Origin of the sequence: Saccharopolyspora erythraea NRRL 2338 (assembly GCF_000062885.1) — a bacterium.
Taxonomy (GTDB): domain Bacteria; phylum Actinomycetota; class Actinomycetes; order Mycobacteriales; family Pseudonocardiaceae; genus Saccharopolyspora_D; species Saccharopolyspora_D erythraea.
In genome coordinates this window covers 1261329-1492014 of sequence record NC_009142.1, presented here as the reverse complement: position 1 = coordinate 1492014, position 230686 = coordinate 1261329, and the positions used below count along the sequence as shown (strand labels likewise).

General features: G+C 70.8%; 198 protein-coding genes, 4 tRNA genes, 3 rRNA genes, 2 pseudogenes and 2 riboswitches (2 of these 209 only partly in view). Of the genes and pseudogenes, 90 read left to right on the top strand and 117 right to left on the bottom strand.

Going from position 1 to position 230686, the window contains the following annotated elements; translation table 11 throughout:
- A protein-coding gene (locus tag SACE_RS39680) for a WXG100-like domain-containing protein (RefSeq protein WP_011873331.1) crosses the window boundary here: on the top strand, nt 1-1823 show its final stretch. The gene continues 3094 nt to the left of window position 1, outside the view; 1823 of the gene's 4917 nt are visible here — the last part of the coding sequence; its start codon lies off the left edge, out of view; it ends in the stop codon at nt 1821-1823.
- A complete protein-coding gene (locus SACE_RS06575) occupies nt 1820-2167 on the top strand; it encodes a toxin-antitoxin system YwqK family antitoxin (protein ID WP_009950691.1) in 348 nt (115 codons plus the stop codon). The genes SACE_RS39680 and SACE_RS06575 overlap by 4 nt, the downstream gene beginning before the upstream one ends.
- A 2-nt stretch (nt 2168-2169) precedes the next feature.
- Here the strand turns inward: SACE_RS06575 and nfi are convergent, their stop codons facing one another.
- The 3 genes from nfi to SACE_RS06560 form a co-directional block, all read right to left on the bottom strand.
- Nucleotides 2170-2835: a deoxyribonuclease V gene (gene nfi / locus SACE_RS06570; RefSeq protein ID WP_143538296.1), complete on the bottom strand. Its 666-nt coding sequence runs from the start codon at nt 2833-2835 to the stop codon at nt 2170-2172.
- A 67-nt stretch (nt 2836-2902) separates the two neighbouring features.
- A complete protein-coding gene (locus SACE_RS06565) occupies nt 2903-4327 on the bottom strand; it encodes an aldehyde dehydrogenase family protein (protein ID WP_009950694.1) in 1425 nt (474 codons plus the stop codon).
- Nucleotides 4328-4547: 220 nt separating this feature from the next.
- Entirely contained in the window at nt 4548-5162 is a 615-nt protein-coding gene (locus SACE_RS06560) for a mycothiol-dependent nitroreductase Rv2466c family protein (RefSeq protein WP_009950695.1), read from the bottom strand.
- Between the two features lie 261 nt (nt 5163-5423).
- Here SACE_RS06560 and pepN point away from each other — a divergent pair, with 261 nt between their 5' ends.
- Complete coding sequence (gene pepN / locus SACE_RS06555) at nt 5424-8006, top strand: aminopeptidase N (protein WP_009950696.1); 2583 nt, start codon at nt 5424-5426, stop codon at nt 8004-8006.
- Between the two features lie 165 nt (nt 8007-8171).
- Nucleotides 8172-8900, top strand: coding sequence for a DNA-binding transcriptional response regulator (locus SACE_RS06550; RefSeq protein WP_009950697.1), 729 nt, complete (start codon nt 8172-8174; stop codon nt 8898-8900).
- Nucleotides 8901-8963: 63 nt separating this feature from the next.
- Here SACE_RS06550 and SACE_RS06545 read toward each other — a convergent pair whose 3' ends face one another.
- Together SACE_RS06545 and ctaJ are read right to left on the bottom strand one after the other, a co-directional pair.
- Nucleotides 8964-9449, bottom strand: coding sequence for a DUF5130 family protein (locus tag SACE_RS06545; protein WP_009950698.1), 486 nt, complete (start codon nt 9447-9449; stop codon nt 8964-8966).
- A complete protein-coding gene (gene ctaJ / locus SACE_RS06540) occupies nt 9436-9681 on the bottom strand; it encodes an aa3-type cytochrome oxidase subunit CtaJ (protein WP_011873329.1) in 246 nt (81 codons plus the stop codon). Before ctaJ ends, SACE_RS06545 begins: the two co-directional genes overlap by 14 nt.
- A 540-nt stretch (nt 9682-10221) precedes the next feature.
- Here ctaJ and SACE_RS06535 point away from each other — a divergent pair.
- A complete protein-coding gene (locus tag SACE_RS06535; RefSeq protein ID WP_231849935.1) occupies nt 10222-10836 on the top strand; it encodes a hypothetical protein in 615 nt (204 codons plus the stop codon).
- Here SACE_RS06535 and SACE_RS06530 read toward each other — a convergent pair.
- The gene (locus SACE_RS06530) at nt 10833-11483 is read right to left on the bottom strand and encodes an HNH endonuclease (RefSeq protein ID WP_372491132.1); all 651 of its coding nucleotides are present in this window, start codon (nt 11481-11483) and stop codon (nt 10833-10835) included. The two genes, SACE_RS06535 and SACE_RS06530, sit on opposite strands and share 4 nt — an antisense overlap.
- Before the next feature lie 231 nt (nt 11484-11714).
- Here SACE_RS06530 and SACE_RS06525 point away from each other — a divergent pair, with 231 nt between their 5' ends.
- The 5 genes from SACE_RS06525 (at nt 11715) to SACE_RS06505 (ending at nt 18236) form a co-directional block, all read left to right on the top strand.
- Nucleotides 11715-13823 (top strand): prolyl oligopeptidase family serine peptidase, encoded by a 2109-nt coding sequence (locus SACE_RS06525; RefSeq protein ID WP_011873328.1) that lies wholly within the window; start codon nt 11715-11717, stop codon nt 13821-13823.
- Nucleotides 13824-13962: 139 nt separating this feature from the next.
- Nucleotides 13963-14943 (top strand): mechanosensitive ion channel family protein, encoded by a 981-nt coding sequence (locus SACE_RS06520; RefSeq protein WP_009950704.1) that lies wholly within the window; start codon nt 13963-13965, stop codon nt 14941-14943.
- 32 nt (nt 14944-14975) lie between these two features.
- Entirely contained in the window at nt 14976-15359 is a 384-nt protein-coding gene (locus tag SACE_RS06515) for a globin (RefSeq protein ID WP_029622125.1), read from the top strand.
- A 271-nt stretch (nt 15360-15630) separates the two neighbouring features.
- Nucleotides 15631-16671 carry an alpha-amylase family glycosyl hydrolase gene (locus SACE_RS06510; protein WP_009950706.1) on the top strand — a complete coding sequence of 347 codons (1041 nt, stop codon included), beginning with the start codon at nt 15631-15633 and terminating at the stop codon, nt 16669-16671.
- A gap of 134 nt (nt 16672-16805) precedes the next feature.
- On the top strand, nt 16806-18236 hold the full coding sequence (locus tag SACE_RS06505; RefSeq protein ID WP_009950707.1) for a hypothetical protein: 1431 nt from the start codon (nt 16806-16808) through the stop codon (nt 18234-18236).
- A gap of 217 nt (nt 18237-18453) precedes the next feature.
- On the opposite strand, the gene SACE_RS06500 is transcribed toward SACE_RS06505, so the two are convergent.
- From SACE_RS06500 to SACE_RS06465, 8 genes are all read right to left on the bottom strand, one after another.
- Nucleotides 18454-19152, bottom strand: a complete 699-nt coding sequence (locus tag SACE_RS06500) for an IS5 family transposase (RefSeq protein ID WP_011873327.1) — start codon at nt 19150-19152, stop codon at nt 18454-18456.
- Between the two features lie 165 nt (nt 19153-19317).
- Nucleotides 19318-19959 (bottom strand): DUF8185 domain-containing protein, encoded by a 642-nt coding sequence (locus SACE_RS06495; protein ID WP_009947915.1) that lies wholly within the window; start codon nt 19957-19959, stop codon nt 19318-19320.
- On the bottom strand, nt 19952-20389 hold the full coding sequence (locus SACE_RS06490) for an acyl-CoA thioesterase (RefSeq protein ID WP_009947917.1): 438 nt from the start codon (nt 20387-20389) through the stop codon (nt 19952-19954). The genes SACE_RS06495 and SACE_RS06490 overlap by 8 nt, the downstream gene beginning before the upstream one ends.
- A gap of 64 nt (nt 20390-20453) precedes the next feature.
- On the bottom strand, nt 20454-25352 hold the full coding sequence (locus tag SACE_RS06485) for an NAD-glutamate dehydrogenase (protein WP_009947919.1): 4899 nt from the start codon (nt 25350-25352) through the stop codon (nt 20454-20456).
- Nucleotides 25353-25539: 187 nt separating this feature from the next.
- Nucleotides 25540-30222 (bottom strand): cell wall anchor protein, encoded by a 4683-nt coding sequence (locus SACE_RS06480; protein ID WP_143538086.1) that lies wholly within the window; start codon nt 30220-30222, stop codon nt 25540-25542.
- Nucleotides 30223-30245: 23 nt separating this feature from the next.
- Nucleotides 30246-31922, bottom strand: coding sequence for an energy-dependent translational throttle protein EttA (ettA, locus tag SACE_RS06475; RefSeq protein WP_009947921.1), 1677 nt, complete (start codon nt 31920-31922; stop codon nt 30246-30248).
- A gap of 123 nt (nt 31923-32045) precedes the next feature.
- A complete protein-coding gene (gene ssb, locus SACE_RS06470; protein WP_009947922.1) occupies nt 32046-32744 on the bottom strand; it encodes a single-stranded DNA-binding protein in 699 nt (232 codons plus the stop codon).
- A 193-nt stretch (nt 32745-32937) separates the two neighbouring features.
- Nucleotides 32938-34962 (bottom strand): bifunctional copper resistance protein CopD/cytochrome c oxidase assembly protein, encoded by a 2025-nt coding sequence (locus tag SACE_RS06465; protein WP_009947923.1) that lies wholly within the window; start codon nt 34960-34962, stop codon nt 32938-32940.
- 187 nt (nt 34963-35149) lie between these two features.
- Between SACE_RS06465 and SACE_RS06460 the strand changes: the two genes are divergently transcribed.
- From SACE_RS06460 to SACE_RS06450, 3 genes are all read left to right on the top strand, one after another.
- Nucleotides 35150-35698 carry a DUF3558 family protein gene (locus SACE_RS06460; protein WP_011873325.1) on the top strand — a complete coding sequence of 183 codons (549 nt, stop codon included), beginning with the start codon at nt 35150-35152 and terminating at the stop codon, nt 35696-35698.
- 134 nt (nt 35699-35832) lie between these two features.
- Nucleotides 35833-35906 (top strand) — tRNA-Arg (locus SACE_RS06455).
- A gap of 155 nt (nt 35907-36061) precedes the next feature.
- Nucleotides 36062-36502, top strand: a complete 441-nt coding sequence (locus SACE_RS06450; RefSeq protein ID WP_009947926.1) for an NUDIX hydrolase — start codon at nt 36062-36064, stop codon at nt 36500-36502.
- A 359-nt stretch (nt 36503-36861) separates the two neighbouring features.
- Here the strand turns inward: SACE_RS06450 and SACE_RS06445 are convergent, their stop codons facing one another.
- The 3 genes from SACE_RS06445 to SACE_RS06435 all read right to left on the bottom strand — a co-directional run bounded on the left by SACE_RS06445 (nt 36862) and on the right by SACE_RS06435 (nt 41930).
- Nucleotides 36862-39225: a GTPase-associated protein 1-related protein gene (locus SACE_RS06445; protein ID WP_009947927.1), complete on the bottom strand. Its 2364-nt coding sequence runs from the start codon at nt 39223-39225 to the stop codon at nt 36862-36864.
- Nucleotides 39226-39410: 185 nt separating this feature from the next.
- Nucleotides 39411-41177: an alpha-L-fucosidase gene (locus tag SACE_RS06440; protein WP_009947928.1), complete on the bottom strand. Its 1767-nt coding sequence runs from the start codon at nt 41175-41177 to the stop codon at nt 39411-39413.
- A gap of 201 nt (nt 41178-41378) precedes the next feature.
- Entirely contained in the window at nt 41379-41930 is a 552-nt protein-coding gene (locus SACE_RS06435; protein WP_009947930.1) for a snapalysin family zinc-dependent metalloprotease, read from the bottom strand.
- Nucleotides 41931-42149: 219 nt separating this feature from the next.
- Here SACE_RS06435 and SACE_RS06430 point away from each other — a divergent pair, with 219 nt between their 5' ends.
- The 3 genes from SACE_RS06430 to SACE_RS06420 all read left to right on the top strand — a co-directional run bounded on the left by SACE_RS06430 (nt 42150) and on the right by SACE_RS06420 (nt 43461).
- Complete coding sequence (locus tag SACE_RS06430; protein WP_009947931.1) at nt 42150-42776, top strand: maleylpyruvate isomerase N-terminal domain-containing protein; 627 nt, start codon at nt 42150-42152, stop codon at nt 42774-42776.
- Between the two features lie 120 nt (nt 42777-42896).
- Nucleotides 42897-43127, top strand: coding sequence for a ribbon-helix-helix domain-containing protein (locus tag SACE_RS06425; protein WP_009947932.1), 231 nt, complete (start codon nt 42897-42899; stop codon nt 43125-43127).
- Nucleotides 43114-43461, top strand: coding sequence for a type II toxin-antitoxin system PemK/MazF family toxin (locus SACE_RS06420; RefSeq protein WP_009947934.1), 348 nt, complete (start codon nt 43114-43116; stop codon nt 43459-43461). Before SACE_RS06425 ends, SACE_RS06420 begins: the two co-directional genes overlap by 14 nt.
- 195 nt (nt 43462-43656) lie before the next feature.
- On the opposite strand, the gene SACE_RS06415 is transcribed toward SACE_RS06420, so the two are convergent.
- The 9 genes and pseudogenes from SACE_RS06415 to SACE_RS06385 all read right to left on the bottom strand — a co-directional run bounded on the left by SACE_RS06415 (nt 43657) and on the right by SACE_RS06385 (nt 56677).
- Complete coding sequence (locus SACE_RS06415) at nt 43657-44595, bottom strand: heme o synthase (RefSeq protein WP_044547166.1); 939 nt, start codon at nt 44593-44595, stop codon at nt 43657-43659.
- Entirely contained in the window at nt 44592-44981 is a 390-nt protein-coding gene (locus SACE_RS06410) for a DUF3817 domain-containing protein (RefSeq protein ID WP_011873324.1), read from the bottom strand. The genes SACE_RS06415 and SACE_RS06410 overlap by 4 nt, the downstream gene beginning before the upstream one ends.
- Before the next feature lie 118 nt (nt 44982-45099).
- Nucleotides 45100-46158, bottom strand: coding sequence for an LLM class flavin-dependent oxidoreductase (locus SACE_RS06405; RefSeq protein ID WP_009947937.1), 1059 nt, complete (start codon nt 46156-46158; stop codon nt 45100-45102).
- 134 nt (nt 46159-46292) lie between these two features.
- The gene (locus SACE_RS06400) at nt 46293-47633 is read right to left on the bottom strand and encodes a lysine N(6)-hydroxylase/L-ornithine N(5)-oxygenase family protein (protein ID WP_021341391.1); all 1341 of its coding nucleotides are present in this window, start codon (nt 47631-47633) and stop codon (nt 46293-46295) included.
- A 114-nt stretch (nt 47634-47747) separates the two neighbouring features.
- Complete coding sequence (locus SACE_RS39675) at nt 47748-48320, bottom strand: siderophore-interacting protein (RefSeq protein ID WP_009947940.1); 573 nt, start codon at nt 48318-48320, stop codon at nt 47748-47750.
- Nucleotides 48257-48490, bottom strand: a complete 234-nt coding sequence (locus SACE_RS36170; protein ID WP_269453542.1) for a siderophore-interacting protein — start codon at nt 48488-48490, stop codon at nt 48257-48259. Before SACE_RS36170 ends, SACE_RS39675 begins: the two co-directional genes overlap by 64 nt.
- A 138-nt stretch (nt 48491-48628) precedes the next feature.
- Nucleotides 48629-55017 (bottom strand): annotated as a pseudogene (locus SACE_RS06390) (amino acid adenylation domain-containing protein).
- Nucleotides 54954-55238, bottom strand: a complete 285-nt coding sequence (locus tag SACE_RS39670; RefSeq protein WP_269453541.1) for a hypothetical protein — start codon at nt 55236-55238, stop codon at nt 54954-54956. Before SACE_RS39670 ends, SACE_RS06390 begins: the two are co-directional and overlap by 64 nt.
- Nucleotides 55239-55423: 185 nt before the next feature.
- Nucleotides 55424-56677, bottom strand: coding sequence for a GNAT family N-acetyltransferase (locus SACE_RS06385; protein WP_011873320.1), 1254 nt, complete (start codon nt 56675-56677; stop codon nt 55424-55426).
- 285 nt (nt 56678-56962) lie between these two features.
- Here SACE_RS06385 and SACE_RS06380 point away from each other — a divergent pair, with 285 nt between their 5' ends.
- Both SACE_RS06380 and SACE_RS06375 read left to right on the top strand, forming a co-directional pair.
- Entirely contained in the window at nt 56963-57886 is a 924-nt protein-coding gene (locus tag SACE_RS06380) for a hypothetical protein (RefSeq protein ID WP_009947947.1), read from the top strand.
- A 12-nt stretch (nt 57887-57898) separates the two neighbouring features.
- Complete coding sequence (locus SACE_RS06375; protein ID WP_009947948.1) at nt 57899-58276, top strand: hypothetical protein; 378 nt, start codon at nt 57899-57901, stop codon at nt 58274-58276.
- Nucleotides 58277-58303: 27 nt separating this feature from the next.
- Here SACE_RS06375 and SACE_RS06370 read toward each other — a convergent pair whose 3' ends face one another.
- Complete coding sequence (locus tag SACE_RS06370) at nt 58304-58600, bottom strand: DUF2218 domain-containing protein (RefSeq protein WP_009947949.1); 297 nt, start codon at nt 58598-58600, stop codon at nt 58304-58306.
- Between the two features lie 213 nt (nt 58601-58813).
- Here SACE_RS06370 and SACE_RS06365 point away from each other — a divergent pair, with 213 nt between their 5' ends.
- On the top strand, nt 58814-59932 hold the full coding sequence (locus SACE_RS06365; RefSeq protein WP_009947951.1) for a polysaccharide pyruvyl transferase family protein: 1119 nt from the start codon (nt 58814-58816) through the stop codon (nt 59930-59932).
- A 20-nt stretch (nt 59933-59952) separates the two neighbouring features.
- Here the strand turns inward: SACE_RS06365 and SACE_RS06360 are convergent, their stop codons facing one another.
- The 3 genes from SACE_RS06360 to thiD form a co-directional block, all read right to left on the bottom strand.
- Nucleotides 59953-60243 (bottom strand): hypothetical protein, encoded by a 291-nt coding sequence (locus SACE_RS06360; protein WP_009947952.1) that lies wholly within the window; start codon nt 60241-60243, stop codon nt 59953-59955.
- A 78-nt stretch (nt 60244-60321) separates the two neighbouring features.
- Complete coding sequence (gene tenA / locus SACE_RS06355) at nt 60322-61062, bottom strand: thiaminase II (RefSeq protein WP_009947953.1); 741 nt, start codon at nt 61060-61062, stop codon at nt 60322-60324.
- 23 nt (nt 61063-61085) lie between these two features.
- A complete protein-coding gene (gene thiD / locus SACE_RS06350) occupies nt 61086-61883 on the bottom strand; it encodes a bifunctional hydroxymethylpyrimidine kinase/phosphomethylpyrimidine kinase (protein ID WP_009947954.1) in 798 nt (265 codons plus the stop codon).
- Nucleotides 61872-61967, bottom strand: a riboswitch (TPP riboswitch). It overlaps the preceding gene by 12 nt.
- Nucleotides 61968-62119: 152 nt before the next feature.
- Between thiD and SACE_RS06345 the strand changes: the two genes are divergently transcribed.
- The 6 genes from SACE_RS06345 to SACE_RS06320 all read left to right on the top strand — a co-directional run bounded on the left by SACE_RS06345 (nt 62120) and on the right by SACE_RS06320 (nt 66454).
- The gene (locus SACE_RS06345; RefSeq protein ID WP_009947955.1) at nt 62120-62392 is read left to right on the top strand and encodes a hypothetical protein; all 273 of its coding nucleotides are present in this window, start codon (nt 62120-62122) and stop codon (nt 62390-62392) included.
- 123 nt (nt 62393-62515) lie between these two features.
- On the top strand, nt 62516-63247 hold the full coding sequence (locus SACE_RS06340; protein ID WP_009947957.1) for a hypothetical protein: 732 nt from the start codon (nt 62516-62518) through the stop codon (nt 63245-63247).
- 183 nt (nt 63248-63430) lie between these two features.
- On the top strand, nt 63431-63631 hold the full coding sequence (locus SACE_RS06335) for a hypothetical protein (RefSeq protein WP_009947958.1): 201 nt from the start codon (nt 63431-63433) through the stop codon (nt 63629-63631).
- Between the two features lie 253 nt (nt 63632-63884).
- Nucleotides 63885-65540: an AMP-binding protein gene (locus SACE_RS06330; RefSeq protein ID WP_011873318.1), complete on the top strand. Its 1656-nt coding sequence runs from the start codon at nt 63885-63887 to the stop codon at nt 65538-65540.
- Between the two features lie 59 nt (nt 65541-65599).
- The gene (gene orn / locus SACE_RS06325; RefSeq protein WP_009947961.1) at nt 65600-66265 is read left to right on the top strand and encodes an oligoribonuclease; all 666 of its coding nucleotides are present in this window, start codon (nt 65600-65602) and stop codon (nt 66263-66265) included.
- 113 nt (nt 66266-66378) lie between these two features.
- A tRNA-His gene (locus SACE_RS06320) sits at nt 66379-66454 on the top strand.
- Between the two features lie 47 nt (nt 66455-66501).
- On the opposite strand, the gene SACE_RS06315 is transcribed toward SACE_RS06320, so the two are convergent.
- A complete protein-coding gene (locus SACE_RS06315; RefSeq protein WP_011873317.1) occupies nt 66502-67701 on the bottom strand; it encodes a L,D-transpeptidase in 1200 nt (399 codons plus the stop codon).
- Nucleotides 67702-67981: 280 nt separating this feature from the next.
- On the opposite strand from SACE_RS06315, the gene SACE_RS06310 reads away from it, so the two are divergent.
- A tRNA-Lys gene (locus SACE_RS06310) sits at nt 67982-68054 on the top strand.
- Between the two features lie 197 nt (nt 68055-68251).
- Here SACE_RS06310 and SACE_RS06305 read toward each other — a convergent pair.
- Nucleotides 68252-69097, bottom strand: coding sequence for a quinone oxidoreductase family protein (locus SACE_RS06305; RefSeq protein WP_011873316.1), 846 nt, complete (start codon nt 69095-69097; stop codon nt 68252-68254).
- Between the two features lie 671 nt (nt 69098-69768).
- On the opposite strand from SACE_RS06305, the gene SACE_RS06300 reads away from it, so the two are divergent.
- Both SACE_RS06300 and SACE_RS06295 read left to right on the top strand, forming a co-directional pair.
- Nucleotides 69769-70605, top strand: coding sequence for an SAM-dependent methyltransferase (locus SACE_RS06300; protein WP_009947964.1), 837 nt, complete (start codon nt 69769-69771; stop codon nt 70603-70605).
- A gap of 117 nt (nt 70606-70722) precedes the next feature.
- On the top strand, nt 70723-71673 hold the full coding sequence (locus tag SACE_RS06295) for an ABC transporter substrate-binding protein (protein ID WP_009947966.1): 951 nt from the start codon (nt 70723-70725) through the stop codon (nt 71671-71673).
- 53 nt (nt 71674-71726) lie between these two features.
- On the opposite strand, the gene SACE_RS06290 is transcribed toward SACE_RS06295, so the two are convergent.
- The 3 genes from SACE_RS06290 to SACE_RS06280 all read right to left on the bottom strand — a co-directional run bounded on the left by SACE_RS06290 (nt 71727) and on the right by SACE_RS06280 (nt 77292).
- Nucleotides 71727-73349, bottom strand: a complete 1623-nt coding sequence (locus SACE_RS06290; protein WP_009947967.1) for an ATP-binding cassette domain-containing protein — start codon at nt 73347-73349, stop codon at nt 71727-71729.
- 36 nt (nt 73350-73385) lie between these two features.
- Nucleotides 73386-74768 (bottom strand): serine/threonine-protein kinase, encoded by a 1383-nt coding sequence (locus tag SACE_RS06285; protein WP_009947969.1) that lies wholly within the window; start codon nt 74766-74768, stop codon nt 73386-73388.
- 100 nt (nt 74769-74868) lie between these two features.
- Entirely contained in the window at nt 74869-77292 is a 2424-nt protein-coding gene (locus tag SACE_RS06280; protein ID WP_009947970.1) for a glycoside hydrolase family 3 protein, read from the bottom strand.
- Between the two features lie 130 nt (nt 77293-77422).
- Nucleotides 77423-77626, top strand: a riboswitch (cobalamin riboswitch).
- Nucleotides 77627-77753: 127 nt separating this feature from the next.
- Here SACE_RS06280 and SACE_RS06275 point away from each other — a divergent pair.
- The 3 genes from SACE_RS06275 (at nt 77754) to SACE_RS06265 (ending at nt 82060) form a co-directional block, all read left to right on the top strand.
- Entirely contained in the window at nt 77754-80198 is a 2445-nt protein-coding gene (locus SACE_RS06275; RefSeq protein WP_081468345.1) for a ribonucleoside-diphosphate reductase subunit alpha, read from the top strand.
- Nucleotides 80199-80284: 86 nt separating this feature from the next.
- Nucleotides 80285-81367, top strand: coding sequence for a ribonucleotide-diphosphate reductase subunit beta (locus tag SACE_RS06270; RefSeq protein ID WP_009947973.1), 1083 nt, complete (start codon nt 80285-80287; stop codon nt 81365-81367).
- Between the two features lie 342 nt (nt 81368-81709).
- Nucleotides 81710-82060, top strand: a complete 351-nt coding sequence (locus SACE_RS06265; protein ID WP_231849934.1) for a zinc ribbon domain-containing protein — start codon at nt 81710-81712, stop codon at nt 82058-82060.
- 181 nt (nt 82061-82241) lie between these two features.
- Here SACE_RS06265 and ilvD read toward each other — a convergent pair whose 3' ends face one another.
- The 4 genes from ilvD to SACE_RS06245 form a co-directional block, all read right to left on the bottom strand.
- The gene (gene ilvD, locus SACE_RS06260) at nt 82242-83948 is read right to left on the bottom strand and encodes a dihydroxy-acid dehydratase (protein ID WP_009947975.1); all 1707 of its coding nucleotides are present in this window, start codon (nt 83946-83948) and stop codon (nt 82242-82244) included.
- A 240-nt stretch (nt 83949-84188) separates the two neighbouring features.
- A 5S ribosomal RNA gene (gene rrf, locus SACE_RS06255) occupies nt 84189-84305 on the bottom strand.
- 127 nt (nt 84306-84432) lie between these two features.
- Nucleotides 84433-87507, bottom strand: a 23S ribosomal RNA gene (locus SACE_RS06250).
- A 237-nt stretch (nt 87508-87744) separates the two neighbouring features.
- A 16S ribosomal RNA gene (locus SACE_RS06245) occupies nt 87745-89267 on the bottom strand.
- Together the 16S, 23S and 5S rRNA genes form the textbook arrangement of a ribosomal RNA operon.
- 686 nt (nt 89268-89953) lie before the next feature.
- Here SACE_RS06245 and SACE_RS06240 point away from each other — a divergent pair.
- Nucleotides 89954-90157: a hypothetical protein gene (locus tag SACE_RS06240; protein WP_009945378.1), complete on the top strand. Its 204-nt coding sequence runs from the start codon at nt 89954-89956 to the stop codon at nt 90155-90157.
- A 64-nt stretch (nt 90158-90221) separates the two neighbouring features.
- Here the strand turns inward: SACE_RS06240 and SACE_RS06235 are convergent, their stop codons facing one another.
- The 5 genes from SACE_RS06235 to SACE_RS06215 form a co-directional block, all read right to left on the bottom strand.
- Nucleotides 90222-91826, bottom strand: a complete 1605-nt coding sequence (locus tag SACE_RS06235) for an ABC transporter ATP-binding protein (RefSeq protein ID WP_009945380.1) — start codon at nt 91824-91826, stop codon at nt 90222-90224.
- Complete coding sequence (locus SACE_RS06230) at nt 91823-92680, bottom strand: ABC transporter permease (protein WP_009945381.1); 858 nt, start codon at nt 92678-92680, stop codon at nt 91823-91825. The genes SACE_RS06235 and SACE_RS06230 overlap by 4 nt, the downstream gene beginning before the upstream one ends.
- A complete protein-coding gene (locus tag SACE_RS06225) occupies nt 92677-93636 on the bottom strand; it encodes an ABC transporter permease (protein WP_009945382.1) in 960 nt (319 codons plus the stop codon). Before SACE_RS06225 ends, SACE_RS06230 begins: the two co-directional genes overlap by 4 nt.
- A 4-nt stretch (nt 93637-93640) precedes the next feature.
- Entirely contained in the window at nt 93641-95257 is a 1617-nt protein-coding gene (locus SACE_RS06220) for an ABC transporter substrate-binding protein (protein ID WP_009945383.1), read from the bottom strand.
- A gap of 166 nt (nt 95258-95423) precedes the next feature.
- The gene (locus SACE_RS06215) at nt 95424-95867 is read right to left on the bottom strand and encodes a histone-like nucleoid-structuring protein Lsr2 (protein WP_011873311.1); all 444 of its coding nucleotides are present in this window, start codon (nt 95865-95867) and stop codon (nt 95424-95426) included.
- Nucleotides 95868-96243: 376 nt separating this feature from the next.
- On the opposite strand from SACE_RS06215, the gene SACE_RS06210 reads away from it, so the two are divergent.
- On the top strand, nt 96244-96588 hold the full coding sequence (locus SACE_RS06210) for a histone-like nucleoid-structuring protein Lsr2 (RefSeq protein WP_009945385.1): 345 nt from the start codon (nt 96244-96246) through the stop codon (nt 96586-96588).
- A gap of 138 nt (nt 96589-96726) precedes the next feature.
- Here the strand turns inward: SACE_RS06210 and rbsK are convergent, their stop codons facing one another.
- A complete protein-coding gene (gene rbsK / locus SACE_RS06205; protein WP_029621514.1) occupies nt 96727-97626 on the bottom strand; it encodes a ribokinase in 900 nt (299 codons plus the stop codon).
- Between the two features lie 158 nt (nt 97627-97784).
- Between rbsK and SACE_RS06200 the strand changes: the two genes are divergently transcribed.
- On the top strand, nt 97785-98888 hold the full coding sequence (locus SACE_RS06200) for a hypothetical protein (RefSeq protein ID WP_009945388.1): 1104 nt from the start codon (nt 97785-97787) through the stop codon (nt 98886-98888).
- A 165-nt stretch (nt 98889-99053) separates the two neighbouring features.
- Here the strand turns inward: SACE_RS06200 and SACE_RS06195 are convergent, their stop codons facing one another.
- The 5 genes from SACE_RS06195 to SACE_RS06175 form a co-directional block, all read right to left on the bottom strand.
- Nucleotides 99054-100091, bottom strand: a complete 1038-nt coding sequence (locus SACE_RS06195; protein WP_009945389.1) for an aldo/keto reductase — start codon at nt 100089-100091, stop codon at nt 99054-99056.
- 243 nt (nt 100092-100334) lie between these two features.
- Nucleotides 100335-101207 (bottom strand): spermidine synthase, encoded by an 873-nt coding sequence (locus SACE_RS06190; RefSeq protein ID WP_009945390.1) that lies wholly within the window; start codon nt 101205-101207, stop codon nt 100335-100337.
- 34 nt (nt 101208-101241) lie between these two features.
- Nucleotides 101242-101634: an adenosylmethionine decarboxylase gene (gene speD, locus SACE_RS06185; protein WP_009945391.1), complete on the bottom strand. Its 393-nt coding sequence runs from the start codon at nt 101632-101634 to the stop codon at nt 101242-101244.
- 60 nt (nt 101635-101694) lie between these two features.
- Nucleotides 101695-102903: a type III PLP-dependent enzyme gene (locus SACE_RS06180; RefSeq protein WP_009945392.1), complete on the bottom strand. Its 1209-nt coding sequence runs from the start codon at nt 102901-102903 to the stop codon at nt 101695-101697.
- A 221-nt stretch (nt 102904-103124) separates the two neighbouring features.
- Nucleotides 103125-104654: a PucR family transcriptional regulator gene (locus SACE_RS06175; RefSeq protein ID WP_011873309.1), complete on the bottom strand. Its 1530-nt coding sequence runs from the start codon at nt 104652-104654 to the stop codon at nt 103125-103127.
- Between the two features lie 171 nt (nt 104655-104825).
- On the opposite strand from SACE_RS06175, the gene SACE_RS06170 reads away from it, so the two are divergent.
- The 10 genes from SACE_RS06170 (at nt 104826) to SACE_RS06125 (ending at nt 115154) form a co-directional block, all read left to right on the top strand.
- Entirely contained in the window at nt 104826-105701 is an 876-nt protein-coding gene (locus tag SACE_RS06170; protein WP_009945395.1) for an FAD binding domain-containing protein, read from the top strand.
- A complete protein-coding gene (locus SACE_RS06165) occupies nt 105692-106165 on the top strand; it encodes a (2Fe-2S)-binding protein (RefSeq protein ID WP_009945397.1) in 474 nt (157 codons plus the stop codon). The genes SACE_RS06170 and SACE_RS06165 overlap by 10 nt, the downstream gene beginning before the upstream one ends.
- Nucleotides 106162-107553 carry an 8-oxoguanine deaminase gene (locus SACE_RS06160; RefSeq protein ID WP_011873308.1) on the top strand — a complete coding sequence of 464 codons (1392 nt, stop codon included), beginning with the start codon at nt 106162-106164 and terminating at the stop codon, nt 107551-107553. Before SACE_RS06165 ends, SACE_RS06160 begins: the two co-directional genes overlap by 4 nt.
- Complete coding sequence (pucD, locus tag SACE_RS06155) at nt 107550-109856, top strand: xanthine dehydrogenase subunit D (protein ID WP_009945399.1); 2307 nt, start codon at nt 107550-107552, stop codon at nt 109854-109856. The genes SACE_RS06160 and pucD overlap by 4 nt, the downstream gene beginning before the upstream one ends.
- Nucleotides 109857-109995: 139 nt before the next feature.
- Entirely contained in the window at nt 109996-110484 is a 489-nt protein-coding gene (locus SACE_RS06150) for a nucleoside deaminase (RefSeq protein ID WP_011873307.1), read from the top strand.
- Nucleotides 110485-110784: 300 nt separating this feature from the next.
- Nucleotides 110785-112236, top strand: coding sequence for an NCS2 family permease (locus SACE_RS06145; protein WP_009945402.1), 1452 nt, complete (start codon nt 110785-110787; stop codon nt 112234-112236).
- Nucleotides 112237-112306: 70 nt separating this feature from the next.
- Complete coding sequence (locus SACE_RS06140; RefSeq protein ID WP_009945403.1) at nt 112307-113398, top strand: XdhC family protein; 1092 nt, start codon at nt 112307-112309, stop codon at nt 113396-113398.
- Nucleotides 113391-113978 (top strand): nucleotidyltransferase family protein, encoded by a 588-nt coding sequence (locus SACE_RS06135; protein ID WP_011873305.1) that lies wholly within the window; start codon nt 113391-113393, stop codon nt 113976-113978. Before SACE_RS06140 ends, SACE_RS06135 begins: the two co-directional genes overlap by 8 nt.
- A 125-nt stretch (nt 113979-114103) precedes the next feature.
- A complete protein-coding gene (locus SACE_RS06130; RefSeq protein WP_011873304.1) occupies nt 114104-114421 on the top strand; it encodes a hypothetical protein in 318 nt (105 codons plus the stop codon).
- A gap of 79 nt (nt 114422-114500) precedes the next feature.
- Nucleotides 114501-115154, top strand: coding sequence for a TetR/AcrR family transcriptional regulator (locus SACE_RS06125; protein WP_231849933.1), 654 nt, complete (start codon nt 114501-114503; stop codon nt 115152-115154).
- A 227-nt stretch (nt 115155-115381) separates the two neighbouring features.
- Here the strand turns inward: SACE_RS06125 and SACE_RS06120 are convergent, their stop codons facing one another.
- Entirely contained in the window at nt 115382-115603 is a 222-nt protein-coding gene (locus SACE_RS06120) for a DUF3618 domain-containing protein (RefSeq protein ID WP_009945408.1), read from the bottom strand.
- Between the two features lie 135 nt (nt 115604-115738).
- Between SACE_RS06120 and SACE_RS06115 the strand changes: the two genes are divergently transcribed.
- Nucleotides 115739-115815: transfer RNA gene (locus tag SACE_RS06115), tRNA-Leu, on the top strand.
- A gap of 212 nt (nt 115816-116027) precedes the next feature.
- Complete coding sequence (locus tag SACE_RS06110) at nt 116028-116903, top strand: dihydrodipicolinate synthase family protein (protein ID WP_009945409.1); 876 nt, start codon at nt 116028-116030, stop codon at nt 116901-116903.
- 131 nt (nt 116904-117034) lie between these two features.
- Here SACE_RS06110 and SACE_RS06105 read toward each other — a convergent pair whose 3' ends face one another.
- Nucleotides 117035-117688 (bottom strand): TetR/AcrR family transcriptional regulator, encoded by a 654-nt coding sequence (locus SACE_RS06105; RefSeq protein ID WP_009945410.1) that lies wholly within the window; start codon nt 117686-117688, stop codon nt 117035-117037.
- A 112-nt stretch (nt 117689-117800) separates the two neighbouring features.
- Between SACE_RS06105 and SACE_RS06100 the strand changes: the two genes are divergently transcribed.
- Together SACE_RS06100 and SACE_RS06095 are read left to right on the top strand one after the other, a co-directional pair.
- Nucleotides 117801-118718: an aldo/keto reductase gene (locus SACE_RS06100; protein ID WP_029621515.1), complete on the top strand. Its 918-nt coding sequence runs from the start codon at nt 117801-117803 to the stop codon at nt 118716-118718.
- A 70-nt stretch (nt 118719-118788) separates the two neighbouring features.
- On the top strand, nt 118789-119340 hold the full coding sequence (locus tag SACE_RS06095) for a DinB family protein (protein WP_009945413.1): 552 nt from the start codon (nt 118789-118791) through the stop codon (nt 119338-119340).
- Between the two features lie 178 nt (nt 119341-119518).
- Here SACE_RS06095 and SACE_RS06090 read toward each other — a convergent pair whose 3' ends face one another.
- Both SACE_RS06090 and SACE_RS06085 read right to left on the bottom strand, forming a co-directional pair.
- Entirely contained in the window at nt 119519-120067 is a 549-nt protein-coding gene (locus tag SACE_RS06090) for a TetR/AcrR family transcriptional regulator (RefSeq protein WP_009945414.1), read from the bottom strand.
- A 163-nt stretch (nt 120068-120230) separates the two neighbouring features.
- Nucleotides 120231-120659 (bottom strand): nitroreductase family deazaflavin-dependent oxidoreductase, encoded by a 429-nt coding sequence (locus SACE_RS06085; protein WP_425328976.1) that lies wholly within the window; start codon nt 120657-120659, stop codon nt 120231-120233.
- 666 nt (nt 120660-121325) lie between these two features.
- Between SACE_RS06085 and SACE_RS06080 the strand changes: the two genes are divergently transcribed.
- Together SACE_RS06080 and SACE_RS06075 are read left to right on the top strand one after the other, a co-directional pair.
- Entirely contained in the window at nt 121326-122615 is a 1290-nt protein-coding gene (locus SACE_RS06080; protein WP_011873300.1) for a GH1 family beta-glucosidase, read from the top strand.
- A complete protein-coding gene (locus SACE_RS06075) occupies nt 122612-123841 on the top strand; it encodes an MFS transporter (protein ID WP_009945417.1) in 1230 nt (409 codons plus the stop codon). Before SACE_RS06080 ends, SACE_RS06075 begins: the two co-directional genes overlap by 4 nt.
- Nucleotides 123842-123932: 91 nt before the next feature.
- Here SACE_RS06075 and SACE_RS06070 read toward each other — a convergent pair whose 3' ends face one another.
- Nucleotides 123933-124316 carry a VOC family protein gene (locus SACE_RS06070; protein ID WP_009945418.1) on the bottom strand — a complete coding sequence of 128 codons (384 nt, stop codon included), beginning with the start codon at nt 124314-124316 and terminating at the stop codon, nt 123933-123935.
- Nucleotides 124317-124524: 208 nt separating this feature from the next.
- On the opposite strand from SACE_RS06070, the gene SACE_RS06065 reads away from it, so the two are divergent.
- The 4 genes from SACE_RS06065 (at nt 124525) to SACE_RS06050 (ending at nt 128427) form a co-directional block, all read left to right on the top strand.
- Nucleotides 124525-125193 (top strand): winged helix-turn-helix transcriptional regulator, encoded by a 669-nt coding sequence (locus tag SACE_RS06065; protein ID WP_009945419.1) that lies wholly within the window; start codon nt 124525-124527, stop codon nt 125191-125193.
- A gap of 353 nt (nt 125194-125546) precedes the next feature.
- Nucleotides 125547-126650 (top strand): type III polyketide synthase, encoded by a 1104-nt coding sequence (locus SACE_RS06060; RefSeq protein ID WP_011873299.1) that lies wholly within the window; start codon nt 125547-125549, stop codon nt 126648-126650.
- Nucleotides 126647-127852 (top strand): cytochrome P450, encoded by a 1206-nt coding sequence (locus SACE_RS06055; protein ID WP_011873298.1) that lies wholly within the window; start codon nt 126647-126649, stop codon nt 127850-127852. The genes SACE_RS06060 and SACE_RS06055 overlap by 4 nt, the downstream gene beginning before the upstream one ends.
- A gap of 35 nt (nt 127853-127887) precedes the next feature.
- A complete protein-coding gene (locus tag SACE_RS06050) occupies nt 127888-128427 on the top strand; it encodes a cupin domain-containing protein (protein WP_009945422.1) in 540 nt (179 codons plus the stop codon).
- On the opposite strand, the gene SACE_RS35840 is transcribed toward SACE_RS06050, so the two are convergent.
- Nucleotides 128378-129010: an HXXEE domain-containing protein gene (locus SACE_RS35840; protein ID WP_052635539.1), complete on the bottom strand. Its 633-nt coding sequence runs from the start codon at nt 129008-129010 to the stop codon at nt 128378-128380. The two genes, SACE_RS06050 and SACE_RS35840, sit on opposite strands and share 50 nt — an antisense overlap.
- Before the next feature lie 49 nt (nt 129011-129059).
- On the opposite strand from SACE_RS35840, the gene SACE_RS06040 reads away from it, so the two are divergent.
- Nucleotides 129060-129680: a TetR/AcrR family transcriptional regulator gene (locus SACE_RS06040; RefSeq protein ID WP_044547802.1), complete on the top strand. Its 621-nt coding sequence runs from the start codon at nt 129060-129062 to the stop codon at nt 129678-129680.
- On the opposite strand, the gene SACE_RS36160 is transcribed toward SACE_RS06040, so the two are convergent.
- From SACE_RS36160 to SACE_RS06025, 3 genes are all read right to left on the bottom strand, one after another.
- Nucleotides 129677-130213, bottom strand: coding sequence for a DUF3558 domain-containing protein (locus SACE_RS36160; RefSeq protein ID WP_157894864.1), 537 nt, complete (start codon nt 130211-130213; stop codon nt 129677-129679). The two genes, SACE_RS06040 and SACE_RS36160, sit on opposite strands and share 4 nt — an antisense overlap.
- A gap of 324 nt (nt 130214-130537) precedes the next feature.
- The gene (locus SACE_RS06030) at nt 130538-133384 is read right to left on the bottom strand and encodes a penicillin acylase family protein (RefSeq protein ID WP_011873295.1); all 2847 of its coding nucleotides are present in this window, start codon (nt 133382-133384) and stop codon (nt 130538-130540) included.
- 105 nt (nt 133385-133489) lie between these two features.
- Nucleotides 133490-134551 carry a LysR family transcriptional regulator gene (locus SACE_RS06025; protein WP_029621516.1) on the bottom strand — a complete coding sequence of 354 codons (1062 nt, stop codon included), beginning with the start codon at nt 134549-134551 and terminating at the stop codon, nt 133490-133492.
- A 402-nt stretch (nt 134552-134953) separates the two neighbouring features.
- Between SACE_RS06025 and SACE_RS06020 the strand changes: the two genes are divergently transcribed.
- A complete protein-coding gene (locus SACE_RS06020) occupies nt 134954-135526 on the top strand; it encodes a hypothetical protein (protein WP_009945432.1) in 573 nt (190 codons plus the stop codon).
- 86 nt (nt 135527-135612) lie between these two features.
- On the opposite strand, the gene SACE_RS06015 is transcribed toward SACE_RS06020, so the two are convergent.
- The 6 genes from SACE_RS06015 to SACE_RS05990 form a co-directional block, all read right to left on the bottom strand.
- Nucleotides 135613-135939, bottom strand: a complete 327-nt coding sequence (locus SACE_RS06015; RefSeq protein ID WP_009945433.1) for an SDR family NAD(P)-dependent oxidoreductase — start codon at nt 135937-135939, stop codon at nt 135613-135615.
- A gap of 132 nt (nt 135940-136071) precedes the next feature.
- Complete coding sequence (locus SACE_RS06010) at nt 136072-136935, bottom strand: fumarylacetoacetate hydrolase family protein (RefSeq protein WP_029621517.1); 864 nt, start codon at nt 136933-136935, stop codon at nt 136072-136074.
- Between the two features lie 229 nt (nt 136936-137164).
- Complete coding sequence (locus SACE_RS06005; RefSeq protein WP_009945435.1) at nt 137165-137950, bottom strand: IclR family transcriptional regulator; 786 nt, start codon at nt 137948-137950, stop codon at nt 137165-137167.
- A 71-nt stretch (nt 137951-138021) separates the two neighbouring features.
- Complete coding sequence (locus SACE_RS06000; protein WP_009945437.1) at nt 138022-138954, bottom strand: nucleoside hydrolase; 933 nt, start codon at nt 138952-138954, stop codon at nt 138022-138024.
- Complete coding sequence (locus SACE_RS05995; protein WP_009945438.1) at nt 138951-139802, bottom strand: carbohydrate kinase family protein; 852 nt, start codon at nt 139800-139802, stop codon at nt 138951-138953. Before SACE_RS05995 ends, SACE_RS06000 begins: the two co-directional genes overlap by 4 nt.
- Before the next feature lie 5 nt (nt 139803-139807).
- A complete protein-coding gene (locus tag SACE_RS05990; protein WP_009945439.1) occupies nt 139808-140719 on the bottom strand; it encodes a pseudouridine-5'-phosphate glycosidase in 912 nt (303 codons plus the stop codon).
- 608 nt (nt 140720-141327) lie between these two features.
- Here SACE_RS05990 and SACE_RS05985 point away from each other — a divergent pair.
- The gene (locus SACE_RS05985; protein WP_009945440.1) at nt 141328-141942 is read left to right on the top strand and encodes a lysoplasmalogenase; all 615 of its coding nucleotides are present in this window, start codon (nt 141328-141330) and stop codon (nt 141940-141942) included.
- A 136-nt stretch (nt 141943-142078) separates the two neighbouring features.
- Here SACE_RS05985 and SACE_RS05980 read toward each other — a convergent pair whose 3' ends face one another.
- The 3 genes from SACE_RS05980 to SACE_RS05970 form a co-directional block, all read right to left on the bottom strand.
- The gene (locus SACE_RS05980; RefSeq protein ID WP_011873291.1) at nt 142079-142897 is read right to left on the bottom strand and encodes a S1 family peptidase; all 819 of its coding nucleotides are present in this window, start codon (nt 142895-142897) and stop codon (nt 142079-142081) included.
- A gap of 1088 nt (nt 142898-143985) precedes the next feature.
- Entirely contained in the window at nt 143986-144639 is a 654-nt protein-coding gene (locus SACE_RS05975; protein WP_009945442.1) for a response regulator, read from the bottom strand.
- Nucleotides 144632-145885, bottom strand: coding sequence for a sensor histidine kinase (locus SACE_RS05970; protein WP_009945443.1), 1254 nt, complete (start codon nt 145883-145885; stop codon nt 144632-144634). Before SACE_RS05970 ends, SACE_RS05975 begins: the two co-directional genes overlap by 8 nt.
- Before the next feature lie 194 nt (nt 145886-146079).
- On the opposite strand from SACE_RS05970, the gene SACE_RS05965 reads away from it, so the two are divergent.
- From SACE_RS05965 to SACE_RS05955, 3 genes are all read left to right on the top strand, one after another.
- On the top strand, nt 146080-147579 hold the full coding sequence (locus SACE_RS05965) for a glycosyltransferase family 39 protein (protein ID WP_009945444.1): 1500 nt from the start codon (nt 146080-146082) through the stop codon (nt 147577-147579).
- Between the two features lie 396 nt (nt 147580-147975).
- The gene (locus SACE_RS05960; RefSeq protein ID WP_009945445.1) at nt 147976-148494 is read left to right on the top strand and encodes a PH domain-containing protein; all 519 of its coding nucleotides are present in this window, start codon (nt 147976-147978) and stop codon (nt 148492-148494) included.
- A complete protein-coding gene (locus tag SACE_RS05955; protein WP_009945446.1) occupies nt 148491-150089 on the top strand; it encodes a PH domain-containing protein in 1599 nt (532 codons plus the stop codon). The genes SACE_RS05960 and SACE_RS05955 overlap by 4 nt, the downstream gene beginning before the upstream one ends.
- Nucleotides 150090-150441: 352 nt before the next feature.
- Here the strand turns inward: SACE_RS05955 and SACE_RS05950 are convergent, their stop codons facing one another.
- The 3 genes from SACE_RS05950 to SACE_RS05940 form a co-directional block, all read right to left on the bottom strand.
- Nucleotides 150442-150633, bottom strand: coding sequence for a DUF397 domain-containing protein (locus SACE_RS05950; protein ID WP_009945448.1), 192 nt, complete (start codon nt 150631-150633; stop codon nt 150442-150444).
- Nucleotides 150634-151482: a helix-turn-helix domain-containing protein gene (locus SACE_RS05945; protein ID WP_031334153.1), complete on the bottom strand. Its 849-nt coding sequence runs from the start codon at nt 151480-151482 to the stop codon at nt 150634-150636. It lies immediately after the preceding gene.
- A gap of 427 nt (nt 151483-151909) precedes the next feature.
- A complete protein-coding gene (locus SACE_RS05940; RefSeq protein ID WP_009945450.1) occupies nt 151910-153640 on the bottom strand; it encodes a pyruvate dehydrogenase in 1731 nt (576 codons plus the stop codon).
- A gap of 215 nt (nt 153641-153855) precedes the next feature.
- Here SACE_RS05940 and SACE_RS05935 point away from each other — a divergent pair, with 215 nt between their 5' ends.
- Nucleotides 153856-154065 carry a hypothetical protein gene (locus SACE_RS05935; RefSeq protein WP_009945451.1) on the top strand — a complete coding sequence of 70 codons (210 nt, stop codon included), beginning with the start codon at nt 153856-153858 and terminating at the stop codon, nt 154063-154065.
- 156 nt (nt 154066-154221) lie between these two features.
- The gene (gene bcp, locus SACE_RS05930; protein ID WP_009945452.1) at nt 154222-154695 is read left to right on the top strand and encodes a thioredoxin-dependent thiol peroxidase; all 474 of its coding nucleotides are present in this window, start codon (nt 154222-154224) and stop codon (nt 154693-154695) included.
- 164 nt (nt 154696-154859) lie between these two features.
- On the opposite strand, the gene SACE_RS05925 is transcribed toward bcp, so the two are convergent.
- Nucleotides 154860-155627 carry a sulfite exporter TauE/SafE family protein gene (locus SACE_RS05925; protein WP_009945453.1) on the bottom strand — a complete coding sequence of 256 codons (768 nt, stop codon included), beginning with the start codon at nt 155625-155627 and terminating at the stop codon, nt 154860-154862.
- 134 nt (nt 155628-155761) lie between these two features.
- On the opposite strand from SACE_RS05925, the gene SACE_RS05920 reads away from it, so the two are divergent.
- The gene (locus SACE_RS05920) at nt 155762-158875 is read left to right on the top strand and encodes an NACHT domain-containing protein (RefSeq protein WP_009945454.1); all 3114 of its coding nucleotides are present in this window, start codon (nt 155762-155764) and stop codon (nt 158873-158875) included.
- On the opposite strand, the gene rdgB is transcribed toward SACE_RS05920, so the two are convergent.
- From rdgB to SACE_RS05890, 6 genes are all read right to left on the bottom strand, one after another.
- Nucleotides 158872-159477 (bottom strand): RdgB/HAM1 family non-canonical purine NTP pyrophosphatase, encoded by a 606-nt coding sequence (rdgB, locus tag SACE_RS05915; RefSeq protein ID WP_009945456.1) that lies wholly within the window; start codon nt 159475-159477, stop codon nt 158872-158874. The two genes, SACE_RS05920 and rdgB, sit on opposite strands and share 4 nt — an antisense overlap.
- The gene (gene rph, locus SACE_RS05910) at nt 159474-160229 is read right to left on the bottom strand and encodes a ribonuclease PH (protein WP_011873289.1); all 756 of its coding nucleotides are present in this window, start codon (nt 160227-160229) and stop codon (nt 159474-159476) included. Before rph ends, rdgB begins: the two co-directional genes overlap by 4 nt.
- A gap of 158 nt (nt 160230-160387) precedes the next feature.
- A complete protein-coding gene (locus SACE_RS05905) occupies nt 160388-160807 on the bottom strand; it encodes an Imm1 family immunity protein (RefSeq protein ID WP_009945459.1) in 420 nt (139 codons plus the stop codon).
- Nucleotides 160808-160858: 51 nt separating this feature from the next.
- Entirely contained in the window at nt 160859-161629 is a 771-nt protein-coding gene (locus tag SACE_RS05900; protein WP_009945461.1) for an MBL fold metallo-hydrolase, read from the bottom strand.
- A complete protein-coding gene (gene murI / locus SACE_RS05895; RefSeq protein WP_009945462.1) occupies nt 161626-162441 on the bottom strand; it encodes a glutamate racemase in 816 nt (271 codons plus the stop codon). The genes SACE_RS05900 and murI overlap by 4 nt, the downstream gene beginning before the upstream one ends.
- On the bottom strand, nt 162438-163067 hold the full coding sequence (locus SACE_RS05890) for a rhomboid family intramembrane serine protease (protein ID WP_029621518.1): 630 nt from the start codon (nt 163065-163067) through the stop codon (nt 162438-162440). Before SACE_RS05890 ends, murI begins: the two co-directional genes overlap by 4 nt.
- A gap of 111 nt (nt 163068-163178) precedes the next feature.
- Here SACE_RS05890 and SACE_RS05885 point away from each other — a divergent pair, with 111 nt between their 5' ends.
- A complete protein-coding gene (locus SACE_RS05885) occupies nt 163179-164027 on the top strand; it encodes an SMP-30/gluconolactonase/LRE family protein (RefSeq protein ID WP_009945464.1) in 849 nt (282 codons plus the stop codon).
- A gap of 88 nt (nt 164028-164115) precedes the next feature.
- Here the strand turns inward: SACE_RS05885 and SACE_RS05880 are convergent, their stop codons facing one another.
- From SACE_RS05880 to clpS, 6 genes are all read right to left on the bottom strand, one after another.
- Nucleotides 164116-165066, bottom strand: a complete 951-nt coding sequence (locus SACE_RS05880; protein WP_009945466.1) for a PLP-dependent cysteine synthase family protein — start codon at nt 165064-165066, stop codon at nt 164116-164118.
- Between the two features lie 37 nt (nt 165067-165103).
- Nucleotides 165104-165382, bottom strand: coding sequence for a MoaD/ThiS family protein (locus SACE_RS05875; protein WP_009945467.1), 279 nt, complete (start codon nt 165380-165382; stop codon nt 165104-165106).
- A 56-nt stretch (nt 165383-165438) separates the two neighbouring features.
- Nucleotides 165439-165882, bottom strand: coding sequence for a M67 family metallopeptidase (locus SACE_RS05870; RefSeq protein ID WP_009945469.1), 444 nt, complete (start codon nt 165880-165882; stop codon nt 165439-165441).
- A 92-nt stretch (nt 165883-165974) separates the two neighbouring features.
- On the bottom strand, nt 165975-167009 hold the full coding sequence (locus SACE_RS05865; protein ID WP_009945470.1) for a P1 family peptidase: 1035 nt from the start codon (nt 167007-167009) through the stop codon (nt 165975-165977).
- A 50-nt stretch (nt 167010-167059) separates the two neighbouring features.
- The gene (locus SACE_RS05860) at nt 167060-167623 is read right to left on the bottom strand and encodes a DUF2017 domain-containing protein (protein ID WP_009945471.1); all 564 of its coding nucleotides are present in this window, start codon (nt 167621-167623) and stop codon (nt 167060-167062) included.
- A 4-nt stretch (nt 167624-167627) separates the two neighbouring features.
- Complete coding sequence (clpS, locus tag SACE_RS05855) at nt 167628-167921, bottom strand: ATP-dependent Clp protease adapter ClpS (protein ID WP_009945472.1); 294 nt, start codon at nt 167919-167921, stop codon at nt 167628-167630.
- Between the two features lie 456 nt (nt 167922-168377).
- Here clpS and SACE_RS05850 point away from each other — a divergent pair, with 456 nt between their 5' ends.
- From SACE_RS05850 to SACE_RS05840, 3 genes are all read left to right on the top strand, one after another.
- A complete protein-coding gene (locus SACE_RS05850; RefSeq protein ID WP_009945473.1) occupies nt 168378-169682 on the top strand; it encodes a nicotinate phosphoribosyltransferase in 1305 nt (434 codons plus the stop codon).
- A 9-nt stretch (nt 169683-169691) separates the two neighbouring features.
- Entirely contained in the window at nt 169692-170264 is a 573-nt protein-coding gene (locus tag SACE_RS05845) for an isochorismatase family protein (protein WP_009945474.1), read from the top strand.
- Nucleotides 170265-170373: 109 nt separating this feature from the next.
- On the top strand, nt 170374-171168 hold the full coding sequence (locus SACE_RS05840; RefSeq protein WP_231849932.1) for a maleylpyruvate isomerase family mycothiol-dependent enzyme: 795 nt from the start codon (nt 170374-170376) through the stop codon (nt 171166-171168).
- A gap of 76 nt (nt 171169-171244) precedes the next feature.
- On the opposite strand, the gene SACE_RS05835 is transcribed toward SACE_RS05840, so the two are convergent.
- Nucleotides 171245-171460 carry a hypothetical protein gene (locus SACE_RS05835; protein WP_009945476.1) on the bottom strand — a complete coding sequence of 72 codons (216 nt, stop codon included), beginning with the start codon at nt 171458-171460 and terminating at the stop codon, nt 171245-171247.
- A 367-nt stretch (nt 171461-171827) separates the two neighbouring features.
- Here SACE_RS05835 and SACE_RS05830 point away from each other — a divergent pair, with 367 nt between their 5' ends.
- A complete protein-coding gene (locus SACE_RS05830; RefSeq protein WP_044547799.1) occupies nt 171828-173819 on the top strand; it encodes an ATP-dependent DNA helicase in 1992 nt (663 codons plus the stop codon).
- A gap of 229 nt (nt 173820-174048) precedes the next feature.
- Here SACE_RS05830 and SACE_RS05825 read toward each other — a convergent pair whose 3' ends face one another.
- A complete protein-coding gene (locus tag SACE_RS05825; RefSeq protein WP_009945478.1) occupies nt 174049-174468 on the bottom strand; it encodes a DUF3052 domain-containing protein in 420 nt (139 codons plus the stop codon).
- 368 nt (nt 174469-174836) lie between these two features.
- Between SACE_RS05825 and SACE_RS05820 the strand changes: the two genes are divergently transcribed.
- The 5 genes from SACE_RS05820 to SACE_RS05800 are packed head-to-tail and all read left to right on the top strand — an operon-like array spanning nt 174837 to nt 179708.
- Nucleotides 174837-175421, top strand: a complete 585-nt coding sequence (locus tag SACE_RS05820) for a biotin transporter BioY (protein ID WP_011873283.1) — start codon at nt 174837-174839, stop codon at nt 175419-175421.
- A 1-nt stretch (nt 175422) separates the two neighbouring features.
- A complete protein-coding gene (locus SACE_RS05815; protein ID WP_009945480.1) occupies nt 175423-176910 on the top strand; it encodes a class I adenylate-forming enzyme family protein in 1488 nt (495 codons plus the stop codon).
- A 10-nt stretch (nt 176911-176920) separates the two neighbouring features.
- The gene (locus tag SACE_RS05810) at nt 176921-178420 is read left to right on the top strand and encodes a thiolase family protein (protein WP_021341846.1); all 1500 of its coding nucleotides are present in this window, start codon (nt 176921-176923) and stop codon (nt 178418-178420) included.
- Nucleotides 178417-179091, top strand: a complete 675-nt coding sequence (locus SACE_RS05805; protein ID WP_009945482.1) for an energy-coupling factor ABC transporter ATP-binding protein — start codon at nt 178417-178419, stop codon at nt 179089-179091. Before SACE_RS05810 ends, SACE_RS05805 begins: the two co-directional genes overlap by 4 nt.
- Nucleotides 179088-179708 (top strand): energy-coupling factor transporter transmembrane component T family protein, encoded by a 621-nt coding sequence (locus SACE_RS05800; RefSeq protein ID WP_009945483.1) that lies wholly within the window; start codon nt 179088-179090, stop codon nt 179706-179708. Before SACE_RS05805 ends, SACE_RS05800 begins: the two co-directional genes overlap by 4 nt.
- Before the next feature lie 392 nt (nt 179709-180100).
- Here the strand turns inward: SACE_RS05800 and SACE_RS05795 are convergent, their stop codons facing one another.
- The 3 genes from SACE_RS05795 to ctaD form a co-directional block, all read right to left on the bottom strand.
- Nucleotides 180101-180913, bottom strand: coding sequence for an aminoacyl-tRNA hydrolase (locus SACE_RS05795; RefSeq protein ID WP_009945484.1), 813 nt, complete (start codon nt 180911-180913; stop codon nt 180101-180103).
- A 387-nt stretch (nt 180914-181300) separates the two neighbouring features.
- Nucleotides 181301-182542, bottom strand: a complete 1242-nt coding sequence (gene serB, locus SACE_RS05790; protein WP_011873280.1) for a phosphoserine phosphatase SerB — start codon at nt 182540-182542, stop codon at nt 181301-181303.
- A 139-nt stretch (nt 182543-182681) separates the two neighbouring features.
- Nucleotides 182682-184436 (bottom strand): aa3-type cytochrome oxidase subunit I, encoded by a 1755-nt coding sequence (gene ctaD / locus SACE_RS05785; RefSeq protein WP_009945486.1) that lies wholly within the window; start codon nt 184434-184436, stop codon nt 182682-182684.
- A 416-nt stretch (nt 184437-184852) separates the two neighbouring features.
- On the opposite strand from ctaD, the gene SACE_RS05780 reads away from it, so the two are divergent.
- Nucleotides 184853-185461, top strand: a complete 609-nt coding sequence (locus SACE_RS05780; protein WP_011873278.1) for a DUF305 domain-containing protein — start codon at nt 184853-184855, stop codon at nt 185459-185461.
- A 94-nt stretch (nt 185462-185555) separates the two neighbouring features.
- Here SACE_RS05780 and SACE_RS05775 read toward each other — a convergent pair whose 3' ends face one another.
- From SACE_RS05775 to SACE_RS39665, 4 genes and pseudogenes are all read right to left on the bottom strand, one after another.
- Nucleotides 185556-186287 (bottom strand): hypothetical protein, encoded by a 732-nt coding sequence (locus tag SACE_RS05775; protein ID WP_231849931.1) that lies wholly within the window; start codon nt 186285-186287, stop codon nt 185556-185558.
- A complete protein-coding gene (locus SACE_RS05770) occupies nt 186284-187642 on the bottom strand; it encodes an acyl-CoA thioesterase/BAAT N-terminal domain-containing protein (RefSeq protein WP_009945491.1) in 1359 nt (452 codons plus the stop codon). The genes SACE_RS05775 and SACE_RS05770 overlap by 4 nt, the downstream gene beginning before the upstream one ends.
- A 78-nt stretch (nt 187643-187720) precedes the next feature.
- Nucleotides 187721-187966: an SAM-dependent methyltransferase gene (locus SACE_RS05765; RefSeq protein ID WP_009945492.1), complete on the bottom strand. Its 246-nt coding sequence runs from the start codon at nt 187964-187966 to the stop codon at nt 187721-187723.
- Between the two features lie 13 nt (nt 187967-187979).
- A pseudogene (locus SACE_RS39665) lies at nt 187980-188138 on the bottom strand (SAM-dependent methyltransferase); the annotation flags it as partial.
- A 153-nt stretch (nt 188139-188291) separates the two neighbouring features.
- Between SACE_RS39665 and SACE_RS05760 the strand changes: the two are divergent.
- Both SACE_RS05760 and SACE_RS05755 read left to right on the top strand, forming a co-directional pair.
- Nucleotides 188292-188972 carry an HAD family hydrolase gene (locus tag SACE_RS05760; RefSeq protein WP_009945494.1) on the top strand — a complete coding sequence of 227 codons (681 nt, stop codon included), beginning with the start codon at nt 188292-188294 and terminating at the stop codon, nt 188970-188972.
- A gap of 73 nt (nt 188973-189045) precedes the next feature.
- Nucleotides 189046-189927, top strand: a complete 882-nt coding sequence (locus SACE_RS05755) for an SDR family oxidoreductase (protein ID WP_009945495.1) — start codon at nt 189046-189048, stop codon at nt 189925-189927.
- A gap of 134 nt (nt 189928-190061) precedes the next feature.
- On the opposite strand, the gene SACE_RS38640 is transcribed toward SACE_RS05755, so the two are convergent.
- The 7 genes from SACE_RS38640 to SACE_RS05725 all read right to left on the bottom strand — a co-directional run bounded on the left by SACE_RS38640 (nt 190062) and on the right by SACE_RS05725 (nt 195730).
- Nucleotides 190062-190490 carry a hypothetical protein gene (locus SACE_RS38640; protein WP_197537725.1) on the bottom strand — a complete coding sequence of 143 codons (429 nt, stop codon included), beginning with the start codon at nt 190488-190490 and terminating at the stop codon, nt 190062-190064.
- Nucleotides 190457-190801 carry a VOC family protein gene (locus SACE_RS38635; protein ID WP_021341848.1) on the bottom strand — a complete coding sequence of 115 codons (345 nt, stop codon included), beginning with the start codon at nt 190799-190801 and terminating at the stop codon, nt 190457-190459. Before SACE_RS38635 ends, SACE_RS38640 begins: the two co-directional genes overlap by 34 nt.
- Before the next feature lie 177 nt (nt 190802-190978).
- Nucleotides 190979-191641, bottom strand: coding sequence for a VanZ family protein (locus SACE_RS05745; RefSeq protein WP_011873274.1), 663 nt, complete (start codon nt 191639-191641; stop codon nt 190979-190981).
- A 1032-nt stretch (nt 191642-192673) separates the two neighbouring features.
- Nucleotides 192674-193492 (bottom strand): ESX secretion-associated protein EspG, encoded by an 819-nt coding sequence (locus SACE_RS05740; RefSeq protein ID WP_009945497.1) that lies wholly within the window; start codon nt 193490-193492, stop codon nt 192674-192676.
- 3 nt (nt 193493-193495) lie between these two features.
- Entirely contained in the window at nt 193496-194764 is a 1269-nt protein-coding gene (locus tag SACE_RS05735) for a hypothetical protein (protein ID WP_011873273.1), read from the bottom strand.
- A 19-nt stretch (nt 194765-194783) separates the two neighbouring features.
- Nucleotides 194784-195383 (bottom strand): DUF3558 domain-containing protein, encoded by a 600-nt coding sequence (locus tag SACE_RS05730; RefSeq protein ID WP_231850037.1) that lies wholly within the window; start codon nt 195381-195383, stop codon nt 194784-194786.
- Between the two features lie 11 nt (nt 195384-195394).
- Nucleotides 195395-195730 carry a hypothetical protein gene (locus tag SACE_RS05725; protein WP_143538080.1) on the bottom strand — a complete coding sequence of 112 codons (336 nt, stop codon included), beginning with the start codon at nt 195728-195730 and terminating at the stop codon, nt 195395-195397.
- A 346-nt stretch (nt 195731-196076) separates the two neighbouring features.
- Between SACE_RS05725 and SACE_RS05720 the strand changes: the two genes are divergently transcribed.
- Nucleotides 196077-197426, top strand: coding sequence for a hypothetical protein (locus SACE_RS05720; protein ID WP_143538079.1), 1350 nt, complete (start codon nt 196077-196079; stop codon nt 197424-197426).
- Nucleotides 197427-197516: 90 nt separating this feature from the next.
- On the opposite strand, the gene SACE_RS05715 is transcribed toward SACE_RS05720, so the two are convergent.
- From SACE_RS05715 to SACE_RS05690, 6 genes are all read right to left on the bottom strand, one after another.
- Nucleotides 197517-198275: a succinate dehydrogenase/fumarate reductase iron-sulfur subunit gene (locus SACE_RS05715; RefSeq protein WP_009949504.1), complete on the bottom strand. Its 759-nt coding sequence runs from the start codon at nt 198273-198275 to the stop codon at nt 197517-197519.
- Nucleotides 198276-198284: 9 nt separating this feature from the next.
- Complete coding sequence (locus SACE_RS05710) at nt 198285-200156, bottom strand: fumarate reductase/succinate dehydrogenase flavoprotein subunit (RefSeq protein WP_009949505.1); 1872 nt, start codon at nt 200154-200156, stop codon at nt 198285-198287.
- Nucleotides 200157-200178: 22 nt separating this feature from the next.
- Entirely contained in the window at nt 200179-200979 is an 801-nt protein-coding gene (locus SACE_RS05705; protein WP_009949507.1) for a hypothetical protein, read from the bottom strand.
- Nucleotides 200980-201011: 32 nt separating this feature from the next.
- Complete coding sequence (locus SACE_RS05700) at nt 201012-201302, bottom strand: hypothetical protein (RefSeq protein ID WP_011873270.1); 291 nt, start codon at nt 201300-201302, stop codon at nt 201012-201014.
- A 363-nt stretch (nt 201303-201665) separates the two neighbouring features.
- Nucleotides 201666-202004, bottom strand: coding sequence for a hypothetical protein (locus tag SACE_RS05695; protein WP_009949510.1), 339 nt, complete (start codon nt 202002-202004; stop codon nt 201666-201668).
- Nucleotides 202004-203821 carry a hypothetical protein gene (locus tag SACE_RS05690; protein WP_193755445.1) on the bottom strand — a complete coding sequence of 606 codons (1818 nt, stop codon included), beginning with the start codon at nt 203819-203821 and terminating at the stop codon, nt 202004-202006. The genes SACE_RS05695 and SACE_RS05690 overlap by 1 nt, the downstream gene beginning before the upstream one ends.
- Before the next feature lie 93 nt (nt 203822-203914).
- Here SACE_RS05690 and SACE_RS05685 point away from each other — a divergent pair, with 93 nt between their 5' ends.
- From SACE_RS05685 to SACE_RS05650, 8 genes are all read left to right on the top strand, one after another.
- The gene (locus SACE_RS05685) at nt 203915-204265 is read left to right on the top strand and encodes a cupredoxin domain-containing protein (RefSeq protein ID WP_009949514.1); all 351 of its coding nucleotides are present in this window, start codon (nt 203915-203917) and stop codon (nt 204263-204265) included.
- On the top strand, nt 204262-205569 hold the full coding sequence (locus SACE_RS05680; RefSeq protein WP_009949515.1) for a hypothetical protein: 1308 nt from the start codon (nt 204262-204264) through the stop codon (nt 205567-205569). Before SACE_RS05685 ends, SACE_RS05680 begins: the two co-directional genes overlap by 4 nt.
- 36 nt (nt 205570-205605) lie before the next feature.
- Nucleotides 205606-206709, top strand: a complete 1104-nt coding sequence (locus SACE_RS05675; RefSeq protein WP_009949516.1) for a sulfite oxidase — start codon at nt 205606-205608, stop codon at nt 206707-206709.
- Between the two features lie 446 nt (nt 206710-207155).
- Nucleotides 207156-209426 (top strand): xanthine dehydrogenase family protein molybdopterin-binding subunit, encoded by a 2271-nt coding sequence (locus SACE_RS05670; protein ID WP_011873266.1) that lies wholly within the window; start codon nt 207156-207158, stop codon nt 209424-209426.
- 80 nt (nt 209427-209506) lie between these two features.
- The gene (locus tag SACE_RS05665; protein ID WP_009949519.1) at nt 209507-209980 is read left to right on the top strand and encodes a (2Fe-2S)-binding protein; all 474 of its coding nucleotides are present in this window, start codon (nt 209507-209509) and stop codon (nt 209978-209980) included.
- Complete coding sequence (locus SACE_RS05660; protein ID WP_009949520.1) at nt 209977-210792, top strand: FAD binding domain-containing protein; 816 nt, start codon at nt 209977-209979, stop codon at nt 210790-210792. The genes SACE_RS05665 and SACE_RS05660 overlap by 4 nt, the downstream gene beginning before the upstream one ends.
- 244 nt (nt 210793-211036) lie before the next feature.
- Nucleotides 211037-211261 carry a hypothetical protein gene (locus tag SACE_RS05655; protein ID WP_009949521.1) on the top strand — a complete coding sequence of 75 codons (225 nt, stop codon included), beginning with the start codon at nt 211037-211039 and terminating at the stop codon, nt 211259-211261.
- Nucleotides 211262-211357: 96 nt separating this feature from the next.
- Nucleotides 211358-212533 carry a cytochrome P450 family protein gene (locus SACE_RS05650; RefSeq protein WP_009949522.1) on the top strand — a complete coding sequence of 392 codons (1176 nt, stop codon included), beginning with the start codon at nt 211358-211360 and terminating at the stop codon, nt 212531-212533.
- A 3-nt stretch (nt 212534-212536) separates the two neighbouring features.
- On the opposite strand, the gene SACE_RS05645 is transcribed toward SACE_RS05650, so the two are convergent.
- On the bottom strand, nt 212537-214066 hold the full coding sequence (locus SACE_RS05645; protein ID WP_009949523.1) for an MFS transporter: 1530 nt from the start codon (nt 214064-214066) through the stop codon (nt 212537-212539).
- Nucleotides 214067-214392: 326 nt separating this feature from the next.
- On the opposite strand from SACE_RS05645, the gene SACE_RS05640 reads away from it, so the two are divergent.
- The gene (locus tag SACE_RS05640; protein ID WP_009949524.1) at nt 214393-215589 is read left to right on the top strand and encodes an MFS transporter; all 1197 of its coding nucleotides are present in this window, start codon (nt 214393-214395) and stop codon (nt 215587-215589) included.
- Between the two features lie 207 nt (nt 215590-215796).
- On the opposite strand, the gene SACE_RS05635 is transcribed toward SACE_RS05640, so the two are convergent.
- The 9 genes from SACE_RS05635 to SACE_RS05595 form a co-directional block, all read right to left on the bottom strand.
- Nucleotides 215797-216027 carry a hypothetical protein gene (locus tag SACE_RS05635; protein ID WP_009949526.1) on the bottom strand — a complete coding sequence of 77 codons (231 nt, stop codon included), beginning with the start codon at nt 216025-216027 and terminating at the stop codon, nt 215797-215799.
- Nucleotides 216028-216284: 257 nt separating this feature from the next.
- A complete protein-coding gene (locus SACE_RS05630; protein WP_231849930.1) occupies nt 216285-217781 on the bottom strand; it encodes a PucR family transcriptional regulator in 1497 nt (498 codons plus the stop codon).
- Nucleotides 217782-217996: 215 nt separating this feature from the next.
- Nucleotides 217997-219289 (bottom strand): cytochrome P450, encoded by a 1293-nt coding sequence (locus tag SACE_RS05625; RefSeq protein WP_009949530.1) that lies wholly within the window; start codon nt 219287-219289, stop codon nt 217997-217999.
- Entirely contained in the window at nt 219286-219894 is a 609-nt protein-coding gene (locus SACE_RS05620) for a GTP-binding protein (protein WP_009949531.1), read from the bottom strand. The genes SACE_RS05625 and SACE_RS05620 overlap by 4 nt, the downstream gene beginning before the upstream one ends.
- 4 nt (nt 219895-219898) lie before the next feature.
- Nucleotides 219899-220258, bottom strand: a complete 360-nt coding sequence (locus SACE_RS05615) for a DUF742 domain-containing protein (protein ID WP_009949532.1) — start codon at nt 220256-220258, stop codon at nt 219899-219901.
- On the bottom strand, nt 220255-220671 hold the full coding sequence (locus SACE_RS05610) for a roadblock/LC7 domain-containing protein (RefSeq protein ID WP_009949533.1): 417 nt from the start codon (nt 220669-220671) through the stop codon (nt 220255-220257). Before SACE_RS05610 ends, SACE_RS05615 begins: the two co-directional genes overlap by 4 nt.
- A gap of 87 nt (nt 220672-220758) precedes the next feature.
- Nucleotides 220759-222054, bottom strand: coding sequence for an ATP-binding protein (locus SACE_RS05605; protein ID WP_009949534.1), 1296 nt, complete (start codon nt 222052-222054; stop codon nt 220759-220761).
- Nucleotides 222055-222426: 372 nt separating this feature from the next.
- Nucleotides 222427-223179: a protein phosphatase 2C domain-containing protein gene (locus SACE_RS05600; protein ID WP_009949535.1), complete on the bottom strand. Its 753-nt coding sequence runs from the start codon at nt 223177-223179 to the stop codon at nt 222427-222429.
- 369 nt (nt 223180-223548) lie between these two features.
- Nucleotides 223549-224523, bottom strand: coding sequence for a helix-turn-helix domain-containing protein (locus SACE_RS05595; protein WP_011873264.1), 975 nt, complete (start codon nt 224521-224523; stop codon nt 223549-223551).
- 70 nt (nt 224524-224593) lie between these two features.
- Here SACE_RS05595 and SACE_RS05590 point away from each other — a divergent pair, with 70 nt between their 5' ends.
- From SACE_RS05590 to SACE_RS36145, 4 genes are all read left to right on the top strand, one after another.
- Nucleotides 224594-225433: an alpha/beta fold hydrolase gene (locus tag SACE_RS05590; protein ID WP_029621958.1), complete on the top strand. Its 840-nt coding sequence runs from the start codon at nt 224594-224596 to the stop codon at nt 225431-225433.
- A gap of 1101 nt (nt 225434-226534) precedes the next feature.
- Nucleotides 226535-227218 (top strand): hypothetical protein, encoded by a 684-nt coding sequence (locus tag SACE_RS37425; protein WP_143538078.1) that lies wholly within the window; start codon nt 226535-226537, stop codon nt 227216-227218.
- 280 nt (nt 227219-227498) lie between these two features.
- On the top strand, nt 227499-228101 hold the full coding sequence (locus SACE_RS37420) for a hypothetical protein (protein ID WP_143538077.1): 603 nt from the start codon (nt 227499-227501) through the stop codon (nt 228099-228101).
- Nucleotides 228102-229176: 1075 nt separating this feature from the next.
- On the top strand, nt 229177-230226 hold the full coding sequence (locus SACE_RS36145) for a Shedu anti-phage system protein SduA domain-containing protein (protein ID WP_081468306.1): 1050 nt from the start codon (nt 229177-229179) through the stop codon (nt 230224-230226).
- A 153-nt stretch (nt 230227-230379) separates the two neighbouring features.
- Here the strand turns inward: SACE_RS36145 and SACE_RS36140 are convergent, their stop codons facing one another.
- Nucleotides 230380-230686, bottom strand: partial view of a flavoprotein gene (locus tag SACE_RS36140; RefSeq protein WP_081468307.1) — the 3' portion only. Its footprint extends 224 nt past the window's final position; 307 of the gene's 531 nt are visible here — the last part of the coding sequence; its start codon lies off the right edge, out of view — the gene reads right to left on this strand; its stop codon occupies nt 230380-230382.

Sequence of the window (230686 nt, the reverse complement as noted above, 5' to 3'; positions counted from 1 at the left end):
CGGCGAACGCCCGTCCCGACGGCACGAACCCGCAGTCCCAGCACCCGGACGGCTCGCGCCCCGACGGGACCAGGCCGGACCAGAACCAGCCGGACTCCCGCCCCAAGGACAGCGCCGACCAGCGCCAGGACACCGACGCACCGCGAGACCGCGATTCGGACGCCCCGCGCGACAAGACCGACGCCGACCCGGGCACGCCGGAGCGCCAGCACCAGATCGACCAGGCCGAGAGCACCCGCCAGCAGACCCCTGCCGGGTCCTCGTACCACGACGACCCGAACATGCGGGACCTCGCGAACCGGGTTCCCGACGACGGTGTCCACCACACGGTGGACGTCCACGCCCTCCCCGACGGCCGCGTGCGCGTCGGCGACCAAACCTTCACCCCGAAGGAATTCGCCGACATGCTCCGCCGCGACCCCAACTGGGACGGAAGCAAGCCGCTGCGTCTGCTCTCCTGCGACGCGGGCACCAGCGGCCTGGCCAGCGACCTGTCCCGCGAACTCGGCGTCCCCGTCACCGCCCCCCGCGGCCTGGCCTGGACCGACGGCAACGGCCGCGTCTTCGCCAGCGACATGGGCCCCGACGGCCTGCCCGGCTGGCCCCCGAACGGCGGCTGGGACACCCACAACCCCGACGGCACCACCACCCCCGCCAGCAACGACGGCTTCCACCCCTCGCGGGACGGCGAGGACTCCGGCGACCAGCCGGAGGATGCCGAGGCTCGCGGCGAGGACGACGAGCCTCGGACTCCGTACCAAGAGCCGCAGATTCCTGCTGATCTCGAGCGTGGACACGAACTCGAACAAGTCGGCGGCGACGATGATCCTCGAGAAATCACCCGCGATTCCGAAGGCCTGATCCAGACCATCGATGGCAAGCCTGTCGACAAGTACGTCCGCACGTCGATCGAGGACAGGCAGAAGAGCATCACCAAAGCCGTCGAGGACAACATCGACAAAAAGGGCCGGATCAAGGCGGACGCCGTCAAAGATAAGGACGGTGTCGCGTACAGCAAGAAGTCGATGGGCAAGGCGGGCGCGGTCAACGCATTGGTGATGGACAGGCGCTACGGCACCGTGTTCGAGGGGTTGAACGGACGCACCGGGACAAACGTCCCGACATCAACCGAATTGAACGGCCAACCCGCGACCGGAATTGACAGCGCCGGGAACAAATACCAGCTGACCAAGGACGACCTCCTCCACCGGCAGTTGCAGGACCACATCGCGAAGATGGCCGGTTACCCACCCGGAACCGACATCAACACGATCAAGCAGGCGGAGTTCCCGCACAACGACGTTCCCCACCGCCACGGCGAGGTCAAAGCGCTCGACGCGCTGCTCAAACGGCGTGAAGAAATCGCCGCCGCTGAGGAGAAGGCAGCGGCAACCCGAGAGGGTCGGGCACCGCAGAACATCGAAACCGTTACCCGGGAAGGCAAGCAAGTCGAGATCGTCCGCATCAAGTCTGAAGCCGAGTTCCAGAAGGTACTCGACGATCTCTACGTCGACGCGCGCTTCACCTTCGTGAAAGACCCCAACGACGTTGCCTCCTGCTGCGCGAACTGCGCACGAATCGTTTCCGGCCCTGCCTCGCTCCCGGACAACGTGCGGGACGAGGCCGATCTCACGCACGGAGCCAAAATGGGTACCGGCGGTTTCCAGGCCGGATCGCACCTCGACCCCAACGATCCTGACGGTAGCCCGAACCCGAAGTGGGAGCGCAAAGAAGTTTACAACCCGGACTACAATGAAAAGTTCAAGGAGCAAGATCGGAAGTTCAAAGAGCGGCAAGAGCAGAATCAGGGGAGCACGAATTGATCCGGGTCAACGAAGACGATCTCGACGTGGACGGTTCCGGGCGGGCCTGGCACCAGGGTCAGCCGTTCACCGGTGAGGAAGAGGACCGGCTTCCCGATGGCACGTTGATCTCCATCACAACCTACGCCAACGGGCGTCAGGAAGGTCCTGACCGCGAGTGGTACCCGGACGGCACCTTGAAGGAGGAAGGCAATTTCAGCAAGGGCCTCCCAATCGGCCTGCACCGCGCCTGGCGACCCGACGGCACCCTCGCCAGAGAACTTGAGTTTTCGGATGAGGGTCTGGTCATCCGGCGACAGGGCTTCGACGCCGAAGGCAACGTGACCTGGCAGGACGCCGGCTAGGGTCAGCGAAGAGCCGACCGCCCCAGGTGGTCGGCGGTGCGTGTCGTCTCCGGCAGGCGGTATTTAGGCGCCAGCCGCAACACGAGGTCGCAGGCTGCGTCGAGGGTGAAGCGGTGGCCTACGGACACGAACACCGGCTTCACCCCGCGCTGCGTGCGCAGCGCTCGCCCGACGACTTCGTCGTCGAGGCGGAGCGGGGTCCAGGCGCCGCGCTCCTCGCCTGGCGGCTCGTAGTGACCCATCGCCGTCTTGCCGACGCCGATGCTGGGCACGTCGGTGAGCACCCCCAAATGGCAGGCCAAGCCGAAGCGGCGCGGGTGCGCCAGACCCTGTCCGTCGCAGACCAGAACGTCCGGTTCCACCGACAACTCCGCCAAGGCCTGCAACAGAGACGGCGCCTCCCGGAAGGCGAAAAGTCCGGGGACATAAGGGAACTCGGCCTTCCCGCGCACCACGGCGCTGTCCACGACGGACAGCGTCGCCACGTCGAGAACCGTCACCGCGGCGACCAGCTCGTCGGACTCGTCGCGGTACGCCACGTCCAGTCCCGCGGCCGTGCGGATTTCGCGGGGCTCGCCGTCGAATCGAACCAGTGGACGCAGCCGCTCCTGGATCGCGACGGCCTCGGCCTCAGTCGTGGGCCATGGATGTGGGTCGCGAACGCGGATCACAACACTGATCGTAGTCTTGGGCGCGAAAGCAGCCTGGAACCCGCTTCCGCGCCCAAGACAGACCTCAGCGCTGGATGGACTTGATCTCCAGGAACTCCTCCAGGCCGAACTTGCCGAACTCGCGGCCGTTGCCGGACTGCTTGTACCCGCCGAAGGGCGCCTGGGGGTTGAACGCGCCGCCGTTGACCGCCACCTGGCCCGTCCGCATGCGCCGGGCCACCGCCAGGGCGCGCTCCTCGGAGCCGAAGACCGCGCCCGCCAGGCCGTACTCGCTGTCGTTGGCGATGCGCACGGCCTCGTCCTCGTCGCTGTAGGACAGGATCGACAGCACCGGTCCGAAGATCTCCTCGCGGGCGATGGTCATCTCCGGCTTCACGCCGGAGAAGACGGTCGGGCGCACGTAGTAGCCGGTGTCGAGGCCTTCCGGGCGCTCCGGGCCGCCCGCGGCCAGCGTCGCGCCCTCCTCGACGCCCTTGCCGATGTACTCCACGACCCGGTCGCGCTGGACGTCGGAGACCATCGGCCCGATCCGCGTCGACTCGTCGGTGGGGTCGCCGACCGTGTACTTCGCCGCTGCCGCGACGGCGAGCGAGACCGCCTCGTCGCAGAGGGATTCCGGCACCAGCATGCGGCTGAGCGCGTTGCAGCTCTGGCCGCCGTTGGGGAAGCAGCCAGCGACGCCGAGCTTGACCGCCTTGGTCAGGTCGGCATCGTCGAGCACGATGTTGGCCGACTTGCCGCCGAGTTCGAGCGCGACGCGCTTGACCGTCGCCGAGGCGACCTCCGATACGCGGCGACCGGCCCGCGTCGACCCGGTGAAGGACACCATGTCGACGTCCGGGTGGGCGGCCAGCGCCTCGCCGACCACCGGGCCGGTGCCGTGCACGAGGTTGAACACCCCAGCCGGGACCCCGGCCTCGGCCACGACCTCGGCGAAGATCCCGGCGGTCAGCGGTGCCACCTCGCTCGGCTTGAGCACGATCGTGCAGCCCGCCGCCAGTGCCGCGGCCACCTTGGCGACGATCTGGTGCAGCGGGTAGTTCCACGGCGTGATCGCCGCGACCACCCCGATCGGCTCGCGCACGATCAGCGAGTTGCCGGACTCCTCGGTCCACGGGAACCCGGTCTCCAGGACCTCGGCGATGCCCGCCGAGGTCGCCACCGGCACGCTCGCGTGCACGTGCGTGGAGAACGAGATCGGTGAGCCCATCTCGGCGGTCACCGTCGCGGCGATCTCGTCGCGGCGCGCCGCCAGCCCCTCGGAGATCCGCCGGACCGCCGCCGCACGCTCCCCCGTCGGCGTCGCGGCCCAGCCGTCGAACGCCGCCCGCGCCGCGGCCACCGCGGCGTCGACGTCGGCCGGGGTGCCCGCCGGCACCGAGGCGATCACCTGCTCCGTGGCGGGGTTGACCACGTCGATGCGCTCGCCGGCGCCCTCGACGTGCTCGCCGCCGATGACGTGGCCGGTGCTGGTGCTGGGCGCCGCCATGGAATCCTCCACAAGACTGTGACAACGTCGGACGTCACACCGAGCCTGTCACAACCCTGTTCGGAACGGAACTCGCGGCGATCACCCGGCACCGGTCGGACCAGCGGCGACCACTCGTCCCGGGAACCGGGTGGTGTCCCGGCTGACCAGGACACCGAACGACACCTCGGCCGGGTTGCCGCGGCGCCACCCCCGGTGAGCAGCCGGGCGTACCCGAACCTCAGTCGAACCGCGGGTTCTCGGTGCGGGTCCGCTTCAGCTCGAAGAAGTACGGGTAGCCCGCCAGCAGCCGGGCGCCGTCGAAGATGCGGCCCGCCTCCTCACCGCGCGGGATCCGGGAGAGCACCGGGCCGAAGAACGCCACGCCGTCCACGTGGATGGTGGGCGTGCCGACGTCCTCCCCGACCGGCGCCATGCCGGCGTGGTGGCTGGCCCGCAGCTCCTCGTCGTAGTCGGTGCTGTTCGCGGCCTCCGCCAGCGACGCGGGCAGGCCGACCTCGGCCAGCGACTCGGCGATGACGGCGTCGTAGTCGTGGTTGCCCTGGTCGTGGATCCGGGTCCCGAGAGCGGTGTAGAACGGCGCAAGGACCTCTTCGCCGTGGTGCTTGGCCGCGGCGATGGCCACCCGCACCGGTCCCCACGCCTTGGCCAGCAGCTCCAGGTAGTCCTCGGGCAGGTCCCGGCCCTCGTTGAGCACGGACAGGCTCATGACCCGGAAGTGCAGGTCGATGTCGCGCACCTGCTGGACCTCCAGGATCCAGCGGGACGTCACCCACGCGAACGGGCAGGCGGGGTCGAAGTAGAAGTCGACCCTCGGCCGGTCCTCAGCGGTCATCTGTCCAAACCTCCATGATCACGCACCCGGCGGTGTCCGGGCCTCTGCCGGTGTAACCCCTCGGCGCACCAGTGTCTTCCCGGCAGCGCACCGGCATCCCCTCCCGGCGCAGGAGTCCCGCGTGCCCCAGACGACCGACACGCCGACGAATCAGCGCCACCACCGAACGTCACAGCACCACCCGGGACGTGATTTGATGCCTGAGCCCCTGCCGGTGCGGTCGCAACGCACCGGTCTCCCGACGAGCAACGAGGTGAATCCGTGGCCCCGCCGAACCTCACCCGCGAGCAGGCCGAGCAGCGTGCCGCGCTGCTGGAGGTCCAGTCCTACGCGATCGAGCTGGACCTGTCCGCAGGAGCGGGTGGTCCGGAGGTGGAGACCTTCGGTTCGACCACCACCGTGCGGTTCCGCAGCGCGACGCCGGGCGCGGAGAGCTGGATCGACCTGGTGGCGGCACGGGTGCGCAGCGCCGTGCTCAACGGTGTCGAGCTCGACGTCTCCGACTACGACGAGTCGACGGGCATCCGGCTGCCGGAGCTGGCCGCCGACAACGAGCTGGTGGTGCACGCCGACTGCCAGTACACCAACACCGGTGAGGGCCTGCACCGCTTCATCGACCCCGTCGACGGCGGCGTCTACCTCTACAGCCAGTTCGAGACCGCCGACGCGAAGCGGATGTTCACCTGCTTCGACCAGCCCGACCTCAAGGCCACCTACCAGATCACCGTCACCGCGCCGCAGGACTGGAAGGTCATCTCCAACGCCGCCGGTGAGGTCACCGACACCGGCGAGGGCACCCGGCGGCACGTCTTCGACACCACCAAGCCGATGTCGACCTACCTGGTCGCGCTGGTGGCGGGTCCCTACGCCGAGTGGCGCGACGTCTTCCCCGGCGACGACGGCCAGGACGAGATCCCGCTGGGCATCTACTGCCGCGCCTCGCTGGCCGAGCACCTCGACGCCGAGCGGCTGTTCATCGAGACCAAGCAGGGTTTCGGGTTCTTCCACAAGGCCTTCGGCGTGCCCTACCCCTTCGGCAAGTACGACCAGTGCTTCGTTCCGGAGTTCAACGCCGGCGCCATGGAGAACGCGGGCTGCGTGACCTTCCTGGAGGACTACGTCTTCCGGTCGCGGGTCACCGGCTACCTCTACGAGCGCCGCTCCGAGACCGTCCTGCACGAGATGGCGCACATGTGGTTCGGCGACCTGGTCACCATGCGCTGGTGGGACGACCTGTGGCTCAACGAGTCCTTCGCGACGTGGGCCAGCGTGCTGGCGCAGGTCGGCGCGACCCAGTACACCAACGCCTGGACGACCTTCGCCAGCGTGGAGAAGTCCTGGGCCTACCGGCAGGACCAGCTGCCCTCCACGCACCCGGTGGCCGCCGACATCCCCGACCTGCAGGCGGTCGAGGTCAACTTCGACGGCATCACCTACGCCAAGGGCGCGTCGGTGCTCAAGCAGCTCGTGGCCTACGTGGGTCTGGAGAACTTCCTGGCCGGGCTGAAGGTCTACTTCGACCGGCACGCGTGGGGCAACGCCACGCTCGACGACCTGCTCGTCGCGCTGGAGGAGGCGTCCGGCCGCGACCTGTCCTGGTGGAGCGCGCAGTGGCTGCAGACCACCGGTCTGAACATGCTGCGCCCGAAGCTCGCCATCGACGACGAGGGCCGCTTCACCTCGTTCTCGGTGCTGCAGAGCCCGGCCCGTCCCGGCGCCGGTGAGCACCGCACGCACCGCCTGGCGATCGGCATCTACGACGACGACCCGGCCACCGGCGAGCTGGTGCGGACCCACCGCGTGGAGCTCGACGTCACCGGCGAGCGCACCGAGGTCCCCGACCTGGTCGGCGTGCACCGGGGCAAGCTGGTGCTGGTAAACGACGACGACCTGACCTACTGCACGATGCGGCTGGACCCGCAGTCGCTGGCCACGCTCATCGACCGCATCGCCGACATCCAGGAGTCGCTGCCGCGCGCGCTGTGCTGGTCGACGGCCTGGGAGATGACCCGCGAGGCCGAGCTCAAGGCCCGCGACTTCGTCAGCCTCGTGCTCGGCAGCTCCCCCACCACCGGCATCGGCGCGGAGAGCGAGATCGGCGTGGTCCAGCGGGTGCTGCTGCAGACCCAGACCGCGCTGGCCTCCTACGCCGACCCGGCGTGGCAGCCGGAGGGCTGGCGCCGCTTCGCGGGCCGCCTGCTCGAGCTGGCCCGCGCCGCCGAGCCCGGCTCCGACCACCAGCTCGCGTTCGTCAACTCGCTGGCGGGCTCGGTGCTCGGCGAGGAGCAGATCTCGGCGATGCGCGGCTGGCTGGACGGCACGGCGCCGCTGGAGGGCCTCACCGTCGACACCGACCTGCGCTGGGGCCTGCTGCAGGCGCTGGTCGCCCACGGCGCCGCGGGCGAGGCCGAGATCGACGCCGAGCTGGAGCGGGACCAGACCGCGACCGGCCGCAGGCGTGCCGAGCGGGCCCGCTCGCTGATCCCGACCCCGGAGGCCAAGGAGAAGGCCTGGCAGCGCGCGGTCCACGACGACCAGCTGCCCAACGCCATCAGCGACGCGATCATCTCCGGGTTCCAGCACCCGGGGCAGCGCGAGCTGCTGGCGTCCTACGTGCGGCGCTACTTCGACGAGATCGACGAGGTCTGGCACCGCCGGTCCAGCGAGCGGGCGCAGCCCACCGTGATCGGGCTGTTCCCGTCGTGGGCGGTCGACGAGGACACCGTCGCGGTGGCCGACCGCTGGCTGGAGGGCGAGCACGCCCCGGCGCTGCGGCGCCTGGTTTCCGAGGGCCGCGCCGGCATCGTGCGGGCGCTGGCCGCACGTGAGTTCGACCGTTCCTGAGGTGGCCGTCCGTGAGCCTTGCGGGGTTGCCCCGAAAGGATCACGGACGGCACCGGACACGGCTTCTCACCTTCCGTGTCCAGTCGTTCACCGCACGTAAGCTGGGCGGGTCGGTCCGGTCAGGCGCCCGGCGACCGCGGCGCCTCGGCGAGCAGTGGAGCCGCGATGTCCCAGTTGATCTCGTCGATCGCCCAGCTCCTGTGGCCGCTGATCACGTTGACGGCCATCTTCGTGTTCCGGCGCGCGATCGGGCGGGTGCTCAAGACCGCCGAGAAGCGGGAGCTGGAGTTCGAGGTGGGCGGCCAGAAGCTCACCATGCACGAGCTCAACGACCAGCAGAACGACATGATCCAGGACCTCCAGCGGCAGCTGAGCATGCTCAGCAAGCAGCTCGACACCAAGGAGCAGCGGGTCGGCGCGGGTCCACTGGAGCTGGAGGAGGTGCTCGCCCCGCCCCCGCCGCTGGGGTCGGAGCTGGAGGAGAGCGACCTGCCCGACGTGCACGCCCCGGTCGGCCCGGAGCCGTTCGCGGTGCTGTGGGTGGCCGAGCGGCCCGAGTCGCACGCGCTGCTGGTGGAGCAGCTGCGCGACAACGGCGTGCGGGTGTCGATGGTGGCGTCGACCGGCGAGGCGCTGAGCGAGCTGTCCGAACGGCCCTACCGGCTGATCATCTCGGACATGTCGCGCACCGAGGACGGGCGCTACCGCTCCGACGCGGGGCTCGTCCTGCTGCGGGAGCTTCGGGACCTGGGTGTCGACACGCCGGTCATCATCTACTGCGGACAGCGCGGCGAGCTGCAGTACGGGACGCAGGCCAAGCAGGCCGGGGCGGTCGCGGTCACCTCGTCGGCCTACGAGATGTTCAAGCACTTCCAGAGCTTCGGCCTGCTCTGACCGGTGAACGCACGCGAGGACGGCCCCGCCGGGGCCGTCCTCAGTGGTTTCGCGGCAGCGTCCTCAGTGGTCGCCGAACTTGGTGCCCGCGGTGTCGGCGAGCATCCGCAGCCCGCTGATCAGGCCCTCGACCAGCTCGCCCTCGCGGAAGGAGGCGACCATGCTCATCGCCGCGAGCTGGCAGCTGCGGTCCGGGACCCGGCGGTGGGCTTCCTCGCCGGTGACGATCTCGAACTTGCGCTGGCCCGGCGACACCGCGACCAGGACCCCGTCCTGCGCGCGGCCGCCCAGGCCGGCGTGCAGCTCCTCGGCGGTGGCGCGGGTGTCCTCGCCGAGGCCGCCGATGTAGATGGCGAACTCCAGTCCGGTGGTCCGGCTGGAGAGCGTGAGGGCCTCGTCCAGCCTGGACAGCTGGGTGGTGCTGAACGGCAGCTTCGGACGCTCGGGCTCCACCTTGCGGGCGATGGACACCCGGCCCGTCGCCATCAGCGCCTCGCCGGCGCCGAGGTCCGGGGCCTCGGAGGAGCGGGCGATCTCACCAGTTGCCACGTGCGCCTCCCCGGGCGGTGCTGGGCTGTGCGTCCTCGGATTCCAGGTCGGCCAGCGGAGCGGCGCTGACGCCCGCGGGGTTCGCGACCCAGAACACCGGAGCGAAGTCCCACTCCTGGCCCGCGCGGTAGCGGGGACGGGTGAACCGTGGCCACAGCGCGATGAGCACGATGATCCCGTAGATGGCCGCTGGGACCACCGCCAGGACGAGCAGAGTCTCCACGACAGTCACAGCGGTTACGGTATCCGATGACGCCGGGATCGTGGGTCGCGACCACGGCTGACAGGAGTTCTTCGACCAGCGGCCACCGAGAGTTCCGCAACGGCCGCGGACGGTGCGCGACCACGGCGTTGTCGCTGGTATATGCCCGTGCGCGAAGACGGACGCACCGCTCGCCGCCGACTCTCACTGTGCTTTAGGTCACACCAAGTAACACGAATGGCCTAGCGCGCCCGTCCGAATGGAGTCCAACCAGAAGGTTGCAACCGGCGGCAACTTGGCGGCTTGTTCTTGGGGTTGCGTGCTTCTAACTTTTCACCTGTATGGGTCTTGCATATTTGATCATACGCGTTCAACGGTTGTTTTGAATGCAGGAGGCACACAATGTCGATCATCGTAACCGCCACACAGACCAACACCCTCACCCTTCCGGTGAATGGCGAGCCCTTGCTTGAACACGGTGTGCGCATTAGCGGGCACGGTCGGGCGGCCCGAATCGACAACGACGCGCGGACGAATCGCGGGGTCCGCATCAGCGGTGCGGCGCGGGGCGTGCGGATCAGCGGTCGCAGCGGTGTGCGGATCTCCGGACACGACCGCGGCGTGCGCATCAGCGGTCAGGCGGGTGTCCGCATCAGTGGGCAGGCAGGTGTCCGCATCAGCGCACGGAGCGGCGTGCGGATCTCCGGTGAACAGCGCGGCGTCCGCATCAGCGGTGAACAGCGCGGGGTCCGGATCTCCGGGCAGGACCGGGGCGTGCGGATCAGTGGACGCAGCGGCGTGCGGATCAGCGCGCGCCAGGGTGTGCGGATCAGCGGTCAGGCGGGTGTTCGCATCAGCGCGTGCAGTGGAGTGCGCATCAGCGCACGGAGCGGCGTGCGGATCTCCGGCGAGCAGCGCGGGGTCCGCATCAGCGCACGGCACGGTGTGCGCATCTCGGGCCGGCACCGGGGCGTCCGGATCAGCGGGACGCACCAGGGCGTGCGCATCAGCGGTCGGCACCGCGGCGTGCGCATTTCCGGGCAGGACCGGGGCGTGCGGATCAGCGGTCGCAGCGGTGTTCGGATCTCCGGCGTCCACCGCGGTGTGCGCATCAGCGCCCGCGACCTCGACCAGCGCCTCGCGGCCGCCTGCGCGGCCACGGACACCGGTGCTCTCGCCGCCTAGGCGGCCGGCTCACCCAGGTACGGCAGCCACAACGGGTCCGTTTCGGACAGCCCGGCGAGCAACCGCCAGTGCCGCCCGCGCGGCGCATGCGGGGCCACCGGCAGCCGCCAGCCCAGCTCGCTCAGCGTCTTGTCGGCCTTGCGGTGGTTGCACTTCGTGCAACTCGCCACGCAGTTCTCCCACGCGTGCGGCCCACCACGGCTCCTCGGCACCACGTGGTCGATCGTCTCGGCCCGCCCGCCGCAGTAGACGCAGCGGTGGTTGTCCCGCAGCATCAGCGCCGCCCTGGTCAGCGGCACCCGCCCGCGGTAGGGCACCCGCACGAAGTTGCTCAGGCGGATCACCGACGGCACCTCGACGCTGCTGGTCGCCGAGTGCAGCACCATCCCGGCCGAATCGCCGTGCACGACCTCTGCCTTCCCGCACACGATGAGCACGATCGCCCTGCGCAACGGCAGCGCGGTCAGGGGCTCGAACGTGGTGTTCAGCAACAACACCCGCCGCTTGCGCCAAGCGCCTGCGTGGCCGGGCGGCCGGTCGGCCGCCAGCGGCGGTCCACTCCCGCGGGCCGGCTGTGCAGAGCACAGGGGGGCCCGAGGCGCCAGCCCAGCGGCTGCGCCTTTCGGAGTCGGTTGTCGGTCGGGCACGCGACCACCTCCACCGGGTACCGGGCATAAGTCGAACACAAATGTCCGCCCGAACGCACGTGTGATTCGACACGTGTTGCGAAGTGGTTGTTCAAATCCCCCGTGAACAACGCGCGGCCGAGAGGTGAACTGATCCGCCGCGGCGCCTCGAACCGGCGATTCACCGCATGCGCGGAAATGATCCATTGCGTTCCGGCGAAAGCGGCGTGAACGCACGTATTGTCGGCGGGCGTGACCGATGTTGTGCTGACTTACCCAGACGCCGAGCGATCCGAAACCTCGGAGGTGCTCCACGGGCGCCGGATCGACGACCCGTACCGGTGGCTGGAGGACGCCGCCGACCCGCGGACCAAGGAGTGGTCCGCCACCCAGGACGAGCTTGCTCGCGGTTGGCTCGACGCGCTCCCGGGCCGCGAGGCGGTCGCCGAGCGGATGCGGTCGCTGCTGTCGGCGGGCTCGGTCTCGGCCCCGGTGTGGCGGGCGGGACGGGCGTTCTTCACCCGCCGCCTGCCCGGCCAGGAGTTCGCCGTCCTGCACGTGCGCGAGGCCGACGGCTCCGAGCGCGTGCTGCTGGACGTCACCGAGATCGACCCCTCCGGCCTGACGACCCTGGACGCGTGGTCCCCCAGCCTGGAGGGCGACAAGCTGGCCTACCAGGTCTCGGTCGGCGGCGACGAAGAGTCGCTGCTGCACGTCATCGACGTGGCCACCGGCGAGCGCATCGAGGGGCCGATCGACCGCTGCCGCTACACCTCGATCGCGTGGCTGCCCGGTGGCGAGGAGTTCTTCTACGTCCGGCGCCTGCCCAAGGAGTCGGTGCCCGAGGGCGAGGAGCAGTTCCACCGCCGGGTGTGGCGCCACCGGGTGGGCGCCGACCCGGAGCAGGACCTGCTCGTGCACGGCGAGGGCCTGCACCACACGTTCTACTTCGGCACGTCGGTGTCCCGGGACGGCCGGTGGCTGTTCGTGCACGGCAGCCCGGGCACCGCGCGCCGCGACTCGGTGTGGATCGCCGACCTCTCCGACGGTGCCCCGGTGCCCGAGCTGCGCCGCGTCCTCGACACCTCCGACGGCGTGCGCGCCTCGGCATGGGTCGAGCGTGACGGCCGGATGTACGTGCAGACCACGCTGGACGCGCCGCGCTGGCGGCTGTGCGTGGCCGACCCCGAGCACCCGGAGCCGGAGAACTGGACCGAGCTGGTCCCCGAGGACCCGGACTCGGTGCTGGAGGCGGTGCGCTGGTTCGACCCCGGCGACGGCGAGCCGCGCCTGGCCGTGCTGCGCACCCGGCACGCGGTGTCGGAGCTGACGCTGCACGACCCGGCCACCGGTGAGCGCACCGACGAGGTGCCGCTGCCGGGCACCGGGCAGGTCACCGCGCTCAACACCGTCGACGAGCTGACCACGCACGACCGCGACCGCCTGTGGCTGGGCTGGACCGACTTCGCCACCCCGCCCTGCGTGCACACCTACTCGCGCACGAGCGGTGAGACCGGCCTCGAGGCGCGGGCGCCGGGCGCGGTGGACCTGCCCGACGTGCACACCCGCCAGGTCACCTACACCTCGCTGGACGGCACCGAGGTGCGGATGTTCGTGCTCAGCCCCACCGCCGAGCCCGACCGCCCCCGCCCGGTGCTGCTGACCGGCTACGGCGGCTTCTCGCTGTCGATGGAGCCCGGCTACACGCCGTCCGCGCTGGCCTGGGTCTCCGCGGGCGGGGTGTGGGCCGAGCCGTCGCTGCGCGGTGGCGGCGAGGAAGGCGAGCAGTGGCACCGCGCCGGCATGCGCGAGAGCAAGCAGAACGTCTTCGACGACTTCCACGCCGCCGCCGAGCACCTGGTCGAGCAGGGCTGGACGACCTCCGACCAGCTGGCGATCTCCGGCGGCTCCAACGGCGGGCTGCTCGTGGGCGCGGCGCTGACCCAGCGGCCCGACCTGTACCGGGCGGTGGTGTGTTCCGCGCCACTGCTGGACATGGTGCGCTACGAGCGGTTCCTGCTGGGCCGCACCTGGAACGAGGAGTACGGCACCGCCGACGACGCCGAGGAGCTGGGCTGGCTGCTGTCGTACTCGCCGTACCACGCGGTGCGCGAGGGGACCCGCTACCCGTCGGTGCTGTTGACGGTGTTCGAGTCCGACACCCGGGTCGACCCCAACCACGCGCGCAAGATGTGCGCGGCGCTCCAGCACGCGACCGCTTCCGACCCGGGCGAACGGCCGGTGTTGCTGCGCAGGGAGACCGAGGTCGGGCATTCCGCCCGCTCGGTTTCACGTACGGTGGGGCTGGCGACCGACCAGCTGGCCTTCCTGGCGGAGGCGACCGGGCTCGCACTCGGCTGAGCCGCGCGGTCGGTCCGGCACTGGAGACAACGGCAGCGGCGCGGTGGGCGTCGTGAACGGCGGGGCGTTCACGAACCCACCCGCCCCCGCTGCCATCCCCCGAAGCTCCCCAGGAAGATCGATGCAAATCCCCGAACCGATGATCCCCCCGCTGCTCGCCCAACCCAGCTGCGTCAACGAGGCGGGCAGCTGGTGCAAGACGATCCACGACCTGACCGGCGTCGAGTGGCTGGCCGCCTACGCCGAGCTGCTGATCGCCAAGCCGCTCAACATCGTCTTCATCCTGCTGGTCGCCTTCCTGCTGCGGTACTTCGTGCACCGCACGATCAACGGGCTGACCCGCGGCAACGGCAAGACCCCGAAGCTGCTGCAGCCGCTGAAGGAGCGCCGCGGCGACACCCTCACCGCCGAACTGCTCTCCGAACGGCGCAAGCAGCGCGCCCGCACCATCGGCTCGGTGCTGAAGTCCATCGCGTCGTTCCTGATCTTCGGCATCGCGTCGATGTACGTGCTGAAGGTCTTCGACGTCGAGCTCGGCCCGGTGCTGGCCTCGGCCGGTGTGCTCGGTGTCGCGGTCGCCTTCGGCGCGCAGAACCTGGTCCGGGACTTCCTGTCCGGGATGTTCATGATGGTCGAGGACCAGTACGGCGTCGGCGACGTCGTGGATCTCGGCGAGGCCACCGGCACCGTGGAGGCGGTGGGCCTGCGGGTGACCACGCTGCGCGACCTCAACGGCACCGTCTGGTACGTCCGCAACGGCGAGATCCTGCGCGTCGGCAACTCCAGCCAGGGCTTCGCGGTCGCCGTGGTGGACTTCCCGATCTCGCACAACAGCGACGTCGAGAAGGCCATCGAGGTCGCCGGCGAGGTCGCGGCCGAGGCCACCTCGCGCGAACCGCTCTCGCAGGACGTGCTGGAACCGCCGGAGATGCTGGGTGTGGACCAGATAACGTCGGACACCATAACGCTGCGGCTGACCACGAAGGTCCGGCCGGGCAAGCAGTGGGCGGTGCAGCGCCGGCTGCGCGCGGAGATCAAGCGCGCCTACGACGACTCGGACATCCAGCCGCCCTACCCCAACGGCCGTCCGGTCACGCCGACGAGCCCGGGGCAGGCGTGACACCCGCGGGCGTGGCCTAGGAGGATGGAGGGGTGACTAGCTTGGAGACCTTCTACGAACAGGTCGGCGGCGAGGAAACCTTTCACCGGATCGTGTCCCGGTTCTACGCCGAGGTGGCGAAGGACGAGCTGCTCCGGCCGCTGTACCCGGAGGAGGACCTCGGCCCGGCGGAGGAGCGCCTCCGGCTGTTCCTGATGCAGTACTGGGGCGGGCCGCACACCTATTCCGACCGCCGCGGCCACCCACGGCTGCGGATGCGGCACGCCCCGTTCAAGATCGGGTTCGCCGAACGCGACGCGTGGCTGCGCTGCATGCGCATCGCGGTGGACGAGGCCGACCTCACCCCCGAGCAGCGCGAACAGCTCTGGCAGTACTTCGAGATGGCGGCCCAGAGCCTGGTCAACTCGTGGTTCTGACCCCCGCGGGCCCGCACCGGAACGTCCCGTGAGTCTTCTGGGCTGCTGTAGCGCCCCGAAAGGCTCCCGGACGCCGGCAACGGACCCGCGGGACTGAAACCGCCGTGCGGGAGGCCGACGACGACGCCCGGTGCGGGAGAATCCCGTACCGGGCATCGTTGTGTCTGACGGCCCGGGGGACGGCCTGGAAGGTGCGTGATGGGTCCGGTGGATCGGAAGGTGCGGACGCGGTGCTGAGACGAGCGGAACCGCTGGTGGCGGAGCGGACGGCATGACGACACCGGAGCCGGAGGACGCCGGGGCGTGGTGGCGCGACGCGGTCTTCTACCGGATCGACGTGCGGTCGTTCGCCGACGGTGACGGTGACGGCATCGGGGACTTCGGCGGCGTCCTGGCCCGGCTCGGGTACCTGGAACTGCTCGGCGTCGACGCGATCGTGCTCGCCGGAGTCGGCGGGCTGCAGTACCCGCCGGGCTCGTTCGAGGCGCTGCTCGACGAGGCGCACCAGGCGGGCATCCGGCTTCTCATCGCGATGGACCTCGACCCCGCGCGGGAGGACCCCGAGGGCGTCCTGCGGGACTGGCTGGACCTCGGCGTCGACGGCTTCCACCTCGATCCGCGCGAGGGCGTCGCCCCCACGATCCGCGCGGTGGTGGACCGCTACCCGGAGCGGATCGCGATCGGCAGCGGCCCGGGCTGGCAGCTCGCGTTCAACCTCGACCTGGCGGTGGCCGGCTTCGACGCCGGCGCCGTGCGCGAGGCGATCATCCGGGTGCTCGACGCGCCACCGCGCCCGGCGTGGGCGATGGCGACGCGCGGCACCGCGCGCGACGACGCGGCGCTGACGCCGGTGCGCGCGATGGCGATGGTTCAGCTCGCGCTGCCGGGCGCGGCGTGCCTGCGCCACGGCGAGGAGCTGGGACTTCCCGGCGCGCAGCGGATTCCGATGCCGTGGGAGGGCCAGGACCCGCCGTTCGGCTTCTCCGAGCGGCCCGGCGAGTGGCCGTCGATCTCCGCGGACTGGGCCTCCTTCACCGTCGAGGCGCAGCTCGAGGACCCGGAGTCGACGCTTTCGCTGTACCGGCGGGCGCTGGAGCTGCGCAGCGAGCACCCGGCCTTCGCCGGTGACGAGGTGGAGTGGTTCGGCGCTCCGGAGGGCTGCTTCGCCTTCCGCCGCGTCGGCAGCGACCTGATCTGCGCGCTGAACACCTCGACCGCGCCGGTTCCCGTGCCACCAGGTGAGATCCTGCTGTCCAGCCGCCCGCTCGCATCGGGTCAGCTGCCCGGGGGAACCGCCGTCTGGTTGGCATGACGGGAAGTTCGGCATGCCGCCGATGGTGTGAGTATCGCCTCTGCGGCGCCCCCTGGGGTGTGTGATCGGTTCGTCGGCTAGATACATTCCACGCGGCCCCGCGCCGCCAGGTATCCCGCGAACCCCTGGACATCATGACCTCACCCTGCCTCGCCGAGCCGACGGCCCGGAAGCCGCGGGCGCAGCGCAAGCGTCGCCTGGTCGGCGTCGACATCGCCCGCTTCTTCGCGGTGTTCGGGATGTTCAACATCCACTTCGGGGTTCCGTTCCTCGAAGGCCATCCCGAGATCGTGGTCGCCCAGTTCTCCAGCGGTCGTTCGACGGCGCTGTTCACGCTGCTGGCCGGGCTGTCGCTGGCGATGCTGTCCGGGCGGACGGTGGTGCCGCGGGGGGCGGCGCTGCGCGACGCCCGGCTGCGGGTCGCGGTGCGGGCTGCGCTGCTGGTGGTCGTCGGGATCGGGCTGGCCAAGGTCACCGAGGCCACCGGGTTCCTGCTCACCGTGATCATCGCCTTCTACGGCATGTACTTCCTGCTCGCCCTGCCGTTCCTCGGGATGTCGGTGCGCGGGCTGGCGGTCTCGGCGTTCGCCGCCGCCGCGATCGGTCCGCAGCTCTCGTTCGTGCTGCGCACCTGGATCGCCGACGGCACGCCGATGACGGCCCTGGTGGAGGCGGTGAACTCCGCCGACCCCGGCCACGCGGTGGCCGACCTCGGCGTGTTCGACCTGCTGCTGATGGGCTTCTACCCGGCGGCGTCGTACCTGCCGCTGGTGCTGGCGGGCATGGCCGTCGGACGCCTGGACCTGCGTTCCAGGAAGGTCCGGCTGTGGCTCACCGCGATCGGAGTGGTGCTGACCGCGGTGGCCTACAACGTCTCGCGCTGGCTGGTGTGGGCCGTCGGCGGGCTGCCGGAGATGACCGCGCAGGGCACGGTGCCGATCCAGCATCCGGACTGGCTGCTGGGCGCGACACCGCACAGCGGCACCTCCTTCGAACTGGCCGGCTCGCTGGGGATCGCGCTCGTGGTGCTCGCGACGTGCCTGGAGCTCGCCGACCGGGCGGGCCGCTGGCTGTTGCCGCTGGCTAGGGCGGGCTCGATGGCCCTGAGCCTCTACGCGCTGCACGCGCTGGTGATGGCCTGGCAGATCGTGGTCGGGGGCTGGCCGCTGAGCGGGGTGCCGGACTTCCTGGCGAAGCTGGCGAGCATGGGCCCGGCGCTGCCGCACGACATCCCCGACATGCCGGCGTTCCCCGCCGACGGGCACCGGCCGGTGGGCTTCGTGGCCTTCCTCAACACCTACATGCCCGAGTTCTTCCTCGGCTTCTCGATCCTGTTCCCACTGCTGTGGCGCCGGTACTTCACCCGGGGACCACTGGAGGCCGCGGTCAGCGAGAGCGTGCGCTGGATCGTCGACAAGATCCGCCAGCCCGACGACCGCGTGGTACCGGGCGACGACCGCCCGGCGCTCACCGGTACTGGCGGTAGCGGTCCGGACGACCGCCCGGCGGCACCGGTCCCCGACGCCCGCGGCGAAGAACCCGCCCGATACAGCGCCCGTTCCTGACCCCGGTTCCGGGCGCTCCGGCCGCCGCCTGGACATCGATCCCGGAGCCAGAGGGCGCCTGAGTGCCTGTTTTTGATCTTGGTTAGTGGGTGAGTTGGCGGGTCATGAGGGTGATGGCGGCCCAGTTGATGACGGTTTCGGAGTGGGCGGGCAGGCGTTCGTAGTCGCGGACGGTGCGGCGGGCTTGGGTGATCCAGGACAGGGTGCGTTCGACGACTCAGCGTCGGGGTAGTACCTGGAAACCGATCTGTCCGGTGATTTTGCGGACGATGTGCAGGGTGATGCCCAGGGCGGTGTCCGCCCAGGTGATCAGGCGGCCCGCGTAGCCCGCGTCGGCCCACAGCAGGCTGAGCCGCTGCTGGGTTTTACGGAGGTAGCGCAGGAGGAGTTCGGCGCCGCGTCGGTCGGTGACGTGGGCTCCGGTGACACACACGCCCAGCAGCAGGCCCAGTGTGTCGGTGGTGATGTGTCGTTTGCGTCCGTTGACTTTCTTGCCCGCGTCGTAGCCGCGGGTGTCGCGGCCCGCGGTTTCGGCGGCGCGCACGGATTGGGAGTCGATGACGCCCGCGCTGGGCTGGTGGTGGCGTCCGGCGCGGGTGCGGATCTGCTCGCGCGGGCTGTCACGCAGGGCGAGGACGACGTTGTCGCGGCTCCAGCGGTTGTAGAAGCCGTAGACGGTCTGCCACGGAGGGAAGTCCGCGGGCAGCCCACGCCATTTGCAGCCGTTGTCGATGACGTAGCGGATGGCATCGACCACGTCGCGACGCGGGTGCTGTTCCGGGTGACCGCCGCTGGAGGTCTCACACGCCGGAGTGGGCAGCAGCGGTTCGATCAACGCCCACTCGGCGTCGGTGGTGTCGGTCGGGTAGCGGCGTGGGCGGGCGGTAGAGCTGTCCTGGGCTGTTGTGGTGTACAAACGGATCGGGCCTTTGCTGTGTCGATCTTGATGTGGTGTCACGATCACTAGCAAAGGCCCTCTTCCACCCCACCCCCGGGGATCAAAAACAGGCACTGAGGTTCCGCCACCGGCACCGCCACGCAAACCGCTTCGACTCCAGATGTCCCGCCGGGCGGGATGCCGTCACATCAGCAGCGGCAGCAGGGCGTGCCTGCGGCGCACGACGGCGCCGAACCGGGAGTCCAGGCGCAGCCACGAATCCGTCGCGCTGACCCGCACGATCTCGCCCTCCGGCGGCGAAGGCGGGAGGAAGCCCATGCCGGACAGCACGAACAGGCACCGCAGCGGCACCTTGACGTCGAAGCCGGAGCCGCTGACGGTGAAGACCTCCTGGTCCAGCAGCGAAGCAGGCGGCGTCCCCTTCGGACCGACGTTGTCCTTGGCGACGTCGATACCGCGCTCGGCGACCTCCCCCACCACCCGGGCGGGCAGGTCGTCCACGCGGTGCCAGCCACCTGGCGGCGGCAGCTCCGAACGCCACAGCAGGTCGCGCGGCGGCCCCGGGTCCATGACCGGGCCACCGGCGACCGTCAGCGTCGCCAGCAGCTCGCTGCCCGACGCGGTCAGGTCCGACGGCTTCACCGAGCCCTCGACCGACCGGGTGCACAGCGCGTCGAACGGCGTCGCCGCCCACACGTCCAGGCGGTCCGTGTCGGGCCGGTTGCGCATCCGCACCATCGCCTGCCCGTCGAGCCGCACCGCGCGTGCGACGAACGCACCGAGGTCCTCCCGCTCGACCGCGTCGGGGATCCGCAGCTCAGGCACGGCCCAGCTCCGCCCCGTCGATCGCGACCTGCCACTCCGACAGGAACGCGCGCTCGTCCTCGGTCAGCCGCCTCGGCCGCCCCGCCCGCAGGTCGTAGGGCACCATCAGCGTCTCGGCGGAGGCCGCCAGCACCGAGTCGTGGGCGTAGGCGGCGTAGTCGACCAGGAACGACGCCGCCTTCAGCTCGCGCACCGACATCCGCACCTGCAGCGAGCCCGCCGAGTAAACCAGGGGCGTGTGGTAGTCGATCGTGACCCGCGCGACCACCATGCCCTCGGCCATCCCGAGCAGACCCTGCCGCCCGGCCTCGGCGAACAGCAGCTCGGCCCGCGCCTCCTCCAGGAGGGTCACCGTCCTGGCGTGGTTGACGTGCCCGAACGCGTCCATGTCGGACCAGCGCAGGGCCACCTCGGCTACGAACGCACCCACTTCGGCTTCCTCTCACGTTCTCGGCGCGGGTGCCGGCCGGTGTGGGACCGGCACCCGCGACCCGTCAGCGCACCATGCTGCGCAACTGCCTCGTCGCCACCGACAGCGTGGCCAGGTCGAGCCTGCCGGAGTTGCGGATCTCCTCCAGCGAGTTCCTGGCCCGCTCCAGCCGGGACGCGTTGATCGACGACCAGCTCGCGATCTTGTCCTCCGGACCGTCCTCGGGGTCGCTGGTGCGCAGGACGTCGATGGTGATCGCCCGCAGCGACGCGTAGAGATCATCCCGCAGCGCCAGCCGCGCCAGCGAGTGCCACCGGTTCCCGCGTTCCAGCTCGTTGACCGCGAGCAGCATCCGCTCGATGTCGAGGTGCTCGGCCAGCGTGTAGTACAGCTCGGCGCTCTCGCGCGGGCTGCGCTCGTGGCTGACCCCGCCGTCGCGCTCGGCGAGCTCGGCGACCTCGGTGATGTCCAGCAGCGCGTAGGAGTCCAGCAGCACCGCGATCGACTCCGCCAGGTCCTTCGGCACGCCCTCGGCCAGCAGCCGCTCGGCCTTCTCGGTCGCGCCCTCGGCGGCGCGGCCGTGCAGCAGCCCGCGCACCGAGGCCGACAGGTCGGCGACCACCGGCCGGAACCGGGCGATCTCGGCGCCGATGGCCAGCGGCTGCGGCCGGTTCGACAGCAGCCACCGCGCGGCGCGGTCGAGCAGCCTGCGGCTCTCCAGCACCATGTCGTCGGCGACCCGGCTGGGCACCACGTTGGCCAGCTCGTCGATCCGCCGCCACAGCTCGTGCAGGCCGTAGACCTCGGTCACCACCGCGTAGGCGCGCACCGCGTCGGTGGCCGACGCCCCGATCTCCTCGGCCAGCCGGTAGGCGTACGAGATGCCCGCGCCGTCGACGACCTCGTTGACCAGCAGCGTCGTGGTGATCTCCCGGCGCAGCGGGTGCGCCTGCACCGCCTCGCCGTAGCGCTCCCGCAGCGGCTTCGGGAAGTACTCGGCCACCCGCCTGCTGAACGCGTCGGCGTCGGGCAGGTCGCTGGCCAGCACCTCCTTCTTCAGCGACAGCTTCACGTGCGCGAGCAGCGTCGCCAGCTCCGGCGAGCTCAGGCCCTCACCGGCCTTCTCCCGCTCCCGGAACTGCTTCTGCGACGGCAGCGCCTCCAGCTCCCGGTCCAGACCGTTGTTCTTGACCAGCGCACTGACCTGCCGGGCATGCACCGACATCATCGGCCCGGCGTGGGCTCGGGAGATGCCCAGCACCGCGTTCTGCCGGAAGTTGTCGGCCAGCACCAGGTCGGAGACCTCGTCGGTCATCTCGGCCAGCAGCTCGTTGCGCTGGGCCCCGTCGAGCCTGCCCTCGCTGACCAGCGAGTCGAGCAGGATCTTGATGTTGACCTCGTGGTCGGAGCAGTCCACGCCCGCGGAGTTGTCCAGGGCGTCGGTGTTGACCTTGCCGCCGGAGCGGGCGAACTCGATGCGCCCGCGCTGGGTGAGCCCGAGGTTGCCGCCCTCGCCGACGACCTTGACCCGCAGCTCACCGCCGTCGACGCGGACCGGGTCGTTGGCCTTGTCCCCGACCTCGGCGTGGGTCTCGGTGGCGGCCTTGACGTAGGTGCCGATGCCGCCGTTCCACAGCAGGTCGGCCGGGGCGAGCAGGATGGCCTTGATCAGCTCCGCCGGGGCCATCGCCGCCACCGACTCGTCGATGCCCAGGGCCTGGCGGATCTTCGGGTTCAGCGGGATCGACTTCAGCGACCGGGACCAGACCCCGCCGCCTTCGCTGATCTTGCTGCGGTCGTAGTCGTCCCAGGTCGAGCGGGGCAGGTCGAACAGCCGCCTGCGCTCGGCGAAGGACGCCGCCGCGTCCGGCTCGGGGTCGATGAAGACGTGCATGTGGTTGAACGCAGCCACCAGCCGGATGTGCTCGGACAGCAGCATGCCGTTGCCGAACACGTCACCGCCCATGTCGCCGACGCCGACCACGGTGAAGTCCTCGGTCTGGGTGTCCACGCCCAGCTCGCGGAAGTGCCGCTTGACGCTCTCCCACGCGCCCTTGGCGGTGATGCCCATGGCCTTGTGGTCGTAGCCGACCGAGCCGCCGGAGGCGAAGGCGTCGCCGAGCCAGAACCCGTAGGACTTGGCCACGTCGTTGGCGATGTCGGAGAACGCCGCCGTCCCCTTGTCCGCGGCGACCACCAGGTAGGTGTCGTCGCCGTCGTGGCGCACCACGTCGGCAGGCGGGGCCACCTTCCCGCCCGCGAGGTTGTCGGTGAGGTCCAGCAGCCCGGAGATGAACATCCGGTAGCAGGCGATGCCCTCGCCCAGCGCGGCCTCGCGGTCGGCTCCCGGGTCGCCGGTGGGCACCGGCGGGCGCTTGACGACGAAGCCGCCCTTGGCGCCGACCGGCACGATCACGGCGTTCTTGACCGCCTGCGCCTTGACCAGCCCCAGGATCTCGGTGCGGAAGTCCTCGCGCCGGTCCGACCAGCGCAGACCACCGCGGGCGACCGGCCCGAAGCGCAGGTGCACGCCCTCGGTGCGTGGCGAGTACACGAAGATCTCGAACTGCGGGCGCGGCTCGGGCAGGCCGGGGATCGCCTGCGGCTCCAGCTTCAGCGACAGGTAGGGACGCGTCCCCCCGTCGACGAAGTAGTTGGTGCGCAGGGTCGCGGTGATCAGGCTCAGGTAGCTGCGCAGGATGCGGTCGGCGTCGAGGCTGGTGACGTCGTCGATCAGCTTGGTGACCTCGGCGATGAGGTCCTGCTCGTGGGCGGTGCGCTCCTCGGCGCCCAGGACCGGGTCGAACCGGACCTCGAACAGCCTGGTCAGCGCCACCGTGGTGGCGCGGTGGGCGAGGATGGCGTCCTCGATGTAGTCCTGGCTGTAGTTGATGCCGGTCTGGCGCAGGTACTTGGCGTAGGCGCGCAGCATGGCCGCCTGCCGCCAGTCCAGGCCCGCCCGCAGCACCAGCGAGTTGAACCCGTCGACCTCGGCCTCGCCCTGCCAGGCCGCGCGGAAGGCGTCCTCGAACCGCTCCCGCAGCGTGTCGAGCTGCTCGGCGCCGCCGGTGTCGAGCAGGCCCGGCTCCAGCCGCAGGCCGAAGTCGTAGATCCAGTACTGGCCGCCGTCCTCGGGGACCACCTCGTAGGGCCGTTCGTCGACGACCTCCACGCCCATGCTCTGCAGCACCGGCAGCACCCGGGACAGGATGACCCGCTCGCCGCCGACGTAGATCTTGAAGCGGCGCTCACCGGGGGCCGCGTCGCGCGGGGTGTAGAAGGACATCCGCAGGTCGCTCGGGCCTTCCAGCGCCTCCAGCCGGCGCAGGTCCACCAGGCCCTCGACGGCGCTGAAGTCCTCCTTGTAGGCCTCCGGGAACGACGAGGCGTAGCGCTGGCCGATCTCGCTGACCGCCTCCGAGCCCGCCCGGACCCGCTGGCCGTCGCGCCTGCCGGGCTGCTCGGCGTCGACCTCGTCGATCATCTGGTCGTCCCAGGTGTGGATCGCGTCGCTGAGCCGCTCCTGCAGGCGGTTCAGGTCCGGCTCCACCTGGTGCTCGGGATCGGTGTGCACCATGAAGTGCACCCGCGCCAGCATCGACTCGCCGACCCTGGTGCTGTACTCGACGCCGGTGCCGCCGAGCTCGGAGATCAGCACCTCCTGCATCGCCAGCCGCGAGCTGGTGGTGTAGCGGTCGCGCGGGAGGTAGACCAGGCAGGAGAAGAACCGGCCGTAGGGATCGCGGCGCACGAACGGCTTGAGCTTGCGCCGCTCGGCCAGCGCCAGCACGCCGGTGACGGTCTCGGCCAGCGTCTCCTGGTCGGTGGAGAACAGCTCGGTGCGCGGGTAGTTCTGGACCTCCTCCAGCATCCGCTGACCGGAGTAGGACTCCAGCGGGAAGCCGGCGTTGTGGATGATCTCGCGCACCCGGCGCTCGATGACCGGGATGTCCAGCACGTTCTCGTGCAGCGCGGTTGTGGTGAACAGGCCGAGGAACCGGTGCTCACCGGTGACCTCGCCGTTGTCGTCGAAGGTCTTGACGCCCACGTAGTACGGGTGCACGGCGCGGTGCACTGTGGACGGTGCGCTGGCCTGGGTCAGCACCAGCAGCTCCTTCGACAGCGCGTTGGCGCGCGCGTCGGGGCCCGCGGTCAGGCCGCGAGCGGCGACGCTGTCGCTGCGCAGCACGCCCAGCCCGGAGGCCAGCACCGCGCGCAGCGCGGGTTCCTCGCCGTCGGAGACCAGCTCGTTGTGCCGGTAGCCGAGGAAGGTGAAGTGGCCGTCGGCCAGCCAGCGCAGCAGCTGGGCGCCGTCGTGGACCTGCTCGCCGGGCAGCGGCGGCGGGTCGGTGTCGAGCGAGTCGGCCAGCGCGCGGGCCGTGGCGATCATGCGCTCGGTGTCCTCGACCACCTCGCGCACGTCGTTGAGCACGGTGAACAGGCCCTGCTCCAGAGCGTGGAGCCGCTCCAGGTCGGTGATGCGGTCCACCTCGACGAACATCCAGGACTCCGCCATGGCGTCGGCGGGCGGGGAGGCCGGGTCCGCGCCCGGCAGGACGTCCAGCAGCTCGCCCGCGACGTCCCGGCGGACCACGACGATCGGGTGCACGATGCGCTGCACCTCGGCGCCGTCCCTTCCCAGCTCGGCGATGACCGAGTCGACGAGGTAGGGCATGTCGTCGGTGACGATCTGCACGACCGTCGCCGGGTTCTCCCAGCCGTCCTCGGCACGGGTGGGGTTGAAGATCTTCACCACCGGGCGCCCGGCGACTCTGGACGCGGCCAGCTCGCGGTGCGACCGCAGGGCACCGACCAGGTCGGTCGGCTCGTCGTCGACGAGCTCCTCGGCCGGGACGTGGCGGTAGTAGGTCCACAGCAGCTCGGCCAGTTCGGGGGCGGCCTCGACCGCGCGGTCAAGCAGGCGGTCGCGGGCCTGCTCGGGGGTCTCGGGATGCGCGCCCACAGCAGGTACACCTCCGTCGGCCTGCAGTTGTTCGCGGTTCAACTGTCCGGGATTCGAGGTCATCTTCAGGCAGCTCCATGCTTGGCGGCACCTCGTTGTGCCAACACGAGTTCCAGCCTAAGCCTGCCAGGGGCAGGCGCGGGCAGAGGGCGCGGAGGCGTCCAATGCGTTGCGGCGAGCGAAACGATCAGTTTCCCGCCCGCGGCCATGAACGCGGATTCCCAGTGCTGCTGTCGATCGCCGCGCGCCGGTGCCGCGGCTCGGCCGCCACCGACTCGGCGTCCGAAGTGGACAGATACGCGCCGGGGACACCGGTAGCACCACTCGTGATTCCAGCCACATTCGTGTCACCGTGGCGTCCGGCGGGAGCCGCATCGTAGTCCGGGTCGGCGGCTGCCCCGGAGGTAGGCGCGCCCTGGCTGCGCCGCCCGGTCTCGTAGGCCACCAGCGCCTCGGCGAGGAGGTCGGCCAGCCCGATCTCACTGATTGGGACGTCCTCGGCGGGCGCATTCGCGGCGCTGGACGACTCGGCCGCTTCGGCGCCTCGGGACGACTCGGCGGCCCGGGGCGCGGCCCTGCGCTGCCGGGTCGAGATGTCGGTGGGCGGGGTCAGGTCGGGCTCGTCCCGGACGGCGCGCAACCGCTTCGGCGCGGAGAGCTGCTCACGGCCGGTCACGACGTCGCGCCCGGACGCGGGGCCGGCGTCGGCCCCAGGCCCCGGCACAGTCGCGCCCAGGCTGTGGCCAGCCGTCGAGGCGCCGTCCGGAATGCTGCTCGTCGCGGGAGTCGCCTCCGGAGTTCCTCTCACGCCGCTGCTGATTGCGAAGGTCTCGCCCAGGCCGCTGCTCGCCGCTGCTCGGGACCCCTGTCCGGTGCCGCCTGCCGGCCAAGGGTCGGTGTCGGCGTCGTGGGCGCTGGTGGCCCCTGCTGCTCCTGACTCAGCGTCCCCGCCGGTGGCTGCCGTGGCACGGGCTTCGAAACCCGGGCTTGTCTCAGCCGCTCGCCGCTGGTCAGAACCACGTTCAGGTTCTGCGTCGTCGTCGGGCTCGGCGTGGCGGGCACGACGCCTGCCCTGACGTCCCTGCGGGCGGGACTCCTCGACGAGCCGCAGGCTCGCCCGGATCTCCTCCAGCGTCCTGCCGCGGGACCGCCGCCCGCCCTCGACCTGGGGCTCCTGCGTCCGGGCGCCGCGGTCCGTGGCGTCGTCAACACCGTGGTGGTGGTGCTGGACGTAGGTGTCCGCGTCGGGCCAGCGCGTCGACTCCGCCGCCGCGACGTCATCAGCCGCCACACCGGTTTCACTGGTCACGCCAGGCGTGGCCCCGCGACCGCTGCCCGCATCGGCACCGCGCGTGGGAGCCAGGCTCGGGAACGTGTCCGACGCGTCGGCCTCCCGCTCGTAGGACTCGGCGTGCGACGCCCGGCCCAGGTCGGGGAACGACTCGATCGCCGAGTACGACCGCGCACCGGCCAGCGGATCGGCGCCGCCGGAACCGGCATCCGCGAGAGCGGAGCTCGCGAACTCGGAGCCCGCGAGATCGGAGCCCGCGGACTCACCGGGGAAGGACTTCGACTCCGAGAACGATGTCGCACCCGGGTACGACGCCGACTCCGGGAAGGAGGACTGCTCCGGATACGACGTCGACTCCTGGTACGACGGAGCGTCGGCCCGCTGCTCGCCCGCGCTCCGGTGGCGTTCGGAGCCGCCCGCGAGCGGGTCGGCGCCGGTCGCGGCCTCCCGCTCCGGCGGAAGCGCGATCACCGGCATGATCGCCGTGACGTCCGGGGCGTCGACCGGCGGCTGGTTCCGCAGGGTCGGCTCCTCTTGCCCGGAGGACTGGTCCCAGGATGGCCATCCACCTGCGGCCGCGTCTTCCGAGCCGCTCGCGAAGCCGGCGGCCCCGGCCTCCCGGTCGCCGGCGAAGCCGGTCGAGGTGGCGTCCCGGTCCCCCGCGAAGCCGGTGTCCCGATCGCGCACGAAGCCGGTGTCCCGGTCCCCGGCGAAGCCGCTCGAGGCGTCGTCCCGGTCCCCCGCGAAGCCGGTGTCCCGATGCCCGGCGAAGCTGGTCGACCCGGTATCGCGCTCCCCCGCGAAGCCCGAACCACCGGAGGCGGGGAAGTCGTAGGCGGAGAAGTCGTCACCGCTTCGTCCGGACTCGCCGAGTCCCGCAACGCCCTCCTGCGGGAAGTCCCACGTGTCAGCGCCTTGTCCGGCTCGCTCGTCGTAGGTCGTCGAGTAGTCCTGCGAAACGTCGCCGTGACGCGCCGCGTAGCCCTCGGTCGGGTCGGCGTGGCGCGTCCCGTAGCTGCCGGCACCCAAGCCGTGCTGATCGCCGAATCCGCTCCTCTGGCCAGGGAAGTCGTCCTCCCCGTGAGCAGAACCGGCCTCCGGTTGCGCGGCCATCTCCCGCTGGGTGTGCATGAACCGCTCGGCTTGGCGCTCGTGGTGCTCGGTGACGCGGCTGGTGAGCGTGGCCATGAGCCGGCGGGCGGCATCGCGGATGTCGCTGTCCCCGGAGCGGTACTGCGAGGTCTCCTCATCGGACCGGTCGGCTGCCAGCGGCGAGCTGGCGCCTACGTCTGCCGACGGCGTGCCAGTCGATTGCTCAGCGTGCGCCACCTCGCTGAAGGTCGTGCGCGAGCCGCGGTCGGCACTGGTCGGCTCGGCAGTCGCCTCCTGGCGGCGGCCTTCATCCGGCGAAGACTCGTGCGGCGCGCGCTCCCGCGCCGATCGGTCACCGTGTGCTTGCTGTTGTTCGTGAGGCGCAGCCGCGTGCGAGCCACTGGACTCCGTCGATGCGGCTGACTGCTGGCGGCCCCGCGCCTCCAGGAACTCGCGTGCCTTCTGGAGGTCTCCCGCCTCCAGCAGCGCACGCACCTGCTGGAGTTCCAGCGACTCCTCAGATTCACGCGACGCCTGAGTCTCCCCGGCGTTCGCCGTCCCCGATGCGGACGCCCCACGCGCCGAGGCAGGAGGTTCCTGCGCCGCCACGGGCGTCTCCTGCGCCACGGATGTCTCCTGCGCTGCGACGGAGGCTTCGTGCGCAGCGACCGACGCCGGGTTCGGTGACTCGCGCACCGGGCTCGGCGACTCCTGCGTCGGGTTCGGCGACTCCTGCACCAGGCTCGACGACTCCTGCGTCGGGTTCGGCGATCCCTGCGCGGCCGCCGCCTGGAGTTCCTCACGCTCCTGCGCGAGACGCCGCTCCGCACGCGAGCCGCGCGCGTGGTGCTCCTGACGCGCCTCGGAGGCCGCCGCGACCAGCCACTCGGGCGTCTCACCGGCCCGTCGCGAACGCCGGGAACCCTGCGCACGCCCGGCCGGCGGCTCCGCGTGGGTGCCGGATGCCTCGTCCCGCGAACCCCGACTCTGAGGAGCCGCCGACGGTGCGGAGCCCGACCCGTGCGCCGCCTCCGCGTGCGAAGCCCCTGTGTCCGGCTGCCCTGTGTACGTCGGCTCGGCGTGCGAGGCACCTGTGTGTGCCGACACCGCATGCGCCGCCTCCGCGTGCGGCGCCGACGCGGACGCCGCTGACGACGAAGGTGCGGTCGTCCGCTCGGCAGCGACCGGTGCCTGCTCCGCAGCGGGTGTCGTGCGCGCCGCGGGCACTCCCCCTGCCTGCGTCCGCGCCTGCGCCGCGGGTGACGTCTGGCGCTCGGCCGAACGTGCCGCACCCGGCTTGGGCACGGCTGCGGCTGGATCCGCCAAGGCTTGGGCCGGGTTCGCCAGGGGCGCCTGGTCTCTCGACGCCGATGGTTGTTCCCGGCGGGGCGTCGGCACCTCCTGCGCGGCCGGCTTCCGGATCGGTTCCACGCCCTGCACGAGCGCGGGGAACTCCTCCAGCAACCGCAGGCGTGCCGCGTGCACCGCCGCGCGCCAGCGGCGGTCGGCGGCATAAGCCCTGCGCAGGGCGAGCAGCGCCTCGGCCAGCTCGTCGGCGCGTTCGTGCAGGTTCGACAGGGTGCTCAGCGTCTCGGCGAGCAGCCCGTCCAGCTTGTGTCGCTCCGCGATCGCGATGGCGTCGTTGAGCACACGCACCGCGGCGAGGTGCGCGCCCTCTGGCTGGTAGACCCGTGTGGCGAGGGCGAGCCGGAGCCAACCGGAAGGGCCCGCTGCCGCGGCACGCACCGGCCTGCTCAGAACCTCATCCGCCGCGCTGACGGCCTCGTCCCGGCGTCCGAGCTCCAGCAGCGACTGGACGCGCTCCAGCACCAGCCGGGCGTGGATCTCACCGCTGTCGGCCGCCGGGTCGCCCAACCGCTGCAGCAAGCCGAGCCCGCTGTCGGCGGCGTCCACCGCCTCCGGGAACTCGCCCTGCCTGCGGTGGTGCCCCGCCCGCGCGGTCTTGACCCTGGCCCGCATCAGGCGGTTGGCGTCGCGGTTCAGCTCGGCGGCGATGTAGAGGCGGTCGGCCTCCTCCAGCGCCTCGGCCCGCTCACCTTCGGACTGCTGGAACGGCAGGGCCGCCGCCAGCGCGAGCAGCGCGTGCGCCCGCACCAGCGGCTCCAGCCGTTCCTGGGCGAGGACCGGTTCGAGCACGCGGACCGCGACCTCGTTGCTGCCCGCGCTGCGGGCGCAGCAGGCCAGCTCGACCCGCAGCTCCGCCGCTACGCCGGCCTCGCCCGCCGTCTCGGCGTCGCGCAGCGCCGCGATGGCCCGGCCGGTCGCGGACACGCCGCGACCGAGCCTGTTGGTGGTGAACAACGCCAGCACCTCGGCGCGCAACCGCAACGCCCGGTCACCGGTGCGCCTGGCCTGCGCCACGGCCCGGTCGCTGAGCACCAGAGCCAGCTCCGGCACCCGCCAGCGCATCTGCCACGCGGGGTCGAGCAGGTCCTGTGCGGCATCACCGGGCGGTAATCCGTGCACGCTGGCCAAGGCGCCTCCCCAGTTCAGCCCCGAGTCAACTTGCGATGGGTCACGCGGTGCGGACGGGCCGCTTCCTGGCCCAACCGCTCGATCTTGTTCTTCTCGTAGCCCTCGAAGTTACCCTCGAACCAGAACCACTTGGCGGGGTTCTCGTCATCTCCCTCCCACGCGAGGATGTGGGTGGCGACGCGGTCCAGGAACCACCGGTCGTGGGAGATGACCACGGCGCAGCCGGGGAAATGCTCGAGCGCGTTCTCCAGCGAGCTCAGGGTCTCGACGTCAAGGTCGTTCGTCGGCTCGTCCAGCAGGATCAGGTTGCCGCCCTCCTTGAGCGTCAACGCCAGGTTCAGCCGGTTGCGCTCACCGCCGGAGAGCACGCCCGCCGGCTTCTGCTGGTCCGGGCCCTTGAAGCCGAACGCGCTGACGTACGCCCGCGACGGCATCTCGACCTGGCCGACCTGGATGTAGTCCAACCCGTCGGAGACCACCTGCCAGACGTTCTTGTCCGGGTCGATGTTGGCGCGGTTCTGGTCGACGTAGGACAGCTTGACCGTGTCACCGACCTTGACCTCGCCGGCGTCGGGCTGCTCCAGCCCCACGATCGTCTTGAACAGCGTCGTCTTGCCGACACCGTTGGGGCCGATGACACCGACGATGCCGTTGCGCGGCAGGCTGAACGACAGCCCGTCGATCAGCAGGTTGTCGCCGAAGCCCTTCTTGAGGTCGTTGACCTCGACCACGACGTTGCCCAGGCGGGGCCCCGGCGGGATCTGGATCTCCTCGAAGTCGAGCTTGCGGGTCTTCTCCGCCTCGGTGGCCATCTCCTCGTAGCGGTCCAGACGGGAACGCGACTTGGTCTGGCGGGCCTTGGCGTTGGAGCGGACCCACTCCAGCTCGTCCTTCAGGCGCTTCTGCAGCTTCTGGTCGCGCTTGCCCTGCACGGCCAGGCGCTCGGCCTTCTTCTCGAGGTAGGTCGAGTAGTTGCCCTCGTACGGGTAGGTGCGGCCGCGGTCGAGCTCCAGGATCCAGCCCGCGACGTTGTCCAGGAAGTACCGGTCGTGGGTGACGGCGAGCACGGCGCCGGCGTAGTTGGACAGGAACTGCTCCAGCCACAGCACGCTCTCGGCGTCGAGGTGGTTGGTGGGCTCGTCGAGCAGCAGCAGGTCCGGCTTGCTCAGCAGCAGCTTGCACAGCGCGACCCGGCGGCGCTCACCACCGGAGAGGTACTTGACCTCCGCCTCCGGCGACGGGCAGCGCAGGGCGTCCATCGCCTGCTCGAGCTGGGAGTCCAGCTCCCACGCGTCGGCGTGGTCGAGCTCCTCCTGGAGCTTGCCCATCTCCTCCATCAGCTCGTCGGAGTAGTCGGTGGCGAGCTGCTCGGCGATCTCGTTGAAGCGGTTGAGCTTCTGCTTGATCTCGCCGACGCCCTCCTCGACGTTGCCGAGGACCGTCTTCTCCTCGTTCAGCGGAGGTTCCTGCTGCATGATGCCGACGGTGTAGCCGGGCGAGAGGAACGCCTCACCGTTGTTCGGCTGGTCGAGTCCCGCCATGATCCGCAGCACCGTCGACTTGCCGGCGCCGTTGGGGCCGACCACGCCGATCTTGGCACCGGGGTAGAACTGGATGGTCGCGTCATCGAGGATGACCTTGTCCCCGTGCGCCTTGCGCACCTTTTTCATGGTGTAGATGAACTCGGCCATACCCCGAATCGTAGTTGCGTCCCGTGCCGGACCCTTCACCGCGGTCGCCCATCGGGCCGTGGTCGCCCTCCGTCCCGGACCACCCCTGTCACATCACCTCCTCATGGCAGCCATCAGTACTGCTCAGGCCGGGATCCGCTTTTCATCGGCCGATTCTTCGAACACGGTCGGTGGTGGGCCGGGCGCCCGTGCGCCAGGCATGCCCCGTGCGCCATGCAGGCCCAGCGGCACCGGCTGAGCCAGCCCGTCCGCTCGGCCACCCCCCGCCGCCCGGTCGCGGCCGACGCCAGCAGACGGGACAGGACTGGCTCTCGCGCTACGGTTGCGACTCGCTTCTGTGGACACGCCCTGACCGGCAGCAACGGAAGCGCCGTGGCCGACCCCGACCAACTCGGCCTCGCGCACCGCCGAGGGTTCGTCGTGGCGCAATCCCACGTTCCAGCCCGCGGGATCGTCGTGCCGAAAGCCCGGCGGATCGTCCTTCCGGCGTTGGCGCGCCAGGTCGAGGCCGATGGCGTTGGCGTCGATCTCGACCGCGCTGCGCCACTGGCCGCCGACTTCGTAGTCCCTGGTTCGCATTCGCCCGGTGACCACCACGGGATCGCTCTTGCGCATCTCCTCGGCCACCCCGTCGGCCAAGCGGTGCCAGCAGTTCACCGTGGCGAATACCTGGTCGCCGTTGACCCACTCCTCCGAGTCCTTGTCGAAGCGGCGCGAGGTGCTCACCACGCGGAAGCTGGTGACCCGGTTGCCGCCGGGGGTCCGCCTGAGCCTGGGCTCGGTGATCACGTAGCCGACCACCGTCACGATCGTCTCGAACATCGCGCTGTCCTTCCCGATTGGTCCGTTGACCGGGCTTTTACCCGGCGCAAGACCAGCTTGCCGAAGGTCGAACACGGAGCGCGACGTCGATTTCACGATCTGTGGATAAACCAGGTGCCTGTGGACAACTCAGCCACGGGAACCACTGGCGAACTCGCCCGACCAGCGGGCGGCGTGAGAAGGCGGCCGGGGCTCAGCCCTTGCGCGGGGAGTCCTGCTCCGCCATCTGCCTGAGCATCGCGTTGTAGGCGGTCAGCTCGGCGTCGCCGTCGGCGTCGGCCTTGCGGTCCATCCGGCGGGCCGCCCTGGTGTCGGCCCGCGACCACTGGATCAGCAGCGCCAGCATGACCACGATCAGCGGGACCTCCCCGGACGCCCACGCGAGGCCGCCGCCGAGCCGCTGGTCGGCGAGCAGGTCGGTCATCCAGGGCAGTTCCAGGCTGCGGTAGAAGTTCTGCCCGATGACCGTCGCCGACATCATCAGCGCGATGCCGAAGAACGCGTGGAACGGCATCGACGCGAAGACCAGCCCTACCTTGCCCAGCGACGGCAGCGGTTTCGGCGCCGGGTCCACCCCGATCACCGGCCAGTAGAAGACGTATCCGACGAGCAGGAAGTGCGCGTTCATCGCCAGGTGCGCCCAGTGCTGGGTCAGCGCCACGTCGAACAGCCCGGAGAAGTACAGCGCGTAGAACGAACCCACGAACAGCGCGAGAGCGATGAACGGGTTGGTCAGCAGCCTGGTCAGGGGCGAGTGCAGGAACGCCAGCAGCCACTCCCTCGCACCGGGTGGGCGGCCCTTGCCCGCCGGCTTGAGCACGCGCAGCGCCAGCGACGTCGGTCCGCCCAGCACCAGCAGCGGCGGCGCGAGCATCGACATCAGCATGTGCTGGCCCATGTGCACGCTGAAGACGGCCGGCGCGTACTTGCCGACGCCCGCCGACGTCGCGACCAGGATCGTCGCGCACCCGCACAGCCAGGCGGCCGTGCGGCCGACCGGCCACTTGTCGCCCCGAGCACGCAGCCGCCGCACGCCCACCAGGTAGAGCACGGCCAGCGCGATGGCCAGCGTCCCGTAGACAAGGTCGAATCGGACATCGAACAACAACCGGAACAGCGTGGGCGGGGCTTCCAGGGGGTAGCCGACCAGCAGTTCGGTCTTGCTGGGGACCGGCCCGAGCTCGGCGGGCGGAGGCGTGCGCCCGAGTGCGACCGCGATGCCGATCGTCGCGAACATCACCAGCAGCTCGACCGCGCCCAGGCGCACGAGCGCGCCGCTACCGCGGTCGATGTCGCGCACGGCTCGCTGCCGCTGGAAGTAGCCGAAGCCGCCGAGCGCGACCAGGGCCAGGACCTTCAGCGTCACCAGGACGCCGTAGGTCGTGCTGAACAGCTGGTCCAGCGGCACCCGGACCAGCGAGTTGATCACGCCGGAGGCCGCCATCGCGATCCAGCAGACCAGCGCGATCGCCGAGTACCTGCGCGCCACCAGCCCGAGGTGCGCACCGCCCCGCACGGCGTGCGCGAGCAGCGCGACCAGCCCTCCGACCCAGAGCGCTGCGCCGAACAGGTGGAACAGCAGGCTGTTGGTGGCGATGTCGTGGGCGCCGCCGGTGGCGGAATGGCCGGTCGCGATCACCGGGAACAGCCCGGCCAGCGACCCGCCGAACAGCACCGTCGTCCAGCCCCAGGTCAGCACCACCCGGCAGGCCAACGCGAGCACGAAGGCGATCAGCGCGGTCAGACCCCACGCCTTGGCCTCCTCCAGCGCGTCCACCAGGCCGAACAGGACCTCGGTGTCGAGCACCTCGTGCACCGGACGTCCGGACGCGTCGGCCGCGGTGAACGCGACCATCAGCACGGCCCCCACGAACCACACGGCCGCAGCCCAGCCGGCCGCGCGCACCGCGGCGTACCCGTCGGCGGCGAGCGCGCCGGAGCGCTTGGCGGGGATGCCGAACGCGGCGAGCAGCAACGAGCCGATGCACACCACCGCCCCGGACTCGGCGATCACCCGCACGACGGGAAGACCGAACCGGGTGACGGGCCCGGGGTCGGGCAGACCGTAGGCGGCGTAGGCGTCGCTCGCCGACAGCGCGGTCAGCGCGGCCGCGACCAGCGCCGCCAGCACCCCGGCGGTGACGACGAGGACGCCTACCGCGCTGGAACGGGTACGGGCCTCCGGCGCGGTGGAGTCGCTGACGGTCTCAGATGCCACACACCGAGCGTAACCGGAACGCATAGGCAATCACCTGGGAGGTTGGTACCTGTCACCATGGTTCGCAGAGGTCGCCGCCGCTACGGTGAACGCCGTGAAAATCACCCGCCGCAGCCGTCCGCACACGCAGCCGACACGACCGCGCAAGCGTGCTGCGCGGCGTTCGAAGCTCCGGACGCTTGCGGTGGTGACGGCGCTGGCCCTCGCCCCGGCGGTGAGCGCGTGCGCGAACCCGATCAAGGGCGACCCGATCCCGGCAGCCGGTTTCTACGGCAGCGACCCGCAGCCGCCGACAGCGCCCCGCACATCCGAGCCACAGGTCCCACAGCCTCGCCGGGTCGACGGAATCGACCCGTGCACCCTGTTCACTCCGGAGGAGTTCGCCAGGGTCGGCGGCGCGGTAGGACCGCCGCGCCCGGGCACGCCGCTGCCGAGCACCTGCTCCTACGCGCTGGGCGGCGGGCCCGAGGACGCGGTGGGCGCGGGCTTCCACCTGCCCTACGCCGAGGTCGTCAAGCGGCAGCCGCAGGGCGCCCCGGTGGCGGTCGACGGACACTCGACGTGGCTCTACTGCGAGCTGGTGGACGTGCACCAGACCTGCACGGCCAGCACCGCCGTCAGCCAGGACCGCACACTGCTCACCCTGCTTTCGAAGCAGGGCGCCACCGCGGCCGACACCGCGGACCAGCTGTTCGCCCTGACCACGTCGGCGCTGCGAAGACTGCCGCCGGCCTGACACCGGCGCCGGATCCGGCCGCTGTCGATCAGCTTGCCGTTCGATACCGGCTCGGCAACGGTGCGGCGTCGGTCCCACATGGGACCAGTCGGGCCGCTACCCTGCTTCGTGCAGTTCAGCAGAGCTGCGCTCCGGCCCCCATAGCTCAGCTGGATAGAGCAAAGGACTTCTAATCCTTAGGTCGCAGGTTCGAGTCCTGCTGGGGGCGCATCACTCCTGGTAACGGCAGCAGGTTGGGCTGGCGCAACCATTTGCCGAACGCGAGCGGGCCGATGCCGGGGCAGAGCGACCCGCCGGAGCGCGTCGGTGGGGATGCGTAGGCTCCGCGCTCACGCCCGTCGCGCGACCTGTGAGGACAGCCGGATGCCGCACCGCACGATCATCGACGCGCACCTGCTGCTGGTGCGCGGCGGCGAGGTCCTGCTCAGCCTGCGCAGGGGCCGGTACGGCGACGGGATGTGGCATCTGCCGTCCGGGAAGCTCGACGCCGGTGAGTCGGTCGTCGCGGCGGCGGTGCGGGAGGCGCGGGAGGAAGTCGGGGTGCGGATCGACCCCGCCGACCTGCGCCACGTACACACCCTGCACGCCACCGGCCCCGGACAGGAACCCAGGCTGGGCGTGTTCTTCGAAGCGACCCGGTGGGCCGGCGAGCCCGTCAACCTCGAGCCGGAGAAGTGCCACGGCATCGAGTGGTTCGACCTGCACCGGCTGCCGGAGCCGCTCATCCCCTATCCCGCCGCGGGCATCCACGCCTATCGCGACGGGATTCCCTTCGCGACGATGGGTTGGCCGCCGGTGGAGTAGGCCGATGGCGGCAGAGGCGGCTTTCACGACGGGGACGATGGGGACGAGGTTCGCGGGCGGGCAGTGTCGACATGTCAGTCCCACCGGCCTCGCCAGTCACGGCAGTCTCAACGGTCGCGGTGGCGGCAGGCTCGGGCAGTTCGGCGACGGTGACAGCCGGGCAGGGATCGCGGCGGGCAAGGACAGCGGCCTCGGCGGACTCGATGGTGGGGCGGGCTCAGCGGGGAGGCGACAGCGGCGGCAGGCTCGGCAGTGACAGCGGCGGCAGGCTCGGCAGTGACAGCGGCGGGAGGCTCAGCAACGACGGTGACAGCAGACTCTCGGCAGCCGATTCAGCGGCCTTGCCAGCCGCCCCGCGCTCAGCGGTCGCGGCGGCGGCCGAGGAGCCAGTCGGCCACGGGGGACGTGGGCTTGCGCGGCGTCTTCTTGCTGAGCTCGCGGAGCCATTCGTGCCACACGGCGGCGTTCTCGGGGCCGTCGGCCCGCAGCAAGCGGCTGACCCTGCGGTAATCCGCCTGGCCGTGTGCGCCCGCCCAGCCCTCCAGGGCCTTGTCGAACTCCGCGCGCATCGTCGGGGTGAGGTCGTCGGCCCAGCCGATGAGGAACGCCAGCACGACCGCTCGGTCCCTGCGCTCGGTCGTGGTCGCCTCGTCGTCCCAGGCCGCCGCGAGTTCGCTCACCACGACCTGCTGGAGCCGTTCGCCTGCCCGCACGACGGCGTCGACCGCCTTCGCCTGCTCGCCCTCGAGCAGCGCGTCGACGACGGCCGGTCCGCGTGCGGCGAAAACCTTCTTGGACACTTCGCTCAGCTCGGTGGGGGGCGGCGTCGCGCCGGAACGCCGGAAGGCGGTCAGCCAGCGGCGCAGCGTGCCGTCCTCCTTCCACAGCGCGAGCAGCGTCTCGTCCCTGACGTGTTCGACCAGCAGCCGCAGCACGTCGAGGTACAGCGCGGAGACCTCGCGGCCGGCGAGGGCGGAGAGGGCCTTCTGCGCCAGCGACTCGGAAAGCGTGGCGGTAGGCATCCCGGCGAACAGCCGCCGCATCTCCGGCAGGGTCGGGCTGGAGTGCGCGAACAGCGCGTCCCACACGGCGTCGCCGACGCCCGGGCGGTCGGCTTCGCGGAGCGGTCCGAGCATCGCGGCGATGGCGTCCTGCCTGCTGCGATCGCCGTTCTCGACCGCGGCGGCCGCGACCGCCGCGTCCAGTGGCGCGAACGGGTCGCTGATCGCCGGGGCCAGGACCCGCCACCAGTGCTCGCGTATCGCCGTCGCGGTGGGGCCGGCGTCCGGACCTTCCAGCCGGGACGCGAGTTCCTCGCGCAGCAAGGCGATCAGCTCGTCCCCGCACGGCCAGTGGTCCGGGTCCATTCCGGCGCCGGGATTGTCGGCCCACCAGGCGGCGAACCTGGCGGCGGCATCGGCGAAACGCTCCGGCCGCGGCTTGACGCCGAAAGTCGCGGCGAGGCGCAGCAGCGGATCGAGGCGCTGCGGGTCGAGCCCGCCCGCGGCGGCTTCGACGAGGGAGGCGGCCTTCTCCATCTCATCGGGAGTCCACTGCCGCTCGGGTAACGTTCCCAGCGGGGTTCCGTCGCCGCCGCGCGCGAACTCGTCGATCTCGGCCCACAGCAGGGCGTAGCGCACCTGCCCGGCCAGCGCATCGCTTCCACTGTGGACGGAGATGGCCAGTCGGCGCAGCAGGGTGCGGTCCGGGCCCGCGGCCATGACCGCCTCCGTCACCCGCTCCAGGGCGTCGGTCGTGGACGAGGCCGGTGCGTGCTCGAGCCAGTTCACGAGCTCGAGCGCGTGGGCGCGGTCGTCGATCGACTCGCCGCACATCAGGACCCCGCCGACGAGCCGGTCCGCCAGCGTCGCGCGGCGCCGGTTGGCGTCCCGCGCGAACAGGTGCGCCAGCTCCACCGCGTCCACCACGTCGTAGGGGTCGGACTTGAGGAAGCGAGGCACCCAGTGCAGCCCCGCCTCGGTGGGGTCGACGGCGGAGTGCCGTCCCGTGGTCAGGTCGAACACCACGTGGTTCCGGTCGGATCCCGGTTCGGCGAACCGTCCCGCCTGATCGGGACGCAGCGCCAGCACTTCGGGGCCGTTGGGCTCCGGGCCGGTCGCGTAGATGCGGAAACCCACTCGCAAGGCCATCTCCTGCGGCAGCAGCAGCGTCGCGGCCGCGATCCAGCGCGCGATCTCAGCCGGATCGGGCCCGACGAACACCACCTGCGCCGCGCCGTGGCCGTGCAGCCGGTCCAGCGCGGAATGCACGGCCAGCAGCCGGGCCTCCCCGTCCGGCAGGCCGCGCACCCAGTCGCGGACCTCCTCGACGCCGAACGGGCCCGGCTGCGGTTCGGCGGCCACCGGGGCGCATTCGGCACTCGGCGCGGGCTGTTCGGACCACCACGGCGCATCCCACAGCTGCGCCGGGCGGACCGCGCCGTAGAGGGCGGAGTCGGCGGTCGCGACGGCGTGGGTGAAGCGGTGCTTGTCGTCGCCCGCGAGCCGGACCCCGCGGGCGGTCACGTACACGCCGTCGAAGACGTGGCTCAGCGACGGGCCGGCACCGCCGCTGGACTCGGAAGCGGACGCGGTGTGCAGGACCGATCGGCGCACGAGCGCCTTGGTCTCCTCGCGGGTCCCCGCCGACACCGCCTGGAACCCGCCCTCGTCGGCGGCACCGCGGTCGACGTAGTACAGCGACTCGAACGCAGGACCGCCCATCACCCACTCCGTTCCGTCGTCGTGAGAGGGGCCGAGCGACCGCGGCGCGACGTTCCGCCACCCGGACGCACGCTCCCCGCCACCTCGGCCGCGCGGGTCACCTGACCTTGATCGCAGACCTTAGCGTCGGTCCTCCTGGCAGCCGAACAAAATCGGACAGCCGGGTGATGCGGTGGTGAAAGGGCTCACCGAGCGGCCGGTGGGACCGCTCGGTACAGGCCGAGGGTGGCGATTTCGGGGGTGCCTCTGGACTGCTGGATCCGGATGCGAAGCCGGTCCGCCTCCATCGGCTCGGACAGCACCAAGAGCCTGCGGAGCCCGATGGTCGTGGCCGAGCCGATCTCGACCCAGCGGTCGCCCCGGCGAACGTCGACGGCGAACCGCTCCACCCGCTGGCCCGCGGTGACGTCCTCACCCAGTTCGACCTGGTCGAACGTCCGCCGCCCGCCCAGCTGCACCTCCAGCTCGCCGGTCGTCGCACCGCCCGGCGGCGACCACCCGGTGGTCGGGTCGCCGTCGGTGAGCGCGGGTGCACCGCCGCCGTCGGCCAGGTTGCGCCGGTAGGTGTGCCAAATCGCGTCGCCGAAGGCGCGCAGCTCGGCGACGTCGGCGTCGTCGATGCGGCCCGACCGGTCCGGCGGCACGTTGAGCAGCAGCAACGAGTTGCGGCCCGCGCTGCGCTGGTAGAGGGAGACGAGCTCGGCGGCCGGCTTCGGACGCTCGTCGTCGTGGTGGAACCAGCCCGGCCGGATCGAGACGTCGGACTCCGCGGGCATCCACGACAGGTACCGCACCGACGGGTCGGTGATCTTCTCCCGTGAGCCGAGGTCCTCGGCGGTCGCGCCGTCCGGCCAGCCACCGATGATCGCCTCCTGGCCGTAGGAGTTCTCCGGGTCGGCGGTGTAGGGCGTCGGACTCCACTCGGACTCGCGGGCGATCCCGTCCTCGTTGCCCACCCAGCGGAACCCGCGCGGGCCCTCGTCGATCACCGTGCCCGGCGACAGCCGCTCGATCAGCCGGAACCAGGACGCGAAGTCGTAGTCCTCGGTGAGCCCGGCCTCCGCCCACGGGTTCGCACCGTCGAGCCAGAACTCGTCGATCGGCCCGTACTGGGTCAGCAGCTCGTAGATCTGGTTGAGGTAGAAGGCGTTGTAGTCGTCGGCGGCGAAGGAGAACGACGGCAGCGAGCCGTCGGCGACCTCGTCCGCGCGGTCGTCACCCGGCACCAGCGTCGGGATCGTGCGCGGCACGACCGCGCTGCCGTTGCCGTAGCGGCCGTGGCCGCCGGGTGCGCGGTCGCCGTCCCCCAGGGTGACCCGCTCCTCGGTGCTCAGCGGCAGCCCGGCCTCGTGCTTGGCGCGGATGTCGCGGACGTAGCCGGCGTGCCAGTCGTGCGGGTGCTCGGCACCGTCGGAGGGCGAGAGGTAGATGCCGACCCGCAGGCCGGCCTCGCGCGCGGCGCGCACGTAGCGGCCGAGCACGTCGCGGGAGGGATCGCCGTTCCACCACGGGCTCGCGACGATCGAGTGCCGCGTGTAGCGCGTCGGGTACAGCACGAAGCCGTCGTGGTGCTTCACGGTGAGCATCACCAGCTTCGCCCCGGAGTCGCGGTAAGCCCGCATCCACTGCTCGACGTCGAGGCCGGGCGGGTCGAAGCTCGCCGGGTCCTCCGCGCCCGAACCCCATTCGCGGTCGGTGAAGGTGTTCATGCCGAAGTGCGTGAAGGCGATGACTCCCTGCTGCTGCCAGGCGATCTGCTTCGGCGCGGGCACGACGTCGACGGCCTTGGCCACGATCCGCTCGGGGGTGTCGCACTCCTCCAGCGCGATGATCGGGGCCGGTGCGATCGGGTCGTCGCAGCCACCCGGGCGGGCGCCGCCGGATGCGGCGACGGCGGGAAGCAGGGTCACGGCGGCGACGACGGACAGCAGAACACGCCGGACATGCCTCATGCGCACTCTTCCTCCGGACGCGCTTCTCGCGCGCGGCACCGGTTCCATTCGTACTCGCGGAACGGGAAGCGCGGAATCGGTCGTCTGGACCAATACGGCACGACGCGCCGGGCGGTGGGTCCCGGCGCGTCGTGCGGGTGCGGGTGGGCTGCGTGGCCGAGGGCGTGGGCTCGACCGGCGTGGCCGAATCCGGGAAGGGACTCAGCGCAGCGCGGGAGCCGTTTCGAGGTAGAGGCGGCGCGGAATCACGGCACCACCGGCGAAGTTCTGCTCCACCTCGGCGATCTCTTCGGGGTTCGGCTTCGCGTTGTCGCAGTCCGGTCCGGCGCTGGCACCCGACATCAGGTCGGCGCAGACGCCGGTGCGGTTGTCCGGCAGGCCGAGGATGTGGCCGATCTCGTGCGCGGCGATGCGGATGACGTCATGCCCCTCGTTCACCGCCTGGCGGCCCATCCAGATCGTGCCCTGGCCAAGTCCCTCGACCTGGGCGCGCGGCCACCCGTCGTCGGCCAGCACGGTCAGGTCGGCCGCACCGCCGTTGGCGGGCTCCAACCGCACGTTCTTGACGTTGTCGTTCCAGACCTGGGCGCCCTGGTTCACCGCGTCGACGAACTCCTGGGCGCCGCTGGCGTCGTAGGTGACGACCCGGACGTTCTGCGCCGTCGCGGCCGACGCCGACAGCGGGAAGCCGAGCAGAACCGCGAAGGCCAGCAGAACGCCGACAACGGGACGTGCTATTCGGGACAGGGACATGTCGTCCTCCTCGCGAAAGACCGGAATTGCGGCGGTTGGAAGTTAGACCGGAATCCGGTGCGCGAGCAGGAATTGGCGCATTTGTGCCACCCCGTTTCACCACAACTACCTGCATAAATGGGAACTCGTGCCGGGTTTCGACCGAAACGGACCGGATATCGCCTCCGATCGTGGTCTAATCGAGCGTGAAAACGTTCGAAGAGCGGGCTGGGGGTTCACATGATCGTTGACGAGCTGGAGCAGGCGTGGCGGGGATGGGCCGATCTCGGCTCCGCGCTCGGCGACGAGCAGTGGCGCACGCCGACCCGGCTGGACGGGTGGGCGGTCCGCGACGTCTTCGCCCACTGCGCGCCGGCGATCGGGGCCGCGGGCGCGGCCTGGAACGCACCGCCGGCCGAGGCCCCGGTCACCCACTCCGACGACGCCGCCGAACTCCTGCGGTTCTTCCAGCAGCCGGGCGGGGTGGCCCACGAGCACGCCGGCGACATCCGCGACCAGGCGGTGGCGAAGGCAGCGGCGGCACCCGCCGAGGAACTGCTGGAGGCGTTCACCGTCACCGCGCCCAAGCTCATCGCGAAGATGCGCGAGACCCCGCTCGACCACCGCATCGACTACATCGGCGTGGCCGTGCTCAGCGCCCGCGAGGTCATGCGCATCCTGCTGATGGAGGCGGTGGTGCACTACGTCGACATGGCCACCGCGCTGGACATGCCGGTGCCGGGCCCGGTCGCGGGAGCCCCGCTGCGCACCATCGCCCACCTGCTCACCGACCTGGCCGATCCGGTGGCCTTCATCGACGCCGCGACGGGACGCTCGAAGACGCCGGTGCTGCCGGTTCTGCGGTAGCGGCGGCGCGGTTTCGAAGCTCTCAGGTTGGGGCCGGAGTTACCTCGCACGCGCGACCAAGGCCAGGGACGTGTTGCCGCCGCTCACACGGCGGGTAGTACTCCGGGTAGCATCGAGGGTATGAAACTCAGTGTGAGCCTCACCGACGAAGACGTGACGTTCGTCGACGAGTACGCCCAGCAGGTGGGGGCGCCGTCCAGATCCGCCGTGATCCACCAGGCCATCAGCCTGCTGCGGAGCGCCGAGCTGGAAGATGCCTACGCCAGCGCGTGGGCGGAGTGGGAAAGCGGCGATGACCGGAAGCTGTGGGAGACGACCGCCTCGGACGGCATCGCAGATGCGTCGAGGTGACGTCTACTGGGTCGACTTCGAACCCATCCGCGGCTCGGAGGCCGACAAGACCCGCCCGGCCGTCGTGGTCAGCAACGACGCCGCCAACCGCAGCGCGGAGCGCGCCCGGCGCGGTGTGATCACCGTCGTGCCCCTGACTTCCAACGTGAACCGCGTGCTGCCGTTCCAGGTCCGGCTGCGCGCTGCCGACTGCGGCCTGGCCGGCGACTCGAAGGCGCAGGCCGAGCAGGTGCGGGCGGTGGCGTTCCACCGCCTCGGCAAGCGCATCGGCCGGGTGCCTGACACCACCCTCGCCAAGCTCGACAACGCCCTGCGGCTGCATTTGGGGCTTTAGCCGCCACCGCCGCGCCAGCGGCGGCACCGCCGCGTGAGCGGCGGCAATACTACCCAGGCTTTCGCCTGGCCCGAGGCCCAACCACGTAGAACTTCGAAGCGCGGGCCACTCACGCCGCGCCGCAGTTTCGAAGCTCTCAGGTTCGGGCCGGAGTTGCCCGCGGACTCGACCAGGGCCAGGACGGCGTTGTCGCCGCTACGCGACGAAAGAAGGCAAACCCACTGCGGAGTCCACCGCGATGGCCACGAAGAGCAGGGCCAGGTACGAGTTGGACAGGTGGAACAGCTTCATCGGGTTGTACGCGTGCCCTCGCCGGATCGAGTTGTGCAGGCGCTGCGCCACGATGAGGAACGCCGCGCCCGCGAGCACCGCGAAGGCCACGTAGACCCAGCTCGTGGCGGGCACCAGCAGCAGGGTGCAGGCCACCGTCGCCCAGCTGTAGACCAGGATGCGCGCCGAGACCTGACGGGGCGTGGCCACCACCGGCAGCATCGGGACGCCCGCCCGCGCGTAGTCCTCGCGGTACTTCATCGCCAGCGACCAGAAGTGCGGCGGCGTCCACAGGAACACCACGCCGAACATCACCAGCGCCGGCCACTCCACGCTGCCGGTCACCGCGGCCCAGCCGATGACCACCGGCATGCAGCCCGCGGCACCGCCCCAGACGATGTTCTGCGACGTCCTGCGCTTGAGCACCAGCGTGTAGACGAAGACGTAGAACAGGATCGCCGCCAGCGACAGCACCGCCGCCAGCAGGTTCGCGCCGAGCGCGAGCACCGCGAACGACACCACGCCCAGCACGATGCCGAAGACCAGCGCGCTGCGCCGGGGCACCTCGTAGCTGACCAGCGGCCGCTTCTTGGTCCGGTCCATCACCGCGTCGATGTCGGAGTCGGCGACGCAGTTCAACGCGTTGGCGCTGCCCGCCGACATCGCTCCGCCCGCCAGCGTCACGAGCACCAGCCACGGCGAGGGGATGCCGCGCTGGGCGAGGAACATCGCGGGCACGGTGGTGACCAGCAGCAGCTCGATGACACGAGGCTTGGTCAGCGCCAGGTAGGCCGCGAGCACGCCTCGGCGAGGTGTTTTGGGGGCGGGAGCCGCGTTGTTGGCGGCTGCGGGGGCAGCGGTCATGACTTCGCCGATCCGGTCCCTTCGACGGGGGCGCTGTTGTTCTCACCGGGCAGCGGCTTGCCCTCGGAGCGCAACTGGTGCCACAGCGTCACCTTGCGCTCGGCGAAGAAGGCGCCGAGCGGGATCGTGCCCGCCAGCAGCACCAGGAGCATGCGGCCCAGCGGGGCCTTGAGCTGCACGGTCGCGACGAGCGCGATGAACAGGTACACGATGTAGAGGTACCCGTGGCCGATGCCGATCGTGGTCGTCCAGCTGTCGCCGAGCTGCTGGATCTGCGTTCCCTCGGGCCACGCGTACTTCAGGACCATCGTCAGGCACAGAAGGATCAGCAGCACCGCGGTCACGTAAGCCATGATCCGGTAAAAGGCCAGCACACCAGGCTTCACGACTACCCCTCAATTCCGCCTCGTGCCTACACACCGGTGTCATCAGACCGTACGCCACACGGTGCGGCGCCCCACCGCTGACCTCGCGCAAGAGTGGCGCCGCCCACCTTGCCGCGGATCAGTTCAGCCGGTACTCCTGCGAGATCAGCTCGAAGGAGCGCAGCTTGGCCTTCCGGTCGTAGACGTTCGCGGTGATCATCAGCTCGTCGACCTGCGTGCGTTCGCGCAGCTCGTCGAGCTCGGCGCGGACCGTCTCGGGCGAGCCGTGCACCGCGTCGGCGAGCCAGCTCCGAACGAACGCGCTCTCCATCTCGTCGTAGGGGTAGGCGGCGGCCTCCTCCGGGCTGGGCATCCGTCCGGGGTTGCCCCGCCGCAGCCGCAGCATGCTCAGCGCGATCGGGCGGGCCAGGCGCAGCGCCTCCTCGTCGGTGTCGGCGGCGATGGCCTGCACGCCGATCAGCGCGTAGGGCTTGTCGAGCACCTCCGAGGGCTCGAAGCTCTCGCGGTAGAGGTCCAGCGCGGGCAGCGTGTTCTGCGACGCGAAGTGGTGGGCGAAGGCGAACGGCAGGCCGAGCGCGCCTGCGACCTGGGCGCTGAAGCCGCTGGAGCCGAGCAGCCAGATCGGCGGCACCGCGCCGTTGGGCACCGAGTGCACGTCGGCGTAGGGATGGTCGATCGGGAACTCCCCGCGAAGGAACGCCATCAGCTCACCGAGCTGCTGCGGGAAGTCGTCGGCGCTCAGCGCCCCGGTGGTGCGGCGCAGCGCGCGGGCGGTGGCCTGGTCGGTGCCGGGGGCGCGGCCGATGCCCAGGTCGATGCGCCCGGGGTGCAGCGCCTGCAGCGTGCCGAACTGCTCGGCGACCACCAGCGGCGCGTGGTTGGGCAGCATCACCCCGCCCGAGCCGACCCGCAGGGTGCTGGTCGCGGCGGCGAGGTGGGCGATCACCACCGCCGGGGCGGAGCTGGCGATGCCCGGCATCCCGTGGTGCTCGGCGACCCAGAACCGGTGGTAGCCCCACCGCTCCGCGGCCCTGGCCAGCTCGGTGGTGGTGTTCAGGGCGTCGGTGGGGGTGATCTCGGCGCCGACGGGCGCGAGGTCGAGGACCGACAGCGGGACCGGGGAGTCGCCGCGGGCGGCACCGCGCACGGCGTCGTCCGGGTTCGCGTCAACGTTCATCGGCCGGTGCAACCACGCACCCGCCGCCTCTGTTCCCGGCGCGGGCCCGCCTCGGGTGTCGGCTCCGCCACTGCGACCACCCGCGAGTCTTCCGGGCTGTCGCAACGACTCGGAGGACTCACGGGTGCGGCGGGTCAGCTCCCGCTGAGCGCGTAGTCGCGGACGACCGGCGCGGTGCGGCGCGCGAGCACCGAGTCGCGGATCTCGCCCGCGCGGACGGCGCCGTTGGACAGCAGCGACGAGGTGATGCCGTGGGTGTGCTCGGTCGCGCCCTGCAGGTAGATGCCGCCGGGCACGCCGTCGTCGGTGCGCAGCCGGTAGTCGCGCTCGACCCGAAGCCGGCCCTCTTCGTCGCGTTCGCAGTGGCCGCCGAGGTCGCCGAGCAGCCGCAGCGGGTCGCCCGGACGGCAGCCGGTCGCATAGACCAGCACGTCGGAGTCGAGGACCGTGCGCTCGCCGGTCGGCAGGAACTCCACCGTCACCCGCACGCCGTCCGGGCCCGGCCGCACTTCCACGGCCCGCGACGCGTTGAGCATCCGCAGCCGGCACTCCCCGCGCACCTTCTCCTGGTAGCAGCGGGCGTAGAGCTCCTCGATGAGGTCGAGGTCGACGACCGAGTAGTTGGTGTTGCGGTGGTAGTCCATCAGCATCCGCTTGACCTCGCCGGGCGCGGCGTAGAAGTCGTCGACGGCCCGCGGGTCGAAGATGCGGTTGGCGAAGGGGCTGTCGTCGGCCGGGGTGTGCCCGTAGCGGCTGAACACCGAGCAGACCTCGGCGCGGGTGAAGGTGCGGTGCAGGTAGTCGGTCACCTCGGCGGCGCTCTGCCCGGCGCCGATCACGGTGAAGCGGCGCGGCTCGGCGGGGTCGAGCTCACCGACGCGGTGCATCAGGTCGAGGTTGTGCCACACGCGGGGTCCCAGCTCGGCGCCGTCGGGCACGCTGGCCTCCAGGCCGACGGCGATGACGACGTTGCGCGCGCGGCGCAGGACCAGCTCGCCCGAGCCTTGGCGCACCAGCACCTCGAACACGCCGTCGGCGCCGGCCTCGACGCCGACGACCTCGGAGTCGTAGCGCACCAGGTGGTCGAGGCGGGCCGCCGCCCACTCCAGGTAGTCGTGGTACTCGACCCTGCTCGGGAACATCGCCTTGTGGTTGATGAAGTCGACCAGCCGCCCGCGCTCGTGCAGGTAGGACAGGAACGTGAAGTCGCTGGCCGGGTTGCGCGTCGTGGCCAGGTCCTTGAGGAACGACACCTGCATCGTGGTGCCCTCGATGAGCATGCCGCGGTGCCAGCCGAACCGGGACTGCCGGTCGAGGAAGACGGCGTCCAGCCGCTCGTCACCGGGCGCCGTGCGGTTGTGCTCGTCGACGGCGACGGCCAGGGCGAGGTTGGACGGCCCGAACCCGATGCCGATGATGTCGTGCACTGGGTCCGTTCGATCGATCGGTGCCGCGGACACGTTGTCCCCCTCCATCACAGTGCCCACCGCAGGAGGGCACGACGGTTCCCCGGCGGTGTGCGCCGACATCGCCGGTGGTGCTCGGACTTCGCGGCGGCGCGCCTGTGCCGCCGCGCGCTGGTCACGACCTCAGTCGCGGTCGTGGTTGTACTGGTCGTGGTATTCGGTCTCGGCCATGCCGCGCTTCCAGTAGCCGACGGCGAGCACCGACTGGGCGGGCAGGCCGCGGTCGGTGCGCAGGTGCCTGCGGATGCCGCGGACCATCGTGGACTCGCCGGAGACCCACGCCGAGACGTCCTGGTCGCCGGGCAGCTCCAGCTCCCGCACGGCGTCGGGGAGCAGCGTGGAGCGGCCGGCGGGGACGCCGTCGCGGTGCAGCCAGGTCAGCCGCAGGTCCGGCGGGCAGACGATGTCGAGCTGCTCGGCGGCGTCGGAGACCTCGATGAAGACCTGGCCGCGCGCGGTGACCGGCAGCCGCTCGACCATCGCGCAGATGGCCGGCATCGCCGTCTCGTCGCCGACCAGCAGGTACCAGTCGGCCGCCCGGCACGTCCTGCCGCCGGAGCCCATCACGCCGAGGAAGTCGCCGGGACGGGCGTTGCGCGCCCAGTTCGACGCGACGCCGTGCTCGCCGTGCATCACGAAGTCCACGTCGAGCTCGCAGCGCGACTCGTCGTAGCGGCGCACGGTGTAGGTCCGCATCGTGGGGCGCTCGTGCGCCTCGGGCCAGACGTAGCGACCGGTGTCGCCGTCGAGGACGGCAGCACCGGCCGCCGCTGGTCCTGGCTGGGCACGAACACCTTGATGTTCGGGCCCTGGTGCTCGTCCAGGAAACCGGTGAGCTCCTCACCGCCCAGCGTGACGCGCCGCATCGACGGGCTCAGCTCCGCGGTGCGCAGCACCTCCAGGTTGCGCGCCGGAGGGCGTGCGTGCGGACTGGGCCGGTTCGCTGTAGTCATCCGCCGCGCGGTCCTTTCCGTTCCGGACGATCTTCGTTGATTAAGGCTAGCCTAACCATAGATAGGCTGCCCTGTCTCCCCCGCGGTGGTCGAGATCTCCACTTCGCCGCCACCGCGGTCCGCGGCTCGGCCGCGACCTCCGGTTCCGCCGCGCGATCCCGGATTCGCAGCGCGAGAACCACCCCGGCGAGCGCGAAACCGGCCGACACGAGCATTCCCGCGTGGTAGGTGCCCAAATCCGGTTCCCCGCCGACCGCCGGCACCGACGCGGTCACCGCCACCCCGAGCGCCGCCCCGACCTGGCGCTGGACGTTGAACAGCGTGGATGCGCCCCCTGTCGCCGACCGGTCGATCGTGGCGAAGGCGACGACCTGCAGCTCCGCCGAGGCCGCGCCGACGAAGAAGCCCGACCCGAGCTGGACCAGTGCGGCCACCCGCATCCCGGAGTCCGGGCTGACGACGTTCATCGCAGAACAGCGGCTCCTTGCTGCCCTGCGTGCGCAGCGGCAGCAGGATGTCCAGCGCGTGGCGCTGGCCACCGTGCCGGATGCGCTCGGCCAGCCCCGCGACGGTCGGCGCGGCGAACAGGCTGCCGACGTTGAGCCGGACGCCGAGCGCGTCCTTGACGCGCGCGATCAGCCGGGCGGCGAGCAGCGAGTGCCCATCGAGGTCGAAGAAGCTGTCGGCGACTCCGACCCCGGGCAGTTCGAGGACTTCGGCGAGCAGCCCGCAGAGCGCTTCCTCGGTCGGGTTGCGCGGCATGTCGTCGCCCACCGCGGCGCCGAGGTCGGGCGCGGGCAGCGCGTTGCGGTCGAGTTTCCCGTTGGGCATCAGCGGAAGCGCGTCGACGGGCACGATCGCCGCCGGGACCATGTGGTCGGGCAGCGCGTCGGCGACGTGGCGGCGCAGCTCGGCGGGCTCGGCGTCGCCGACGACGTAGCCGACCAGCCGCCGGTCGCCCGGCCGGTCCTCGCGGACCACCGCGGCGACCTGCGCGACCCCGGGGTGGCGCGCCAGCACCGCCTCGACCTCGCCCAGCTCGATGCGGAAGCCGCTGATCTTGACCTGGTCGTCGGCGCGACCGGCGAAGTCCAGTACGCCGTCGCGGCGCCAGCGCACGAGGTCGCCGGTGCGGTACATCCGCGAGCCGGGCGGGCCGAACGGGTCGGCCACGAAGCGCTGCGCGGTCAGCCCCGGCTTCGCGAGGTAACCGTGCGCGAGGCCGGTGCCCGCGACGTAGAGCTCGCCGACCACGCCGGGCGGGCAGAGCTGGAGCGCGTCGTCCAGCACGTAGAGGCGGGTGCCCGGGTCCGGTAGACCGATCGGCACGGACGCCGCGACCTCGTCCGGGTCGCAGTCCCACAGCGTCGAGTTGACCGTCGCCTCGGTCGGGCCGTAGCAGTTGACCATGCGGTAGCGGCCGGCCCAGCGCAGCACCAGCTCCGAGGGCACCTTCTCCGCTCCGCAGAGCAGCGTGACGCCGGGCGGGAACTCGGTGCCGTCCGGGAACATTCCCATGACCGACGGCCCGATCGCCATGTGCGTGACGCGGTGCTCGCGCGCGTACTCCGCCAGCGGCTCGCCCGGCACGCGGCGTTCGGCGGGCACCACCACCAGCGTGCCGCCGCTGAGCAGACCCATGCACACGCCACGTCGAAGCTCGGCGAGGCGAACTGCAGAACTCTGCTGGACGCGGTGACGCCCAGCCGTCCGGACTGCGTGGCGAGCAGTCCGGAAATGCCGCTGTGCGGGACGACGACGCCCTTCGGGCGTCCGGTCGAACCGGAGGTGTAGATGACGTAGGCCGGGTCCTCGGCCGCGGGCTCGGGCAGCGGACCGGACGGGTCGGCCGGCTCGTCGTGGCAGCCCAGCACCCGGGCGAGCAGGTCGGTGTCGCGGCCGCCGGTGATCACCACGGCCGGCCGGGCGTCCTCGACCATGTGCCGCAGCCGCTCGGCCGGGTAGTCGGGGTCCAGCGCGAGGTAGGCGGCACCGGAGGTCATCGCCGCCACGAGCCCGACGACCAGCTCCGGCGAGCGCGGCAGCATGACGCCCACGACGTCGCCGCGTCCCACGCCGTTCTCGGCGAGCAGGCGGGCCAGCGAACGGACACGCCGATGCAAGTCCCTGTAGGACAGCTCGACTTCCTCGAAGACCAGCGCGGGCTTGTCCGGGTGCTCGGCGACCCGTTCGGCCAGCAGCGCGGGGAACGTCGCGCGACGAGCGCCGGCGGCCGCCTCCACCTCGTCGCCCCAGCCCAGGATCCGCTCCCGCTCGCCGGCGCCGAGGATCTCCAGGCCGGTGATCGGCTGCGCGGGATCGGCCACCGCCGAGCGGAGGAGGGTGACCAGGCGGCCGGCCAGGTCGGCCACGGTCTCGCGGTCGAACAGGTCGGTGCCGAAGCGCACCAGCCCGTCGATGCCGCCACCGGGGCGGTCGCCGAGGCTGAACGCGAGGTCGAACTTCGCCGCCCCCGCGTCGGCGAGCTCCACGGTGGTCTCGACCCCGGGCAGTTCGGCGGGCGCGTCGTCGGTGGCACCCCAGTAGGCCAGCATCACCTGGAAAAGCGGGTGGCGAGACAGCGACCGCACCGGGTTGAGCACCTCGGCCAGGCGCTCGAACGGCAGGTCCGCGTGCTCGTAGGCGGCCAGGTCGGTCCGGCGGACGCGGTCGAGCAGTTCGCCGAAGGCGGGGTCGCCGGAGGTGTCGGTGCGCAGCACCAGGCTGTTGACGAAGAACCCGACGAGGTCGTCGAGCGCCTGCTCCCCGCGGCCGGCCACCGGTGTGCCGATCGGGATGTCGGTGCCCGCGCCCATCCGGGTCAGCAGCGCCGCGATCCCGGCCTGCAGCACCATGAAGACGCTCGCGCCGTGCTCGGCCGCCAGCTCCCGCAGCCGCTTGTGCAGCTCGGCGTCGATGTCGAAGCGGACCGCGTCACCCCGGTGGCTGGGCACCGCCGGACGCGGCCGGTCGGTCGGCAGCTCGAGCTGGTCGGGCAGGCCGTCCAGCGCACGGGTCCAGAACGCGAGCTGCCGCGCCCCCAGCCCCGCCGGATCACCCTCCGCACCGAGCAGTTCCCGTTGCCAGAGCGTGTAGTCGACGTACTGCACGGGCAGCTCCCGCCACAACGGCTCGGCGCCGCGCAGCCGCGCCGCGTACGCCGCCGACACGTCCCGGACCAGCGGCGCCATCGACCACTCGTCGGTGGCGATGTGGTGCAGCAGGACGTGCTCGTCCGCCCCGGTCTCGAAAAGCACCGTGCGGATCGGCGGCTCCTCGGCGAGCTCGAAGCAGTGGCGCGCCTCGCGCGCGAGGTCGGCGTCCAGGTCGCCGGTGCGCACCCGGTGCAGTTCCGGTGTGGTGTTGCGGACCTCCTGGCGCGGTTCGCCCAGCGTCTCGGGGAAAACCGTGCGCAGGCTCTCGTGCCGTTCGACGACGTCGGTGATCGCCGCCTGCAACGCGACGGGGTCGAGCCCGCCGGAGAGCTTCAGCACGACCGGCAGGTTGTAGGTGGGGCTGGGTCCTTCCAGCCGGTGCAGGAACCACAGGCGCTGCTGGGCGAACGACAGCGGCACCTGCTCCGGCCGCTCGTGGGGCACCAGCGCGGGCCGCTGCCCGCCGCGCGCGGTGAACTGGGTGACCAGGCCCGCGACGGTCGGGTGGTCGAACAGCGCGCGGATGGTCGGCTCGACGCCGAGCTCGTCGCGGACGCGCGACAGCAGCCGCGTGGCCAGCAGCGAATGCCCGCCGAGCTCGAAGAAGCCGTCGTCGATGCCCACTTCACCGACTCCGAGCACCTCGGCGAACAACGCGCACAGCCGGGCTTCCACGTCGTTGCGCGGGCCGCGCCCACCGGCCTCGACCTCCGGTGCGGGCAGGGCCGCGGTGTCGAGCTTTCCATTGCCGGTCAACGGGATCTCGTCCACGACGACCAGCGCGGAGGGAACCATGTAGTCCGGCAGCACGGCGGCGAGGTGCTCGCGCAGCCGCGCCGGCTCGGCGTCGGTGACGGCGTAGCCGACCAGCCGCCGGTCGCCCGGGCGGTCCTCCCGCACGACCACCGCCGCCTGGCGGACGCCCGGATGCGCGGCCAGGTTGGCCTCGATCTCGCCCGGCTCGATGCGGAAACCGCGGATCTTCACCTGGTGGTCGGCGCGGCCGGCGAACTCGAGCGTGCCGTCGGCGCGCCACTTCGCGAGGTCGCCGGTCCGGTACATCCGGGTGCCCGCCCGACCGTGCGGGTCGGCGACGAACCGCTGCGCGGTCAGCCCGCGACGGCCGAGGTAACCGCGGGCCAGGCCCTCGCCCGCCACGTACATCTCACCGACGACGCCCGGCGGTACGGGTTCGAGGTCGTCGGCCAGGACGTACACCCGCAGGTCGGGGATGCCGCGCCCGATCAGGCTCCCCTCGCGCCTGGCGGCCTGCTCGCGGTCCAGCTCCAGGTGGGAGACGTGCACCGTGGTCTCGGTGATTCCGTACATGTTGACCAGCACCGGATTCCGCGGGTGGCGCCGGTACCAGTCGTCCAATCTGGACAGTTCGAGCGCTTCGCCGCCGAAGACCACGTAGCGCAGCGCGAGTTCCGCGCAAGCTTCCCGATCGGCCTGGACGAGCTGGTAGAACGCCGACGGCGTCTGGTTGAGCACGGTGACGCGCTCGCGCTCCAGCAGCTCCAGGAACTCCCCCGGAGAGCGACTGACCTCGTGCGGCACGACGACGAGCCGACCGCCGTGCAGCAGCGCACCCCACAGCTCCCACACCGAGAAGTCGAAGGCGTAGGAGTGGAACAGCGTCCAGACGTCGGTGTCGTCGAAGGAGAACCACGGCTCGGTGGCGGTGAAGAGCCGGACCACGTTGCGGTGCGGGATCACCACGCCCTTGGGGCGTCCGGTCGAACCCGAGGTGTAGATGACGTAGGCGGCGTTGTCCGGACCGACCCGCCCGCGCTCGCCGGGTCCGGGATCGCGTTGCGAGTGCGCGGAAATCGCCTCGGCGGTCGCCGGGTCGTCGAGCAGCAGCCGGGTGATGTCGGAGGGCAGCAGCCGGGACGCGTGCTCGGTGTCGCTGACCAGCACCGCGGGCCGGGCGTCGGCGACGATGTGGGCGATGCGCTCGGCCGGGTGGCCGGGGTCCAGCGGCAGGTACGCCGCGCCCGCCTTGAGCACCGCCAGCAGCGCCACGACCAGCTCGGCCGAGCGCGGCAGGGCAAGTGCGACGAGCTGCTCGGGCCCCACGCCGTGGTCGATCAGGTGGTGCGCCAGCGCGGTGGCGCGCGCGTCGAGCTCGCCGTAGGTGGTGTCGCCGCCCTCGAAGGTGACCGCGACCGCGTCGGGGGTGCGCCGGGCCTGCTCCTCGAACAGCTCCGGCAGCGTGGCCGGCGACGACGGCTGCTCCTGCCCCGGCTCGTTCCACTCGTCGAGGATGCGGCGCCGCTCGTGCGGGGCGAGCAGTTCGATCCGGCCGATTTCGGCATCGGCGCCGGACTCGGCGAACCCGCGCAGGAACCGCAGGAAGCGGTCGTGGTGCGCGGTCAGATCGTCCTCGCCGTACAGGGCGGGGTTGGCGTCGAACTCGAAGCGCAGGTCGCCGCCGTCGAGGTAGACCGAGATGTTGAGGTCCTCGACCGGCCCGGCGGCCAGGTTGTGCACCTCGGCCTTCGCGCCGCCGAAGCTCAGGTCGTAGTCGAAGGACTTGATGTTGACCATCGGCCCGAACAGCGGGCGGTCCACGCCCACTCGCCGCAGGTGCCTGCGCAGCTCCTCACCGCGGTGGTTCTGGTGCCTGCGCAGGTCGCGAACGGCTTTGGCGGCCTGCGCGACCAGTTCGTCGCGGGTGGTTCGCGAGGTGACGCGCAGGCGCAGCGGCAGGACGTTGACGACCATGCCCGGCACCCGCAGGGCGACCGTGCCGAGCCTGCCCATCACCGGCAGGCCGAGCAGCACGTCCCGCGCGCCGGTCATGCTGTGCACGTAGGCGCCAACCGCGGCGATAAGCGCGTCGGGCCAGATCGTGCGGCTGAGGCCGGCGGCAACCGCCAGGGCGTCGGCGGTCTCGGCGCCTGCCGCGGCGGGCAGCCGCAGGAAGTGGTCGGCGCTCATCCGGACGCGGCCGGAGAGCGTCGCCGCCTCGGGTTGGTCGGCCAGCAGGTTCCGCCAGTACTCCGCGTCCTTGCCCGCCTTCTCGGACTCCCGGTAGCGCCGCTCCTCGGCGATCAGCGAGTCCAGCGGCTCGAAAGGCGACGGCCCGGGGTCCTCGCCCACGACCAGTGCGCTGTAGACCTCGGCGACCCGGCGGATGACGATCGAGAAGCCGTAGCCGTCGATGGCCACGTGGTGGATCCGCTGGTACCAGAACCAGTGGTCCTCACCGATCTTCAGTAGTGCGGCGGCGAACAGCCTGCCCGCCGGGTCGACCGGCTCGGCGAGGTCGGCCCGCATCCACGCCAGCGCGCTCGCCCGCGGGTCCGCCTCGGCGCTGACGTCGAGCACGGCAGCGGGAAGTCCACCTCCGGCTCCACGACCTGGCGCGGCTCGTCGCCGTCGACGACCACGCGGGCTCGCAGCGCCTCGGCCTCCGCCACGCCCCACCGCAGGGCCTGCTCGAACACCACCGGCTCCACCGGGCCGCTGATCTCGACGCACTCGCCGGTGTTGTAGATCGGGTTCGTCCGGTCGAGTTGCTGGGCGAACCAGATGCCCTACTGCGCTGTGGTCAGCGGCAACGACACGGCGGAGCGCTCCGGCATCGTTCTCCACCAATAAAAGTAAGGCTAACCTTGGTTCAAGCGGGGGATCACGTCACGGTGCGCTTACTCACGCGTTCACACAGGGGCATGACCGGTCGTCAGACCCGGGAGAAGACCATCAGAGCCGAGTTCTTGGCGGGCAGGCCGATCTCCCTCTCCCGGACGAACCCGGCCTTGGCGAAGGCGCGCACCGAAGCCTCGTTGTGCACATTCGGCTCGGCGACCACCCGCGCGCACCGCGGATCGGCGTCCAGCAGCGCACCCGCGACCGCGCGCAGCAGCGACGACCCGAAACCGCGCCCGAGCACCTCCCGCTCGCCGATCGCGATGTGGACCCCGAGGTCGTGCGGCCCGTACGGGTAGCAGCCCGCAAGCTTGTCGCGGGTCACCCGGTAGAGCTCCAGATACGCGACCTCGCGTCCCTCGTGTCCGACCACGCAGGGCAGGGAGTGCTCACCGCCGAGCTGGTGGGCGAGTTCCTCCCGCCAGCGCTCCAGCGGCCACGCCTGGTTCCAGTGGTGCGCGACGTGCGGGGTGTTCATCCAGCGGTGCACCAGTGCGACGTCAGGCCCGCCATCCCCGTGGACCGCGACCTCGACCGGACGCAGCGACCACGGCCCGCCCAGCACGGGCACGGGCGGCGGCGGGACGTCGGACTTGCCCTCGTGCAGCGGGTTCGGCACGTCGAACGGCACCGGCCGCACATCCGGCCGGTAGCGCAACCCCTCACCCACGAGCACAGCGCGGTCGGCGAGCGTCGGACTGCTCAGCCACGAGCGGGACAGGTCGTCGTCGACCGCGCGGAGCCGCCCGGCGAGCACCTCCAGCAACCAGCACTCGTCGGCGATCCCGGCCCGCCCGAACCGCCCGATGGCCGCCAGCGGGCCGGCGACCAGCGACCACGGGTCGGCGCCCGGCGACCGCGGCAGGTCGTCGACCTGCCGCGACAGCAGGCGCACCGCCTCCTCCGCGGTCATGCCGGCGGGCACCTCGTCGTCCTCGTCGTCGGCGAGCGACGAGAGCACCCAGTCGACAGCGGTACCGGCGTCCGGGGCGTTGATCGGCGCGCTCGGCAGCGAGCGGCTCCGCGAGTCCGCCGAGCAGGCGGCCGCCAGCAGCACCGGATCGGCGAGCGCCACCGGCACACCCTCGGCATCGAGGACGCGGATCGGGCCGAACCCGTGGGCGCCCGTCGGCGAGCGGTAAGCGACCTCGGCCGACACCCGCACCGGGCCGATCCGCAGGGACAGCGGGCCGGGCTCCACCGGAGTGTGCGTCTCGGCCAGCCAACGCCTGAGCAGCCGGCACGCGCGTCGTCGAGCCCTGTCCGCGAGTTCCACGTCGCCCGCCACGCCGTTCACTCCATCCGTCGACCCCGCTGAGCTGAGGCTAACCTAACACTTGATCACCGCGGAGCACGCCACTAGGCCGAACGAACGCACCCGCTCCAAAGTGGACACGCATGGTCACGAATCGGGATCGTGGACCAGTTCAGCCGAAATCTGGCTACATGACATCGAATGAAGATCCTTACCTGATCAGGTGAGGATCTCGGCGCTCCGCTGGGCGGTTTCGCGCGCGCAGACCTAATCTCCGCTTAGCCAACCAGGTCGAGTCGTCCGGATAAGGAGTTCCACATGGAAGACGCCGCTGACGCCGTCATCCCGCTCCGTCCCGGCTTCGACATCCAGATCCGGGGCTTCCACCGCAACCAGGTCATCGAGCACATCGAGCTGCTCGAGGACCAGCTCAAGCTGGTCACCATCGACCGCAACGAGTCCGCCCAACTCAACGCCGACCTGCGCAGGCTGTGCGACGACACCCGCAACGCGCTCGACCAGGCCGAGGCCCGGCTCAAGCGCATCGGGAGCTCCGACACCGGCCTGCCCGCCGCCTCGCAGCGGGTGCAGAACATGCTCACCATCGCCGAGGAGGAGGTCCAGACCCTTCGGGACCAGGCCAGGCGCCAGGCCGAGATCATCAGGGGCACCGCGGAGAACGAGGCCAGGGAGCTGATCGCCGAGGCCGAGAAGACCGCGCGGGAGCTGCGCTCCGAATGCGCGACGCTGGTCGCCTCGATGGAGCACCGTCGCGACGAGCTGCGCCGGGAGCACGACCAGCGGCTCAGCGAGCTGCGCAACCGCGAGCGGCGGATGCGCCAGGCCATCCGCGACGAGTACAAGAAGACCATGGCCGCCGCCCAGGAGGAGGCCGACGAGCTGATCGCCCAGACCCGCAAGCGCTGCGCCCAGTGGGACGCCGAGAGCGAGCGGCTGCGCCTGGAGGCGCTGGAGGAGATCGGCTCGAAGAGCGCCCAGCTCGCGCGCCTGCGCAGCGCCGCGCTCGCCGCGCTCGAGCAGACCCAGGAGACGCTGACCCGGTCCACGACCGTGCTGCGGGAGGTGGAGACCGGGGACGCCGAGCTCACCGAGGACCGGCAGACCGAGCTGGACCTGCCCCTGCAGCGCGAGGACGTCCAGACCTTCACCATCGAGCTGGAGCCCAGCTCCAACGGCTCCGGCCCGCAGCCCAAGGCGGTAGACGCCGTTCGCCGGCACTGATCGGAGGAAGCCGTGGACCTGCTCGTCCTGTCGTTCGTCGCCGGCTTCGCGCTGGCCACCCTGATCTTCTGGCCGATGCTTCAGCGCGCGCAGCGCCAACCTGGCGACTCCGCCAAGCGCACGACCACGGCGTGCTCGGCGACCCGGCTCGACCACGCCGCCGGTGCCGAACCGCCGAAGCCCGATCCGGTGGTGGTGGCGGGCCCCGGCCACGACACCGATCTCGAAGCGGAGGCGGTCGCGGAGGCCTCGGTGCCGGAGCGGCGCGAGCCGGAGCCGGTCGAGATGCCGTCGCTGCCGACCGACCTGTTCGCCCAGCGCTACCAGGCGCGGTTCAACCGCTCCCGGGGGCGGCTCGAACGGTTGCGGGCCCAGTTCAACGACCAGTGATCATCGTCCGCTGCTAATAGCGGACGATCACATCGGCTGCCATCGGACCACGAGCGAGTCGCGCTGCCCGAAGCGCTCCAGGTGCCTGCCGACGACGTCGCGCACCCGGTCCAGGACTTCGGCGTCCTCGGCCTCGGCCCGCAGTTCGAGCACGCCCGGCCGGTAGGCCAGCAGGCAGCTGCCCGCACCGCTCTCGACGGGCAGGGTGATCCGGACGCCGCCGTCCTCGTCGGCGACACCGCAGCGCCGCCCGAGGTGCGAGGCGAGCTGCTTGCCGTAGCGCTCCGGCTTGTCGGTGGCGACCTCCGCACGAGCCTGGACCATCACATCGCCCCTTTCGACGCACGTTAGCCTCGCCTAATTGTTAGCTGACCAAACGAGATTCGACGAGCGGCGCTCGGGTGTTTCTCGTCACAGTCGCCCGACCAGCACGAACGGCCGCAGGCAGCGGTCGCGGGAAACGCCGGCGGCATCCGCGGCGTCCGGTTGCTACGTTCGGTCGCGACCCCGGCGCCCCGACCGGCAGGAGCCCGACCCTTGACCACGCTCTACCTAGTCGCCACCACCGGGCACCCGAACTACGGCGACGAGCTCATCGCCGCGACCTGGCTGCGGCACCTGGCCCGGGTCGCGCCGGACGCCGAGGTCTGGGTCGACTGCCCCAACCCCGGGCCGAGCAACGTCCTGCTCGGGCACCTGCACCCGAAGGCCCGCTTCACCGACACCTTCTGGCGCCTGTGCTGGGAGGCCCCCGCGGACGAACCGTGGGAGGTCGCGTCGTTCGTCCAGCACGCGTTCGACAACCCCGGGCTCGCGCCGCGCTGGGTCGCGGGCATCGAGCTGGCCGCCCGCGCCGACCTCGTGCACGTCATCGGCGGTGGTTTCATCAACGGCGTCTGGCCCCGCCACATCGGGCTGGTCGCCGCGGCCGCCGCGGCCACCCGGCGCTCCGGCGCCCGGGCCGTCATGACCGGACAGGGCCTGTCGCCGGTCGCCGAGGAGGCCCAGCCGCTGCTGCGCAACCTCGCGTCCCGTTTCGAGCTGATCGACGTCCGCGACGAGCCCTCGTCCGCGCTGCTCACCGGCGGGACGTGCCAGGTGACCAGCACCGGCGACGACATGTTCTTCGGCGTCGAAACCGGTCTCTACCGCACCGACGACCACCCCGAGGTCATGGTCTGCCTGCAGTCGGACCTGCTCGACGTGACCGTGCCCGCGCTGGCCGGCTTCCTGCTCGACACCCTGCGCGAGTGGGACGTGCGGCCCGGGCAGGTCGGCTTCGTCGAGGGCATCCCGCGGGTCGACCGCGAGGTCTTCGCGCTGGTCGAGCACGACCTGCCGGGAGCGCGGTTCTACCCGTTCTCCGAGATCATGGATGCCGGGCTGCCCGCCTCGGCCGGGCAGCGCTGGCTGTCCAGCCGGTTCCACATGCACCTGGTCGCCGCCGCGGCCGGGGCCGCCGGGGCCGCGGTGTCGATCAACTCCGGCTACTACACCAACAAGCACCGGTCGCTGATCGAGCGCGGTTCCGGGTGGGCTCTGAGCGAGGGCCTGACCGTGCCGCCCAGTCCCGGGCCGGGCGGCTTCGCACCGGAAGTGCTGCGGGACCTGCGCGCGGGCAAGGAGAAGCTGGCGGCGGCGATCTACGGCGCCTGAGCCGAGGACCGGCGCCCCGCCTATGCGGTGCGGTCGGCCTCCGCCGGGGCGTCGAGGTCCCGCTCGAACCCGGCGTCCACGCCCCCGGCGTCGGAGCCATCCGCCGCGCTGTCACCGGGGGCCGCGTCCTCGACGGCCTCGGCATCTGCCTCGGCGTCGCCCTCGGACTCCGCCTCCCCCGCGGCCGCCAACGCCTGCTCGGCCTCCTCGCGCGCACGGCGCTGCGCCCGGTGGTCGAGGACGTAGAAGGGCGCGGCGGCCAGCACCGGCACCAGCATCCCGATGAGGATGATCAGAACGGAACCGCCCACAGCACCGAACCCTGCTCCCGGTGGGCGCACCCACGACCTGCGACTCGTCCTCGACATCGGTCCGAGCCGAGGCTGGCGTTACGCGCCCGCGGATGCTCCCACGGGCCGGTCGGCGAGCCAACGGGCGGTCGGCCACTCCTCCCGCTCCCACGCGCTGTTCCAGAACAGCCACTCGTACTCGGTGGCGCGGACGAACGCCGCCAGCATCCGCTCCCGCATCGGCTCGTCGGCCGCCGCCGCGAGCCGGTCGGTCAGCTCCCGCGCCGAGAGCACCGCCGCGGCGAACTCGTCGTCGGCGTAGGTGGAGATCCAGCGGTGGTAGGGGTGGTCCGCGGCGCCGCCGGTCGCCTCCAGGATCGTGCTGCCCACGTGCTGGTAGACCCAGAAGCACGGCAGCAGCGCGGCCACCACCACCGGGTACGGCTCGGTCAGCGCGTTGGCCCGCAGGAACGAGGTGTAGGCCAGGCACGACGGCGAGGTCTCGACACCGGAGACCTCCTGCTCGGTCAGGCCGAACTCCTCGACGTAACCGGCGTGCAGCCGCCGCTCCTCCACCAGGGCGCCCTGCGCGGCGCCGGCCAGGAACGCCGCGTCCTCGGCGTCGTCGGCCCGGCTCGATGCCGCCGCGAGCGCCTGGGCGAACCCGACCAGGTAGCGGGCGTCCTGAACGATGTAGAAGGCGAACCGGTCGCGGTCCAGCGAGCCGTCGGTGAGCGCGGCGTTGAACGGGTGCTCGACGATCGCCTGCTGGAGATCGGCGGTGCGGGCCCACGCCCGGGCACAGAAGCCGTCGGCGGGCGGGGCGGGGAGCTTGCTCATCGCGTCCTCTCGTCGGGGTTGGGTCACCACCACTGGTGGAAGTGGTGCACCGGCCCGTGGCCGTGACCGACGTCCAGCCGGTGGGACTCGCGCAGCGCGGTTGTCAGGTACTGCTTGGCCTCGCGGACCGCGCTCGGCCAGTCCGGCCGCTGCGGGCGCAGCGCCGCGATCGCCGCCGACAGGGTGCAGCCGGTGCCGTGGTCGTTGGTGGTCGCGACCCTCGGGCTGGTCAGGAACTCGGTGGCGCCGCCGCCGTGCAGGACGTCCACACTGGACTCGCCGTCGAGGTGGCCACCCTTGAGCAGGACCTGCTTGGCGCCCAGAGCCGCCAGCCGCTCGGCCACCGCGGGCATGTCGTCGGCGCTGGTGGTCTCGGGTTCGCCGAGCAGGTCGGCGGCCTCCGGCAGGTTCGGCGTGATCAGGTCCACGCGCGGCAGCAGCTCGTCGCGCAGCACCGCCACCGCCTCGGGCGCCAGCAGCCGGTCTCCGCTCTTGGCCACCATCACCGGGTCCAGCACGACGTGGCGCGGCGCGTACCGGTCGATCGCGGCGACCACCGCGCGGATGATCCCGGCGTTGGCGAGCATGCCGATCTTGACCGCGTCCACCCGCACGTCGTCGAGCAGCGTGTCGAGCTGGGCCGTGACGAACTCCGGCGCGACCTCCCGGACCGCGGTGACACCCGTGGTGGTCTGCGCGACCAGCGCGGTGATCACCGACATCCCGTAAGCGCCGTTGGCGGAGAACGCCTTGAGATCTGCCTGGATACCGGCGCCGCCGCTCGGATCGGTCCCGGCGACGGACAGCACGTTGGGAATCATTGACGTCCCTCCGCTAGTGCGAGCTAGGTCAGGTTCAACGGGTGTGTTCTCAGCCCGGAAGCCCGGGCACCCCGCGTCAGCAGGACCAACCTAACAACCCACCGCATCCCCGGGCCACTGGTCGGGCGCGGATTCGCATGCAACCGATCCCCGGGTTCGCCCGTCCTCAGGAAGCGAAGCCAAGATCGACAGCCGCGGAGGCCGCCGAACCGGCGCCGTGATCGGAGGGGTAGCAGATGATGTTGTCCGACCGCGCCCAGGTGTGGTGGATCGTCCCGCCCGGGCAGCGCATGCGCCATGCGATCACCGAGAGCCCGGGCGCCCGGCCCGCAGGCGACCGGGTGCCCGCGCTGTGCGCGGCGGAGGTGAAGATCCCCTACGAGACCTGGCCCGCCTCCCGCGAGCCGAGGAGCCGGGCCATCACCGACCGCTGCCCGGAGTGCGAGCAGCGGGTGGACGAGCGGCTGGAGCTCGACGCCGATCTCGTCGTCCGGGTCTGGGACAGCTAGGGGCCGACCGCTCGGGGTGCGGGGGATGCAGCTCGCACCGCGGGTTGCGGCTAGATCGCCGCGAGCGATCTCACAGTCACCATCCGGTGAGGACCACCTAACCCAGCCGATAAGGTGTGGGCAATGGACACCACGACCGACGCCACCCTGACGTCCCGCTCCCGCCGCGACCGCAGGCCGGATCCCGCGCGGGTCTGGGAACCGCTGGCGGGTCTGGCCGACGCCGCGCAGTCCGCCGCCGCGGGCTCCGGGGCCGTCGCCATCACCCGCGGCTTCGACCGGAACAGCAGGCAGCGCGCCAAGGCGCTGCGCGAACTGCTCGGTCAACGCGGCGTGGCGGCGGTCGAGGTGACGCCGGCCTCCGGCAGCGAACGGCTGCTGGCCGACACCGAGGTCGCCGCGGTGATCAACCTGGTCGGCGCGGGTTCCTGGCAGCCCTACCGGCTCGGCGCCAAGCTGCGCGCGACGGTGTTCACCCCCGGTGTCGCCGGTGACGAGCCCGCGAACACCGACGTGATCGGGATGGTCGGCGACAGCGGTCAGCGCGACGTCGCACTCTCCCACGTCGCGGTGCGCCCGGAGGACGCCTCCGCGGGCACGCTCGCGGTGGTCAGCGACGGCGAGCCGCTGTCGGTCCCGGGCGGCCGCATGACCGTGACCCTGCGCGACGAGCGGCTCGAAGTGCACCTGAGCGGCCCGCACTTCGCCGGGCAGAGCTTCACCACGACCGAGATCCGGGTGGAGACCTTCGACGGGCCGCACCGCCTGGTCCGCGACGAACTGCCGATCGCCGAGTTCGAGGGCGCGGTCACCTTCACCGCGGAGCCGCGGGGCCTGCGCGTGCAGGCCGTCTGAGCCGCCCGCCGATCGGCATCTGAACTCCGCACCGCCGGTGGACCTCCGGGTCCACCGGCGGTTCTGCTTCCGCGGCGCGAAACGCTCCGGCGGCAGCGTCACATCCGCGTACCTGACGCGTCCCACGAACGGCCTCGGCGCGAAGTCCGTTCGCGCCGGATCGCTGCAAGGAGGTCGGGATTCGTGGAGATCGCCGGGGAATGGCAAGTGAGCTGCCGCGACATGGCGGGCAGGCGGCGGGACGTGTCGGTGTTCGCCACCCAGGGCGACGTCGTCGTGGTCGCTCCGCCCGGCGAGACCGCGGTGCTCTCGCCGCTCGAGGTCGGACGGCTGCGCGCGGCTCTGCGCGACGCGGCCCTCACCGCAGCCGACTCCGGGCCTTAGGGCCCGGCGCTCGGTCGGGCCGCCGACGGCCGGGAGCCTTCCCGGGTCGCTGTGGCCGGCCAAGGGGCCCGTGCCCGGCGAGATCGACAGCGCACCGGCCCGCGGGGACGGCCGTGCGCCTGCGGCGACGCACCAAGACCACACAGCCGCCTGACCTCGACCGACCCGTCCTCGGGAGTCCGCCGCCCTTTCCCTCCAGCCACTGGAAAGGCATTATCTACTCCGAGTAGCTTCCGACCGGGAAGGTGGACGCGTGGCAACGTTGATGCGACGGCTGCGGCAGGCGGTGCGACCGGAACGGGCACGAGGCCTGCAGACCGCCTACATCCTGGCCCGCCAGGGCGTGGTGCGGCCGATGCGCCCGGACAAGCTCCTGCGCATCCTCCGGGCCTGGCTGCGCTGGGGCATCACTCCGCCGCTGGCCTACGCGGTCGGCGCGATCCGCCATCCCGACCGGCCCGCGGTGATCGACGAACGCGGCGCGATCAGCTACGCCGAGGTGTCCCTGCGCACCACCCGGCTGGCCAACGGCCTGCGCGAACGCGGGATCGGCGAGAGCAGCCGGGTCGGCATCCTGTGCCGCAACCACCACGGCGCCATCGAGACGATCGTGGCCTGCGGCAAGCTCGGCACCGACGTGGTGCTGCTCAACACCGGGCTGAGCAGCTCGCAGCTCGCGGCCGTGCTCGCCGAGCAGCGGGTCGACCTGCTGGTGCTGGACGCCGAGTACGACCGGCACCTGCCGGAGCTGCCCGCCGACCTCGACGTGGTGCTGGCCTGGACCGAGGGCAGCACCCGGCACTGGACGGTGGAGCACCTGATCGCCACCTCGCAGGCCAAGGCGCTGCCCAGGCGTCCGCGCCACGCACGGATGATCGTGCTGACCTCCGGCACCACCGGCACCCCCAAGGGCGCGCGCAGGCCCGACCCGCCGGGCATCGGCCCGGCCGCGACGGTCATGTCCCGCATCCCGCTGCGCAGCGGCGAGCGGATGCTGGTGTGCGCGCCGGTCTTCCACACCTGGGGCCTCGCCGCCTTCCAGCTCGGCGCCGTGCTGGGCGCGACGCTGGTCCTGCCGCGCCGGTTCGAGCCGGGCCACGCCCTGTCGGTGGCCAAGCGCTACCAGTGCACGTCGATGTTCGCGGTGCCGGTGATGCTGCAGCGCATCCTCGACCTCCCCGCCGAGGAGCGCATCCGCCCCGAATCGCTGCGCGTCGTCGCCTCCAGCGGTTCGGCCATGCCCGCCGACCTTGCCACCCGGTTCCAGCGGGCCTTCGGCCCGGTGCTCTACAACCTCTACGGCTCCACCGAGGTCTCGTGGGTGAGCATCGCCACACCGAGCGAGCTGCGGGCCGCGCCGAGCACCGCGGGCCGTCCGCCGCGGGGCACCACGGTCCGCATCCTCGACGAGAACGGCAAGCCCGCCCGAACCGGCGCGACCGGCCGGATCTTCGCGGGCAACGACATGCTCTTCGAGGGCTACACCTCCGGCGGCCGCAAGGAGGTGGTGGACGGGCTGATGTCCACCGGTGACCTCGGTCGCATCGACTCGTCCGGACGGCTGTTCGTGGTGGGCCGGGAGGACGACATGATCATCTCCGGTGGCGAGAACGTCTACCCGAAGGAGACCGAGGACGCCATCGCCGCACTGCCCGAGGTCCGCGAGGTGGCAGTAGTCGGAGTCGAGGACGCCGAGTTCGGCCAGCGCCTGGCGGCCTTCGTCGTCCTCCAGGACGACACCCGCCTCGACGGTGATGACCTGCGGGAACGCGTCCGGGGCTCGCTGTCGCGGTTCGCGATGCCGCGTGACGTGGTCTTCCTCGACGAGCTTCCGCGCAACGCCACCGGCAAGGTCGTGCCCCGGGAACTGCACGCTCCCGGAGCGTCCGGGCGCGTGACCGAAAGGTGACCACTCGGGGGCACGGGCGATCGCACGATCACCACCCGCGCCGCGTTAGGCTCACGCGGGTGAACGACCGTCTAGTGTGGATCGACTGCGAAATGACCGGTCTCGATCTCGGCAAGGACGCCCTGATCGAGATAGCCGCCCTGGTCACCGACGCCGACCTGAACATCCTCGGAGAAGGTGTGGACATCGTCATCCACGCCGACGACGAGGTGCTGGCCGGGATGCCCGACGTGGTGCGCGAGATGCACGAGCGTTCCGGGCTCACCGAGGAGGTGCGTCGTTCGACGGTGACCCTGGCCGAGGCGGAGCAGCGGATACTCGACTACATCCGCCGGCACGTGCCCGACGGGCGGTCGGCGCCACTGGCGGGCAACTCCATCGCCACCGACCGCGGCTTCATCGCCCGGGACATGCCCACCCTCGACGCCCACCTGCACTACCGGATGGTGGACGTGTCGTCGATCAAGGAGCTGTGCCGGCGCTGGTTCCCGCGGATCTACTACGCCCAGCCCGAGAAGGGCCTGGCGCACCGGGCGCTGGCCGACATCAAGGAGTCGATCCGCGAGCTCGCCTACTACCGGCGGACCGCGTTCGTGCCGCAGCCGGGCCCGACCAGCGAGCAGGCCCAGGCCGTCGCGAGCGAGCTGCTGGGCGGCGACAACGTCGTGGGCGGGACGGAAAAGGCCAGGCAGAAGCAGGCCGATCAGCGTGGAAACGGCAAGTGAGCCGACCGCGGACCCGGCTTCGGCGAGCCGGTGTCAAACCGCTCGACGGCACCCGCTAGGATAATGAACGTCGCTGCGGGGCGGGCCGGAAACGGCCGGAGCCGGCAGCCGCGGTGGGTGTAGCTCAGTCGGTAGAGCACTGGGTTGTGGTCCCAGGTGTCGCGGGTTCGAATCCCGTCACTCACCCCAGCGAGAAGGCCCCGTTCCTCGGAACGGGGCCTTCTCGTTTCTCGTGGTCACCGGTTGCCGCGGGACCACTCCTCCCACGGGATCTGCCAGTCGCCGAAGCCGTCCCAAGAGCGCAGGGACGGGCCGCCGGCGTTGGTGATCTCCACGACGTCGCCCTTCTTCAGCAGGTCGTAAACCCACTTGGCGTCGGACATGCTCATGTTGATGCAGCCGTGGCTGACGTTGCGGCGTCCCTGGTCGCCCACCGACCACGGCGCGGCGTGCAGGAACTCACCGCCGTTGGAGATGCGCACCGCCCAGCTCACCGGCGTCCGGTAGCCCCCGGCCTCGACCGGCAGGCCGTAGGTGGAGGAGTCCATGATCTTGGTTTCGTGGTGCTCGGTGACCACGTGCACGCCGTTGTTCGACGGGAACTCGGGCTTGCCCAGCGACACCGGGATGGTGCGCTGCACCGCGCCGTTGACCTCGATCGACATCTGGTGCGTGGCGCCGTCGGCGCGCAGGATCACCGCGTCGCCGATGGTGATGGTCGCGCTGCGGTCCTCCTGGCCCCACACGCCGCCGCCCAGGTCCTTGCCGTAGACGCCGACGTCGACCGAGACCTTCGTGCCCGGCTTCCAGTACTCCTTGGGCCGCCAGTGCACCTCGCGGCTGTTGAACCAGTAGAACGCGCCCTCCACCGCGGGCTCGGTCCTGATCCGGATCGCCTCCTCCGCGCGCGCCTTGTCCGGCGCGGGGGCGTCCTTGCTGAAGTAGAAGGCCAGCGGCTGCCCGACGCCCACGGTCTGCCCGTCCAGCGGGTTCATCGACACGTAGGTCTGGTCCTTCGGGTCGACCGTGCTGAACGTGGTCTGCTGGGTGACCGGCGGCCCGGCGGCGCCCTGGACGGTGGCCACGAGCGTGTAGGTCTTGGCGTAGCCGAGGACCTCGCTGGAGGCCCAGCTCAGCCCGTCCGGGGCAGGCGCGCCCGCGACCGGCTTGCCGTCCTGGTTGGTCAGCGTCGCGTCGACGATCTTGCCGTTGGCGACTTTCGCCGAGATCGGCGCGGTCGGCGACACGTCACGCGCTCCGTTCTGCGGCGTGAACTCCACCGAGGGCGCCGGTGGCGGCGCGGGAGCTTCCGCGAGGTCGGAGCCGGCCCCGCTACAGCTCGCGACGAGCACGGCGACCAGGCCGAGCACCGGGAGCGAGAGCAGGCGGGACGGCAGCCCCGACTGCCTCCCGACCGGGTTACCTAACAGCTTCATGGGCGACAGTCCGTTCAATCAAGTGCACCACTTCCCGCTGAAGACAGTGTGCAGCAAGATCCCGACGGAGTGTGTTGGGACCGTCCGTGCACACGGAGCAAGCTCCAGCGGCAGCCTCCTCCGGAGAGGGAGACGCGATCACCCCCTCCGAGGTTGCTCCGCTGACCAGCCAAGACGTGAAGCGACCCCCCTCGAAATGGCCCGATCGGGGGTTGTGCTAATCTTTTCAACGTCGCCAGGGAGACCGGAAAGCGAACCGGAGGAACTGGGGACAAGGCCAGCGCCAATAGCTCAACTGGCAGAGCAGCTGACTCTTAATCAGCGGGTTCGGGGTTCGAGTCCCTGTTGGCGCACGCGAGTTCAGGGCCCTGATCGGTTTCCGATCAGGGCCCTGAATTGTTTCTCGCCCCATTTCGCCGAGCCATCCGGTTCCGGGCGCCATCCCCCTGCACCACGTCCCATGTAGACGGCTCGCGTCTGGAGAACCGCCGGTAATCGCACGCGGATCGATGCCGCCTCCGGCCCCGCGGACGAGACCGGAGGGCTCGGTTCACGGCACGAGGACGATCCGGACCCCAGTGGTGGCGTCGGCCTTCCACGCCGACCCGACCGCGTGCAGGGGTATGGAGACGGCGTGGACGTCGAGGTCGGCGGAAGGCATGCGGTTGATCAGGGAGGTCAGCTCGGCGGTCCGCTCGGCCTCCGGCAGCGACTCGGGGTCGACCTGGGAGATCTCCACCCTCGACTTTCGCGCCCCTGCGTCGGCCGCGACCGGGCCGCCGGACCCGACGTGGACCCAGCGCAGCCGCCGCCCGCCGGCCAGGGCGTGCAGCGCGATCTCGGCCGGCCGGCCCGACAGGTAGTCCAGCACGACGTCGACGCCGGCGGCGTTGGCCGCCATCTCCTTGCCGACGGTCTCGTCGTCGCCGTCGAGCGGGACGACGTCGTCGGCACCCACCTCCAGTAATCGGTCGAGCATGGCCCGGTTCCGGCCCGCCGCCACGACCCGGCCGGCGCCGAGCATCCTGGCGATCTGCACCGCCATCCGCCCCGCGTTGCCGGTGGCCCCCAGCACCAGCACCGACTCCCCCGCCTCGAGTCCGGCCTTGCCGCGCATCGCAACCCACGCCGACATCGACGGGTTCACCGTCGCGGCGACCGTGACGTCGTCGACGTCGTCGGGGATCGGGATGCAGTCGCGTTCGGCGACCACCGCCCGCTCGGCCATGCTGCCGTAGGGGTGTCGCAGTCCGGCGAAGAACACGCGGCTGCCGCACGGCAGCCGGCCCACGCCGTCGAAGCCGGGGATGAACGGTGGTCGCGGCCGGCCGGTGGCCGGTGCTCCCGCGCCCGCGCGGACCGCCGGGTGCAGGCCCGCGGCGACGACTTTGAGCACCACCTGCCCTTCGGCGGCTACCGGATCGGCGAGCTCTTCGTAAGAGGGCGAATGGTCGAATGAACGGACGACTGCTGCATGCATCGGTGTTCCCCCCACAGTGGCAACGGGTCGACAGCGCGCAATCTACGCCCGATCACCCACCGGTACCCGGACCCGCGACCCCGGGCCACCGCTCCGGTCCACTGTGGTCAGATTGTCGACGCAGGCAGAACCGCGGACCACCGCTGGTTCTACCAAAACACCGGCGTCGGCGCGTCCGGGCGGATCCGCCCGCCGCCACCCCTTCTCGATCCCGCAGCGCGCGGCGTCACACCCTGGCCGCCGCGTGTGATCCGCGCTACCCCGGGAGCTGCGTCCGACGGAGCAACGACCGCCATCCGCGGAGCCCATCGCCTACCCACCGCGGCAGGTATGCAAGGGCGTGCCCGGCGGGCACCATGGTGCTGACGAAACAGCAGGCCGAAACGTTCCTTCCGCCCGATGCACACGGTTTCCCCGTCCCTGCCCGACAGACACCGCAACGCCCCGCGGCACCGCACGCCCCCGGAACCGAACACCGATCCCGGGCCCATGCGACCGCGATCCGCCCCGAACTGACGCCGATCCAGGTGGTTTGATCCACTATCGTTGCCAGCGAAACTTGCCCGCCTCGGAATAGTGAGCCCCGCATGTCGCGCGACGAGCAAGCTGCCCCGCCCGGCGTCCCGCCGGGGGTCGACACCTCGAGACCGAGCATCGCCCGGGTCTACGACGCCGGACTCGGCGGCAAGGACAACTTCGAGGCCGACCGCGAGGTGCTGCGCGCGATCCTGGAGGTCACGCCGGACGGCATGGTCATCGCGCGCGACAACCGCGACTGGCTCATCCGCGTCACCCGCTTCCTGGCCGAGCAGGCCGGTGTCCGGCAGTTCCTCGACCTCGGCTCCGGCCTGCCCACCACCGAGAACACCCATGAGGTGGCCCAGCGCATCGACCCCGAGAGCACGGTGGTCTACGTCGACGACGACCCGGTGGTGGAGGCCCACGGCAAGGTGCTGCTGGAGGAGAACGAGCAGACCCACTTCGTCGGCGGCGACCTCACCCGCCCCGAGGAGCTGCTGGCCGACCCCGCGCTGCACCGCACGCTCGACTTCTCCGAGCCGGTCGCGCTCTACCTGATCGGCGTCCTGCACCACTTCCCCGAGCTCGACCGGCTCCGCGAGATCGTGCGCACCTACGTCGACGCGCTCGCCCCCGGCTCGTTCCTGGCGATCAGCCACTTCCACAACCCCGGCGGGGAGTACGAGGACATCGCCAAGCGGGTCGAACGGGCCATGCTCGACAGCGAGATGGGCAGCGGCTACTTCCGCACCCGCGAGGAGATCGCATCGCTGTTCCTCGACCTCGAGCTGCTCGAACCGGGTCTGTGCCGCGCACCGGACTGGTGGCCGGACGGCCCCCGCGTCAAGCCCCTGGCCGTCTCGCAGCGGATGTTCCTGGCCGGTCTCGCGCGCAAACCCCGCTGACCTGCCGGTACATCCGCGGCCGGCCTCCGCGGTGATATAGGCGACATTCCGGACCCATGGCGAAGCATTAGGTTAGGCTCCCCAAACCAGTCATTCCAGACGTACTCAGGGAGCACCATGTCCCGAAGCCGGAGACTCATCGCCGCCGTCGTCGCGGCCGTCGGCCTGGCCACGACCGCCGCGTGCGGCACGTCCGGCCCCGACCAGCCCGCGGCGGCGCAGCAGGGCGAGCGGGTCATCAACCACGCCAAGGGGCAGACCAGGATCAGCGGCACGCCGCAGCGGGTCGTCGTCCTCGACACCGGTGAGCTCGACGCCGTGCTCGCGCTCGGGGTCAAGCCGGTCGGCACGGTCCAGCCGGACGTCGACATCCCGCTGCAGCCCTACCTCGCCGACAAGGCCGGCTCCCCCGAGATCGTCGGGACCATCGGCAACGCCAACCTCGAGAAGATCGCCGCGCTCAAGCCGGACCTGATCCTTTCGAGCAAGGTCCGCGACGACGACAAGTACGACGCGCTGAGCAAGATCGCCCCCACGGTGTTCGCCGAGACGGCGGGCAGCACGTGGAAGGAGAACTTCCTGCTCGACGCCGACGCGCTGGGCAAGAAGCCGGAGGCCGAGCGCGTCCTCGCCGACTACCACCGGCGGGCCGCCGACATCGGCAGGACGGTCGGCGACCCGGGGGCCATCCGGGTCGGCACGATGCGCTTCATCACCGGGGGCAACGAGATCCGGCTCTACAACCGGTCGTCGTTCATCGGCACCGTGCTGGCCGACGCCGGGTTCAACCGCCCCGACAACCAGCTCGCGCAGAACACCACCTTCACCAAAATCAGCCGGGAGGAGGTCTCGCAGGCCGAGGCCGACCTGCTGTTCTACAGCGCCTACGGCGACTCCGCCCAGCAGCGCCTGAACGAGCTGGTGGCCTCCGAGCAGTGGCGCAACCTCGCCGTGGTCCGCAACGGCAAGGCCATCGCGGTGCCCGACGACCGCTGGTTCCTCGCGCTCGGACCGATCGGCGCCAACCTCGTGCTCGACGACCTGCAGAACTACGTCGCCAAGCGCTGAGGCGCACCCGCCCGGTGCGCCGGACCGCCTGGCGCACCGGGTTCGGGTAGCCGTCAGCGGGTCCGCTGGACCCGGCGCTCGTCCCACACCGGCTCGTCCACTTCGGACACCGATCCGTCCGCGCGGAACACCAGGTAGCGGTCGAAGGAGCGGGCGAACCACCGATCGTGGGTGACCGCCACGACGGTGCCGGTGAACTCCGCCAGCGCCTCCTGCAACGCCTCCGCCGAGGTCAGGTCCAGGTTGTCGGTCGGCTCGTCGAGCAGCAGCAGCGTCGCTCCGGACAGCTCCAGCAGCAGCACCTGGAAACGCGCCTGCTGACCGCCGGAAAGCGTCTCGAACGGCTGGTCCGCCGAGGCCGCGAGGCCGTAGCGGCTCAGCGCGGGCATCGCCTCGTCGCGGCCCCGGCCCTGCCGGCCGCCGTCACCGCGGCCGAGGATCTCGGCGGGCGTGCGACCCAGCCACTCCGGGTGGTGGTGGGTCTGGGCGAACAGCCCCGGCACGATCCGCGCGCCGAGCCGGCACGTCCCGGTGTGGGCGACCGCCTCCTGATCGGCCAGCAGCCGCAGGAAGTGGCTCTTGCCGGAACCGTTGGAGCCCAGCACGCAGAGCCGGTCGCCGAAGAAGACCTCCAGGTCGAACGGACGCATCAGCCCGGTCAGCTCCAGCGACTCGCAGGTGATCGCCCGCAGCCCGGTCCGCCCGCCGCGCAGCCTGGGCCGCACGCGCTGCTCCTTCGGCGGCAGCGGCGGCGCGCCGCCGTCCTCGAACTTGCGCAGCCGGGTCTGGGCGGCCCGGTAGCGCGAGGCCATCTCGTCGCTGATCGTGGCCGCGCGCTGCAACGACCGTATCAGCTCCTTGAGCTGCTCGTGCTTGTCGTTCCACCGCCTGCGCAGCTCCGCCATCCGCTCGCGGCGCGCGGCGCGGGCCTGGTGCCACGTGCCGAACCCGCCGCCGTGCACCCACGCCGTCCGGCCTTCCAGCGTGACGACGTGGGTGGCCGCGGTGGCCAGCAGCTCGCGGTCGTGGCTGACCACCAGCACCACCTTGCCCGACTCCGCCAGGCGTTGTTCGAGCCAGCGCTTGCCCGGCACGTCGAGGTAGTTGTCCGGCTCGTCGAGGATCAGCACCTGTTCAGCGCCGCGCAGCAGGGTTTCCAGCACCAGCCGCTTCTGCTCGCCTCCGGACAGCGTCGTGACGCCGCGGTGCTTGGCGCGGTCGTAGGGCACGCCCATCGCCAGCGTCGTCACGGTGTCCCACAGCACCTCGGACTCGTAGCCGCCTGCCTCGCCCCACCCCGCGAGCGCGTCGGCGTAGCGCAGCTGCGTCGGCTCGTCGTCGGTGTCCATCAGTTCCAGCTCGACGGCGTCCAGCTCCGACGCGGCGGCGCGCAGCGCCGGGGAGGCCACGGTCAGCAGCAGGTCGCGGACGGTGCGGTCGTCCCGGATCGAGCCGATGAACTGCGGCATCACGCCCAGACCGCCCTGGACGTTGACCGCGCCGGTGAGCGACTTCAGCTCACCGGCCAGGATCCGCATCAGCGTCGTCTTGCCCGCGCCGTTGTCCCCGACGACCGCGACGACGTCACCGGCGCCGACGCGGAAGGAGACACCGTCGAACAGCTCACGTCCGTCACCGAGCCGATAGGACAGCGCGGACGCCTCGAGGAACCCCATTCGTCCAATTGTGTTGGACCCGGCAACCGGATTTCGCTATCCGCAGCTGACCACGTGCTCCGGCGGGCTGGTGTGGTCGAGCCTGCGCACGAAGGCATCCCCGCCGAGGTCCGCTCGGCGCGCGCACGCGGTTTCCTCGCCGTCGAACGGTCCGTAGTAGACCGAGTAGATCTCCGCGCCGTCCACGTGGGTGCGCAGCGACTCGCAGCCGGTCGAGGGCGAATGCTGGTAGCTCGCGCCGGGGAACTGGTCCAGGTACCGCTGCACCTGCTCGGCGTAGATGGCAGGGTTGACCGACGAGCCGACCATCACCAGGTAGCCGCCGTCGCACGGCGGCCGGCTGATCGGCACGCTCAGCCCGAGGTCCCCGGGCGCCCGCGGTGGCCGGGACTCCGGCTTCGGTTGCGGGGGCGGCGGGGTCGCGGTGTCACCACCCTGCGCGTTCCCGCCGGGTGGCAGCGACGTGAACAGCGCGGCGCCGCCCGCCACGAGAGCGACCGCCGCGACACCCGCGGCCACCGGCCACCAGCGGCGACGACCCGGACTGCTCGGCGCCTTGCGCGTCGGCGCGGGCACCGCGCCCGCCAGCGCCTGCCTGGCCGCCCGAGCGAACTCGCCCGCGGTGGCGAAGCGCCTGCGCGGGTCCTTCGCCATCCCCGTCTCCACGACCCGGTCGAACGCCGCCAGCGCCGGGTTGTGCGAGCTCGGCCGCGGCGGCACCCGGTTGAGGTGGGCGTTGATCAGCGACTCCGCGGTGTGCCCGGCGTACGGCTTGGCCCCCGTGAGGCACTGGTAGAACACGCACGCCAGCGAGTAGACGTCGGCGCGGTGGTCGACCGGCCCGTCGCCGAAGCGCTCCGGCGCCATGTAGTCCAGGGTGCCGACCGCGATGCCGGTCGTGGTCAGGCTGGTCCGGTTGCCCGCCCAGTGCGCGATGCCGAAGTCGACGAGGTAGGCGAAGCCACCGCGGCCGATGATGATGTTGGACGGTTTGACGTCGCGGTGCACCAGCCCTTCCTCGTGCGCGGCGTCGAGCGCCTGCGCGATCTGGTGCACCACCTCGGCCGCGTCGGCGGGCGGCATCGGACCGTGCGCGGCGAGCAGCCTGCTGACGTCCTGGCCCTCGATGAGCCGCATGTCGAGGTAGAGGCGGCCGTCGATCTCGCCGAAGGAGTGGATCGGGATGACGTGCGGCTCGCGCAGCCGCGCGGCCGCGAGCGCCTCGCGCTTGAAGCGCTCCCGGTACTCCGGGTCCGCCGCGACCCCGGAGCCGAGGACCTTCAGCGCCACGATGCGGTCGTGGCGGGTGTCGTAGGCCCGCAGGACCTCGCCCATCCCGCCGCGGGCGATCAGCCCTTCCACCCGGTACGGACCGAACTGCGAGACCACGGTGTGCGACTCCCCCTCCTGAACCGACAACGCGCGCTCAACCGCAGGTCATCATATTGGGTGAAGCCGACACTCTTCGCCCAGTTCTGCAAGCCGCGGTGGCCGTTTGCGTCCGGGATCTCCCAGCTCCCTAGTTGTTCACGACGATCGTGAGCCTGATGTCTCCGGACGAACGGCCGGTCAGCAGCCGGTGTTCGCCGCTGCCGTCCGGTATCCGGACGGCTACGTCCACTTCGGCCTCCTGGCCGGCTTCGACGTCCACCACCCGGAATCCGGCCAGCCAGGGTGGACGGCCGTGCGAGGCGGCGTACACCTGCACCACCTCGCGTCCGGCGCGCTCACCGCAGTTGCGGACCGTCACCCGCACCGCGCCCGGCACGGCGGCGGCGTCGACGTACTCCCAGCTCGTGTAGCCGAGCCCGTGTCCGAAGTGGAAGGCCGGGCGGCTGTCGCGCGCCAGGTACGCGCGGTAACCGATCAGCGTTCCCTCGCTGTAGTGCAGCTTGCCGTCCATCGGCTGCACGCGCGGCAGCGGAACCGGCACGTCGGCCGTCGTGGTGGGCAGGGTGGTCGGCAGCCTGCCGCCCGGCTCGGCGACACCGAGGAGCACATCGGCGAGCGCGTCGCCGTACTCCTGGCTGCCGAACCAGGTCCACAGCACCGCGGGCACGTCGCGGACCCACGGCATCAGCACCGGAGAGCCCGCGTTGACCACGACGACCGTGCGGGGGTTGGCCGCCGCGACCGCCTCGACGAGTGCGTCCTGCGCACCGGGCAGGTCGAGGCTGTGCCGGTCGCGCCCTTCGGTCTCGATCTCGGCGTCGGTTCCGACCACGACGATCGCGATGTCCGCCTCGCGGGCGGCCCGCACCGCAGCGTCGAACTCCGCCGCGGCGTCCGGCACGAGCCCGCCGTGCCCGAGCCCGAGCGCGATGACGGTGTCGCCGTCCGGTGCGAAATCCACCGCCACCGCAACGGTTCCGTCCTCGCTCAGGTCGGAGTCGACCAGGACGACGTCGACGCGCTGCTCCGGTGGTTCGATCATGTCCGCGAGCGGGTCGTCGGTGTCGACCTGGCGTGCCACTTCTCCGTCGAAGACGACGCGCCCGGCGATCTCGACCTCGAACTTCCCGCTGCCGTGCACGCCGAAGACGTGCTCGCCGGGTTCGGCGCGGAGATCTCCGCGCAACCGCAGGACCGCCGTGCCGCGCGGTATATCGGATTTCCCCAACCACAGCAGGGTTTCCGTGCCGCGCAGCTCGGAGCCCAGCACCGCACCGTCGTCTCCGACGAAGTCCAGCCGCAGGCCGTCACCCTCACCCTCGGGGTCGTGCACGCGCTCGCGTGGGATCGGATCGAGGAGCCTGCGATGCCGGACTCCTCTGCGGAAAACCACCTCCGCATCGGACAAGGCCGCGCGGATGCCGTCGAGCGGGGTGACCACGTGCGGTGGGCTGACGTGCGAGGAGCCACCACCCTGGACCGCGGGCAGCACGGCGTTCTCCCCGATCACGGCGACCTTCCCGACCGACGCGGACAGCGGCAGCACGGGTTGGTCGTCGACGTTCGCGTTGCGCAGCAACACGAATCCCCGCGCCGCCAGCGTACGGATGACCGGACGCGCCTCGTCGGGAGGACCGGACAGGTCCACTTCGGACTCACCATCCAGCGCACCGGTACGGGCCGCCAACCGCAGCAGTCGCAACACCTTGTCGTCCAGCAGCTCCTCCGCGACGCGCCCCTCCTGCACCGCACGCGCGAGCGCACCGCCGCTCCACGGCCCACCCGGTCCCGGCATGACGAGGTCGAGCCCGCCGAGCGCGCACCGTTCGCAGTCGCGGGCGGCGAGCCAGTCCGAGACGTTGACGCCGTCCCACCCCCACTCGCCCTTGAGAATCCCGTTCACCAGCTCGGAGTTCTCGGTCATCGAGTGCCCGTTGACCGAGTTGTAGGCGGTCATGACGGCCCACGGCCGCGCCTGCTCGACGATGCGCCGGAACGGCTCCAGGTACACCTGCCGCAGCACCCGCGGCTCGACGACCGCGTCGTAGGTCATCCGCCCGGTCTCGCTGTCGTTGGCCACGAAGTGCTTGGGCGTCGCGGCGACCCCGCGCGACTGGATGCCCTTGACCACCTGCGCACCGATCTCGCCCACCAGCAGCGGGTCCTCGGAGAAGTTCTCGAAATGCCTGCCACCGAAGGGACTCCGGTGCAGGTTCACCGTCGGCGCGAGCACCACGTGCACGCCCCGGCGACGCGCCTCGTCGCCGAACAGCTCCCCGACCAGCCGGGCCGCGTCGACGTCCCATGTGGCCGCCACCGCCGACGCCACCGGCAGCAGCAGCGAGGTGTCCCGTTCGTCCCACTTCGTCCCGCGCACGCCGTTCGGGCCGTCGGAGAGGACCATCCGGTGCAGCCCGATCTCGGGCATCGCGTGCAGGGTCCAGAACCCCGACCCGGTGAGCAGCCGCGCCTTCTGCTCGACGGTGAGCCCGGCGAGCAGGGATCGCAGTCTCGACTCGTCGGGCTCCGGTCGATCAACGGCACCACTCATGGCGAGGTCCTTTCCGCTGGGACGCCGGCTGCGTGCGACCCAGGAGTGACCGCGACGCGACCCGCTGTCCATTCCACATCAAAGACACGCCGATATCTAGCCCGCCGCAAAGTGGACGAACCCAAGATGTAGTGTGTCCCGCGCTGATGGATCACCACGGAAGGTGAGGCAACAGGGAACCCGGTGCGAATCCGGGACTGCCCCGCAGCGGTGAACGGGAACGACCGTCGTGACCGGCTCCGGCCGGTACGGCACTGGGCGCGCACGCGCCCGGGAAGCCACGACCAGTAGGCCGCCCGTGAGTCCGAAGACCTGCCATCGGTGCGCGCACGAGGTGTGCGCGCTGTCCGGGACCTCGAGGGCGGGTCGCGTGGACGACCGGCGACGCGTGCCGTCGCCGCGATCCCGCACGCCTGACGTGCTCCCGGGCCTGCCCTACGAGCACGTGAGGAGAAAGCGTCGTGACCGAAACGCTCACCGCACCCGTACCGAGCAGCGCACCCGACTGGGATCGGGTTTCGGCTGTGGTCCGGCAGGCGTGTGAGGGTCTGGGGGGAGTGTCGGCCGACGCCGTGCTCGACGAGGTCCGCCGCAACAGCTTCGACGGCATCAGCGCCGACGAGCTCGCGATCGCCCAGATCATGGCCGCCCGCATCATGGTGGAGGCCGAACCCAACTACTCCCAGGTCACCGCCCGGCTGCTGCTGGACCGGCTGCGCCGCGAAGCCCTGACCTACCTGGCCGGGCTACCCGACGACGCCGACCAGGAGCAGATGCGCGAGCGGTACGCGCCCTACTTCCGCGACTACGTCGCGCGCGGCGTCGAGCTGGGCCAGCTCGACCCCGAGCTGGCGTCCTTCGACCTGGACCGGCTGGGAGCCGCGCTGCTGCCGGAGCGCGACATGTCCTTCGGCTTCCTCGGTCTGCAGACCCTCTACGACCGGTACTTCCTGCACCACGACGGGACCCGCTACGAGCTGCCGCAGGCGTTCTTCATGCGGGTCGCCATGGGCCTGGCGCTGCGGGAGGACGACCGCGAGGCGCGGGCGGTGGAGTTCTACCGGCTGCTGTCGTCGTTCGACTTCATGTGCTCGACGCCGACGCTGTTCAACTCCGGTACGACCCGTCCGCAGCTTTCGTCGTGCTTCCTGACCACCGTGGACGACGACCTGCACGGCATCTTCCACTCCATCAGCAACAACGCGATGCTGTCGAAGTACGCGGGCGGGCTCGGGAACGACTGGACCCCGGTGCGCGGCATCGGCGCGCACATCAGGGGCACCAACGGCCAGTCCCAGGGCGTCGTGCCGTTCCTCAAGATCGCCAACGACACGGCGGTCGCGGTCAACCAGGGCGGCAAGCGCAAGGGCGCGGTCTGCGCGTACCTGGAGACCTGGCACATCGACGTCGAGGAGTTCCTCGACCTGCGCAAGAACACCGGCGACGACCGGCGTCGCACGCACGACATGAACACCGCGAACTGGGTGCCGGACGAGTTCATGCGCCGCGTCGAGGCCGACGGCACGTGGACGCTGTTCTCCCCCGACGAGACCCCTGACCTGCACGATCTCTACGGCACCGCGTTCGCCGAGCGCTATCGCGCCTACGAGCGGGCCGCCGAGCGGGGCGAGATCAAGGTGTACCGGCAGGTCCGCGCGGTCGACCTGTGGCGGCGGATGCTGACGATGCTGTTCGAGACCGGGCACCCGTGGATCACCTTCAAGGACCCGTGCAACCTGCGCTCGCCGCAGCAGCACGCGGGTGTGGTCCACTCGTCGAACCTGTGCACCGAGATCACGCTGAACACCAGCCGTGACGAGGTCGCGGTGTGCAACCTCGGGTCGGTCAACCTGGCGCGGCACGTCACCGCCGACGGCATCGACCACGAGCGGCTCGAGCGCACGACCCGGACCGCGGTCCGGATGCTCGACAACGTGATCGACATCAACTTCTACACGATCCCGGAGGCGCGGCGGTCGAACCTGCGCCACCGGCCGATCGGTCTGGGGTTGATGGGCTTCTCGGACGCGTTGTTCGCGCAGCGGATCCCGGTGTCGTCGCAGGCCGCGGTGGAGTTCGCCGACCGCAGCATGGAGGAGATCTCCTACCACGCGATCTCCGCCTCGGCAGACCTGGCGGCGGAGCGCGGCAGGTACGAGTCGTTCGAGGGTTCGCTGTGGAGCCAGGGCGTGCTGCCGATCGACTCGCTGGCCCTGCTGGAGCAGGCCCGCGACGGCCACGTCGACCTCGACCGGACGATGACCAGGGACTGGGGCGCGTTGCGGGAGCGGGTGCGTGCGGTGGGCATGCGCAACTCCAACGTCATGGCCATCGCGCCGACCGCGACCATCGCCAACATCTGCGGCGTGGGGCAGTCCATCGAGCCGATCTACCGCAACCTGTACGTGAAGTCGAACATGTCCGGCGACTTCACCGTGGTCAACCCGCACCTGGTCGCCGACCTCAAGGCGGCGGGGCTGTGGGACGAGGACATGCTCGCGGACCTGAAGTTCCACGACGGCTCGCTCGATCCGATCAGCCGGATCCCCGGCGAGCTGAAGGAGCTCTACGCCACCGCGTTCGAGGTCGAGCCGCGCTGGCTGGTCGAGGCCGCCGCGCGCAGGCAGAAGTGGATCGACCAGGCGCAGTCGCTCAACCTGTACGTCGCCGCGCCCAGCGGCCGCAAGCTCGACGAGCTCTACCGGCTGGCGTGGCGACAGGGGCTCAAGACCACCTACTACCTGCGGTCGACCAGCGCGACGCACGTGGAGAAGAGCACCCTGCGCGGCACCGACGGCAAGCTCAACGCGGTGCCCACCACGCCGGTCGCCCCCGTGGTGCCCACCGCCGCCGTGGACGGCGCCGCGTGCTCGGTGGACGACCCCGACTGCGAAGCCTGCCAGTGACCGACCCCGGTGGTGCCCCGCGGCGTTCGGCGTCGCGTCCGGCCCTCGGGGCACCACCGGCCAACCATCTTCAAGGGGAATTCCCGATGAGCATTGATTCCGCGACCGCGCCGAACGCGTCATCCGGTCTCGGTGAGATCGACCGCGACGGCGGACGTGTGGACGTCGCCGAGAAGGCGATGATCAACTCGCGTGCCGACGTCAACCAGCTGCTGCCGCTGAAGTACGGCTGGGCGTGGGAGAAGTACCTCGCCGGCTGCAACAACCACTGGATGCCCACCGAGGTGTCGATGCAGGCCGACATCGCGCTCTGGAAGTCCCGCGACGGCCTCACCGACGACGAGCGGATGATGCTCAAGCGCAACCTCGGTTTCTTCGCCACCGCCGAGTCGCTGGTGGCCAACAACATCGTCCTGGCGGTGTACCGGCACATCACCAACCCCGAGTGCCGGCAGTACCTGCTGCGCCAGGCGTTCGAGGAGGCCGTGCACACCCACACCTTCCAGTACATCTGCGAAAGCCTCGGCCTGGACGAGGGCGAGCTGTTCAACATGTACCGGGAGATCCCGTCGATCTCCGACAAGGACGCCTGGGCCCTGCGCTACACGCAGAACCTGGAGAACCCGGACTTCGAGATCGGTACCCCCGAGGCCGACCAGGCTTTCCTGCGCGACCTGGTTGCCTTCTACGTGATCTTCGAAGGCATGTGGTTCTACACCGGGTTCGCCCAGATCCTGTCGCTGGGCAGGCGCAACAAGATGGTCGGCATCGCCGAGCAGTACCAGTACATCCTGCGCGACGAGTCGATCCACCTGAACTTCGGCATCGACTGCATCAACCAGATCAAGATCGAGAACCCGCACCTGTGGACGCCGGAGTTCCAGGAGGAAGTCCGCACGATGCTCACCGAGGCCTGCGAGCTCGAGGTGGCCTACGGCCGCGACACGATGCCGCGCGGCATCCTCGGCCTCAACGCCGGCCTCTGCGAGGAGTACATGCGGTTCATCACCAACCGCCGATGCGCCCAGCTCGGCCTGGAACCGGTGTTCCCCGAAACCGCGAATCCCTTCCCGTGGATGTCGGAGGCCATGGACCTGAAGAAGGAGAAGAACTTCTTCGAGACCAGGGTCATCGAGTACCAGTCCGGCGGCGCCCTCGACTGGGACTGACACCCCACCGAGCCTCCGCGGCCGGGCGCGACGACTCCCACCAGCGCCCGGCCGCGGACCCCCGGCTGGCGTCGGCTTGCGCCAATGCGGTCATCCGGGACCACGCCACCACGATCAATCCGGGATCACGCCAGCACGGTCAGTCCTGGACCACGCCACCACGGTCAGTCCGGGACCACATTGCCGCGGCAAGCCTGGGACAGATTGCCCAGCCGCCTTTGGGTCACATTTCCCGATCCGCGCCGCAAGCGGAGTCTCTCGCATACGGTTTCCCGCAGGACTTGTCCTGGCTCCACGGGGGGAAACGTGATCATCTTCGGCACGCGGCGGACCGTGCATCGAGTGGCGAACCTGCTCCTGCACTGCCGCAACTGCAACCAGGTGTGCGCGACCACGCTGAACAAGGGCGTCACCAAGTTCACCCTCTTCTTCATCCCCCTGTTCCCCGTCCACATCAAGCACGCGCTGACGTGCACCTGGTGCGGCGCCACCGCGCAGGTGCCGTGGGCCGAGGCCGACGAGCTGGTCAAGCAGGCCCAGCCGCAGCAGGCAGGACCGACTCCCCACGCCCCCGCCCACCCGCAGGCCCATGGACACGCGTCCGCGCCCGGGTACACGGGCGCACCTGGCTACCCGTCAGCTCCGGGAACCCCACGGCAGCCCCCGATCGCTCCGCCTCCGCACCAGCAGTAGGCCTGTCTACCCGCAGAGGCCACCGCACGGGCAGTTGGCCGCTCCACCAGCAGTAAGCTGCGACCTGCACCGATCCACTGTCGTCTGGACTGACAGACGCGCCGGCGTCTCCCGGGAGCAGACCCGCGCCCACGTTCGGCCGCCGCCCCGGCTGTCGTCTGGACAGACGCGCGAGCGTCTCTCAGGAGCAGACCGCGCCCACCGCCGCCGACCGGACCAGCCGCGCGTACTTCCCGAGCACGCCCTGCCGGAACTTCGGCTCCCGCGGCACCCAGCCTTCCTTCCGGCGCGCGAGTTCGGCTTCGTCCACCAGCAGGTCGAGCGTCCGGCCCGCCAGGTCGAGCCGGATCGGGTCCCCGTCGCGCACGAACGCGATCGGCCCGCCGTCGGTCGCCTCGGGAGCCACGTGACCGATGCACAGCCCCGTGGTACCGCCGGAGAAACGGCCGTCCGTCAGCAGCAGGACGTCCTTGCCCAGGCCCGCGCCCTTGATGGCACCGGTGACCGCGAGCATCTCGCGCATACCCGGACCACCGCGCGGCCCTTCGTACCGGATCACCACCACGTCGCCGGCCTTCAACGAGCCGTCTTCGACGGCGTCCATCGCACCCTGCTCGCCGTCGAAAACCCGCGCCGTGCCTTCGAAAGTGGCGGAGTCGAACCCGGCGCTCTTGACCACCGCACCTTCCGGGGCGAGCGATCCGCGCAGAATCGTCAGCCCGCCGGTCGGGTGCAGCGGGTTCGACAGCTTGTGCAGGACCTCACCGTCGAGCTCCGGCGGATCCAGCTCGGCGAGGTTCTCGGCCACCGTCTTCCCGGTGACCGTCATGCAGTCGCCGTGCAGCAACCCGGCGTCGAGCAGGGCCTTCATCACGACCGGCACGCCACCGATCCGGTCCACCGCGGTCATCACGTGCCGACCGAAGGGCTTGACGTCGGCGAGGTGCGGGACGCGGTCACCGATGCGGTTGAAGTCGTCGAGCGTCAGGTCGACCTCGGCTTCCCGCGCGATCGCCAACAGGTGCAGCACGGCATTGGTGGAGCCACCGAACGCCATCACAACGGCGATGGCGTTCTCGAACGCCTCCTTGGTCAGGATCTGCCGCGCGGTCAGTCCGCGCTCGATCATCCCGACCACCGCGCGCCCGGCCTCCCGGGCTCCGGCGTCGCGCCGCCGGTCTACCGACGGCGGGCTCGCCGATCCCGGCAGCGACATGCCCATCGCCTCTGCCGCGCAGGCCATGGTGTTCGCGGTGTACATGCCGCCGCACGCGCCCTCTCCCGGGCAGATGGCGCGTTCGATGCGGTCGACCTCGGCCTCGCTGATCAGGCCGCGGGCGCAGGCGCCCACCGCCTCGAACGCGTCGATGATGGTGACCTCGCGGTCGTCGACCCGCCCGGGGAGGATCGACCCGGCGTAGACGAAGACCGCCGCGACGTCCAGGCGCGCCGCGGCCATCAGCATGCCCGGCAGGCTCTTGTCGCAGCCGGCGAGCAGCACGGACCCGTCGAGCCGCTCCGCCTCCATCACCGTCTCGACGGAGTCGGCGATGACCTCGCGGGACACGAGCGAGTAGTGCATGCCGACGTGACCCATCGAGATCCCGTCCGAGACCGAGATCGTCCCGAACTCCATCGGGAAGCCGCCGGCCGCGTGCACACCTTCCTTGCTCGCCTGCGCGAGCCGCTGCAACGACAGGTTGCACGGCGTGATCTCGTTCCACGAGGACGCCACCCCGATCTGGGGCTTCGCGAAGTCGGCGTCCTGCATCCCGACCGCCCGGAGCATCCCCCGCGCCGCAGCACGTTCGATCCCCTCGGTCACGTCACCGCTGCGGGGCTTCAGACCACGCCCCGACTGTCCTGTGCCATCAGTGCTGGTGCTCACGCCCGCCACTGTAAACCCGACCGGCCCGCCGGCTCCCGCCCACAACCAGCTCTGCACACCAGCACCAACAAAAAAGGGCGGCTGCCACTCGGGCACCCCCCACACACGCTCACACACACCAAAAGAGGGGGAAGATCCACCCGGTCCCGGGCACACCCTCCCCCCACCACACGGCCACAAGCCGCAAAACAGAATGGTGGGGCCACCCGAAGTCGGGTGACCCCACCATCATCAGTTGATTGTCGGCGGTGTCCTACTCTCCCACACCCTGTCGAGTGCAGTACCATCGGCGCTGGCAGGCTTAGCTTCCGGGTTCGGAAAGGGACCGGGCGTTTCCCCACCGCTATCGCCACCGACAAACCCCACCCCACCACCACCGTGGCAGGAAACCTCAAGGGTCCATCACAAACCATTCAATTAGATGCCACAACAACCAACCTGGTTGTTGTTTCAGACACCGTATAGTGGATGCGCAGCAATCTTTGTGAACAAGTCCTCGGCCTATTAGTACCCGTCCACTCCATCCATTACTGGACTTCCATGTCGAGCCTATCAACCCAATCATCTCTTGGGGGCCTTAACCCACAAAGGGGAGGGAGACCTCATCTAGGAACAGGCTTCCCGCTTAGATGCTTTCAGCGGTTATCCCTTCCGAACATAGCCAACCAGCCATGCCCCTGGCGGGACAACTGGCACACCAGAGGTCCGTCCGTCCCGGTCCTCTCGTACTAGGGACAGCCTTCCGCAAGTCTCCTACGCGCGCGGCGGATAGGGACCGAACTGTCTCACGACGTTCTAAACCCAGCTCGCGTGCCGCTTTAATGGGCGAACAGCCCAACCCTTGGGACCAACTCCAGCCCCAGGATGCGACGAGCCGACATCGAGGTGCCAAACCATGCCGTCGATATGGACTCTTGGGCAAGATCAGCCTGTTATCCCCGGGGTACCTTTTATCCGTTGAGCGACACCGCTTCCACCAGCCAGTGCCGGATCACTAGTCCCTGCTTTCGCACCTGCTCGACCCGTCAGTCTCACAGTCAAGCTCCCTTATACACTTACACTCAACACCTGATTGCCAACCAGGCTGAGGGAACCTTTGGGCGCCTCCGTTACCCTTTAGGAGGCAACCGCCCCAGTTAAACTACCCACCAGGCACTGTCCCTGAACCCGATCAGGGCCCGAGGTTGAGATGCCCAGAACGACCAGAGTGGTATTTCAACAACGACTCCACACCCACTAGCGTGAGCGCTTCCCAGTCTCCCACCTATCCTACACAAGCCGAACCAAACACCAATACCAAGCTATAGTAAAGGTCCCGGGGTCTTTCCGTCCTGCCGCGCGAAACGAGCATCTTTACTCGTACTGCAATTTCACCGGGCCTGTGGTCGAGACAGCGGAGAAGTCGTTACGCCATTCGTGCAGGTCGGAACTTACCCGACAAGGAATTTCGCTACCTTAGGATGGTTATAGTTACCACCGCCGTTTACTGGCGCTTAAATTCTCCGCTTCACCCCACAAGGAGGCTAACGGGTCCTCTTAACGTTCCAGCACCGGGCAGGCGTCAGTCCGTATACATCGTCTTACGACTTCGCACGGACCTGTGTTTTTAATAAACAGTCGCTTCTCCCTGGCCTCTGCGGCCACCACCAGCTCCCACCGCACGGGCGTTCACCAGCAGTGGCCCCCCTTCTCCCGAAGTTACGGGGGCATTTTGCCGAATTCCTTAACCACAGTTCACCCGACCGCCTCGGTATACTCTACCTGACCACCTGTGTCGGTTTCGGGTACGGGCCATGCACACACTCGCTAGAGGCTTTTCTCGGCAGCATGGGATCACTCACTTCACCACCACGGCTACGCATCACCCCTCACCCCAATGGTGCGCGGATTTACCTACACACCGGGCTACAGGCTTACACCAGTACTACCACTCACTGGCAGAGCTACCCTCCTGCGTCACCCCATCACTTGACTACCGCGGAATCAGGTCCCATGCACCAACTACGCTCGTCCGAAGACTCACACAGCCAGCGGATGGTTAGTCTCAACCGTTTCACCATGGACGCATGCGCACGGGTACGGGAATATCAACCCGTTATCCATCGACTACGCCTGTCGGCCTCGCCTTAGGCCCCGACTCACCCTGGGCGGACGAACCTGCCCCAGGAACCCTTAGTCATCCGGCGGCAGAGATTCTCACTCTGCACTCGCTACTCATGCCTGCATTCTCACTCCCACACACTCCACACCAACCTTACGGCGGCACTTCACAGCATGCAGGACGCTCCCCTACCCAACACGACCTCAATCGCATTGACACGGCTTCGGCGGTGTACTTCAGCCCCGCTACATTGTCGGCGCAGGACCACTTGACCAGTGAGCTATTACGCACTCTTTCAAGGATGGCTGCTTCTAAGCCAACCTCCTGGTTGTCTCAGCGATCCCACATCCTTTCCCACTAAGCACACACTTAGGGGCCTTAGCCGGTGTTCTGGGCTGTTTCCCTCTCGACGACGAAGCTTCTCCCCCGCCGTCTCACTGCCACGCTTCACCCAAGGCGTATTCGGAGTTTGGCTGACGTCAGTAACCTGATAGGGCCCATCAGCCAACCAGTGCTCTACCCCACCCGGGAAACACGCAACGCTGCACCTAAATGCATTTCGGGGAGAACCAGCTATCACGGAGTTTGATTGGCCTTTCACCCCTACCCACAACTCATCCCCCAGGTTTTCAACCCTGGTGGGTTCGGGCCTCCACACGGTCTTACCCGCGCTTCACCCTGGCCATGGGTAGATCACCCCGCTTCGGGTCTGCACCACGCGACTCAAACGCCCTCTTCAGACTCGCTTTCGCTCCGACTACCCCACACACGGGTTAACCTCGCCACGCAGCAGCAACTCGCAGGCTCATTCTTCAAAAGGCACGCCATCACCCAAAGGCTCTGACGGATTGTAGGCACACGGTTTCAGGAACTCTTTCACTCCCCTCCCGGGGTACTTTTCACCATTCCCTCACGGTACTATCCGCTATCGGTCACCAGGAAGTATTTAGGCTTAGCGAGTGGTCCCGCCAGATTCACAGCGCCCTCCACGGAAACGCTGCTACTCGGGAACACCACCACACGCGGCATATCGGTTTTCGCCTACGGGACTCTCACCCACTCCGGCCAGGCATCCCAACCTGTTCAACTAACCAACACACACACGCTGAAGAGTCAGCAGCCTCCTCCAGCAGCGCCCCACAACACCGCACACGCAACCCCTGCCAGGTATCCCACATGCACGGTTTAGCCTCCTCCGCTTTCGCTCGCCACTACTCACGGAATCACCAGTGTTTTCTCTTCCTACGGGTACTAAGATGTTTCACTTCCCCGCGTTCCCCCCAACACCCTATACATTCAGATGCTGGTAACCCGACATCACTCGGGCTGGGTTTCCCCATTCGGACATCCTCGGATCACAGCTCGGTTGACAACTCCCCGAGGCATATCGCAGCCTCCCACGTCCTTCATCGGCTCCTGGTGCCAAGGCATCCACCATGTGCCCTTTCAAACTTGGCCACAAAGATGCTCGCATCCACTATACAGTTCTCAAACAACAACCAGACGAGCCCACACACAGTGTGTTCCCTCAGGACCCAACAACGTGCCAAACGATCTTCAAGCCTTGAACAACAAGACCAACGGTCAGCGTTTCCACTAATCCTCCGAGCACCCACAGCGCAAGAACACTCGCCTTGCCCACCATGGACACCCCACCAACAGACAACTGTCGATGGACGTGATGCTGCTCCTTAGAAAGGAGGTGATCCAGCCGCACCTTCCGGTACGGCTACCTTGTTACGACTTCGTCCCAATCGCCAGTCCCACCTTCGACCACTCCCCCCCAAAGGGTTGGGCCATGGGCTTCGGGTGTTACCGACTTTCATGACGTGACGGGCGGTGTGTACAAGGCCCGGGAACGTATTCACCGCAGCAATGCTGATCTGCGATTACTAGCGACTCCGACTTCACGGGGTCGAGTTGCAGACCCCGATCCGAACTGAGACCAGCTTTAAGGGATTCGCTCCACCTCACGGCATCGCAACCCTCTGTACCGGCCATTGTAGCATGTGTGAAGCCCTGGACATAAGGGGCATGATGACTTGACGTCATCCCCACCTTCCTCCGAGTTGACCCCGGCAGTCTCCCGCGAGTCCCCACCATTACGTGCTGGCAACACAGGACAAGGGTTGCGCTCGTTGCGGGACTTAACCCAACATCTCACGACACGAGCTGACGACAGCCATGCACCACCTGTACACCAACCACAAGGGAAACCCCATCTCTGAGGCAGTCTAGTGCATGTCAAACCCAGGTAAGGTTCTTCGCGTTGCATCGAATTAATCCACATGCTCCGCCGCTTGTGCGGGCCCCCGTCAATTCCTTTGAGTTTTAGCCTTGCGGCCGTACTCCCCAGGCGGGGCGCTTAATGCGTTAGCTACGGCACAGGAACCGTGGAAACAGTCCCCACACCTAGCGCCCAACGTTTACGGCGTGGACTACCAGGGTATCTAATCCTGTTCGCTCCCCACGCTTTCGCTCCTCAGCGTCAGTATCGGCCCAGAGACCCGCCTTCGCCACCGGTGTTCCTCCTGATATCTGCGCATTTCACCGCTACACCAGGAATTCCAGTCTCCCCTACCGAACTCAAGTCTGCCCGTATCGACCGCAAGCTGAAGGTTAAGCCTCCAGTTTTCACGAACGACGCGACAAACCGCCTACGAGCTCTTTACGCCCAATAAATCCGGACAACGCTCGCACCCTACGTATTACCGCGGCTGCTGGCACGTAGTTAGCCGGTGCTTCTTCTACACCTACCGTCACCCGAAGGCTTCGTCGATGTCGAAAGAGGTTTACAACCCGAAGGCCGTCATCCCCCACGCGGCGTTGCTGCGTCAGGCTTTCGCCCATTGCGCAAGATTCCCCACTGCTGCCTCCCGTAGGAGTCTGGGCCGTGTCTCAGTCCCAGTGTGGCCGGTCACCCTCTCAGGCCGGCTACCCGTCGTCGCCTTGGTAGGCCATCACCCCACCAACAAGCTGATAGGCCGCGGGCTCATCCTGCACCGCCGGAACTTTCCACACACAGACCATGCGGCCATGTGTCCTATCCGGTATTAGACCCAGTTTCCCGGGCTTATCCCAGAGTGCAGGGCAGATTACCCACGTGTTACTCACCCGTTCGCCACTCATCCACACCCGAAGATGCTTCAGCGTTCGACTTGCATGTGTTAAGCACGCCGCCAGCGTTCGTCCTGAGCCAGGATCAAACTCTCCAACAATGACTGTCGAAAACAATCCCAGCAGACACTCAAACAACCCCACAGGGCCGGAGCGCCATACTCAAAGAAACCACCAAACCCCACAAACAACCATCAAGGCCGTTCACGAGATCCAGGGGCATACAATCTACACTAACCTAAATCATCGGCACGCTGTTGAGTTCTCAAAGAACACACCCACACCATCACCCCGACCCCATTTTCAGGCCGCGAAGCTCCGGGGAGCATTTCCTCTCGCTTGTGTCCACCACTCTAGCAGACCCGATTTTCGGCGATTTCAGGGGGGTCGGCCTTTCCCGTTTCCCACCGCGCTCACCGAACGAGCACTGCATTTGAGTTGTCAACACCAGTCAAGCTATCAAAGCTCATTCGTGTTTCAAGGCCGCCCACTCTACCACCCGAAGGCAGGAGCTTGGTTCGCAACCCCCGTCAGTGCCCGGCCCGTTTCTCCGTCCGGCCCGTTCCGCGCTGACAAGAGAAAATCTACAGCACCCTGAACACCCCCTGAACACCACCCCCCATTAACAACAAAACACCAGGTCAGAGCCGATCTTGGGGCGGAGCCACCCGATACGGGGTCACAGCGGTGCGCAAGTTGCACGTTCGGGTGGTCATCTTCCGGTCGTCCGGTACGGGGCCCGAGCGCGGGTAGCCTCTTGATCCGATCCGTCGGAACGGGGGTAGCAGTGGACTCGACACCGATCTACACCGAGCTGCAGCAGACGCTGATCGATCCGGAAGCGAGCAACTGGGGCCCCAGCGCGCCCCCGGAGTTCGCGGCGGCGCTGACCGAGCGCGCTGAACGGGGCGGCGAGGAGGGAGCGAAGTCGTCCTCCAAGTCCACGGCCGCGCGCGGAGGCGGCGGCCGCAGGCATCGCGCCGAGGACTGACCGGCCTCCACAACCGCACCGCTGCCTCCCAGGAGTCGCGGTGCGGTTGTGCTTCGCGCGGGCGTCACGCGCGCGAGGCGAGCCGGCGTTCGCGCTGGCGGACCGGGTCCGGGATCGGCGCGGCGTCGAGCAGGCGCCGGGTGTAGGCGTGCTCTGGCTCGCCGAGCACCCGCGCCGTCTCGCCCGCCTCGACGATCGTGCCGCGGTGCATCACCGCGACCCGGCTCGCCAGCAGGTTGACCACGGCCAGGTCGTGGCTGATGAACAGGCAGCCGAAGCCGAGCTTGCGCTGCAGGTCGAGCAGGAGCTCGAGGACGGCGTCCTGCACGGAGACGTCCAGGGCGCTGGTGGGTTCGTCGGCGACGAGCAGTTCGGGGTCCAATGCCAGGGCGCGGGCGATGCTCACCCGCTGCCGTTGCCCTCCGGACAGCTCGTGCGGGTGCCTGCCGCGCATGCCCGCGCTCAGCTCGACGGCGTCGAGCAGGCCGGCGACGCGGCGTTCCAGTGCCCGGCCGCGGGCTGCGCGATGCAGGCGGAGGGGTTCGGCGATGCTGTCGCCGATGCTCATGCGCGGGTCGAGCGACGACCCCGGGTCCTGGAAGACGATGCCGAGCTTGCGGCGCAGCGGGCGCAGGCGGCGCGCCGGGAGATGCGTGATGTCCTGACCGTTCAGCACGACCCGGCCCGCGACGGGTTCGGCCAGCCTGGTCACGCAGCGGCCGACGGTCGACTTGCCCGATCCGGACTCCCCGACCAGGCCGAGGGTCTGCCCGCGTCCGATGCGCAGGGACACGCCGTCGACGACCCGCTGCCCGCCGTAGGCCATGGCGAGGTCGTGGACTTCCAGCACCGGGGTCTCGGCGGGCTCGGCGGTCGCGTCCGGCTTCTCGTCCAGGCGGGGCACGGCCGAGAGCAGTGTCCGCGTGTACTCGTGTCCGGGCTCGGCGAACAGTTCCTCGACGGACGCCTGCTCGACGACCTCGCCGCGGTACATCACCACGACCCGGTCGGCCAGGTCGGCGACCACGCCCATGTCGTGGGTGATCAGCAGGATCGTCATGCCGAGCCGGTCGCGCAGGTCGCGCAGCAGGGCCAGGATCCCGGCCTGGACCGTGACGTCGAGCGCGGTCGTCGGTTCGTCGGCGATGAGCACCTTGGGCTCGCAGGCCAGCGCCATCGCGATCATCACCCGCTGCCGCTGCCCTCCGGAGAGCTGGTGCGGGTAGTGGCGCAGGCGGCGGCGCGGTTCGGGGATGCCGACGGCTTCGAGCAGCTCGACGGCCCGAGCGCGTGCTCTCGACCGCGACAGGTCGGTGTGCATCCGGACGGCTTCGGCGATCTGCCAGCCGATGGTGAACACGGGGTTCAGCGAGGTCATCGGTTCCTGGAAGATCATCGCCAGCTCGCCGCCCCGGATGCGGCGCAGCTCGCGCGGGGTGCGCCCGACGACTTCCGAGCCGTCGACGCGGATGCTTCCGGTCACCTCGGCGTTGGGCGGCAGCAGGCCGAGGGCCGCCATCGCGGTCACGCTCTTGCCCGACCCCGACTCGCCCACCACCGCCAGGACCTCGCCGGGCTCGAGCGCGAAGTCCACGTCCCGGACGGCGTCGGTCGTGCCGCTCTCGGTGCGGAAGCGCACCGACAGGCCGGAGAACGCCAGCACCGTCATCGGTTCCCCTTCGGGTCCAGGGCGTCGCGCAGGCCGTCGCCGAGCAGGTTGAAGCCGAGCGTCGCCAGCACCACCGCCAGGCCGGGGAAGACCACCAGCCACGGCGCCTGGGCGAAGTAGGTCTGGGCCGCCGAGAGCATCACCCCGAGCGACGGCGACGGCGGCTGCACGCCGAGCCCGAGGAACGACAGCAGCGCCTCGCCGATGATGGCCGCCGGGATCGCGACGGTGATTTGGACAAGCAGCGCGTTGACCGCGTTCGGCAGGACGTGGCCGAACAGCACCGCGCCGCCTCGGGCGCCCGCCGCGACGGCGGCGTCGACGTAGGCCTCGCTGGACAGGCGCAGGGTCTCGCCGCGCACGACGCGGATGAGGTTGGGCACCTGGGACACGCCGATGGCGATGGCGGCGTTGAGCAGCGACGCGCCGAGGACCGCGGCGAGGCCGACGGCGAGCACCAGGAACGGGAAGGCCAGCAGGGTGTCGGTGATCCGGGAGACGACGGAGTCGACGACGCCGCGGTAGTACCCGGCCACCAGCCCGAGCGGCACCGAGACCACGAGCGCGAGCAGCACCGAGAGCACCCCGACGGTCAGCGAGGCGCGGATGCCGTGCAGGACGCGGGAGAGCTGGTCGCGGCCGAGCTCGTCGGTGCCGAGCCAGGCCGACGCCGAAGGCTGCTGCAACACGCGGTTGAAGTCGACCGCCGCCGGGTCCGTCGGCGCGATCAGCGGCACCGCCACCGCCGCGAGCACCAGCGCGGCGCTGAGCACCAGACCGACGACGCCGGTCCGGTGGCGGACGAGGCGTCGCAGCACCCTGCGGGAGCCGCTGACGGCGGCCGCATGCGTCACCGCGCACCTCCGCGCACCCTGATCCGGGGATCGACCACCGAGTAGAGCAGGTCGACGGCGAGGTTGACCGCGATGTAGCCGGCCGCGGTCACCAGCACCGCGGCCTGGATCACCGGGAAGTCCCTGGTGAACACCGAGTCCACCATCAGCTTGCCGAAGCCGGGCAGCACGAAGATCTGCTCGGTAACCACCGCACCGGAGATCAGCGCGCCCAGTTGCAGGCCCAGGATCGTCATGACCGTGATCAGGCTGTTGCGGAGCCCGTGCACGCCGACGACGCGCCACTCGCCCGCGCCCTTGGCCCGCGCGGTGCGCACGTAGTCGGAGCCGAGCGAGTCCAACATGGACGATCGCATCTGGCGCATCAGCACCGCCGCCAGGCCGCTGCCGAGCACGAACGCGGGCAGCACCATCCGTTCCAGGTTCTCCCACGGCGACTCGGTGAACGGCACGAATCCCGACGCGGGCAGCACACCCAGCCACACCGCGAAGACCAGCACGCACATCAGGCCGAGCCAGAAGTTGGGGATGGACAGGCCGAACAGCGACAGCCCGTTGCCGAGCCAGTCGAGCGGACCGCCGCGGCGCACCGCCGAGACGACACCCGCGGCGAGCCCGACCAGCGCGGCGAACAGCAGGCTGAGCACCGCGAGCTCGAGGGTCACCGGGATGCGGCCGAGGATGATCTCGCCGATCGGCAGGCCGGTGGTGGCCGACTCGCCGAAGTCGCCCCGGACCGCGCGGCCGAGCCAGGTGGCGTACTGCACCGGCAGCGGCTGGTCCAGCCCGTAGGAGTGGCGGATCTGCTCGATCGCGGCGTCGTCGGCCTCCGGACCGGCCAGCGCGACGGCGGGGTCACCCGGCAGGGCCCGCAGCCCGGCGAACACGACCAGCGAGACCAGCACGAGCGTCACCAGCGACTGGAGGATCCGGCTGAAGGCGTAACCGCGCGGCATGTCGTCAACCCTCGTGCGCCCGGTAGCCGGCGCCGGCCATCCGCATGATCCCGTCCGGGTACACCGCGACGCCGGCCAGATCCGCGGAGTGCGCGGTGTAGTACTGCTGGCGGTAGAGGTAGATGACGTTGTTGCGCTCGTGCAGGTCCTCGACGACGAGCTCGTAGAGCCCGCGGCGGCGGTCCGGGTTCTGCTCGGCGGCGGCCCGCGCGATCAGCGCGTCGGTCTCGGGTGTGGAGTGGCCGCTGTAGTTCTGCGGGCTGCCCTCGGTGTGCATCACGGCGATGTTGCCGTCGGGGTCGGGGCGCCCGGACCAGCCGATCAGGAACGTCTCGAACCGGCCCTTCTTGGCCGCCGCGATGGCGCTGGTCGACTCGGTCGGGCGGAGCACGACGTCGAAGCCCGCCCGCGCGGCCATCGCCTGGATGACCTGGCCGGTGCGGTTCTGCGCCGAGTCGTTGGCCAGCATCAGCTCCACCCGCAGCGGGGTGCGCACGCCCGCCTCGGCGAGCAGCCGCCTGGCGCGTCCGACGTCGTGCGGCGGGCACGCCTGGGTCCGCGGGGTGGCGAACTCGCTGGTCGGCGGGATCGGCCCGCAGGCGGGCCGGTAGAGGCCGTTGAATGAGATCTTGTTCAGCGTGGCGCGGTCGATGGACAGCGACAGCGCCTCCCGGACCCGCGGGTCGGCGGCGAGCGGCCCCGGCACCGGACCGGTCGACCCGCCCACGTTGGCGATGTTCACCGTGATGCCCATGTACTGCACCGAGGGTGTGTTGAGCAGCACGACGTCGGAATCCCTGGCGAGGATCGGCACTTCCGGCGGCCCGGCCTCCCACACGACGTCGAACTCGCCGGAGCGCAGGTTGGCCAGGCGGATGTTGTCGTCCGGGACCGCCCGGTAGACCAGGCGGTCCAGCATCACGTGGTCGCGGCCGTAGTAGAAGTCGCTGCGCCGCAACACGATCCGGTCCTGGGCGACGCGTTCGACGAACTCGAAGGGGCCGACGCAGACGGGGTGGTCGGAGAAGTTCTCGCCGAGCCTGTCCAGCTGAGCCGGCGACATGACCATCCCGGCGCGGTCGGCCAGCACGCTGGGCAGCGGCGCCGACGGCGTGGTCAGGCGCAGCCGGACGGTCGCGGGGTCGGCGACCTCGACGGAGGCGACCGCGGAGAGCTCCACGCGGCGGGATGAGCCGTCGAGCTCGCGGTGGCGGTCCAGGCTCCTCTTGACCGCGGCCGCGTCGAAGGGCGTGCCGTCGTTGAACCGGACACCCGGGCGCAGCGGGATGGTGAGCTCACGTCCGTCGGCGGACGCCCGGGGTAACTCGGTGGCGAGCTGCGGGACGATCCGGCCTGCCTGGTCGACGTCGTAGAGCTTCTCGCACAGACCCGCGAAGACCTGCCTGCCGGCCAGCGTCGTGGCCAGGGTCGGGTCGAGGCGGTCGGGTTCCTGGTCGAGGGCGATGACCGCCTCGCCGCCGCGCACCGTCGGCGCCTGCACCGAAGTCCGCAGCTCAGCGGCGGTGCGTTCGACGTCGACCAGCGGGGCGCACCCGGTCGTCGCGCAGACGGCGGCCAGCACGGCCGCCATCGCGTACCGCCCGGACCGCTCTCGCAACACCGGCCTCCCGATTCGTTGATCGACGAAACGGTACGGCGGCGGTGCCGGCATGTAAATGCTTCGTGACCGGCCCGGAACCTTGAGTAGTCGGACGGCGCGCCGCGGGCGGAAGACCGCAGAGGTTCACCGGGACGGGTTCACGCGCCCGGCGGAAATCCTTCGGCGGTCAGTCCACCGCGGAGGAGAACTGCGGCAGCGAAACCGCGGGAACCGGGGATTCCTGCTGCACGGACTCTTCCTGGCTCAGTTGCAGCGCCGGCAGTTCCCCGGCTTCCTCGCCGGGTTCGTCGACGGCGGCCGCGGCCTCCTGCGCCTTCTGGTTCAGGTGCTCGCGGGTGCGCTGGGCGGCGCCGCGGATCTGCTCGGTGAGCTGGCGGTTGGCCTGCCTGGTCTCGCGCTCCTCCCGCTCCTGCGCACGGGTGCTGCGCGGCGCGCCCTGCGGCGACCTGGCGCGCTCGATGTAGCGCTCGAAGACCGCACGCAAGCGCTGCGCATTCCGCTCGCTCAGGTCGATTTCATAGGTCACGCCGTCAAGCGCGAAAGTGACGGTGTGCTGGGCTGGGGACCCGTCGATGTCGTCGACGAGTTCGACCTGAATCCGCTCGGCCATGATCACCTGTCTCGGGAACGTGCCCCGCCTCGATCCGCGACACTTGCAGGCGAGACTCCTGCGACCCTGACCACGTTGTAGCACGTGGGATCGCTGTTGTCTCGTACTTCAACGATAGAACAGCACCTCAGACGGCCGATAACCGCCGTGCGGGTCACGTGCGCGGTGCGCCACCACGTCGTGCCCCACTGCCAGCACACCGTAGCCAACGCGTTCGAAATCGAGAAAGTAATCTGAAGCACAGTGCCGGGCTTGCCCGGCGGGACGTGGCGGACGCGAGTGGAACATTCTCGCAACAATCGTTTATTGTTCGCTCGATCTTCGCCGTAGGGTGTTGCGAAGACGCACGATAAACGATCCGGAATCGAGGGTTACAGTGGCGCAGAAGGTCACCGTTCAGCTTGTCGACGATGTCGACGGTTCGGAAGCGGAGTCCACGGTCGAGTTCGGCCTGGACGGGGTCAGCTACTCAATTGACCTGTCGAAGGAGAATGCCGCCAAACTCCGCGACTCGCTGGCGTCTTACGTGGCCAGCGCGCGTCGCACCGGCGGGCGCAAGCGCCCCGGGGGCAAGGCGAACAAGCCCGCCTCCGCGCCCAGTGCCGCCGACCGCGAGCGCAACCAGGCCATTCGCGAATGGGCCAGGGAACAGGGCATGCAGGTTTCCGACCGCGGCCGTATTCCGTCCGAGGTGGTCGAGGCCTACGACAACGCTCAGTGAGTGCTCATCGCGGGTGGCCGGCACCCGGCCGGCATTGAAACCGGCCACCCGCGCAGCCTTCACCGGACTTACTGTTCGTGATGGCCCGAGAAGCCGTCAGTAATTGCTGCGGCGCACGCCCGGGGTGGGCGCGGTACATCAAACAGAGGCCAGAAAGTCCGCAATCTCCTGCCTGGTCGGCATCGAACTGCTGGCCCCGTTCCGCTGCACCGACAGCGCGGCCGCGGCCGAGGCCCGGCGCAGCGCCTCGCGGATGCCGGCGCCCTCGCCGAGGGCCACGCTGAGCACGCCCGCGAAGGTGTCACCCGCGGCGGTGGTGTCCACGGCCCGGACCGGGAAGCTCGGCATCTCCACGACCTCACCGCCGCGGCTGCCGTAGAGCGAACCGCGGCCACCGAGCGTGATCACGACCTCCGGCACCCGCTCCAGCAGCGCGGCCAGCGCCCGCTTCGGGTCGTGCTCGCCCACCAGCGCCTCCGCCTCGTGCTCGTTGGGCACCAGCAGGTCCACGTTGGACAGGACGTCGTCGGGGAGCTCGGCGGCAGGTGCCGGGGTCAACACAACTCGGACGCCGTTGCGGCGCCCCGCGGCGGCTGCCGCGGCCACCCCCTCGAACGGGATCTCCAGTTGCAGCAGCAGACTTCCCGACGCCGCGATCAGCTCCTCGTCGCCGGGCGCCAGACCATCCACAGTGGCGTTGGCCGACGGGACCACGATGATGGAGTTGCCGCCGTCGTCGTCGACGGTGATGTGCGCGGTGCCGCTGCGGCCGTCGACGGCGCGCAGGGCGCTGGTGTCCACCCCGGACCCTGCCAGGCTCGCGCGGATCTGCTCGCCGAACTCGTCGCGGCCCACCGCGCCGATCATGTGCACCGCCGCGCCTGCCTTGGCCGCGGCCAGCGCCTGGTTGGCGCCCTTGCCGCCGGGGACGGTGGTGAACTCGCGTCCCAGCACGGTCTCCCCCCGTCCGGGTGCCGTGCCCACGTAGGCCACCAGGTCCATGTTGCAGCTGCCGAATACGGTCACAGTCGTCGTCACGCCGCACATCATCGCTGATGAGGGCGCTCGCCCGGTGCCCCCGGGGCGTGGCCGCGGGGCTGGTTGACCAAATCTCGTCGCCGCGGCCGATCAGTGGGTCCGGGCCGGACACCGGACGTACGATCGCCCCAACCGCCCGAGGAAGAGAGCGAGAAGCGGTGGACTACGTGGTGACGGCGGAGCTCGAACCGCCGGTCGAAGCCAGCGACCTGGACCCGTTGCAGCGTGAGGGGGTGGCCGCGCTCCTGGACCGCCAGCTGGCGCTGGTCGAGGGCGTCTCCGGGCCCGCGGAGGCCGACATCGACGTCCTGGACTACCGCATCACCGTGCACCCGAACGGCGCGAGCGTCGTGCTGGCGCTGGACGCCCCCGGGCTGCTCCCCGCCGAGGAGGCCGCCGCGATGGTGCTCAACGAGCTCATCGGGGAAAGCGAGCTGCTGGTCGGCTGGAGCGTGGCGCACTCCGAGGTACGCATCACAGAGGACGAGTTCAACCAGAGCCTGGCGGCCGCAGAGGCGGTCGGCCGGGACGCCGGCGACACCGGGCTGGAGGCCGCCGTCGAGGAGGCGCTGGAGAGCGCGGGCGAGGAGGAGTCGTCGCTCGACACCGAGCACTGGCGGATCAAGCTCGACGAGCTGGCAGGCGGGTTGCGGGCCTTCGACCTCGACGTTTTCGGCACCAGCTCGCCGCAGACCGCGCGGCTGGCGGCCGGGGCGCTGATCCACGCCGTGCGGGTGGTCACCGACGAGATCTTCTACGACGAGCTGGCGCTGGCGGTCAACAACGCCTCCGCCGACGACGCGGTCGGGCTGCTGGTCCTGGAGGAGCTGCCGCCCTGCTACGAGCACCGCTACGATGCGTGGTTCGCGCGGGCGTTCCTGCTGTCCTCGGCGGCGGTGGCGGCCCGGCTCACCGAGCCGTCGTGGACGCCGCCGCGCACCGTCGCCGAGGCGCTGGCGTTGCGGCTGTTCATCAACGAGGCGCAGGTGCTGCTGGAGGCCGCCGAGCTGATGAGCTGGGAGGACGGCGAACCGGTGTTCGCCGCCTTCGCGGGCAAGGCGTTCGCGGGCACCGACCACGAGGACCTGTACCTGGTCGACTTCATGGCGCTCGAGGACTCGCCCGACGCCATGAGCGCGCGGTTGGAGGAGCAGTTCCGCGAGCGCGGGCTGACGTTCGACCAGTGGTTCGAACCGCGGGACACCGGCACCGGCATGCACCCGTACCTGCACCGCACGTCCGACGACTCGACCGACCTCTGACGTCTGCGAACAGTCCCGCTGCGGGCCTGGAGGAGGGCCGCAGACGGGCGGGCTGGCGAGCGGGGTACAGGGCGATCTCCGGAGCCATGTGCGGCTCCGGGTTGTGTGCAGGGCGATGCCCGTCCAGCCTCGGCCGCCAGCCGGCCGGCCGGCGAGTAGCCGGCGCTACCGCTCGGCCGGCGGACGGCGGCGCAGGCCGGCGGAGGTCATGTGCGGCGGGGCGTAGTCGATGTCGGCGGGGTTGAGGTCCGTGCCGGGCGCGACGATCTCGTCGATCCGGTCGAGCACCTCGTCGTCGAGGGCCACCTCGGCCGCGCCCAGCACGTCGTGGAGCTGCTCGACGGTGCGCGGGCCGAGGATCACCGACGTCACGGCGGCGTGCGAGGCGGCGAAGGCCAGCGCCAGGTGCGTCAGCGAGACGCCGGCGGCGTCGGCCAGCGCCAGCAGCTCCTCGACGGCGTCGAGCTTGCGTTGGTTGCCCGCCAGGTCGAGGTCGAACTTGTGCGCGATGAGCCGCCGGAACTCGTTGAGCTCGATCTCGGTGCCGCGCCGGTAGCGCCCGGTCAGCCAGCCGCTGTTGAGCGGGCTCCAGGTGAGCACGCCCATGCCGTACTTCCGCGCGGTCGGCAGCACCGACCGCTCGATGCCCCGCACGAACACCGAGTACGGCGGCTGCTCGGTGTGGAAGGCGATGTGGTTGCGGCGCTGCGCGACCCACCGCGCCTCCACGATCTGCTCGGCGGGGAAGTCCGACGAGCCGATGGCCATGATCTTGCCGGCGCGCACCAGGTCGGACAGCACCGACAGGGTCTCGTCGATGTCGGTGGCCGGGTCGGGGCGGTGGATCTGGTACAGGTCGATGCGGTCGGTGCCGAGCCTGCGCAGGCTGTCCTCGACCGCGCGGGTGATCCACCGGCGCGAGCCGCCACCGCGGTTGGGGTCCTCCCCCATCGGGAAGAAGCCCTTGGTCGCCAGCACCACGTCGTCCCGCCTGCCGCGCAGCGCCTTGCCGACGATTCGCTCGGACTCGCCGTGGGAGTACATGTCGGCGGTGTCGACGAGGTTGACGCCCGCGTCGAGGGCGGTGTGCACGAGCCGCACCGCGTCGTCGTGGTCGGCGTTGCCCCACTGGCCGAGCATCATCGTGCCCAGCGCGTACTTGCTGACCGAGATCCCGGTTCGGCCCAGAGTCCTGCGTTGCATCGGTTCTTCCTCCCTGCTGTCGTCGGCCAGTCTCACCGCGGAGCGGTGGGTCAGGCAGGGGCGAGCGGTACCTGGGTGCGCCACGCCCAGGCCGGCGGGGTGACGGGCGGTGCTGAGGAGGAACCGGAAGCGGGTCCGGTGTGGACGCTTGCGTTTCGACGTGCTGTCGCCAACGTCCACTGGCCCCGGACGCACGAAGGCGCCTCCTCCCGCTTCGGCGGGTGGAGGCGCCTGCAGGTGCGCTCAGTCCTGGTTGCGCAGCGAGTACGGCGGCACGGTGCAGCCGATGAGGCTCGCGTCGTCGATCGACTCCGGCCGGTACGAGCTGTTCGGGAACGACTCCAGCATGACGTTGGTCGGGTCGTCGATCGGCTCGACGCGGCCGAACAGGAACGCCCACTCGTGCTCGTCGGAGCCGAAGTACGACACGGTGTCGAAGATCGAGCGGAACCGGTTGTAGGCGCGGATCAGCGTCTTGTTCCGCCACACCGTCGGGCAGCCGGCCTGGACCGCGACGACACCGCCCGGCGACAGCACGGTCTGGCACCGCTGGATGAACTCCAGGCCGTAGAGCCGGTTGTGCTGGCCGTCGGTCTCGTCCTCGCGCTCGTCGGGCAGGTCGACCACGACGATGTCGTAGCCCTCCGGCGGCGCCTGGTCGAGGAAGCTCCAGCCGTCGGCGTAGTGCAGCGCGATCGGGCCGTCACCGTTCTCCACCCCGGGCAGCTCCTCGGCGGTGTAGCCGTAGGGCAGGTGCTCGGCGCAGACCTTCACGCACTCGCTGTCGATGTCGACGTGGTCGACGCGGGTCGCGCCCGCCTGCACCGACATCTTGCTCGCCACGCCCTCGCTGGAGCCGATGATCAGCACCCGCTGCACCTTCTCGGCGAGGAGGAACGCCGGGACCATCATCGCCTCGTGGTAGACGAGCTGGGAGAACTCGGTGCTCTGCCGGTCGTCGTCGCAGAACAGCGAGATCCCCTGGTCGGTGCGGCCGATCACCACGTGCTGGAACGCGGTGTCGCCCTCCCACAGCACCTCGTCGATCCGCCACAGGCGCCGCATTCCATCGCCCATCGGCTCCTGGATCCACCGGTGCCCATCGAGTTCGATCAAGGTGTGCTCCTCCTTCTGGGAGTCCGGGCGGCGATCACGACGCCGGGTAGTCGTGGCCGCGGTGAATGGTCTGAGTATTCACCGCCGTGGGGCTCAACGCCTCGGCGAGCAGCGCCACCGCCCGCTCCGGCTGCGCGGTGTGCCCGCAGGTGAAGACGTCGATGAAGATCGAGCCGTTCTCCGGGTAGGTGTGCATCGAAGCGTGGGACTCCGACAGCAGTGCCAGCACGGTGACGCCCTGCGGCTCGAACCGCCTGGCGATCATCTCGCACACCGTGGCGTACGACCGGTCCAACGCGCTCTGCAGCGTGTCCCGCAGGAACTGCTCGTCGTCGAGCAGATCCGGATCGACGCCCTCAAGTTCAGCGAGGACGTGCTGGCCGGTGAACAGACCGACCGGTTGCAGGGTCCCGGTGTCAATCGACATCTATCGACCTCCCATCGTTTCGCAGATTCCGCTTGCGGGGAAAACTCGGCAATGCCCTGATCAGGCGAGTTCGTCGCCGTCGATGCAGTGCGTGGGCAGCGGGGCGATGCCGTTGAAGCACACCGACGAGTAGCTCGCGGTGTAGGCGCCCGCGCTCAGCAGGTCGACCCGGTCGCCGCCGCGCAGCGTCAGCGGCAGGTCGTAGCGCGTGTGCTGGTACAGCACGTCGTCGCCGTCGCAGGTGGGGCCGGCCAGCACGACCGGGCCGCACTCGTCGCCGTCGCGGGAGGTCCGCAGCCGGTAGGTGATGGCCTCGCCCTCGGTCTCGGCGAGCCCGTTGTAGCGGCCCACGTCCAGGTAGACCCAGCGGCGGTCGTCGCCCGCCGACGCGGTGACGAGCACGACCTCGGTGCGCAGCACCCCGGCGTCGCCGACGACCTGCCTGCCCGGCTCGATGAGCAGTTCCGGGCGCCGCGCGCCGAAATGCCGGTCCAGCGCCCGCTCGATGTGCTCGGCGTAGTCGCCCAGCGGCGGCGCGGACTCGGTGTAGGAGGCGGGCAGTCCGCCCCCGAGGTTCACCATCCGCGGTGTGACGCCGTGCTCGGCCAGGCCGTCGAAAACCTCGCGGGCGGCCCGGATTCCGTGTTCCCAGGCCGACGGGTCGAGCTGCTGCGATCCGATGTGGAACGACACGCCGTAGGGGTCGAGGCCGAGCTCGGCGGCGCGGCGCAGCAACCGGACGGCGGTCTGCGGCGTGCACCCGAACTTGCGGCCGAACGGGGTGCGCGAACCCTTGTTGTCGACCAGGACGCGGCAGAACACCTGCGAGCCGGGAGCCGACTCGGCGATGTTGAGCAGGTCGGCCTCGCTGTCGGTGACGAACAGGCGCACGCCGAGCCGGTGGGCGCGGGCGATGTCGCGGGGCTTCTTGATCGTGTTGCCGTAGGAGATGGACTCCGGGCTCGCGCCCTGGGCGAGGCAGAGGTCGATCTCACCGGGGCTGGCGACGTCGAACGAGGACCCGAGAGCGGCGAGGGTGGCGACCACCTCGGGGGCGGGATTGGCCTTGACCGCGTAGCAGATCCTGGCGTCGGGCAAGGCCGAGCGCAGCGCCTGGTAGTTGCGGCGCACCGCGGCCAGGTCCACGACCAGGCAGGGCGTCTCCGGCGCGGTGCGGTCCAGGTAGTCGCGAATCCGGTCCTGGACACCGGATTCGGCGGCGCCGCTGGGGCGGTCCGTCACATCGGTGGTGGCGGACAGATCGGTCAATCCCGTTACCTCCGTCTCGGGGGTTTCGTGGGTCGCGAAGACTGCGCCGAACGGTCCCCTGGCCGTTCGCCGACCAAGCACGGTACCTGGCGTGGAAGCGGATTTCGAACTGCAGGCCGCACCGGCCGGGGACTGCTGGAACGATTGTGATGACTCCCACGCGCAGCGCCGGGAAGACCACCGCGCGCCGCACGGTCGCACGCGTGCCGAGGAGCGGGCGCTCAGCTCGCGGGGTGGTCCAGCACCAGCGCCAGGTAGAAGTCGACGCGCGTGGGGAAGTCCGAGAGGTCGCGGCCGGAGATCTCCTCGATGCGCTGGATCCGGTACCGCAGCGTGTTCACGTGCACGTGCAGCTGCTTGGCGCTGCGCGACCAGGAACCCGAGGTGTCCAGGAAGACGCGCAGCGTGTGCACCAGGTCCGAGTTGTGCACGCGGTCGTACTCGGTGAGCCGGGACAACAGCCTGGCGCGGTAGGAGCGGCGCAGCTCGTCGGGGACCGAGGCCAGCAGCACCTCGTGCGAGGCCAGCTCCGCTCCGGTCGCCAGGCCGGCGCCACCGGCCGCGCCCGACCGCGCACGGCGCTGCCGCGCGAGCCGCCTGGCGTAGCCCGCCTCCTCCAGCGCTCCGCGCAGGCCCGTCACCGGGCTCACGTCGCTGAGCCCCACCGTCACCATCCGGTCACCGAGGCCCGGCTCGACCTCGGCGATGACGTCGCGCAGCCGCCCTTCGAGCGCGAGCAGGTGCTCCTCGTCGTCGGCGAACACCGCCGACGCGCCTTCGCGCAGCGGGACCGCGACCGAGGCGGCGCCGGTCGCGGCGGCGATCTCGCGAAGCAGGGCGGTGGAGGCCGCCCGGTCTCCCGCGTGCAGTTCGACCGCCCGCAGCGGCTCGCCCGCGGGCAGTCCGGCGGTCTCCAGGCGGACGGCGACCTCCGCCGGGGTCATCGCGCCGTCGAGCAGCCTGCCCAGCGCCGCCTCGACCGAGCGGCCGGCGATCTGGCGGGCCTCGTCCACCCGCGCGCGCAGCAGCGCGACGACGGTGCCGAGGTCGCCGGCGATGGCCTCCTCCTCGTCGCCCCACATCTCGCGGTCGCCGCGCACGGCCACGAACCAGCGGGCGGCGGGGGGCTCGGTGTCGGACTCGACCGGCCACACGGCGAAGCCGTGGTCGCCCACGCGGACCGCCCTGGGCAGCCGGCCGGACCTGAGCACGTCGTCGACCAGCGCGCGCCGCAGCTCCCCGGTCAGCTCCGCGGTGCCGCCGACGACCCATCCGGCGCACGAGAGCACCCAGCAGTCGGCGCCGAACTCGCCCGCGGCCATCGACAGCACCCGCTCCAGCCCCGCGCCGGAAGCCGCGGCCGAGACGAGCTCGCGCCGCGGTGCGGCTCCGCGGCGCTGCACCCGCTCGGCGAGCACGTTGAAGCTGAGGGCCAGCGGCACCTCGAACACCGGCACGCCGTGGCGCTTGCAGGCGTCGACCAGGTCGGGCGGCGCGTGGCCGAGGCGGGCGGTACCGCTGGCGAGCCCGGCGACACCGGCGTCGGCCAGCGCCGCGACGAATTGCTCGGAGGTCTGCGGTCCGGTGTGCCACACCAGCCCGCTCAGCACGAGCTCACCACCCTCGAGGTAGCGGCGGGGGTCGAGCAGGTCGGTGATGTAGACGCCGCGGACCGGGCGGTCCACGTACTCCTCGCCCGCGAGCAGCACCAGTCCCAGCTCGGGGTCGGCCAGCAGATCACGCAACAGCACCGGCGCACCCAATCGAATCGCGCGGAACACGCCCGCAGCGCGTTTGTAGGAACATACTAAGCACCCCGATCGGCACGCAGTGTTTTTCAGCACTTCCACCGCTAGTAATCACCCCAACGTCGGATGTGTACTGACTCACACCTTTGAACGGCCGTGACAGGGAGCAAAACCGTGGATTTCCTCCGCCCGGCCTCCTGGCGTGAAGCACTCGAAGCCAAGGCCACACATCCCGACGCGACGCCCATCGCGGGCGGGACCGACGTCATGGTCGAGATCAACTTCGATCACCGGCGTCCCACCACGCTGCTGGACCTCACCGGCATCGACGAGCTCGCGAGCTGGAGCGAGCACGACGGCAGGCTGCGCATCGGCGCCGGCCTGCCCTACACCAGGCTGATCAACGAGCTCGGCGACCGGCTGCCGGGCCTGGCCATCGCGTCGCGGACGGTCGGCTCGCCGCAGATCCGCAACCGCGGCACCCTCGGCGGCAACCTCGGGTCCGCATCGCCCGCCGGTGACGGCCACCCGCCGCTGCTGGCCTCCGACGCCGAGATCGAGGTGGAGTCGGTGCGCGGCACGAGGATGCTGCCGGCCGGCGAGTTCTTCACCGGCGTTAAGCGCAACGCGCTGGCCGAGGACGAGCTGATCGCCGCGGTGCACATCGCGCCCGCCACGGGCGCCCAGCAGTTCTCCAAGGTCGGTACCCGCAACGCGATGGTGATCGCCGTGTGCACCTTCGCGGTGGCGCTGCACCCCGAACAGCGCCGCGTGGGCACCGGGCTCGGCTCGGCGGCCCCGACGCCGCGCCGAGCCCTGGCGGCCGAGGAGTTCATCGCGGGCGAGCTCGACGACCTGTGGGAGTCGCCGCGTCCGCTGGCCGACTCCGTGCTGGAGCGCTTCGGCAAGCTCGTCGCCGACGCCTCCTCGCCCATCGACGACGTCCGCGGCACCGCCGACTACCGCCGTCACGCGCTGTCGGTGATGGCGCGCAGGACCCTGCAATGGGTCTGGAAGGACCACTGCTCCGGGAGGCAAGAATGCGCCTGAAGTTCACCGTCAACGGCCAGCCGCAGGAAGCCGACGACGTGTGGGAGGGCGAAAGCCTCCTCTACGTGCTGCGCGAGCGGCTCGGCCTGCCGGGTTCCAAGAACGCCTGCGAGCAGGGGGAGTGCGGTTCGTGCACCGTCTACATGGACGGGGTGCCCGCGTGCTCGTGCCTCATCGCCGCGGGTCAGGCCCAGGGGTGCGAGGTGCGCACCGTGGAGGGCCTGCACGACGGGGAGAAGCTCGACCCGGTGCAGGAGGCCTTCATCGAGGCGGGCGCCGTGCAGTGCGGCTTCTGCACGCCGGGCCTGCTGGTGCAGACCCACGACCTGATCGAGCGCAAGCCCGACCCCTCCGACGCCGAGATCCGCGAGTCGCTGGCGGGCAACCTCTGCCGTTGCACCGGCTACGAGAAGATCATGGACGCGGTGCGGCTCGCCGCGCAGCGGAAGGCCCAGCGGGCATGAGCCGAGTGGTCATCGAGGGCGGTGCCGTCGTCACGATGGACGGCGGCACCTCGGCCGGCGACGCCGCGGGGTACGGCACCGAGTACGCCGAGGGCCACGTGGTCGTGGAAGACGACCGGATCGTGGCCGTCGGGCCCGGCTCGGCGCCAGAGCAGGACGTGCCGGTGCACCGCATCGACGCCACCGGCTGCGTGGTGACGCCGGGCCTGGTCAACACCCACCACCACCTCTACCAGTGGGCGACCCGCGGCTACGCCGTGGACTCCGACCTGTTCGGCTGGCTGACCGCGCTGTACCCGGTGTGGGCGGGCATCGACGAGGAGATCACCCACGCCGCGGCGTCGTCCGGCCTGGCGTGGATGGCGCTGTCGGGCTGCACCACCGCCGCCGACCACCACTACGTCTTCCCGCGCGACGGTGGCGACGTCTTCGGCGGCGTCGTCGCCGCGGGCGAGCGGGTCGGCATCCGGCTGCACGCGGTGCGCGGGTCGATGGACCGCGGGCGGTCCCAGGGCGGGCTGCCGCCGGACTCGCTCGTCGAGGACCTCGACGAGGCGCTGGCGGGCACCGATGCGGCCATCGACCGCTTCCACGACCCCTCGCCGGGGTCGAGGGTGCGGGTCGCCGTCGGCCCGTGCTCGCCGTTCTCGGTCAGCTCGGAGCTGATGCGCCAGGCCGCCGAGCTGGCGCGCCGCCGCGGCGCGCGGCTGCACACGCACCTGGCCGAGACCGTCGACGAGGAGGAGCAGTGCCGGGCCGAGTTCGGCTGCTCCCCCGCCGAGTACGCCGAGCAGCTCGGCTGGCTCGGCCAGGACGTGTGGCTGGCCCACACCATCCACCTGTCGGACAAGGCGATCGCCCGCTTCGGCGAGACCGGCACCGGTTCGGCGCACTGCCCGAGCTCCAACGGCCGCGTCGGCGCGGGCGTGGCGCCGGTCCGCCCGCTGCTCGACGCGCGGGTCCCCGTCGGTCTGGGGGTCGACGGTGTCGCGTCGAACGAGGCAGGCGGCCTCGGGCACGAGATGCGCCAGGCGCTGCTGACCGCCCGCGCCCACTACGGCCCGACCGCGATCTCGGTGCGCGACGCGCTGTGGATGGCCACCCGCGGCGGCGCGAAGTGCCTCGGCCGCGACGCCGAGCTCGGTGCGCTCACGGCGGGCAGGCTGGCCGACATCGCGGTGTGGCGGATCGACGGACTGGGTCACGCGGGCATCGAGGACCCGGTGGCCGCGCTGGTCCTCGGGCCGCTGCCGAAGCTGGAGCGGCTGCTGTGCGGCGGCGACCCCGTGGTCCACGACGGGCACCTGACCAGGACCTTCGAGTCCGACCTCACCCACGAACTGCGGCGGGCCAGTGCCCGCATCCGCCACGAGGAGGCCCTCCGATGAGCAACCCGGCTCCTGCTCGCAGCCCCCAGGACCTCAACGACGCCATCGCGGGCGGGATCGGCGAGTCCCCGCTGCGTCCCGACGGCGCCCTGAAGGTGCGCGGCGAGTTCGCCTACTCCTCGGACCTGTGGGCCGAGGACATGCTGTGGGGCGCCACGCTGCGCAGCCCGCACCCCTACGCCCGCATCCGGTCGATCAACGTGGGTCCGGCGCTGAAGGTGCCGGGCGTCTACGCCGCGCTCACCCACGAGGACGTGCCCGGCGAAAACCTCTACGGCCTCAAGCACGCCGACCAGCCGGCGCTGGCCGAGGACGTGGTGCGCTACCGCGGCGAGGCGGTCGCGCTGGTCGCCGCCGACCACCCCGAGACCGCGCGGCGCGCGCTGGAGCGCATCGAGGTCGACTACGAGGTGCTGGAGCCGGTGACCGACGCCGAGCGCGCGGCCCACGACGACACGTTGCCGAAGCTGCACGCAGAGGGCAACGTGGTGCGGCACCAGAAGATCCTCAAGGGCGACCCGGACGCCGAGGCCGAGGTCGTGGTGTCCGGTGTCTACACGGTCGGCATGCAGGACCAGGCGTTCCTCGGCCCGGAGTCGGGGCTCGCGATCCCCGCCGAGGACGGCGGCGTCGACCTGTACCTGGCCACCCAGGACCTGCACTCCGACCTGCGCCAGACCGCGCGGGTGCTCGGTCTGCCGCCGGAGAAGGTAAGGATGACCATGTCCGGCGTCGGCGGCGCCTTCGGCGGCCGGGAGGACCTGTCCATCCAGGTCCACGTGTGCATGCTCGCGCTGCACACCGGCAAGCCGGTCAAGATGGTCTACAACCGCGAGGAGTCCTTCTACGGCCACGTGCACCGCCACCCGGCCAAGATGTACTACGAGCACGGCGCCACCCGCGACGGCAAGCTCGTCTACGTCAAGGCCAGGCAGTACTTCGACGGCGGTGCCTACGCCTCGAAGACGCCGGTCGTGGTCGGCAACGGCACCACGCTGGGCGCGGGCCCGTACGTGGTGCCCAACGTGGACATCGAGGGCTGGGGCCTCTACACGAACAACCCGCCGTGCGGCGCGATGCGCGGGCTGGGCGCGGTGCAGCCGACGTTCGCCTACGAGTCCCAGATGGACAAGCTCGCCGCCGCCCTGGACATGGACCCGGTGGACCTGCGCATCAAGAACGCGATCAGCCAGGGCGAGACCATCCCGACCGGTCAGGTGCTGGACTACCCGGCTCCGGTTGCCGAGCTGCTGGAGCGGCTGCGCCGCATCCCGCTGCCCCCGGAGAACCGCACCGAGCCGGTCGACATCCGCGACATGCCGGGCGGGGCGTCCAACACCACCCACGGCGAGGGCGTCAAGCGCGGCATCGGCTACGGCGTGACGATCAAGAACATCTGCTACGCCGAGGGCGCCGACGACTTCTCCACCGCCCGGGTGCGGCTGCAGGTCGTCGGCGGCGAGCCGATGGCGATGGTGCACACCGCCGCCGCCGAGGTCGGGCAGGGCCTGGTCACCGTGCAGCAGCAGATCGCACGCACCGAGCTCGGCGTCGAGCTGGTCAACATCCACCCGAACGACACCAGCGTCGGCCCGGCCGGGTCCAGCTCGGCCTCCCGCCAGACCTACGTCACCGGCGGCGCGGTCAAGGTCGCCTGCGAGGCGGTGCGCGACGCGCTGTTCGGGCTGGTCGCCGAGAAGTACCGGGAGAGCCCGGAGCACCTGTCGCTCACCGGCGGCAAGGTCGTCTCGTCGGCGACAGGCGTGCTGGCCGACATCGCCGAGGTGCTCGGCGACGACGTCATCGAGGAGACCCGGGAGTACCACCACCGGCAGACCTTCCCCATGGACGAGACGGGGCAGAGCTCGCAGGTGCAGGTGCAGCACGCGTTCTCCGCGCACCGCGCGGTGGTCGACGTCGACACCGACCTCGGACTGGTCAAGGTCGTGCAGCTGGACTGCGCCCAGGACGTCGGCAAGGCGGTCAACCCCGACGCGCTGGTCGGCCAGATCCACGGCGGCTCGGCCCAGGGCCTCGGGCTGGCTGTGATGGAGGAGATCAAGGTGGACGCGGGCAACATCCGCAACCCGTCCTTCACCGACTACCTGATCCCCACCATCCTCGACATGCCGCCGATGACGGTGGACGTGATCGAACGCGGCGACCCGAACGCGCCCTACGGCGTGCGCGGTGCCGGTGAGCCGCCGACCATCTCCACGACTCCCGCGGTGGTCGCGGCGATCCGCGCGGCGACCGGCAAGGAGCTGCCGCACACCCCGGTCGCGCCCGAACACATCATCTGATCCGCGAGCCGGTGGGTGCCGCTCGCGCGGCGGCACCCACCCCGCGGGAACCAAACCCGGAAGCGCAGCCGCCTTCCGGGCCGTCCCCGGCCGGGATTCCAACCGCGGAGTCCGGCCCCCGAATTGCCAGGAGAGCGAAATGACAGTGGACGTCCAGGTCGCGCGGGAAACCGACTGGATGGCCAGGGCGATCGAGCTGGCCACCCGCAGCGTCGCCGACGGCGGCGGGCCGTTCGGCGCGGTCGTGGTCAAGGACGGCGAGATCGTCGCGACCGGCCACAACCAGGTGACCACCAACCTCGACCCGACCGCGCACGCCGAGGTGGTCGCCATCCGCAACGCCTGCCAGGCGCTGGGCACGTTCAAGCTCGACGGCTGCGTGCTGGTTACCTCGTGCGAGCCCTGCCCGATGTGCATGGCCTCGGCGCTGTGGGCGCGGATGGAAAGCGTCGTCTACGCCGCCGACCGCGACGACGCCGCGGTGGCCGGCTTCGACGACCGCGCCTTCTACCAGCTGTTCAGCGACCCCGACTCGGTGTGGCCGACCCCGGTCCGCCGCATCGAGATGCCCAACCGCAACGAGGCGTTCGACGCCTGGCGGCAGAAGGAAGACCGCGTCGACTACTGACGCCTGAGGCAGTTCAACTCCAAGCGACCCGACTACCACCGGGCATCGCCGAGACGACCGGGTCGACGCGATGCCGCGCGAGCGGATCCCCACTTTCCTCCGATTCCGAGCAAAACGGTCCGCTCGAAGGCCGAGGCAAAACCTCTTCCGGCCCCTTTCTCACACATCACCAAACGCCCCACCAACATTCGGCGTTGGCTTCCGCATGCGCGAAATACCGCCGAAAAGCAGTCCGGGTGGCCTCGGAGCCCGCATCCGCTCCGAGCTCACGCGGGGGCGCCCACCGGCATGGGAGGACTCATGACCCAGCAGCTGAGCCAGGAGAGGCCAGCCGACCCGGATTCGGCCAGATCACCGGTCGACCGGTTCTTCCAGATCACCAGGCGCGGTTCCACGATGTCCCGCGAACTCCGCGGGGGTCTGACCACGTTCGTCGCGATGGCCTACATCGTGATGCTCAACCCGCTCATCCTCGGCTCGTCCGCCGACGCCACCGGCGCGGCGCTCACCAGCGAGCAGCTCACCACCGCCACCGCGGTCACCGCGGGCGTGATGACGATCCTGATGGGGATGATCGGCAACGCGCCGCTGGCGCTGGCCGCCGGCCTCGGCGTGAACGCCGTCGTCGCGTTCACCATCGCGCCCTCGATGACCTGGGCCCAGGCGTTCGGCCTGGTGGTACTCGAAGGCGTCCTGATCGTCGTCCTGGCCGTCAGCGGGATCCGCGAGAAGATCATCAACGCCATCCCGGCACCGCTCAAGACCGCGCTCACCGTCGGCATCGGTCTCTACATCGCGCTCATCGGCCTGGTCAGCGCCGGGTTCGTCACCCGAAAGCCGGACGCGGCCAACACGACCGTGCCGGTGCAGATGGGCGAGGGCGGCCACCTGCTGGGGCTGCCGATCGCGGTGTTCTGCTTCAGCCTGCTGCTGATGATCGTGCTGATGGCCCGCCGGGTCCCCGGCGCGATCCTGATCGCCATCGGGGTCAGCACGGTCCTGGCGATCGTGCTGAACGCGGCCACGGGACTGCCGGCCGACGCCTGGGGCACCATCGCCCCCGAGATGCCCGAGAGCTTCGTCGCCAGCCCCGACTTCAGCCTCTTCGGGCAGGTCGACCTCTTCGGCGGGTTCGCCTCGGCGGGCGGCATCGCGGCCACGGTCTTCCTGTTCACCCTGGTGCTCTCCGGGTTCTTCGACGCGATGGGCACCATCACCAGCGTCGGGAGCGAGGCGGGGCTGTCCCGCAACGGCAAGATCGAGGGCATGGGCCGCATCCTGGCCGTCGACGGCGTCGCCGCGGCGGCGGGCGGGCTCACCGGCTCGTCGCCGAACACGGTGTTCCTGGAGTCGGCCACCGGCGTCGCCGAGGGTGCCCGCACCGGCCTGGCCAGCGTCGTCACCGGCTTCCTGTTCTGCCTGACGCTGCTGTTCACCCCGCTGGCCGCGGTCGTGCCCGCGCAGGCCGCCGCGCCGGCGCTGGTCGTGGTCGGCGGGATGATGATGGGCCAGGCCCGCCACATCCCGTGGAACGACCCGGACTTCGTCATCCCGGCGTTCCTGACCATCGCGCTCATCCCGTTCACCTACATGATCACCAACGGCATCGGGGCCGGGCTGGTGGCCTTCAGCGTCATCAAGCTCGCCAAGGGCAAGCCCCGGGAGATCGGCTGGCTGGTCGGGATCCTCTCGCTGGTCTTCGTCGTGTACTTCGGCGTAGAAGGAATAGAAACCCTGTTCGGGGCGAAGTGATCCGGCGGCTCCGCGAGCCGCGCGCTCGCGGTGCCGCCCGGGCCTGGCCCCCACGAACCCAGGAGGCACCATGCGTGACATCGCCGAGCAGTTGCTCGAGTGGGCCGACCAGGGCGAGCGCTTCGCGGTCGCCTCGGTCGTCGGGGTGCGGGGCAGCGCGCCCCGGGGACCCGGCGCGGCCATGGCGGTGCGATCCGACGGTGCCGTCCTGGGCAGTCTTTCCGGTGGCTGCATCGAGGGATCGGTGCACCACGCGGCCCTGGCGTCGCTGGGCACCGGCAACCCCGTCCTGCACAGCTACGACTACGACCCGGACGACCCGTTCGCGGTGGGGCTGACCTGCGGCGGCGAGATCGACGTGCACATCCAGCCGGTCGACCCGCGCCGCGACAGCGCGCTGCTGGCCGCCCTGCGGGCCGCGGTCGCCGACGAGCCGGTGGCGCTGGTCCGGGTGCTGGCCACCGGCGCGACGGTCGCGGTGTGGGCCGACCGCAGCGCGGGCTCGACCGCCGACCCCGACCTCGACCACCGGGTGCTGAGCGAGGCGCGGGCGATGCTCGCCCAGGACGTCACCGGGCGCCGCGAGGTCTGCCAGCCCACGCCCTCGGGCGGCACCCTGGACCACGACGTGTTCTTCGAGTCCTGGACGAAGCCGCCGCGGATGCTCGTGTTCGGCGCCATCGACTACGCCGCCGCGCTCGCCCGGCAGGGCAAGTTCCTCGGCTACCACGTGACGGTCTGCGACGCCCGCACGATCTTCGCCACGCCCGTCCGGTTCCCCGACGCCGACGAGGTGGTGGTGCAGTGGCCGCACAAGTACCTGGCCGACTGCGACGTGGACGGGCGCACGGTCATCTGCGTGCTCACCCACGACGCGAAGTTCGACGTCCCGGTTCTGGAGGAGGCGCTGCGCGGCCCGGCGGCCTACGTCGGCGCGCTCGGATCGCGCCGCACCCACGCGGACCGGCTGCGCAGGCTGCGGGAGGCGGGGCTGACCGAGGCCGAGCTGGCCCGGCTGCGCTCCCCCATCGGCCTCGACCTGCGCGCGAGCACCCCCGCCGAGACCGCCGTCTCCATAGCGGCCGAGATCATCGCCCTGCGGTCCGGGGCCAGCACCGCCCCGCTGACCAGCACCGACGGCCCCATCCACGCCCATGGCTGAGGGGGTCGCGGGCGTGGTGCTCGCCGCCGGGGCGGGCCGCCGCTTCGGCATGCCCAAGGCGCTGGTCGAACACCGCGGCGAGCTGTTCGTGGAACGCGCGGCACGCGTGCTCGCCGAAGGCGGGTGCGCGCCGGTCGTGGTGGTCCTCGGCGCGGCCGCCGACACCGTCCAGGAGCGGGCGGACCTGACCGGCGTCACGGTCGTGGTCAACCCGGACTGGTCCACCGGCATGGGGTCGTCCCTGCGCGTCGCGCTCGACGCGCTGGCCAGGACGACCTCGGCCGACTCCGTCTCCGCAGCGCTGATAACGCCGGTCGACATGCCGGGAATCGGCCCGTCAGCGGTGCGGCGCGTCGCCGCCCACGCGAGTCACGCCCGTCTCGCCGCGGCGACGCACCAAGGGCGCCGGAGCCACCCCGTGCTCCTCGGCCGCGACCACTGGTCCGGTGCGAGCGAGTCCGCGGCCGGTGACTCCGGCGCCCGCCAGTACCTGCGCGACCACGAGGTGACCCTCGTGACCTGCGACGACGTTTCGGAGGGCTACGACATCGACCGCCCGGAGGACCTGGAGGAGCCATAGGCCGTAAAGTCGGGCCCTCAACGCGTGTAGTGACCGATGCACCGCCGGGATCGTCGAAGCACCGCGGCACGGGGTCCCGGCTGCGACGTCGCACGACCGCCGAGAACGCCGGACGCGGAGGCAACATGGCAACGGGACACATCACCGCCAACTACGTACCGGATGGCGACGACTGGTCCATCACGGTCAGCACGGACCGGGAACGCAAGACCGCGAGCGCGCCCGGGCTCATCGCCGCCAGGGACAAGGCCGACCAGCTCATCGAGCACCTCGCCCCCAACTCGCACGGACGCGTGGTGATACACCTGCTCGACGGCGACGGGTTCGCCTTCAGCACCGCCTACCTCCAGGCCAGGCACGGACTCTCGGACGAGGCGACCCGGCAGGCGGCGGCCGCCGCCGACGGCGCGCAGCGCCGCTCGCGCAGCCGCGCGGCCCGGTGATCGGGGCCGCGCCCGCGACGCCTGCGGCCGGGGGAACCGAATGGCGCAAAACACGCCCGATCGGGGTTCTGTCTCTAAGATGTCAGCCGTGAACGCGCCCATGAGCAGTGCACGCGACGAGCAGCCGGGTGTCCCCCGGATGGGGTCGGCCCGGCAGGTCGCCGCCGGACGGGGCAGGCCGCGCGACGCCAGCCGCGACGCGGCGCTGCGGCAGGCCGCCATGGAGGTGCTGGCCCAGGTCGGCTACCGGGCGCTGACGATGGACGCGGTGGCCGCGCACGCCCGCGCGGGCAAGGCCACCATCTACCGGCGCTGGGAGTCCAAGCTCGACCTGGTCATCGACACCTGCAACCAGCTCGTGCAGCGCAACATCCCCGAACCCGACCAGGGTTCGGTCGAAGCCGACCTCGGCGAGTTCCTCACCGCGTTCGCGACGTTCCTCACCGGCCCGGTGGGCAAGGCCGCGCAGGCGCTGGTCGGCGAGCTGCCGCACGAGCCGGAGCTGGCCCACGCGTTCCGCGAGTCGTTCCTGCTGCCGCAGCGCGACGTGCTGCGGCGCATCATCGAGCGGGGCGTGCGCCGCGGCGAGATCCGCGCGGACGCGCCGGTGGACACCGTCGTGGAGCTGGCGGGCGCGGGGCTGATGTACCGCCTGATGCTCATCGAGGAGCCGCTGGACGCCCGCTTCGTCGACCGGATACTGCACGAGGCCCTGCTCCCGCTGCTGCGCTGAGCCGGCGCGGGCCTGCTCGGGGCCGTTGCGGGCTGGGGCCGTTGTCGGCTGGGTGCCGCGGCTGTCGTGGCCTGGCCCTGCCGAGTCCTGGTTTCGCTGTGGCTCTCGAGCCGCCGGCGCCGCCCCTCCCCGGCTGTCCGTCTTGGCCGGGTGTTCAGACCGGGGCCGGGACGCGGTCGTGAGTGCGGGCGAGGGTTCGACTTCGCCGCCGGCACTCACGACCGGGTTCAGCGGAAAAGCCTGCGCACCACGACGATGGTGACCAGGGCGCCGACGCCGATCAGGGCGTAGCGCACCCTCGGGTCGTTCAGCTTCTCCTGCATGCTGGCCTTGCCGGACTCGACGAAGCGCTTCGGGTTCGCCTTCGTGCCCAGCTCGTCCAGGGTTGCGGCCAGCGCGTCGCGCGCCTGCTCGATGTCGCGCTGGATGGCGTCGGGATCACGTGCCACGTGTCCTCCTCAGTTTCACCGGCTGGTGACACGGTAGATCACCCCTCCGGCCGGCTCCCACCGGCCGCCAGCCGTGTCGCCGACCGCACACCTGTCGGGGTCGCGCCCGGCCACCAGCTAGGCTGTGCCACAGCGGGGGCCGTAGCCCAATTGGCAGAGGCACTAGGTTTAGGTCCTAGCCAGTGAGGGTTCGAGTCCCTCCGGCCCCACCACGTCACCCGGTATCGACGCCAGCCGCCGCCCTCGCTCGAATCCGCGGATGTCCTCTGTCCTGCGCGTCTCGGCAGGCACCGGTCGGCGCTTCCCGCCGGTGCCGGAGTGGCCCTTCGAACCCGCTCCGGATTGGCCCTTCTCCGATGCCACTCAGCGGTGGAACCTCAAGGGAAGTCGGCTGCTGTTCCCCAGCCACCGGAGAGGAAGCCCCATGTTCACCGGCCTGAGCGCCTTTCCCCTCACGCCCACCGATGAGAGCGGTGTCGACGAGAAGGCGTTCGCCGGGCTCGTCGCCCGGCTCGCCGAGGCGGGTGTCGACTCGATCGGTGCGCTCGGCTCGACCGGTGGCTACGCCTACCTCACCCGCGAGGAACGCGCTCGCGCCGCAAGGACCGCTGTCGACGCCGCGGGCGGCGTGCCCGTCGTGGTCGGCATCGGCGCCCTGCGCACGTCGCAGGTCCGCGCCCTCGCCGAGGACGCCCAGCAGGCGGGCGCATCCGCGCTGTTGCTCGCCCCGGTCTCCTACCAGCCGCTCACCGACGACGAGGTTTTCGGGCTGTACGAGGACATCTCGCGCGAGGTGTCCGTTCCGCTGTGCGTGTACGACAACCCGGGCACGACGCACTTCACGTTCAGCGACGAGCTGCACGGCCGCATCGCAGCGCTGCCGAACATCGGCGCGGTGAAGATCCCCGGAATCCCCGCAGACCAGGCGCCCGACCGGATCGCAGCGCTGCGCAGCACGCTGCCCGGACACGCCGCGATCGGCGTGAGCGGCGACGCGTTCGCCGCCGGGGGCCTCAGCGCGGGCGCGGACCTTTGGTTCAGCGTCATCGGCGGTCTGCTGCCGCAGCAGTGCCTGGCCATCACCCGCGCCGCGGCCGACGGCGACGCCGACCGGGCCACCGCCCTGTCCGAGCGCATGGAACCGCTCTGGGCGCTGTTCCGCCGCTACGGCAGCCAGCGCGTGACCTCCGCCGCCGCGGAACACCTCGGTCTGGTCTCCCACCCGAACCTTCCCAAGCCGCTGCGCGGTCTCGACGCGGCAGCCCGGCGGGAGGTGGCCGACGCGCTCGAGGCGCTGTGACCGCACCCCACCCGTGATCCGACGACTCCATCACCGCGTCGGTGTGCTGGCTCAACCCGGGTTGAGCGCAAGCGCTCCGGAACGTCGCGCCCGGTTCCTGGCGCGGCGGGCCGAAGGCTGAGCCGGTTCGCTCAGCGGCTCCCTGACGCCGAGTGTCCATAGAGGAACGTCCGCACGCCGGCCCGGACCGCGGCATCGACTTCGTCGTCCCCGCCGGTCGACGTGCCGGTGAGCAGACCACGCGTGGCGGCCGTTCCCGTGGTCAGCAGCAGGAAGTGCTCCGCCGCCCGGTCGGGGTCGTCGATGTGCAGCAGTCCGCGTCGGCCGAGCTCGCCGATCCCGCGCGCCAGCGCGCGGTGCACCCGCACGGGGCCGACCTCCTGCCAGGCGCCGACGAGCCCAGGCGGCAGGTGCACCTCCTCCTCCCGCATCTGACGCACCATCGCGAAGTGCGAGGCGTTCTCGGCCTTCGCCGAAACCCACGCACGTGCGAGGCCGGTGAACGCGGCCTCGACGTCGCCGACGGCGCCGAGGTGGTGGTCGACGAGCCCGGCGAGCGCTTCGGCGACCCGCGCCGCGCTGTCGCGCACGATGACGGAGAACAGCTCCGCCTTGCCACCGAAGTGGTTGTAGATGGTGCGCGTGGACACCGCCGCCAGCGCGGCGATCGCGTCGATGCTTGCCCGCTGGTAGCCGTGCGCGGCGAACGTGCTCCGCGCCGCCTCGAGAATGGCTTCGCGCTTGGCCAGCAGCCCGCGCGGCCGGCCTCCCGCCGTCTGCGTCATACCCGACATCGTCGCACCCGGTGAGCGAGGTGCAATATTCGTTTTACTTGTTTGCAGTGATCGTTGTACTTTGCTCCCGAGACGACGACTTCCACCGACTGCGAGGACGACCATGCGCACGACCTCTTTGGGCACGACCGGCCCCGCTGTTCCCGTGCAGGGCCTCGGCTGCATGCGACTGCTGCGGCCGGCCGCGCCATCCGCGCCGGACGACGAGGCGGATGCGTTCGCGCTGGTGAACAGGGCTCTGGACCTGGGCGTCACGTTCCTGGACACAGCCGACCTGTACGGCGACGGCTACAACGAGGAACTCGTCGGCCGCGCCATCCGGCACCGCCGCGACGAGGTGGTCCTCGGCACGAAGTTCGGAGCCGTCCGCAACCCCGACGACTCATTCAGCACGCGCGGGGACGCCGCGTACGCGCGAGCGGCCTGCGAGGCCAGCCTGCGGCGGCTCGGCACCGACGTCATCGACCTCTACTACCTGCACCGGCGCGACCCCGCGGTGCCGATCGAGGAGTCCGTCGGTGCGATGGCGGACCTGGTGGCCGAGGGCAAGGTCCGCCACCTCGGGCTTTCCGAGGTGACCGCCGAGGAGCTGCGCGCCGCGCACGCGGTGCACCCGATCGCCGCCCTGCAGAACGAGTGGTCGCTGTGCCGGCGGGAGATCGAGGCCGTTGTCCCGACCTGCGTCGAACTCGGCGTGGGCGTGGTGCCGTACTGCCCGCACGGGCGCGGACTCCTGCTGCCGGGCGCGAAGCACCAGGCGCAGCGGCTCGGCGAGATCGCCGCGGAACTCGCGGCGCTACCGGCCGCGCTGCGGGAAATCGCCGACGAGCACGGCGTCCGGCCGGGGCAGGTCGCGCTGGCCTGGGTGCAGCAGCGCGCCGTCGAGTGGGGCCTGCCGGTCGTTCCCATCCCCGGCACCACCCGGCAACGGCATCTGGAGGAGAACATCGCGGCCGTCGGCATCGTGCTGAGCGCGGAACAGCTCGCGAGGCTCGACATCCGTGTTGGGGAGGCCGCCTGAGCAGAGACCACACGCGTGCCCGAATGCCGCTACGCCCTGGAATGTCGGGAGGTCCTGCAAAGCTGCCGCCATGAGCAACTTCCCGGACACGGGCGCCCACTTGTCGCAGACGTGGGCCGGTGGCGTCCGTCACGAGCCTCCGCTCGTCGCCGACGAGGTCACGACGCTGACGTCCTTCCTCGACTGGCATCGCCGGACTCTGGAGCTCAAGTGCGCGGAGCTGTCCGCGCGGCAGCTCGCAGACAAGGCCGTGGCGCCGTCCGCGCTGAGCCTGCACGGACTCGTCCGGCACCTGGCCGGGGTCGAGCGGTGGTGGTTCCGCATCCAGTTCCGGGGAGAGGACCTGCCGATGCTGTACTACTCCGACGACGACCCGGACCAGGACTTCGAGTCGCTGGACGGGGATTTCGCCGAGGCGCTGGCGACCTGGCGGGCCGAGTGCGAAGCCTCCCGCGAGATCGTGGCCGAGGCCGCCTCACTGGACGAGACGGGCACCCGCAGGTCCACCGGGGAACCGATCTCGCTGCGGTGGGTGCTGGTGAACCTGATCGCCGAGTACGCCAGGCACAACGGCCACGCGGACCTGCTTCGCGAACGGCTCGATGGAGCGACCGGGCACTAAGCCGACCAGTCGGTGCGCCCGGGCGCCTGCGCGACCGCGCCCGCACCGGCAAGCGTCAGCGCGACCGCACCCTCACTGCCAAGCACCAGCACCCGGCACTCGGCGACACCGCTACGCCGCTACGCCGCTACGCCGGTCGGCAGTGTCACCACGCGATTCCGGTGCCGGCCCCGGTCGGTCACTGCTCGAACAGCCTGCGCAGAACGGGACGCGCCGACGCTTCCGGGTCGCCGTTGGCGCTCTCCGACAACGCTCCGCTGATCCACAACGAGGCGAAGCCGTGGACGAGCGACCACGCGGCGAGTTCCGTCGTGCGCTCGTGCTCCCCCTGCACCTGCCGGACGCCCTCCTCCAGGACGTGGCCCGCCCGGTCCCGCGCGGCGGTGACCCTGGGGTCGTCGGTGCGGTAGAGATCCGGCTGGAACATGACCTCGAAGTGCGCCCGGTGGTCGACGGCGAAGCGCACGTACGCGAGGCCCACGTCGACGAAGTCGTCGCCGGCGTCGGCCAGGGCGTCGGCGAGCAGCCCGAAACCTTCGGCCGCGAGGTCGGTGAGCAGGCCGGTCTTGTCGCCGAAGTGGTGCGCCGGCGCGGCGTGCGAGACGCCCGCCCTGCGAGCCAGCTCGCGCAGGCTCCAGCTGGCGGGTCCGGACTCGGCGATCGCCGCCGCAGCGGCGTCGAGGATCGTTCGACGCAGGTCGCCGTGGTGATAGCTGATGGCCGCCACCTCATCTCGCCGTCGGTGAGGCGCCAATCCTGACACCGCGAACTAGCCACCGACAAGACCAGCCATCCGGTCGGGCCACTGGACCTCTGGACGCCCGCCTGACGAGCCGCCGCCAGTCGACATCTCCGAGCGCGGGTCGACGGGGGCTACGCGAGCATTGCCGTCACGCTGCCCGCACCAGGGCGACCAACGGGATGACACGATCCGCCCGGCGGCGGAACTCCGCGAAACCCGGCTCGATCTCCACCTGCCGCCGCCACAGCTCATCGTGCTCGCCGGGCTCCACCGACTCAGCCCGCGCTTCGTAGCGGTCACCGCCGAGCTCGACTGTCACTAGTGGATTCGCGACGAGGTTGTGATACCAGGCGGGACTTTTCGCCGCACCGCCATTCGAAGCGAAAACGACCAGCCGGTCCCCGTCCGGGAGGTAGAGCACGGGAGTCGTGCGCGACACACCACTGCGAACGCCGGTCGTCGTGAGCAGCAGGAGGTTCTTGGCCTCGAACTCACCACCCACCCGGCCATCGTTGGCTCTGAACTCCTCGATGACCCGCTCGTTGAACGCATTACCCATACTCTCGCCTTCCCCCACGCCCCCGGAGCGCTCACCAATCGAGCGCGAACCTACGACCTGACACCAGTGGCAAGGTCAAGGAAACCCTCACGATGACGGGGCCCTGCGATCAACCGGCTGCCCCGCACAAAGCCGATACACCCCAGCGAGTCGAGACGGGCAACGTTCCGCGCACGGAGTTCCGTGCCCGCCCTGACCCAACACACCGACCGCATTCCACAGCACGCACCCGACACACCGTCAGCGAGTCGCTGCACACCCCACACCTGCAACCGAGCTACACCGTCACCGACACACCGCCAGCGAGTCCGCACCCAACACGCCGACGCTTCGGACAGCACCCGACACACCGACCGCAAGGCAGGCCCCTCCCGACACACGGCGGCTCGGGAACGCGCCAAGCCCGCTCACACCAAGTGGCGAGGCACCCGACACACCACTGGCGAGTCCGCACCACACGCCGATGGCGAGTCGCGACACCCCCGTCCCCCTGCCGAATCGCAGCAAGGCCAACAAACCGACGGCGAGCCCGCGCCCAACACACCGACGGCGAGTCGGCAAGCCCCGAGTCGGCCAGCCCCCGGCCCCGGACCCGGCCAAACCCCACCTCGCCGGTTCGGCCCCTTCCACCTGGTCCGTGTCGGCACTATATTCCGAACAACTTTCACGTTTGGGGTGATCGGCATGACGGTTCCGAGCTTTCCCGAGGGCTTCGTCTGGGGCGTCTCGACCTCGGCGTTCCAGATCGAGGGCGCGACCGCCGAAGGCGGCCGGGGACCGTCCGTCTGGGACACCTTCACCGCCACCCCCGGCAAGGTCGCGCGCGGGGAGGACGCGCGGGTGACCGCCGACCACTACCACCGCTACGCCGAGGACGTCGCGCTGATGTCGCAGCTCGGGGTCGACGCCTACCGGATGTCCTTCGCCTGGCCTCGCATCCAGCCGACCGGTTCCGGCCCCGCCAACGCCGAGGGCCTGGCGTTCTACGACCGCCTGCTCGACGCCGTCTGCGAAGCGGGCATCGACCCTGTCGGCACCCTCTACCACTGGGACACCCCGCAGGCGCTGGAAGACGCGGGCGGCTGGCTCAGCCGCGACACCGCCGCCCGGTTCGCCGACTACGCCGCGCTCGTCGGCGAGCGCTTCGCGGACCGGGTGAAGATGTGGATCCCGCTCAACGAGCCCATGGTCATGTCGATCTTCGGCTACGGCATCGGCGAGTACGCGCCGGGCCGGGCGCTGCTGCTCGACGCGCTGCCGACCGCGCACCACCAGCTCCTGGCGCACGGCCTGGCGGTGTCCGCCCTCCGCGCCGCGGGCGCCGCAAGCATCGGCACCGCGAACAACCACAGCCCGATCTGGGGCGAGGGCGAAGGCGAGGCGGCCGCGTTCCTCGACGCGCTGATCAATCGCCTGTTCGCCGACCCGATCCTGCTCGGCAGCTACCCGGAGGTGCTGCACGGCCGGCTGCCGGACGGCTTCGCCGACGACCTGCCGGTCATCGCCGCTCCGCTGGACTTCTACGGCGTCAACTACTACGAGCCGATGGCCGCGACCACACCGACCGCACCGGGCCCGCTGCCCTTCGAACTGCGACCGGTCGAGGGCTACCCGATGACCACGAACGACTCGCCCGTGGTCCCGGACGCGCTCCGCGAGCTGCTCGTGACCATGCACGAGCGCTACCCGGGGATGCCTCCGGTGCACATCACCGAGAACGGGTGCAGCTTCGACGGCATCCACGACCGGGAACGCATCGACTTCCTCACCGGGCACCTCACCGCACTGCGGGAAGCCATGGACGCCGGCGTCGACGTGCGCGGCTACTTCTTCTGGTCGCTCATCGACAACTTCGAGTGGTCGAAGGGATACGCGCCCCGGTTCGGGCTCGTCCACATCGACTACGACACCCTCGCCCGGACCCCGAAGGACTCCTTCCACTGGTACCGCGACCTGATCAAGCGGTCGCGATGAGCACCGACGCGCTGGCCGAGCCCCGCACGCCGGTGCGGGCGGGCTGGACGGCGCTGCTGTTCGTGGCGAACCTCGGCCTGTGGCTGGCGTTCTACGCGCCCATCCAGGTGTTGCTGCCGCAGCATTCGGAGACACTGGCCCCCGCCGACAAGGAGGTCGTCTTCGGCGTGGTCACCGGGATCGGCGCCGCCGTGTCGGTCGTGGCCAACCCGCTGGCGGGCATGCTGTCCGACCGCACGACCTCCCGCTTCGGCCGCAGGCACCCGTGGACGCTGGGCGGCGCGGTGGCGGGCGCCGCGGGGCTCGCGGTGCTGGCCGCCGCGACCGACGTGGTGGTCATGACGATCGGCTGGAGCCTGGTGCAGGCCGGTCTGAACGCGATGCTGGCGAGCCTGGTCTCCGCACTGCCCGACCGGGTTCCGGTGCCGCAGCGCGCCCGCATCGGCGGGCTGGTCGGGATCAGCCAGATGCTCGGCACCGTCGCCGGCACACTTGTGGTCACGCTGCTGATCAGCGGCTTGGCCTCCGGTTACGTGACGTGCGCGCTGCTGGTCCTGCTGGCGGCAGCTCTGTTCGTGGCCTTCACGCCCGACGCCGTGCTGTGCGCGAAGCCCGAGGGCGGCGTCGTCGCGGCGCTGCGGCGGATGCGGGTGTCACCGCGCGAACACCCCGACTTCGCGTGGGGCTGGGGCTGCCACTTCATGATCAACCTGGGCAACGGCTTCGGGACCCTCTACCTGCTGTTCTTCCTCGGCGACGCCGTGCGCCACCCCGATCCGGAGACCGGGCTGCTGGTGCTGATGGGCCTTTACGGCGCGGCGCTGACCGCCGGAGCAGTGCTGGCCGGCGCGATATCCGACCGGTCGGGCCGGCGCAAGCCCTACGTGCTGCTCTCCTGCGCGCTGATGGCCGTGGCGGCGCTGTTGCTCGCGGTGTGGCCGACGTGGGCGGCGGCGCTGATGGCCGCGCCGCTGCTGGGCGCGGGTTTCGGCATCTACTGGGCGGTCGCGCTGGCGTTGCTGACCCAGGTGCTGCCCGCGGCGGCGAACCGCGCGAAGGACCTCGGCGTGGTCAACATCGCCAACTCGCTGCCGCAGGTCGTCGCGCCGGCGCTGGCGACCCCGATCCTGGCCCACCTCGGCGGGTACGCGGGCCTGTTCACCGCGTCCGCCCTGGCCACGGTAGTTGCGGGCGCGCTTGTCACCCGGGTCCGCGGCGTGGCCTGACCAGCGGGGGCACAGGGGGGCGGGACCAGCGACCCCGCCGGCCGACCAGCCGGAGCACCTGATGCTCGGTCAGGCCCGCGGCTGCCCGCCACTACTCCTGCAGGACCGCCAGGACGTTGCCCGCGGGGTCGCGGAACCAGGCGATGTCCGGACCCATCTGCTTGGCCTTCCCCCGGAGGACGCCCTTGTCGTCGGCGCCGAAGTCGTCGTAGTGCTCGAAGCGCACTCCCCGCCTGGTCAGCTCGTCGACCGCCTCGTCGATGTCGTCGACCGGGAAGTTGAGGACCGTGAACGAGGCCGGGGTGTGCTGCTCGCCCTTCGGGTAGACCAGGACCGGCCGCTCCCCGGCGATGTGCAGGGTGAGCATGCCGTGCTCCTCGGTCACGCGCAGCCCGAGGACGTCGCTGTAGAACTGCTTGGCCCTGGGCACGTCGTCGACGGAGAACCCGCTGAATGCCTTGGTTTCGGTGAACATCTGCGCCTCCGCTTCACGCTTCGCGCTCGGCGAGGCGTTGCTCGTCGAGCCGGACGCTCGTGGAACTCGAGGATGACCGCCGTCGGGTCCGCTGTCCTGCCGGCTGCGCGACCTTCCCCGGCTCCACAGCCCCATTTGCATTTTCGCATCGTCTACTTGCTAAAAGCAATCACAGTCCAGGTAATCAACCGGTGGTTAGAATGGCGGCATGGGAAGCCGGACCTACGGCCAGTTCTGCGGGCTGGCACGCGCACTGGAGATCGTCGGCGAGCGGTGGGCGCTGCTCATCGTGCGCGATCTCGCCGTGGGACCGAAACGCTTCACCGACCTGCGCCAGGGCTTGCCCAAGATCCCGACCAACGTCCTGTCGACGCGGTTGAAGGAGTTGGAGCAGTCGGACGTGGTGCGGCGCCGCGTGCTTCCGCGCCCCGCGGCGGCCGTGGTCTACGAGCTCACCGAGTACGGCCGCGGCCTGGAGGACATCGTGATCCGGCTCGGCCGCTGGGGAGCCCGGACCCTCGGCGAGCCACGCCAGGACGAGATCGTCACGCCGGACTCGATGATCATGGCCCTGCGCGCGACCTTCCGCCCGGAGGCGGCGCGCGGGCACCGGGCGGGCTACGAGCTGCGCCTCGGCGAGGTCGTGGTCCACGCCCGGGTCGACGACGGCGAACTCGAAACCGGCGAGGGCGAGCTGTCCGGCGCGGACCTGGTCATCGAGACCGGCCCGGCCGTGCGCGCCCTGCTGGCCGGGGAGCTCACCTCCGACGAGGCGATCGCCAACGGCAGCGTGCATCTCACCGGCGACAGCGGCCTGCTGGCGACCTTCGCCGAAATGTTCCAGATCCCGCGCTCCGTCGCTCCGCTCTCCGCCTGAAACAGGCGCGCACGAGCCGCCGCTCCACACACCGAACGGGCGACGAAACCGCCGTATCACAAGGTCGCGGGGGCCGCCGCTCCACTGTGGTCTGATCTCGTTAATTTCCCCCTATTAGTTGGCCAGCCGAGTGAAAAGCTCACTTGACTGATAAAGCACTGCGCCCGGTCGGTCGATGTCAATGGTGCGCCACTTCTCCCCGCGGAGGGAGGCCGAAGTCCCGCGTCCCGTCGTCGACCGAAGGACGACCGGTACACCAGGCAACCGGAACCGCTGCTCCACGGGATGACCACCGACCTCCGCCGCAATGCGTCAGACCGTGTTCAGCGCGCACGTACACAATGGAGGCATCGGTGGCAGTTCTATGCACCCCTGCGGTCGCGGTCCCGGAGCACGTCATCACGGTCGAGGAGACCCTCGACCTGGCCCGCCGCGTCCACGCGGACCACCCGCAGCTACCGCTCGTCCTTCGGCTGATCAGCAACACCGGCGTGCGCGAGCGCCATCTGATCAGGCCGATCGAGGACACCCTCGAGCACCCGGGTTTCGAGGTCCGCAACCGGATCTACGAGGAGCAGGCCAAGCAGCGCGTGCCCGCCGTGGTGCGAGAGGCCCTCGACAGCGCCGAGCTGGGGCCCGAGGACATAGACCTCATCGTCTACGTCTCCTGCACCGGCTTCATGATGCCCTCGCTGACCGCGTGGCTGATCAACTCGATGGGCTTCCGCATGAGCACCCGGCAGCTGCCCATCGCGCAGCTCGGCTGCGCCGCGGGCGGCGCCGCGATCAACCGGGCGCACGACTTCTGCACCGCCTACCCCGACGCCAACGCGCTCATCGTGTCCTGCGAGTTCTGCTCGCTGTGCTACCAGCCGACCGACGACGACATCGGTTCGCTGCTGTCGAACGGACTGTTCGGCGACGCCGTCGCCGCCGCGGTGGTGCGCGGGCACGGCGGGACCGGGGTCCGCCTGGAGCGCAACGCGTCGTCGATGATCCCCGAGACCGAGGACTGGATCTCCTACGCCGTCAAGGCCACCGGCTTCCACTTCCAGCTCGACAAGCGGGTGCCCAAGACGATGGAGCCGCTGGCGCCGGCGCTGCGCGCGCTGGCCGAGGACCACCGCTGGGACGTCGCGGGGCTGGACTTCTACGTCATCCACGCGGGCGGCCCGCGCATCCTCGACGACCTGACCAAGTTCCTGGGCGTGCCGTCCGAGGCGTTCCGGCACAGCCGGGCGACGCTGGCCCAGTACGGCAACATCGCCAGCGCGGTCGTCCTCGACGCGCTGCGGCGCATCATCGAGGAGGGGCGGCTGGAGTCCGGTGCCCGCGGCATGATCGCCGGCTTCGGCCCCGGCATCACCGCGGAGATGTCCGTCGGCACCTGGGTCCCGCACGACGTCCTGCTGCACGGCGAGCACTCGACCACGTCCGCCCCGGGAGGCAACCGATGACCGACCGCTGCCCCGCTCGAATGTACGACCCGGCGGACCTGCCCGGGATGACCTTCGACCCGGTGTTCCTGGAACTTCTGCGCGACGAGCCGGTCGCCCGCATCCGGATGCGCTACGGCGAGGGCGAGGCGTGGCTGCTGACCCGCTACGAGGACGTCAAGTTCGTGACGTCGGACCCGCGGTTCAGCCGCAAGATCATGGGCCGGCCGTTCCCGAAGATGACCAAACACCACATCCCGATGGACCGGGCGATCAGCTTCTCCGACCCGCCCGAGCACGCGCGGGTGCGCCGGGTGGTCGCCAGGGACTTCAGCCCCGGCTCCATCGAGCGGCTGCGCCCGACGGCCGAGAAGATCATGCACCGATACCTGGACGAGCTGGTGGCCTCCGGGCCGCCCGCCGACCTGGTACGCCACGTGACCTCGCCGTTCCCGATGGCGGTGCTCGGCGAGCTGATGGGCATCCCGGAGTCCGACCGGCAGTGGCTGATCGATTGCTCGTCCCAGGTGCTGAGCATGGCGCCCGACCAGGCCGCCGTGGACCGCATCAACGGGATCAAGGCCGAGGTCGCCGAGTACTTCCTCGCACTGGTCGAAAGCCGGCGCGCGGACCCCCGCGACGACGTGGTCAGCACGGTCGCCGCGGCCCGCGAACGCGGCGACCTCGACGACGAGGAGGTCGGCGCGATGACCGTGCTGCTGGCGCTCAACGGCTGGCACGCGGTCCGCAACAACAGCACGAACATGGTCTACGTGCTGCTGACCGACCCCGAGCTGCGCTCCCGGCTGAAGGCCGACCTCGCGCTCGTCCCGACCGCGGTCGAGGAGCTGCTGCGCTACATCCCGCACAAGCGCGGGATCGGACAGCCGCGCATCGCCACCGAGGACGTCGATATCCGGGGCGTGCGGATCTCCAAGGGCGACGTCGTCTACGTCTCCTACATCGCCGCCAACTGGGACGAGGAGGTCTACCCCGAGCCCGACCGGGTCGACCTCGACCGCCCGGAGGTGCCGCACCTGGCGTTCGGGCACGGCCCGCACTACTGCATGGGGCCGATGCTGGCGCGGATGGAGTCGCAGGTGCTGCTGTCCTCGCTGCTGACGCGGCTGCCGGACCTCGCGCTGGCGGTGCCGCCGGAGCAGGTGGCCTGGCAGCCCAACGCGTTGATCCGGGGGCCGGTCGAGCTCCCCGTGACCTGGTAGCCCGAGCCAGTCCCAGCGCAGAAGGACCCGAACCCATGACCGGACTCATGCTGCCACCGGGCAGCGGCAGGCGGCTCGTCGCCGGGGCGCAGGACGTCACGTTCAAGGTCACCGGCGAGCACTCGCGGGCGGCGTCGAGCTTCGAGGTCGTCGTCCCGCCCGGGTTCGACGTCGGCGCGCACGTGCACACCCGCAGCGAGGAGCTGTTCTACGTGCTCGACGGCGAGCTCGACCTGCTGGCGTTCGAGCCGGTGACGCGCAGCGGCGACAACTGGCGGGAGTGGGAGAGCGACACGGGACAGCGGGTGCTGCGCGCCGGGCCGGGCAGCGTCATGTTCGTCCCGCCCGGCTGCCCGCACGCCTTCGCCAACTCCAGCGGCGCACCGGCGAAGATGTTCTTCCAGTCCTCGCCGCCGACGCACCACGAGCGGTACTTCGAGGAGCTGATCGAGATCCTGCAAGCACCGGGCGGTGTGGACCACGGCGCGGTGGAAGACCTGCGTCGGCGCTACGACATCGAGCAGCTCACGCCGCTGAAGTACGCGCCGCCCGTCGCTTCGCAGCCCACCTCGTGAGCAGGTGGGCGGCGCCGTGCACGCCCCCCAGCGTCAACGGGAGCAGCGCGGCGCCGCCCACCCAGGTGCGGGTGTCGTCACGTCGCACGCCGGCGCGGCCGAGCCGCCGCCACGCCCACAGCGAGTACGGGAGCACGATCGCCGGGGCGGTGGCGGCACCGGGCGTGTAGCCGCGGTGCAGCGCGGTGAGCGCGAGGTGGCCGACGCCGTGGACGCCGAAGCCGAACAGCGTGGACTGCAAGAACGGCGACCGGCCACCCGTGCGCGCGCCTCGCGCCGACGCGGCGAGGATCAACGCTCCCATCAGCACGATCGCGGTGCGGGCGTGGGCCTCCGAGACCTCCTGGCGCAGCCACACCGGCACGCCGCTCCCCGCGGTCGCGCCACCGGCGCCGGGGTTCGCGGCTTCGCTGCCGTTGGCGCTACCTGCGCCGTTCACGGCGGCTTCGTCTTCGCCGGTGGCCGCCCTCGCCCTGCGCCGCTGCGCGTTGCGCTTCGACCAGCTCGACATCGTGAACCACTCCTCGACGTCGTTGGCCAGCCAGGCCAGGAACAGCCCCCAGGACACCGACTTCCCCACCATCGCCGCCTCCAATTTCGTTACATTATGTACCGAAAATATCATCGTGCTGGTGAGCGACGAACACAAGAGCGAGGCGGGGTCCCGCCAGGGACGCGGGCGAGGGCGTCCGCGCAACGCCGAGGTGGACCGGGCCGTGCTGGCCGCCGCCGTAGACCTGCTGGCCGAGCACGGCTTCGGGCAGCTCACCGTCGAGGCCGTCGCGTCCAGAGCGGGAGTCGGCAGGCCGACGGTGTACCGGCGCTGGCCGACCAAGGAGGACCTGGCCGTCCACGCGCTCATCCACTCCGTGCCGCCGCTGACCGCCCCGGACACCGGCGACGCCGTCGGAGATCTCTGCGAGCTGGCGGTCGGCTTCGTGACGGAGCTGTCGAACTCCCCGCTGGGCAGCGTGGTCCTCGGCGTGCACGCCGAGTGCGGGCGCCGCCCGGAGCTCGGCAACCCGCTGCGGGAGCACTACCTCCAGCCTCGCGACGCGGTGATCACCGACCTCGTCGAGCGCGGCAGGCGCGAAGGCGCCATCCGGCCGGACATTCCCGCCGACACCGTCCGCGACCTCGTCTTCGGGCCGCTGATCTACCGCTGGCTGATCACCGGCGAGCCCGTCGACCGCGCGACGGCGGAGCTGCTGGTGTCGACCGCCCGGCGAGCGGTCGCTCCGGGCGAGCGCTAGACCTTCCCCGCCTTGACGTTGTCGATGACCATCTCCGCCGCCCGCTGCACCACTGCGCAGGCGTCGGGGGAACCGGGCGGCACTTCGGACATCACATACTCGACTTCGAACGACGAGTCGTCGGCGACCCCGACGGTGATGGCGCACTGACCCGGCGTGCGCGGCTTGACCGAGGACTGGAACACGGCCGGATATCCCGCAGCCGAGGTCGGGTCGAAGTACCGGAAGGACTCCCGCATGCGCGCATGGTCCTCGGACAAGCGGCTCAGCGGCTGCGATCCCAGGGCGGCGGGGCCCCGCGAGACGGCGATAGTGATCAGCCTCGTACCTTCGGGATTCTTCCGCCCGCAGCCCGGCAACGCAGGCCGCGGCGCCGGGCTGTCCACCCCCAGCTCCGGCAACTGCTCATCTGGCAGCAGCCCACAAGCGGCCGCACCCCGGAAGGACCGGATGTCCAGCGGCTGGCCGATGCGCGGACCTTGCTGCTCTTCCGACCCCACGCCCGGAGCGCAGCCAGCAGCCAGCAGAACCACCCCAGCGACGACGATCCATGACCCCTTCAATGCTGAAAACCCCCGTCTTGTCCATTCCTCCCCCAGTGCCTGCACCAGCCGGTGTCGCGTTGCCGCATCACACCGCCCCGCGCTCACCTTCGCCGGCGACAGCGGGGATCAGTTCAACGCATGTTGATCTCCGGTCGCGGAGCCTAGCCAGCCGACCGCTCGCAGGGGGCGGATCGGGCGAGTTCGCACCCCACCCCCACTGCTGCCACCCGTATGGCCCAACGCGCTGCCAAGCCGCGAGAACGAGCGGTGCCCTCTGCCTCCGGAGGCAGGGGGCACCGCTCGGGTGCGGGGTCAGCGGTGGGCGGGGAACTCCACCACCTGCTGGTAGGTGGGGCGGTTCTGCCAGCTGATCTTGTCCTGGCCGATGCCGCCGATCTTGTTGTGCACGAGGGAGTCCGCGCACCACTGGTCGCCGGGTTCGCAGTCGGCGTCGCCCGGGTAGGTCTCCTCCGCCGGGACCGCCGCGGCCTGACGCAGGGTGTCCAGCAGCACCTGCCGGCACGACGGCAGGTCGCCGCCGCCGCAGAGGGGCTGCCCGAAGCCGCCGTCGACCGGGTCGCCGAGGACACCGCGGATGTCCTTCGACACCTGGCCGAACCACCCGTGCTGGAACGCCGACCCCTGGTGACCCTGTCCGACGTGCAGCCCGGGCTCCCCGTTCTGCCAGCCCGAAGGCGACTCGTTGATGCCCATGACGTCGGTGAGCGCCCGGTACGCGGCCGTGCCGAGCGCCGGCTCGAACTGACCGCGCACCAGCAGCGGCCACCACGCGTCCATCAGCTCGATCGCCTCGGCGTGCGCGTACTGGCGGCTGCCGGGTTTCGTCTCGGCCCGCTTGCCGCCGTCGGCCGTCCAGCCGCGGAGCTGCTCGACGAGGGCCGCGGCCCCAGGATCGTCGACCGGCGCGCTGTCGATCACCCTCAGCAGGTCCGGCAGCACCCGTTCCGCGCGCAGGTCGGTCACCCCCGCGTCGGCCATCGCCTGGGTGAGGTTCACCCGGTCCACCTTGCCGCCGCCTGCGATGAGGTCGCGCACCCGGCCGTCGAGCAGGTCGCCGCGCTGCACCGCGGTCATCTCCAGCTTGGCCGCGCTGGTTCCCGGGGCCTGCTTGTTGTTCCAGCTGATGTAGTAGTCCTGGTTCACCGAGTTCGGGTGCTGCTCGAAGGGCGTGTACTCGGCGTTGTTGGTCGCCGGGTCCCAGCCCTTCCACTCGAACGCCGGGTCCGAGACGACCGGCAGGCTCGGGTCCACATTGGCCGGACGGACGAGGTTGTCACCGGAGTTGAAGTACGCCGTGTCGTTCGCGTCGGCGTAGAACCAGTTGAAGGTGTAGTTGACGTCGTGCGCGGCGCGCTGGAAGGACTCCGCGGAGTTCACCGCCGACGGGTCGTTGAACTTCTGGAAGCCGATGATCGAGTCGACCTCGTGCATGAACGTCGACCGGGCGGTGGTGTAGGCGACCGGCTTGCCGCCGATGGTCGCGCGATGCGTCACCGGCCCGTACCGGGTGCGGAAGGACACCAGGCGGTACGAACCGGCCGGGGTGTCGTCGCCGAGGTTCGGCTTCCACTCGTTCGTCCGCTCCACGGTCCGCATCGGCAGGCATTCGCCGCGGAAGAGGTAGTGGTCCGACTCCTTGGTCACCGGCCCGCCGTCCGGGTCGCACAGCTCGACGGCGTAGGTGTCGATGATGTCCTGCGCGGCGGTGGTGGCGCTCCAGGCGTAGTCCTGACCGCGGCCGAGCAGCGTGTAGAAGCTGAGCCCCGCGAAAGACGCTCCCTTGGACGAAATCCCGGGTCCCTGCAGCTCCTGAAGGGTGAGCAGCTGCGGAGCGAAGTAGCCGGTCTGGGGCCCGAACACGGCCACCGGGTGGCCGCTCTCGGTGTGCGCGCCGGAGACCATCAGCGCGTTGGACATGCCCCGGGGGCGCGACAGGTCCGGCGGCGCCACGCCGTCGTCGAAGATGCCCCGCAGCGCCTCCGCCGGGTCGCGGATCTCGCCCGCCTGCGCGGGTGGTTTGGTGGCGGAGTCGGGCTGGGTGTCGGGCTCGTCGCGCGTCGCCGAACCGGTCTCGTCGAACACGAGCTGCTGGGCGGTCACCGAACCGGGATCGGGCGTCGCCGCGCCCTGCGGGTTCTCCGGGGACACCGCGTACGGGAAGCTGCGTCCATCGTGGACGGTCGAGATGGCCTCCGGGTCGTTCTCCGCCCGGAACGCCCGCCACACCTCCTCGCCGCGCTGCGGGCCGAACCGCTCGTGCAGCGCCATCCTGGCCACGGCGTTCTGCACCTCGTTGCCGCCACCGCCGCCGAACTGCGCGCCGACCAGCGAGGCGAGCACGACGAGGTCGGTCGGACGGAACGGCTCGATCTCGCCCTCGTTGGTGATCGCGTCGACGTGCCCGGTGGCCACGTACTCACCGGGGAAGTACCGGCCGTGGTAGGCCTGCGCGATGTAGGCGTTGATGCCTTCCAGATAGGCGTAGGCGTCGGCCAGCGCCTGCCTGCCGCGTTCGCCCTGCTGCGAGACGTTGATGATCTGCGCCCACAGCTCCTCCTCGGTGTAGGGGGAGGTGGCGAAGAAGCCCTGTTCCAGCGCGCGGTTGGCCTCCGCGCCACCGGCGAAGGGCGTGACCTGCCCGCGCCCCGCGCGGCGCATGACGTCCATCAGGAACAGCTTGTCCTCGGCGGTCGCGAAGCCCGCTCCGAACGCCGTGCCCGCGCGGGTGGTGCCGTAGACGTGCGGGATGCCCGCCTTCTTGTCGCGGACGATCGTGACGTCGGAGCGCGGCTGGTAGCGGCGCTCGACCTGGTCTTCGGGAACGCCGAAGGAGTTGTCGTTGAAGAACTCGCCGATGGTTCCGGTCGTCAGCTCCTTGTAGCCGGGTACCAGCGACTCGTACTTGCCGATCTGGTCGTCGGAGTGCTTCGGCCGGGTGCCGAACAGCATGTGCGCGGCCAGTTCCACCAGCGTGGCGTTGCCGTTCTGGCCCGGCGGGAGGACGTGGTGGCACTGCCCGCCGCAGTAGTCCTCGACCGGCGGCGGCGCCGGGTCCGCGGTCGAGGCCGGGGCGATGAGCAGCGAACCGACGACGGCTCCGGCGCTGAGCGCGGCCACGAGTCGCTGACGTCGAGACATGCGCAGGTCCTCTCGTTGGTGACCTGGCGCACGTTAATGAACGGCGACCAAAAACGAAATGCATTCACATTCGGGTTACTCCGAACGTCGCACGCCCACGCCGAGTCACGACGGCTCCATGGCCTTCCAGCGATCGTTCTCCAGCGACAGCGCGTTCCACAGCAGGTTCAGCGGGTGGTCGTCGTCGTAGCCCGAGCGCTCGCCGCGACGGGTGAAGGCGCCCACCAGGACCTCGAGCTTCGGCTCCAGGTCGTTGACCAGCTCCACGGTGCGCAGCCCCTGCCCCTCCGGCATCCTGCCGTCGTCGGCGGCCTCCCCGATGCCCTGCGTGACGAGCATGCACGCCTGCAGCAGGTCCGAGCGCAGCAGCTCGAACCCGTAGCGGACGTCGTCGATCTCGGCGGCGATGTCGAGCCTGCTGCGGTACTCGGCGCCGAACCAGCCGTCCAGGAATCCCGAGATCAGTCCGCTGGCCGGGATCACCAGCGGCAGCGTCGGCAGCTCGCTCGCCCCGACCGACGAGCCCAGCAGCGGGCTCTCCGGCAGGTTGGTCACCAGCGACAGTCCACTTCGGCGCCACTCCATCACGTCGTAGGGCGCCAGGCCCTCGTCGTCGCCGGAGCGGGCCGGCGCGCTGCCGCAGACCAGGTCGACCTGCTTGTCCCGCAAGGCGGTCAGCAGGTCGCGGGTGCGCAGGTGGACGATCTTGAGTTCAATTCCCCGCTGCTGGAATTCGGCGCCGATGTGCTCGGCGGCATTGGCGAGGAAACCGAGCGTGAAACGAGTGGTACCGACAGTGAGCGTCTCGCCCAGAAGGCGCCGGGATTCGTCTATTCCGTCGAGCCAGTCGCCGAGCGTCCGGCGCGCTGTCTCGACGAAGGCCAAACCGCTGCCGGTGAACAGAACCTTCTTGCCGCGCCCCTGTTTGAGCACCAGCGCCTCACCGCACAGCCTGCGGAAGTTGCGGTTGAGCGTGTCGAGCTGCTTCTGCACGCTGGACTGCTCCCTGCCCAGCACGCGGGCCGCGCCCAGCGCGGTGCCCTCCTCGTACACCACTAGCAACGTCCGCAGCTGGTCCATTGTGGTGTCCAGCAGTGGAGCGGAGATCTGCAGCAGCCTGCTCCTGCCGTCCCCTGACGGCAGCCTGAGGGGTCCGGATAACGGCATGGTCCTTCTCGCTTTCGGTCCAGCGGACTCGGAGTGTAGACCCCCGGACTGATCCCCACGCCAGATCAAATTATCTGGGGAATTGTTTGCCGAAGCCTTGGAAAGCGTTGCGGGACAATGCAATGATCTGCGCTGCCCGAGAGCGGTTGATGTCGAAACGATAACGGTCGCACCGATCACGGGTCCAGGCAAGGCCGTCCCGCGTCTGGAGTGTTGTCGCGGACGGCCGCCGCGACGTTCCTTTGCCGAGGAGCACGCGAATCCGCATCGCCGCGCGCCAGTGCGCAGCGGCGCGCACCGTCGTGGGCTCCAGCGATCACTTCCCAGGTGATCGATGCTGCCTGCTGCCATCCGGCACGGGCCGGCGCTGTTGTACCCACCCCCTCAAGGAGAAGTACCGAAATGACCTACGCACAGACCGCTCCCGGCTACACCGGTGCGCCCGTCCCGCCGCCCGCGCGACCGCTGGCCCTGCTGCTGCTCAAGATCTTCGCGGGGCTGTCGGCGGTGCTGCCCGCCGTCGCCGCGATCATCGCCTTCGTCGGCGGCCGGCCGATGGCCGAGGCCCAGCTCGTCGAGAACGTCGACGAGTACGCACCGGAGATCGCCCAGCTCACCAACAGCGAGGAAGTCGCCGACGGCGCGGTGGAACTACTCAAGAGCATGGGCGAGTGGGAGTACTACGTCAGCGCCTACGAGGCCTCGCTGTACTTCTTCTCGATCGCCGAGATCGTGGGCGCGGCGGTGCTGCTGGTGTGGACGTTCCTGGCCCGCCACACCTGGGCCCGGGTGCTGATCACGCTGTCGGCGCTGGGTGGCGCGGCCTTCCACCTGATCTTCATCGGCGCGGCCATGCCGCCGAACTCGATCGCGGCCGTGCTCATGGCGACCTGGGTCTTCAACCTGCTCGCGATCGTGTTCTGCTGGCTGCCGCCGGTCACCCGCCACGCCAAGGCGATGAAGCTCGCGCGCTGACCGCACGCGACCACCGATGGGTCCGGCCACGGCGGCCCCTGGGCGCGGCCGGTGCTCGCCGTCGGGAGTCCGGCGGGCACCGGCCCTCACCGCGTGGGGACGACCGACATGATCGCTTCCATGCGCGTGCGGGCCATGCCCATGAAATCGCCGTTCGGCAGGACGTGCAGGCGGTCCTGCTCCACCGCGTCGAGGATCCGCCGTGCGGCGACCTCCGGTTCGATCGCGTTGGCCATCGCCACGGCCCCGATGTTGACGACGTGACCGCGTCCCGCCTCGATCAGCTTCGGCACGAACGCCCGGATCCCGTGCACCACGCCGAAGAGGTTGACGTCGACGACCCGCCGCCACTCCCCCGCATCAGTGGCCCAGATCGGCTGCGAGCCGCCGACGATGCCAGCGTTGTCGACCACCAGGTCGATTCTCGATGATCACGCTGTCTCCTCCGGCGTGGCTCCGATGCTTCCACCGGATTTCCGCCGGGGCGCGCCAGAGCGGGCCCGGTGCCAGTCGTGCGTGCGGCACCGGGCCCAGGGCTCGTGCGATCAGGCCGACTTGAGCTGCTGGCGCTGCCTGCCCAGCCCGTCGATCTCCAGCTCCATCACGTCACCAGGCGCCAGGTACGGGAACCGCCCGGACATCGCCACCCCCTCCGGGGTGCCGGTGTTGACCAGGTCGCCGGGTTCCAGCGTCACGTACTGCGACAGGTGGCGGATGATCTCGGCGACGCCGAAGATCATGTCCGCGGTGCTGGAGTCCTGCCTGATCTCCCCGTTGACCCAGGTCCGCAGGCCGAGCGCCTGCGGGTCTCCGAGGTCGGCCGCGGGCACCAGCCACGGGCCGACGGGGTTGAACGTCTCGTGGCACTTGCCCTTCGACCACTGCCCGCCGGACTGCTCGATCTGGTACTCGCGTTCGGAGACGTCGTTGGACAGCACGAACCCGGCGATCGCGGGCAGTGCCTCCTCCGCGCTGTCGAGGTAGCGGACGTGGCGGCCGATCACCACGCCGAGCTCGACCTCCCAGTCCGTGCGCGTGCTACCGCGCGGGATCAGCACCTCGTCGTAGGGACCGACGACGGTGTTGGGGTGCTTGAGGAACAGGATCGGCACCTGCGGCGGGGGCGATCCGGACTCCGCGGCGTGCGCGGCGTAGTTCTGACCGATGCACAGGACCGCGCCGGGACGCGCGATCGGGGCGCCGACCCGCAGGCCGCTGCCGTCGGCGGGATCGTGGACCTCGGGGAGCGCGCCTGCGGCCAGCGCCGCCCGGGTCCGCTCGAAGCCGTCGCCGCCGAGGAAGGCGGCGTCGATGTCGGTGGTGATCCGGCCCAGGTCGAACAGCCGGCCCTGTTCGTCGGCCACGTGGGGTCGTTCGGACCCGGACGGGCCCAACCTCAGAAACCTCATCGTTCTCCTTCGTCTCGCGATGGGCGCCGCGCGGCCGGTCCTGGCACGGCCGGGAGGGAGTGCCCAGCGGCACCCCCGAGACCAGGACTGCCCGGTGGCATCCCAAGACCTTCCCCGGAGGGGCCCCGCGCTGGCAAGAGCCGACCGGATCGCGGGACGCGAAAAGCCGCCTGACCAGGGGATTGACCACCCCCGCGGACGCTGTGCCGGGTCGCCTGCGCGTGCCGTCCTACCGCCGGAGCTGCTGCTCGACGCTGTCGACGACGGCCGACAGCGGAGCGCGGGTCTTCTCGGCCCAGTCCGGGCCGCAGCGGGGGGTGGGAGCCGACACCGACATCGCCGCTATGACGTCGCCTGAGTGGTCGCGGACCGGCATCGCCACGCAGCGGCAGCCGATGATGTACTCCTCGTCGTCGACGGCGTAGCCGCGCTGCCTGCTCCGCTCGATCTCGGCCAGCAGCTCCGGCAGCTCCCGGACGGTGTGCGCGGTGAACCGCTGCAGCTCCAGCCCCGCGTAGCGGCGCCGGAGCTCGTCCTCGGTCAGACCCGACAGCAGCGCCTTGCCGAGCCCCACGGCGTGCGCGGGCAGGCGCATGCCCACCGCCGAGACCAGCTTCATCGGCTGCGGCGACTCGGCGATGGCGATGTAGACGTTCTCTGTCCCGTCCAGGCGGGAGAGCTGGATGGTCTCGCCGGTCTCCTGGGCCAGCCGCTCCATCAGCGGCAGGGCGATGCCCACGATGTCGCGGTGGCCGGTGTAGCCCTGGCCGACCGTCCACGCCTTGAGCCCCAGCCCGTAGGTCCGGGTCGTCGGGTCGAACTCGGCGAAACCGCGCAGGACCAGGGTGCCGAGCAGGCCGTGGACGCTGGAAAGCGGCAGATGCAGGCTCTCCGCGATGTCGCTGAGCCGGTGCCTGCCCCGCGACAGCAGCTCCAGGATGCCCAGCGCGCGGTCGGCCGACTTCACCACGGTCTGCCCCGTGCCCGCCTGCTCGGGGGCGGTCGACTCCGCCATCACGCTGTCCTGCCTCCTGTCCCGGGCGCGAACACCCGCTGGTCTCGAACCGTACAGTGCACGACCGGATCTCACCCGTAGACCGCGATCGCCCCCACGACCAGGTCCCAGAACCGCTCGACGTCGAGTTCCAGCGCGACGTCGGCGTTGGCCTCCCGCCCGGTGCGCCGCGCGAGGTCGACCACGGTGGCCCCGGCCGTCCAGTCGCCCCGGGTCTCGATCTCGACGTTGACCCGCGCGGTGCGCACCAGCGTCGGGTCGACCACCCGCGCGACCGCGACCGGGTCGTGCAACGGCGGCCCCTCGAACCCGAACAGCTCGCGGTAGGTGGTCGCGAAGAACCGCATCAGCTCCACCGACATGTCCCCGACGGGCGTGCCGAGCGCGCGCAGCCGCTCGACGACCGCAGGCGTCACCAGCGCCTGGTGCGTCACGTCGAGCCCGCACATCGTCAGCGGCAGCCCCGAGCCGAACACGATGCGCGCCGCCTCCGGATCGGTGGAGGCGTTGAACTCCACCAGCGGGGTGACGTTGCCCCGGCCCGCGCTGCCGCCCATCCACGAGATCTCCCGGATCCGGCCGGCGACCTCCGGGTGCGCCAGCAGCAGCGTCGCCACGTTGGTCAGCGGACCGGTGGCGATGAGCACCACCGGCTCGGCCGACTCGGTGATCGTGCGGCGCAGCAGCTCGACCGCGCCGAGCTCCAGCGGCCGAGCGGTGGGCTCGGCCCACTCCGGGCCGTCCAGCCCCGACTCACCGTGGACGTCGGCCGCGACCCGGAGCGCGCGGGTCAGCGGCTTGGCCGCACCGGCGGCCAGCGGCACGTCGGCCAGCCCTGCCACGGTGAGGACCCGGCAGGCGTTGAGCGTGATCTTCTCCAGCGACTGGTTGCCCCCGACGGTGGTCACGGCCCGCAGGTCCAGCGCGTCCGAGGCGCCCGCCAGCAGGATCGCGATCGCGTCATCGTGGCCGGGGTCGCAGTCCAGCACCACCGGGATCGTCATCGCGTTCCTCCCGCTCCTGGCGTCGTGAGCACCTTGCGCGCGACGGCGTGCCCCTCGACGCAGGCGGAGCGCGGGTCGGCGCCGAGCAGCCAGGCGGTCAGGAAGCCCGCCGCGAACGCATCGCCCGCCCCGGTGAGGTCGCGGACCAGCGGCACCGGTGGCACGTCCACCTCGACCGCGGGCGCGCCCGGCGCGAACACCGTGGTGGGGCGACCGCCGTCCTTCACCACTACCACCACCTCCCGGCAGGCGCGCTCCGGCAGACCGAGCACGTCGGCCTCGGCCCGGTTGGCGAGCAGGAACCGGGGACGCAGCTCGGCTACCAGTTCGCGGAACCGGCCCGGACCGTAGCGGCGCAGCAGCCCGGTCGACGAAGCGTCGAGCGACACCGTCGCACCCCGCCCGCGGACCCGACGCGCGAACTCGACGACCGCCGAGCGCATCGGCTCGGTCGTGGACGAGTACGCGGTGAGGTGCAGGTGCTCCAGGTCCACCGCCCACGACTGGTCGATCTCGGTCAGCAGGCCGCTCGCCCCGCGGTGCGGGAACATGGTGCGCTCGCCGTCCTGGTCGATCAGGACCACGACGGTGCCGGTGGTGCCCCGCCTCTGCACGCGCACCTCGACGCCACCGGTCGCCAGCTCGGCGACGAGCCGGTCGCCGGTCGGGTCGGCCCCCACGCAACCCAGGAACCGCGTCGGATACCGGTCCGCTGCGAACGCCGCCACGTTGGCGGCGCTGCCACCGCGGGTCCGGAACAGTTCCACGTCGGTGTCGGTGGTCTCCCTGAGCGGCTCGTTCAGCCAGACCACGACGTCCTCGACCAGGTCGCCCAGCACTCCGAGCATCGCGGTCAGCCCGCCATCGCCCGCGCGATCGACGCCCCCAGCGCGACGTTGTTCTGGTACACGTCGATGTTGACCTCCAGGCTGCGGTCGCCGGTGGCCCGCCGGATGTGGTCGAGCAGGAACGGCGTGGAGTCGTGCCCGCTGATGCCCTGCCGCTCCGCCTCCTCCCACGCCTCGGCCAGCACCCGCCGGTGCAGCTCCGGATCGAGCTGGCGCTCGGGCGGGATGGGGTTGGCCACCAGCAGCGCCGAACGCAGTTCCAGCGCGTCGCGCGCCTCGACCAGCGCCGCGACCTCCTGCGGCGTGTCGACCGAGTGCTCCAGGTCGTGGCCGGAGTCGGCGACGTAGAAGCCCGGGAAGCGCCGCGTCCGGTAGCCGACCACCGGGATGTTCAGCGTCTCCAGCCGTTCCAGCGTCGCGGCGAGGTCCAGGATGGACTTCGCGCCCGCGCTGACCAGCACCAGCGGTGTCGATGCCAGCGTCACCAGGTCGGCGGACTCGTCGAAGGTGGTCGCCGCGCCGTGGTGCACGCCGCCCAGGCCGCCGGTCGCGAACACCCGGATGCCGGCCTTGCGCGCGAGGAAAGCCGTCGCCGCGACCGTCGTGCCGCCGCTGGCACCCCGGGCGACCGCGACCGGCAGGTCCCGCGTGCTGATCTTGACCGCTGCCTCGTCGGCGGCCAGCTCCTCGATCTGCTCGCCGGTGAGGCCGACGGTCGGGGTCCCGGCGACCACGCCGATCGTCGCCGGCACCACCCCGGCGTCCCGCAACTGCCGCTCGGCGTCGCGGGCGACCGCGAGGTTGCGCGGGCGCGGCAGACCGTGGGTGATGATCGTCGACTCCAGCGCCACCACCGGACGTCCCGCGTCCAGCGCCTGGCGCACCTCCGTCGAGATGACCGGAAGCGAAAGGGGCATGACACCTCCCGATTGGCTCTACGGTCGGAGATTACGCGCCGAATCGCGCCACGTGATGGTCCGAACGCGCAGCGTTGTGACGGCCGATCGTGGTCGGTGTGCGGTCGGTTTCGTGCGGTGCCGGTGTCATGTCGCGGGGCGCCGCGGCGGTCGGCGGGCCGTGGGTGGCCAGTGTGCGGTCGGATTCGTGCGGTGCCGGTGTCATGTCGCGGGGTGCCGCGGCGGGCCTTGGCGTGGCCGCCCGGGCTGGTGGTGCGGCGGCCGCCGGGGCGGGTGCCGTGGGCGCCACGCCGCCCCGAAGCGGGCGCCGCGTCGTGGCGGCCGCCCGAGGTGAGGGCCCGTGTGATGGCAGTCGCCCGAGGTCGGGGCCGTGTCGTGGCGGCCGAACGGGACCGGTGCGGTGTCGTGGCGGCCGAACGGGACCGGTGCGGTGTCGTGGCGGCCCCCGGGACGGTGGTTGTCGTGGCGGCCGAATGGGGCGGGGCCGTGGTGCGGCGGCCGAACGGGACGAGTGCGGTGGCGTGCCGTGCTCCTGCTGCGATCCCCGACTGCGACCGGCGGCCCGCGTAGGCTCGGCCGCGATCCCGACCCGGAGGAGGCGATGCGAGGTGCGGGGACTGTTCGCGTTGGCGGCCGCGACCGATACCGCGATGGCGCTGCTGGGCAGGTCGCGGGCGCGGAGGGTCACCAAGACCGCGCTGATGCCGGTACTCGCCGCCGAGCAACGCCCGGGTGCGGCGGGACCGCTGCTCGGACTCGCCGGGTCGTGGGCGGGAGACATCGCCCTGCTTCGCGACGACGACCGCGCCTTCCTCGTCGGTCTCGGCTCCTTCCTCGGCGCGCACGTCGCGTACGCGGGCAGCTTCGCCGCCCGTGGCGGCCGGCCGAAGCTGCTGCACGTGCTCCCGGTGGTGGCGTGCACGGCGGTCACCATGCGGACCTTCGGCAGGATGGCCGGTCCGCTGCGCCGCCCGGTGCAGGCGTACGCGGTCACGATCGGCACGATGGCCGCGGCGGCGACGGCGTTGCGCGGTCCCGGATCCGGCCGGGTGGTGCTCGGCGCGGCGACCTTCGTCGCCTCCGACACGCTGCTCGCACTCGCCCGCTTCGCACTGGCAGAGAAGTGGCATCGTGCCGCCGACGCGGGCGTGATGGCCACCTACACCCTCGGCCAGTGGCTCATCCACGACGGCCTCCGCAGGTACGACGCCGCGCAGCGGTGACTGCTGACTCCGTTGCACAGCAACCGAACCGTGCGTTCAACGCGCTGCGGGGTAGTTCCGATCGACGATCGCCGTTTCCGGTCCGGACAGCAGAACGGGGTGAGCCCCGCAAGGCCCACCCCGCACGCGGTCCAGGTCAGCGAGCGCTGACCGCACCGGCGTTGATCTGCTCCATCAGCACGTCGTAGTACGCGCCGACGCGGGCGTACACGCCGGGCTTGCCCGGGCGGGCGCAACCCTCGCCCCAGGACGTGACGCCGATCAGCTTGTTGTTGACGACCATCGGGCCGCCCGAGTCACCCTGGCAGGTGTCCACGCCGCCCTCCGGCACACCGGCGCAGACCATGGCGTCGGGGGTGTACTCGCCGTAGGCCTGCTTGCAGGTGTCGTCCGAGTTCACCGGGACGGTCGCCTTCTGCAGGTGGTCGGCCTGCTGGCCGCCCTCGCTGGTGTTGCCCCAGCCGAGGATGGTGGCCGCGGTGTCGGGGGCGTAGCCCGCGTCGTCGGCCTTTGCCAGCTCGATCGGGGCCTCCTTGACCGGGGCCTCCAGCGTCAGCACCGAGACGTCGAAGCCCTTGGCGGCGTCCTGGTACTCGGGGTGCACCCACACGTTGGTGACCTTGGAGACGGTGCCCTCGTTGGAGCTCATCACGGTCCGGCCGCTGACGACGTTGATGTCGGCGGGCTGCGATCCGACGGTGCAGTGCGCGGCGGTGACGACCTTGTTCGGGGCCGCGAGGGTGCCGCCGCAGAACTGCTGGCCGTCCGGGGTCACCAGCGCGACGGTGAACGGGTGGTCCTGGACGTTGGCGTCTTCGCCGCCGACGATGAAGGTGCCGAGGTCGTCCGAGGGCGGCGCCGGCGTCGCGTTGGCGACCGACGCCGCGGCGAACGCCGAGAGGGCGACTGCGGTAACCCCGGCCAGCCGGGCCAACCGACGTGAGCCACGGATCATGGTGCTCTCCTTGTCTGTCGTGCCCCGGAACCCATCCCGCACACTGGGGCCCCAGAACCTTCGAAAGCTGCTACGCACAGCAACCGATCGACCGCACCATAATCGGCGGGACACGGCGGCCAAAAGCTCGAAAAATTGCCGTTTACCAGTAGATAAGCCACAAAAAGCGCAGCTCGCCACACTGCTGGCGGACGCCGCGCGCGAGCGTTACCAGCGGCGGGACACAACCGGAAACCCGTTGCGGGACAGCGGAAAGTAACGACCGAGACAGAACGGCGGTCGCGCAAGTGCGCCCATGCGGAGCATTCCGCTGCCGCTACACCTCCATCGCGGAGCGGCCGCGATTCCCGTCTCGCGCAGCAGGAGCCATTCGCGCACCGAAAAAGCGCTCGCTGAGTCCAAAGTAGGAGCGTTCGGATTCGACGCAGTGCGAAAGCACTGCTCCACCTCAAGCCGCCGCCAGCGGCACGGTCCCTGTGCCACACCGCGGACACGCACCACCCGAAGCCGAGCGGGCGCAAGCACCCGAACCGAGCGGATGGGAGCGCCACCCGGACGGAGCGGGCGCGCACCACCCCGAACCCGAGCGAACGCAAGCGCCACCCGAGCCGAGGCGGACGTTGGCACCACCGGAGCCGGAGCAGTCGCGCCGAGCGAACGCCTTCCGCCCGCTCGGAGGTGTCCCCGGCGCGCCCCGATCGCACCGGAGACACCTCCAATCCGCTGCCGTTCGCGCCGACCGCGGGTTGGCCGCGGTCCCCGTACCGCGGCAGGCACGTTCCCGAGGCCCCGACAGCCACATGCGCGGAACGTGCCGCTTCCGGTCTATCTGATCCCGGATGGAATATTCCAGAGCCGTTCGGCCGAGCCACCCGGCTGGATCATTGAACTGGTCGGACTACAACCTTCGGACGGGTCATTCTTCCGCATTCCGAAATGAGCCGGACGGCCGCAAGCCGCTCATCTCCGCCCTCCTGATTCGCCAGGCACCGAGCGTGAGCAGGCATTGCGCCACCCCTGCGGGCACCGCCCGCGAACGGTCGGAGCTCCCGACCACAAGAGTCCGAAGTGGACGAATCGCTCGACCCTCAGCGCGACACGAGTCCCGCGTCGTACGCGAGCAGGCCCGCCTGCGTGCGGTTGGTGCAGCGCAGCTTCGTCATGGTCCGCGACACGTGGCCCTTCACCGTCGCCTCCGAGAGGAACAGCCGTTCGGCGATCTGCGCGTTGGAGAGCCCCTCCCCCAGGCACGCCAGCACCTCGCGCTCCCGCTCGGTGAGGTCGCGGACCAGGGCGCTCGCGCGCTGGCCGTGCTCGTCGGCCGATGCGGCCACGAGCCGGCGGGTCGCTTCCAGCGAGAGCACGGTGTGGCCGTCCGCGGCGACCCGCACCAGGCCGATCAGGTCCTCCGGCGGTGTCGACTTGACCAGGAAGCCGGACGCGCCCGCCCGCAGCGCACGCAGCACGTACTGGTCGGCGTCGAAAGTCGTCAGCGCCACCACGGCCGGCGCCTCGGGCAGCTTCGCGATCCGCTCGATCGCGGTCAGTCCGTCGACGCCGGGCATCCGCAGGTCCATCAGCACGACGCGGGGCCGCAGCCGGACCACCGCCTCGACCCCGGCGGCACCGTCCTGGGCGTCCCCGACGACCTCGACGTCCTCCGCCGAGCCGAGGATCGTGCGCAGGTGCGCGCACACCATCGGCTCGTCGTCGACCACGACGACGCGGATCGGATCACTCATCGGCGGCCTCCGCGGTCGGCACGTACGCCGGCAGTATCACATCGACCTGGAAACCACCGTCGGCCATCGCGCCGGCCCGCAACGTGCCACCGACCAGGTCGACCCGCTGGCGCAGTCCGAGCAGCCCGGTGCCCGAGCCGCTGCCCGCCAGGTCGGCGCTGGGCTGGTGCGGCGACGCGGTGTTGCGGACGGTCAACCGCACCCGTTCGCCGTACACGGCGTCGACGCGGACCTGCGAGCCGGGGGCGTGCTTGTAGACGTTGGTCAGCGCTTCCTGCACGACGCGGTGCGCGGTCCGGCCGACCGCGGGGGAAACGCGGGCGTAGTCGCCCTCCTCGACGAGTTCGACGGGCACGCCGACCGCCTCCGAGCGGCTGATCAGGTCGGCGAGGTCGGGCACCGAGGTCGTCTCGGGGTCCTCGTACTCGGGCTCCTCCTCCGGTGCGCGGCGCAGCACCCCGACCAGGTCCCGCAGCTCGGCCAGCGCCTCGCAGCCGCTGGCGCGCAGCTGCTCGGCGGCCTCCCGGGTCTGCTCGTCCTTGGCCGTGACCCCCAGCGCCCCGGCCTGCAGCACCATCAGGCTCACCCGGTGCGTGACGACGTCGTGCATCTCCGCCGCGAGCCTGGCCCGCTCGTCGGCCCTGGCCTGCTCGGCGAGCAGGTGCTGCTCCCTCTCTGCCCGTTCGGCCCGGTCGCGCAGGGCTCCCTCCAGCCTGCGGCGGGCCCCGACGTAAAGGCCCAGAACGGCGGGGAAGGCCGTGAGCAGGAACGCGCTGGCGAGCAGCTCCACCGGCGGGTCGTGCCAGAGCCTGGCCGCCAGGAAGATCACCAGCGCGATGAGGTTCCAGCCCACCAGCCGCTTCAACCTGGTGGCCGGGTACACGACGACGCTGTAGACCACGCACGGCAGCTCACCCGGGATCCACGGGTCCGCGTAGTTGTTCAGCGGCAGCAACGGGCCCGGTCCGTAGCTCACGAGCAGCACCTGCGCGAGCGTCAGAACGCTGAAGAAGGACATCAGCAGCAGCGGATACCGGCGCCTGGCCAGCAGCAGGAGGCACGTCAGGTCCGAAAGCACGGCGCTGACGTCCCGGCCGCCGATCCAGTCGTAGCTCTGCGGGGGGATCTGCTCGGGGAACAGGTGCAGCAGCAGCCGCCCGAGCACCTCCAGTGCGGCGACGAGGGCGATGTCGAAAACGGCCTCGCGCCTGGAGTTCCAGAGCAGCCGCCAGATGGGGCGCTTCACATGGCACACGGTAGTCAGGCTCGGGGCGCTGACCGCCGGAAACGCTCCTTCCGGACTGCCATCTCACTACGAAAGTCGCAGTCCGTTCGAGGAATGCAGACCTTCGACGCCCCAGGTCACGACGTTGCGCCGTAGCAGAGGCGCCGTCGGCGACGGTTTGATCGGGAGCGACCTTTCGACGACTGGGGGAACAGATGAGCCAGACGACGGTGCCGCCGGCGACCGCTCCCGGCGAGCCCGGCGCCTCACCACCGGCGCCCGCCCGGCTGTCGCCGCGGGCCTGGTGGCCGGTGCTCTCGATCGCGGCGGTGGTCGCGGCCGTGCAGGTGGCGATCAGCCCGTTCGGCGGCTACTGGATCGACGAGATCTACATGCTCGCGGTGGGCAGGTACCACCCCGACTGGGGGTATGCCGACCAGCCTCCGGTCGCTCCGCTGCTCGCCCGCGCGATGGACTGGATCGCACCGGACTGGCTGCCACTGCTGCGGCTGCCCGCCACGCTCGCCTCCGCGGCCACGGTCGTGCTCACCGCGTTGATCGCACGCGAACTCGGCGCCGATCGCAGGGCGCAGGTCATCGCCGCGGCCGCCGCAGCGACCGGGCTGTGGGCAGCGTTCGTCGGGCACTGGGTGACGCCCTACACCATCGAGCCACCGCTGTGGCTGCTGATGAGCTGGCTCCTCGTCCGCTGGGTGCGGCTGCACGGCGAGGGGCGCGCCGACGACCGGCTGCTGCTCGCCCTGGGTGGCGTGGCCGGAGTCGCGGCGCAGACCAAGTTCCAGGTCTTCGCGTTCGCGGCGGCCCTGCTGGTTTCGGTCCTCGTGTTCGGTCCCCGAAGCCTGCTGCGTCGCCCGATGCTGTGGGCGGGCGTCGGCATCGCGCTGGTGATCGCGTTGCCCACTCTTCTGTGGCAGGCGGTCAACGGCTGGCCGCAGTTGGGGATGGCGGCCGTCGTCGTGAACGAGTCCCCGATGCTGTCCGGTGGCCGGATCGGCACCGCCCGCGACATGGTGCTGTTCGCCGGGCTCGCCGGCGCCTTCCTCCTCTGCTTCGGGGTGTGGCGGCTGCTCACCGCCGCCGAGCTGCGCGCGTACCGGTTCTTCGGCGCTTCGGTCGTGCTGCTCTACGTCCTCTTCGTCGCCACCGCGGCGCGCCCGTACTACCTGGCCGGCATCTACGGCGTCGCGCTCGCGGCCGGCGCGGTCGGACTCCAGCGCCGCCGGGAGAGCCGACGGACGCGGCTGCGATGGGTGGCCTGGCCGGCGTTCGCGCTGTCGGCCGCTGCTGCCGGCGCCATCGCGGTGCTGTCGGCATTCTCGGCGCAGGCGTGGGCCCAGTTCGGCCAGTCCGGCGACCTGACGAAGGAGACCGCCGCCGCGTACCAGGCGCTACCTGCGGAGATGCGGTCGCACACCGCGATCCTGAGCGGGACCTACATCCAGGCCGCCACCCTCGACGTGACCGGGGCGAAGGCCGGGTTGCCGAAGACCTACAGCCCGCACCGCGGCTACGGCTACTTCGACCCACCGGGCGAGGAACACGATCACGTGCTCTACGTCGGCTCTGAGCTCGGCGACTTGCCCAGGTACTTCGCCCGGGTGGAACAGGTCCGATCCGGCGATCGGCCCGTTTGGCTGCTCACCGGGAGGCAGGAGCGTTGGGAGGTCATCTGGCCGAGGCTGCGTCAGTTATGACTTCGGTCCCGGCCTGCCGATGCCGGATGCATACCCGGCAGGACCGGCGGTTCGGTCGCCACGAATTCGTACCGGCGTTTCCTGCCGGGCGGTCCGCTCCAGCTCCAGACGGAGCCGGAGCGGGTCCTCGGCCGGGGTGGGACTGGGCGGCCGGGGTGGGACTGGGCGGCCGGGTCGGTTCAGGGGGTTCGACCCGACCGCCGACATCCAACCAGCAGGTCAGCCTCTCGATCGGGCAGTACCGGGACCGCGGAATCCAGCGCCCTCCGGCGGGGCGCTGGCAAGTCGCCGCACCAGACGCTGCCGCGTCTGTCCACCGGGCTCGTGTGCGTGAACCCCGGTGAACGCCCGCCTCCCGCTGCAACAATGACCCGAGAAACCACGAGAAAGTAGGCCATGGTGACCGCCGAACCGACCGGGCAAGCCGGAGAACCGCGGCTGCGCCCGCCCCGCCACCGCGTCGACCGACGTGCCATCTCCTGCTGGACCGTGCAGGCGCTGCTGACGGTCGCCGTGCCGGTGGTGGCCCTCGCGGTGGCCGCCTTCTTCATCACGCCGGCCCGCTTCTGGCTCCTGCTGGCGCTGGCGGTCGTCGCCGTCCTGGGCATCGCGTACGTGCTCGTGATGCCCAGGTGGCGCTACCGGGTGCACCGCTGGGAGACCACCGACGACGCCGTCTACACGGCCGCGGGCTGGATCAGCCAGGAATGGCGGGTCGCGCCGATGTCCCGAATCCAGACCGTGGACACCGTGCGAGGGCCGCTCCAGCAGATGTTCGACCTCTCCAGCGTCACCGTCACCACCGCGTCCGCGGCCGGGCCGCTCACCATCGAAGGTCTCGACCGCCAGGTCGCCGTCGACCTCGTCCAGCAGCTCACCGCCACCACCCAGGCGACGCCGGGTGATGCGACATGACACCCGCGGACCACGACGACTTCCCGACGCCGCACCGCTCGGCCGCGCCCCAGCAGCCGACGGCGGCAACGCGATCCGGCGGTCCCGGCAACGACCTCACCGCCACGTGGCACCGGCTCGACGCCAGGACGGTGTTCGTCACCGTGATCCTCGTGCTGGCTCCGCTGATCCCGACCCTGGCGGTCATGCTGGTATCCCGGGCGAGCGCGGGAGCACTGCTCACCACCTCTGGGATCTGGGTGGCCATCGCCGTGCTGCTCTGCGGCGGCGCCGCCTACGACTGGTACGTCACGTCGTACCGGGTGACCGACGAGCGGTTCGAGCTGCGCAAGGGCGTCCTTTCGCGCAGCCACCGCTGGATCCCTCGGGACCGCATCCGCGCGGTCGACCTCACCTCCGATCCCGTCCACCGCGTCTTCCGCCTCGCCGTGGTCAAGATCGGCACCGGGCAGTCCAGCGGGGAGAACGCCGAGCTGAAGCTGGACGCCATCCCGGTGCACCGCGCGGAGGCCCTGCGACGGGAACTCCTGCACGCGCCGCAACGCCAGTCGGCGGCCGGGCCCACCGCACAGGTGACCGAAGGTGTGCTCGCCTCGCTCAACCCGGCGTGGCTGGGCTACGGCGCGCTGACCGTGTCGCTCGCCGCCATCGTCTGGGGTGCGATCGGCTCGGCGTTCGGCTCGTTCCGCGAGGTGCTCGTCGAGTTCGGCGTCTTCCAGGCCATCCTCGACCAGCTCGGGCAGTTCCCGCTGTGGATGACGATCAGCGGCGGTGCGCTGGTCGCGCTGGCCACCGGCATGGCCGGTGCGCTGCTGCTGTCGGTCGAGATGTGGTGGGGCTTCCGGCTGACCCGCGAGCACGACACGACGCTGCGCGTGCGTCGCGGCCTGCTCACCACCCGCTCGGTCTCGCTCGAGGAGGGCAGGCTGCGCGGTGTCGAGATCTCCGAACCGCTGGTGCTGCGCTGGGCGGGCGGTGCCCGCACGAACGCGGTCGCGACCGGCCTGGGCACGGAGAAGGACGGCAAGAGAACCGAGAACAAGACGTTGCTGCCGCCGGCGCCGTTGGCGGAGGCGCAACGCGTCTCGGCCGTCGTGCTGCGCGAAGCCGAGCCGCCGGCGACCGGTGACCTGCGGGCACACCCTCGCGTGGCCCGCCGTCGCCGCGTCACGTGGGCACTGTTCGCGGTGCTGCCGTTCGTCGCCGCACCCGCGGTGTTCGCCGCGTTGGGCTGGATACCGATGTGGACAGTGCTCGCGGTCGCCGCGGTCGGCGCGGCCGTCGCCTTCGCGGCGGGCTCCGACGCATACCGCAGCCTCGGCCACCGGCTCGGCGACCGCTACCTGGTCATGCGCCGCGGCACCGGCGTCCGCCGGACGGTGGCCCTGCAGCGCGGCGGAATCATCGGCTGGCGCGTCAGGCAGTCGCTGTTCCAACGACGTTCGGACCTCGTCACCGTCGCGGCCATCACCGCCGCCGGATCGGGCGCCTACAAGATGCCCGACGTCCACACCTCCGACGGTCTCGGCGTCGCCGCCGAAGCCGTACCAGGCTTGCTCGAACCGTTCCTCGAACGGCGAACCTCGGGCGGCTGAGGACCGCCGACGGCAACGGCGGAGGTTCGAAGCCGTTGTCGGGCAACCGCGAAGTGCGCGTTCAACGATGGCCGTGCAACGGGGTGCGTGACGTTGTTGCTCCTTGCGCCGGAACCCGCACCCGCTCGGCGCGGCAGGTTCCGGCGTTCGCTTTCGGAGTCTGCTGCGACGTTCGTGCGTCCGGCACGTGGCGTACGCCGCCGGTGCGCGTCGTCATCGGTGGGCTCGACGGCCGACCTGCCGCCCGCATCCGGCGAATCCGGTTGCTACCAACGGCAAAGCCGCCGGAGCGCGTACGTCGGTGTCCGGGGTGGGGCTCCGCTCCCCCGAACAGCGGAGCCACCCACGGCGGTCAGGCGTCGAAGATTCCGCGCTTCACCCCGCTGACGAACTCCTGCCACCGCCGGGACGCCACCGTGAAGTGACCTCCGGCGCGGTTCTTGGTGTCGCGGACACCGACCCGCTGGGCGCCGAATCCGACCTCGACGCACTGCCCCTGGCCCTGGGTCCGGGTGCTGGTGCGCCAGTCGGTGATGTATTCCATCTACAGCTCTCCTATGCGCTCGTTGATGAGTTGAATAGACCCCTCCGGGTCTATCGCATGTGCGCGTAGATGGTCCATCATCATCACGTAGTTGGACAGCTCGATCTCCCTTTCGAGGTAGAGACCACCCACGTGGGTTTCCAAATAAACTACGTCGGGGTCCACATGATTGGAGTAGCGCAGTATCACGAATGGACCAGCCTGCGCCGGATGCGCGCCGGCGTCCAGCGGCATCACCTGCAGCGTCACATTCGGCTGCTCCACCAGCTTCAGCACGTGCTCCAGCTGCCTGCGCAGCACACCCGGCCCGCCGACGCAGCGCCGCAGCGCCACCTCGCCCACAACGACCCACAGCTCCAGCGGGTTGGGGCCGGTGACCCGCTGCTGTCGCTTAATCCGCAGATCGACTCTTCGGGTTATCTCCGACTCGTCCGCCCGAATGAGTGTCGCTTTTGTCAACGCGAAAGCATATTCGGGGGTCTGCAGCAGCCCCGGAATGGCCTCCGACTCGTAGGTGTGAATTGAGGAAGCTTCGGCTTCCAATCCGACGTAGGTCTCGTACCACTCCGGGAGCACATCGCTGTAGGAGTGCCACCAGCCGCGCTTTCGGGCGTCCCTGGCGAGGTTGATCAGCTGGTCCCTTTCGGCTCCCTCGACGGCGTAGAAGTCGAGGAGCGCGGACACGTCGCCGACCGACGGCGAACGCTTCGCGGTCTCGAACCGGCCGATCTTGGCCTGGGTGCATCCGAGGTGGGCGGCCGCCTGCTGCTGGGTGACCTCGGCCAGGGCCCGGAGCCTGCGTAACTCCGCGGCGAGGCGTCGACGGCGCACGGTGGGACTCACTGTCATGATCCCAGTGTCCACCCCCGCCCACCCTGCGTCACCATCGAGTCACCCTTCGCCAACTCCGGCACGATAAGTGATCAAGAGGGGTGCGGCGAAGCTCTACCAACCGAACGGCGCAGCCGTAATCTCCGTCACTACGGGGAATCGGGGGCCTCAACCCCGACACATCGGACCGGTTCACACGAACACATCAGACTGGCAGCGCGGCACATCGGACCGGTTCACCCCGACACATCGGACTGGTTCACCGCGGCACGTCTGGCGACTTCACCGCAGCACATCGGACTGGTTCAGCACGGCACATCTGGCGGCTTCACCGCAGCACCCTGGCGACTTCACCGCAGCACCCTTGCGGCTTCATCGCAGCACATCGGGTGACCCACGACCGCGCGCACAATGGCGTGACAGGCCGCGACGGCAAGGCACAGGATCAGCGCGGGACGTTGCGCAGGTTGCTGCGGGCAAGCTGCACCATCTTCCCGACTCCGCCGGAGAGCACCGTGCGGCTGACCGCCAGCGCGAAGCCCTTCACCTGCGTTCCGGTGATGCGCGGCGGGATCGACAGGGCGTTGGGGTCGGTGACCACGTCGACCAGCGCCGGGCCGGGGCGCCGCAGCATCTCCCCCAGCGCTTCGCGCACCTCGCCCGGTTTCTCCACCCGCACCGCCGGGATTCCCGCGGCCGAGGCCAGCGCGGCGAAGTCGACCTGGTCGTGGTCGGTGCCGAAGTCGGGCAGTCCGTCGACCAGCATCTCCAGCTTCACCATGCCCAGCGAAGAGTTGTTGAAGACAACGACCTTCACCGGCAGCCGGTGCGTGCGCAGGCTGAGCAGGTCGCCCAGCAGCATCGACAACCCGCCGTCGCCGGCCATCGCGATCACCTGGCGCCGCGGCTCCGCGCACTGCGCCCCGATGGCCTGCGGCAGCGCGTTGGCCATCGAGCCGTGCACGAACGAGCCCAGCACGCGACGCCTGCCGTTGGGCGAGATGTAGAGCGCGGCCCACACGTTGCACATCCCGGTGTCCACTGTGAACACCGCGTCCTCCGCGGCGGTGTCGTCGAGGGCGTCGGCGACGAACTCGGGGTGGATCGGCACCTGGTTCTCGACGTTGCGGGTGTAGGCCTCCACGACCCGCTCCAGCAGGTCGGCGTGCTCCTTGAGCATCCGGTCCAGGAACGAGCGGTCGGTCTTCTGCCGCACCAGCGGCAGGACCGCGCGGATCGTCTCGCCGACGTCGCCCAGCACTGCGAAGTCCAGCGCCGTGCGCCTGCCCAGGTGCGTGGGCTCGATGTCGACCTGCACCGTGCGGGCCTGCGGCAGGAAGTTGTCGTACGGGAAGTCCGTGCCCAGCAGCACGACCCGGTCGGCCTTGTGCATCGCCTCGTGGCAGGCGCCGTAGCCGAGCAGGCCGCTCATGCCGACGTCGAACGGGTTGTCGTACTGGATCCACTCCTTGCCGCGCAGGGCGTGCCCGACCGGCGAGTTGAGCTTGCCCGCCAGCCGCATCACCTCGCTGTGGGCGCCGCGCGTTCCCGCGCCGCAGAACAACATCACCCGCTCGGCCCGGTTCAGCGAGTCCGCCAGCTCCCGGACCTGTACCTCCGGCGGCACGACGGTCGGCGGCTCGCAGTCGACGGTGCCGGTCCCGGTGGGGCTGGCAACCGGCCGCTCGGCGATGTCACCCGGCATCACCAGCACCGACACGCCGCGCCTGCCCGCAGCGGTCTGCATCGCGCTGCGCAGCAGCCGCGGCATCTGCTCCGGCTGCGACAGCAGCTCGCAGAAGTGGCTGCACTCGTTGAAGATCTGCTCCGGATGGGTCTCCTGGAAGAACGCGGTCCCGATCTGCGGCGTGGGGATGTGCGAGGCGAGCGCCAGCACCGGCGCACCGCTGCGGTGGGCGTCGTAGAGCCCGTTGATCAGGTGCAGGTTGCCCGGCCCGCAACTGCCCGCGCACACCGCCAGGCGACCGGTGAGCTGCGCCTCGGCGCCCGCGGCGAACGCCGCGGTCTCCTCGTGGCGCACGTGCACCCACTCGATGTCGCCGCTGCGGCGCACCGCGTCGACCACCGGGTTCAGGCTGTCGCCGACGATGCCGTAGATGCGCCGGACGCCCGCCTGCACGAGCACTTCGATGAACTGGTCGGCGACTGTGGGCATGGCGGTCCTCCACGGCGTCCGACGGACGTGGACGCCACTGACGTCTACGCGCGGTGCCTCTGGCCCGCAACTCGAACTCTTTCGGCGCAACGGCGTAACGCCCGGGAAGGCCGGGTCGATCTTCAAGCTGTCCGGAGGCGGTAGGACCTCTCTGGCGACGCCACCTCCTCGCCGATCCGTTCGATTGAAACGATTTCTCGGAAAGGGATTCAGCGGTGAGCATCCGCCTGTACACGATCTGTGCGATGTGCGTGACCGCCTCGGCCGTGGCCGGCGTCCTGGTGGGTGGGTTCCTCGCGGCGAGCAGCAGGGAGGAGTCCACACCGCTGCCTCCCGTGTCGGTGTCGCACTCGGTGCCGGTGGAGTCCGCCGGTGTCGCCGTGCCGATGGAGTCGGCCGGCGGGATGGGAGTCACCCAGCCCTGACCGGCCGGTTGCGACGGGTGTAGTCGAGCCCTAACCGGCCGGTTGCGACGGGCGTCGTCGAGCCCTGACCGGGCGGCGGGACGGGTGTAGTCGAGCCCTGACCGGTCGGTGGGATGGGCGTCATCGGGCTCTGCCGGGTCGGCTAGCGTCGGGGGCATGACCGAACAGCAACGACTTTCCGCCGGGGACACCGCGCCCGAGTTCGCCCTCCCCGACGCCGACGGCAAGACCGTCAGCCTGTCGGACTACCGCGGCCGCTCGGTGGTCGTGTACTTCTACCCCGCCGCGAGCACGCCGGGCTGCACCAAGGAGGCCTGCGACTTCCGCGACAGCCTGGCCGTGCTCAACGACGCCGGCTTCGACGTCCTGGGCATCTCCCCGGACAAGCCGGAGAAGCTGGTGGCGTTCCGCGACGCGGAGGGCCTGACCTTCCCGCTGCTCGCCGACCAGGACAAGTCGGTCATGACGGCGTGGGGTGCCTTCGGCGAGAAGCAGAACTACGGCAAGACGGTGCAGGGCGTGATCCGCTCGACCTTCGTCGTCGACCCGGAGGGCAAGATCGCCAAGGCGCTCTACAACGTCAAGGCCACCGGCCACGTCGATCGCCTGCGCAAGGACCTCGGAGTCTGACCGGACCGACCCGGTGGGCACCTACCCGGCAGGTGCCCCCCCGACCCGGCCCCACGCCCGGCCGCACCGCTCCACCGCCGCCCGGCCGCACAGCACCGCGCGAGCGAGCGAGCGAGACACCCTCGCACAGCCCAGGCCCGGCGACGCAGCCTGGGCCCCGGCGATCAGTCCAGCCAGTCCATCGCCATGTACACCGCGACGCCTGCGGCGATGACGACCACCACGTAGCGCAGGAGGGTCGCCGGGATCCGCTGCGCGAGCTTGCCGCCGACCCAGCCGCCGAGCACCGTGGTCGGCGCCAGCATCAGCACCGCCACCCAGTCCACCGGTGCGATCAGCGCGTACACCACGAAGGTGACGGCGCTGCCGATCAGCCCGAGCCAGCTCTTGAGGGCGTTGAGCCTGCGCATCGTGTCGTTGGCCGCGAGCACCAGGATCGCGATGAAGATCACGCTGCGCGCGCCGCCGAAGTACCCGCCGTAGATCGAGGCGAAGAAGATCCCGACGGTCAGCATCGTCGTGCGGTCCGGCGCCGTGGGGTCGGGGTTGCCGAGCCACTTGCGGATCGTGTTCTGGAACGCCATCAGCAGCGCCGAGAGCCCCACGAGCACGGGCACCACGGCGTCGAACACCGACCCCGGCAGCACCATCAGCAGCACGCATCCGAGCACCGACCCGACAGCGGCGGCGATCGAGGTGGTGACCACCCGCAGCCGGTTGCCGCCCAGGTCCTCCCGCTGGCTCAGCGCCGCCCCCACGAACCCGGGTCCCTGCGCCACTGAGTTGGTCACGTTCGCGACCAGGGGCGTCATCCCGGTCGCCAGCAGCGCCGGGAAGACCAGCAGGGACCCGCCGCCGGCGACCGCGTTGATCGCCCCCGACAGGAAGCCGACGACCACCAGCACGGCGGGCTCGAACCATTCGGTGAACACGACTCGAAAAGCTAGCTTCTCGAACGAGTCGGCTTCAGTCCGGGGCGAGCACCGTCACATCCCGTCGCGGAGCGTGCTTGTCCGGACACCGCGGGTCCCGGAATGATCGGTGGTGGTTGGCGAGGGGGTTTCACGTGACGGGGCTGGAGAGTGCCGCGCTGGGCGTGGGCAGGTCCGTGGTGCGCCAGGTCGCCCTGACGTGGCTGGCCGGCCGGAAGGCGCAGGTCCGCAGGGGCGCGGAGCTGACCGAGCTGATCGCGCTGCGTTTCGGCGGTGTTCGCCAGCGCGGTCGCAACGACCTGCGCCGCAGGTTCGACGAGCTCGGCGAGCTGGCCGGGGAGCGTCTGGAGGAGCTGTGCGAGCGGGAGTTCGCCGGTCTCGACGACGCCGAGCGGGTTGCCGCGCTGGAGGCCGTGGCCGTCGCGCTGGACGAGGCCGAGCTGTCCGACACGACCCTGTTCGGTGCCGGGCTCGTCCCCGTCGAGCTGGCCAAGGAGGTCCGGCGGCGGGTGCCGTCGGCGACCCGCCGGGCGGGACTGGGCGAGACCGGCCGCGCGCTCTTCGACCGCGCGCTCGACCTGTGCTGCGTGCAGGTGGTGCACCTGGTCCGCGAGCTGCCCGAGTACGGGCCGCGCGTCGCCGAGGAGGCGCTTCGCCGTGCGACGGAGGTGCTTTCCGGAGTCGAACGGCTGCTGGCGCGGCTGCCCGTCACCAGTCTGGACGCCCCTGCGGGCGCCGACCACGACGAGGAGTTCCGCCGCCGCTACCTGCAGGCCGTCGCCGACGACCTCGACGACCTGGAGCTGATCGGCGTCCGCGTGCACAACTTCCGCCCGCGCACGAGGCTTTCGGTCGCCTACCTCAGCCTCAGCGTGAACCAGGAGGGGCCGGCGCGGGCCGAACGCCGCAACCCGCTCACCCGGCACTGGTTCGAAAGCGACCGCCGCGAGCGCGGCTCCAACGCGCTTCGCGTGGAGAGCGCGCTCAGCACTTCGAACCTGACGCTGGTGCGCGGCGAGGCCGGGTCTGGCAAGTCGACGCTCCTGCGCTGGCTGGCCGTGTCGGCGTCGCGCGCGAACTTCGGTCACGACCTGGAGGAGTGGAACGGCTGCGTGCCGATCCTGGTCAAGCTGCGCAGCTACGCCGGGCAGGCGCTTCCCCAGCCGGAGCAGTTCCTCCCCGGGCCCGGCGGCCCGATGCTCGGCCCGATAACGGAGGGCTGGACGCACCGGCAGTTGCTCGCGGGGCGGGCGTTGCTACTGGTCGACGGCGTGGACGAGCTGACCGACGGCGAACGACCGAAGGTGCGGCGGTGGCTCGGCCGGCTGCTCAGGAGCTACCCGCGCACGCGCATAGTGGTGACCTCGCGGCCCGCGGCGGCGGGAACGAAGTGGCTGCAGAGCGAGGGCTTCGCCGCCGTCGACCTCGAGCCGCTCAACCCCGGGGACGTGCGCGAGTTCATCGACCTGTGGCACGCCGCCCTGCTCGCCGGGGAGAACGCGCTGCCCTTCAGCCGCGACCAGGTCGAGGAGCACCGGCGCGGACTCCTGTCCAAGCTCGACGCCCGGTCGCACCTGAGGGGGCTGGCGCGCAGTCCGCTGATGTGCGCGATGCTGTGCGCGCTGCACCTGGACCGGGGCGGGGACCTGCCCCGCGACCGCAAGAGCCTGTACGAGGCGGCGCTGGAGATGCTGCTGCACCAGCGCGAGGACGTCCGCCGGATACCCGTGCACAACGAGATCTCGTTGCCCTACCGGCAGAAACTCCTCCTGCTCCAGGACCTCGCCTTCTGGCTGAACCTGAACAGCCGGTCGGAGCTGTCCCGCGAGGTCGCCGTGAGCCGGGTCGGGCGCAAGCTGCGGGCGATGTCGCTCGACGTCACCGCCGAGGACTGCCTCGAACACCTCGTGCAGCGGAGCGGTGTCGTGCGGGAACCGGTGGCGGGCCGGATCGACTTCGTGCACCGGACCTTCCAGGAGTTCCTCGCGGCGCGGGAGGCGGCCGACGAAGGCCACGTAGACCTGCTGGTGGACAAGGCGACGTCGGACCTGTGGCGGGAAACGGTCATCATGGCCTCGGCGCTGCTGAACCGTCCGGGCAGGACGGAGCTGCTCACCGGCATCCTCGACCGGGCGGACGGCGGCAGGGGCCGCAACCCGCGCCGGCTGCGCCTGCTCGCGGCGAGCTGCCGGGAGTCGTTGCACGAGCTGCCACCGGCCCTCGGCGACCGGCTCGACGCCGCGATCCACGCGCTGGTGCCGCCCCGCAACAAGCGGGAGAGCCAGTCGCTTGCGACGGTCGGGGAATCCCTGCTCGACCACCTGCCCACCGACATCACGAACCTCACGACCGCGCAGGCGGCGGCCTGCGTTCGCACGGCTGCGCTGGTGAACGGGCCGGGCGCGCTGGAGCTGCTGACCGCCTACGCCGCGGACCCGCGCCGGGACGTCCAGGCGGAAATCCGGTTCGGCTGGGACCTGTTCGACCCTGAGACGTATGCGCGGAAGGTTCTCGCACACGCACCGCTGCACTCCGGGCACCTGCTGGTGGACAGGCTCGAGCAGGTCCCGCACGTCGGTCACATGACGGCGCTGGAGACGTTGTCGGTCCGGATATTCGAGACGGTGTCCAGCCTGGAGTTCCTCAGCGAGGCGGCCACGCTGAAGTCGCTCGTCATGAACGGAAACGGTGTGGTGTCCCTACGGCCGCTGAGCAAGCACACCGGCTTGGAAGTGGTGGGCCTGGGAAGCGCCCAGGAGTGGGCGGACCCGGACTCTCTCAGCGGCCTGGTGAATCTGGAGGAGCTGCTCATGATCCAGATGGAAACCATGGACGACACCGACTTCCTCGTCGGTCTCACCGGGCTGCGCAGGCTGCTCATCAGCGAGGCTCGGGACCTGAGCGGGGTCGGGGAACTGAGCCGGACCGGTGCGCTGACCGTGCTCGATCTCCACTGGTACCACGACTTGGGCGACGAGCTGTCGGCGATGAGCGGAATCACCACTCTGACCCTGTCGTCGTGCGGGATCGACGACCTCGAACCGGTTACCCGCATGCCCGCGCTCGTGAGGCTGTCCTTGCGGGACTGCCGGCAGCTGTCCGACTTCGCACCGCTGGCGCGGATGCGCAGGCTGCGCGAGCTGGAACTCGCCGGACTTCCTGCCGGTACCGACCTGTCACCACTGGCCGGCACGGATATCCAGGTCACCCTGGACGAAGTGCGCTGGGAATCCCCGGGAAGGGACTAGTCCGCCAGCCCCTGCAGGTGCGGGAGCAGCAGGCGCAGGGCCCGGCCCCGGTGGGAGTCGGCGTCCTTCTCCTCCGGGGACAGCTCCGCCGAAGTCCGGGTCTCGCCCTCCGGCACGAAGATCGGGTCGTAGCCGAAGCCGTTGGTGCCGCGCTCCTCGCGGATGATGGTGCCGCGCCATTCGCCGCGCACCACGACCTCCTCGCCACCTGGGAGGACCAGGGCGGCGGCGGAGACGAACGCGGCGCCGCGCCGCTCGTCGGGCACGTCCTGGAGCTGGCCGAGCACCAGGTCCAGGTTGGCCTGGTCGTCGCCGTGCCTGCCGGACCAGCGGGCCGACAGCACGCCGGGCATGCCGTTGAGCGCGTCGACGGCGAGACCGGAGTCGTCGGCCACCGAAGGCAGCCCGGTGGCCTCGGCCGCGTCGACGGCCTTGGCAAGCGCGTTGTCCTCGAAGGTCGCGCCCGTCTCGGGTGCCTCGGGGAACTCCGGGACCTCGTCGAGGCCGACGACCTCGACGCCGGTCACGCCCTCGGCTTCCAGGATCCGCCGCAGCTCCAAGAGCTTCTTGGCGTTGCGGGTGGCCAGCAGGACGCGGCTCATGCCGCACCCCCGGGCAGCTCGCCGGGGTAGGGAGCAGCGAGCGCCTCCGACTGGATGCGGGACAGCTCCGAGCAGCCCGCCAGCGCGAAGTCGATCATCTTGTCCATGGTGGACCGGGTGAAGGTGGCGCCCTCGCCGGTGCCCTGCACCTCGACCAGGGTGCCGTGGTCGGTGGCGACCACGTTCATGTCGACCTCCGCCCGCGAGTCCTCCTCGTAGGGCAGGTCCAGCCGCACCCGGCCGTCGACCACGCCGACGCTGACGGCCGCGATCGAGCACGACAGCGGCTTCGGGTCGGTGAGCCTGCCCGCGGCGCTGAGCCAGGTGATCGCGTCGGCCAGCGCCACGTAGGCGCCGGTGATGGCCGCCGTGCGGGTGCCTCCGTCGGCCTGGATCACGTCGCAGTCCAGGGCGATGGTGTTCTCGCCGAGCGCGGCCAGGTCGATGCACGCGCGCAGCGACCGCCCGACCAGGCGGCTGATCTCGTGGGTGCGGCCGCCGATGCGGCCCTTGACCGACTCGCGGGCGCTGCGGGTGTTGGTCGACGACGGCAGCATCGCGTACTCCGCCGTCACCCAGCCCAGGCCGGAGCCGGCCCGCCAGCGCGGGACGCCCTCCTGGACGCTGGCCGCGCACAGCACGCGCGTCCGGCCGAACTCGACCAGCACCGACCCTGCAGGCCAGTCCTGGTATCCGCGGGTGATCCGCACTTCCCGGAGCGCGTCGTCGCTCCGCCCGTCAGCTCGTGCCACGACACCCACCCTAAGAGCACCGGACGCGACGCCGTGCGCAGCCCCCTCGGCGGCGGCCCCGGGACCTGGGTCGTGTTTCGGATGTGGCCTGCGCAGTGGGTCGCCCGGCGGAACCTCAGCCGCCTTCTCGCTCCAGGATCTGCGACTTGCGCAGTCCGCTAGAGCTCGACCTCCCGCCAGGTCACGTTCTCCGGTCGCAGGCCGGTCGCCAGGAACTCGCGCAGCGCCGCGGCGAGCTGCTCCGGCGCGACGCCGCTGCCCGCCGGGAAGTCGGCGTCCTCGGCGTGCACCTCCGGCGACGCGGGGTCGCCGGCCAGCACGGCGTAGTCGTGGTCGGCGTCGATGTAGCCGAGGTAGCCGTAGCCGCCCCGGACCGCGGCGACCACGTCGTGGTCTAGCATGCCGCTGCCGGTGTCGGCGAGCTTGCGCCCCTCGTGCCAGATGGTGGCGGGCCCGGCCGCCGGTTCGGCCAGCCGCCGGATGAGCTCGTCGACCTGGTCGGGTTCGTCGATGGTGAGCCCGTCCCCGGCGTTGGCGTCCTCGGCCGAGTCGATCGTCCACACCGCAGTGATCGTCATCGCGGTCCTCCCTGTCTCGCGATTGGAGGCTACGCGGCGGGCTGAGCGCGCTCAGACGGTGTATTCGCGTCCCGCCTCGACGAGCTCGACCGGGCCGTCGAACCCGTCCCGGGCCTCCGCCAGGATCACCTCCGGATCCGTCCACGGCTGCAGGTGGGTGAGCAGCAGCCTGCCGACCCCGCCGCCCTTGGCCGCCTCGGCGGCCTGCCTGCCGGACAGGTGGATGCCGGGCGGCGCGTCCGGCGAGTCCGGCCAGGACGCCTCCGACAGCAGCACGTCGGCGCCCTGCGCCAGCTCGCCCAGCCCGTCGCACGGCCCGGTGTCGCCGGTGTAGGCGAGGACCCTGTCGTCGGCGGCGATCCGCAGGCCCCAGCCCTCGCAGACGTGGTCGAGCGGCACGGCGTGGATCTCGAACGGCCCGATGCGGGCCGGTTCGCCGGAGTGGGCCGAGAAGTCGTAGACGTCGGTGAGGTCGGTCTCGGCCAGCTCGCGCGCGCTCGGCGCGTACAGGGCGGCCAGCCTGCTCGGTGCCTCGGCCGGGGCGAACACCGGCAGCCTGCGTTCGGCGGTGTCGTGGGGCTTCGCCGGGTGGTAGCGGCGGAAGACGGTCAGCGCCGCGAAGTCCGCGCAGTGGTCGGGGTGCAGGTGGCTCAGCAGCACGGCGTCGAGGTCGAACGGGTCGAGGTGGCGCTGCAACGCGCCGAACGTGCCGTTGCCGAGGTCGAGCGCGATCCGGGTGTCACCGGACTCGACCAGGTAGCCGGAGGCGGGGTTGCCGGGCCCCGGAACGCTTCCGGAACAACCGAGGATCGTCAGCTTCACGCCGACGAGCTTGACACGGCCAGGGGGTCGATCGCATCGGCCGCGAGGCTCGGGCCGAGGAACCGCCGCGCGAGCTTGGCGAAGCTCTCACCCGAGCCGGTCGCGCGGAACTCGTGGGCGGGTTCGCCGTCGGCTTCGGCGAGCAGGTCGTGCTCGGTGAGCACCCGCAGGACGTCCTTGGCGGTCTCCTCTGCGCTGGAGACCAGCGTCACGTGGTCGCCCATCGCCAGTTGCAGCACCCCGGTCAGCAGCGGGTAGTGCGTGCAGCCCAGCACCAGGGTGTCGACGTCGGCCTGCTGCAACGGGTCCAGGTAGGCCTGGGCCAGGCCGAGGACCTGCCTGCCGCTGGTGATGCCGCGCTCGACGAAGTCGGCGAAGCGCGGGCACGCCGCGGTGCTCAGGGTCACCCCCGGCGCGGCGGTGAACGCGTCGTCGTAGGCGCGGGAGGTGATGGTGGCCTGGGTGCCGATCACCCCTACCCGGCCGTTGCGGGTGGTGGCCACCGCGCGGCGCACGGCCGGCAGCACGACCTCCACCACCGGGACGTCGTAGCGCTCGCGGGCGTCGCGCAGGCAGGCGGCCGAGGCCGAGTTGCAGGCGATCACCAGCATCTTCACGCCCTCGGCGACCAGCGAGTCGGTGATCGCAAGGGTGCGGGCGCGGATGTCGGCCAGCGGCCGCGGGCCGTACGGCGCGTTGGCGGTGTCCCCGACGTAGCGCAGCGCTTCGCCGGGGAGCTGGTCCATGATCGCGCGGGCCACGGTCAGCCCGCCGACCCCGGAGTCGAAGATCCCGATCGGCGCGTGAGTCACCCGGCCAGTGTGCCAGGCGAGTTCGCGGCCCCCGGCTCGCGCCGTCCGCGGCGGGACACCAGCCACGCCGCCAGCAGACCGCCGAGCGCGCCGAACAGGTGGCCCTCCCAGGAGATCCCGGCCTGGCCCGGCAGCACGCCCCACAGCATGCCGCCCCAGTAGAAGAACAGCAGCAGCGCCACGAACATCTGGCCGTAGCTGCGCAGGAAGAAACCGCGCACCAGCAGGAAGACCAGCCAGCCGAACGCGACGCCCGAGGCGCCGATGTGAACGCCACCCGCCCCGACCAGCCACGTCCCGAACCCGCCGACGATCCACACCGTCGCGGTGACGGCGACGAAAAGCCGCGGTCCGCCCGACATCGCCAGCCAGCCCAGCACGAGCAGCGGCAGCGAGTTGGCGACCAGGTGGTCCCACTCGCCGTGCAGCAGCGGAGCCCACAGGATCCCGTCGAGGCCGTCGACGCTGCGCGGCAGGATTCCGTTGGACTCCAGGTCTGCGGGCAGCGCCCGGTCGACCAGCTCGACCGCCCAGAGCGCGGCCACCATCACGCACATCAGAACCGCCGCGCGGGCGGGATTCGGCGGGATCACCCGCACTCGGCGGCGATCGGGCGCAGTGTTCACACCATCGAGGCTACGGGAAGAGCGGGTCACCGGGGTCGGGGATGACCCTGACGTCCCTGGGCACCGCGATAGGGTTCGGCCGTCGTCCGGGGGATCAGTCGGAAGGTGGCAGTGTCCGCGCAAGCACAACCGGAGGTCGCCGTGCCGGCGGCGGCCCGCCACGGATACGCGCCCGTGTGGGACACCGGTACCGACAGCCTGCTGTGGGTCGACGTGCCTGCCCGCACCGTGCACCGCATGACCGTGGACCGCGTGGACCACAGCATGGAGGTCCCGCAGGCGGTCAGCTCGGCGCGTCCGCGCAGCCGCGGCGGTCTCGTGCTGCACCTGGCCGAGGGCGTCGCGCTGTTCGACGCCGACGGCGAGCACCGCGTCTGGCTCGTCTACTGGGCGCGCGACGGGGTTCGCGGCGGCGCGACCGCGATCGACCGCAAGGGCCGGCTGTGGGCGAGCACCGTCCGGGAGGACGAGAGCGGCGACGGCTGGCTCGCGCGGGTGACCGACGACGGCGCCGCGAAGATCGCGCTCGACGGGCTCGCGGCGGCCTGCGGCGTCGGCTGGAGCCCGGACGACGCGCGGATGTACTTCGCCGACAGCGCGACTGGACGCGTCGACGTGCTCGACTTCGACGTGGCGGCGGGCACCGCGACGGGCCGCAGGCCGCTGTGCGAGGTCGGCGGCGAACCGGCCGGGCTGTGCGTCGACGCCGACGGGTGCGTGTGGGTCGCGGTGCGCGACGCGGCGCAGATCCGCCGCTACACGCCCGAAGGCGAGCTGGACCGCTGCGTCGAGCTGCCTGTGCGGCGTCCGACGGACTGCTGCTTCGGGGGACCGGACCTCACCGACCTGTACGTGACCTCGGCGCGCGACGGCGTCTCCGATCCGGGCGACACCGACGGTGCGGTGCTGGTGGTTCCCGGCATCGGCACCGGACTCCGCACTCCCGCCTTCACCGGCTGACACCCGGAAAAGCCCGCCGGAAAGGCGAAACCGCCCGGGACCCCGTGTTGGGCGTCCCGGGCGGTTCGATGACTGCGGTCGCGGGGCCTCAGGCCCAGAGCTGACCGTCGAGGCGCGCGGCGGCCTCGTCCAGCGTGCCGCCGTAGGCCCCGGTGGACAGGTACTTCCACCCCGCGTCGGCCACCACGAACACGATGTCGGCGGAATCCCCCGCCGTCGCGGCCTTCTCGGCGATCGTCAGCGCCGCGTGCAGCACCCCGCCGGTGGAGATGCCGGCGAAGATGCCCTCGCTCTCCAGCAACTGGCGGGTGCGGCGCAACGCGTCGTAGGAACCGACGGAGAACCGGCGGGTCAGCACGTCCGGGTCGTAGAGCTCGGGCACGAAGCCCTCGTCGAGGTTGCGCAGCCCGTAGACCAGCTCGCCGTAGCGGGGCTCGGCGGCCACCACCTGCACGCCGGGCTTCTGCTCCCGCAGGTAGCGGCCGACGCCGACCAGGGTTCCGGTGGTGCCGAGCCCGGCGACGAAGTGCGTGACGCTGGGCAGGTCGCGCAGGATCTCCGGCCCGGTCGTCCGGTAGTGCGCGTCGGCGTTGGCGGGGTTGCCGTACTGGTAGAGCATCACCCAGTCCGGGTTCTGCTCCGCCAGTTCCTTGGCCACCGCCACCGCCTGGTTCGAACCGCCCGCCGCGGGGGACGAGACGATCCGCGCACCGAACGCCTGCAGTAGCTGCCTGCGTTCCTCGGAGGTGTTCTCCGGCATCACGCAGACCAGGCCGTAGCCCTTTAGCTTGGCGGCCATGGCCAGCGAGATGCCGGTGTTGCCCGAGGTCGGCTCCAGGATCGTGCACCCGTGGGTGAGCCTGCCCTCCTTCTCGGCGGCCTCGATCATCGCCAGCGCCGGCCGGTCCTTGATCGAACCGGTCGGGTTGCGATCCTCCAGCTTCGCCCAGAGCCGGACGTCGGCCGCCGGCGACAGGTGGGGCAGCCCCACCAGCGGCGTGTCGCCGAGCGCATCCAGCAACGAGTCGTAGCGGGCCACGATCAGCTCCTCACTCGGGCCACTTGCGGCGTGGTCGTCAGCGCATCCCGCCGGCGACCGCGGGCAGGATCGTCACGTTGTCCCCATCGGCGACCTTGGCCTCCAGGCCACCCGCGAAGCGCACGTCCTCGTCGTTGACGTAGACGTTGACGAACCGGTGCAGCTTGCCTTCCTTGACCAGCCGCTCCTTGAGGCCGTCGTGCCTGCTGTCCAGGTCGCTGATGACCTCGGCGATGGTGCTGCCGCTGGCCTCGACGGCCTTCTGCCCACCGGTGTGGGTGCGCAGGATGGTCGGGATGGAAACGTTGACTGCCATGGGGGCCTCCTGTCCGCTCAGGACTTCTTGAACTTGACGGGTCACGACCGGCGCGGTCACTCTGCCGCCGCGCCGGCTCCGGTCGGCTCGTAGGCCTCGACGACCTCGACCGGCTCCTCGGTCACCACACCGTCGAGGATCCGGTAGGAACGCAGCTCGTGGACCTCCGGGTCCCGGGTGGACACGAGAACGTAGTGGGCGTTGGGCTCCGACGCGTAGGAGATGTCGGTCCGCGACGGGTACGCCTCGGTCGCGGTGTGGGAGTGGTAGATGACCACGGGCTCCTCGTCCGCGGCGTCCATCTCCCGCCACACCTTCAGCTGCTCGGCCGAGTCGAAGCGGTAGAAGGTCGGGGAACGCTCGGCGTTGACCATTTCGACCAGCCGCAGCGGTCGGTCCGACCCTTCCGGGCCGGCAATGACACCGCACGCTTCGTCGGGGTGGTCCCGTCGGGCATGCGCGACCATCGCGTCGACGAGGTCGCGTCGGATCACCAGCACAAACACCATCCTAATGGCCGTGACACCGGGGTCCCACGATGTGAAATCCCGGTTACGCCTGCTCAACCGGCGCAACGTGCTCAGACCATGGTTCATTCCCGTGCGGAGGGATAGCGGATCGTGTAAGAGGTCACCTCGCCGACCGGCTCGGCGGCCAGCACCGCGCGCCCGATCGCGACCGCGACGACGTGCGCCGCGGCGGAGCAGACCGCGTCGAGGGCGGTCGCCCAGCTCGGCTCGCCCGCCTCGGGCAGCCCGTCGCGCGCGCCCGTGGCCAGGGCGAACACGGTGTCGCCGTCGAACATCCCGTGCGCGGGCCGCACGGCGCGGGCGATGCCGTCGTGGGCGGCCACCGCCACCCGGTGGCACTCGGCCTTGGTCAGCCGCCGGTCGGTCGCGACCACGCCGATCGTGGTGTTGAGCGGGCGGCCGGTGGGCCCGTGGCGCCCGCGCCTGCCGCCCGCCGGGCGGCCGGCCGCGACCTCGGTGGGGTCGGGAGCGCGCAGGCCGGGCACCGGGTACCAGGGCAGCCCGGTCGAGGGGTCGACGACCTCGCCCGCGGAGTTGACCGCCATCAGCGCCCCGACCGTCGTGCCGTCGTCGAGGACCGCGCTCGCGGTGCCGATGCCGCCCTTGAGGCTGCCCGCGACGGCGCCCGTGCCCGCCCCGACGTTTCCCTCTCGGGTGTCGGTGCGGTCGGCCGAGACCGCGGCCCGGTAGCCGAACTCGGCGTCCGGCCGGTTGCCCCAGTCACCCATCGGGAGGTCGAACAGCACCGCGGAGGGCACGATCGGCACCACTTCCTCCGGCCGCTGCCCGACCTGGAGGCCGTGGCCGCACTCGGCGAGCCTGCGCATGACGCCGTCGGCGGCGGCCAGGCCGTAGGCGCTGCCGCCGGCCAGCACGACCGCGTGCGCCTGCTGGACCAGGTGGGTCGGGTGCAGGGCGTCGGTCTCGCGCGTGCCCGGCCCGCCGCCGCGCACGTCGACCGCGGCGGTCGCGCCCTCCGGGACGGCGACGACGCTGGCGCCGGTCGCCCAGTGCTCGTCGAACCGCTGGTCGTGGCCGACCAGCACGCCCTCGACGTCGACGATCCCGCCGCGCTCCCCCGGTCGCAGCTCGGCCATCCCACCCCGCCCGTTCGTCGTGGTCACATGCGTGTCGTCCGGCGCACCCGTCAGGACATCACGGCGTCGACGAGGCTGTCCTGCACCCAGGTCAGCCACTGGTAGACGCCGAGGTGCTCGCGCCGCAGGTCGTCCTCGGGCAGCTCGTCGGGCATGTCGTCGTCGACGTCGAGCGCGGTGCCCAGCGCGAGCCGGACGTCGTTGAGCGCCGCAAGCCAGCCGTCGGCCTGCTCGCCGGTCAGCTCGACGCGCCCGCCATCGCGGGGGCAGGTCTCCAGCACCAGCTCCGCCACGCCGGTCTTGCGGTCCAGCAGCTCCGGCTCGTGCAGCGAGCGCATCGCGCCGGCGGCGTCGGCGTCCTCGGCGTCGCTCTCACCCGTCTCGGGGTCGTGCCGGTAGAAGTCGGGGAGCAGCCGTCCGAGCACCCGGTCCTGCGGCGGGGTGGTGGGGCCGGTCCGGATGCCGGTCAGCTCGGAGAGCTCGTCCTGCGGCGCCTCGTCGGCGCGGGCGGTGAGCATGTCCTTGATCTGGCCCACCAGGCCGCGGACGACGGCGGCCTCCTGCTGGGAGAACTCGGCCACCACGTGGCCGTTCTTGCGCGTCCAGCCGTTCACGTGATCAGGAGTCCTTCTGCATCGTCGCCCAGAGGCCGGCGGCGTGCAGCTTGGCCACGTCGCCCTCGACCTTCTCCTTCGACCCGGACGACACCGCGGCACGTCCCTTGTGGTGCACGTCCAGCATCAGCTTCGTGGCGTGGTCCTTGCTGTAGCCGAAGATCTTCTGCAGGACGTAGGTCACGTAGGACATCAGGTTGACCGGGTCGTTCCAGACCACGGTCACCCACGGCTTGTCCTCGGTTCCGAGTTCCCCCGGATCGAGTTGCGCACGCTCCAGTTCGGTGGGCGAGGTCATACCCCCATGTTCGCACGCGTGTGTGCGCGCGTCGGCCGGGCACGGGCAACACGAACAGCGACCGGACGCCTCCGCCGCGTCACGGCCACCACGCCACGTCGAGGCGGCTGGAACCGTCGTTGACGGGATGCCCGGCCACGCCGTACCGGCCATGCGCAGGCTCGGCAGCCGTTCGGCGACGGGGGCGGCGCCGAGGCCGATCGCGACCTCGGACCACTCCGCGGCAGCGGGGGCCGGGCCGGCCACGAGGTCGGTGGCGGCCGGCAGCGGCCACCTCCCACCAGCCGCGACGCCAGCTCGTCGACCCGGGGCCGCGAGCGCTCGACGTGCGGCGGGGGTGAACGCGCGGGCGACCAGGCGCTGATCACGCCAGGCCCGCGGCCGCCGGTGGAGGGGGCTGCCCGGCCCGGTGAACGCCGGAGGGCGGCCGATCTCGCACCACGTAATCTCGGGCCCATGACGGCGGCAAGCACACTCGCAGCAAGCACCGCGCTGCTCACCGACCAGTACGAGCTGACCATGCTCGCCAGCGCCCTGCGCGACGGCAGCGCGGACCGCCAGTGCGCCTTCGAGGTGTTCACCCGGCGGCTGCCCGACGGCAGGCGCTACGGGGTCGTGGGCGGCTTGGACCGGGTGCTGGAGGCGATCGAGAACTTCCGGTTCGGCGAAGCCGAGCTCGAACAGCTCGCCAGTGCCGGGGTGGTCGGCGACAGCACGCTGGAGTGGCTGGCCGACTACCGGTTCCGGGGAGACGTCGACGGCTACCCCGAGGGCGAGGTGTACTTCCCCGGCTCCCCGCTGCTGAGCGTGCGCGGCACCTTCGCCGAGGCCGTGGTCCTGGAGACGGTGGTCCTGTCGATCCTCAACCACGACAGCGCGATCGCCGCCGCCGCGGCCCGCATGGCGTCGGCGGCCAACGGGCGCCGCCTGATCGAGATGGGTTCGCGCCGCACGCACGAGGAGTCGGCGGTGGCTTCCGCACGGGTCGCCTACCTGGCGGGATTCACCGCGACGTCGAACCTGGAGGCCGGCCGCCGCTACGGCATCCCGACGGCCGGAACCGCCGCGCACGCCTTCACCCTGCTGCACGACACCGAGCGCGCCGCCTTCGAGTCGCAGGTCGCGATGCTGGGCGCCGGCACGACGCTGCTGGTCGACACCTACGACATCACCAACGGCATCGCGCTGGCCATCGACGTGGCGGGCATCGGCCTCGGGGCGATCCGGATCGACTCCGGTGACGTCGGCGTGCTGGCCAGGCAGGCGCGCGAGCAGCTCGACTCGCTGGGCGCGTTCGAGACCAAGATCGTGGTATCCGGCGACCTCGACGAGCACGCCATCGCCGCGCTGCGCGCCGAGCCGGTCGACGGCTACGGCGTCGGCACCGCGCTGGTCACCGGCTCCGGGGCGCCCACGTCGGAGATGGTCTACAAGCTGGTCGAGGTCGACGGCAGGCCGGTGGCCAAGCGCAGCACGCACAAGACCTCGCGCGGCGGCCGCAAGATCGCCGTGCGCAGGCACAAGCCGACCGGCACCGCCGTGGAGGAGGCCGTCTACCCGGCCGCCGCCGGACCGGAGCTGGGAGCGCACGACAGGTTCCTGCAGATCCCCTTGCTCAGGAGCGGCAAGCGGGTAGATGATCTCCCCTCGCTGGAGGACAATCGGCAACGGCTGAAGGACGCGTTGGTCAGCCTGCCGTGGGAGGGGCTGAAGCTGTCCCACGGCGAACCCGCGATCCCGACGGTGTTCCCGGAGCAGTAGGAGCCGGTCATGGCCAAGGCACTGATCGTCGTCGACGTGCAGAACGACTTCTGCGAGGGCGGCGCGCTGGCGGTAGCGGGCGGCGCCGCGGTGGCCGCGGCCATCTCGAGGTACGCCGTCCAGTCCGGCCACGACCACATCGTGGCCACCCGCGACTACCACATCGACCCGGGCGCGCACTTCAGCGAAGAGCCGGACTTCGTCCGCTCGTGGCCGGTGCACTGCGTCGCCGGGACGCCGGGCGCGGCCTTCCACCCGGACCTGGAGGTCGGCCCGGTCGAGGCGGTGTTCTCCAAGGGCCAGTACAGCGACGGCTACTCCGGTTTCGAAGGCACCGACCACCAGGACCGCGCGCTGGTGGAGTGGCTGCGCGAGCGCGGCGTCGACCAGGTCGACGTCGTCGGCATCGCCACCGACCACTGCGTGCGGGCGACCGCGCTGGACGCCGTCGAGGCGGGCATCGCCACGACGGTCCTGCTCGACCTGACCGCCGGCGTCTCGCGGCCGACCGTGGACGCCGCGATGGAGGACTTGCGCGCGGCGGGTGTGCGGCTGGTGGGCGAGCCCGTCGTGGCCGCCTGAGCGGCGCGTCATCACGCACGGGCACCGTGCCGAGGACGAGGGACGACCACCTGGCGATCGTGATCGTTCCGTTATTCCGGGCGCGTGGCCGCTCGGCATGCTGGGAAAGATGTCGAGCCCCACCACGGCCGATATGGCCGACGCCGTGTCCCGGTCGGCGGAGCGGTTCGTGCGCCTCGTGCGCTCGGCCCCCGATCCGGACCTGCCGATCCCGGCGACTCCCGGCTGGTCGCTGACCGACGTCGTCGGCCACCTCGCGATGGAGCCGCCGCGCTACGAGGACCTGGCCCGCGGTGGCGACGACTGGCTCCGCACCGCGGCCGAGCTGCCCGCCTACAACGCGCGGCAGCTCCGCGAGCTGCCGACCCGCGACCTGCACGAGCTGACCGCGCTGCTGCGCCGGGGTGTCGACTCGCTGCTGGCCACCGTGCTGGAGTTCGGCGCCGACCAGCCGGACATGCGGTTCGACGGCGGCACCAAGCTGCCCGCCGACCGCGCGCTCGGCACGCTCATCGCCGAGTACCTGGTGCACGGCTGGGACATCGCCACCGCCATGGGACGCCGCTGGCCGATCGACGCCGCCGACGTGTCGCGCGTGATGGAGGCGCTGGTCCACATCGCGCCCGGCTGGGTCGATCCGGACGACACCCACACGGCGAACTACGAGCTGCGGCTGCGCGGGCAGCGGCGCTACTACTTCGAGTTCCGCTCCGGCGCGCTCACCGTCACCACCACTCCACCGGATCGGGTGGACCTGCGGATCAGCGCGGATCCGGAAAGCTTCCTGCTCGTCAACTACGGCCGGCGCAGCCCGGTACGGGAGAGCTTGTCCTGGCGGATCGTGGCGTGGGGCCGCAAACCCTGGCTCGCGACGGCGTTCAACCGCCGGTTCCTGAACCCCTGACACCGGAGATCCGCCGGTCTCGGCACATCCGGGGCGACGCCCGACTCGACCCCGTGCCGTTCACGTCCAGGCCCGCTCATCGCAGCGCCACGCCGTGTCGTCGAGGAACTCCGAAGCCCACGCCGCGACGGCGCAGCCGCAGCGCGAAGCGGAGCAGACCGGGACAGGTGTAGCGCACGGTGCGGCCCAACCGGGGCGTCTGCGGCGACGGCCGCCGCGTCGCGGGCATCGCGCGCAGCTCCTCGACCAGTTCGGAGCCCACGTTCCCGGACGGACCGGTCACCACCAACATCCGCGCTCCCCCACGGCACCTCTGAGTCGGGGGCTTCGGTCCTGCCGAACGGATCACCGGCCGCCGTTGACGGCACCGGCCGCCGGATTCCGGCACGCCCCGGGTTGACCGCGCCCGACGTACCGCGCCGAGGACCCCGTCGTGGCGCGGACTGGCCGGTCAGGGGCGAGCGGTACCGTCTGAAGGCGTGCCAGCCTCCGTCCCGCAGCGCGGATCCGTCCCGCGCTGGTCCGACCCGAACGCCTTCGATCCCGACGAGCACGACGAGCTCCCGCCCGAGATCGCCGCCGACGTCGCGGAGCCGTCGAACGAGGTCAGGAGGTCGTCCGGGCGCCGCGGCGGAGGCGTCCCGAGCTTGCGCGCCTTGATGGAGATCGCCGTCGCGGCCGTCGGCGGAACCGAGCGGACGGGTCAGTCGCAGATGGCCGAGGCGGTCGAGCACTCGATCCGCTCCGGTGAGCACCTGGCCGTGCAGGCCGGCACCGGCACCGGCAAGTCGCTGGCCTACCTGGTCCCCGCGATCCGCCACGCCGTCGCGGAGGAGACCACCGTCATCGTCTCGACCGCGACGATCGCGCTGCAACGCCAACTCGTCGACCGCGACCTGCCCCGGCTGGCCACCGCGCTGACCGACGCGCTGGGCCGCGCGCCGAAGTTCGCGATCCTCAAGGGCCGCCGCAACTACCTGTGCCTCAACCGCGTCGACGGCGGCGCCCCCGAGGAGCCCGACGAGGGCGCGCTGTTCGACCCGTTCGCGGCCTCGGCGCTGGAACGCCAGGTCAAGCGGCTGCGCGAGTGGTCGTCGGAGACCGAGACCGGCGACCGCGACGAACTCGTGCCGGGCGTCACCGACCAGGCGTGGCGGCAGGTCTCGGTGACGGCGAAGGAATGCCTCGGCGCGCACCGCTGCCCGGTCGGCACCGACTGCTTCGCCGAGCGCGCCCGCGCCGAGGCGGGCCGGGCCGACGTCGTGGTCACCAACCACGCGCTGCTGGCCATCGACGCCCTCGACGACCGCCCGATCCTGCCGGAGCACGACGTGGTGATGGTCGACGAGGCGCACGACCTGGTCGACCGGGTGACCTCGGCTGCGACCGGCGAGCTGACCGCGGGCTCGGTGAAGCTGGCCGCGCGGCGCTGCGGGCGCGCCATCGACCAGGAGATCGCCGACCGGCTCGACGAGGCTGGCGAAGGGCTCGACGCGGTGTTGCAGGACGCCCAACCGCGCAGGCTGGAAGAGCTGCCCCGCGACCTCGGCGGCGCCCTGGCGGCGACCCGGGACGCGGCGGCGGCGTGCGTGACCGCGCTCGGGCCCGAGCGCAAGGAGGACGTCGAGGGCAGCACGGCCCGCAAGCTGGCCCTCGCGCTCACCGAGGACGTGCACGACACGGCGGTCCGGGTGCTCGAAGCCTTCGACGAGGAGGACGACCGGCGGCGCGACGTGGTGTGGGTCGCCGCCGACCCCAACCGACCCCCGACCGTCCGGGTCGCGCCCCTGGGCGTCGGCGGACTGCTTCGGGAGCGGCTGTTCGGCCAGCGCACGACGGTGCTGACCTCGGCGACGCTCGCGCTCGGCGGTTCCTTCGACACGCTGGCCAGGCAGTGGGGGCTGCCGCCGGAGCAGCGGGCCCGCAAGGCCGAGGGGGCGGCCACCGACAAGGAGGTGCCCTCGGACGACGGCGGACCGAAGTGGACCGGGCTCGACGTCGGGTCGCCCTTCGAGCACCAGCGCAGCGGGATCCTCTACATCGCGCGCCACCTGCCGCAGCCCGGACGCGACGGACTGCCGCCGCAGTACCTGGACGAGCTGACCGAGCTGGTGCGGGCCGCGGGCGGCCGGACGCTCGGGCTGTTCTCGTCGATGCGTGCCGCGCGGCAGGCGTCGGAGGAGCTGCGCCAGCGGCTGGACACCCCGGTGCTGTGCCAGGGCGAGGACTCCACGGCGCTGCTGGTCACCAAGTTCGCCGACGACCCGCGGACCTCGCTGTTCGGCACGCTCTCGCTGTGGCAGGGCGTGGACGTGCCCGGGCAGTCGCTGCAACTGGTCGTGATGGACCGGATCCCGTTCCCTCGCCCGGACGACCCGCTGGCGTCGGCGCGTCAGAAGGCGGTGTCCGAGCACGGCGGTAACGGGTTCCTCACGATCGCGGGCACGCACGCCGCGCTGCTGCTCGCCCAGGGCGCGGGACGGCTGCTGCGGTCGATCGACGACCGCGGCGTGATCGCGGTGCTCGACCCGCGGCTGGCGACCGCCCGCTACGGCGGCTTCCTGCGCGCGTCCCTCCCGCCGTTCTGGACCACGCACGACCCGGAGGTGGTCCGGGGCGCGCTGCGCCGCCTGGACGCCGCCGCGTCGTGACCCGCGCGGCCGGCGTCCGTGGCAGCGGGGGCGGTGTGGGCCTGGCGAGGTCGGCGGTCCGGCTGAGACCGGTGGTCCGGTGGGCCTGGTGAGGCCGGTGGTCCTGCCGAGGCGTCCCTGATCGCCTCGTGCCGGGACGCCGCTTCTCCGCGGCCTGGTCGGCGCCTCCAGACCTGGACACCTTCACGCCGATGCCCGGAGGACCACCCCGGCTGGCCGCGGACCGCGGCTACCAGCGGGAAGGTGGCGCGACCAGGCGGGAGCCGGTCCAGCCGTCGACAGGGCTGGTGGTCTGGTCGTGGACCAGGCCGGCGACCACGGCGCTCTCCCCGATGTCGGCCGGTTCGACGTACCCGGCGCGACCGTCGGCGGGCGTCAGCACCCAGACGAACGCGGCTTCGCCGAGCTGGGACCGGGCGTCGACCAGCGCCTCGACGAGGTCGCCGTCGTCCTCCCGGAACCACAGCACGGCGGCGTCGGCGGTGTCCTCGGTCTCGTCCAGCACCACGTCCTGACCGGTGACCTCCTCGATCGCCGCGCGCAGCGCCGGGTCCGCGTCGTCGTCGAACCCGATCTCGAGCACCACCTGCCCGGGCTCGAAGCCCAACCGGACCGCCGGTTCGATCTGCTGGTCCTGCTTCGCCGTCACCGCAGTCTCCCTCCATCTCGCACACGGTGTGCTGCGGCGACATTGCCTTACCGGAGGCGGGAAATCGCGGTGGACGGATCTCGTTTCACCCGCCCGTGTCCTGCCGCCGTCCCACGGTCGGGTCCCGTCGGCTCGCGCCCACAGGCTGGACGCTGGGTGATCCAGGACACGGCGTGGGTGTGATCGGCCCAAAAGGCGCGGAGGGCCTTTGTAGATCTCCGACAAACCTCGCTGCGGGCTTTGGCGTTCGGCGTGGAATGCCGGGTAGGTTGTCCTCGCTTCGCGCGAGCCGGAACCCCCTGCAACGGGCCGCGCAAGTGAATCACGAGTCGTGGCGTTCGGCGCCCGAAGACCCCGAGGGAGCAAACGTGCCCGGAACCCGGAACCCGGCGCCTGCCGCCAATCTGGCCAGGACCGTGGTGTTCGCCGCGTTCATCGCCGTGCTCGGCATCTTCCCCGGACTTTACATCGGTGGCGCGGCGGTGCCGATCGTCCTGCAGAACATGGGTCCGCTGCTGGCGGGAAGCATCCTCGGCGCCCGCCGGGGCGGCGCCGCCGTCCTGCTGTTCGTGGCACTGGTCGCGCTCGGGCTGCCGCTGCTCTCCGGTGGCCGGGGCGGGATCGCGCCGTTCGCGGGCCCCAGCGGCGGGTTCGTGCTCGGCTGGATCGCCTCGGCGGTGGTCGTCGGCCTGATCGTGCAGCGCGCGATGCCCCGGCCCGGCCTGGTGACGCTGCTGGTCGCCAACGTCGCGGGCGTCGCGGTCGACTACCTCGTCGGCATCCCCTACTGGGGCGCGTTCACCGGCGACATCGGTTCGGCCGCGGTGCAGTCGCTGGTGTTCCTGCCCGGTGACGCCGTGAAGCTCGTCGCGGTCTCGCTGGTCGCGGTCGCCGTGCACCGCGCCGTGCCGACGCTCAGCGCCCCGCGCAGCACCGCCACCACCGGGAGCTGACGTGCTGCTCGGCGGCTACGGCGGGGAGCCGCACCCCGAGCGACTCCCTGGCGGGCGGCCTGCGGGGGTGTCGCACCCCGGCGGTGACCTGACCCGTGCCGAGCTTCGCGCCCAGGTCAGCCGCGCCGCGCACGCACTCGCCGCGCACGATGGCCGGCGCATCGCGATCGAAGCCGACGACGCGCTCGGCGGCCTCTGCTGGTTCCTCGGCGCGGAACTGGCCGGTGCCGCCGCGCTGATCGTCGAGCCGACCTGGACCGCCCGCGAACGCGAGGCGGTGCTGGACGACGCGCGTCCGGCTGCCGTCGTGACCGGCGCTGTGCCGACCGGACCGGTTCCCGACGTGCCTGCGGTCGGCGACGCCGACACCCCCTTCTACCTTCCGACGACCTCGGGAAGCAGCGGACGCCCGAAGGTCCTGGTCCGCTCCCGGCGGTCGTGGCTGGACAGCTTCGCCGCGCTGGACCTCGGCCTCCGCGCCGACGACGTCGTGCTCATTCCCGGCCCGCTGAGCTCGTCGCTGTTCCTGTTCGGCGCGGTGCACACGCTGCACGGCGGCGCCGGCCTGCGGCTGCTGGAGCGGTGGTCGGTCACGGAGGCCGCCGAAGCCTGCCGCACCGCGACGGTGGTCCACCTGGTCCCGTCGATGATCGCGTCGCTGTTGCCGCACCTGGATCCGGCCGACTGCGCGCTGCGGTTGGTCGTGTGTGGCGGCGCCAAGGCCGACCCGGCGCTGAGGCGGCGGCTCGAAGCGACGCTGCCGGACTGCGAGCTGGTGGCGTACTACGGCTCAGCCGAGCACTCGTTTGTCGCGGTCGACCGCGGCGACGGGCTCCGCCCGGTGGTCGAGGTCGAGATCCGCGGCGGAGACGTGGGCCGCGACGGACACGAAGTCGGCGGCGGCGACGAGGTCGGCGATGGGGTCCGCGATGGAGACGAGATCCGCGACGGAAACGCGGCCCGCGACGGAAACGAGATCCGCGACGGACACGCGGTCCGCGACGGGGAGCTGTGGACGCGTTCCGGGCTGGTCTTCGACGGCTACCTCGACCGCGGCGCGGTCACCTGGCCGGCGGACTGGCACGACGGCTGGTCGAGCGTCGGGGACCGGGCCGTCCTGCACGACGACGGGACGCTGGAGATCCTCGGGCGTTCGAGCGCGGTGCTCAACAGCGGTGGCCGGATCGTCTCGGCTGAGGAGGTCGAGGAGGTGCTGCGCGGCGCCGAAGGCGTGCGCGACGTGCTGGTGGCGGCCACACCACATCCCCGGCTCGGCGACCTGATCACGGCGGTCGTCGAGGTCGGCCCTGCGGCGTCGCCGCTCGCCGCGCTGCGCGAGCGCGCCCGCACGGCGCTCGAACCGGCGAAGCGGCCGCGCCGGTGGCTCGCCACGGCGGAGCTGCCGCGCACGGCGGCGGGCAAGCCCGCCAGGGCGCTGGTCGCCGAGCGCCTCCGCGACGGCACCCTCGCGGCGGAGACCCTGGCATGAGGGCGGCGGCATGAGGGGCGTGCGGCTAGGCGGGCCCGGCGGCCACGCCGACGAGGAGGACCGCACGCCGGTGGTCATCGCGGCGCGGCGGAGCCCGATCGGCGAAGCCGGCGGCGTGCTGCGCAACGTCGCGGTCGACCGGCTGGCCGCGGCCGTGCTGCGTGCCGTGCTGGACGACGGCGAACGGATCACCGCGAGCGGGAGTAGCGGAGCGGTGGACGAAGTCCGCAGCGTGAGCGGTGGTGGTGAGGGCGGCCGGGCGGCGTGCGAAGCGGCTGGCACCTCGCTCGGGTGGGTGGCGGGCGAAGCTCGCGGGATGAGTGCTGGCGGCATGAGCGAGCGGGTGGCGGGCGAAGCTCGCGACGCGAGCGCCGGTGGGGACGTCGGACGGGTATCGGCAGGCGGGGAGGCGGCCACTCCCGAGAACGCGCGGCGATCCGGCCCCGGGGCGGACCGCCGCGCCGCCGCGGACGGCCCCGCCGAGGCGTCCGGTGCGGGCGCGGTGGACCGTCGCTTCGCGATCCCACTCGACGACGTCGTGCTGGGCAACGTCCTCGGGCCCGGCGGCAACACCGCCCGCGTCGCGTCGCTGCTGGCCGGGTTGGGCCACGACGTGCCCGGCATGACGGTGGACCGCCAGTGCGCGAGCGGCCTCAGCGCCATCACCACCGCCGCCGCGCTGATCCGGGCCGGCGCCGGCGACTGGTACCTCGCGGGCGGTGCCGAGAGCCCGTCGACGGCGCCGTGGCGGGCGTGGCGTCCGCGCTCGGCGGCCGAACCGCCGCGCTTCTACGCCCGAGCCCCGTTCGCCCCACCCGAGATCGGCGATCCGGAGATGGGCCCGGCCGCCGACCTGGTGGCAGCGGAGGCCGGGATCTCCCGCCAGCGCCAGGACGCCTTCGCCGCCCGCAGCCACGCCCGCGCGGTCGCCGCACAGGCAGAGGGCCGGTTCGACGCTGAAGTCGTCGACGTCGACGGCATCACCACCGACCAGCGCCCGCGACCCAACTTCACCCCCGAGCGGCTCGCCCGCTTCCGCCCCGCCTTCACCGCCGACGGCACCGCCACCGCCGCGAACTCCTGCGGTATCAGCGACGGCGCGGCGGCGGTGCTGATGACCACCGAGGCCAACCGCCGCCGTCTCGGCGTGCCCGGTCTGCGCCTGGCCGGGTGGCAGACCTCCGGGGTCGACCCGAACCGGCTCGGCCTCGGCGCGGTGCCCGCGATGCGGGCGCTGCTCGCCGGGCACGCACCGGAGGTCGTCGAGTTCAACGAAGCGTTCGCCGGGCAGGCGCTCGCCTGCCTTGATGCGGCCGGCGTCGACGACCGGATCGCGAGCCCGGACGGCGGTGCCATCGCCCTCGGCCACCCCTGGGGTGCCTCGGGCGCGGTGCTGGTGGTGCGATTGTTCAGCCGGATGGTGCGGGCCGGTGGGCCTCGCACCGGCCTGGCCGCGCTGTCCTCCGGCGGCGGGCTGGGCGTGGCCACGGTGTGGGAGAGAGTGGATTGATCGAGTTCGAGGACGTCGCGCACGCCTACGGCGAGCGGACCGTGCTGCGCGGCATCGACCTGAAGCTGACCGAGCAGCGCGTGGCGTTCGTCGGCGCGAACGGCTCCGGCAAGTCCACGCTGGCCCGCATGATCAACGGGCTGGTGCACCCGGAACGGGGCCGGGTGCTGGTCGACGGCCTCGACCCGGTGCGGGACGGGCGCCGGGTGCGCAAGCGCGTCGGTTTCGTGTTCACCCACCCCGACAGCCAGATCGTGATGCCGACCGCGGGCGAGGACGTCGCGTTCTCCCTGCGCGGCCAGGGCCTGCCGAAGGCGGAGCGGAGCCGCCGCGCGGCCGAGGTCCTCGCACGCCACGGCCTCGGCGGCTACGAGGACCACCCCGCCCACCAGCTCTCCGGCGGGCAGAAGCAGCTGCTCGCGCTGTGCTCGATGCTGGTGCTCGATCCGGACGTCCTGGTCTGCGACGAGCCGACGACGCTGCTGGACCTGCGCAACAAACGGCACTTCGCCGAGGTGCTGGCCGGACTGCCGCAGCAGGTCGTGCTGGTCACCCACGACCTGGACCTGCTCGACGGCTTCGACCGGGTCGTGGTGCTCGACGACGGGAAGATCGTGGCCGACGACCTTCCGGACGCCGCTCTCGCGCACTACCGGGCGCTGATCGGATGAGCGCGACCGCCAGTCCGCTCGGCTTGTACGAGCCGGGTAGCAGCCCGCTGCACCGGCTCGGCGCGGGCTGGAAGTTCCTGGCTCTGCTCGGCTTCGCGGTGCTGGTCTTCGTGCTCGGCTCGCCGCTGTCGTTGGGCATCGCGACAGCGGTGGCGGTGGCCGGGTACGCGGTCGCCCGCATCCCGCCCCGACGCTGCTGGCAGGCGGTGCGGCTGGCGGTGCCGATGCTGGTGTTCGTGTTCCTGCTGCAGTGGTGGCTGCTCGGCCTGGACAACGCTGCCGTCATCTGCCTGCGGCTGCTCGCCGCGCTCGGTGCGGCGAACCTCTTCACCCTGACGACGCGGGTCGACGACCTGGTCACGGCGATCGAACGCGGGCTCGCCCCGGCGCGTCGCATCGGCGTGCGGCCCGAGCGGGTCGGGCTGCTCGTCGGGCTGACGTTGCAGGCCGTCGCGGCCCTGTCGACGATCGCCGCCGAAACGCGCGAAGCGCAGCGAGCGCGGGGCGCCGGGCGCTCCGTCACGGCGTTCGCCGTGCCGTTCCTGGTCCGCACGCTGCGGCACGCCGACCAGCTCGGCGAAGCCCTGGCGGCCCGCGGCGTGGGGGATGAGGACTGAGGGTGGCCTCGACCGAGGGCTGGTGGCGGATGACGGCGGTGGCCGACCGCGGCGGGTGCTGACGGTGGTCGGGGCTTACGGGGGGGTGGCCGGGGCTTACGGCGGGGGATTTGGTGCGGAGACCGGGACTTTCGACTCTGTTCCCAGGCCATGGAGCAGTCGCATGCTGATCGGTACCGGGAAACCGGTGACTTGCCCGGGAACGCGAAATGGCCTTGACGACTTTCGGGCCGCCAGACCTACTGATCGTAAAGATCAGATGAACGTTCTCGGGTAAGCCATGTTCGGGGGGCGTCGCCGCAGACGCCCCCCGTTCCTGTGCGCGGAGAGTCCGGCGGCGCGTCCAGGACAGACGCGGCAGCGTCTACCCGCTAGGTCCCGACCCGCTCGGTTCACGACCCGCTCAGTTCACGCCGTGGGTCGTGGACCCACTGCGCGAGCACCGTCACGGTGCCCGGCTCGACCTCGGTGAACCCCGCGTCGCGCACCACCGTCACGCGCCGCTCGCGCCACGCAGTCTCGGGGTCGTCCTTCGGGTGCAGGAGCTGCCACGTCTCTTCGTCGGCCTCGCGAACCGAGCACCGGAAACCGTCGGCCGCCCAGCGCTCCAGCTCGGCCTCCAGTCCTTCGCCCCGCAGCAGCGCGGCCATCATCATCGTGGCGTGCCCGACCTGCGCGGCGGTCTTCCCCGCGCTCATCGGCACCTCGGGATTGAGCCACAGGACGGGAAGCCCGGCGATCGGCTCGTCCGGCTCGTCAGCCTCCAACTCGCTGCCGGAGATCTGCAGGCGCGTGAGCTCCTTCGGCATGTCCGCGACCCGCGCGGGCAGGAACGCCCGCACCTGCGCGCCATCGACCTCGACCGTGATCCCGGGCAACGACTGCACTGCCTCCCAGTGCGCACCCCGCGCGCGCCGCGCCACCTTGCGGATGCGGCCGGAGATCCATTCGCGCATCGGCTCGTGCCACTCCCCGCCCGGCTTGCACCGCTCGTCCAGGCAAACGGCGATGGCAGCCGCCGCAGCGGCCTCCAGCAGAGCGGTCCGCCGCGGCGGCTCCTTGCGTTCGATCCGCAACACCATCGGCATCAGCACCACGTTGTCGGGATCCTCATCGGAGGTGTCCGCGGTCGCCGCCCCGGGCAGCGCGAGCCACGAGGCGTAACGAGCGAGCAGCGGATCAAGCACGGCGGCGACGTCGAACACGCCTCCGATTATGGGCGGGGTGGGTGCGGGGCGGAGGGGCGGGCGGCTTGGGGTGGGGCGGCTTGGCTTGGCGGCTCACCTTGAGGAGCGGGGGCGCGGGGGTTCGGGGCGGCAGCTTGGCTTGGCGGCTCACCTTGAGGAGCGGGGGCGCAGGGGTTTTCGACGTACTCACCCTGGCCTTGCGGGTCGCCTTGGGTGCGGGGTTTCTGGAGCGCTCGCCGCCCCCAGACCCCGGCAGGTCTCCGGGATGAGCGGGTTTTCGAGGCATCCTGCGGTGAGGCGGTTGGCGGTTCTCATCCCGTCGACCGCCACGAGGGCTAAGGGCTGGCGCCAGGTCGACGGGATGAGAACCGGGCACCACCTGTGTATGAGGTGGTGCCGCTGTGCTCAGGCGTGGAGGGTTTCCAGGGGGACGCGGCGGATTCCGCCGTCTTCGGCGTCGGCGGCTTCGACCTCGGCCCGGGTCACGCCGAGTACGAAGAGCACGGCGTCCAGGAAGGGGTGCGAGAGGGCCGTGTCGGCCACCTCGCGCAGCGCGGGCTTGGCGTTGAACGCCACGCCGAGGCCCGCGGCGGTGAGCATGTCGATGTCGTTGGCGCCGTCGCCGACCGCCACGCACTGGGCGGCGGGCACACCGAAGGACTCGGCGAAGCGGCGCAGCGCCTTGGCCTTGCCGGGGCGGTCGACGATCTCGCCGAGCACCCGGCCGGTGAGCTTGCCGTCGACGATCTCCAGCTCGTTGGCCGCCGCGAAGTCCAGGCCCAGCTCGTCCACCAGCTGCTCGATGATCTGGGTGAACCCGCCCGAGACGACACCGGTGTGGTAGCCGAGGCGCCGCAGGGTGCGGATCGTGGTGCGTGCGCCGGGGGTCAGCTCCAGGTCGGCGGCCACCTCGCCGAGCACCGACTCCGGCAGGCCCTCCAGCACCGCGACCCGGCGCCGCAGCGACTCCTCGAAGTCGATCTCGCCACGCATCGCCTGCTCGGTGACCTCGCGGACCTCCTGCTCGCAGCCAGCCTTGGCCGCCAGCATCTCGATGACCTCGCCCTGGATCAGGGTCGAGTCGACGTCGAAGACCACCAGCCGCTTCGCCCGCCGCGAGAGCCCCGCGCGCTCCACCGCGACGTCGACGCCGATCGTGGCCGACAGGTCGGCCATCGCCGAGGTGAGCACGGTGTCGACGTCACCGTCCTCCGGCGCGCTGACCAGCAGCTCCAGCCCCGTCACCGGGTAGTCGGCGACCCGCCGGATGGAGTCGATGTTGACCCCGATGTCGGCCAGCCCGCGCGCGACGGAGGAGAACTGGCGTGCGGTCACCGGCTGCCCCAGCACCACCACGACGTGGCTGGAACCGAGCTTCGTGGCGTTGCCGTCCTCGGCGCCGATCTCGATGTCCACGGTCATGCCGATCGTGGCCATCGCCTGCTCGACCGCCTCCTGCAGCTCCTCCGGGTCGCGCTCGGTGGCCACCAGCACGCCCAGCACCAGCCTGCCGCGGATCACCACCTGCTCGACGTCGACGATGTCCACGCCGTGGCGGGTGAGTGCGGCGAACAGCACGGAGGTGACACCGGGCTTGTCCTTCCCGGTGACGGTGATCAGCACGGTGGTCGCATTCGGCGTGCTCACGACGGACGGCTCTCCCTCTCGGTCGGCGACGAGCTCCGGACACACGACGAGCCCCGCCAGACCAGGATCGGTCCACCGGGGCTCGTCGTCGAGCCGGCCCAGCCTCGCACAGTTGTGCGCTGCGGGGCTAGCGCGTAGGTCACTTCTGCTCGGAGGTCGCTTCCTCGCTTGTGGCGACCGCCTGCTTCTTGTCGTGGTGGACGATCGTCTTGCCCGTCAGGGTCATGTGGCCCTCGGCACGCATCCTCTCCACGATGTGCGGGTAGTGCAGCTCGAACGCCGGGCGCTCGGAGCGGATCCGCGGCAGCTCGGTGAAGTTGTGCCGCGGCGGCGGGCACGAGGTCGCCCACTCCAGCGAGTTGCCGTAGCCCCACGGGTCGTCGACCGTGACGATCTCGCCGTAGCGGTAGCTCTTGAACACGTTCCACAGGAACGGCAGCATCGACGCGCCCAGGATGAAGGCGCCGACCGTGGAGATCGTGTTCAGCAGCGTGAAGCCGTCGGACTCCAGGTAGTCGGCGTAGCGGCGCGGCATGCCCTCGTTGCCCAGCCAGTGCTGCACCAGGAACGTGCCGTGGAAGCCGATGAAGGTCAGCCAGAAGTGCAGCTTGCCCAGCCGCTCGTCCATCATCCGGCCCGTCATCTTCGGGAACCAGAAGTAGATGCCGGCGAAGGTGGCGAACACGATCGTGCCGTAGAGCACGTAGTGGAAGTGCGCGACCACGAAGTAGGTGTCGGACACGTGGAAGTCCACCGGCGGCATGGCCAGCAGGACACCGGTCAGACCGCCGAAGAGGAAGGTGACCAGGAAGCCGACGCTGAAGATCATCGGCGACTCGAAGGTCAGCTGCCCCTTCCACATGGTGCCGATCCAGTTGAAGAACTTCATGCCGGTCGGGACCGCGATCAGGAACGTGGTGAACGCGAAGAACGGCAGCAGCACCGCGCCGGTGGCGTACATGTGGTGCGCCCACACCACGACCGACAGGGCCGCGATGCCCAGGGTCGCGTAGACCAGGCCGGTGTAGCCGAACAGCGGCTTGCGGCTGAAGACCGGGAAGATCTCCGAGACGATGCCGAAGAACGGCAGCGCGACGATGTAGACCTCGGGGTGGCCGAAGAACCAGAACAGGTGCTGCCACAGGATCACGCCGCCGTTGGCCGGGTCGAAGACGTGCGCGCCCAGGTGGCGGTCGGCCATCAGGCCGAACAGCGCGGCGGTCAGGATCGGGAACGCCATCAGGATCAGCACGCTGGTGACCAGGATGTTCCAGGTGAAGATCGGCATCCGCCACATCGTCATGCCGGGCGCCCGCAGGCAGACCACGGTGGTGACCATGTTGACCGCACCGAGGATGGTGCCCAGACCGGAGACGGCCAGACCGGCGATCCACATGTCGGCGCCGTGGCCCGGCGAGTGCAGCGCGTCCGACAGCGGGGTGTAGGCGAACCAGCCGAAGTCGGCGGCGCCGCCCGGCAGCAGGAAGCCGCTGACGACCATCAGGCCGCCGAACAGGTACAGCCAGTAGCCGAACGCGTTGAGCCGCGGGAACGCGACGTCGGGCGAACCGATCTGCAGCGGCAGGATGTAGTTGGCGAACCCGAACAGGATCGGGGTCGCGTACAGCAGCAGCATGATCGTGCCGTGCATGGTGAACAGCTGGTTGTACTGCTCCTGCGACAGGAACTGCATCCCAGGGGCGGCGAGCTCTCCGCGGATCAGCATCGCCATCAGGCCGCCGACCAGGAAGAACGCGATCGACGTCACCAGGTAGAGGATGCCGATCTGCTTGTGGTCCGTGGTGCGGAACATCCGCGCCAGGAAAGATCCCTTGACCGTTTTGCGCACCGGATAGGGGCGCGTGGCGATCGGCTGTGGCGCGACGGCCGTCACGGTGCCTCCTGCACTGCCTCGACATTTCCGTACCGGACCCGCTGGCGGGCCCGCCCCGACCCGGGCGGGTCGGCAGACGGCAGCACGCGGCACGAGCACACGATCGCTGCCGTCTGCGGATAGTAGTCCGGCCTCCGCGTGGAACCTCGGCCGGGCCGTAGTCACCCTATTCATCGCACGCGGTGCCGTCACGCGCGGTGAGACCCAGGTGACAGACGCGGCCGTGTGGGGCGTTCGAGGCGCCACCGATCACGACGGCGCTGGCGAGCGCCCGGGTGGCGAGGGTTAGCCTACGGAGCCAAGAGGGTCCGCAGGCCCGGACGGCGACCGTGCCGGCCACCGAGCCGAGCGACGTGCCGGTCACGATCACTGGGCCGCTCTGGGACGAGGACCACAGACACCTGGAGGGGAAGCACGTGCGGAGGAGCACGATCATCGGCGCCGTGTTGGCCGGCGGTCTCGCACTCGCGGCCTGCTCGCCGGGCGAGGAGGCCGCCCCGCCCGCACCGGGCACGCCGCCTCCTGCCACCGCGCAGGAGCACGCCGACCACGGCGGCAACACCGAGCACAGCGCCACGGACCAGGAGTTCGCGCGGCAGTTCCTCGCGCACCAGGGCCAGATCCTGGACCTGGCCGAGCTGGCTTCGGAGCAGAGCACCAACGCCCAGGTCAAGACACTGGCCGGGCAGATCCAGCAGGCCCAGAAGCCGGAGCTCGACGCCGTCAACAACTGGCTGGAGTCCAGCTCGGGCCAGGAGTCCGGCAGCGCTCCGGAGGACAACGCCGCCGAGCAGGCCCCGGGCGGCACGCTGCTCAGCGACCAGCGGATCCAGCAGATCTCCGCCCTGCAGGGCCCGGAGTTCGACAAGCAGTGGGCGCAGGCGATGGTCGGCCTGCACGAGGCGGTCCTCGGACTGGCCCGGACCGAGCTCGAGGAAGGCTCCGCCGAGGAGCTGCGCGGCATCTGCGAGCGGGTCATCTCCTCCCAGCAGGCCGAGCTCCAGCAGCTTCGCAACTTCGCCTGACCCGAGCACGACCTTCGGCCGGTCCGCCGCGACCACGGCTGACGCTGACACCTGACCACCCCGGTCCGCTTCGGCGGGCCGGGGTGGTCGTGCGTCAGGCGACGCTCAACGCCTCCTCGCGCGGCGCGTTGTCGCGGCGGACCCGCGCGACCAGCCGCCGGGCGACGCCCTCCAGCAGGGCGAGCACGAGCGCGGTGGCCAGGTAGGCGGGCCAGAGCACCAGGTGCATCGCGACCGGTGTGCCGACGTCGACGAGCCGCTCCTCCACCCCCGCCGCCACCAGCCCGATCGCCACCGCCGTCAGCGGGAGCACCAAACGCCATCTGGCCAGCAGGAACGCCGCCAGCGCGACGGTGCACGCCTGGCCGACCACGCCCCACGCGAGTACCCAGCCCGGCACTGCCGTGCCGTAGAGCAGGCAGGCGGCGGTGCCTGCGGCGACCGCGCCGGCCACACCCCAGGTGCGTCCCCACGTCGTCGCCGCCAGGAACGCGGCCGCGCACAGCAGCAGCCTCGGCCACGACTCGGCGAGCGCGGGGAGCCATTGCGGGCCGGTGCTGAGGCGGATGCCTTCGATGACGACCTCGTCGCTCGGGGCGAGGACCTCGCCCCCGGTGGCCAGGGCGGTCGCGGCGGCCAGCAGCCCGAGTGGGATCCGTGTGCCGCGGCGGTATGCCGACATCGCGACTGCGGCTGTGGCCGTCAGCCCGATGCCCAACGCACCGCAGGTGGCGGTTCCGGCCGCGTCGACCGGCAGCGGGTGGTTGGCCACCACCAGCAGACCGACCAGAACCGCATAGCCTGCGCCGAAGATCACAGGATTCACCGCTGACCTCCCAGCTCGGCCTCGAACAACCCGACGACGCGCCGGAACGTGTCGGCGGTGGCCGCGGCGTTGGCCCGCGGCGTGCCGCCGCCCGCCGTCCACAGGAGCCCCGGGACCAGTGGGAATGCCGTCGTGTAAGTGGTAGGCAGGTTCGGCACGTCGAGGATGAAGTGCCCGGCGCCGGGCTCGACGACGTGCTCTGCGCGGTCCCCGAGGCGCCGGGCCGCGACGTCGAGCAGGCCCGATGACGGCCACAGCTCGTCGACCTGCCCGGAGACGAGCAGCGCCTCGCCGTTGATGTCCTCGACCGGGATCGACGCCCGGTCGAGCGCGGGCTCGGCGTCGAGCAGCCCCGCGAAGGTGCTGTCGAAGCGCAGCGGCCGGCCGTGCGCCACCGGCAGTAGCGGTCCCAACGGGTTCGCGGTGGCCCCGGAGGTCAGCGGCGGCACGTCGACACCGCCGCGCGTCCACGACGACACCGGCTGGGAGGAACCGCCCTGCGCGACGATGCCCCCGAACACCACGCCGGAACCGGCGACCGAAGCCACGGCTCCCACGTGCGGTGTCGCGGAGCCGAGCAGCAGCGCGAACTCGCCGCCCTTGGAGTGCCCGACCACGCCGACCTGCCCGTCGCCCACCTCCGGGCGCGAGCGCAGCCAGTCGACCGCGCGCGTTCCGTATTCCACCGGAATCCGGCCGAGCGCGGGCGGCAGGCCCTCGACTCCGAAGTAGGCCAGGCCCAGCGTCGCGAAGCCGCGGCCGGCCAGCAGCGTGGCGAGCCGAGGGTTCGGCCTGCCGCCCTCGGAGCCACCGAGCAGGACCACACCGGGGTGCGGGCCGTCGCCGGGCGGCAGGTAGAGGTCGCCCACGAGCCCGTCCTCGGCGACCGGCAGCGAGCGCACGCCCGGTGCCCGCAAGCGACGGACCAGCGAGTCGCGGGCAACGGTGCGGCCGGCGACGTCGACGCCGACGGTGTACGCCACCTCGCCGCTGTCCAGCGCGGGGCGGGGATCCGTGGCGGGTGCGCCGTCAGGCAGCCGCATCGACCACAGCAGCCCCTCCGGCTCGGTGCCGCTGTAGGAGCCGCCGGTCGGCGCCTGCCTTGCCAGGTCCACGCGCCCGGTGCCGTCCGCGGCGAAGACACCCCACGACGTCCACGGCCGTCCCTGGTCGTCGGTCATGCGCGCCCACACCGTCGCGGTGCTGCCCGGCTCCAGCCCGGAGACCGCGACCCGCAGCGGCTCGTCGACGAGCAGGCCGTCCGGGCCGGTGTCCAGCACCGGCCGGGCGGGCGGCGGCCCGGCGCACCCGCCCACCAGAACCGCCGTCAACAGCGCGAACACGTACCGTCGCATCACGGGAACCTTCCACTCCGGGATCTCTGCGATGCGAGGCTCCAGCCTCCCGCGACTGGAGGGTCAACGGTTTTCCGGCTACAGCCGGGCGACGGCGGCGTGGAAGCCGCTCAGCGCCGGGTTCTCCCACGGCCGCTCCGGCGCGTACACCAGCCCGGGCTCCTCCAGCTCGTAGCCGTCGAGCAGGCGCTCCAGCTCCCGCCGCGACCTCGGGTGGAACGGCGTCTCGGTGTTGCGGTAGGTGCCCACGAGCGCGTCCACGTTGACGTCCTCGTTCTCGACGGTGGCGTGGGCGAGCACCAGGGAGGCGGGCCGGGCGCTCACGGCAGAGACGCACCGCGCGGGCGAGGAACGCTCGGCTCGCCCGTGCGCCCAGGCGGGTCTGCGGGATGCGCTCGATGAGCTGCTCTGCCGCGAGCCTGTCGACCTCGAAGTTGCTGGAGCCGCCGAGGTAGTAGTCGTACATCCGCGCCGTGTTCGGCCGGCGCAGGTCCGCCGAGGACGGCGCCGGGGTCCGGCTGGTCTTCGGCCATGGTGCCTACTGCCCCGCCGCGCTTGCGTGCGTGTCCACGCGGAATTCCGGTGAACCCGGGCACCGGTCGCCAGTAGCCTTCGGCCGAACGCTGTCCGGCACACGAGTGGAGAACCCTTGCGGCACAACCTCATCTTCGACGGCGACGACACCCTTTGGGAGAACAACGCGCTGTTCGAGCGCGCGGTGGAGATGTTCATCGACCACCTCGCCCATCCGACCCTCACCCGCGAGCAGGTGCGGGCCCGCCTCGACGAGATCGAGACCGTCAACGTCCGGGAGCACGGCTACGGCGTCGACGTCTTCGAGCGCAGCCTCGGCGAGTGCCTGACGTCGCTGCGTGGGGAGCCGACCGAGCACGACCGCCAGGTGCTGCGGGTGGCGTGCGCGCCGATCCGGGCGCAGCAGATCGAGCTGATCGACGGCGTGGTGGAGACGCTGCGCGAGCTCTCGCGGCGCCACCGGCTCTTCCTGCTCACCAAGGGCGACGTGGCCGAGCAGACCGGCAAGATCGAGGCGTCCGGGCTGGCGGAGTTCTTCGCCGACATCGCGATCGTGCGGGAGAAGGAGACCCCGGTCTACCGCGAGTTCGTCAGCGAGCGGGAGCTGGCCCCGGCCGACACGTGGATGATCGGCAACTCGCCGAAGTCCGACATCTGGCCCGCGCTGGAGGCCGGGTTGGGCGCGGTGCTGGTCCCGCACCCGATGACGTGGTCGCTGGAGACCCGGGAGCTGCCGAACGGGCACGCCGGCTTCCGCACGGTCAGCCCCTTCGCCGGACTGAGCGAGCACTTCTGATCCGCGGGCTCTTCCCGAGCCAACCTACCGCGAGTAGGCTACTGCCGAGTAGGTAGCGAGGCGAGGAGCACACATGCCGAAGATGTCCGGCAAGGTCGTCCTGATCACCGGTGCCGCCAGAGGGATCGGCGCCGAGACCGCGCGGCACCTCGCCCGGCGCGGGGCGCAGCTCTCCCTGGTCGGCCTGGAACCCGAGGAGCTCAGGGCGGTGGCCGCCGAGCTCGGCGACGGCCACACCTGGTTCGAGGCCGACGTCACCGACCCGGACTCGATCGGCGCCGCCGTCGAGCACACCGTGGCCGAGCTCGGCGGGATCGACGTGGTCATCGCCAACGCCGGCATCGCCCCCTTCGGCACCGTGCGCGACCACGACACCCGTGCGTTCACCAAGACCATCGACGTCAACCTCAACGGCGTCTTCCACACCGCCAAGGCCGCGCTGCCGCACGTCATCGACCGGCGCGGATACGTGCTGGTGGTCTCGTCGCTGTCGGCGTTCGCGCCGGTGGGCGGGATGGCCGCCTACACCGCGAGCAAGGCGGGCGCCGAGGCGCTGGCCAGCGCGCTGCACTCGGAGGTCGCCCACCTCGGCGTCGCCGTCGGCAGCGCGCACCCGTCGTGGATCGACACCGACCTGGTGCGCGACGCCTCCGCCGACCTGGCCAGCTTCCGGCGGATGCGCGAGCTGCTGCCGTGGCCGATGCACGCGACCACCAGCGTGGAGAAGTGCGCGCGGGCCTTCGCCGACGGCGTCGAGCGCCGCGCCCGCCGGATCTACGTGCCGCGCGCGATCATGCTGATGCACTGGATCCGCAACGTTCCGGCCTCGCGGCTGGTGGGCAGGCTCATGCGGCCGTCGCTGCGCCGCATCGTGCCGCAGATGGAGCGGGAGGTCGCCGAGCTCGGCCGCTCCTTCAGCGCTCGCAACGACCGGATCCAGTCCGGCGGGCAGTGACGCATCGGCACGGGCGAGCTGGAATGCCGAAAGCTCGGTTGTACATCGCGGTCCCCTCATTGCCTTCGTAGAAGGCTCCCGTGACAAATCCGTCTTCTGCATACGAGGAAACCGCAAGATGCCCCAAGACTTCGTCAAAGAGCGGCCCCCACCACCGCCTCAACGACTGCTGTGCTCCCGCAGTTCGCGCGCCTGCTCCAGCACGACCGCGACCGCGTGCCTTTCGGATTCCGACAGCTCCACCCCTCGACGTCGTCGAGCAGCGTCCGCGCGCGTTCGGTGTCGCCGAGCCGCACCGACAGTTCCGCCAGGTACGCCATCGCCCGCACGCGGTCGACGGCCGTGGTGCCGGCGTGCTCGTGAGCAAGCGCACCGCCGAGGATCTTGGCCGCCTGCTCCACGCTCCCGCGCGAGTCGGCCAGCACGACCGCGTTCGCATGCGCCTGCGCCGGCTTCCCTTCCGCGGATTCCTCCCCTGGGCCGGACTGCTCCACTGCTCCGGACTCCACGCCTGCCTGCGGCCCGTCCGCTACCACCCGGATCCAGTTGCCGCTCGGATCCACCAGGCTGAAACGGTGATCCTCGGGAAGCCCGACAGCGGCAGCTTCCCGAACCGCGAACCCAGACCCGCCGCGAACGCCTCGTACAGCGGTCCGGTGTCGGCCACCACGACCAGGCAGCTGCCATACGAGTCCTCCGGCCGGAACCCGTCGATTCCGAAGTAGTGCAGGTCGATCCCTCCGCGCCGCAACGCCAGATACGGGTTCGGCCGCAGCTGGCGGTGGGTAACCTCGAAGCCCAGCGGCAGGTGGAAGTCGCGCATCTCGTCGATCGACGCGCACGGCAGCAGGGGGACCATTCGTTCGCCGGCCATGTTCGGTTGTGCCCGCCTTTCGCCTGGGGTCCGCGGAAACGCGCGGCGCGGTGCCGCAACCCGGCGAGCATAGGGAGGAATCGCGCTTACATGCACACAATTGGCGCGAGGGCCGTGAGTTGGGTACCGGTGGCCGGGCTCGTCTGATGCGGGAGGCACCCGGCCACCGGAGTCCTGTCAGTTCCGCACGGGCTCCCTGCGCACCCGCGGGTGCCCGTGCCGGGTGCGCTCCTGCTCGATCTTCTCGATCAGCCGCCACACCGGCTGGCGCTGCCGGCCCGCGCTGTGCTGCGGGCTGAGCTCTTCGTCGCGCACCGAACGCCACGGCGCCCGGATCAGCAGGCCGCCTATCGTCGCGCCGACGGTGTTCAGCACGACGTCGTCGGTGGACGCCACCCGTCCGCTGATCGCGAGGAACTGGACCAGCTCGATCGAGCACGACATCGCCAGCGCGCCCAGGGCGATCTTGCCGAGGTTGTCGAACCACGCGAGCCGCTGCGGGACGAGCATGCCCAGCGGCAGCAGCAGCACGACGTTGCCCGCGAGCTGCACCCACGGCAACGAGTCGCCCGGGCCCGCGCTCAGCGCCATCGACAGGTCGTTGCCGAGGTCCGGGCGCACCGGCAGCGGTGTCTCCTGCTGCGGCGAGAAGACCAGGTAACCGACGAACAGCACCGAGTACGCCAGCATGCCGTCGATCACCGGGGCGCGCAGCGGAGGCGCGGTCGGCAGGGAACGGCTGCGCAGCATGCCCGACACCGTTCCCGTGAGCACCGCCGCCGGGAACAGCACCGCGACAGCGGGCACGAAGCCGTCGAATGCCACCAGAACTTGTTGCACGTTCGCCACACTTCCTCTGGCCGTCATCTGCCAGGACCGCGCACGATCGCCGGGTGTCCTTAGGCGAATTCCCGGCGACCGCGAACCGAACGGATAGCCGTCATTCCCCGTGCGCCGCAACGAAATTCGGCACCGGGAAAGGTGTTCATCGCCGGTCGGCACTGACCGAAAACCGCAACCGAGAAACCGGATCTCGGAGTACAACCGCGCCGCCGGCGTCACCGGCGGCGCTCGGCCGCTCACACCTCGCCCCCTCGGCCGGCCGGCCCGGCCGGCCACCCGCATCGGGGCCCGGGAGCCCGCTGGTCAAGACGTCAACTACAGCGGCGACGTCTCCGGCGAAGGGGTCGAGCGCTCCGCGCACGCCGCCACCTCCGTCGCAACCCCAGGGCCCGGTCCGGATCCGAGATCAACTCGGTTGCGGGTGAAGATATCGGGCGGGGTTCGACCGGAACCGGTCTTGGCGGGAACCCGCCAGAAATCGAGCGTGATGCAACTGAGATAGGTCCGCACCTCGTCCTTGGTACCCGACTCCGTCACTGGCGGCGAGTTTAACGGCGTCGCGCGAGCCCTGCATTCGCGCAATAGCCGAAACGGCGGAATCCGCGCGGTGACAATCGCCATTACCAGCATTACCGGAAGAGGCGCAACGCACAAAGAATTCCGGGAATACCGTGGAAATGCGACGGCCCGGACACCGCAGGCGCCCGGGCCGGAACGGCACGTGATCGACTCGAGATGTGGGCTGATCACACGTGTGCGGTCGCCTGCTCGGCCGCTGTTATCGCGGGCTCTGCTCGCCCGCCTTGCTCGGCCCACGGCTGGAGCCCGCCTGCTTGCTGGAGTTTCGCCCGGCTCTGTGGCCAGCGGTGCTCGCCGACGGGGTGCCGGCACCGCACTGGACCGTCGGCCAACGCGCCCGTCGTGTTCTGCAGCTCACCGCGGGGTAGGGCCGCCCGCTCGCCCGGCCGGGCCGCCGGCCAACAGACCACGCCGCCCGCCACCCGCTTCCCGCTCCGCCCGTTTGCCCTCTCAGACGCGGGCGGTGCGCAGGTTCTTGATCATCTCCTCCACCTTGGCTGCCAGCTTGCGGCCGTCGGCGGGCGCGAGGGTGAACCACTCGCGGCCGTCAGGGCCGGGCTTCTTCTGCGCCAGGTAGCAGCCCTCGTCGGTGGCGAAGAACTGGAGGTTGACCGGCAGCTTGCGCATCCGCCGGACCTTCTGGTCGTAAGCTCGGACGGTGATCACGCCGTCGAGCGTGCGCTTGGCGGTGAAAGCCGTTGCCAGCGCCTTGGCTTCGGCGTGCTTGACGCCGCTGGCGCCGAGCGCGCCGGCCAGTCCCGGCGCGCCCGCCTGCATCCGCTTGCCCGCCTGCTCGAGCTGGTCGCTGAGCAGGCTTACCGAAGCGCCGTGGCCCGGCGTGATCCTGCCGAGCAACGCGACCGCGTTGCCCGCGGGCCCGCCGTACTCGTGCCTGCTCAGGACGATGTCCTTCAGCTCGCCCGCGGTGGCCCCGTCGGCCTGGTAGGCCTGCACGGTGCTGCGCCCGTGCTCGACCAGCACCGCGTTGAAGTCCTCGCCCTGCTGGCGCTGCACCGCCAACCCGACCGCCAGCGGCGGCCGGGCTAGCAGGTGCAGCGCGTCGTCGAGGAACGGGTGCAGGTCGTCGTACTCCAGCAGGCCGCGCTCGACCAGCTGCTGCTTGCCGGCCTCGTGCGCGCGGCGCTGGTCGTCCTCGGTCGCCTCGATCGGCAGCCGGCCCACCCGCAGCATCGGATGGAGGTTGGCGTCCATGCGCCGGCACAGGTACATCGCGGCCAGCGGTGGCAGCGAGAGCGTCCTCGCCGCCACCGGTCAGCGCCCTTCGCCGGGGTGGGCGTCGCCGAACACCGCAGGAGCGACCTTCTCCATGTCGTTGGTGAAGACGTCCTCGGTCTCGGTGAGCCAGTCCGGACGGGCGTGCTGCTGCTCGTCGCCCTCCTGCTCGTTGCCGCGGCCGGCTCCGCCGGCGCCACCCATCGGGGCGCCGCCACCGCGGGCACCGCCCGCCGCACCGCCGGAGGCGCCACCGCCGGCGGCCGGGCCACCGAGGCCCGCGCGACCGCCCGCACCGAGCTGGCCGCCTGCGCCGGGCCCGAACCCGCGTCCGGCACCGCCCATACCGCCTCGGCCGCCGCCGGCGCCGGGACCGCCAGGCCCACGGCCGCCGGGGCCGCCCTGCGGCGACGGGGCCCACCGGCCGTTGTAGGGGTTCTGCCGCTCCCAGCCGTTGGGGCCCTGGCGGTAGAGCGTGCCGTCCGGGCCGCGCACCACGCCCGGGGGCAGGCCGTTGTTCGGTGGGGTCGTCGCCCACGACGGCGTCGACTGCGCCGGAGACGGCGTGTGCGACGGCGTCGGCGTGGCCACGTGGCCGCCACCGCCGCCGGTCGAGCCGCCCGCCCACGCCGAGGAGGAGCTGGCGGGGCTGCTCATGCTGGTGCCTGCCATCTGGCTGTCGGCGCTGGGCATGCCGGTGCCCGGCGGCTGCTGCGGCGGCGGGGGCGGCTGCTCGACGGGCTGGAACTCGGGCATGCGGGCGATGACGCCCTCGGTCTGCCCCTGGTAGCGCTCCATCGCGGCGTTGGCGCGCTCGTTGGTCGAGACGAAGTCCTGCTGGCGCTCCTCGTAGTCGGAGGCCCAACCGAGGTACCAGGTCTTGTCCCAGCCGCCGTTCTCCATCCACCCCTTCTCCGGCGGATCGAGCTGCACCTCACGCCCGTTCTCCAGCGTGTCACCCTGCGCGGGCAGCGCGTGGAACGCTTCCTTCTGGTTCCCGACCTGCTCGACCAGCGCGTTCTTGACGCCCCGCGCCGTATCCGCGGCAGCGGTCGCGTGCGGCGTGATCTCAGCGATCGACGCGTTGGCCGCATCCGCCGCCCGCCCCTCATGCGCCGCTTCGGCCGCCCGCAGGGCGTCCTGGATGTCGGTCACCATCTTGTCGAAGTCGGCGGCGATGCCGCCCCACTTCTCGATGCCCGGGTTCTTCGGGGCGGGCAGCTCCGCAGCTTCGGGCCCACCACCCATCTGGTGCCGGTACTGCTTGGCGCTGCTCGCGTAGCAAGGCGCCATAACTGGACCAGTCATGAATCTCCCCCAAAATTCCTTACTTCGCCGCTGGCAGCGATGGCACAGATGCTTCAAGTGCCTTCTGCGCCAGGCCGCACGGCTCCACCCCGCTGTCCCTGCTGACGCTCGAGATCGAGGAGAGCACCTGTCCCTGCTTCGTCGCGAGGAACACCCCGCAGTAACCGTCGCTTGCAGGATTGCCCTGATTAGCACGGACAGCCGGATGTCCTGCAATAGTAAGCTCTTGGAAGTCAGAGAACGTCGACCTGTTGTCGTAGTACTCCTTGAGCGAACGATCAGTGAACGGCGTCAGGTTCACGTTGCTACCGAAAGGCCCCTGAAGCTCCCAAGTGCAACCTTCGGGCCCACCCGGCTGGACATCGTTCACTTCAACCTCGCCGGGCGTCTTCAATCCGATCGCAGCGGCAGCCGCGTCCGAGAGGAGACCGCACCCGGCGGCCGCGGCGGCATCCTTCGGGTCGGCTACTGCCGGGCCAGGGGCCACCTGGGGAGCGGGCGGCATCTCGCTGGTCTGCGGGGCGCTGCTCCCGCCCCCCGAACACGCACCGAGCAAGCCGATCAACACGACGCCCGCTCCGAGTACGGCACTACGATTGAACACTTCCACCCTCACCATCACAGTCCGCATCATGCCTGGCGATCGACACGACCCGCGTCGATCGTCGCGTTGTGTTCTGCCGCCTCGTACTCCCGGAGCGTCGCCTCGTACGCCTCGATCTTCTCCTTCAGCTTCTCAGTGAGCTCACGAGCTACCGCACGAGCCGATCCGGAGTCCGCCATCGCCCGTTCTTGGATCGCGAGGCGCGCGTCGTTGGTGACCTTGTCTCCCGCCGTAAGCTCCCCAGGCTTGAGCTGCATCGCTTCGCGACCGAGCTTGTCGGCCTTCTCATGGATGTCCTTCAGCTTGGCGATCGCGCCCCTGAGCGCGTCAGGATCAAGACCGAACCCCGTCATGTGCACCATCCCCCTAGCGGACTGCCATGCGTGCTGCCTGAACATGGCTCAGCATCGCCACTTGCGATCACAGCAGGTGCGCCCAAGCAACACTATGATCGACCTCACCTTAACGCAGAGACGGTCGACACCTGCGTACACCCAATTGCACCAACAGCATCACGATCGAACTACGATCCGCCTTAGGAGCGGTGAATCAGAACACTGCGTCTTGACCTTGCGAAGGAACGATAGGTCCGGCAGCGAAGGACCCGACCCCCGTTGTGAGCCTCGCCTCCAAGCGATTGAACCAACGTATCCGCTCCCCAGCACCGCTAGGTTGCCAGCGCGAACGCGTTATGCAAGGGGGGAGAACTTGAATAACCACGGCTCCTACGGTGGTCAGCCCTACCGGGGTCAGGTGCCGGGCGGATACGGCAATCCGGCGGTTCCGCCGCAGACTCAGGCATGGGCACCCGCCCATGGCAACGGTTTCGGCCAACCCATGGCTGGGCCGCCGCAGCAGCCGGATCCCCCGCCGAAGCGGAAGCTCGGGCGACGCATCGCCATCGCGGTCGCCATGGGGGCCGTGATCGGTTTGGGCGGTGGCTACGGGATTCTGGCACTGACCAGCAACGGCAGCGAACAAGCCGCACCCGAATCCGCGCCGCCGGCGCCGCGGCTCGACCTCCTCGCCGACAGCGTGGAGCGAGCACCGATGCCCACCTACGAAGGCCAGCACATCGTGGACGCGTGTGCTCTTCTTCAGCCCGGGCAAGTCGAACAGCTCGGTATTCCCGTTTCCCACCCGGCCGACATCTACCACTTCTACATCGACCCGGAAATAGCCGACGGCCCCCGTGCGGTGCATGGCACCGGAGATGCACCGTCCTCGTGCAACTTCTTCGTCCACGGCAGAGAGGGTGGGACTCCGAATATCAGCCTCGATTTCCTGGCCGTTCCGTTCAACAAGCAAACGTCAGTCGAGGTGTACGGCAGCAGGCCAGAGGAGAAGCGCACTCTCGGTGAGTTCTTCATCTACACCCAGGACGTCGACGAAGACCTCATCGCGAAAATTCCATTCTCGAACGGAACGATGATCGAGGTCCGCGGCTCGGACCTGCTCGATGAATACAACGGGCGTCCCAAGCGACAAGTGTTCGACGAAATCGTGAACACGGCGATCAGCAACTTCAACGCCGGCCGCTCGGGTGTGCAGGAGTTCCGCTACAAGCAGCCCTATGGGGAAGTCGAGGGCGCATGTGACCTCTTCAGCGGCAAGGCGTTCGAGCTGGCCACTGGGCAACGGGATTCCGGTTGGGTCGAGGAGAAAGTGCCCGCTTACGAGCAGCAGGTCCTCAACAGTTCGGTCGGGCGCTACACCTACGTCGAGCAGTCTTTCCTGCGCAGAAGTCCGCAGAACATCGACGATCCCTACAACCAGGGCTCCGAGGAGCTCAAGGTTCGTACCTACGAAAACGAACGGATCGCCGGTGCGCACAGCGACCTCTGCACACCGGGCGGCGCAAGCCAGGTGTACGAAACCGGCGTTCAGATCGGCGACGGGCGGAGTTGCATTTCCGTGTATGACGGCAGCCCGAGCATCTACTTCCGCAGCGGCAGGACGGGATTCGAACTGTACGGAAGCCAAGGCACCGACCCGATGGCCTTCCGGGACCGGTACGTGCCGGTGGCCCAACAACTCCTCCAGGACATGCAGCGCTGACCAAACACCGCAGTTACCTCGGTCAAGACCCGACAAGCCGAAGCCCCTTCCCCGCGTCCGGCGCGGGGAAGGGGCTTCGGTTTACCGACCTCAGTCCTTGTTCTTCCGGAACAGCCTCAGGATGGGGTCGTAGCGGTGGTCGGCGACGCGCTCCTTGAGGGGGATGAGGGCGTTGTCGGTGATCTGGATGTGCTCGGGGCAGACCTCGGTGCAGCACTTGGTGATGTTGCACAGGCCGAGGCCGTGGTCGCCGCGGGCTTCGGCGGCGCGGTGGCCGCCGGCCTCCTCGTGGGTGTCGAGCGGGTGCATGTCCAGCTCGGCGACGCGCATGAGGAAGCGGGGCCCGGAGAACGCCTGCTTGTTGTCCTCGTGGTCGCGGATGACGTGGCAGGTGTTCTGGCACAGGAAGCACTCGATGCACTTGCGGAACTCCTGCGAGCGCTGCACGTCGACCTGCTGCATGCGGTACTCGCCCGGCTCCAGCCCCTCCGGCGGCCGGAACGCCGGGACCTCGCGCGCCTTGGCGTAGTTGTACGAGACGTCGCACACGAGGTCCTTGACCACCGGGAACGTGCGCATCGGCGTCACGGTGACGGTCTCGTCCTCGCTGAAGGTCGACATCCGCTTCATGCACATCAGCCCCGGCCGGCCGTTGATCTCCGCCGAGCAGGAGCCGCACTTGCCCGCCTTGCAGTTCCACCGCACCGCCAGGTCCGGTGCCTGCGTGGCCTGGATGCGGTGGATGATGTCGAGCACGACCTCACCCTCGTTGACCTCGACGGTGTAGTCGCCCAGATCGCCTCCTCCGGCATCACCGCGCCACACCCGGAAGTGCGCCTGGTAGCCCATTTCGTCTCCTCACGGCAATTCGTCTTCGGGGAAGTACTTGCGCAGTTCTTCCACTTTGAACAGGGAGAGCAGGTCGTCCCGCATCGGCGGCTGCCGCTGCTCGGTCACCTCGACGCCGCCGTCGAACAACGAGCACGACAGCACGACGCCGCGCCACCGCGGGTCCATCCCCGGGTGGTCGTCGCGGGTGTGCCCGCCGCGGCTCTCGGTGCGCAGCACCGCCGCGGCGGCCACGCACTCGCTGACCAGCAGCATGTTGCTCAGGTCCAGCGCCAGGTGCCAGCCCGGGTTGAACTGCCGGTTGCCCTCCACCGCCAGGTTCTTCGCGCGCCGCTTGAGCTCGCGCAGCTTCTCCAGCGCGGTCTGCATCTCCTCGCCCTTGCGGATGATGCCGACGAGGTCGTTCATCACCTGCTGAAGTTCGGAGTGCAGGCCGTAGGGGTTCTCGGCGCCGTCGCCGGGTTCGAAGGGGATCTGCGCGCGCTGCGCGGCGTCGTCCACTTCGGACTCCCGGACCGCCGGGCGGCTTTCCAGGCCCTCCAGGTACTTCGTCGCGCCGAGCCCGGCGCGGCGGCCGAACACCAGCAGGTCCGACAGCGAGTTGCCGCCGAGCCGGTTGGAGCCGTGCATGCCGCCGGCGACCTCACCCGCCGCGAACAGGCCCGGCACCCGCGACTGCGCGGTGTCCGGTTCGACCTCCACGCCGCCCATCACGTAGTGGCAGGTCGGGCCGACCTCCATCGGCTCGGCGGTGATGTCGACGTCGGCCAGCTCCTTGAACTGGTGGTGCATCGACGGCAGCCGCCGGGTGATCTCCTCGGCCGACAGCCTGCTGGACACGTCGAGGAAGACGCCGCCGTGCTCGGAGCCCCTGCCCTCCTTGACCTCGCTGTTGATCGCGCGGGCGACCTCGTCGCGAGGCAGCAGCTCGGGCGGGCGCCGGTTGCTGTCGGGGTCGCCGTACCAGCGGTCCGCCTCCTCCTCGCTGTCGGCGTAGTTGTCCTTGAACACCTCTGGGATGTAGTCGAACATGAACCGGCTGCCCTCGGAGTTGCGCAGCACACCGCCGTCACCGCGCACCGACTCGGTGACCAGGATGCCCTTCACGCTGGGCGGCCAGACCATGCCCGTGGGGTGGAACTGGACGAACTCCATGTTGATCAGCGAGGCCCCCGCCCGCAGCGCGAGCGCGTGGCCGTCGCCGGTGTACTCCCACGAGTTCGAGGTGACCTTGAAGGACTTGCCGATGCCGCCCGTGGCCAGCACGACCGCGGGCGCCCGGAACTGCACGAACCGACCCGACTCGCGCCAGTAGCCGAAGGCGCCGGCGATCCGGCCGGACTCCTTGAGCAACTCGGTGACCGTGCACTCCTGGAAGACCTTCAGCCGGGCCTCGTAGTCGCCGAACTCGGCCTTGTCCTCCTGCTGCAGCGAGACGATCTTCTGCTGCAGCGTGCGGATCAGCTCCAGGCCGGTCCGGTCGCCGACGTGGGCCAGCCGCGGGTACTCGTGGCCGCCGAAGTTGCGCTGGCTGATCCGGCCGTCCTCGGTGCGGTCGAACAGCGCGCCGTAGGTCTCCAGCTCCCAGACCCGGTCCGGGGCCTCCTTCGCGTGCAGCTCGGCCATCCGCCAGTTGTTCAGGAACTTCCCGCCCCGCATGGTGTCGCGGAAGTGCACCTGCCAGTTGTCACGGGAGTTCACGTTGCCCATCGACGCCGCGATGCCGCCCTCGGCCATGACGGTGTGGGCCTTGCCGAACAGCGACTTGCACACCACTGCCGTCCGCAGACCCTGCGAACGGGTCTCGATGGCCGCGCGCAGTCCGGCGCCACCGGCCCCGATCACGACGACGTCGTAATCATGCCGCTCGATCTCAACCATCCGCGTACTGCTCGCAATCTGTTCAGTTGATCAGTCTGAGGTCGGGGAACGCGCCGGCGGCCACCAACATCACGTAGATGTCCACCAGCGCCACCGACACCAGCGACGACCAGGCCAGCAGCATGTGCCTGCCGTTGAGCCAGGTCGCCTTCGTCCACAGCCAGTAGCGCACCGGGTGCTTGGAGAAGTGCCTCAGCTTGCCGCCGACCAGGTGCCTGCACGAGTGGCAGGACAGCGTGTACGCCCACAGGAGCACGACGTTGACCACCATCAGGACCGTGCCGAGCCCGATGCCGAAGCCGCCGTCGGCGCCGTGGAAGGCGATCACCGTGTCGTAGGTGAGGATCGCCGCGATGACCAGCGCCGGGTAGAAGAAGTAGCGGTGCACGTTCTGCATGATCAGCGGGAACCGCGTCTCACCGGTGTAGCGCGCGTGCGGCTCGGTGACGGCGCAGGCGGGCGGGGACGCCCAGAACGCGCGGTAGTAGGCCTTGCGGTAGTAGTAGCAGGTCAGGCGGAAGCCGAGCACGAACGGCAGCACGAACAGCGGCGGCGGCACCCACGGCACCAGGTCCGGGAACGGCTGGCCGAAGTGGCTGGAACCCGGCACGCACGAAGTGCTCAGGCACGGCGAGTAGAACGGCGCCAGGTAGTGGTACTCGGGCACCCAGTACCACACGTTCATGAACGCCCGGATCGTGCCGTAGACCACGAACGCGAACAGGGCGAGGAACGTGACCAGCGGCGGCAGCCACCACCGGTCCGTTCGCAGGGTGCGCGCCGACAGCCGGACCCGGCCGGCGGTGCGGGGTGGAGCGGACATGTGTGAAGGACCTCGTCGTCTCGTCGTGCCCGTCAGTAACCGCGCTGGCCGCCCACTCCCTCGTCGTCGGCGTCCCGCCACAGCGACGAGTCGTACGGGGTGTCCGGGACGATCACCGTCTCGGCGGCCCCCGGTCCGGCGCCGCCGCGCGGCACCGGCAGCGACGTGAGCTCGGCGATGTCGATGCCGAGCCGTTCCACGTCGTTGCTGATCCGGCGGACGGCGTTCACGTCGCCGTAGCGCGACCGCAGGGCGCCCACGCTGGTGCGGAGCTGTCCGAGCGCTCGCTGGAGGTCGGCCAGTTCTGTCGTCGTCGAGGACATGCCGAACACCTCTCAAGTCACGGTTCGTGTTGACGTTCGTCGGGCGTGGGGGCCAGCGCCTGGTTCCTGACTCTGCCCCGAACCGGGCACTGTGACAAGAGACACACGGAAGATCGACAGCAATTCCCCCTACCGGAGTTCTACGCAGGGACTACTGGCCGACGCCTGCACGAGAAGCCCGGACGTTGTGATCGACGTCTCGCAGGTGGCGCTGTGTTGCCGGAGGGCTTTGATGATCTCCGCGCCTGCCGAGTCGGGTTGCGGAGAGTGACGATCAACGTCGTGATCGGCCCGCTCGGCCGCCTCGGCGACTCCTCACTCACTACTGAGGAGTAAGCGGTTGCGACGGGCGGACAACCGCGATCAAGGCCCTTCGGGGTGGTCGGCGGTCTCCGTCCCGTCGGACGCACCGGGCGCTCCGTCGGCGCCCTCGGGCTCGCCCTCCTGGCGGCCGCGGCGGCGGTCGCGCCAGATGACGATGCCGATGACGGCCGCGACGACGAAGGTCGGCACGAAGAAGGGCACCGCCGTGATGATCGGGTGGCCGGCCAGGACGAGCCGCCCGCTCGCCGACACCGCAGACGCCACGGACGCCGCGCCCGTCGCCGGGAACCCGACGTCCGTCGGCACGAACGCGAGGCCCGACCTCGCGAGTGCCGCGCCCGGCGCCGACACCAGCGCCTCAGCCGCCGCCAGGTGCATCAGGCGCTCGCCGCCCCGTCCGCGAGGCTGTCCGCCGGCGCGGTCCGCCGCCGCCGCGGCGCCGGCGGCTCGCCCGAGACCACCCTGGACACCCGCTGCGCACCCCAGCCCAGTGCCAGCACCAGGGCCAGCGAGCAGGCGAGGACGACCAGCGACGCCGACAGCCACAGCCACGCCGGGATGCCGTGCTTGGTCTCGCGCTGCAGCACCTGCCACTCCGGCCGGCCCTCGCGGGTGAACTGCTCGGTCGCGGGCACCTCGGGCAGCCCGAGCGCGGCGTCGCCGGGCATGTAGACGGGGATGGCGAGCATCGCACGGCCCTCGTGCAGCCGGATCATGGTCTTCCAGTTGCCGTGCAGCGGCATCGGCTTGCTCGTGCGGTAGACGCCGTCGCCGACCGGCCGCAGGTGGTCGACGTGCAGGTCACCGCCCTGCCACCCGGTCATGGTCAGCCAGGCCGGATGCGCGGCGGATCCCGGCGGGTCGAGGCGGACGACGGCCTGCGCGGTCCCGCCGCGCACGTCCTCCAGCGCCACCGTCGCGCGGACGCCCGCGGGCGCGGTGCCGACCAGGCCGTTGGTCACCGCGAGGGCGACGACCGCGAGCGCGCCGGCGAACAGCGCCCGCCGGGCGCGGGGCAGCTCGCCGCGCAGCGCCTGCACGAGCAGCGCGCCGAGCACACCGCCGCTGACGCCGCCGGCGACTGCCATGGCCACGCCTTCGAGCACGATGTCCGGAGTCCACGGCAGGACGAACGCGAACCGCGTCCAGAAGTACTCCCCCGCGAACCCGACGGTGCCGATCAGCAGCCCGGACGCGACGCCGAAGGCCAGCGGCCTGCGGAGGAGCACCAGCGCGACGGCCTCCACGCACAGCGCTTCGACCGCGTAGAGCGGGATGCTGGCGAAGAGCTCACCGATCACCGGCCCCACGAGCACCGCGACACCGCCGCGCATCAGGACGTAGAAGCAGACCGCGACCGCCGCGCCGCCGCGCCCCGTCCACAGCCGGGCGGTGACCAGCGCGCACCCGGCGGCGACCGCGATCAGCAGCGGCTGGTGCACCATCCGGAACTGCGCGACGCCGAAGTCCCATTCGGCCTGGAAGACCGACAGACCGACCAGCAGGCCGCCCATCATCATGCCGCGCCGGACGTAGCGCCGGAGCGGTGTGCCCGCGCCCTCGCCCTCGGGTACGCCCTCGCGCTCCATCAGCGCGAGCGCGACCAGCGACAGCCCCGCACCGCCGATGAGCATCAGGTGGGTCGGGCCCCACAGGGTGACGTCCTGGCCGAAGATGCGGTGCCAGACGTCGTCCAGCGGGAAGCCGAGCAGCGCGTAGAAACCGGCGCCGCAGAGCAGGATCCCGCTGGTCGGGGCATACCAGTCGCGGGTGATGCGCACCGAGCCGCGCGGCCGTTCCATGGGCAGGACCATGGCCAGCGCGCCGGATGCGAACAGGCCGAAGAGCCCGAACAGGATCGGGTAGTGCGCGATGTTGGCCAGCGGTCCCTCGTCGCGGCCCTGCGTGATGTGCAGGGAGATGTCCCAGTACATCCCCAGCAGCGCGACGAGCAGGGAGACCAGGGCCAGCTGCATCGGCAGCGCGGCCCAGCCCGGGAGGCCGCGGGTGAAGTACCGGTTCGCGGCGTGGTCGGCGAGCCTGGACAGCAGCTCGATGCGGCCGGTGCGGTGGCCGTGGCCGAGCACCAGCAGGAGCGCGGTGAGCAGGGTCGCGCCACCGGAGGCGATCAGGATCTGGTCGATCGCGGCGCCTCCGGCCGGGCGAACGTCGGGTGCCTGCATGAGCCAGGTCATGCCGGACATGGAACAACAGGAGCTGGACAATGTCACCCCCTAATGTGACATTGAGCGTTGTTAATTTCTGGCGTGACGACGGAGAGGCGAACGATGGCCACCGCACGAGCACTCCTGACCGCACTCGCGGCCGTCCTGCTGTTCTCCGGCTGCGGCTCCGCCGGGCCCGGTCCGGCGGGCGGCGTGGTCGCGACCGAGGTCGAGGTGTCCGGCGGCCAGGTGCACGCCCCCTCCCAGCGCGTCGAGGCCCGCGTGGGCCAGCGCGTGCGGCTGACCGTGCGCGGCGACGCCGCCGACGAGCTGCACGTCCACGGCTACGACAAGGCGGCGCGGCTGACGCCGGGCGCGCCGGCGACTGTCGAGTTCACCGCGGACATCCCGGGGGTCTTCGAGATCGAGCTGCACGAGTCCGGCCTGGCGCTGCCGAGCCTGGAAGTCCGTTGACGAACGAGGCACTCGGCGCGGCGGCCGGTCCGTTGACCGGCTCGTTCGGCACGACCGCCGACGTGCTCGCGCACGGTCTCGGCGGGCGCACCGACCTGCCGCTCAACGGGCCCGCGGCCATCGTGGGCGGCGGCATCGCGGTGGCCGTGTCGTTCGTCGCCGTGACCAAGCTGTGGTCGAAGCCGTGGCTCGATCCCGATGCCGGACGCGGGATCCCGGCGTTCGCCGACTCCGCGCGGCTCCGCGCTGCGCTGCGGGCCTTGGTGCTCGTGCTGGCGCTGTTCGTCGTCGCGGTGGCGTTCCTCGGGCCTGCCGGCACCGGCGCGAACCTCGCGCCGTGGGTGCTGTACGTGACGTTCTGGGTCGGCCTGGTGCCGGCCAGCGCGCTGCTCGGTCCGGTGTGGCGCGTCGTCAATCCACTTCGGACACTGCATCGGCTGCTGCCCGCGCGGGAGCGCCCCTTGCCCACGTGGTTGGGCTACTGGCCCGCCGCCGGGTGGTTGCTCGCGTTCGTCTGGCTGGAACTGGTCGCGCCAGCCCGGTCCGACCCGCGGCTGGTCGGCGCGGTGATCGTCGGCTACGCAGCGGTGAACCTGGCCGCGGCGGCGGTCTACGGCCCGGCGTGGTTCGCCAGGGGCGACGGCTTCGAGGTCTACTCGACGCTCATCGCCCGCCTGAGCCCGATCGGCCGCCGCGCCGACGGCGCGCTGGTTCTGCGCAACCCGCTCGCGGGGCTGGTCCGGGCCGACACCGAGCCCGGACTGGCCGCTGTCGCGTGCGTGCTGGTCGGAGCCACGGCCTTCGACGGGCTCACCCGCACCACCTGCTGGCAGGCGGTGCCGGGCTCGGGCAGCACGCTGGTCGCGACCACCGGTCTGGCCGGCTCGATCGCCCTCGTGTCGGCGCTGTACGCGGGCGCGATGACGATCAGCGCCCGCGTCTCGGGCACCGGCGCGGCGCTGACCGGGCTGTTCGCGCCGACCCTGCTGCCGATCGCGCTCGGCTACGCCGTCGCGCACTACTTCTCGTTCTTCCTGCTGGAGGGCCAGATGCCGTTCCTGCTGGCGGCCGACCCGTTCGGCGCGACCGGCGCGCGGGTCGACTACCGGCTGCTCGCGCCGGAGGTGGTCGCCACGGTGCAGATCAACGCCATCGTGCTCGGCCACATCGCGAGCACGGCCGCCGCGCACGACCAGGCGCTGCGGCTGTTCCCGCCTCGGCGGGCGCGCAGGGGGCAGGTCCCCGTCGTCATCGCGATGGTCCTGCTGACCTGCACCGGGCTCCTGCTGCTGCTCTCGGGCTGAGGTGCGCGCGAGGCGCTGGGAGCGCATCCTCGGACCGTGGACGCGCGGCTGCCGGAGGTCAGCTTCCCCGCGCGGCTGGCCGAACCCGGCGAGGGGATCGGCATGGACGAGTTGGCGCTCGCGGCGCGCAACCACGGCATGCCGCTGGAAGCCCTGCGCTACGACGTCACGCCGACCGGCCTGCACTACCTGCTGACCCACTACGACATCCCGGTCGTCGATCCGGACCGCTGGCGGCTGGCCGTCGGCGGCGTGGTGACGCGGTCGCTGGAACTGGACCTGGCCGGTCTGCGTTCGCGGCCCGCCCGGACCGTGCGGGTGACCATGGAGTGCGCGGGCAACGGCCGCGCCCGCCTGCTGCCCCGGCCGGTCAGCCAGCCGTGGCTGGTCGAGGCCGTGGGCACCGCCGAGTGGACCGGAGTCCCGTTGCGCGAGGTCCTGACCGAGGCGGGCGTCGGCCCGGCCGCGGTGGAGGTCGTGTTCACCGGCGCGGACCACGGCGTCGAACGCGGCGCGGAGCAGGATTACCAGCGGTCGCTGCCGCTGGCCGAGGCGTTCGGCGCGGACGTCCTGCTCGCCTACGAGATGAACGGCGCTCCCCTGCCGCCCCAGCACGGCAGCCCCGTTCGGCTCGTGGTCCCCGGCTGGTACGGCATGGCCCACGTCAAGTGGCTTCGCGAGATCACCGTCGCCGACCAGCCGTTCACCGGCTTCCAGAACGCGGTCGCCTACCGCTTGCGCCGCGAACCCGGCGAGCAGGGCGAGCCGGTCACCCTGATCGAGCCCAGGGCGCTGCTCGTCCCGCCGGGCTTTCCCGACTTCATGTCCCGGACGCGGGTGGTGCGGCAGGGAGCCGTCGGCCTCACCGGCCGCGCCTGGTCCGGCAGGGCCCCCGTCGAGCGCGTCGAGATCAGCACCGACGACGGCCACACGTGGACCGACGCCGACCTCGGACCGCACCCGCACCCGTGGGCGTGGCGGCCATGGACGGCGAGCTGGCGCGCCACACCCGGCAGGCACGTCCTGGTCGCCCGCGCGACCGACGCGACCGGCCGGACCCAGCCTGCCGACCAGACGTGGAACGCAGGCGGGTTCGCCAACAACGCGGTCCAGCGAGTCCCGGTGCTCTGCGACGGTTGATCCGGACGCCCTGCGCCGCCAGGCCTGGAAACCGGCGCTGACGGGCGCGGGTGGCCTGGCCGCGGTCACCGCACCTCCACTGATCCGGCAAGAAGCGGACGGAGCCGGCGCGAGGGCGGTCGAACGTCGCCACGACACCCGGATCAGTCCACAGTGGATGATCACGCGCGCGGTATTCTACTCCTGTTCGGGCCGTTCGCGTCGACCGAAAAGCCTTTCGCCGCACGGTATTGCGCCGGCTCTCGCCGTTGTTCTAAAGTCGCCCGCATCGAGATCCTTGGTACTACCATTGATCCCCCGCACGGGGGTTGCGCTCGGTTTTCCAATTTCGGCGCCGAGGTTCCGCCCGACCGGTACGAGAGCGCTCTCCACCCGGGCGACGACCCCGACCGCACGCGGTGGTGGTCGCCTCGCCCGTCCACGTTCGGAGCGACTGCGAGGCAGCATTGAGCATTCTCGGCACCAGGGTCGAACGCCGCGAGGACCCGCGCCTGCTCACCTCCGGCGGCGTCTACGTCGACGACCTCCGGGAACCGGCGCTGGAAGGCGCCGCCCACGTGACCTTCGTGCGCAGTCCCATGGCGCACGCCAGGATCGAGGCGATCGACGTCGCCGACGCCGCGGCGATGCCCGGCGTGCTCGGCGTCTTCACCGGCGCGGACCTCGACGTCGACCCGGTGGCCCCTGGCCCCGGCCTCGGCGGGCAGCCCCTCCCGTCCGCGATGGCACGTCCGCACCTGGCGCGCGATGTCGTGCGCTACGTCGGCGAGCCCGTGGCGGCAGTGGTGACCGAGACCCGCGCGCAGGGCGTGGACGCCGCCGAACTGGTCTCGGTCGACTACGAGCCGCTGGACGCGGTCGTCGACGTCGACGACGCGCTGCGGGACGAGGTGCTGCTGTTCCCCGAGGCGGGCACCAACACCGCCGCCCGGTCCGGCGAGCGCGACGAGTCGCTGTTCGACGGCTGCGAGGTCGTCGTCACGCGGCGGATCGAGAACCAGCGGCTGGCCGCCGCGCCGCTGGAGACCCGCGCCGCGGCGTGCGCGTGGGGCGACGACGGCAGGCTCACGATGTGGCTGTCGAACCAGAACGCCCAGGCGTGCCGCGACGCCGTCCAGGCGCAACTCGGGCTCGACGAGGGCCAGGTCCGCGTCATCACCCCCGACGTCGGCGGCGGTTTCGGCGCCAAGATCGGCATCGACCCCGACGCCGTGCTGCTGGGCTGGCTGTCCCGGCGGGCCGGCAGACCGCTGCGGTGGTCGGAGAGCCGCAGCGAGAACATGGTGGCGATGACCCACGGCCGCGGGCAGCGCCAGATCGTGACCATCGGCGGCGACCGCGAGGGCAGGATCCTGGCCTACCGGCTCGACCTGGTGCAGGACCTCGGCGCGTACCCGCTGATGTCGGCTTTCCTGCCGACCTTCACCGGCCTGATGGCCGGCGGCCCCTACGACATCGCCAAGGTCGAGACGACCGCCCGCTGCGTGGTCACCAACACGATGTCCACCGCCGCCTACCGGGGCGCCGGCCGGCCGGAGGCGACCGCGGCGATCGAGCGCGCCGTGGACCTGTTCGCCGCCGAGGTCGGGCTGGACCCGGCCGAGGTGCGGCGCCGCAACGCGGTGCGAGCCGAGCAGTTCCCGTACCGGACGGCGACCGGGCTGGTCTACGACAGCGGCGAGTACGTCCGCGCGATCGACGCGGTGCTCGACGCCGCGGACTACCGCGCGCTCCGGGAGGAGCAGGCCCGTCGGCGCGCGGAGGGCGCGATCCGCCAGCTCGGGCTCGGCATCTCCCTGTACGTCGAGATCACCGCGCCGAACAACACCGAGGGCGAGCACGGGCGCGTCGAGGTGCTGCCCGACGGCAGCGCCCTGGTGCTCACCGGCAGCTCCGCGCACGGCCAGGGCCACGCCACCTCGTTCGCGATGCTGGTGGCCGACCAGCTCGGCATCGACATCGACCGCGTCCAGGTGGTCCACGGCGACACCGACCGGGTGCCCGCGGGAGCCGGGACGATGGGTTCGCGGTCGCTCCAGCTCGGCGGGTCGGCGGTGCAGCGCGCCGCGGTGGACGTGCGGGACAAGGGACGGGCGCTGGCCGCCGAGCTGATCGAGATCGACGAGCGGGACGTGGAGCTGGTCGACGGCGACTGGCGGGTGCGCGGCGCCGCGTCGGTCGGGATCTCGTGGGCCGAGCTGGCCGAGCGCGCGAGTGACCGCGGTGGGCTGGCAGCCGACGTGCACTTCGTCTCCGACAGCCCGACCTTCCCGTTCGGGGTGCACCTGGCCGTCGTCGAGGTCGACACCGAGACCGGCGCGGTCGAGCACGTCCGCCACGTCACCGTCGACGACGCCGGTCCGGTGCTCAACCCGGTCCTGGCCGAGGGCCAGCGCCACGGCGGGATCGCGCAGGGCGCGGCGCAGGCGCTGCTGGAGCACATGTCCTACGACGCCGACGGCAACCCGCAGACGGCGAACTTCGCCGACTACGCCATCATCACCGCTTCCGAGCTGCCCCGGTTCGAACTGCTGCGCATGGAGACGCCGACTACGCTGAACCCGTTGGGAGTCAAGGGAATCGGTGAGGCGGGGACGATCGGTGCGACGCCGGCGGTGCACAACGCGGTCGTCGACGCGCTGTCCCACCTCGGCGTCAGCCACATCGACATGCCCACCACGCCCGAGCGGGTGTGGGCGGCGATCAACGAGGCATGAACCCCGGCGCACCCGGCGCCGGGCCGCCCGCGCCGAACGCGGACGGGCCGCCACAGGACGATCTTGCATAGGAGTGCCCGGTGCACGTCACGATCAACGTCAACGGCGAGGAGCACGGCGATGAGGTCGAGGACCGCACGCTGCTCGTCCACTACATCCGGGACACCCGCGGGCTCACCGGCACCAACGTCGGCTGCGACACGACCTCCTGCGGGGCGTGCACCGTGCTGCTCGACGGCGAGTCGGTGAAGTCCTGCACGGTGCTGGCCGCGCAGGCCGACGGCCACTCGGTCACCACGATCGAGGGCCTGGCCGACGGCGAGTCCATGCACCCGGTGCAGCGCGCCTTCCAGGAGAAGCACGGGCTGCAGTGCGGGTTCTGCACACCGGGAATGGTGATGGCGTCGGTGTCCCTGCTGCGCGAGAACCCGAACCCGACCGACGCCGAGGTGCGCAGCGGGCTCGAGGGCAACATCTGCCGCTGCACCGGTTACCACAACATCGTGGAGTCGGTGCTCGCCGCGGCGGAGCGGACCACGGAGGCTGCCGAATGATCCCCGCCGCGTTCACCTACCGGCGGGCCGGCTCCGTCGACGACGCGCTCGCCCTGCTCGCCGAGCACGGCGAGGACGCCAAGCTGCTGGCGGGCGGCCACTCGCTGCTGCCGCTGATGAAGCTGCGGCTGGCGGTGCCCGAGGTCGTGGTCGACCTCGGCGGCCTGCCGGACCTCTCCTACGTCGAGGACCGGGGCGACACCGTCGCCATCGGCGCCATGACCCGCCACCACGACCTCGCGACCTCGGAGCTGCTCGGCCGGGAGGTGCCGCTGCTGGCGCACGCGGCGGGCACGATCGGCGATCCGCAGGTCCGCCACCGGGGCACGATCGGCGGTTCGCTGGTGCACGGCGATCCCGCGTCGGACCTCCCGGCTGTCGCGCTCGCGCTGGACGCGGTGCTGGTCGTGCGCGGTCCGGCGGGCTCGCGGGAGGTGCCCGCCACCGAGTTCTTCAAGGACTTCTTCGAGACCGCCGTCGAGCCCGGTGAGCTGCTGACCGAGATCCGCATCGCCAAGCGGGGCGGCCAGGGCTGGGACTTCCAGAAGTTCACCCGGCGGGCCATCGACTGGGCGATCGTCGGCGTCGCGGTGGCCGGTGACGCGGTTGCGCTGGTGAACATGGGTCCGAAGCCGATGCGGGCGAGCGCGGTGGAGGCCGCGCTGGCCGCGGGCGCGTCGCCGGCCGAGGCCGCCGAGCACGCGGCCGAGGGCACCTCGCCGCCGGACGAGCACAACGCCGGCGCCGCCTACCGGCAGCATCTGGCGAAGGTGCTCGTGAGGCGTGCGCTGGAGAACGCCCGGACGCGCTGAGACCGTTTCGGAGCCGAGGTCCGAATGCGGGCCTCGGCTCGGAAAGCAGTGCTGTGCAGCGGGAAAAGTCCGTTCGGCGCAATGACATGCGCACCGCGCCCGGTAGCATGTCGGATGTTCTGCCGGTTCGCTCCTGAAGGTGGCGAGTGCGATGAGCGTCGAACGGGTTGCCGCGTGCCACGCGTTGTGAACAGCCCCTGCCGTCCACGCGGGCTGACTGCTCCTGCTCGGCGCGGCGGCGGCCTTGCTCATCGGTTTCACCGCGTTCTCGGTGAAGGTCTTCCTCGGTCTCGCTGAGCTGCTCCTCGACCACCTCCGGACGGACGGTTCGCGGGGCACACGCCGGACGGAGCCGAAGCGTTCCGCCGCCGTGGTGCACAACAACGTCGCCGACGCGGGCGGGGGCATCGTCGTACAGGCCGGGGAGATCCACGGTGACGTGCACTTCCACGAAACCCTGTCGAGATAACGCACCGTGCGGTGGGCGGCGACGCAGCCCCGCCCACCGCGGCGTTCGCGCCACCCGACGGCTACACCACCCCGCCACCGCCGATAGATTGCCGGGATGCGACCGGTCGAGATCGACGACGAGTTCGTGACCTGCCCGCACGCGGCGTACGCGCGGCTGCGCGAGCAGGGTCCCGTGCACCGGGCGGTGGCACCGGACGGCTCGCGCGTCTGGCTGGTCACCCGCTACGACGACGTCCGCGCCGCGCTGGCCGACTCGCGGCTGTCGCTGGACAAGGCGCACGCCACCGACGGCTACCGCGGCCTGTCGCTGCCGCCCGCCCTGGACGCGAACCTGCTCAACATGGACGCGCCCGAGCACACCCGGCTGCGCCGGACCGTCACCAGGGCGTTCACCGCGCACCGCACCGAACTGCTGCGGCCCCGCGTCCAGGAGATCGCCGACGAACTGCTCGCCGCCGTCGCGGGCCAGGAGCGGGCGGAGCTGATGTCGGCCTTCGCGGGTCCGCTGCCGATCACCGTGATCTGCGAGTTGCTGGGCGTCGACGCGCGGGACCGGCCGGACTTCCGGGCGTGGACCGACGAGATGCTCGCGCCGTCCACACCCGACCGCGCCCGCGATTCGCTGCGCTCCCTGTACGCGTTCCTGGTCGACCTGATCGCGCGCAAACGCGCCGAACCCGGTGCGGACATGCCGAGCACACTGGTCGGGCTGCGGGACGAAGACGGCAGCCTGACCGAGGACGAGCTGACCTCCACGGCCTTCCTGGTGCTGTTCGCCGGCTACGAGAACACCGTGAACCTGATCGGCAACGGGCTCGCCGCCCTGCTGGCCCGCCCGGCGCAGCTCGCTGCCGTCCGGTCCGACCGCGGCCTACTTCCGTCCACAGTGGAGGAGCTGTTGCGGTTCGACCCTCCGCCGCAGCTTTCCATCCGCCGGTTTCCAAAGGAGGATCTGGAGATCGGCGGGGTGCGGATTCCGGCGGGCGACACCGTGCTGCTCTCCCTGGTCTCCGCGCACCACGATCCGGCCCGCTTCACCTCGCCCGGCGAACTGATACCCGACCGCGCCGACAACGCGCACCTGGCGTTCGGCCACGGACCGCACTTCTGCATCGGCGCCCCGCTGGCCCGGATGGAGGCCGAGGTCGCCTTCAGCACCGTCCTCACCCGCTTCCCCGCACTCTCGCTGGCAGTGGACCCCGCGGAACTCCGGTGGCGGCCGTCGTTCCGCAACCGCGGCCTGCGGGAACTGCCGGTGCGGTTGTCCTGACCGCTACGCGGTCCGCAGCCCGCGCAGCACGGTCAGCGAGAGCACCGCGAGCACGGCGACGACCACCGCGCACAGGCCCGCGACCGTCGTCAGGCCGGTCGTGAAGGCCTGCTGCGCCGCACCGAGCAGTTCGCCGGCGGTGTCCCCGGGAAGCCCTTCGACCGCGGCCACCGCACCCGGCAGCGTCTCGCGGGCGGCATCGGCCGCCTCCGGTGGCACGCCGCGGGGAATCGAGTCCGCCACGCTGCGCTGGTAGACGGCCGCTCCGACGCTGCCGAAGGCCGCCACGCCGAAGGCGATCCCGAACTCGCCGCTGGTCTCGGCGACCGAGGACGCCGCGCCCGCCCTCTCCGGAGGCGCCGACCCGACGACCAGGTCGATGCCGAGCGCACCGATGGGGGCGGTCCCGAGGAATCCGATGGTCGTCGCGGCCACCAGCAGCGCCGGTCCCCCGCTGTGGTCGGCCACGGCCAGCAGGAGGAAACCGGGCACCGACAGCAGGAGCCCGCCTCCGATCACCACGCCCGGGCGGAACCTCCGTGCGAGCAGCGGCGACAGCACCGAGCCGATGCCCAGCGCGACCGCGGGCGGCGCCATCCAGATCCCCGCCGCGAGCGGGGAAAGTCCCTCGACCATCTGCAGGTACTGGCCGACGAGCAGGTAGACACCGCCCTGCAGGCACATCGCGAAGAGCAGGATCACCAGCGCCGCGCTGAACGAGCGGTTGGCGAAAAGCCGCAGGTCGAGCAGCGGATCGGCGAGAGTGCGCTGCCGCCGCACGAACAGCGCGCCGAAGCCCCCGCCGGCCGCCGCGACGAGCAACGCCGTCCAGCTCGCTCCGTTCGCGGCGATCGCCTTGAGGCCGTAGATGACCGGCAGGATCGCGGCGAGCGAGAGCGCCACGCTGACCAGGTCGAGCCTGCCTCGCCCGTTCCCGCGCGACTGCGGCAGCAGCAGCGGCCCGGTCGCCAGGAGCAGCAGCATGACCGGAACGCCCATCAGGAACACCGCTCCCCACCAGAACCGCTGGAGCACGAACCCGCCGACCACCGGGCCGAACACCGCACCGCCCATGAAACAGCTCATGAAGACGCCGATCGCCAGCGCGCGCTGCCGCCGGTCGGTGAACATCTCGGTGATCAGCGCCAGCGTCGAGGGCATCAGCGTCGCACCGGCGACGCCCAGCAGCGCCCTGGCCGCGATGAGGGCCTCGGCGCTGGGCGCGTAGGCCGCCAGCACCGACACGACGCCGAACGCGGCGGCGCCGGACATCAGCAGCCTGCGCCTGCCGACGCGGTCGCCGAGCGTGCCCATGGTGACCAGGAAACCGGCGATCATGAACCCGTAGCTGTCCATGATCCAGAGCTGCTGGCCGCCCGTCGGGGCCAGGTCCTCGCTGAGGTGCGGCAACGCCAGGAACAGCACGCTGTTGTCCACCGCGAGCAGCAGGGTGGGCAGGGCGAGCACGGCGAGGCCGGCCCATTCGCGGTAACCGGCGCGTTCACCGGTGGCGAGCGGTCGGTCGGTGACCATCGGGGTCCTCTCGGTCGGGCAGCACCGGAGCAGGGCGAGATCGCGTCGCCGCGGGCTCGTCCGCGGAATTCCGGCGTCGTGGTCGCACGATTCTGAAACTTCGAGTTGACTCCAGGTCAATGACCTGCGACCAGTCATTTCAGATCCGCGAATACTTCTACTTCGCTCCAGATGCCCGGTATCCGAACCGAACAGGTAGCGGAGGACCGACCGCGCGACGAGAGGACGGGCGACCGCAGGGCGTTCGAGCGGTCCGCGCCACAACCCCTGGTTAGTTCGCCACACGAAAGCCATCATCAATGGACCGACCAAACCGAGGAAGGTCCATGTCCGGTACCGCCAGCTCCCCCGCCACCTCCCCCAGCGACATGTCCGCCGCCGCACGACCGCCGATGGTGCTGTGCGCGGCCTCCTTCGTCAGCACCTTCGACCGCTTCGCGGTCACCCCGATGCTGCTGCTCATCGCCTTGGACCTGCGGGCACCGCTGGCCGCCACCGTGGCCGCCGCGAGCGGCTACTTCCTCGCCTACGGCCTGTCCCAGGCCGCGTGGGGTGTGCTGTCGGACCGCTACGGCCGAGTCCGCATCATGCGGGCCACCCTGCTGGGAGCCGCTGCCGCCGGGCTGGTCTCGGCGGTCGTGCCCTCGCTGGGCGCGCTCGTGGCCGCACGCGTGGTCGCGGGCGCCTGCTTCGGCGCGGTGGTCCCGACCGCGCTGACCTACGTGGGCGACACCGTGCCCGTGGCGCGGCGGCAGCGCGCGCTGTCCGAGCTCATGGGGCTCATGGCCCTCGGCACCGCGCTGGCGACCGCGGTGGGCGGGGTCCTGGCCGACCTCCTGCACTGGCGTGCGGTGTTCGCCGCACCCGCCGTGCTCGCCCTCGCCTGTTCCTTCGCGCTGCGCGGCCTGCCCGAACCCGAGCGCGCGGCCGTCGGCGGGATGCGGCAGCACTTCGCCGCGGTGTTGCGGAACCGCTGGGCGCTGCTTGTCTTCGGGCTGGCGCTCGTCGAGGGCGGGGCACTGCTGGGCACGATGACGTTCCTGGCCTCCGCACTGCAGAGCGGCGGTGTCGAAGCCTCCGTCGCCGGAATCGCGACCGGGGCCTACGGCGTCGGCGTGTGGCTGTTCTCGTTGCTGCTGCGCAAAGCCTTCAGCGGGCGTCCGGTTTGGCTGCTGATCACGATCGGCGGCGCCCAGATGTGCGCGGGCTACGCGCTGGTGAGCCTGCGCGTCGACGTCGTCACCGTGGTCGTCACGACGTTGCTGCTGGGCGGCGGCTGGTCGTTCATGCACTCGTCGTTGCAGACGTGGGCGACGTCGGTGGCACCGTCGGCACGGGGCACGGCCGTCTCGTTCTTCGCCGCCGCCCTGTTCTGCGGCAGCGCCGTCGCGTCGGCCCTCGGCGGGTTCCTCGTCGAACGGGGTCGGTACGCGCTGCTGTTCGCGGCGACGACGGCGCTGGCGGTGGCGCTGACCGCGGTGGCGGCCCTGGCCCGCCGCCGCTACGAAGCCGGGCAGCGGTGAACGGAGAGGGCCATCCCCGCGGAGGGAAGCGGGGATGGCCCGGTGCGGGTCGCCTCCGTGCTTCCGCTTCGGATCCGCGCCCCGGACGCCACCGTGTGTGGGGGTCGGTACGGCGGCGACTTCGGGAGGGCGCGGCCCCGCGGCGGAAAGGCACCCGCCCGGATGCGGCGTCCCCGAATCCGCCCGCACCCGGTCATGTCGGGCGTCTCAGCCCGAGGCCAGCTCCGCCGCGGCATCGGCGAGCACGCCTGCGTCCACCGTCCTGCCGTGGTTGCGCCCGCGTTCGCGCAGGACAACGGCGAGGCGCTCCAGGATCCCGGCGAGCTCGTGGCACTGGTGCGGACCGTACTGCCCGGACGGGATGGCGTAGGCGGCGTCGTCGAGCGCCCACTGCGCCCCGCGCAGCGCCACCGCCAGGGCGCGGTCGTCGTTCCTCATCGCTGCCCCCGCTCTCACGTCGTCTCGGCGCCCGGCGGCGCCGGGATTCCGCCCGCGGCGGACACGTCCGCCCCGATGTCCACAATGCACTGCCGGATGGGACCGGAGATCGATCGCGGATATCGCCGTACCAGCGGGGAATCGGATTGGTTCGACATGTCGAGCTCCCGGGGTCGGCGATCGGTTTCCCAGGACCCTAGGAAGCCGCCGTCGAACGAGTCCAGGTTCGATTTGCACAACGGTGGCGCGAATCGGTTTCAGGATGCTGCGTCGGTCCAGCCGCGCTGCCGGATCCGCAAGGCGAACAGGAGGTCGTAGCGGGCCGAAGGACCGTTCAGCAGCGAGCGTCCCAGCGCCTCCTCTATGCGCAGCAGGCGTTTGCGCGCACCCGGCACCGAGACGCCCAGGGCGGCGGCCGTGCCGTCCAGCCTGGCGTTGTTGACCAGCCACGTTCGCAGCGTGTCCAGGAACAGGCGGGGGTCCTTGTCGAGGATCGGCGCGAGCACCGCGGCCGCCCACTGCCGCACCGGGTCCGTGTCGAGGACGCTGTCGAGATCGGGAACCGCGCCGCGCACGGCGGCAGTCCTTCGTGGACGGTCGAGCAACCGGACGGCCAGGTGCAGCACCGCCTGGGTTTCAAGTTCCGTCAAGTCGCAGGACAACGTCCGTTCAATCCGGCGCAACCGGGTCGCAACCGTGTTGCGGTGCACCTTCAGCTGCGCGGCCGCGCGGCCGTAGAAGCTGAGCCACGAGTGCAGCGTCGCGAGCAGTTCACCGGAGTCGGGGTCCTGGCCGCGTTCGGAGGTGGAGTCCAGCAGCGGCGCGAGAACCGCGCGCGCCCACACCACGCCCTCGACGCCGAGCAGCGCGTCGAGCTCCGCACGCGGGCTGAACAACGCGAAGCGCGTCGGGTTGCTCCTGGCGACGGCCAGCGCGTGGAACGCCTGCCGGTAGCCGGCGGCGGTGTCGCGAAGCGGCACCACCTCGCCCGCACCGATGCACAGCGCGCCGTCGGCGATCTCGTGCAGCTCGTCGTCCAGCGACTCCAGCGTCCCGGCGTCCGAGGCGGAGGCCAGCACGATGATCTGGTCGTGGTACGCCGGGCACGGGATGATCCACGCCCGGTCCCCGCACACCAGCGAACAGCGGCGGGCGGCCTCCGCGCGGTCGCCGCCCGCGCACTCGATGAGGTAGACGCGCAGCACGTCTGGGAGCCGCTGCCCCAACGCGCCCGCGGCGCGGCGCGCGCCGTCGAGCTGGCCGACCATGAGCATGTGCAGGATCGCCTCGCGGTTGAGCGACTCCGCCCGCTCCAGCTCGGCTCGGCGGCGGTCGGCCTCGTCGGCCCGCCACCGCAGCCGCAGCAGGCGCACCACGTCGGCGATCAGCGCGTTCGCGTCGTCGGGGAAGGCCCCGCGCCGGGCCACCACGAGCACCGGGCCGAGCTGCTCGGCGTCGACGGCGAGCACCCGCACCGAATGCGTTCCGGCGTCGTGCGCCGCGGCGTGGAAGCGCTGCGACAGCACCGACGCGATGGTGTCGGCCGCCTCCGCCAGCAGATCCTGTTCCCGCGCCGTTTCCGGCTCCGGTCCCTCCGGGTACGAGGCGACCAGCTCGCCGAACCGGTTCAGCAGCAGCGCCCGCACGCCGAGCCGCTCGGCGAGCCAGCGCAGCAGCATCCGCGTCCCGTCCGGCCGGGTGGCCTCGCGCAGCAGCATCCGCAAGTCGCGCTGATCGAACTGCACATCGGCCATGGCACCGCCCATCGTGATCCGCTGCGGAACCCCAACCGCGCTGGTCGTGACCGGCGGTGAGCAATCGTAGCTTCGATTGATCACTCTACCGAGAACCGACGCCTCGATCGTCGGAAAGTTCGCTCCGACCTGCACACGGACAGCAGTTGGTCAGCGGTGAGCGGCGCTCAGCGCCTTTCGGAACCGCCGCGCAAGGCGAGTTCGAAGACGGCCTCTCAGGGGCGCTTGGCGTAGGTCGGGCTGAACTCCACCGGCAGGTCGACCAGACCGCGGATCGTGGTGGACTGCCGCCACCTCAGGGCCTCGGGCTCCACCGCCAGGCGCAGATCCGGCAACCGGTCCAGCAGCACCTCGATGGTCGACTTCGCGATCACCTCGGCCAGCTCCGGCGCGGGGAACGGGCAACCGTGCTCCCCGTGCCCGAACGCCATGTGCGCGTGGTTGCCCGCCATGTGCGCGTTGGTGCCGTCCGGCCACACCTGCGGGTCGGAGTTGGCGGCGTTGTAGCCCAGCAGCAGCAGGTCGCCCTTGCGGATGGCGCGGCCGCCGAGCTGGGTGTCGCGCGCCGCCCAGCGCCCCAGGAGGTTGGACACCGGGCTGTCCTCCCACAGCACCTCGTTCAGCGCGTCGCCCACGCTGCGCCGGCCGCCGGAGAGGGTCAGCGCGAAGCGCTCGTCGGTCAGCAGCAGCCGCAGTGTGTTGCCGATCCAGCTCGCGGTCGGCTGGTGCGCGGCGGTCAGCAGGATGACCAGGTCGATGGCGCACTCGTCGTCGTCGGCGGTCGACGGGTGCCCCAGCAGCCGCGTCGGCAGGTCGTTGCCCGGCCGTTCGCGCTTGACCGCGAGCAGAGCGCGCATCCGGTCCACGACCCGGTTGTGGGCGGCCCCGGCACCTTCGGCGGCGTCGATCGTGGTCGACAGGTCGCCGATCAGGTTCCGCGTCTGCTCCTCGGTCATGCCGAACATGGTGGTGACCACCAGCAGCGGGATCCGGTCGGTGTACTCGGCGATCAGGTCGGCGCGCCCGCTGCCCGCGAAAGAGTCGATCAGCCGGTCGGCGATGCGCGCGCAGTGGTCCCACAGCTCGAACTGGTCCACCGCCGCCAGCGCGTCGCTGATCGCGCCGGCCCGGCGCCGGTGCTCCTCGCCCTCGGAGACCAGCACCGAGTGGTCGATGCCCAGCCAAGGCCACAGCGGGTGGCCCTCGGGGACGTCGTCCCAGTGGTTCCAGCGCCGCGAGTTGCGCGCGAACAGCTCGGAGTCGGTGGTGACCTGGTGCACCTCGCGGTAGCCGAGCACCAGCCACGCGGGCAGGTCGCCCTCCAGCAGGATCGGCGCCACCGGACCGTGCTCGCGGCGCATCTCCCGGTACAGCTCCTTGGGATCGCGCTGCAGGATCGGCCCGTACATGCGCACGGCGTGCTCCTGCGGCGCGGCGGGCACCTCCTGCACGGGGCAGTCCGACGGCGCGTCGGCCGCGGGCCACTCGACTTCGGACGCACCGGTCATGACCTGATCTCCCTGGCCATCGACATCGCGTACAGGTGCTTGACGAGGGTCAGCAGCACCGACTTGCAGGACTCCCGGTCCCGGGCGTCGCAGTCCACCAGCGGCACACCCGGGCTGAGGTCGAGGGCGTGCCGGATCTCCTCCAGCGAGTGGTCCGGGGGCCCGAAGTTGTTCCTGGCCACCACGAACGGCGTGCCGTGCTGCTCGAGCCGGTCGATGGCGTACCAGGAGTCGGCCAGCCTGCGGGTGTCGACCAGCACCACCGCGCCCAGCGTCCCGGAGAACAGCTGGTCCCAGAGGAACCAGAAGCGCTCCTGGCCGGGTGCGCCGAACAGGTACAGCACCAGCTCGGCGTTCAGGCTGATCCGCCCGAAGTCGAAGGCCACCGTCGTGGTGGTCTTGCCCTGCACGTCGGCGTCGATGCCCAGTCCCGCCTGGGTCATCGTCTCCTCGGTGCTCAGCGGCCGGATCTCGCTCACCGAGCGGACCATGGTGGTCTTGCCGACCCCGTAGCCGCCGACGATGACGATCTTGAGGGCGTCGGCGGCGGTGCTGTGCAGCGGGGTGCGCTCGCCACCGGTCGCACCGGTGGCGCCCGGCACCATCCGGTCAAAGTCGTTCGAGTCCAACGAGCACCTGCTTAAGCGTTTCGGGGTCGGGCAGATCCGCCTTGGCGGTGGCGGAGGACGGGTGGCGGGCGGTGACCCGGCCGGTGTCGAGCAGATCGCACAGCAGGATCTTCACCACGCTCACCGGCAGCCCCAGCTCCGAGGAGACCTCCACGACCGCCGTCGGCCTGCGGCACAGGCGCAGGATGCGCGCGTGCTCGGACTGCATGCCCGGAGCGGGATCGCACTCGCTGACGATCAGCGTGACCAGGTCGAGGGAGCTCTCCCCGGAGTCGCTGCGCCCGCCGGTGACGATGTAGAGCCGGTCCGGGTCCTCGTTCTCCAGCTCTCGCCTGCTCATATCGGACGCACACCTCCGGATGGGCGCGGTGCCGCGGTCAGGTACTCGCTGAGCTGCTCGACCAGCTCGTTCATGTTGTGGCCGACGTTGCCGACCTCGGCGTCCTCGTCGGCCAGCACCGCCAGGTGCGCGCCGACCCCGGCCTCGACGATGAAAAGCAGGCCGCCGTGGAACTCGGTCATGGACTGCCGCACGCCGCCGGTGCCGTCGCCGAACTCGACCGAAGCGCCGTAGGAAAGGCTCTGGATGCCCGAGGAGATGGCGGCGAGCTGGTCGGCCTGGTCCATCGTCAGCCCGCTGGAGTAGCAGAGCTTGAGCCCGTCCCTGGACAGCACGAGCGCGTGCCGGGCCCCCGGCGTTCGCTTCAGCAGGTTCTCCAGCAACCAGTCGAGGTCGCGTTCAGTGGTGTTCATCTCGCTGTTCCGGGGCGTCGCGGCGGCGGTCCGCCCCTGCCTCCAATCCTTCGGTCCGGTCCGTGCCTGTACCTGCTGCGACGGCGCTCATCGGGCGTCGTCTTCCTGGCCGTCGTCGATGAGCCTGCCGGTGCGGGCCTTGCGGAACGCGGTGAAGCGGGCCCCCGCGTCCGGCCGCGCCTTCGGGGACGCCGAGGCGGGCGGCCGGGGAGCCGCCGACAGGGTCTGGCCCCGGCGGCGCTGCGGCAGCGCCGACTGCTGCCCGTCGCCCTGCGGGACCGCCGCACCGATGCGCACGGGCTCGGTCACCGGCTGCGAGCGGACGGGAGCCGGCGCGGGCTCCGGCTCGCTCCTGGGCTGGGTGAGCAGCTCGCGCGGGATGAGCACGACGACGCCGGTGCCACCGCGCGCCGACGGCCGGAACGACACCTTCAACCCGTACTTGCGGGCCAGGCTGCCGACGACGGCCAGGCCGAGCCGGGTGCCCGACAGCGTGCTGAGGTCCGGCGACTCGGCGGAGACCGCGCGCTGCGCCCGCTCCAGCGCGGCGGGCTTCATCACCAGGCCGCCGTCCTCGATGGTCACCGCGATGCCGACCTGGCCGTCCTCGACGTAGACGTGGACCTTCTCCGACGGCGGCGAGAAGCTGGTGGCGTTGTCCATCAGCTCGGCCAGCGCGTGCATGACGCCTTCGGCGGCGTAGCCCGCGATGGCGGCGTTGCTGGTGGAGTGCAGCTGCACCCGCTGGTAGTCGCGGATGCGGCCGACCGCCCCGCGCAGGATGCTCTCCATGACGATCGGCTTGGTCCAGCGGCGGCCGGACCGGGAACCGGTCAGCACCGCGATGCTGTCGGCGAGCCTGCCCGCCTGGGCGATGCTGTGGTCGATCTTGAGCAGGTCGCCGAGGACCTTCTCGTCGTGCCGGTGCTGCATCTCGCGCAGGTCGGCGAGCATGCTGGTGGTCAGGGCCTGGACCCGGCCCGCGGCGTTGGCGCAGGCGCCCATGGTCGCCGCGCGCATCCGCTCCGCGCCGCCGACCTCGGCCGCGGCGGTGCGCAGGATCCGCGCCTGGTGCTCGTGGGCGGGCAGCTCGATCTCGGCAAGCGCCGTGTCGGGCGATGCGCCACTGCGCAGCCGCCCCACCAGCTCGGGCAGCTTGCGGTCGGCGAGCTCGGCGACCTCGCTCTCCAGTTCGTCGACGCGCTCCTGCGTGCGGCGGTTGCGCAGCGACCAGTAGGTCGCCATGGCCATCGACACCGCGAGCAGCGCAGCCGCGATTCCCCCGTACAAACCCGCCGGCAGCCGGATCGATGCCGGGGCCAGGATGGTCGTCACCGTGCACGCCCCACCGGCGACCAGGGCGGTGGCGAGCAGGACGAGCAAGGCACGTCCTATCGGTGAAGGCGCGGCCCGGTCGCGAACAGAGGTGCTTGTCGACATCGATCAGGACCTTTGCGGAAGGGTGCGGTGGCTCGAGGACGGTGATCCTATTACGGCCACCGGGGGAATTCGTAGGTTTCGGCTTGCTTTCGTCCCTGTTTACCGGAGATGGCGGCGGGACTGCACCGCCAAGCCGGTCCGACTCGTCCCGCCGGCGGCGGCTACCAGGGCGAACAGCCTCGCGGCACGGGACGGTGGATCGTCGATCGACGAGGCCGGCGAACACCGTCCTCGCACGCCAAGCCACGGATTTCGCACTGCGGAAACTCCACAGTGGAATGTATACCTACGCCGATCAGGTGATCCGCGGTCACGCTACGACATCCGCATGACGGCCGCCGTCGCGTCGTCGTGGCGCTTGCCCCGCTCCCGCTCGATGGTGTTCTCGGCCTTGCGGACGCGGCTGATCAGCTCGCCGGGCCCTTCGCGTTCGAGCAGGCCCAGCAGCCCGGTCCAGTCGGTCAGCCCGAAGCGCTCGACGTAGCGGGACGCGCCGTCGGTGAGCACGGCGCCGATCCGCACGTCCGCGGCCGGGACGCTGCCCCGCACCGCCTGGTAGGCGGCCTCGGGGGCGGTGCTGGCGGCCCAGAAGCCGCCGGGCTGGTTGCGGCTGTCGCGCACCGCCGCCGGGGAGCGGCTGGGCAACCGGTCCAGGCGGTCGTCGACGATCGCGCGGACCTCGCCGCCGACCTCCAGCAGCACCGGGCTGTCGGCGAGCACCAGATACTCCAGGTCGTCGCCGCGCAGCCGCACCGCCGAAACCGTCGACGACGGGCTCGACGGGTTGCCGAGGTCGCAGGTGCCGCCGTGGGCGTCGCAGGTCATCCCGATCGCACCGGCGAGCGCGTCGGCCAGCGACTCGCTCTGCAGCGCCAGGCTTTTCGCCAGCCCGGCGGCGAGGTGGCGCACCAGCCACCGCACGTCGTGGACGCAACCGCTGTCGACCCCGGCGGGCGCGGTGGCGCCGTCGAGCACCAACACCCAGGACGGCCCCGCCACGACGAAGTCCTCGTTGCCCTCGCCGGGCCCCCGGTCCGGCGCCGGCTCGATCGCGTAAGTGACGTCCATGCGGTTGGCTCCCCGTCCTGCCGTCGACTGCCGCGGGTCACGGACCCCACCCGGCACTATGCCCGCTCCCGCCCACCCGGGCCGCCCGGTCCCGGAAACAGACAATGGGTACCCGCTGTCCAGGTCGGCTGCCAGCGCGAAATGCGTCCGGGTCCGGAAACGCTGCCTCCCCCAGCGCCAGCCGTTGCCGTTGACGCTGCCGCCCACGGCACCTCCGACGCCACCCCTGCCCGTGAGCTTCGAGCGATTCCGGGCGTGTTCATGGCAAGGTTCCTCATTCGCTCTGATGTCTTTCCGACTGTGCCGCAGGAGCCTTCCGACCGCGGAATCTCCCGGTTGATAGTGGTGCAGTCCCGTGCCTTGAAGCAGTCAGTGCTGGGCAGTCTTTGCCAACCGGGTTTCGCCGAAGGTCCGTCGGTAGGCGCCCGGCGTGGTGCCGAATTGCGCCCGGAAACGGCGGCGCAGGTTGACCGCCGAGGCGAGCCCGACCCGGGTGGCGATGGCTTCCACCGGAAGGTTGGTCTGTTCCAGCAGTACACGTGCCGCGTCGAGGCGCTGGCAGAGCAGCCACTCCCCTGGGCTGGTGCCGAGCTGTTCGGTGAACCGCCGGGCGAGGGTCCGGCTCGACAGCCCGGCGCGTTCGGCCAGCCGGCCGACGGTCAGCCGGGCGTCGAGCCGGGAGACGGCCCACTCCAGCAGCGGCGCCAGCGACTCGTCCGCCCTGGCCGGGGCGGGCCGTGCGGCGTACTGGAGTTGGCTGCCCTCCCGGTGTGGTGGCAGCACCATGTTCCGGGCGACCTGGGCGGCGTACGCCGCGCCGTGGTCGCAACGCACGACGTGCAGGCACAGGTCGATGCCCGCACCGGTGCCCGCGCTGGTCGCCACGTCGCCGTGGTCCACGTAGAGCACGTCGGGGTCCACCTGCACCTCGGGGAAGGTGGCGGCGAGTTCGGCGGTGTTGCGCCAATGGGTGGTGGCGCGGCGGCCGTCGAGCAGTCCGGCCTCAGCGAGGACGAACGCCCCCGTGCAGATGGCGAGAACCCTCGCCCCGCGCTGGTGGGCGGCCCGCAGCGCCTCGGTGATGGTCGGCGGCGCCGGTGCGCCGGCCGGCTGCCAGCCGGGGACGACCACGGTGTCTGCCTCCTGCAGGGCCTCCAGCCCCGCGTCGACGAGCATCGTGTAGCCAACGGTGGTCAGCAGAGGACCTGGACGCTCGGCGCAGATCCGGAAGTCGTAGTGGACGGGCATGTCCTGCCGGACGGTGCCGAAGACCTCGGCGGCACAGGCCAGTTCGAAGGGCGACTGGGGCGGGTCGAGCAGGGCCACCACCCGATGACGACTCATGGCAGGATCGTACTCATTGATGTCTTTTTGGACTCTCGGCCTGGCGGCGGACTCCGCGCACAGTGGCCCTATGCGTGAAACCACTGGAACGGGCGTGCTGAGGACCGCAGTCCAGGTCGACGGCGAAAACGCCAGCTACCTGACCGCAGGGCAGGACGGCCCGGCCGTGTTGCTGCTGCACGGCACATATTGGAGCCGGGTGTGGCTTCCCGTGATGGGCCGCCTCGCGGATGCGGGGCTGCGGCCCCTTGCGGTCGATCTCCCCGGCCTGGGGCGCTCGGAGGGCGAACTCACCCCGGAAACGGCCACGGTCCCGGCCCTTGCCGACTGGGTGGCGCGATTCGCGTCGGCGCTGAAGATCTCCGGGCCGATCGCCGTGGCAGGCCATGACATCGGCGGCGCCATCGCCCAGCACCTCCTCGCCCAGGATCGGCTGGAGGTGTCCCGGCTGGCCTTGGTCAACTCGGTCACCTACGACTCCTGGCCCGCGCCCCATGTGGCCCGGTTCCGCGACCCGGTGATCGCCGCTGCGACCACCGCCGATGAACTTCTCGCCGCCCGCCGGCAGGCCGTGACATCGGCGCTTGCCGGTGCCGCCACCGAGCAACTGATCGCCGACTATCTGGACCCGTGGACCGATCCGCGGGTACGCCGCTCCTGGCTGGCAATGGCGGGCGCGGCCGAAAGCCGCTACACCCTTGATCTGGTTCCCGCGCTGAAGCGGTCCACGACGCCGAAGTTGCTGATCTGGGGAGAGGACGACGGCTTCGAGACGGTGGAGTACGCCGAGAAGTTCGCCTCGGAGATCCCGCGAACCACGCTCATACGAATCCCGGAAGCGGACCACATCCCAACGGAGAACGCCCCGTGCCGGATCGCCCGCGCCCTCGTCGATTTCTTCACGACATAACGGCCTTGGTGCAAAGAAAGCCGCGGCGCACGTTGACGTTGCCGAGAACGTTGCGTGGTCGCTCGCGAGAAATGCGCCATAGCGCACAGAGCCGCAGTCACTCTAGTTGTCACGCACAAAAGCAGCGGGGCCGATGCTCTCGCGAACATCGGCCCCGCTATCTTTCGAGTGGAGCTGACGGGATTCGAACCCGTGACCCCTTGACTGCCAGTACGTTGAACATCCCGTGAGCTGGGAAAACCGTGCCCCCAGGCATTCGCTGACGCAGCCCCGACGTGCGCGTTTCGCACCCGTCGCCAATGTCGTGGTCCACGGATGGTCCACAAGTCCACGGTGGCGACAGATGGCTGTAACAGTGGTTAGTCGAGGGCGTGGCTTAGCTCATGAACGATCGCTCCCTAGGCAGAACCCGCGGGTGGGGCCAAGCGGTCGTCTGTGGCGATCTGAGAGGGCCTTGAGAACACCTCTGCGAACAAGCCTCCCTGGCTAGTTCCGCATGCTGCCCCGCACTCGCGCTCGCACGTACGTCGCCCTCATGGGACGCGGGCAGCATAGGAGCGAGGCGTGTCGCATGTCCGCGACCGACGCCAAGGTCCGAAACCGAAGTGGAGATTCGACTATCCCGGAGCACCCCGCAGTACAGGCCAAAGTGAACCAACGACGCGAGCGCGATTAAAAACGGCCCTCGCCGAGATCGACGAGGACCGTTTTCGCAGCTCTTCGAGGTGGCCAGGGGCGGGGTCGAACCGCCGACCTTCCGCTTTTCAGTTCTCGGATCGATTGGTTCACAGCCGTGCAAGGATTCACTTTTCGCAGGTCAGATGGGACAGCTGGAACAGTGGGGGGCAGTCCGCACGGGGGGCGAACTGAGCCCCAGGCGGCCCCCGTTCCCGGCAGCCCTACAGCTGCGGCCCACCCGAAACACCCGGCAGTGCTCGACAGTGCATCTACGGCGACGTCAGGCCCCTTGAGGGCGATTCTCCGAAGCCTGGAAACCACAGGTACGACCAAGCGGCACGTACGGTTCCGTGTCTCGCAGAGGCGGAATCACCAACGAAGAGCCGTATCTCAAATGGCTCGCGCTTCAGTAAGGTGATCCGCGTGGACGAGAATGTGCTGGGCGACGTGGCAGCGTGGGTCGCAGTAGTAGTTGCACTCGCAGCCGCGGGTATCGCTTCCTATCAGGCACGAATCGCGAGCAGGCAAGCCAGGTCGGCTAGCGAGCAAGCAGTTGCAGCAATGAACCAGGCAGCCGATGCCAAACGGCAAGCCGATGCGGCCGAGAAGCAGGTCAGCTTAATGGAGGGTCAGCTAGCATCCGCAGAGGCCGACCGAAACGAGATCCGGATTGCCAAACATCGCGAATCACTATCTGACATCTTGTTCAAGTCGAGAGAGATTCTCATCAACCTAAAAAGACTATTTCTTTTGGCAGCCGACCATAATTTAAGCTACTCCGCGACACGCAAACAGGTGTCCGAACTTATAGAGGCGGTCGTAACCAAAAGATCCGAATTTGACCACATCCTACTGAGTGCAGGAATGCATTCACCGAAGGACGCGCCGCCTCCGGTGCACAAACTCCACAACATAATGGCAGCCATTTCTCACTTTGCGACCGGTTTGCTTGATGACATCACCAAGGGCGAGGTGATAGATAGGGAAAAGAAGGAGGAATTGCTAAACAAAATATGGGGCACTGCGACCGAAGTCGAGGCGGACATAACCTATTACCTGTCCCTCTTGGCAGGATCAGGCGAGAGCACGAAGTCGGTTGACAACTGACCCAGGACACGCATTGAAGTGGAAGCCACCGTCAGGTGCCGGATCGACGATTTCCAGCTTCCCACGGGCGGCCGACGCCTTGCCCACGGACCGTGCCCGCCGGACCGTGGGCGACGACTTCAGGGCCGCCAATCCACTCCTGCTCCAGCCTTGACCAGGTCAGGGGAGCAGCAGGAAACCTTGACGGCGCCTCCCCGCTGGCGGGACGGCGATGGGTAACGCGTCCAACGCTTGCGCCTATGTAGCAGTGAACCTACCACCTAATGGAAGGCACTTCTTAATGGACGAAGGAATAGCTGCCGCTATCACCAACATCATCGCTGGGGCCGCGTTGGGAGTAGGCAGCCTGAGCTGGTGGGCGTCTCGGAAGTCGGCAAACGCAGCAGAGCGATCCGCAGCATCCGCCGAACGCGCCCTTCCTGTTGCAGAGCAAGCCGCCCAGGCGGCCGAGAAATCCGCGGCTGCCGCGCTCCGGACCGTTGAACTAACAGAAGACACGAGTCATCGCAATGCGGCACCAAAGTGGTCTCTTTCAGTTGAGACAACTGAAGAAACATTCGTCATCAAAGCAGTATACAAAGAGGGGCCGCCCGGCGTAATCGTCGATTTCCGGTACCGAGGTGAGATATTCAAGCCAGCAACGGAGACGAGTCAGGACGGCGCGCCCGTATATGAGGTTTCACTATACGAATACAACCGAGCCAGGAACGAGCCACTCGAAATTCCAGTCAAACTCCCAGAAGGTTGGCAACAGATTGCCCGGATGGAACTTCGCGTCGTTCTGCTGTCACGTCTTCCTGACAGTGATCCCGGTGAAGCACACAATCCTTGGGTCGATCAGCAATACATCGAGCGGGACCGGGAAAGCGTGATCATCTGGTAGACGACGGGGCTGTGCGCTTGCGGCGCGGTCATGAGTCGAACATGACGCCTGTCGACGAGTGCGCCAAGTACCGACACTCGCGTTCAGGGCGTCTACGGCGATCTCAGCGCGCTCTGAGATCCGCTTTCCTGCGCCCACCGGCTGTAGGCGCCTTAGGCCCAGGGCAGAGCCTGACGGGCCGTGGTCGACGACGTGAGGACAGCCAATCCCCCCACTGCTCCAGCCTTGACCAGGCCGAGGGGACAGCGGTGACATTCCGACGCTCTAGACCTAGAAGGAGCCCCCTCTAGGTCTAGAGGGGGCGCTAGAGCCTCACACGCATCCTGAGCAGCCACCTTGCGCCTAGAGGGCTCCCGCCGGCGCCAAGCAGACCCCACTGTTCCAGCAACAGTGGTTAGTCGAGGGCGTGGCTTAGCTCATGAACGATCGCTCCCTAGGCAGAACCCGCGGGTGGGGCCAAGCGGTCGTCTGTGGCGATCTGAGAGGGCCTTGAGAACACCTTTGCGAACAAGCCTCCCTGGCTAGTTCCGCATGCTGCCCCGCACTCGCGCTCGCACGTACGTCGCCCTCATGGGACGCGGGCAGCATAGGAGCGAGGCGTGTCGCATGTCCGCGACCGACGCCAAGGTCCGAAACCGAAGTGGAGATTCGACTATCCCGGAGCACCCCGCAGTACAGGCCAAAGTGAACCAACGACGCGAGCGCGATTAACCACTGTTACAGCCGTCTTCAGCTGTCCGGTGACACCGCAAGCTAGGGCTGCCACCGTACTGTCACCAGCGTTCTCGCCGGTCAAACCAGGTTCGGTGACACGGTGACAGCGGTGACAGTCCGCGACAAGAACTTCTGTCACCGACTTCACGAGCACTGTCGAAGATCTTGTTCTGTCCCGCCGCGAGCGCGGGCTGCGTCGACCAGAACGACGCAGCCTTCCGACACCAGGACAGGCTCAGGCACGTACCCCCACCGCCGCTGACATGCCGGTCACTGCAACCGCTGCGCCCGTACCTGTCCAGCCTTCATCGTGTGCGTAACGGTTCTTCGGGCAGCCACGATGCACGGTTGTTGATTCTTCATGAAGCAGGAGGTCAGCGTGGGCGATGATATCTTCGACCGGCGCCAAGCTGCAGCGGAAAGTCTCTCATATAGCGATCCGATTACATTGCGCGCGGGCTCAAGAACACACTTCGAGTTAATTCCAAGGTATATAACGCGAAGCGAATCACGAATTGAAGTATCCCTAAAGGTTCGCTACTGGAAAAAGAACGACAGCGGGCTTCAGGTAGGATACCCCGTTGACTTCACCTTGAATAATGATGAATTTCTGCAGCTTCGCGAAGAACTACAGAAAATCGCAGCCATTTCCAGCCAGCCCGAAAATGGTCGCTATTTCGTTTTTCGCGCCGACGAGGATGGCGACAGCGAACGATCAATCGACGTACACACGCTGGGAAACCTTATACGCAAGATTTCACAAGACGACGGTTCACTGAAGCGACTTGCAGCCGACCCCGACGGCGAGCATCTAATACGGTCGATTCAGCTTTCGGCTCGATCGGCAGACCTGCGCCAGGCGCTTGAAGATCTCAATCGAATGCTTGATGCAAGCGCCGACCACCCAGAGTCAGATTTTCAACGGTGGATGGAGCGGCACGCCTGGGCGCTAGGCGATGAGTACAGGTCACTAGACGAAGTACGGTCCATAGGAAACAGAGAGAGCGTCGACATGATGCTCGAAAATTCGCTGGATGGACTAAGAGACATCGTCGAACTCAAGACGCCAAGAATGGAGCCAATAATCTGGGACAGTTCCCATAAATCGTGGTACTGGTCCAGCGACTCGTCAAAAGCAATCGGGCAGTGCCATCGCTACCTTGACAAGCTTCACGAAAGCGCAAAGAAGGGAATGGATGACTACGAGAACATAGTGGCTTACTACCCTCGCGCAACGATCGTCATAGGAAGATCACAGGGAAAGGATCTGAATTGGTTCAAGGGGCTCCGTGGACTAAATGCCAGACTTCACAGCATCCAGGTAATTACGTACGATCAAATGGCTGCCAGAGCCAAGCGCAGACTAGACATTCTGGAAAAGGATCAGTCATCCCGAGAGGGTTCTGAATAACCATTTCTTGCAGGGATGTCGACGTGTCGAAGCGCATAGGGGTGTCACCGTACTGTCACCATCGTTCGCACAGGTCACCCCGCGTTCGGTGACATGGTGACAGCGGTGACACTACCTCAGCGGAGCCGTGCCACCCCGTTGTCATTCGGCCGCCTAGGTGCTACGCAGCCGCTGGACTTCCGCAACCAATGATGGCCAGTCGAAATCGACCGCAGCGTCTTGTGTTCTGACCACCGTCTGGGATTGCTCAAGGAACCGAACGCCAGACTCAGTCAGACGCTCAACGCTCGCCCGGTAGGCCGGATGGCTTTGGAGCAACGACTTCACGCATGGGGCGGCAACGATCGGGACCGCAGCGCCAAGGAGTTCGTTCAGTACCCCCAGGGCAGTCGTGTCATTCATGCCTGCCGCCCACTTGTTGACGGTATTGAAGGTTAGCGGGGCGGCAAGAACGGCATCC

What these genes read in the sequence shown, in the direction of transcription:
- SACE_RS06020 (WP_009945432.1), top strand. Translation starts at nt 134,954, where the DNA reads ATGACCTACGCACAGACCGCTCCCGGCTACACCGGTGCGCCCGTCCCG.
- SACE_RS05590 (WP_029621958.1), top strand. Translation starts at nt 224,594, where the DNA reads ATGCGTGAAACCACTGGAACGGGCGTGCTGAGGACCGCAGTCCAGGTC.
- SACE_RS05630 (WP_231849930.1), bottom strand. Translation starts at nt 217,781, where the DNA reads ATGGCCGATGTGCAGTTCGATCAGCGCGACTTGCGGATGCTGCTGCGC.
- SACE_RS05645 (WP_009949523.1), bottom strand. Translation starts at nt 214,066, where the DNA reads ATGGTCACCGACCGACCGCTCGCCACCGGTGAACGCGCCGGTTACCGC.
- SACE_RS06080 (WP_011873300.1), top strand. Translation starts at nt 121,326, where the DNA reads ATGACGGTTCCGAGCTTTCCCGAGGGCTTCGTCTGGGGCGTCTCGACC.
- SACE_RS05975 (WP_009945442.1), bottom strand. Translation starts at nt 144,639, where the DNA reads ATGAGTGATCCGATCCGCGTCGTCGTGGTCGACGACGAGCCGATGGTG.
- SACE_RS05635 (WP_009949526.1), bottom strand. Translation starts at nt 216,027, where the DNA reads ATGAGGAACGACGACCGCGCCCTGGCGGTGGCGCTGCGCGGGGCGCAG.
- SACE_RS05875 (WP_009945467.1), bottom strand. Translation starts at nt 165,382, where the DNA reads ATGGCAGTCAACGTTTCCATCCCGACCATCCTGCGCACCCACACCGGT.
- SACE_RS06280 (WP_009947970.1), bottom strand. Translation starts at nt 77,292, where the DNA reads ATGAGTGGTGCCGTTGATCGACCGGAGCCCGACGAGTCGAGACTGCGA.
- ssb (WP_009947922.1), bottom strand. Translation starts at nt 32,744, where the DNA reads ATGTTCGAGACGATCGTGACGGTGGTCGGCTACGTGATCACCGAGCCC.
- SACE_RS06140 (WP_009945403.1), top strand. Translation starts at nt 112,307, where the DNA reads ATGCGTGACATCGCCGAGCAGTTGCTCGAGTGGGCCGACCAGGGCGAG.
- SACE_RS35840 (WP_052635539.1), bottom strand. Translation starts at nt 129,010, where the DNA reads ATGGTGGGGAAGTCGGTGTCCTGGGGGCTGTTCCTGGCCTGGCTGGCC.
- SACE_RS05620 (WP_009949531.1), bottom strand. Translation starts at nt 219,894, where the DNA reads ATGGTGCCGGGCGCCACCGGTGCGACCGGTGGCGAGCGCACCCCGCTG.
- SACE_RS05865 (WP_009945470.1), bottom strand. Translation starts at nt 167,009, where the DNA reads ATGGCCGAGCTGCGACCGGGGGAGCGCGGCGGGATCGTCGACGTCGAG.
- SACE_RS06290 (WP_009947967.1), bottom strand. Translation starts at nt 73,349, where the DNA reads ATGGGGTTCCTCGAGGCGTCCGCGCTGTCCTATCGGCTCGGTGACGGA.
- rdgB (WP_009945456.1), bottom strand. Translation starts at nt 159,477, where the DNA reads ATGAGCCGCGTCCTGCTGGCCACCCGCAACGCCAAGAAGCTCTTGGAG.
- SACE_RS06450 (WP_009947926.1), top strand. Translation starts at nt 36,062, where the DNA reads ATGCCGCACCGCACGATCATCGACGCGCACCTGCTGCTGGTGCGCGGC.
- tenA (WP_009947953.1), bottom strand. Translation starts at nt 61,062, where the DNA reads ATGAGCAAGCTCCCCGCCCCGCCCGCCGACGGCTTCTGTGCCCGGGCG.
- SACE_RS06415 (WP_044547166.1), bottom strand. Translation starts at nt 44,595, where the DNA reads ATGACCGCTGCCCCCGCAGCCGCCAACAACGCGGCTCCCGCCCCCAAA.
- speD (WP_009945391.1), bottom strand. Translation starts at nt 101,634, where the DNA reads ATGTCGATTGACACCGGGACCCTGCAACCGGTCGGTCTGTTCACCGGC.
- SACE_RS06030 (WP_011873295.1), bottom strand. Translation starts at nt 133,384, where the DNA reads ATGTCTCGACGTCAGCGACTCGTGGCCGCGCTCAGCGCCGGAGCCGTC.
- SACE_RS05660 (WP_009949520.1), top strand. Translation starts at nt 209,977, where the DNA reads ATGATCCCCGCCGCGTTCACCTACCGGCGGGCCGGCTCCGTCGACGAC.
- SACE_RS05730 (WP_231850037.1), bottom strand. Translation starts at nt 195,383, where the DNA reads ATGGTGAGGGTGGAAGTGTTCAATCGTAGTGCCGTACTCGGAGCGGGC.
- SACE_RS06145 (WP_009945402.1), top strand. Translation starts at nt 110,785, where the DNA reads ATGACCCAGCAGCTGAGCCAGGAGAGGCCAGCCGACCCGGATTCGGCC.
- SACE_RS06420 (WP_009947934.1), top strand. Translation starts at nt 43,114, where the DNA reads ATGCGTCGAGGTGACGTCTACTGGGTCGACTTCGAACCCATCCGCGGC.
- SACE_RS06055 (WP_011873298.1), top strand. Translation starts at nt 126,647, where the DNA reads ATGACCGACCGCTGCCCCGCTCGAATGTACGACCCGGCGGACCTGCCC.
- SACE_RS06005 (WP_009945435.1), bottom strand. Translation starts at nt 137,950, where the DNA reads ATGGCGGAGTCGACCGCCCCCGAGCAGGCGGGCACGGGGCAGACCGTG.
- SACE_RS05710 (WP_009949505.1), bottom strand. Translation starts at nt 200,156, where the DNA reads ATGGTTGAGATCGAGCGGCATGATTACGACGTCGTCGTGATCGGGGCC.
- SACE_RS06435 (WP_009947930.1), bottom strand. Translation starts at nt 41,930, where the DNA reads ATGTCCCTGTCCCGAATAGCACGTCCCGTTGTCGGCGTTCTGCTGGCC.
- SACE_RS05610 (WP_009949533.1), bottom strand. Translation starts at nt 220,671, where the DNA reads ATGAACACCACTGAACGCGACCTCGACTGGTTGCTGGAGAACCTGCTG.
- SACE_RS05800 (WP_009945483.1), top strand. Translation starts at nt 179,088, where the DNA reads ATGAGCGCGACCGCCAGTCCGCTCGGCTTGTACGAGCCGGGTAGCAGC.
- SACE_RS06075 (WP_009945417.1), top strand. Translation starts at nt 122,612, where the DNA reads ATGAGCACCGACGCGCTGGCCGAGCCCCGCACGCCGGTGCGGGCGGGC.
- SACE_RS05640 (WP_009949524.1), top strand. Translation starts at nt 214,393, where the DNA reads ATGTCCGGTACCGCCAGCTCCCCCGCCACCTCCCCCAGCGACATGTCC.
- SACE_RS06025 (WP_029621516.1), bottom strand. Translation starts at nt 134,551, where the DNA reads ATGCCGTTATCCGGACCCCTCAGGCTGCCGTCAGGGGACGGCAGGAGC.
- SACE_RS06520 (WP_009950704.1), top strand. Translation starts at nt 13,963, where the DNA reads ATGATCCCCCCGCTGCTCGCCCAACCCAGCTGCGTCAACGAGGCGGGC.
- SACE_RS05625 (WP_009949530.1), bottom strand. Translation starts at nt 219,289, where the DNA reads ATGACCGGTGCGTCCGAAGTCGAGTGGCCCGCGGCCGACGCGCCGTCG.
- SACE_RS06560 (WP_009950695.1), bottom strand. Translation starts at nt 5,162, where the DNA reads ATGACCGCTGAGGACCGGCCGAGGGTCGACTTCTACTTCGACCCCGCC.
- SACE_RS06095 (WP_009945413.1), top strand. Translation starts at nt 118,789, where the DNA reads ATGAGCAACTTCCCGGACACGGGCGCCCACTTGTCGCAGACGTGGGCC.
- SACE_RS06565 (WP_009950694.1), bottom strand. Translation starts at nt 4,327, where the DNA reads ATGGCGGCGCCCAGCACCAGCACCGGCCACGTCATCGGCGGCGAGCAC.
- SACE_RS05840 (WP_231849932.1), top strand. Translation starts at nt 170,374, where the DNA reads ATGTCGAGCCCCACCACGGCCGATATGGCCGACGCCGTGTCCCGGTCG.
- SACE_RS06405 (WP_009947937.1), bottom strand. Translation starts at nt 46,158, where the DNA reads ATGAACGTTGACGCGAACCCGGACGACGCCGTGCGCGGTGCCGCCCGC.
- SACE_RS39675 (WP_009947940.1), bottom strand. Translation starts at nt 48,320, where the DNA reads ATGCGGACCTACACCGTGCGCCGCTACGACGAGTCGCGCTGCGAGCTC.
- SACE_RS06105 (WP_009945410.1), bottom strand. Translation starts at nt 117,688, where the DNA reads ATGACGCAGACGGCGGGAGGCCGGCCGCGCGGGCTGCTGGCCAAGCGC.
- SACE_RS06380 (WP_009947947.1), top strand. Translation starts at nt 56,963, where the DNA reads ATGGAAGACGCCGCTGACGCCGTCATCCCGCTCCGTCCCGGCTTCGAC.
- SACE_RS05950 (WP_009945448.1), bottom strand. Translation starts at nt 150,633, where the DNA reads ATGGAATACATCACCGACTGGCGCACCAGCACCCGGACCCAGGGCCAG.
- SACE_RS06065 (WP_009945419.1), top strand. Translation starts at nt 124,525, where the DNA reads ATGGGAAGCCGGACCTACGGCCAGTTCTGCGGGCTGGCACGCGCACTG.
- SACE_RS06215 (WP_011873311.1), bottom strand. Translation starts at nt 95,867, where the DNA reads ATGGCCGAGCGGATTCAGGTCGAACTCGTCGACGACATCGACGGGTCC.
- SACE_RS06010 (WP_029621517.1), bottom strand. Translation starts at nt 136,935, where the DNA reads ATGAGGTTTCTGAGGTTGGGCCCGTCCGGGTCCGAACGACCCCACGTG.
- pucD (WP_009945399.1), top strand. Translation starts at nt 107,550, where the DNA reads ATGAGCAACCCGGCTCCTGCTCGCAGCCCCCAGGACCTCAACGACGCC.
- SACE_RS06195 (WP_009945389.1), bottom strand. Translation starts at nt 100,091, where the DNA reads ATGCAACGCAGGACTCTGGGCCGAACCGGGATCTCGGTCAGCAAGTAC.
- SACE_RS05960 (WP_009945445.1), top strand. Translation starts at nt 147,976, where the DNA reads ATGGTGACCGCCGAACCGACCGGGCAAGCCGGAGAACCGCGGCTGCGC.
- SACE_RS06345 (WP_009947955.1), top strand. Translation starts at nt 62,120, where the DNA reads ATGATGTTGTCCGACCGCGCCCAGGTGTGGTGGATCGTCCCGCCCGGG.
- SACE_RS06400 (WP_021341391.1), bottom strand. Translation starts at nt 47,633, where the DNA reads ATGGAGGGGGACAACGTGTCCGCGGCACCGATCGATCGAACGGACCCA.
- SACE_RS06370 (WP_009947949.1), bottom strand. Translation starts at nt 58,600, where the DNA reads ATGGTCCAGGCTCGTGCGGAGGTCGCCACCGACAAGCCGGAGCGCTAC.
- ettA (WP_009947921.1), bottom strand. Translation starts at nt 31,922, where the DNA reads ATGGCCGAGTTCATCTACACCATGAAAAAGGTGCGCAAGGCGCACGGG.
- SACE_RS06425 (WP_009947932.1), top strand. Translation starts at nt 42,897, where the DNA reads ATGAAACTCAGTGTGAGCCTCACCGACGAAGACGTGACGTTCGTCGAC.
- SACE_RS06135 (WP_011873305.1), top strand. Translation starts at nt 113,391, where the DNA reads ATGGCTGAGGGGGTCGCGGGCGTGGTGCTCGCCGCCGGGGCGGGCCGC.
- SACE_RS37420 (WP_143538077.1), top strand. Translation starts at nt 227,499, where the DNA reads ATGGACGAAGGAATAGCTGCCGCTATCACCAACATCATCGCTGGGGCC.
- SACE_RS05810 (WP_021341846.1), top strand. Translation starts at nt 176,921, where the DNA reads ATGAGGGGCGTGCGGCTAGGCGGGCCCGGCGGCCACGCCGACGAGGAG.
- SACE_RS05980 (WP_011873291.1), bottom strand. Translation starts at nt 142,897, where the DNA reads ATGATCCGTGGCTCACGTCGGTTGGCCCGGCTGGCCGGGGTTACCGCA.
- SACE_RS05615 (WP_009949532.1), bottom strand. Translation starts at nt 220,258, where the DNA reads ATGAGCAGGCGAGAGCTGGAGAACGAGGACCCGGACCGGCTCTACATC.
- SACE_RS05940 (WP_009945450.1), bottom strand. Translation starts at nt 153,640, where the DNA reads ATGCCCACAGTCGCCGACCAGTTCATCGAAGTGCTCGTGCAGGCGGGC.
- SACE_RS06110 (WP_009945409.1), top strand. Translation starts at nt 116,028, where the DNA reads ATGTTCACCGGCCTGAGCGCCTTTCCCCTCACGCCCACCGATGAGAGC.
- SACE_RS05595 (WP_011873264.1), bottom strand. Translation starts at nt 224,523, where the DNA reads ATGAGTCGTCATCGGGTGGTGGCCCTGCTCGACCCGCCCCAGTCGCCC.
- SACE_RS38635 (WP_021341848.1), bottom strand. Translation starts at nt 190,801, where the DNA reads ATGGCCGGCGAACGAATGGTCCCCCTGCTGCCGTGCGCGTCGATCGAC.
- SACE_RS06315 (WP_011873317.1), bottom strand. Translation starts at nt 67,701, where the DNA reads ATGAAGCTGTTAGGTAACCCGGTCGGGAGGCAGTCGGGGCTGCCGTCC.
- SACE_RS05995 (WP_009945438.1), bottom strand. Translation starts at nt 139,802, where the DNA reads ATGCTCGGAGTGCTGGGCGACCTGGTCGAGGACGTCGTGGTCTGGCTG.
- SACE_RS06445 (WP_009947927.1), bottom strand. Translation starts at nt 39,225, where the DNA reads ATGGGCGGTCCTGCGTTCGAGTCGCTGTACTACGTCGACCGCGGTGCC.
- SACE_RS05700 (WP_011873270.1), bottom strand. Translation starts at nt 201,302, where the DNA reads ATGTCCTCGACGACGACAGAACTGGCCGACCTCCAGCGAGCGCTCGGA.
- thiD (WP_009947954.1), bottom strand. Translation starts at nt 61,883, where the DNA reads ATGATTCCCAACGTGCTGTCCGTCGCCGGGACCGATCCGAGCGGCGGC.
- SACE_RS05755 (WP_009945495.1), top strand. Translation starts at nt 189,046, where the DNA reads ATGCCGAAGATGTCCGGCAAGGTCGTCCTGATCACCGGTGCCGCCAGA.
- SACE_RS05770 (WP_009945491.1), bottom strand. Translation starts at nt 187,642, where the DNA reads ATGCGACGGTACGTGTTCGCGCTGTTGACGGCGGTTCTGGTGGGCGGG.
- SACE_RS06160 (WP_011873308.1), top strand. Translation starts at nt 106,162, where the DNA reads ATGAGCCGAGTGGTCATCGAGGGCGGTGCCGTCGTCACGATGGACGGC.
- SACE_RS05905 (WP_009945459.1), bottom strand. Translation starts at nt 160,807, where the DNA reads ATGACGATCACTGCGGTGTGGACGATCGACTCGGCCGAGGACGCCAAC.
- SACE_RS06430 (WP_009947931.1), top strand. Translation starts at nt 42,150, where the DNA reads ATGATCGTTGACGAGCTGGAGCAGGCGTGGCGGGGATGGGCCGATCTC.
- SACE_RS05685 (WP_009949514.1), top strand. Translation starts at nt 203,915, where the DNA reads ATGGCCACCGCACGAGCACTCCTGACCGCACTCGCGGCCGTCCTGCTG.
- SACE_RS06300 (WP_009947964.1), top strand. Translation starts at nt 69,769, where the DNA reads ATGTCGCGCGACGAGCAAGCTGCCCCGCCCGGCGTCCCGCCGGGGGTC.
- SACE_RS06295 (WP_009947966.1), top strand. Translation starts at nt 70,723, where the DNA reads ATGTCCCGAAGCCGGAGACTCATCGCCGCCGTCGTCGCGGCCGTCGGC.
- SACE_RS05695 (WP_009949510.1), bottom strand. Translation starts at nt 202,004, where the DNA reads ATGCACCTGGCGGCGGCTGAGGCGCTGGTGTCGGCGCCGGGCGCGGCA.
- SACE_RS06235 (WP_009945380.1), bottom strand. Translation starts at nt 91,826, where the DNA reads ATGACGGTGCTGGCGTTCTCCGGCCTGTCGGTGCGCTTCCGCACCGAG.
- SACE_RS06050 (WP_009945422.1), top strand. Translation starts at nt 127,888, where the DNA reads ATGACCGGACTCATGCTGCCACCGGGCAGCGGCAGGCGGCTCGTCGCC.
- SACE_RS06550 (WP_009950697.1), top strand. Translation starts at nt 8,172, where the DNA reads ATGTCCCAGTTGATCTCGTCGATCGCCCAGCTCCTGTGGCCGCTGATC.
- SACE_RS06165 (WP_009945397.1), top strand. Translation starts at nt 105,692, where the DNA reads ATGCGCCTGAAGTTCACCGTCAACGGCCAGCCGCAGGAAGCCGACGAC.
- SACE_RS05835 (WP_009945476.1), bottom strand. Translation starts at nt 171,460, where the DNA reads ATGTTGGTGGTGACCGGTCCGTCCGGGAACGTGGGCTCCGAACTGGTC.
- SACE_RS05690 (WP_193755445.1), bottom strand. Translation starts at nt 203,821, where the DNA reads ATGACCTGGCTCATGCAGGCACCCGACGTTCGCCCGGCCGGAGGCGCC.
- SACE_RS06510 (WP_009950706.1), top strand. Translation starts at nt 15,631, where the DNA reads ATGACGACACCGGAGCCGGAGGACGCCGGGGCGTGGTGGCGCGACGCG.
- SACE_RS05600 (WP_009949535.1), bottom strand. Translation starts at nt 223,179, where the DNA reads ATGGACGTCACTTACGCGATCGAGCCGGCGCCGGACCGGGGGCCCGGC.
- SACE_RS06070 (WP_009945418.1), bottom strand. Translation starts at nt 124,316, where the DNA reads ATGTTCACCGAAACCAAGGCATTCAGCGGGTTCTCCGTCGACGACGTG.
- SACE_RS05845 (WP_009945474.1), top strand. Translation starts at nt 169,692, where the DNA reads ATGGCCAAGGCACTGATCGTCGTCGACGTGCAGAACGACTTCTGCGAG.
- SACE_RS06100 (WP_029621515.1), top strand. Translation starts at nt 117,801, where the DNA reads ATGCGCACGACCTCTTTGGGCACGACCGGCCCCGCTGTTCCCGTGCAG.
- SACE_RS06000 (WP_009945437.1), bottom strand. Translation starts at nt 138,954, where the DNA reads ATGACGATCCCGGTGGTGCTGGACTGCGACCCCGGCCACGATGACGCG.
- SACE_RS05725 (WP_143538080.1), bottom strand. Translation starts at nt 195,730, where the DNA reads ATGGTGCACATGACGGGGTTCGGTCTTGATCCTGACGCGCTCAGGGGC.
- SACE_RS05830 (WP_044547799.1), top strand. Translation starts at nt 171,828, where the DNA reads ATGGAGATCGCCGTCGCGGCCGTCGGCGGAACCGAGCGGACGGGTCAG.
- SACE_RS06225 (WP_009945382.1), bottom strand. Translation starts at nt 93,636, where the DNA reads ATGCCGCGCGGTTACGCCTTCAGCCGGATCCTCCAGTCGCTGGTGACG.
- SACE_RS05705 (WP_009949507.1), bottom strand. Translation starts at nt 200,979, where the DNA reads ATGTCCGCTCCACCCCGCACCGCCGGCCGGGTCCGGCTGTCGGCGCGC.
- SACE_RS05735 (WP_011873273.1), bottom strand. Translation starts at nt 194,764, where the DNA reads ATGACTGGTCCAGTTATGGCGCCTTGCTACGCGAGCAGCGCCAAGCAG.
- SACE_RS05990 (WP_009945439.1), bottom strand. Translation starts at nt 140,719, where the DNA reads ATGCCCCTTTCGCTTCCGGTCATCTCGACGGAGGTGCGCCAGGCGCTG.
- SACE_RS05965 (WP_009945444.1), top strand. Translation starts at nt 146,080, where the DNA reads ATGAGCCAGACGACGGTGCCGCCGGCGACCGCTCCCGGCGAGCCCGGC.
- SACE_RS06150 (WP_011873307.1), top strand. Translation starts at nt 109,996, where the DNA reads ATGACAGTGGACGTCCAGGTCGCGCGGGAAACCGACTGGATGGCCAGG.
- SACE_RS06440 (WP_009947928.1), bottom strand. Translation starts at nt 41,177, where the DNA reads ATGAGGCATGTCCGGCGTGTTCTGCTGTCCGTCGTCGCCGCCGTGACC.
- SACE_RS06270 (WP_009947973.1), top strand. Translation starts at nt 80,285, where the DNA reads ATGAGCATTGATTCCGCGACCGCGCCGAACGCGTCATCCGGTCTCGGT.
- SACE_RS36145 (WP_081468306.1), top strand. Translation starts at nt 229,177, where the DNA reads ATGAAGCAGGAGGTCAGCGTGGGCGATGATATCTTCGACCGGCGCCAA.
- SACE_RS05945 (WP_031334153.1), bottom strand. Translation starts at nt 151,482, where the DNA reads ATGACAGTGAGTCCCACCGTGCGCCGTCGACGCCTCGCCGCGGAGTTA.
- SACE_RS36170 (WP_269453542.1), bottom strand. Translation starts at nt 48,490, where the DNA reads ATGCGGCGCGTCACGCTGGGCGGTGAGGAGCTCACCGGTTTCCTGGAC.
- clpS (WP_009945472.1), bottom strand. Translation starts at nt 167,921, where the DNA reads ATGACCTCGCCCACCGAACTGGAGCGTGCGCAACTCGATCCGGGGGAA.
- SACE_RS05715 (WP_009949504.1), bottom strand. Translation starts at nt 198,275, where the DNA reads ATGGGCTACCAGGCGCACTTCCGGGTGTGGCGCGGTGATGCCGGAGGA.
- SACE_RS06125 (WP_231849933.1), top strand. Translation starts at nt 114,501, where the DNA reads ATGTCAGCCGTGAACGCGCCCATGAGCAGTGCACGCGACGAGCAGCCG.
- SACE_RS06340 (WP_009947957.1), top strand. Translation starts at nt 62,516, where the DNA reads ATGGACACCACGACCGACGCCACCCTGACGTCCCGCTCCCGCCGCGAC.
- SACE_RS06130 (WP_011873304.1), top strand. Translation starts at nt 114,104, where the DNA reads ATGGCAACGGGACACATCACCGCCAACTACGTACCGGATGGCGACGAC.
- SACE_RS05850 (WP_009945473.1), top strand. Translation starts at nt 168,378, where the DNA reads ATGACGGCGGCAAGCACACTCGCAGCAAGCACCGCGCTGCTCACCGAC.
- SACE_RS06505 (WP_009950707.1), top strand. Translation starts at nt 16,806, where the DNA reads ATGACCTCACCCTGCCTCGCCGAGCCGACGGCCCGGAAGCCGCGGGCG.
- SACE_RS05955 (WP_009945446.1), top strand. Translation starts at nt 148,491, where the DNA reads ATGACACCCGCGGACCACGACGACTTCCCGACGCCGCACCGCTCGGCC.
- bcp (WP_009945452.1), top strand. Translation starts at nt 154,222, where the DNA reads ATGACCGAACAGCAACGACTTTCCGCCGGGGACACCGCGCCCGAGTTC.
- SACE_RS05650 (WP_009949522.1), top strand. Translation starts at nt 211,358, where the DNA reads ATGCGACCGGTCGAGATCGACGACGAGTTCGTGACCTGCCCGCACGCG.